This is a genomic window from Rhizobium sp. GN54 (assembly GCF_021026345.1).
Taxonomy (GTDB): Bacteria; Pseudomonadota; Alphaproteobacteria; order Rhizobiales; family Rhizobiaceae; genus Mycoplana.
The window spans coordinates 56,350-287,035 of record NZ_JAJNCZ010000006.1 but is presented as its reverse complement, the minus strand read 5'-3'; the positions used below and the strand labels follow the sequence as shown (position 1 = coordinate 287,035).

At 65.4% G+C, this 230,686-nt stretch carries 202 protein-coding genes and 1 riboswitch (1 of these 203 cut by a window edge); of the genes, 88 read left to right on the top strand and 114 right to left on the bottom strand.

What is annotated here, in order from left to right:
* Positions 1 to 1,068, bottom strand: partial view of a sigma-54-dependent transcriptional regulator gene (locus tag LQK81_RS17800; RefSeq protein ID WP_230807713.1) — the 5' portion only. 279 nt of this gene lie to the left of the window's left edge; only the first 1,068 of its 1,347 coding nucleotides appear in the window; its start codon is at positions 1,066 to 1,068; its stop codon lies beyond the left edge, outside the window.
* The gene (locus LQK81_RS17795) at positions 1,065 to 2,894 is read right to left on the bottom strand and encodes a sensor histidine kinase (RefSeq protein WP_230807712.1); all 1,830 of its coding nucleotides are present in this window, start codon (positions 2,892 to 2,894) and stop codon (positions 1,065 to 1,067) included. Before LQK81_RS17795 ends, LQK81_RS17800 begins: the two co-directional genes overlap by 4 nt.
* A 243-nt stretch (positions 2,895 to 3,137) precedes the next feature.
* Between LQK81_RS17795 and LQK81_RS17790 the strand changes: the two genes are divergently transcribed.
* On the top strand, positions 3,138 to 5,270 hold the full coding sequence (locus LQK81_RS17790) for a methyl-accepting chemotaxis protein (RefSeq protein ID WP_230807711.1): 2,133 nt from the start codon (positions 3,138 to 3,140) through the stop codon (positions 5,268 to 5,270).
* A gap of 120 nt (positions 5,271 to 5,390) precedes the next feature.
* Here the strand turns inward: LQK81_RS17790 and LQK81_RS17785 are convergent, their stop codons facing one another.
* Positions 5,391 to 6,065: a FadR/GntR family transcriptional regulator gene (locus LQK81_RS17785; RefSeq protein ID WP_230807710.1), complete on the bottom strand. Its 675-nt coding sequence runs from the start codon at positions 6,063 to 6,065 to the stop codon at positions 5,391 to 5,393.
* Positions 6,066 to 6,313: 248 nt separating this feature from the next.
* Between LQK81_RS17785 and LQK81_RS17780 the strand changes: the two genes are divergently transcribed.
* The 20 genes from LQK81_RS17780 (at position 6,314) to cysG (ending at position 32,143) form a co-directional block, all read left to right on the top strand.
* The gene (locus tag LQK81_RS17780) at positions 6,314 to 7,303 is read left to right on the top strand and encodes an ABC transporter substrate-binding protein (protein ID WP_230807709.1); all 990 of its coding nucleotides are present in this window, start codon (positions 6,314 to 6,316) and stop codon (positions 7,301 to 7,303) included.
* Positions 7,304 to 8,146: an ABC transporter permease gene (locus LQK81_RS17775; RefSeq protein ID WP_230807708.1), complete on the top strand. Its 843-nt coding sequence runs from the start codon at positions 7,304 to 7,306 to the stop codon at positions 8,144 to 8,146.
* Position 8,147: 1 nt separating this feature from the next.
* Positions 8,148 to 8,945 carry an ABC transporter ATP-binding protein gene (locus LQK81_RS17770; RefSeq protein WP_230807707.1) on the top strand — a complete coding sequence of 266 codons (798 nt, stop codon included), beginning with the start codon at positions 8,148 to 8,150 and terminating at the stop codon, positions 8,943 to 8,945.
* 6 nt (positions 8,946 to 8,951) lie between these two features.
* A complete protein-coding gene (locus LQK81_RS17765; protein ID WP_230807706.1) occupies positions 8,952 to 9,704 on the top strand; it encodes an ABC transporter permease in 753 nt (250 codons plus the stop codon).
* Positions 9,704 to 10,414, top strand: coding sequence for a fumarylacetoacetate hydrolase family protein (locus LQK81_RS17760; protein ID WP_230807705.1), 711 nt, complete (start codon positions 9,704 to 9,706; stop codon positions 10,412 to 10,414). The genes LQK81_RS17765 and LQK81_RS17760 overlap by 1 nt, the downstream gene beginning before the upstream one ends.
* A 167-nt stretch (positions 10,415 to 10,581) precedes the next feature.
* Positions 10,582 to 12,531, top strand: coding sequence for an AI-2E family transporter (locus LQK81_RS17755; protein ID WP_230807704.1), 1,950 nt, complete (start codon positions 10,582 to 10,584; stop codon positions 12,529 to 12,531).
* Positions 12,532 to 12,630: 99 nt separating this feature from the next.
* Positions 12,631 to 15,165 (top strand): heavy metal translocating P-type ATPase, encoded by a 2,535-nt coding sequence (locus LQK81_RS17750; protein ID WP_269065024.1) that lies wholly within the window; start codon positions 12,631 to 12,633, stop codon positions 15,163 to 15,165.
* Positions 15,162 to 15,599 carry a Cu(I)-responsive transcriptional regulator gene (gene cueR, locus LQK81_RS17745; RefSeq protein WP_230807703.1) on the top strand — a complete coding sequence of 146 codons (438 nt, stop codon included), beginning with the start codon at positions 15,162 to 15,164 and terminating at the stop codon, positions 15,597 to 15,599. The genes LQK81_RS17750 and cueR overlap by 4 nt, the downstream gene beginning before the upstream one ends.
* A gap of 110 nt (positions 15,600 to 15,709) precedes the next feature.
* On the top strand, positions 15,710 to 17,203 hold the full coding sequence (locus LQK81_RS17740; protein WP_230807702.1) for a S10 family peptidase: 1,494 nt from the start codon (positions 15,710 to 15,712) through the stop codon (positions 17,201 to 17,203).
* Positions 17,204 to 17,394: 191 nt separating this feature from the next.
* Positions 17,395 to 17,931, top strand: coding sequence for a glyoxalase superfamily protein (locus LQK81_RS17735; protein ID WP_230807701.1), 537 nt, complete (start codon positions 17,395 to 17,397; stop codon positions 17,929 to 17,931).
* Positions 17,932 to 18,047: 116 nt separating this feature from the next.
* Positions 18,048 to 19,481: an aldehyde dehydrogenase family protein gene (locus tag LQK81_RS17730; protein WP_230807700.1), complete on the top strand. Its 1,434-nt coding sequence runs from the start codon at positions 18,048 to 18,050 to the stop codon at positions 19,479 to 19,481.
* A 306-nt stretch (positions 19,482 to 19,787) separates the two neighbouring features.
* Entirely contained in the window at positions 19,788 to 20,390 is a 603-nt protein-coding gene (locus LQK81_RS17725) for an ANTAR domain-containing response regulator (RefSeq protein ID WP_230807699.1), read from the top strand.
* 52 nt (positions 20,391 to 20,442) lie between these two features.
* Positions 20,443 to 21,723, top strand: coding sequence for a CmpA/NrtA family ABC transporter substrate-binding protein (locus LQK81_RS17720; RefSeq protein WP_442967152.1), 1,281 nt, complete (start codon positions 20,443 to 20,445; stop codon positions 21,721 to 21,723).
* 354 nt (positions 21,724 to 22,077) lie between these two features.
* Positions 22,078 to 23,376, top strand: coding sequence for a CmpA/NrtA family ABC transporter substrate-binding protein (locus tag LQK81_RS17715; protein ID WP_230807698.1), 1,299 nt, complete (start codon positions 22,078 to 22,080; stop codon positions 23,374 to 23,376).
* Positions 23,377 to 23,434: 58 nt separating this feature from the next.
* Positions 23,435 to 24,328: a nitrate ABC transporter permease gene (ntrB, locus tag LQK81_RS17710; protein WP_230807697.1), complete on the top strand. Its 894-nt coding sequence runs from the start codon at positions 23,435 to 23,437 to the stop codon at positions 24,326 to 24,328.
* 11 nt (positions 24,329 to 24,339) lie between these two features.
* Entirely contained in the window at positions 24,340 to 25,137 is a 798-nt protein-coding gene (locus LQK81_RS17705; protein WP_230807696.1) for an ABC transporter ATP-binding protein, read from the top strand.
* Between the two features lie 4 nt (positions 25,138 to 25,141).
* Positions 25,142 to 27,592: a nitrite reductase large subunit NirB gene (nirB, locus tag LQK81_RS17700; protein ID WP_230807695.1), complete on the top strand. Its 2,451-nt coding sequence runs from the start codon at positions 25,142 to 25,144 to the stop codon at positions 27,590 to 27,592.
* A 58-nt stretch (positions 27,593 to 27,650) separates the two neighbouring features.
* Positions 27,651 to 27,980 (top strand): nitrite reductase small subunit NirD, encoded by a 330-nt coding sequence (nirD, locus tag LQK81_RS17695; RefSeq protein WP_230807694.1) that lies wholly within the window; start codon positions 27,651 to 27,653, stop codon positions 27,978 to 27,980.
* A 25-nt stretch (positions 27,981 to 28,005) separates the two neighbouring features.
* Entirely contained in the window at positions 28,006 to 30,660 is a 2,655-nt protein-coding gene (locus LQK81_RS17690; RefSeq protein WP_230807693.1) for a nitrate reductase, read from the top strand.
* Positions 30,632 to 32,143: a siroheme synthase CysG gene (gene cysG, locus LQK81_RS17685; protein ID WP_230807692.1), complete on the top strand. Its 1,512-nt coding sequence runs from the start codon at positions 30,632 to 30,634 to the stop codon at positions 32,141 to 32,143. The genes LQK81_RS17690 and cysG overlap by 29 nt, the downstream gene beginning before the upstream one ends.
* Positions 32,144 to 32,177: 34 nt before the next feature.
* Here the strand turns inward: cysG and LQK81_RS17680 are convergent, their stop codons facing one another.
* Positions 32,178 to 33,962 carry an IlvD/Edd family dehydratase gene (locus tag LQK81_RS17680; protein ID WP_230807690.1) on the bottom strand — a complete coding sequence of 595 codons (1,785 nt, stop codon included), beginning with the start codon at positions 33,960 to 33,962 and terminating at the stop codon, positions 32,178 to 32,180.
* Between the two features lie 272 nt (positions 33,963 to 34,234).
* Here LQK81_RS17680 and LQK81_RS17675 point away from each other — a divergent pair, with 272 nt between their 5' ends.
* From LQK81_RS17675 to LQK81_RS17665, 3 genes are all read left to right on the top strand, one after another.
* Positions 34,235 to 35,143: a DMT family transporter gene (locus tag LQK81_RS17675; RefSeq protein ID WP_230807689.1), complete on the top strand. Its 909-nt coding sequence runs from the start codon at positions 34,235 to 34,237 to the stop codon at positions 35,141 to 35,143.
* Between the two features lie 142 nt (positions 35,144 to 35,285).
* Positions 35,286 to 36,677, top strand: coding sequence for an aspartate aminotransferase family protein (locus tag LQK81_RS17670; protein ID WP_230807688.1), 1,392 nt, complete (start codon positions 35,286 to 35,288; stop codon positions 36,675 to 36,677).
* Positions 36,674 to 38,062 carry a glutamine synthetase family protein gene (locus LQK81_RS17665; protein ID WP_230807687.1) on the top strand — a complete coding sequence of 463 codons (1,389 nt, stop codon included), beginning with the start codon at positions 36,674 to 36,676 and terminating at the stop codon, positions 38,060 to 38,062. The genes LQK81_RS17670 and LQK81_RS17665 overlap by 4 nt, the downstream gene beginning before the upstream one ends.
* A gap of 40 nt (positions 38,063 to 38,102) precedes the next feature.
* On the opposite strand, the gene LQK81_RS17660 is transcribed toward LQK81_RS17665, so the two are convergent.
* The 3 genes from LQK81_RS17660 to LQK81_RS17650 form a co-directional block, all read right to left on the bottom strand.
* Positions 38,103 to 38,585, bottom strand: coding sequence for a nuclear transport factor 2 family protein (locus tag LQK81_RS17660; protein ID WP_230807685.1), 483 nt, complete (start codon positions 38,583 to 38,585; stop codon positions 38,103 to 38,105).
* A 149-nt stretch (positions 38,586 to 38,734) separates the two neighbouring features.
* The gene (locus LQK81_RS17655; protein WP_230807683.1) at positions 38,735 to 39,877 is read right to left on the bottom strand and encodes an alpha-hydroxy acid oxidase; all 1,143 of its coding nucleotides are present in this window, start codon (positions 39,875 to 39,877) and stop codon (positions 38,735 to 38,737) included.
* A gap of 66 nt (positions 39,878 to 39,943) precedes the next feature.
* Positions 39,944 to 41,221 (bottom strand): L-fuconate dehydratase, encoded by a 1,278-nt coding sequence (locus LQK81_RS17650; protein WP_230807682.1) that lies wholly within the window; start codon positions 41,219 to 41,221, stop codon positions 39,944 to 39,946.
* A 202-nt stretch (positions 41,222 to 41,423) separates the two neighbouring features.
* Between LQK81_RS17650 and LQK81_RS17645 the strand changes: the two genes are divergently transcribed.
* Entirely contained in the window at positions 41,424 to 42,260 is an 837-nt protein-coding gene (locus LQK81_RS17645; RefSeq protein ID WP_230807680.1) for an amidohydrolase family protein, read from the top strand.
* A gap of 58 nt (positions 42,261 to 42,318) precedes the next feature.
* Here the strand turns inward: LQK81_RS17645 and LQK81_RS17640 are convergent, their stop codons facing one another.
* A complete protein-coding gene (locus tag LQK81_RS17640) occupies positions 42,319 to 42,498 on the bottom strand; it encodes a hypothetical protein (protein ID WP_230807679.1) in 180 nt (59 codons plus the stop codon).
* 312 nt (positions 42,499 to 42,810) lie between these two features.
* Complete coding sequence (locus tag LQK81_RS17635) at positions 42,811 to 43,383, bottom strand: TetR/AcrR family transcriptional regulator (RefSeq protein WP_263815048.1); 573 nt, start codon at positions 43,381 to 43,383, stop codon at positions 42,811 to 42,813.
* A gap of 202 nt (positions 43,384 to 43,585) precedes the next feature.
* Between LQK81_RS17635 and LQK81_RS17630 the strand changes: the two genes are divergently transcribed.
* Complete coding sequence (locus LQK81_RS17630) at positions 43,586 to 43,981, top strand: RidA family protein (RefSeq protein WP_230807677.1); 396 nt, start codon at positions 43,586 to 43,588, stop codon at positions 43,979 to 43,981.
* A 149-nt stretch (positions 43,982 to 44,130) separates the two neighbouring features.
* Entirely contained in the window at positions 44,131 to 45,753 is a 1,623-nt protein-coding gene (locus LQK81_RS17625) for an ABC-F family ATP-binding cassette domain-containing protein (protein WP_230807676.1), read from the top strand.
* Between the two features lie 76 nt (positions 45,754 to 45,829).
* Here LQK81_RS17625 and blaOXA read toward each other — a convergent pair whose 3' ends face one another.
* Positions 45,830 to 46,636, bottom strand: a complete 807-nt coding sequence (gene blaOXA, locus LQK81_RS17620; RefSeq protein WP_230807675.1) for a class D beta-lactamase — start codon at positions 46,634 to 46,636, stop codon at positions 45,830 to 45,832.
* Positions 46,637 to 46,742: 106 nt separating this feature from the next.
* On the opposite strand from blaOXA, the gene LQK81_RS17615 reads away from it, so the two are divergent.
* The gene (locus LQK81_RS17615) at positions 46,743 to 47,666 is read left to right on the top strand and encodes a LysR family transcriptional regulator (protein WP_230807674.1); all 924 of its coding nucleotides are present in this window, start codon (positions 46,743 to 46,745) and stop codon (positions 47,664 to 47,666) included.
* Here LQK81_RS17615 and LQK81_RS17610 read toward each other — a convergent pair.
* Positions 47,660 to 48,358, bottom strand: a complete 699-nt coding sequence (locus LQK81_RS17610) for a hypothetical protein (RefSeq protein WP_230807673.1) — start codon at positions 48,356 to 48,358, stop codon at positions 47,660 to 47,662. The two genes, LQK81_RS17615 and LQK81_RS17610, sit on opposite strands and share 7 nt — an antisense overlap.
* Positions 48,359 to 48,808: 450 nt before the next feature.
* Here LQK81_RS17610 and LQK81_RS17605 point away from each other — a divergent pair, with 450 nt between their 5' ends.
* Positions 48,809 to 50,050 carry an AGE family epimerase/isomerase gene (locus tag LQK81_RS17605; RefSeq protein WP_230807672.1) on the top strand — a complete coding sequence of 414 codons (1,242 nt, stop codon included), beginning with the start codon at positions 48,809 to 48,811 and terminating at the stop codon, positions 50,048 to 50,050.
* A gap of 31 nt (positions 50,051 to 50,081) precedes the next feature.
* Here the strand turns inward: LQK81_RS17605 and LQK81_RS17600 are convergent, their stop codons facing one another.
* A complete protein-coding gene (locus tag LQK81_RS17600; RefSeq protein WP_230807671.1) occupies positions 50,082 to 50,975 on the bottom strand; it encodes a LysR family transcriptional regulator in 894 nt (297 codons plus the stop codon).
* Between the two features lie 101 nt (positions 50,976 to 51,076).
* On the opposite strand from LQK81_RS17600, the gene LQK81_RS17595 reads away from it, so the two are divergent.
* Positions 51,077 to 51,817: an SDR family oxidoreductase gene (locus tag LQK81_RS17595; protein WP_230807670.1), complete on the top strand. Its 741-nt coding sequence runs from the start codon at positions 51,077 to 51,079 to the stop codon at positions 51,815 to 51,817.
* 37 nt (positions 51,818 to 51,854) lie between these two features.
* Positions 51,855 to 52,067 (top strand): tautomerase family protein, encoded by a 213-nt coding sequence (locus LQK81_RS17590; protein WP_230807669.1) that lies wholly within the window; start codon positions 51,855 to 51,857, stop codon positions 52,065 to 52,067.
* Between the two features lie 43 nt (positions 52,068 to 52,110).
* Here LQK81_RS17590 and LQK81_RS17585 read toward each other — a convergent pair whose 3' ends face one another.
* The 11 genes from LQK81_RS17585 to LQK81_RS17535 all read right to left on the bottom strand — a co-directional run bounded on the left by LQK81_RS17585 (position 52,111) and on the right by LQK81_RS17535 (position 63,196).
* Positions 52,111 to 55,068, bottom strand: coding sequence for a DNA translocase FtsK (locus LQK81_RS17585; protein ID WP_230807668.1), 2,958 nt, complete (start codon positions 55,066 to 55,068; stop codon positions 52,111 to 52,113).
* Between the two features lie 235 nt (positions 55,069 to 55,303).
* Entirely contained in the window at positions 55,304 to 56,494 is a 1,191-nt protein-coding gene (locus LQK81_RS17580; protein ID WP_230807667.1) for a hypothetical protein, read from the bottom strand.
* 118 nt (positions 56,495 to 56,612) lie between these two features.
* Entirely contained in the window at positions 56,613 to 57,212 is a 600-nt protein-coding gene (locus LQK81_RS17575) for a DUF922 domain-containing Zn-dependent protease (protein ID WP_230807666.1), read from the bottom strand.
* A gap of 13 nt (positions 57,213 to 57,225) precedes the next feature.
* Positions 57,226 to 57,930 carry an SDR family oxidoreductase gene (locus tag LQK81_RS17570; protein WP_230807665.1) on the bottom strand — a complete coding sequence of 235 codons (705 nt, stop codon included), beginning with the start codon at positions 57,928 to 57,930 and terminating at the stop codon, positions 57,226 to 57,228.
* A gap of 115 nt (positions 57,931 to 58,045) precedes the next feature.
* Positions 58,046 to 59,158 (bottom strand): RHE_PE00001 family protein, encoded by a 1,113-nt coding sequence (locus LQK81_RS17565; RefSeq protein ID WP_230807664.1) that lies wholly within the window; start codon positions 59,156 to 59,158, stop codon positions 58,046 to 58,048.
* Between the two features lie 72 nt (positions 59,159 to 59,230).
* Complete coding sequence (locus LQK81_RS17560) at positions 59,231 to 59,992, bottom strand: amino acid ABC transporter ATP-binding protein (RefSeq protein ID WP_230807663.1); 762 nt, start codon at positions 59,990 to 59,992, stop codon at positions 59,231 to 59,233.
* Positions 59,989 to 60,669 (bottom strand): amino acid ABC transporter permease, encoded by a 681-nt coding sequence (locus LQK81_RS17555; protein ID WP_230807662.1) that lies wholly within the window; start codon positions 60,667 to 60,669, stop codon positions 59,989 to 59,991. The genes LQK81_RS17560 and LQK81_RS17555 overlap by 4 nt, the downstream gene beginning before the upstream one ends.
* A gap of 200 nt (positions 60,670 to 60,869) precedes the next feature.
* Positions 60,870 to 61,643, bottom strand: coding sequence for an amino acid ABC transporter substrate-binding protein (locus LQK81_RS17550; protein ID WP_230807661.1), 774 nt, complete (start codon positions 61,641 to 61,643; stop codon positions 60,870 to 60,872).
* 213 nt (positions 61,644 to 61,856) lie between these two features.
* On the bottom strand, positions 61,857 to 62,303 hold the full coding sequence (locus tag LQK81_RS17545) for a DUF1810 domain-containing protein (RefSeq protein WP_230807660.1): 447 nt from the start codon (positions 62,301 to 62,303) through the stop codon (positions 61,857 to 61,859).
* 134 nt (positions 62,304 to 62,437) lie between these two features.
* Positions 62,438 to 62,710, bottom strand: coding sequence for a hypothetical protein (locus LQK81_RS17540; RefSeq protein WP_230807659.1), 273 nt, complete (start codon positions 62,708 to 62,710; stop codon positions 62,438 to 62,440).
* 51 nt (positions 62,711 to 62,761) lie between these two features.
* Complete coding sequence (locus tag LQK81_RS17535) at positions 62,762 to 63,196, bottom strand: MerR family transcriptional regulator (RefSeq protein ID WP_230807658.1); 435 nt, start codon at positions 63,194 to 63,196, stop codon at positions 62,762 to 62,764.
* Between the two features lie 67 nt (positions 63,197 to 63,263).
* Between LQK81_RS17535 and LQK81_RS17530 the strand changes: the two genes are divergently transcribed.
* The gene (locus tag LQK81_RS17530) at positions 63,264 to 65,630 is read left to right on the top strand and encodes a heavy metal translocating P-type ATPase (RefSeq protein WP_230807657.1); all 2,367 of its coding nucleotides are present in this window, start codon (positions 63,264 to 63,266) and stop codon (positions 65,628 to 65,630) included.
* A 43-nt stretch (positions 65,631 to 65,673) separates the two neighbouring features.
* On the opposite strand, the gene LQK81_RS17525 is transcribed toward LQK81_RS17530, so the two are convergent.
* Complete coding sequence (locus tag LQK81_RS17525; protein WP_230807656.1) at positions 65,674 to 66,702, bottom strand: DUF1214 domain-containing protein; 1,029 nt, start codon at positions 66,700 to 66,702, stop codon at positions 65,674 to 65,676.
* Positions 66,703 to 66,789: 87 nt separating this feature from the next.
* Complete coding sequence (locus LQK81_RS17520; protein WP_230807655.1) at positions 66,790 to 67,614, bottom strand: MerR family transcriptional regulator; 825 nt, start codon at positions 67,612 to 67,614, stop codon at positions 66,790 to 66,792.
* Positions 67,615 to 67,818: 204 nt separating this feature from the next.
* Here LQK81_RS17520 and LQK81_RS17515 point away from each other — a divergent pair, with 204 nt between their 5' ends.
* The gene (locus LQK81_RS17515) at positions 67,819 to 69,096 is read left to right on the top strand and encodes a 4-aminobutyrate--2-oxoglutarate transaminase (protein WP_230807654.1); all 1,278 of its coding nucleotides are present in this window, start codon (positions 67,819 to 67,821) and stop codon (positions 69,094 to 69,096) included.
* Between the two features lie 95 nt (positions 69,097 to 69,191).
* Complete coding sequence (locus LQK81_RS17510) at positions 69,192 to 70,673, top strand: NAD-dependent succinate-semialdehyde dehydrogenase (protein ID WP_230807653.1); 1,482 nt, start codon at positions 69,192 to 69,194, stop codon at positions 70,671 to 70,673.
* 96 nt (positions 70,674 to 70,769) lie between these two features.
* Here LQK81_RS17510 and hpaR read toward each other — a convergent pair whose 3' ends face one another.
* The 3 genes from hpaR to LQK81_RS17495 all read right to left on the bottom strand — a co-directional run bounded on the left by hpaR (position 70,770) and on the right by LQK81_RS17495 (position 73,357).
* The gene (hpaR, locus tag LQK81_RS17505; protein WP_230807652.1) at positions 70,770 to 71,270 is read right to left on the bottom strand and encodes a homoprotocatechuate degradation operon regulator HpaR; all 501 of its coding nucleotides are present in this window, start codon (positions 71,268 to 71,270) and stop codon (positions 70,770 to 70,772) included.
* 351 nt (positions 71,271 to 71,621) lie between these two features.
* A complete protein-coding gene (maiA, locus tag LQK81_RS17500) occupies positions 71,622 to 72,263 on the bottom strand; it encodes a maleylacetoacetate isomerase (RefSeq protein ID WP_442967151.1) in 642 nt (213 codons plus the stop codon).
* A 77-nt stretch (positions 72,264 to 72,340) separates the two neighbouring features.
* Entirely contained in the window at positions 72,341 to 73,357 is a 1,017-nt protein-coding gene (locus LQK81_RS17495) for a fumarylacetoacetate hydrolase family protein (RefSeq protein ID WP_230807650.1), read from the bottom strand.
* 106 nt (positions 73,358 to 73,463) lie between these two features.
* On the opposite strand from LQK81_RS17495, the gene LQK81_RS17490 reads away from it, so the two are divergent.
* Positions 73,464 to 74,024, top strand: a complete 561-nt coding sequence (locus LQK81_RS17490) for a DUF2585 domain-containing protein (RefSeq protein WP_230807649.1) — start codon at positions 73,464 to 73,466, stop codon at positions 74,022 to 74,024.
* Between the two features lie 296 nt (positions 74,025 to 74,320).
* Here LQK81_RS17490 and hmgA read toward each other — a convergent pair whose 3' ends face one another.
* The 3 genes from hmgA to LQK81_RS17475 all read right to left on the bottom strand — a co-directional run bounded on the left by hmgA (position 74,321) and on the right by LQK81_RS17475 (position 76,694).
* Positions 74,321 to 75,682 (bottom strand): homogentisate 1,2-dioxygenase, encoded by a 1,362-nt coding sequence (hmgA, locus tag LQK81_RS17485; protein WP_230807648.1) that lies wholly within the window; start codon positions 75,680 to 75,682, stop codon positions 74,321 to 74,323.
* A 107-nt stretch (positions 75,683 to 75,789) separates the two neighbouring features.
* Positions 75,790 to 76,308 carry an RES family NAD+ phosphorylase gene (locus tag LQK81_RS17480; protein ID WP_230807647.1) on the bottom strand — a complete coding sequence of 173 codons (519 nt, stop codon included), beginning with the start codon at positions 76,306 to 76,308 and terminating at the stop codon, positions 75,790 to 75,792.
* Positions 76,305 to 76,694, bottom strand: coding sequence for an antitoxin Xre/MbcA/ParS toxin-binding domain-containing protein (locus tag LQK81_RS17475; RefSeq protein WP_230807646.1), 390 nt, complete (start codon positions 76,692 to 76,694; stop codon positions 76,305 to 76,307). The genes LQK81_RS17480 and LQK81_RS17475 overlap by 4 nt, the downstream gene beginning before the upstream one ends.
* A 168-nt stretch (positions 76,695 to 76,862) precedes the next feature.
* Here LQK81_RS17475 and LQK81_RS17470 point away from each other — a divergent pair, with 168 nt between their 5' ends.
* The 5 genes from LQK81_RS17470 (at position 76,863) to LQK81_RS17450 (ending at position 82,781) form a co-directional block, all read left to right on the top strand.
* Positions 76,863 to 77,180, top strand: coding sequence for a WGR domain-containing protein (locus LQK81_RS17470; protein WP_230807645.1), 318 nt, complete (start codon positions 76,863 to 76,865; stop codon positions 77,178 to 77,180).
* Between the two features lie 72 nt (positions 77,181 to 77,252).
* On the top strand, positions 77,253 to 78,962 hold the full coding sequence (locus tag LQK81_RS17465; RefSeq protein WP_230807644.1) for an ABC transporter ATP-binding protein: 1,710 nt from the start codon (positions 77,253 to 77,255) through the stop codon (positions 78,960 to 78,962).
* 118 nt (positions 78,963 to 79,080) lie between these two features.
* The gene (locus tag LQK81_RS17460) at positions 79,081 to 79,965 is read left to right on the top strand and encodes a helix-turn-helix domain-containing protein (protein ID WP_230807643.1); all 885 of its coding nucleotides are present in this window, start codon (positions 79,081 to 79,083) and stop codon (positions 79,963 to 79,965) included.
* Positions 79,966 to 80,135: 170 nt separating this feature from the next.
* Positions 80,136 to 82,361, top strand: a complete 2,226-nt coding sequence (locus LQK81_RS17455) for a TonB-dependent siderophore receptor (protein WP_230807642.1) — start codon at positions 80,136 to 80,138, stop codon at positions 82,359 to 82,361.
* A gap of 282 nt (positions 82,362 to 82,643) precedes the next feature.
* Entirely contained in the window at positions 82,644 to 82,781 is a 138-nt protein-coding gene (locus LQK81_RS17450; protein ID WP_230807641.1) for a DUF1127 domain-containing protein, read from the top strand.
* Positions 82,782 to 82,882: 101 nt separating this feature from the next.
* Here LQK81_RS17450 and LQK81_RS17445 read toward each other — a convergent pair whose 3' ends face one another.
* The 13 genes from LQK81_RS17445 to LQK81_RS17385 form a co-directional block, all read right to left on the bottom strand.
* Positions 82,883 to 83,161: a PepSY domain-containing protein gene (locus tag LQK81_RS17445; RefSeq protein ID WP_230807640.1), complete on the bottom strand. Its 279-nt coding sequence runs from the start codon at positions 83,159 to 83,161 to the stop codon at positions 82,883 to 82,885.
* A 538-nt stretch (positions 83,162 to 83,699) separates the two neighbouring features.
* On the bottom strand, positions 83,700 to 84,500 hold the full coding sequence (locus LQK81_RS17440; RefSeq protein ID WP_230807639.1) for an NAD-dependent epimerase/dehydratase family protein: 801 nt from the start codon (positions 84,498 to 84,500) through the stop codon (positions 83,700 to 83,702).
* Between the two features lie 67 nt (positions 84,501 to 84,567).
* A complete protein-coding gene (locus LQK81_RS17435) occupies positions 84,568 to 85,848 on the bottom strand; it encodes a TRAP transporter large permease (RefSeq protein WP_230807638.1) in 1,281 nt (426 codons plus the stop codon).
* Complete coding sequence (locus tag LQK81_RS17430; protein WP_230807637.1) at positions 85,848 to 86,369, bottom strand: TRAP transporter small permease; 522 nt, start codon at positions 86,367 to 86,369, stop codon at positions 85,848 to 85,850. Before LQK81_RS17430 ends, LQK81_RS17435 begins: the two co-directional genes overlap by 1 nt.
* Before the next feature lie 92 nt (positions 86,370 to 86,461).
* Entirely contained in the window at positions 86,462 to 87,436 is a 975-nt protein-coding gene (locus LQK81_RS17425) for a TRAP transporter substrate-binding protein (RefSeq protein ID WP_230807636.1), read from the bottom strand.
* Positions 87,437 to 87,499: 63 nt separating this feature from the next.
* A complete protein-coding gene (locus LQK81_RS17420) occupies positions 87,500 to 88,381 on the bottom strand; it encodes an amidohydrolase family protein (protein WP_230807635.1) in 882 nt (293 codons plus the stop codon).
* A 1-nt stretch (position 88,382) separates the two neighbouring features.
* Positions 88,383 to 89,519, bottom strand: a complete 1,137-nt coding sequence (locus LQK81_RS17415; RefSeq protein ID WP_230807634.1) for a mandelate racemase/muconate lactonizing enzyme family protein — start codon at positions 89,517 to 89,519, stop codon at positions 88,383 to 88,385.
* 15 nt (positions 89,520 to 89,534) lie between these two features.
* Positions 89,535 to 90,440: a 5-dehydro-4-deoxyglucarate dehydratase gene (kdgD, locus tag LQK81_RS17410; RefSeq protein ID WP_230807633.1), complete on the bottom strand. Its 906-nt coding sequence runs from the start codon at positions 90,438 to 90,440 to the stop codon at positions 89,535 to 89,537.
* Positions 90,441 to 90,511: 71 nt separating this feature from the next.
* Positions 90,512 to 91,270: a FadR/GntR family transcriptional regulator gene (locus LQK81_RS17405; RefSeq protein ID WP_442967150.1), complete on the bottom strand. Its 759-nt coding sequence runs from the start codon at positions 91,268 to 91,270 to the stop codon at positions 90,512 to 90,514.
* A gap of 180 nt (positions 91,271 to 91,450) precedes the next feature.
* The gene (locus LQK81_RS17400; protein ID WP_230807631.1) at positions 91,451 to 92,476 is read right to left on the bottom strand and encodes an acyltransferase family protein; all 1,026 of its coding nucleotides are present in this window, start codon (positions 92,474 to 92,476) and stop codon (positions 91,451 to 91,453) included.
* On the bottom strand, positions 92,473 to 93,762 hold the full coding sequence (locus LQK81_RS17395) for an O-antigen ligase family protein (RefSeq protein ID WP_230807630.1): 1,290 nt from the start codon (positions 93,760 to 93,762) through the stop codon (positions 92,473 to 92,475). Before LQK81_RS17395 ends, LQK81_RS17400 begins: the two co-directional genes overlap by 4 nt.
* A 7-nt stretch (positions 93,763 to 93,769) precedes the next feature.
* On the bottom strand, positions 93,770 to 95,038 hold the full coding sequence (locus LQK81_RS17390) for a polysaccharide biosynthesis/export family protein (RefSeq protein ID WP_230807629.1): 1,269 nt from the start codon (positions 95,036 to 95,038) through the stop codon (positions 93,770 to 93,772).
* Between the two features lie 82 nt (positions 95,039 to 95,120).
* Entirely contained in the window at positions 95,121 to 95,798 is a 678-nt protein-coding gene (locus LQK81_RS17385) for a sugar transferase (RefSeq protein ID WP_230807628.1), read from the bottom strand.
* A gap of 739 nt (positions 95,799 to 96,537) precedes the next feature.
* Here LQK81_RS17385 and LQK81_RS17380 point away from each other — a divergent pair.
* Together LQK81_RS17380 and LQK81_RS17375 are read left to right on the top strand one after the other, a co-directional pair.
* Positions 96,538 to 96,825, top strand: coding sequence for an exopolysaccharide production repressor protein (locus LQK81_RS17380; RefSeq protein ID WP_330166556.1), 288 nt, complete (start codon positions 96,538 to 96,540; stop codon positions 96,823 to 96,825).
* Positions 96,826 to 97,065: 240 nt separating this feature from the next.
* A complete protein-coding gene (locus LQK81_RS17375; RefSeq protein WP_230807751.1) occupies positions 97,066 to 98,073 on the top strand; it encodes a glycosyltransferase family 2 protein in 1,008 nt (335 codons plus the stop codon).
* A gap of 61 nt (positions 98,074 to 98,134) precedes the next feature.
* Here LQK81_RS17375 and LQK81_RS17370 read toward each other — a convergent pair whose 3' ends face one another.
* The gene (locus tag LQK81_RS17370; RefSeq protein ID WP_230807627.1) at positions 98,135 to 99,091 is read right to left on the bottom strand and encodes a polysaccharide pyruvyl transferase family protein; all 957 of its coding nucleotides are present in this window, start codon (positions 99,089 to 99,091) and stop codon (positions 98,135 to 98,137) included.
* A gap of 48 nt (positions 99,092 to 99,139) precedes the next feature.
* Positions 99,140 to 100,099: a glycosyltransferase family 2 protein gene (locus LQK81_RS17365; protein WP_230807626.1), complete on the bottom strand. Its 960-nt coding sequence runs from the start codon at positions 100,097 to 100,099 to the stop codon at positions 99,140 to 99,142.
* A gap of 122 nt (positions 100,100 to 100,221) precedes the next feature.
* Between LQK81_RS17365 and LQK81_RS17360 the strand changes: the two genes are divergently transcribed.
* The 9 genes from LQK81_RS17360 to LQK81_RS17320 all read left to right on the top strand — a co-directional run bounded on the left by LQK81_RS17360 (position 100,222) and on the right by LQK81_RS17320 (position 111,644).
* Positions 100,222 to 101,703 (top strand): lipopolysaccharide biosynthesis protein, encoded by a 1,482-nt coding sequence (locus tag LQK81_RS17360; RefSeq protein WP_230807625.1) that lies wholly within the window; start codon positions 100,222 to 100,224, stop codon positions 101,701 to 101,703.
* A 415-nt stretch (positions 101,704 to 102,118) separates the two neighbouring features.
* Positions 102,119 to 103,225 carry an acyltransferase family protein gene (locus LQK81_RS17355; protein WP_230807750.1) on the top strand — a complete coding sequence of 369 codons (1,107 nt, stop codon included), beginning with the start codon at positions 102,119 to 102,121 and terminating at the stop codon, positions 103,223 to 103,225.
* 16 nt (positions 103,226 to 103,241) lie between these two features.
* The gene (locus tag LQK81_RS17350; protein ID WP_230807624.1) at positions 103,242 to 104,045 is read left to right on the top strand and encodes a glycoside hydrolase family 16 protein; all 804 of its coding nucleotides are present in this window, start codon (positions 103,242 to 103,244) and stop codon (positions 104,043 to 104,045) included.
* 80 nt (positions 104,046 to 104,125) lie between these two features.
* Positions 104,126 to 105,325, top strand: coding sequence for a glycosyl transferase family 1 (locus LQK81_RS17345; RefSeq protein WP_230807623.1), 1,200 nt, complete (start codon positions 104,126 to 104,128; stop codon positions 105,323 to 105,325).
* Positions 105,326 to 105,338: 13 nt separating this feature from the next.
* A complete protein-coding gene (locus LQK81_RS17340) occupies positions 105,339 to 106,361 on the top strand; it encodes a glycosyltransferase family 2 protein (RefSeq protein WP_230807622.1) in 1,023 nt (340 codons plus the stop codon).
* Positions 106,358 to 107,308, top strand: coding sequence for a glycosyltransferase family 2 protein (locus LQK81_RS17335; RefSeq protein ID WP_230807621.1), 951 nt, complete (start codon positions 106,358 to 106,360; stop codon positions 107,306 to 107,308). Before LQK81_RS17340 ends, LQK81_RS17335 begins: the two co-directional genes overlap by 4 nt.
* On the top strand, positions 107,305 to 108,306 hold the full coding sequence (locus LQK81_RS17330; RefSeq protein ID WP_230807620.1) for a glycosyltransferase family 2 protein: 1,002 nt from the start codon (positions 107,305 to 107,307) through the stop codon (positions 108,304 to 108,306). Before LQK81_RS17335 ends, LQK81_RS17330 begins: the two co-directional genes overlap by 4 nt.
* Positions 108,307 to 108,310: 4 nt before the next feature.
* On the top strand, positions 108,311 to 109,216 hold the full coding sequence (locus tag LQK81_RS17325) for a UTP--glucose-1-phosphate uridylyltransferase (RefSeq protein ID WP_230807619.1): 906 nt from the start codon (positions 108,311 to 108,313) through the stop codon (positions 109,214 to 109,216).
* A gap of 94 nt (positions 109,217 to 109,310) precedes the next feature.
* Positions 109,311 to 111,644, top strand: coding sequence for a polysaccharide biosynthesis tyrosine autokinase (locus LQK81_RS17320; RefSeq protein WP_230807618.1), 2,334 nt, complete (start codon positions 109,311 to 109,313; stop codon positions 111,642 to 111,644).
* A 43-nt stretch (positions 111,645 to 111,687) separates the two neighbouring features.
* Here LQK81_RS17320 and LQK81_RS17315 read toward each other — a convergent pair whose 3' ends face one another.
* Positions 111,688 to 112,311 carry a TetR/AcrR family transcriptional regulator gene (locus tag LQK81_RS17315; protein WP_230807617.1) on the bottom strand — a complete coding sequence of 208 codons (624 nt, stop codon included), beginning with the start codon at positions 112,309 to 112,311 and terminating at the stop codon, positions 111,688 to 111,690.
* A gap of 105 nt (positions 112,312 to 112,416) precedes the next feature.
* Here LQK81_RS17315 and LQK81_RS17310 point away from each other — a divergent pair, with 105 nt between their 5' ends.
* The 6 genes from LQK81_RS17310 to LQK81_RS17285 all read left to right on the top strand — a co-directional run bounded on the left by LQK81_RS17310 (position 112,417) and on the right by LQK81_RS17285 (position 118,332).
* Positions 112,417 to 113,499 carry a polyamine ABC transporter substrate-binding protein gene (locus LQK81_RS17310; protein WP_230807616.1) on the top strand — a complete coding sequence of 361 codons (1,083 nt, stop codon included), beginning with the start codon at positions 112,417 to 112,419 and terminating at the stop codon, positions 113,497 to 113,499.
* Positions 113,500 to 113,624: 125 nt separating this feature from the next.
* Positions 113,625 to 114,488 (top strand): ABC transporter permease, encoded by an 864-nt coding sequence (locus LQK81_RS17305; RefSeq protein ID WP_230807615.1) that lies wholly within the window; start codon positions 113,625 to 113,627, stop codon positions 114,486 to 114,488.
* A 67-nt stretch (positions 114,489 to 114,555) separates the two neighbouring features.
* Complete coding sequence (locus LQK81_RS17300) at positions 114,556 to 115,335, top strand: ABC transporter permease (protein WP_230807749.1); 780 nt, start codon at positions 114,556 to 114,558, stop codon at positions 115,333 to 115,335.
* Positions 115,332 to 116,420: an ABC transporter ATP-binding protein gene (locus tag LQK81_RS17295; RefSeq protein ID WP_230807614.1), complete on the top strand. Its 1,089-nt coding sequence runs from the start codon at positions 115,332 to 115,334 to the stop codon at positions 116,418 to 116,420. The genes LQK81_RS17300 and LQK81_RS17295 overlap by 4 nt, the downstream gene beginning before the upstream one ends.
* Positions 116,421 to 116,422: 2 nt before the next feature.
* The gene (locus LQK81_RS17290) at positions 116,423 to 117,166 is read left to right on the top strand and encodes an MBL fold metallo-hydrolase (protein ID WP_230807613.1); all 744 of its coding nucleotides are present in this window, start codon (positions 116,423 to 116,425) and stop codon (positions 117,164 to 117,166) included.
* Positions 117,167 to 117,279: 113 nt separating this feature from the next.
* Positions 117,280 to 118,332, top strand: a complete 1,053-nt coding sequence (locus LQK81_RS17285; protein ID WP_230807612.1) for an AI-2E family transporter — start codon at positions 117,280 to 117,282, stop codon at positions 118,330 to 118,332.
* A gap of 37 nt (positions 118,333 to 118,369) precedes the next feature.
* On the opposite strand, the gene LQK81_RS17280 is transcribed toward LQK81_RS17285, so the two are convergent.
* The 10 genes from LQK81_RS17280 to LQK81_RS17235 form a co-directional block, all read right to left on the bottom strand.
* Complete coding sequence (locus tag LQK81_RS17280; RefSeq protein ID WP_230807611.1) at positions 118,370 to 118,675, bottom strand: hypothetical protein; 306 nt, start codon at positions 118,673 to 118,675, stop codon at positions 118,370 to 118,372.
* A gap of 283 nt (positions 118,676 to 118,958) precedes the next feature.
* A complete protein-coding gene (locus LQK81_RS17275; RefSeq protein WP_230807610.1) occupies positions 118,959 to 119,219 on the bottom strand; it encodes a YMGG-like glycine zipper-containing protein in 261 nt (86 codons plus the stop codon).
* A 108-nt stretch (positions 119,220 to 119,327) separates the two neighbouring features.
* Entirely contained in the window at positions 119,328 to 122,429 is a 3,102-nt protein-coding gene (locus LQK81_RS17270) for a complex I subunit 5 family protein (RefSeq protein WP_230807609.1), read from the bottom strand.
* Entirely contained in the window at positions 122,423 to 122,791 is a 369-nt protein-coding gene (locus LQK81_RS17265; RefSeq protein ID WP_230807608.1) for a sodium:proton antiporter, read from the bottom strand. The genes LQK81_RS17270 and LQK81_RS17265 overlap by 7 nt, the downstream gene beginning before the upstream one ends.
* A 16-nt stretch (positions 122,792 to 122,807) precedes the next feature.
* The gene (gene mbhE / locus LQK81_RS17260) at positions 122,808 to 123,494 is read right to left on the bottom strand and encodes a hydrogen gas-evolving membrane-bound hydrogenase subunit E (RefSeq protein WP_230807607.1); all 687 of its coding nucleotides are present in this window, start codon (positions 123,492 to 123,494) and stop codon (positions 122,808 to 122,810) included.
* A complete protein-coding gene (mnhG, locus tag LQK81_RS17255; RefSeq protein ID WP_230807606.1) occupies positions 123,491 to 123,838 on the bottom strand; it encodes a monovalent cation/H(+) antiporter subunit G in 348 nt (115 codons plus the stop codon). The genes mbhE and mnhG overlap by 4 nt, the downstream gene beginning before the upstream one ends.
* A 3-nt stretch (positions 123,839 to 123,841) precedes the next feature.
* Positions 123,842 to 124,090, bottom strand: coding sequence for a hydrogenase subunit MbhD domain-containing protein (locus LQK81_RS17250; protein WP_230807605.1), 249 nt, complete (start codon positions 124,088 to 124,090; stop codon positions 123,842 to 123,844).
* A gap of 2 nt (positions 124,091 to 124,092) precedes the next feature.
* Positions 124,093 to 124,353 (bottom strand): monovalent cation/H+ antiporter complex subunit F, encoded by a 261-nt coding sequence (locus LQK81_RS17245; protein WP_230807604.1) that lies wholly within the window; start codon positions 124,351 to 124,353, stop codon positions 124,093 to 124,095.
* The gene (locus tag LQK81_RS17240) at positions 124,346 to 124,879 is read right to left on the bottom strand and encodes a Na+/H+ antiporter subunit E (protein WP_230807603.1); all 534 of its coding nucleotides are present in this window, start codon (positions 124,877 to 124,879) and stop codon (positions 124,346 to 124,348) included. Before LQK81_RS17240 ends, LQK81_RS17245 begins: the two co-directional genes overlap by 8 nt.
* 157 nt (positions 124,880 to 125,036) lie before the next feature.
* Positions 125,037 to 126,176 (bottom strand): alpha/beta hydrolase, encoded by a 1,140-nt coding sequence (locus tag LQK81_RS17235; RefSeq protein ID WP_230807602.1) that lies wholly within the window; start codon positions 126,174 to 126,176, stop codon positions 125,037 to 125,039.
* Between the two features lie 227 nt (positions 126,177 to 126,403).
* On the opposite strand from LQK81_RS17235, the gene LQK81_RS17230 reads away from it, so the two are divergent.
* The 5 genes from LQK81_RS17230 to LQK81_RS17210 all read left to right on the top strand — a co-directional run bounded on the left by LQK81_RS17230 (position 126,404) and on the right by LQK81_RS17210 (position 135,026).
* Positions 126,404 to 127,831, top strand: a complete 1,428-nt coding sequence (locus LQK81_RS17230; protein WP_230807601.1) for a basic amino acid/polyamine antiporter — start codon at positions 126,404 to 126,406, stop codon at positions 127,829 to 127,831.
* Positions 127,832 to 128,071: 240 nt separating this feature from the next.
* On the top strand, positions 128,072 to 129,505 hold the full coding sequence (locus LQK81_RS17225) for a basic amino acid/polyamine antiporter (protein WP_230807600.1): 1,434 nt from the start codon (positions 128,072 to 128,074) through the stop codon (positions 129,503 to 129,505).
* A gap of 19 nt (positions 129,506 to 129,524) precedes the next feature.
* Positions 129,525 to 130,769 carry an arginine deiminase gene (gene arcA, locus LQK81_RS17220; RefSeq protein WP_230807599.1) on the top strand — a complete coding sequence of 415 codons (1,245 nt, stop codon included), beginning with the start codon at positions 129,525 to 129,527 and terminating at the stop codon, positions 130,767 to 130,769.
* Between the two features lie 67 nt (positions 130,770 to 130,836).
* A complete protein-coding gene (locus LQK81_RS17215; protein WP_230807598.1) occupies positions 130,837 to 131,940 on the top strand; it encodes an efflux RND transporter periplasmic adaptor subunit in 1,104 nt (367 codons plus the stop codon).
* Positions 131,937 to 135,026 carry an efflux RND transporter permease subunit gene (locus LQK81_RS17210; protein ID WP_230807597.1) on the top strand — a complete coding sequence of 1,030 codons (3,090 nt, stop codon included), beginning with the start codon at positions 131,937 to 131,939 and terminating at the stop codon, positions 135,024 to 135,026. The genes LQK81_RS17215 and LQK81_RS17210 overlap by 4 nt, the downstream gene beginning before the upstream one ends.
* 103 nt (positions 135,027 to 135,129) lie before the next feature.
* On the opposite strand, the gene LQK81_RS17205 is transcribed toward LQK81_RS17210, so the two are convergent.
* Positions 135,130 to 136,308, bottom strand: a complete 1,179-nt coding sequence (locus tag LQK81_RS17205) for a helix-turn-helix domain-containing protein (RefSeq protein WP_230807596.1) — start codon at positions 136,306 to 136,308, stop codon at positions 135,130 to 135,132.
* Between the two features lie 653 nt (positions 136,309 to 136,961).
* Positions 136,962 to 137,975: a zinc-binding alcohol dehydrogenase family protein gene (locus LQK81_RS17200; protein ID WP_230807595.1), complete on the bottom strand. Its 1,014-nt coding sequence runs from the start codon at positions 137,973 to 137,975 to the stop codon at positions 136,962 to 136,964.
* A 103-nt stretch (positions 137,976 to 138,078) separates the two neighbouring features.
* On the opposite strand from LQK81_RS17200, the gene LQK81_RS17195 reads away from it, so the two are divergent.
* Complete coding sequence (locus LQK81_RS17195; protein WP_230807594.1) at positions 138,079 to 138,459, top strand: winged helix-turn-helix transcriptional regulator; 381 nt, start codon at positions 138,079 to 138,081, stop codon at positions 138,457 to 138,459.
* Between the two features lie 50 nt (positions 138,460 to 138,509).
* Here LQK81_RS17195 and LQK81_RS17190 read toward each other — a convergent pair whose 3' ends face one another.
* A complete protein-coding gene (locus LQK81_RS17190) occupies positions 138,510 to 139,244 on the bottom strand; it encodes a 4'-phosphopantetheinyl transferase family protein (RefSeq protein WP_230807593.1) in 735 nt (244 codons plus the stop codon).
* A 243-nt stretch (positions 139,245 to 139,487) separates the two neighbouring features.
* Here LQK81_RS17190 and LQK81_RS17185 point away from each other — a divergent pair, with 243 nt between their 5' ends.
* Both LQK81_RS17185 and LQK81_RS17180 read left to right on the top strand, forming a co-directional pair.
* Positions 139,488 to 139,961 (top strand): hypothetical protein, encoded by a 474-nt coding sequence (locus tag LQK81_RS17185; RefSeq protein ID WP_230807592.1) that lies wholly within the window; start codon positions 139,488 to 139,490, stop codon positions 139,959 to 139,961.
* 95 nt (positions 139,962 to 140,056) lie between these two features.
* Positions 140,057 to 141,199, top strand: a complete 1,143-nt coding sequence (locus LQK81_RS17180) for an AI-2E family transporter (protein ID WP_230807591.1) — start codon at positions 140,057 to 140,059, stop codon at positions 141,197 to 141,199.
* 27 nt (positions 141,200 to 141,226) lie between these two features.
* Here the strand turns inward: LQK81_RS17180 and ppk2 are convergent, their stop codons facing one another.
* The 4 genes from ppk2 to LQK81_RS17160 all read right to left on the bottom strand — a co-directional run bounded on the left by ppk2 (position 141,227) and on the right by LQK81_RS17160 (position 145,388).
* Positions 141,227 to 142,057, bottom strand: coding sequence for a polyphosphate kinase 2 (ppk2, locus tag LQK81_RS17175; RefSeq protein WP_230807590.1), 831 nt, complete (start codon positions 142,055 to 142,057; stop codon positions 141,227 to 141,229).
* Positions 142,058 to 142,080: 23 nt separating this feature from the next.
* Positions 142,081 to 143,793 carry a SulP family inorganic anion transporter gene (locus tag LQK81_RS17170; RefSeq protein WP_230807589.1) on the bottom strand — a complete coding sequence of 571 codons (1,713 nt, stop codon included), beginning with the start codon at positions 143,791 to 143,793 and terminating at the stop codon, positions 142,081 to 142,083.
* A 96-nt stretch (positions 143,794 to 143,889) separates the two neighbouring features.
* On the bottom strand, positions 143,890 to 145,047 hold the full coding sequence (locus tag LQK81_RS17165) for an HlyD family secretion protein (RefSeq protein WP_230807588.1): 1,158 nt from the start codon (positions 145,045 to 145,047) through the stop codon (positions 143,890 to 143,892).
* Positions 145,047 to 145,388 (bottom strand): DUF3302 domain-containing protein, encoded by a 342-nt coding sequence (locus LQK81_RS17160; protein ID WP_183806633.1) that lies wholly within the window; start codon positions 145,386 to 145,388, stop codon positions 145,047 to 145,049. The genes LQK81_RS17165 and LQK81_RS17160 overlap by 1 nt, the downstream gene beginning before the upstream one ends.
* A 460-nt stretch (positions 145,389 to 145,848) precedes the next feature.
* On the opposite strand from LQK81_RS17160, the gene LQK81_RS17155 reads away from it, so the two are divergent.
* Positions 145,849 to 147,786 carry a methyl-accepting chemotaxis protein gene (locus tag LQK81_RS17155; RefSeq protein ID WP_230807587.1) on the top strand — a complete coding sequence of 646 codons (1,938 nt, stop codon included), beginning with the start codon at positions 145,849 to 145,851 and terminating at the stop codon, positions 147,784 to 147,786.
* 92 nt (positions 147,787 to 147,878) lie between these two features.
* Here the strand turns inward: LQK81_RS17155 and LQK81_RS17150 are convergent, their stop codons facing one another.
* The 8 genes from LQK81_RS17150 to LQK81_RS17115 all read right to left on the bottom strand — a co-directional run bounded on the left by LQK81_RS17150 (position 147,879) and on the right by LQK81_RS17115 (position 156,928).
* Entirely contained in the window at positions 147,879 to 148,925 is a 1,047-nt protein-coding gene (locus LQK81_RS17150; protein ID WP_230807586.1) for a glutathione synthase, read from the bottom strand.
* Between the two features lie 11 nt (positions 148,926 to 148,936).
* Positions 148,937 to 150,832, bottom strand: a complete 1,896-nt coding sequence (locus LQK81_RS17145) for a flavohemoglobin expression-modulating QEGLA motif protein (RefSeq protein ID WP_230807585.1) — start codon at positions 150,830 to 150,832, stop codon at positions 148,937 to 148,939.
* Positions 150,829 to 151,653 carry an N-formylglutamate amidohydrolase gene (locus tag LQK81_RS17140; RefSeq protein WP_230807584.1) on the bottom strand — a complete coding sequence of 275 codons (825 nt, stop codon included), beginning with the start codon at positions 151,651 to 151,653 and terminating at the stop codon, positions 150,829 to 150,831. The genes LQK81_RS17145 and LQK81_RS17140 overlap by 4 nt, the downstream gene beginning before the upstream one ends.
* A gap of 108 nt (positions 151,654 to 151,761) precedes the next feature.
* Complete coding sequence (locus LQK81_RS17135) at positions 151,762 to 152,556, bottom strand: class I SAM-dependent methyltransferase (RefSeq protein ID WP_230807748.1); 795 nt, start codon at positions 152,554 to 152,556, stop codon at positions 151,762 to 151,764.
* Between the two features lie 5 nt (positions 152,557 to 152,561).
* Positions 152,562 to 153,380 carry an ABC transporter ATP-binding protein gene (locus tag LQK81_RS17130; protein ID WP_230807583.1) on the bottom strand — a complete coding sequence of 273 codons (819 nt, stop codon included), beginning with the start codon at positions 153,378 to 153,380 and terminating at the stop codon, positions 152,562 to 152,564.
* Positions 153,377 to 154,405, bottom strand: coding sequence for a FecCD family ABC transporter permease (locus LQK81_RS17125; protein ID WP_230807582.1), 1,029 nt, complete (start codon positions 154,403 to 154,405; stop codon positions 153,377 to 153,379). The genes LQK81_RS17130 and LQK81_RS17125 overlap by 4 nt, the downstream gene beginning before the upstream one ends.
* A complete protein-coding gene (locus tag LQK81_RS17120) occupies positions 154,402 to 155,433 on the bottom strand; it encodes an ABC transporter substrate-binding protein (RefSeq protein WP_230807581.1) in 1,032 nt (343 codons plus the stop codon). Before LQK81_RS17120 ends, LQK81_RS17125 begins: the two co-directional genes overlap by 4 nt.
* A 181-nt stretch (positions 155,434 to 155,614) precedes the next feature.
* A riboswitch (cobalamin riboswitch) is annotated at positions 155,615 to 155,844 on the bottom strand.
* Positions 155,845 to 156,223: 379 nt separating this feature from the next.
* A complete protein-coding gene (locus LQK81_RS17115; RefSeq protein WP_230807747.1) occupies positions 156,224 to 156,928 on the bottom strand; it encodes a transcriptional regulator NanR in 705 nt (234 codons plus the stop codon).
* Between the two features lie 174 nt (positions 156,929 to 157,102).
* Here LQK81_RS17115 and oiaX point away from each other — a divergent pair, with 174 nt between their 5' ends.
* The 10 genes from oiaX (at position 157,103) to apnL (ending at position 168,349) form a co-directional block, all read left to right on the top strand.
* The gene (gene oiaX, locus LQK81_RS17110) at positions 157,103 to 158,356 is read left to right on the top strand and encodes a 3-oxo-isoapionate-4-phosphate decarboxylase OiaX (RefSeq protein WP_230807580.1); all 1,254 of its coding nucleotides are present in this window, start codon (positions 157,103 to 157,105) and stop codon (positions 158,354 to 158,356) included.
* Between the two features lie 6 nt (positions 158,357 to 158,362).
* Complete coding sequence (locus LQK81_RS17105) at positions 158,363 to 159,694, top strand: four-carbon acid sugar kinase family protein (RefSeq protein WP_230807579.1); 1,332 nt, start codon at positions 158,363 to 158,365, stop codon at positions 159,692 to 159,694.
* Positions 159,695 to 159,744: 50 nt separating this feature from the next.
* Positions 159,745 to 160,188: a D-erythrulose-4-phosphate isomerase gene (gene derI / locus LQK81_RS17100; RefSeq protein ID WP_230807578.1), complete on the top strand. Its 444-nt coding sequence runs from the start codon at positions 159,745 to 159,747 to the stop codon at positions 160,186 to 160,188.
* An 80-nt stretch (positions 160,189 to 160,268) separates the two neighbouring features.
* A complete protein-coding gene (locus tag LQK81_RS17095; protein ID WP_230807577.1) occupies positions 160,269 to 161,096 on the top strand; it encodes a phosphogluconate dehydrogenase C-terminal domain-containing protein in 828 nt (275 codons plus the stop codon).
* An 80-nt stretch (positions 161,097 to 161,176) separates the two neighbouring features.
* Positions 161,177 to 162,118, top strand: a complete 942-nt coding sequence (locus tag LQK81_RS17090; RefSeq protein WP_230807576.1) for a D-ribose ABC transporter substrate-binding protein — start codon at positions 161,177 to 161,179, stop codon at positions 162,116 to 162,118.
* A gap of 75 nt (positions 162,119 to 162,193) precedes the next feature.
* Positions 162,194 to 162,838, top strand: coding sequence for a DUF2291 family protein (locus tag LQK81_RS17085; protein ID WP_230807575.1), 645 nt, complete (start codon positions 162,194 to 162,196; stop codon positions 162,836 to 162,838).
* A gap of 1 nt (position 162,839) precedes the next feature.
* Positions 162,840 to 164,384 (top strand): sugar ABC transporter ATP-binding protein, encoded by a 1,545-nt coding sequence (locus tag LQK81_RS17080; protein WP_230807574.1) that lies wholly within the window; start codon positions 162,840 to 162,842, stop codon positions 164,382 to 164,384.
* Complete coding sequence (locus tag LQK81_RS17075; RefSeq protein WP_230807573.1) at positions 164,384 to 165,448, top strand: ABC transporter permease; 1,065 nt, start codon at positions 164,384 to 164,386, stop codon at positions 165,446 to 165,448. Before LQK81_RS17080 ends, LQK81_RS17075 begins: the two co-directional genes overlap by 1 nt.
* Before the next feature lie 4 nt (positions 165,449 to 165,452).
* Complete coding sequence (locus LQK81_RS17070) at positions 165,453 to 166,487, top strand: Gfo/Idh/MocA family protein (protein WP_230807572.1); 1,035 nt, start codon at positions 165,453 to 165,455, stop codon at positions 166,485 to 166,487.
* Positions 166,484 to 168,349: a D-apionate lactonase gene (gene apnL / locus LQK81_RS17065; RefSeq protein WP_230807571.1), complete on the top strand. Its 1,866-nt coding sequence runs from the start codon at positions 166,484 to 166,486 to the stop codon at positions 168,347 to 168,349. Before LQK81_RS17070 ends, apnL begins: the two co-directional genes overlap by 4 nt.
* Positions 168,350 to 168,426: 77 nt before the next feature.
* Here apnL and LQK81_RS17060 read toward each other — a convergent pair whose 3' ends face one another.
* The 9 genes from LQK81_RS17060 to LQK81_RS17020 all read right to left on the bottom strand — a co-directional run bounded on the left by LQK81_RS17060 (position 168,427) and on the right by LQK81_RS17020 (position 177,300).
* A complete protein-coding gene (locus LQK81_RS17060; protein WP_230807570.1) occupies positions 168,427 to 169,344 on the bottom strand; it encodes a LysR substrate-binding domain-containing protein in 918 nt (305 codons plus the stop codon).
* 111 nt (positions 169,345 to 169,455) lie between these two features.
* Positions 169,456 to 171,036 (bottom strand): alkyl hydroperoxide reductase subunit F, encoded by a 1,581-nt coding sequence (ahpF, locus tag LQK81_RS17055; RefSeq protein ID WP_230807569.1) that lies wholly within the window; start codon positions 171,034 to 171,036, stop codon positions 169,456 to 169,458.
* A gap of 107 nt (positions 171,037 to 171,143) precedes the next feature.
* Entirely contained in the window at positions 171,144 to 171,707 is a 564-nt protein-coding gene (gene ahpC, locus LQK81_RS17050; protein ID WP_112597245.1) for an alkyl hydroperoxide reductase subunit C, read from the bottom strand.
* Positions 171,708 to 171,900: 193 nt separating this feature from the next.
* A complete protein-coding gene (locus LQK81_RS17045; RefSeq protein ID WP_230807568.1) occupies positions 171,901 to 172,995 on the bottom strand; it encodes a lactonase family protein in 1,095 nt (364 codons plus the stop codon).
* A 136-nt stretch (positions 172,996 to 173,131) separates the two neighbouring features.
* Positions 173,132 to 173,881, bottom strand: coding sequence for a FadR/GntR family transcriptional regulator (locus LQK81_RS17040; protein WP_230807567.1), 750 nt, complete (start codon positions 173,879 to 173,881; stop codon positions 173,132 to 173,134).
* A gap of 78 nt (positions 173,882 to 173,959) precedes the next feature.
* A complete protein-coding gene (locus tag LQK81_RS17035; RefSeq protein WP_230807566.1) occupies positions 173,960 to 174,427 on the bottom strand; it encodes a VOC family protein in 468 nt (155 codons plus the stop codon).
* On the bottom strand, positions 174,427 to 175,713 hold the full coding sequence (locus LQK81_RS17030) for a TRAP transporter large permease (RefSeq protein WP_230807565.1): 1,287 nt from the start codon (positions 175,711 to 175,713) through the stop codon (positions 174,427 to 174,429). The genes LQK81_RS17035 and LQK81_RS17030 overlap by 1 nt, the downstream gene beginning before the upstream one ends.
* A 33-nt stretch (positions 175,714 to 175,746) precedes the next feature.
* Positions 175,747 to 176,250: a TRAP transporter small permease gene (locus LQK81_RS17025; RefSeq protein WP_230807564.1), complete on the bottom strand. Its 504-nt coding sequence runs from the start codon at positions 176,248 to 176,250 to the stop codon at positions 175,747 to 175,749.
* Between the two features lie 12 nt (positions 176,251 to 176,262).
* A complete protein-coding gene (locus LQK81_RS17020; protein ID WP_230807563.1) occupies positions 176,263 to 177,300 on the bottom strand; it encodes a TRAP transporter substrate-binding protein in 1,038 nt (345 codons plus the stop codon).
* A gap of 349 nt (positions 177,301 to 177,649) precedes the next feature.
* Here LQK81_RS17020 and LQK81_RS17015 point away from each other — a divergent pair, with 349 nt between their 5' ends.
* Entirely contained in the window at positions 177,650 to 178,525 is an 876-nt protein-coding gene (locus tag LQK81_RS17015; protein WP_230807562.1) for a sugar phosphate isomerase/epimerase family protein, read from the top strand.
* 38 nt (positions 178,526 to 178,563) lie between these two features.
* Positions 178,564 to 179,661 (top strand): Gfo/Idh/MocA family protein, encoded by a 1,098-nt coding sequence (locus tag LQK81_RS17010; protein WP_230807561.1) that lies wholly within the window; start codon positions 178,564 to 178,566, stop codon positions 179,659 to 179,661.
* Positions 179,662 to 179,897: 236 nt separating this feature from the next.
* On the opposite strand, the gene LQK81_RS17005 is transcribed toward LQK81_RS17010, so the two are convergent.
* The 16 genes from LQK81_RS17005 to LQK81_RS16930 all read right to left on the bottom strand — a co-directional run bounded on the left by LQK81_RS17005 (position 179,898) and on the right by LQK81_RS16930 (position 198,178).
* Positions 179,898 to 180,647, bottom strand: coding sequence for a hypothetical protein (locus LQK81_RS17005; RefSeq protein ID WP_230807560.1), 750 nt, complete (start codon positions 180,645 to 180,647; stop codon positions 179,898 to 179,900).
* Positions 180,648 to 180,737: 90 nt separating this feature from the next.
* Positions 180,738 to 181,256 carry a PTS sugar transporter subunit IIA gene (locus tag LQK81_RS17000; protein WP_230807559.1) on the bottom strand — a complete coding sequence of 173 codons (519 nt, stop codon included), beginning with the start codon at positions 181,254 to 181,256 and terminating at the stop codon, positions 180,738 to 180,740.
* 417 nt (positions 181,257 to 181,673) lie between these two features.
* Positions 181,674 to 184,514 (bottom strand): FAD-binding and (Fe-S)-binding domain-containing protein, encoded by a 2,841-nt coding sequence (locus LQK81_RS16995; RefSeq protein ID WP_230807558.1) that lies wholly within the window; start codon positions 184,512 to 184,514, stop codon positions 181,674 to 181,676.
* Positions 184,515 to 184,641: 127 nt separating this feature from the next.
* Positions 184,642 to 185,475, bottom strand: coding sequence for a phosphoenolpyruvate hydrolase family protein (locus LQK81_RS16990; RefSeq protein ID WP_230807557.1), 834 nt, complete (start codon positions 185,473 to 185,475; stop codon positions 184,642 to 184,644).
* A 12-nt stretch (positions 185,476 to 185,487) separates the two neighbouring features.
* Entirely contained in the window at positions 185,488 to 186,813 is a 1,326-nt protein-coding gene (locus LQK81_RS16985; RefSeq protein ID WP_230807556.1) for a Tm-1-like ATP-binding domain-containing protein, read from the bottom strand.
* A gap of 104 nt (positions 186,814 to 186,917) precedes the next feature.
* The gene (locus LQK81_RS16980) at positions 186,918 to 187,994 is read right to left on the bottom strand and encodes an ABC transporter ATP-binding protein (protein ID WP_230807555.1); all 1,077 of its coding nucleotides are present in this window, start codon (positions 187,992 to 187,994) and stop codon (positions 186,918 to 186,920) included.
* Between the two features lie 30 nt (positions 187,995 to 188,024).
* Positions 188,025 to 188,849, bottom strand: a complete 825-nt coding sequence (locus LQK81_RS16975) for a carbohydrate ABC transporter permease (RefSeq protein WP_230807554.1) — start codon at positions 188,847 to 188,849, stop codon at positions 188,025 to 188,027.
* Positions 188,849 to 189,781, bottom strand: coding sequence for a carbohydrate ABC transporter permease (locus LQK81_RS16970; RefSeq protein WP_230807553.1), 933 nt, complete (start codon positions 189,779 to 189,781; stop codon positions 188,849 to 188,851). The genes LQK81_RS16975 and LQK81_RS16970 overlap by 1 nt, the downstream gene beginning before the upstream one ends.
* A gap of 82 nt (positions 189,782 to 189,863) precedes the next feature.
* Positions 189,864 to 191,111 carry an extracellular solute-binding protein gene (locus LQK81_RS16965; protein WP_230807552.1) on the bottom strand — a complete coding sequence of 416 codons (1,248 nt, stop codon included), beginning with the start codon at positions 191,109 to 191,111 and terminating at the stop codon, positions 189,864 to 189,866.
* Positions 191,112 to 191,199: 88 nt separating this feature from the next.
* A complete protein-coding gene (locus LQK81_RS16960) occupies positions 191,200 to 191,832 on the bottom strand; it encodes a cupin domain-containing protein (protein WP_230807551.1) in 633 nt (210 codons plus the stop codon).
* A 10-nt stretch (positions 191,833 to 191,842) separates the two neighbouring features.
* Positions 191,843 to 192,592 (bottom strand): SDR family NAD(P)-dependent oxidoreductase, encoded by a 750-nt coding sequence (locus LQK81_RS16955; RefSeq protein WP_230807550.1) that lies wholly within the window; start codon positions 192,590 to 192,592, stop codon positions 191,843 to 191,845.
* Positions 192,593 to 193,108: 516 nt separating this feature from the next.
* Positions 193,109 to 194,110, bottom strand: coding sequence for a dipeptidase (locus LQK81_RS16950; RefSeq protein WP_230807549.1), 1,002 nt, complete (start codon positions 194,108 to 194,110; stop codon positions 193,109 to 193,111).
* A 28-nt stretch (positions 194,111 to 194,138) separates the two neighbouring features.
* Positions 194,139 to 195,206, bottom strand: a complete 1,068-nt coding sequence (locus LQK81_RS16945) for an ABC transporter ATP-binding protein (protein WP_230807548.1) — start codon at positions 195,204 to 195,206, stop codon at positions 194,139 to 194,141.
* A 17-nt stretch (positions 195,207 to 195,223) separates the two neighbouring features.
* On the bottom strand, positions 195,224 to 196,039 hold the full coding sequence (locus LQK81_RS16940; RefSeq protein ID WP_230807547.1) for an ABC transporter permease: 816 nt from the start codon (positions 196,037 to 196,039) through the stop codon (positions 195,224 to 195,226).
* 9 nt (positions 196,040 to 196,048) lie between these two features.
* Positions 196,049 to 196,957 (bottom strand): ABC transporter permease, encoded by a 909-nt coding sequence (locus LQK81_RS16935; protein WP_230807546.1) that lies wholly within the window; start codon positions 196,955 to 196,957, stop codon positions 196,049 to 196,051.
* A 153-nt stretch (positions 196,958 to 197,110) separates the two neighbouring features.
* Positions 197,111 to 198,178 (bottom strand): ABC transporter substrate-binding protein, encoded by a 1,068-nt coding sequence (locus tag LQK81_RS16930; RefSeq protein WP_230807545.1) that lies wholly within the window; start codon positions 198,176 to 198,178, stop codon positions 197,111 to 197,113.
* A gap of 145 nt (positions 198,179 to 198,323) precedes the next feature.
* On the opposite strand from LQK81_RS16930, the gene LQK81_RS16925 reads away from it, so the two are divergent.
* Positions 198,324 to 199,247 (top strand): LysR family transcriptional regulator, encoded by a 924-nt coding sequence (locus tag LQK81_RS16925; RefSeq protein WP_230807544.1) that lies wholly within the window; start codon positions 198,324 to 198,326, stop codon positions 199,245 to 199,247.
* A 73-nt stretch (positions 199,248 to 199,320) separates the two neighbouring features.
* On the opposite strand, the gene LQK81_RS16920 is transcribed toward LQK81_RS16925, so the two are convergent.
* Positions 199,321 to 200,223: a LysR family transcriptional regulator gene (locus LQK81_RS16920; protein ID WP_230807543.1), complete on the bottom strand. Its 903-nt coding sequence runs from the start codon at positions 200,221 to 200,223 to the stop codon at positions 199,321 to 199,323.
* A gap of 177 nt (positions 200,224 to 200,400) precedes the next feature.
* Here LQK81_RS16920 and LQK81_RS16915 point away from each other — a divergent pair, with 177 nt between their 5' ends.
* Entirely contained in the window at positions 200,401 to 201,123 is a 723-nt protein-coding gene (locus LQK81_RS16915; protein WP_230807542.1) for an isochorismatase family protein, read from the top strand.
* 116 nt (positions 201,124 to 201,239) lie between these two features.
* On the opposite strand, the gene LQK81_RS16910 is transcribed toward LQK81_RS16915, so the two are convergent.
* On the bottom strand, positions 201,240 to 204,362 hold the full coding sequence (locus LQK81_RS16910; protein WP_230807746.1) for an efflux RND transporter permease subunit: 3,123 nt from the start codon (positions 204,360 to 204,362) through the stop codon (positions 201,240 to 201,242).
* A 23-nt stretch (positions 204,363 to 204,385) separates the two neighbouring features.
* On the bottom strand, positions 204,386 to 205,585 hold the full coding sequence (locus LQK81_RS16905) for an efflux RND transporter periplasmic adaptor subunit (RefSeq protein ID WP_230807541.1): 1,200 nt from the start codon (positions 205,583 to 205,585) through the stop codon (positions 204,386 to 204,388).
* Between the two features lie 142 nt (positions 205,586 to 205,727).
* Here LQK81_RS16905 and LQK81_RS16900 point away from each other — a divergent pair, with 142 nt between their 5' ends.
* Positions 205,728 to 206,384 (top strand): TetR/AcrR family transcriptional regulator, encoded by a 657-nt coding sequence (locus LQK81_RS16900; RefSeq protein ID WP_230807540.1) that lies wholly within the window; start codon positions 205,728 to 205,730, stop codon positions 206,382 to 206,384.
* A gap of 68 nt (positions 206,385 to 206,452) precedes the next feature.
* Here LQK81_RS16900 and LQK81_RS16895 read toward each other — a convergent pair whose 3' ends face one another.
* From LQK81_RS16895 to LQK81_RS16865, 7 genes are all read right to left on the bottom strand, one after another.
* Positions 206,453 to 207,289 carry an alpha/beta fold hydrolase gene (locus LQK81_RS16895; RefSeq protein ID WP_230807539.1) on the bottom strand — a complete coding sequence of 279 codons (837 nt, stop codon included), beginning with the start codon at positions 207,287 to 207,289 and terminating at the stop codon, positions 206,453 to 206,455.
* Positions 207,290 to 207,501: 212 nt separating this feature from the next.
* Positions 207,502 to 207,738, bottom strand: a complete 237-nt coding sequence (locus LQK81_RS16890; protein ID WP_442967155.1) for an MFS transporter — start codon at positions 207,736 to 207,738, stop codon at positions 207,502 to 207,504.
* A gap of 115 nt (positions 207,739 to 207,853) precedes the next feature.
* Entirely contained in the window at positions 207,854 to 209,284 is a 1,431-nt protein-coding gene (locus LQK81_RS16885; protein ID WP_230807538.1) for an aldehyde dehydrogenase family protein, read from the bottom strand.
* 58 nt (positions 209,285 to 209,342) lie between these two features.
* Complete coding sequence (locus LQK81_RS16880; protein ID WP_230807537.1) at positions 209,343 to 210,266, bottom strand: 2-hydroxyacid dehydrogenase; 924 nt, start codon at positions 210,264 to 210,266, stop codon at positions 209,343 to 209,345.
* A 39-nt stretch (positions 210,267 to 210,305) separates the two neighbouring features.
* The gene (locus LQK81_RS16875) at positions 210,306 to 211,031 is read right to left on the bottom strand and encodes a ribonuclease activity regulator RraA (RefSeq protein WP_230807536.1); all 726 of its coding nucleotides are present in this window, start codon (positions 211,029 to 211,031) and stop codon (positions 210,306 to 210,308) included.
* Positions 211,032 to 211,073: 42 nt separating this feature from the next.
* The gene (gene araD / locus LQK81_RS16870) at positions 211,074 to 212,804 is read right to left on the bottom strand and encodes an L-arabinonate dehydratase (RefSeq protein WP_230807535.1); all 1,731 of its coding nucleotides are present in this window, start codon (positions 212,802 to 212,804) and stop codon (positions 211,074 to 211,076) included.
* A gap of 196 nt (positions 212,805 to 213,000) precedes the next feature.
* Positions 213,001 to 213,705, bottom strand: a complete 705-nt coding sequence (locus LQK81_RS16865) for a GntR family transcriptional regulator (protein WP_230807534.1) — start codon at positions 213,703 to 213,705, stop codon at positions 213,001 to 213,003.
* A 105-nt stretch (positions 213,706 to 213,810) separates the two neighbouring features.
* On the opposite strand from LQK81_RS16865, the gene LQK81_RS16860 reads away from it, so the two are divergent.
* From LQK81_RS16860 to LQK81_RS16830, 7 genes are all read left to right on the top strand, one after another.
* Positions 213,811 to 214,542: a FadR/GntR family transcriptional regulator gene (locus tag LQK81_RS16860; RefSeq protein ID WP_230807533.1), complete on the top strand. Its 732-nt coding sequence runs from the start codon at positions 213,811 to 213,813 to the stop codon at positions 214,540 to 214,542.
* A gap of 74 nt (positions 214,543 to 214,616) precedes the next feature.
* Entirely contained in the window at positions 214,617 to 215,576 is a 960-nt protein-coding gene (locus LQK81_RS16855) for a dihydrodipicolinate synthase family protein (protein WP_230807532.1), read from the top strand.
* A 144-nt stretch (positions 215,577 to 215,720) separates the two neighbouring features.
* On the top strand, positions 215,721 to 217,229 hold the full coding sequence (locus LQK81_RS16850; RefSeq protein WP_230807531.1) for an ABC transporter substrate-binding protein: 1,509 nt from the start codon (positions 215,721 to 215,723) through the stop codon (positions 217,227 to 217,229).
* Between the two features lie 66 nt (positions 217,230 to 217,295).
* Complete coding sequence (locus tag LQK81_RS16845) at positions 217,296 to 218,219, top strand: ABC transporter permease (RefSeq protein ID WP_230807530.1); 924 nt, start codon at positions 217,296 to 217,298, stop codon at positions 218,217 to 218,219.
* Complete coding sequence (locus LQK81_RS16840) at positions 218,216 to 219,163, top strand: ABC transporter permease (RefSeq protein WP_442967149.1); 948 nt, start codon at positions 218,216 to 218,218, stop codon at positions 219,161 to 219,163. Before LQK81_RS16845 ends, LQK81_RS16840 begins: the two co-directional genes overlap by 4 nt.
* Before the next feature lie 11 nt (positions 219,164 to 219,174).
* A complete protein-coding gene (locus LQK81_RS16835; RefSeq protein WP_442967154.1) occupies positions 219,175 to 220,830 on the top strand; it encodes an ABC transporter ATP-binding protein in 1,656 nt (551 codons plus the stop codon).
* Complete coding sequence (locus tag LQK81_RS16830; RefSeq protein ID WP_230807527.1) at positions 220,827 to 221,696, top strand: DMT family transporter; 870 nt, start codon at positions 220,827 to 220,829, stop codon at positions 221,694 to 221,696. The genes LQK81_RS16835 and LQK81_RS16830 overlap by 4 nt, the downstream gene beginning before the upstream one ends.
* Before the next feature lie 25 nt (positions 221,697 to 221,721).
* On the opposite strand, the gene LQK81_RS16825 is transcribed toward LQK81_RS16830, so the two are convergent.
* Genes LQK81_RS16825 through LQK81_RS16795 form a run of 7 tightly spaced genes read right to left on the bottom strand, consistent with a single transcriptional unit; the run spans position 221,722 to position 230,395 of the window.
* Positions 221,722 to 222,642: an FAD:protein FMN transferase gene (locus tag LQK81_RS16825; RefSeq protein ID WP_230807526.1), complete on the bottom strand. Its 921-nt coding sequence runs from the start codon at positions 222,640 to 222,642 to the stop codon at positions 221,722 to 221,724.
* Positions 222,643 to 222,645: 3 nt separating this feature from the next.
* On the bottom strand, positions 222,646 to 223,227 hold the full coding sequence (locus LQK81_RS16820) for a nitrous oxide reductase accessory protein NosL (protein WP_230807525.1): 582 nt from the start codon (positions 223,225 to 223,227) through the stop codon (positions 222,646 to 222,648).
* A complete protein-coding gene (locus LQK81_RS16815; protein ID WP_230807524.1) occupies positions 223,224 to 224,045 on the bottom strand; it encodes an ABC transporter permease in 822 nt (273 codons plus the stop codon). Before LQK81_RS16815 ends, LQK81_RS16820 begins: the two co-directional genes overlap by 4 nt.
* Positions 224,042 to 224,995 carry an ABC transporter ATP-binding protein gene (locus tag LQK81_RS16810; protein ID WP_230807523.1) on the bottom strand — a complete coding sequence of 318 codons (954 nt, stop codon included), beginning with the start codon at positions 224,993 to 224,995 and terminating at the stop codon, positions 224,042 to 224,044. The genes LQK81_RS16815 and LQK81_RS16810 overlap by 4 nt, the downstream gene beginning before the upstream one ends.
* Positions 224,961 to 226,289 (bottom strand): nitrous oxide reductase family maturation protein NosD, encoded by a 1,329-nt coding sequence (locus tag LQK81_RS16805; protein WP_230807522.1) that lies wholly within the window; start codon positions 226,287 to 226,289, stop codon positions 224,961 to 224,963. The genes LQK81_RS16810 and LQK81_RS16805 overlap by 35 nt, the downstream gene beginning before the upstream one ends.
* 3 nt (positions 226,290 to 226,292) lie before the next feature.
* Positions 226,293 to 228,218 carry a TAT-dependent nitrous-oxide reductase gene (nosZ, locus tag LQK81_RS16800; RefSeq protein WP_230807521.1) on the bottom strand — a complete coding sequence of 642 codons (1,926 nt, stop codon included), beginning with the start codon at positions 228,216 to 228,218 and terminating at the stop codon, positions 226,293 to 226,295.
* 20 nt (positions 228,219 to 228,238) lie between these two features.
* Positions 228,239 to 230,395 carry a NosR/NirI family protein gene (locus LQK81_RS16795; RefSeq protein WP_230807520.1) on the bottom strand — a complete coding sequence of 719 codons (2,157 nt, stop codon included), beginning with the start codon at positions 230,393 to 230,395 and terminating at the stop codon, positions 228,239 to 228,241.
* Positions 230,396 to 230,686 lie beyond the last annotated feature (291 nt).

Genomic DNA, 230,686 nt, shown 5'->3' with positions numbered 1-230,686 from the left:
GCGCCCGGCGATCTCCGTCACCGTCTCCGGCGGTACCTCGATGTCGCTGCGGCCGTAGCGGGCGGCGGCCTCGCGGACAAGCTGGAGGAAGAGAAGGGGGACGTCGGCCCGGCGCTGGGCGAGCGACGGTACGTGCAGGGTCGCGACGTTGAGCCGGTAGAGGAGATCGGCGCGGAAGCGGCCTGCCGCCACCTCGCCTTCGAGGTTCACCTTGCTCGTCGCGATGAAGCGCACGTCGAGCGGCACCGGCTCGTTCGAGCCGAGCCGCGTGATCACCCGCTCCTGCAGCACCCGCAGGAATTTCGCCTGCAGTTCGATCGGCATCGAGCCGATCTCGTCGAGCAGGATGGTTCCGCCGCGCCCGTGCTCGAACTTGCCGTAGCGCGGACGCAGCGCCCCCGGGAAGGCGCCGGCTTCGTGGCCGAACAGCTCACTCTCGATCAGGTTTTCCGGCAGGGCCGCGCAGTTGATGGCGATCAACGGCCTGTCGGCGCGGGCGCTGATGTCGTGCAAAGCCCGCGCCACGACTTCCTTGCCGACGCCGGTATCGCCGATGATCAGCGTATCGGCGTCGGTCGCGCCGATCGCGCGCAGGCGATAGCGCAGGTCCACCATCACCTGGGTGCGTCCCGGCAGCCGTGCCTCGACATCGTCGCGCTTGCCGGCGACCGCGCGCAGCCGGCGGTTTTCCAGAACGAGGCTGCGCCTGTCCAGCGCGCGCCGGATGATGGCCGCGAGTTGCTGGGCGGTGAACGGCTTTTCGACGAAGTCGTAGACGCCGGCGCGCATGGCGGTGACGGCGAGCTGCACGTCCGCATGCCCGCTGACGAGGATCACCGGGAGTTCGGCATCCATTTCGCGGATCCGCTGCAGCAGCGTCATGCCGTCCATTCCCGGCATGCGGATATCGCTGACCACCACGCCGTCAAACCCGTAGCCCACGCGCTCGAGCACCGGCTCCGCATTGGCGAAAGTGACCACGTCCAGCCCGAACAGGCCCAGCGCCTGCGCCGAGGAACGGCGCATTTCCTCTTCGTCGTCGATGAGGAGGATGCGGCTTGCGCTCATTCGGCGGCCTCGCTGAGGGCTGGAGCGGCGTCGAGCACGATGCAGAATTCGGCGCCCCCGTCGGGCGGGTTGGAAACCGAGAGGCTGCCGCCGAAGTCCTTGACGATGTTGTAGGAAATCGAAAGGCCGAGCCCGAGGCCACGGCCGACGCCCTTTGTGGTGAAGAAGGGGTCGAAGATGCGTTCCACGATCGCCGCGGGCACGCCCGGCCCGTGATCGCGGATGGTGATCGCCACCCTGCCGCCGCTGCGCACGGCATCGATGTGGATGCGACGGTCCGACAGTCCCTCGACCGCGTCGGCGGCATTGGTGATGATGTTGACGAGCACCTGCTGCAGCCGCACCGAGCCGGCATGGACCACGGCGGGCGTCTCTCCGAGATCGATCAGAAGGGTCGCATCGGCGGACTTCAGGCGGGCGGCGACGATCTCCAGCGTATCCGTCATCACGGCCGAGAGCGCGACCGGACCGAGTTTCTCGTTGGGCTTGCGGGCAAAGTTCCGCAGGTGCCGGCTGATCGAGGCCATGCGGTCGATCAGGCCGGAGATGCGCCGGACATTGTCGCGGGCTTCGTCGACACGGTTGCGGTCGATCAGCATCACCGCACTGTCTGCGTAGGTCTTGGCCGCCGCCAGCGGCTGGTTCAGTTCGTGCGACAGCGCCGCCGACATCTGGCCGAGGCCAGCGAGCTTGCCTGCCTGGATGAGATCGGCCTGGGTCTCGCGCAGCTTCTGCTCGGTCATCCGGCGCTCGGCGATCTCCAGTTCGATGCGCCGGTTGACGCGCGCCAGATCGGCGGTGCGCTGCTCCACCCGATGCTCCAGCTCGTTGCGCGCCTCGATCTGCATGCGCATGCGCTCCTGCGCCCGGGCGCGCCGCTGGATCACGATCGCGACCGCAAGCCCCGCCAGGCCCAGAAACAGGAGCACCGCGATCAGCATCGTGCGGGTCTGGGTGCGCACCGAACTCGTGTCCATCAGGACGCTGACGGTCCAGTCGGCCTCGGGCATGTACTGGGACAGCGCCAGGTATTCGCGCGCAGCGCCGCCGTCGGCAAGGGTGATCAGCCGGTGCCCCGTCGTCTCGTTCGCGTGAAAGGGCAGCGGTTTCAGCACCGCTTCGGCATAGCGGCGCGAGGCCTGGGTTCGTTCGAGCCGCTCCGGCGTCAGCGGCAGGATGGCCGAATAGAGCCATTCCGGGCTGCCGGTCATGAAGATGATGCCTTCCGGGTCGGAGACGAAGATCTTGTACTCGCCGCCCTGCCAGTTGGCCTCGATGGTATCGATGTCGACCTTGAAGACGATGACGCCGCGGATCTCCCCGTCCACGCGGATCGGCGAGGCAAAATAGTAGCCGCGCTTCAGCGACGTCGTGCCGAGCGCGTAAAAGCGCGACTGCCCGCCCCTGGCCGCGTCCTGGAAATAGGGCCGGTAGCTGAAGTTCTGCCCGACGAAGCTCTTCGGCCCGTCGAAATTGCTGGCGGCGATCGTGTCGCCGTCCATCTTCATCACATAGATGTCCGAGGATTCCAGCAGGCCGTTGATGTCCTTGAGGTAGGCGTTGGCCGCCTGGCGCAGCGTCCTGTCGTCGGGGTCGCTGATCAGGTGCTTGATGTCCTCGTGATCGGCGATCAGCGCCGGCAGGGGCTCGTAGCGGCTCAGGTGCCCCCGCAGCGCCGAAGCGGCAAGGCGAAGCGCCGAACCCGCCTGCAGCGATGCTTCGTCCATGTAGCTGCGGGTCGCGAGCGCTCCGCCCGGCACGATCACCGCATAGAGGACGGCCGGCAGGAGCACGAGCCAGACAAGGATACGAAAACGCTGCTTCACGAAACGCGGGCTCCTCCCTCCCTCGCCGCGGCCTCCCGCCGCGGGGGCGAAGTCTAGAGAGCAATGCCGCATTTTCCAAGAGACGAGTAGGCCTGTCGTTGTGGGCGAAAGACCGATGGGCGGCGAGGCGACAGCCTACCCTTAGTTGCCGAGAGTGGGACAATTAGTGTCACGAGTTAAGCAAGCCCTAACCTCCGCGGGGAATACTGTATGCAGAATGCAACATGGGAAGGGGTTTGTGCAGTGAAGACGGAAACGAAGGTCGCCCGACCGCTCTGGATGGTCGTCACGGGATGCGGTTTCGCCGCGGTCCTGTTTGCGAGCAGCGTGATCGGGGGCATCGGCTGGCATAGGCAGGTCAGCCTCATCGAGCAGGCGGTGAAGGACGAGTCGAAAAACGACCTCAGCGTCCTTCTTTCCAGCATCGACGCCCAGCAACGCGCCAATCTCGGCCTTGCGGTCGCCGTGGCCGGGCAGCCGACCATCATCGAGATGATGAAGACGCGCGACCGCGAAGGCATCGTCAGGACGCTCGAGACCGGCTTCGCGCAACTGAAGGCCCGCGGCGACGTCCAGTCCATCGGCTTCGCGGATGCCGGCAGCACGGTGATCGCGCGCGTCCACGATCCGGAAAAGGCCGGCGACAACAACAAGGGCCGGCGCAAGGGCATCGAGACGGCGGTCGCCGAAGCAAAGCCGACCTCCGGCATCGAGCCCGGCAAGGCCGGCATCGCCATCTTCGGAACGGCACCCGTCATGGACGGCACGACCGCCATCGGGTCGGCCGACGTCGGCACGCAGTTGACCGTCGACTATTTCAGCCGCCTTGCCGAGAGGATCAACGGCGCGTTCTCAGTCTACGTCGCCAAGGACGGCGCGCTCCAGCGACAGGCTGCGACCTATGAGGGCGAGCCGCTCGTGGCGATCGAGGAACTGCAGGCCATGGCGCAGGGAACCGCGCCGGGCCGGTACGCCTATGCCGGCGATCGCACCCTGTTCGTGACGGCGACGCCGCTGGTCAATTTCTCCGGCGAGACGATCGGCCTGATCGAGGCCGCATCGGACGTCACGGCGATGGTCGCCAGCGGCCGCTCCGCGCTCACCATGTCGCTGCTTGCGGCAGCCGTGACCGCGCTCCTGGCGCTGGCCGCCTTCTTCCTCTTCGCCCGCAGGCTGGGGAACGTCATCCGTCGCCTGAACGGCACGATGACGGAACTCGCAGAAGGCAATCTCGATGCCGTCGTCGAAGGTCGCGATCGTCGCGACGAACTGGGCGCGATGGCGAATACGGTCCAGGTCTTCAAGGACAACGCGGTCCGGACGCGCGAGCTGGAGCGGGATGCGCAGGAGCAGCGCGAACGCACCGACGACGAGCGGCGGATGACGGCAGCGAAGGAGCAGGACCGCTCCGCCGTGATGTCCCAGGCGACGAACGGTCTCGCCACGGGGCTGAAGCACCTGGCGTCGGGCGACCTGAGCTTCCAGCTCGACGAACCCTTCGCCGCCGATTTCGAAAGCCTGCGCGCCGACTACAACCGGGCCGTCGAACAGCTGCGGCAGACCTTGACGGCGGTGGCGAACGCCACGAACTCGATCGACAGCGGCTCGCGCGAGATCAGCCACAGCGCCGACGATCTCTCCCGGCGCACCGAGCAGCAGGCGGCTTCCCTCGAACAGACCGCGGCCGCGCTGGACGAGATCACCGCGAACGTCACCAGCTCCACCAAGCGCGCCGAGGAAGCCCGCGCCGTCGCGATCCACGCGAACGAAAGCGCGCGGCAATCGGGCACTGTCGTAGCCAACGCCGTCGATGCGATGAGCCGCATCGAGCAATCGTCGAACCAGATCTCGAACATCATCGGGGTCATCGACGAGATCGCCTTCCAGACCAACCTGCTCGCACTCAATGCCGGCGTCGAGGCGGCACGCGCCGGCGAGGCAGGCAAGGGCTTCGCGGTCGTCGCGCAGGAGGTCCGCGAACTCGCCCAGCGTTCCGCCCAGGCGGCCAAGGAGATCAAGGACCTCATCCGGAATTCCTCCGGCGAGGTGGAGAACGGTGTGCAGCTCGTCAGCGAGACCGGCGAGGCGTTGAAGACGATCGAAGGCTATATCGTCACGATCAACCAGCACATGGACGCCATCGCCACCTCGGCGCGCGAACAGTCCGTCGGGCTCAGCGAGGTGAACACCGCCGTCAACCAGATGGACCAGGTCACCCAGCAGAACGCAGCGATGGTGGAGGAAAGCAACGCCGCCGGTGCGACGCTTGCCATGGAAGCGGCGCGCCTGAAGGAACACGTCGAGCAGTTCCGCCTCGGCGGGAACGTCGTCTCCCCGTCCGGACAGCGCGAAACATCCGGACGCCGGGCGGCTTAGGCGGCCGAGGGGGGCGATCGGCTCCACCGGCCATCACAAGGCTCTTTGTGACAAGGCTCGCCGCGCTGCGGTGAGCCTTGCGTCGTTCCGGGGCCGTCGCCGCTTCCCGGATCGCGCCCGTCAGAGACGGTCGCGCATATGGCTTTCGACGCTGCGCAGATGCCTGCGCATGGCGTCGGCGGCGCCGGCACCGTCGCGGTCGGCGATCGCGGCCACGATGCGGGCGTGTTCCTCGAAGCTGTGGTGGTCGGCCGGTGGGCGCAGCGGTGTGTCGCGTAACCGCCCCCAGGTCACGGCCCGGCGGACGGCGTTCAGCGTATCGAGCAGGCCGAGCAGCAGCGAATTCTGCGACGCCTCGCCGATCGTCCGGTGCAGCTTGTTGTCCCATTGCTCGTACTGGCGCCAGGTCGGCGCCTGCTGCGCCTTCAGCATGCAGTTGCGCATCTCCGCGACCTGGCCCGCCGTCGCATAGAGGGCGGCGCAGCGGGCCACCTCCGGCTCGAAGGCGATGCGCGCGCCCATGACCTCGAGCGGATTGGTCCGCTGGACCATGGCATTGACGTCGGCGACCGTATCGATCGGCCGTTCGCCGGTGAAGGTACCCTTGCCGACATGCCGCCAGACGACGCCCTCCGACTGGAGGGTCGCCAGCGCCTTTCGCAAGGCGCCCCGCCCGACCTCGAGCGACTGCGCCAGCTCCCGCTCGGGCGGAAGTCGCCCGTCGTCGGGCAGGTCCGTCGTGGCCAGGAAATCGCGCAATCTCGTCAGAACTGCCGCATCGGTGATTTCGATCATGTTTTCGCCAAACCAATCTTGAATTGGTTTTGGTTATAAGAAACATCGCCGTACCTGTCAACGCAATCGGCAACGCTGAAATCGAATTTTATTTCTATAATTAAATTCATATACTTACGAGTCATTCAGGCTGTCCCGGACACTACGATGCTGCCGTGCAGCAACACTTCCCCGTTGACACAATTCGATATTAATGAAGAATTGGTTCCAGATTGGGTCGAGGAGCCCGATTTCTGGGAGGAACGAATATGAACATGTTTGCCAGACGAATGAGGGCGTCGGCGGCTGCCGCCGCTTTCTGCCTTGCCACCGCAATCCCGGGATGGGCGCTTGCCGATCCCATGCGCGTCGCCTTCGGCGATATCGCCACCGTCGAATCCCTGCACCTTCTCGCCGCGCTCGAGCGGGCGAAGGAAAAGGGCGTCGACGTCCAGGTCACCTTCCTGAAGAGCGAGGACATCGCCGCCCAGGCCGTCGTCAGCGGCCAGGCCGACATCGGCGTCGGCGGCCCCTATGCGCTGCTGCAGAAGGTCAAGGCGCCGATCCGCATCTTCATGCAGCTCTCCAAGCTGCAGTTCTACCCGGTCGTCAATTCCGAGGCCTACAAGGAGTGGAAGGACCTGGACGGCCAGGAGGTCGCGGTTCACTCCCGCGGCTCCGGCACGGAAGCGATCATGAGACTGATGGCCGACAAGAACGGCATCACCTATTCCAACATCTCCTATGTGCCGGGCGCCGAAGTGCGGACCGGTGCGCTGCTGCAGGGCAACGTCAAGGCGACGATCGTGGACTCGTCCGGCAAGCGCATTCTGGAAAAGGAGGCCCCCGGCAAGTTCATCTTCCTGCCGCTGGGAGAGGTCAGCGCGACGGACGAGGCGCTTTTTGCCAACACCGACTATCTGGAAAAGAACAAGAAGGACGTCGAGATCCTCGTCGAGAGCATCCTCACCACCTGGCGCGAGGTCGCGGCGGACCCCAAGGCGGCCATCGCGCTCCGTGACAAGTACAAGCTCCTGCCCGACGCCACGCCGGAAATGGTCGCCGACATCGAGCCCTACTTCACCGAGGTCGCCGCAACGCTTCCGCTCAACGGCGGCGGCACCGACGCGGCGCGCGACGACTTCGACTTCTACACCATCTCGGGCGCGCTGGAAGGCAAGGCCGAGGACCTGAAAGTCGAGGACTTCTGGGATCTCACCGCGCTGGACGCGGTGCTCGCCAAGACTGGAACCAAGTAGATGCACATGGCCGCTTCACCGCAAAAGGTGAGCGCGACGGGAGGAGCCGGCAGCGGCTCCTCCAGCATCGTCGAAGCGCTCGCCGACTTCGCCCGGCGCCGGAAATCCTTCTGGGTCGCCGTGTCGCTCGCAATCCTGTTCACCGCATGGGAAATCGCCGGCCGGGTGCCGATCAGCTTCGCCTTTCCGACGTTCTTCGAGACGCTGTCGGCCCTGATCGAGATGGCGCTCGACGGCACGCTGCTGCCCGCCTATTTCATCACCTTCCAGCCGCTTCTTCTCGGCGTCGCCATCTCGGCCGTCCTCGGGATCGGCATCGGCATCGTCATGGGGCTTTCCGACAAGGCCGAATGGCTGCTGGCCCCCGTCTTCATCGTGCTCCAGGCGGCCCCCATGGCCGCGCTCGTGCCGCTCGTCACCTTCGTCTACGGCATCGGCCTCGTCGCCAAGACGCTGGCGGTGATCATGCTGGCGCTGCCGGTGATCGTGCTCAACTCGTACAAGGCCGTCCGCCACGTCAATCCGTCGCTGGTCGACATGTGCCGCTCGTTCCAGGGCACGCGCATGCAGCAGATCTTCAAGATCGTCATTCCCGATGCGACGCCGGTGCTGTTCGCCGGCCTTCGGCTCGGCATCGCCGCCGGCTTCATCGGCGTCATGCTCGCCGAACTCCTGATCACCCCCACCGGCATCGGCGACCTCATTACCTATCACCGCTCGGTCGCCAACTACGCCCACATGTACGCGGCCGTGGCATCCATCATCGCCGTGTCGACGCTGACGCTCGCAGCCCTGCAATATGTCGAATTGCGCTTCCTGCGTCCCGAAAAGAGGAGAAAGTGACATGGCCAATCCCATCCCCCTGCGGACGGCCGACAACGCCACGCCGGACGCCATCGTCGAAGTGCGCGACATCTGCAAGCGCTACGGCGATATCGAGGCCCTTCGCGGTATCAACCTCGATTTCGAACGCGGCAAGCTGACCACCCTGCTCGGCCCGTCCGGCTGCGGCAAGACCACGCTTCTGAAGATCATCGCGGGCCTCGTGCCGGCGACCTCCGGCCAGATCCGCATCAATGGCAGGGTCGTGACCGGCCCCGGGCCGGAGCGCGCCTTCGTCTTCCAGGATTTCGCGCTGATGCCCTGGGCGACCGTGCTGCGCAACGTCGCCTTCGGCCTCGAGCTAAAGGGCATGCCGCAGGCTGAGCGCCACAGGATCGCAAGGCACTATATCAACGAGGTCGGCCTGTCCGGCTTCGAGGAGAAGTATCCGCACGAACTGTCCGGCGGCATGCGCCAGCGCGTCGGCATCGCCCGGGCGTTCTCGGTGAACGCCGACGTGCTGCTCCTGGACGAGCCGTTCTCCGCCGTCGACGAACAGAACCGGCGCAAGTTCCAGGAAGACCTGCTCCGCCTGGTCGACAAGGAGCGCAAGACCTTCCTGTTCGTCACCCATTCCATCGAGGAAGCCGTCTACGTCTCCGACCGGATCGTGCTCTTGTCGCCGCGTCCCGGCCGCGTCTCCCAGATCATCGAGCCCGCCATCGACCGCTCCGCCGCACCGGACGTGATCCGGCGTGACAAGGGCTATCTCGATGTGGTCGAGGAGATCTGGCAGGGCCTCAGGCAATATGCGGAGTGAGGCGCCATGAAACTCTTCGGCATCAAAATTCCGATGATGACCTCGCTGATCTTCTGGGCGCTGGTCTGGGAAATCGTCGGCAGGATGGACGTCATCTTCCTGATCCCGCCGATGACCTCGGTGATCGCCGCCGGCTTCGGGCTGGTGCAGACGGGCTCGTGGCAGAACGCCACGCTGATCACGCTCCGTTCGTTTGCCCTCGGCATGACGCTGGCGATCGCCGTCGGCGTGCCGCTCGGGGTGGCCATGGGACGGTTCAAGGTCGTCGACAACATCTTCGGCCTGTGGGTGAACATGTTCGTCAGCGCGCCGCTGTCGGCCCTGGTTCCGATCCTGATGATCCTGTTCGGGCTCGGCGAGACGACGGTGTTCGTCACCGTCTTCCTGTTCGCCGTCTGGATCATCGTACTCGACGCCCGCGCCGGCGTCATGCAGGTGCCGCCCTCGCTGATCGAGATGGGACGCTGCTACGGCGCCTCGCGCTTCACGATCTTCACCAAGATCATCCTGCTCTCCGCCCTTCCCGAGATCCTCGCGGGCATCCGCATCGGGCTGATCCGCGGGGTCAAGGGCGTGGTGATCGGCCAGATCCTCGTCTCCATCATCGGTTACGGCGAACTCTTCGAGCTCTATTCCCGCAGCTTCGACATGGAGCGGTTCTGGGCTCTGACAATCATCCTCTTCGCGGCAGCCATGCTTCTGTCCGCGGTCGTGGAACACTTTGAAAAACGAATCGAATATTACGCAGGAGCGCGATAATGAACGACATGACCACCATCAACGCCGCATACGTCTTCAAGCCGGCGCCCGTTCCCACCCTGCCGGTCGCAGGCAGCCAGGCGCTCTTCCCGGTGCACCGCATCTACTGCGTCGGCCGGAATTTCGCCGACCACGCGATCGAGATGGGCCACGACCCGAACAAGGAGCCGCCGTTCTTCTTCCAGAAGAACCCCGACACCCTGGTCCTGCCCGGCAACGATTTCCCATACCCCTCGGAGAGCAACGACGTCCACCACGAGGCCGAACTCGTCGTGGCGTTGAAGAGCGGCGGCGACAACATCCCGCTCGATAAGGCGCTCGACTGCGTCTATGGCTATGCCGTCGGCCTCGACATGACCCGGCGCGACCTGCAGGGCGAGGCCAAGAAGCTCGGCCGCCCCTGGGAAACCGGCAAGGCCTTCGAGGCGTCGGCCCCTTGCGGCCCGCTGCACCCGGTCGAGAAGATCGGGCATCCGACCGAGGGCGCGCTCTGGTGCAAGGTCAACGGCGAGCTTCGCCAGAGCGGCGACCTCAACCAGATGATCTGGAAGGTGCCGGAGATGATTTCCTACCTGTCGAAGCTGTTCACGCTTCAGCCCGGCGACCTGATCTTCGCCGGCACGCCCGCCGGCGTCGGCGGCATCGTCCGGGGCGACGTGATGGTCGCCCATGTGGACGGCGTCGACGAAATCACCTTCAAGGTTGCCTGAATGCTTCGGGCGCGCTCCGGCGCGCCCGTCCACCGTCTGCCGTGATCCAACGGCCCGCCGCATCTTGCCGAAATTCCCCTGAGGCCGTCCGCATGCGCGGAAATCGCAGCGGCCCCAGCTTGCCGGCTCCGCTTCGCGAACTATCTGCATGCGGACGGGAGGACAGGATGGCCGAGCGAAGCGACGAGTTCCGAGACCTTGACGTGCCGTCGCTGCAGGGCGCACGGCCGAACATGCCCACCCTCCTGACCTTCGTCGGCGCGGTCGCGATGCTCTATCTGGCGCGCGACGTGTTCCTGCCGATCGCGATCGCGCTTCTGCTGACCTTCGCGCTCGCACCGGTCGTGACCATGCTGCGCAGGGTCGGCTTTTCGCGGGTGCTGGCGGTCATCTCGACGGCCCTGTTCGCCTTTTCGCTGATCGCCGTCGTCAGCCTCGTCATCGCGCTGCAGGTGACCCATCTGGCCCGCAGCATCCCGACCTACCAGGCAAACGTCGTCAGCAAGATCGAGGCCATGCGCGAGGCCGGCTCCGGGACCGGCGTGTTCAGCCAGATCTCGTCCGTGCTGGAACGCATCAGCAAGGAGATCAGCGAGACGAACAGCGCAGCACCGAACGACGACGACGTCCCCACAAGGCCCGTGCTCGTCGAGATCTACGCGCCGGATCATCCGATACAGGTGCTGACCAACCTGATCGTGCCCATGCTGGCGCCGGTGGCGATGGCGGGCCTCGTGATCGTCGTCGTCATCTTCATGCTGCTGGAACGGGAAGACCTGCGCGACCGCTTCATCCGCCTCGTCGGCTATGGCGATCTGCATCGAACGACCGAAGCGCTGGAGGACGCCGGAACCCGCGTCGGCCACTACCTCCTGATGCAGCTCGTGGTGAACATCCTCTACGGCGTGCCGGTGGCGATCGGGCTCTGGCTGATCGGCATTCCCAACGCGATCCTGTGGGGGCTGCTCGCGATCGTCTTCCGCTTCGTGCCCTATATCGGCCCGATCATCGCGATGATCCTGCCGCTGTTCCTCGCCGTGGCCGTCGCCCCGGGCTGGACGATGCTGATCTGGACGGCGGCGCTCTTCATCGTCATGGAACTCGTGATCAACAACGTCGTGGAGCCGACGCTCTATGGCTCCAAGACCGGCCTGTCGCCCCTTGCGATCATCGTATCGGCGATCTTCTGGGCCTGGATCTGGGGACCGGTCGGGCTGGTGCTGTCGACGCCGCTGACGGTGTGCCTGGTGGTGCTGGGCAAGCACGTTCCGCAATTCGGCTTCCTCCAGGTCCTCTTCGGCAGCGATCCGGTGCTCGCCCCGCATGCAAGGCTCTACCAGCGTCTTCTCGCCGGAGACCCGGACGAGGCCACGGACCAGGCCGAGGAACGGCTGGAGGAGGACTACCTGATCGACTACTACGCGACCGTGGCGATCCCGGCACTGGCCCTGGCCGAGCACGATCGCGCCCGGGGCGTGATGAGCGAGACGCAGCGGCTGCGGGTGGCCGAAAGCGGGATGACGCTCGTCGCCAACATGGACGACATCGCCCTCGAAGAGGCGCAGGAGGACGACGGCGACGAGGCGCTGGTCGATCCGGACGAAACGAAGGAGGCAGCAACGGAGGCCGGCGAAGGCCAGCGCATCCTCTGTATCGGCGGTCGCGGCGAGCTGGACGACGTGACTGCGGCGATGCTGGCCCAGGTCCTTCGCGTGGAGGGCGCACAGGCGGTCGCAGAGAACCATCGCCTGATGGAGCCGGCGCGCATCCGCCATATCCCGGTGGTCGATCTCGATACGATCGTCATCTGCTATCTCAACCAGGATTCTCTGAAGCATGCCCGCTTCGCCGTCCGTCGCCTGAAGCGGATCAACGCGGCGCTGCGGGTAGGCGTGGCGCTGTGGAAGCCGGAGGTGAACGAAGACGAGGAGCCCGATCTCGAGGCTGCGGTCGAGGCCGGTGTGTCGCTGAACGCCGACTTCCTGTGCGCCGACATGACCACCGCTGCCGTCGCAACACTGACGGTGGCGCCCGTGGTACCGCTCGCCGTGCCGGACAAGGTCAGGCCCAGACGACGCCTCGTCCCCGAACGGGAGAAGGTCGTCAACCTGAGCTGACGGCGGCCGGAGCATTCCGTACGGGCCGCGGCGAAACAACGGCTTGACCTTGACATGATGGGAAGGTGCATGATGCTTCCAACATAAGGAATCCGCATCATGTTCACAGTCAAGGAACCCCAGGTCAAGGAACGCCAGGCCGCAGCCCCTCTTCCCGCCCAGACGGTCAAGCTCGCCATCGAGGACATGACCTGCGCCTCCTGCGTGCGCCGCGTCGAGAAGGCGATCTCTGCCGTTCCCGGTGTCGCAAGCGCCCGGGTCAATCTCGCCACCGCAAGGGCGGACATCGGCTTCGACGGCAAGACCGATATCGCCGGCGTCGCGCAGGCGGTCCGGGCGGCCGGCTACGGCATCGGCGAGGAGACGCTCGAATTCCCCGTCGAGGGCATGACCTGCGCCTCCTGCATCGCGCGGGTGGAAAAGGCGCTGAAGGCCGTGCCGGGCGTCCTGGACGCCACCGCCAACCTCGCCAGCGAACACGCTCGCGTCCGCTTCCTGCGCGGCACCGTCGATTTCGACGATCTCGCCGCCGCCGTCGAACGAACCGGCTATCATGCCCTGCGCGCCTCCGCCGTCGAGACGCCGTCGGACGAGGACCGGCGCGCGACCGAGGTCGCGAGCCTCCGCCGCTCGCTTGTCCTCGCCGCCCTGCTGACCGCTCCCCTCTTCGTCATGGAGATGGGCTCGCATGCCATGCCGGCATTCGGGCACTACATTCACGAGACGATCGGCATGCAGGCGAGCCGTGTCATCCAGTTCGTGCTAGCGACGATCGTGCTCGCCGGACCCGGCGCGCGCTTCTTCCGCAAGGGCGTGCCGAGCCTCCTGCGCGGGGCGCCGGACATGAACGCACTGGTCGTGATCGGCACGGCCGCCGCATGGGGCTTCTCGACCGTCGCGACCTTCGCACCGGGCTGGCTGCCGGGCGGCACCGCCAACGTCTACTTCGAGGCGGCCGCCGTCATCGTCACGCTGATCCTCGCCGGCCGCTTCCTCGAAGCCCGCGCCAAGGGCCGGACGGGCGAAGCGATCCGCCACCTGGCCGGGCTGCGGGCGACGTCGGCCCGCATCCTGAAGGACGGCCAGCCGGTCGATGTAGCACTCGAAGCGGTCATGCCGGGCGACATCGTGCTGGTGCGGCCCGGCGAGAAGGTCCCGGTGGACGGCGACGTCACCGAGGGGCGCTCCTTCGTCGACGAATCCATGATCACCGGCGAGCCGATGCCGGTCGAGCGCAAGACCGGCGACCCCGTCACCGGCGGCACCCTGAACACGACCGGCTCGTTTTCCTTTCGTGCCACGCATGTCGGCGCCGATACGGTGCTGTCGCAGATCATCCGGATGGTCGAGGACGCGCAGTCCGCCAAGCTGCCGATCCAGGCGCTGGTCGACCGCGTGACCCAGTGGTTCGTGCCGGCGATCATCGCCACGGCGCTCGTCACCTTCGGCCTCTGGTACGCACTCGGCCCCGACCCGGCGCTGGCGCATGCGCTGGTGGCGTCCGTCGCCGTCCTCATCATCGCCTGCCCCTGCGCCATGGGCCTTGCCACCCCCACCTCGATCATCACCGGCACCGGGCGGGCGGCGGAACTCGGCGTGCTGTTCAGGCAGGGCACCGCCCTGCAGACGCTAGAGACGACCGACATCGTCGCCGTCGACAAGACCGGCACGCTGACGCTCGGCCGGCCGACGCTGACGGAGATCGTCCCGGCCGAAGGCTTCGACCGGCAAGAGGTCCTAACGCTCGCGGCTGCGGCCGAGGTGCGCTCGGAGCATCCGATCGCGCTCGCCATCCACGAGGCGGCAAAGGCGGAAGGGCTGGATCTTCCGCTCGCCGATGCCTTCGAGGCGGCATCCGGCCGCGGCATTTCGGCAAGCGTCGCCGGGCGCCGGATCGAGATCGGCTCGACCGGCCACATGGCCGCGCTTGGCCTTGACACATCACCCTTCGCCGGGGATGCGCAACGGCTGTCAGGCCAGGGCGCCTCGCCCCTCTATGCCGCGATCGACGGCCGACTCGCCGCCCTCTTCGCGGTGACCGACCCGGTGAAGCCCACCACCCGGGAAGCGATCGCGCAGTTGAAGGCGCTCGGCATCGAGGTCGCGATGATCACCGGCGACAATCGCGGCACCGCAAACGCCGTGGCGGCGGACCTCGGTATCGACCAGGTGATGGCCGAGGTCTTGCCGGACGGCAAGGTCGCAGCCGTCAAGGCGCTGTCGCAAGGCGGCAGCCGGAAGGTGGCCTTCGTCGGCGACGGCATCAACGATGCCCCTGCCCTTGCCGCCGCGGATACCGGCATCGCCATCGGCACGGGAACCGATGTCGCCATCGAGAGCGCCGATATCGTGCTGATGGCCGGAGACCTGCGCGGCGTCGCGACCGGGATCGCGCTCTCCCGGGCGACCATGCGCAACATCCGCCAGAACCTGTTCTGGGCCTTCGGCTACAACGTGGCGCTGATCCCGGTTGCCGCAGGCGTGCTCTACCCGGCCTTCGCCATCCTGCTGTCGCCTGCGATCGCGGCGGGCGCGATGGCGCTCTCCAGCGTCTTCGTCGTCAGCAACGCCCTCAGGCTGAAGCGGTTCCGGCCCGCCGGCACGCACCACGCAAGCAGGGAGGACAGGACATGAATATCGGCGAGGCTGCGGCCGCCAGCGGCGTCACCGCCAAGATGATCCGACACTACGAAGCGATCGGCCTGATCCAGCAGGCCGGTCGCACCGGGGCCGGCTATCGCACCTACGGGCCGAAGGACCTCGCCACCCTCTCCTTCATCCGCCGCTCGCGCGATCTCGGCTTCTCCATCGCCCAGATCCGCGATCTCCTGGCGCTCTGGCAGGACCGCAGCCGCGCCTCCGCGGATGTCAAGCGCATCGCCGGCGAGCACATCGAAGAACTGACGGCGAAGATGCACCAGTTGCAGGAGATGGTGATGACCCTGCAGCACCTTTCCTCCCATTGCCACGGCGACGACCGCCCGGACTGCCCCATCCTCGAACGGCTGGCGACGGGGCTGGACGACGATTGCTGTGCACCCGGCACGGCGGCGAACGGCCGGTCGTAGCGCGCCCGGCGTCCGGCCGCGGCGATCGATCGCGATCAAATTCTGTTGAGTTCCTGTCGCTCCTGCCTGCCCCTAGAGTGCAGGCAGGGCCATGGAACGGGAGGAAAACGTTGCGTCTGCACCTTCTTTTGATCGTCCTTGCGGCCGCGTTTTCGGCCTCGCCGGCGCAGGCGTTCGCGCAAGCGGCGGCGCCGGCAGCAGAGAGCCAGAGCTCGGGGCTGCTGGATCTTTTGCCAGCGGACGCCGTCACCCGGCATGTCCTCAAGCGCCCCGCCGGCGACCTCCCCTACACTGCCACAGCCGGGACGATCGACCTGCGGGGACAGGACGGAAAGGTCAACGCCAGGCTGTTCTATACCGCCTACGTCGCCGACGACGGTGGCCCCGACCGGCCCGTCACCTTTGCCTTCAACGGCGGGCCGGGGGCGGCCTCCGCCTACCTGCACCTGGGGCTCGTCGGCCCGCGGATCCTCGAGTTTCAAGGCGCCAACGGGGATGGAACGCGGCCGGCCCTTTCCGACAATCCGGACAGCTGGCTCGACTTCACCGACCTCGTCCTGATCGACCCGGCCGGGACCGGCTGGAGCCGGGTCGCCGACAAGGCAGCGGAACCCGCGTTCTACGGCGTGCGGAGCGATGCGGAGAGCATCGCGAAATTCATCGCCCTCTATGCCCAGAAACAGGGTCGCCTCGCCTCGCCGAAATTTCTCCTGGGCGAGAGCTACGGCGGCCTGCGCGCCGCAAAGGTCGCAAGCGCGCTGAAGGACAGCCAGGGCATCCTCGTCTCCGGGATCGTGATGGTATCGCCGCTGATCGAGGGCAGCTTCATCTTCCGCCCCGGTAACGATCCCCTCGCCGCCGCCCTGCAACTGCCCTCGCTCGCCGCAGCCGAACTGGAGCGCAAGGGCAGCTTCACCGAGGAACAGGTGGCCACGGCCGCGCGATGGGCCATGCGCGACTATCTGGTCTCGCTGGCCGGTCCCGCACCTATCGGCGAGGAGGCCGAACAGCTCTACGGCCGCATTGCCGACCTGACCGGCATCGCCAGAGAGGATGTCGCCCGCGCCCGCGGCTTCGTCGGCGATCTCTACCGGAAGAGCCCCGGCGGCGCGACCGGCAAGGTCGCCAGCCCCTATGACGCGGCGTTCCTGTCGGACGACCCCTACCCCGAAAGCCGTTCCGGCCGCGGCGACGACGCCATCCTGGACGGCTATACGCGGGCCTATGGCGCGGCCTTCGCCGCCTATGCCCGCGACGAGTTGCGTTACGTCACCGAGATGACCTATCGCCTGCTCGATACCGGCGTGAACCGCCAATGGGACTGGGACGGATCGCGATCCACCACCGGTGCCACGGACGAGTTACGCACGCTCTTCTCGGTCATCCCCTCCTTCCGCCTCCTCGTCGCCCACGGCTACAGCGATGCGCTCACCCCCTATGGCGTGAGCCGCTACATCATCGAGCACATGCCCGCCTCCCTCGTCGAGGACCGCGCGGAGCTGAAAGTCTATCGGGGCGGCCACATGTTCTATACCGATGCCGGGGAGCGGCGGCGGTTCAGCGCCGCTGCCCGAGATTTCTACCAAAGACCACCCGGCGGATAATGCCGTCGTTCTTGCAAATCGGCCCGGCACCCGGCTATTTGTCCTGCAGGGCCTGAGGCGGCCCGCAGTCCGCGCCCATCGATCCGGGCATGGCGAACGCCTCCCTGATCTCTCCTGACCGTTTCACCGTCGGGCGAAGACGTCGGCAACGCGGACACTGACGAAGGCTTTGCCCTGACAGGGGAACGTTTATGCGCGACTATCGCGACGCGAAGGCAATGGCGAAAGCCTTGCGAGAAGCACTTGCCCGCCGCAGCCTCGAAATCACCCACAGCGAAGCGCTGGAGATCGTTGCTCGCCAGTTCGGCCTGGCGAACTGGAATCTGATGTCCTCCCGCATCGAGGCTACGGCGGACGAGGCGATCGCCTTCGAGCGGGCGGTGCCGATCGTCCGGATCTTCGACGTCGCCAAGGCGCACGAGTTCTATCTCGGCTTCCTCGGCTTCACGGTCGACTGGGAACATCGCTACGGTCAGAACTTCCCGCTCTACACTCAGATCTCGCGGGCCGGCCTTCATCTTCATCTGTCCGAACATGCAGGCGACGCGACGCCAGGCGGAAACATGGTCGTCTACATGAAGGGCGTGCGCAACCTGCAGCAGGAACTGGCCGCAAAGGACTATCGCTACATGAAGCCCGGCCTGCAGGATACGGACGGAAGGCTGGAGGTCGAGGTGACCGACCCCTTCGGCAACCGTATCCGCTTCATGCAGATCAAGGCCGGCTGACGCGGCCGCTTCGTCGCAGCCACTTGCGCTTTTGCCGGCGGGGGACCATCCTCCGCCAGGCCTGTCAGTCGACAATGGCAGGGGACAGCGAAAAGAAGTTGGAATGGGAGAGTAGCATGCTCGACAAGCGCAAATTCTACATCGACGGCAAGTGGGTCGACCCGATCCGGCCGAACGACCTCGAGGTCATCAATCCGGCCACCGAGAAGCCGGTCGCCTGGATCTCCATGGGCACCGCCGCCGACATCGACCGCGCCGTCGCCGCCGCGAAGAAGGCGTTTTCCAGCTACAGCCAGACGAGCGCCGACGAGCGCATCGCACTTCTGGAAAAGCTGCTGTCGATCTACAAGCGCCGCTACGACGAGATGGCCCGCACGATCACGCTCGAACTCGGCGCTCCGATCACTATGAGCACAGAGCAGCAGGCCGACGTCGGCGTCGGCCACCTGCAAGGCTTCATCGATGCGCTGAAACGGCTGAAAGGCCGCGAGGTGCTGCCGAACGGCGACGTCGTCCGCCGCGAGCCGATCGGCGTCTGCGGCCTCATCACGCCCTGGAACTGGCCGATCAACCAGATCGCACTGAAGGTCGTTCCGGCGCTGGCGACCGGCTGCACCTGCGTGCTGAAGCCGTCCGAGTTCACCCCGCTCAATGCGCTGCTCTATGCCGAGATGGTCGACGAGGCCGGCTTCCCCGCCGGCACGTTCAATCTCGTCAACGGCGACGGCATCGAATGCGGCGCGGCCCTTTCCAAGCACAAGGACATCGACATGATGTCGTTTACGGGCTCGACCCGTGCCGGCATCGCCGTCAGCAAGGACGCGGCAGATACGGTCAAGCGCGTCACGCTCGAACTCGGCGGCAAGTCGCCGAACATCGTCTTCGAGGATGCCGACCTCGAGGACAGGGTCGCGGGTAGCGTTGCCGAGTGCTTCAACAATTCCGGTCAGTCCTGTGATGCACCCACCCGCATGCTGGTGCAGCGCTCGGTCTACGACAAGGCCGTCGAGATCGCCCGCAAGGCCGGCGAAGAGGCCCGCGTCGGCAATCCGGAGGAGGAAGGCGGCCATATCGGTCCGCTGGTCTCGCATATCCAGTTCGGCCGGGTCCAGGCGCTGATCGAGGCGGGCGTCGCCGAAGGCGCGCGCGTGCTCGTCGGCGGCCCGGGTAAGCCGCAGGGCTTCGAACAGGGCTATTTCGTCAAGCCGACGATCTTTGCCGACGTCGCCAACGACATGCGCATCGCCCGCGAGGAGGTGTTCGGCCCGGTGCTCGCGATCATTCCCTTCGACACCGAGGAAGAAGCGATCGCGATCGCCAACGACACAAACTACGGCCTTGCCGCCTATGTCCAGACCGGCAGCGCCGAGCGCGCCGAACGCGTCGCCGCCAGGCTCCGGGCCGGCATGGTCCACATCAATGGCGGCCCGCACCGCTACGGCAGCCCCTTCGGCGGCTTCAAGCAGTCCGGCAACGGCCGCGAGGGCGGCATCTTCGGGCTCGAGGATTTCCTCGAGGTCAAGACGGTCCACCGCCCGGACGCCGCCTGAGGCGAAAACCGCTCCCAGGCCGCATCAGGTAAACACTTCGGGCGCATCGCAGGATGCGCCCGAATTTGCATCGGAGCCCGTTCACGCGTCGCCGCACGATGAAAACCCGCCCACTTAGCCTAAAAATTATGCATATCAAAAAATGCTTGATTTTTAGTCTTTCATCGCGCATTCAAGGACGACGGCTCTGGAGCGGACTGCGCCGGGGGTAACAGGACGACACGGCGGGCATGTCACCTTTCCAAATCCCCCCTGCGGTGCGAGCATGGTCCGGCGCTCTCGACACGAATGACCGGCAGTAATTCCGTGACCCGCCGAACTCCGAAGCCCGCGAGCCTCAGCGTCCTCGTCATCGATGAGAACAGCATCCGTGCCTCGATCATCGAGGTGGGCCTGCGCGAGGCCGGCTACGACAACGTCACCATCATCGACGACATGAACGGGCTTGCGCGGCGGATCATGGAGATCAATCCCGATGTCATCGTCATCGATATCGAGAATCCGAACCGCGACATGCTGGAAAGCATCTTCCAGATCTCCCGGGCGGTGAAGCGCCCGATCGCGATGTTCGTCGACAAGTCGGACGAGGATTCGATCGTGGCCGCGGTCGATGCCGGGGTTTCGGCCTATGTCGTCGACGGCCTGAAGAAGGAGCGCGTGAAGCCCATCCTCGAGATGGCAGTCAGCCGCTTCAACGCCTTCAGCCGCCTGCAGCGCGAACTGGCCGAAGCCCGGTCTGCCCTGGAGGAGCGCAAGATCATCGATCGCGCCAAGGGCATCCTGATGAAGATGCGCGGCCTGTCGGAGGAAGAGGCCTTTGCCCTCCTGCGCCAGACCGCGATGAACGAGAAGAAGAAGATCGCCGAGATTGCCCAGAGCGTGGTGACGGCAGCGGGACTGCTGATGTGACGGCGGACGGCGTGCCGGCCGGAAGCGGGCGCCCCGGGCGGAGGAAAGCGAAATGGTGATGGCGATGAACGACAGCAACACGGACGACCTGGCCGCACCGCCCCGGGCCGCGGCCGAGGGATCCCGGATGGTGCGGGCAGGCTTCATCCCGCTGGTCGATGCCTCGGTCCTGATCGCCACGGCGGAATTCGGCTTTGCCGAGAAGGAGGGCATCAAGCTCGACCTCGTCAAGGACGTGTCCTGGGCGAATGTGCGCGACCGCCTGGCCTTTCGCCAGTTCGACGTCGCCCACATGCTCTCCCCGATGCCCGTGGCCTCCATGCTCGGCCTCGGCTCCAATCCCTCGCCGACGATCACCCCCTTTTCGCTCGGGCGCGGCGGCAACGCGATAACCCTTTCGACACGATTGTTCGATCGGATGACGGCCACCGCCGGCCTGCCGGAAACGGCCGGCGCGCTCGAGAATGCGCGGGCGTTGGCGATGGTCATCAGGGATATGAAGGCGCGTGAAGAAACCCTGCCGACACTCGCCATGACCTATCCCTTCTCGTCCCACAATTACGAATTCCGCTATTGGCTGGCGGCCGGTGGCATCGATCCGGATTGCGACGTCAAGCTCGTCGTCGTGCCGCCGCCGCTGACCTCCGACGCCCTTGCGGCAGGCGCGATCGACGGTTTCTGCGTCGGTGCGCCGTGGAACATGGTCGCCTCCGAGCGCGGCGTCGGCCGCATCGTCGCCGCCAAGCAGGACATATGGCCCTCCGCCCCGGAGAAGGTGCTGGGCATGCGGCCGGACTGGGCCGAAAGCCACCCGGAAACCGTCTCCCGGCTGATCGTGGCGCTCGATGCCGCCGCGCGCTGGTGCGATCGGGTGGAAAACCACGACGCGCTTGCCGCAGCACTCGCCGACCAGCGCTACATCGCCGCTCCCGTCCAGATCATCCGCCACGTCCTTGCCGGAGAATTCAATCTCGACGCCAAGGGGAACCGGCGCGTCATCGACGACTACTTCCTGTTCCACGGCGGCTCCGCCAACTATCCGCGTCCCAGCCAGGCCCTGTGGATCTACAGCCAGATGGTCCGCTGGGGGCAGGCCGAATTGACCACCACCCACGCACGCACCGCCGCATCGGCCTATCGCCCCGACCTCTATCGCACCGCACTGGGAGAGGCGAGCGGACCGCCGGACGCCGATTTCCGCATCGAGGGCGACAAGAACGGCGACAGCTTCATGGACGGCCACATCTTCGATCCCGCCCACCTCGCCGACTACGTTTCCGGCTTTGCCGTGCGCACCGTCCGGCCCGTCGTCCGGGGGACGGAAGAGACCTGACGCCGCCACCGCAATGCACAATTTGCTTGCAGCCGCGAAAGGCCCGCCGACAGCATTCGCACAAAACATCGGCACAAATCGCAATCGCACCAGAAACAGGCATTCGCCCGGCTGCAACGATTTCCCTTTTCGTTTCAGCGCACTAGAGGCCGCCCGCAAAACTGGCACACCGCTTGCAAAGCCTATTTCGCACCGGTCAACGGCGATCGGAGCGAGATGAGCGCGCGATAGGCGCTCACGAAAGACATCGACGTCGCAAGGTTCTTGCTGTCCGGGATCCTCCCTCCCGAAGACGCATCAACCGAGCGGCGTTTTTTTATTCCCAAAATCCGGCACAAGCAGAGGGAACTCGGTATGCAGAAGACTTTCACGACCGGCATCACCCGTCGCAGCATCCTGAAGACGACGGCAACCGCGGCCTTGATCACCGCCGTGCGGACAGCCTTCCCGTCCGGCGCCTTCGCCGCCACCGCCGCGCCGGAAGTGACCGGCGCCAAGCTCGGCTTCATCGCATTGACCGACGCGGCCCCGCTGATCGTCGCGAAGGAGAAGGGCCTGTTCGAGAAACACGGCATGCCGGACGTGGAGGTGCTGAAACAGGCCTCCTGGGGCGCCACCCGCGACAACCTCGTACTCGGCGGCGCGTCCAACGGCATCGACGGCGCCCATATCCTGACGCCGATGCCCTACCTCATGCATACCGGTAAGGTGACGCAGAACAACCAGCCGGTGCCGATGGCAATCCTCGCCCGGCTGAACTACGACAGCCAGGGCATTTCCGTCGCCAAGGAATATGCCGAAACGGGCGTGCAACTGGACGCCTCCAAACTCGAGGCCGCCTTCGAGAAGAAGAAGGCCGAGGGCGGCGAGATCAAGGCGGCGATGACGTTCCCCGGTGGCACGCATGACCTCTGGCTCCGCTACTGGCTCGCCGCCGGCGGCATCGATCCCGACAAGGACGTTTCGACCATCGTTGTTCCGCCGCCGCAGATGGTGGCGAACATGAAGGTCGGCAACATGGATGTCTTCTGTGTCGGCGAACCCTGGAACGAGCAGCTGGTGAACCAGGGGATCGGCTTCACCGCCACAACGACCGGCGAACTGTGGAAAGGGCATCCGGAGAAGGCGCTCGGCATGCGCGCTGCGTGGATCGAGGCCAATCCCAATGCCGCCAAGGCCCTGCTGATGGCCGTGATGGAAGCCCAGCAATGGTGCGACAGCATGGACAACAAGGAGGAGATGTCGACCATCCTCGGCAAGCGCCAGTGGTTCAACGTGCCGCCGAAGGACGTTCTCGGCCGCCTCAAGGGCGACATCAACTACGGCAACGGCCGGGTGGCCAACGGCACCGACCTGCAGATGAAATTCTGGGCCGGCGGCGTCTCCTATCCCTTCAAGAGCCACGACACCTGGTTTTTGGCGGAGAACATCCGCTGGGGCAAGTTCACCCCCGACACCGACATCAAGGGGCTGGTCGACACCGTCAACCGCGAAGACATCTGGCGCGAGGCCGCCAGGGACCTCGGCGTCGCCGCGGCCGATATCCCGGCGACCAGCTCGCGCGGCAAGGAAACCTTCTTCGACGGCAAGGTCTTCGATCCGGAAAACCCGTCTGCCTACCTCGACAGCCTTGCGATCAAGGCAGCGTCCTGATCCCGCCGCCGGCGCGCACGGGGCGCGCCGGTCTCCCAGATCCCATGAGGAGCGCTCCATGTCCGCCCTGGCCAAGAAAGAAATGATCGCGACGGCCGCTGCCGCGCCGAAGACCGCCATTATCCTGCCGCTCGCCAAGCGCCCGGTTGCCAAGTTCGACGCAGCCAAGATCGCCGCATCGGTCGGCCGCAACGTACTGCCGCCGCTGGTGGTCCTCGCCATCCTGCTTGCCGTCTGGCAGGTGCTCTGTTCGTCGCCCACCGCCTCGCTGCCGTCGCCGCTGCAGGTCTGGCAGGAGAGCTACGACCTGATCGCCTATCCCTTCTTCGAATACGGCTCACAGGATATCGGCCTCGGCTGGCGCGTGATCGTGTCGCTGCAGCGCGTCGCCTATGGTTTCGGCCTTGCGGCCATCGTGGGCGTGATCGTCGGCGCCGTCATCGGCCAGTCCGTCTGGGCCATGCGCGGCCTCGACCCGATCTTCCAGGTCCTGCGGACGGTCCCGCCGCTCGCCTGGCTGCCGCTGTCGCTCGCAGCCTTCCAGGATTCGAACCCCTCGGCGATCTTCGTCATCTTCATCACCTCGATCTGGCCGGTCATCATCAACACCGCCGTCGGCGTGCGCAACATCCCGCAGGACTATCGCAACGTCGCCCAGGTGCTGCGGCTGAACCAGCTGGAATTCTTCTGGAAGATCATGCTGCCGTCGGCAGCCCCCTACATCTTCACCGGCCTTCGCATCGGCGTCGGCCTGTCCTGGCTTGCGATCGTCGCCGCCGAAATGCTGACCGGCGGCGTCGGCATCGGCTTCTTCATCTGGGACGCGTGGAACTCCTCGCGCCTGCCTGACATCATCGTCGCCCTCGCCTATATCGGCGTCGTCGGCTTCGCCCTCGACAAGCTGGTGGCCGCGGCAGGACGGCTGATCACCCGCGGCGCTTCGGCCAACTGAGAGGAACGATCATGACCGCCTATCTCAAGCTCGACCATATCGACAAGCACTTCGACCGCGGTGGCGTTCGCGCCGAGGTCTTGAAGGGCATCAACCTCTCGATCTCCAAGGGCGAATTCGTCTCGATCATCGGCCACTCCGGCTGCGGGAAATCAACGCTGCTGAACCTGATCGCCGGGCTGACGCCGGTGTCCGCGGGCGCCGTGCTCCTGGAAAACCGCGAAGTCAACGAACCCGGACCGGAGCGCGCCGTCGTCTTCCAGAACCATAGCCTGCTCCCCTGGCTTTCGGTCTACGAGAACGTCAACCTCGCCGTCTCCAAGGTCTTTAGCAGCACAAAATCCAGGGCCGATCGCCACGACTGGGTCATGCACAACCTCGATCTCGTGCAGATGGCCCATGCGAAGGACAAGCGCCCCTCGGAGATCTCCGGCGGCATGAAGCAGCGCGTCGGCATCGCCCGCGCGCTCGCCATGGAGCCGAAGATCCTGTTGCTCGACGAGCCCTTTGGCGCGCTCGACGCGTTGACCCGCGCCCACCTGCAGGACGCGGTGATGGAGATCCACGCCCGGCTCGGCAACACGATGGTGATGATCACCCACGACGTCGACGAGGCGGTGCTGCTCTCCGACCGCATCGTGATGATGACCAACGGCCCGGCGGCCCGCATCGGCGAAGTGCTCGACGTGACCATGCCGCGCCCCCGCCATCGCATCGAGCTCGCCTCCGACCGCACCTACCTGAAGTGCCGCGAGGCGGTGCTGAAATTCCTCTACGAACGCCACCGCTTCGTCGAAGCCGCGGAGTAAGACAATGGCTGAAAAACTCGTCATCATCGGCAACGGCATGGCACCCGGGCGCATGCTGGAACACCTCTTCGACAAGGCGCCCGGCCAGTATCAGGTCACGATCTTCAACGCCGAACCGCGGGTGAACTACGACCGCATCATGCTATCGCCAGTGCTCTCGGGCGAGAAGACCTACGAGCAGATCGTCATCCACGGCGACGGCTGGTACATCGAGCACGGCATCACCCTCTACAAGGGCCACCGGATCGTCGAGATCGACCGTGCCGTCAAGACGGTGACCTCCGACCACGGCGTGACGGAAAGCTACGACAAGCTCGTCATCGCCACCGGCTCCGTCCCCTTCATCATCCCCGTTCCGGGCAAGGACCTGCCGGGCGTCATCACCTACCGCGACCTCGACGACGTCGAGGCCATGCTGCTCGCCGCCCAGTCGCGCGAAAAGGCGGTTGTCATCGGCGGCGGCCTCCTCGGCCTCGAGGCAGCCGCGGGTCTTGCGAACCGTGGCATGGACGTCACCGTTCTGCACGTGATGCCGACGCTGATGGAACGCCAGCTCGATCCGGCCGCCGGCTACCTGCTGCAGAAGGCGGTGGAGGAGCGCGGCATCAAGGTCATCTGCAAGGCCAACACCAGGCAGATCATCGGCAACGGCAAGGTCGAGGGCATCGAGCTCGACGACGGCCGCATCATCCCGGCGACGCTGGTGGTGATGGCCGTCGGCATCCGTCCGAATGTCGGCCTGGCCAAGGACGCCGGCCTCGCCGTCAACCGCGGCATCGTCGTCGATGACGGCATGCAGACGTCTGACGGCAGCATCCTGTCGGTCGGCGAGTGCGCCGAGGTCGGCGGCATGGTCTACGGTCTCGTCGCCCCGCTCTACGAGATGGCGCGCGTCGCCGCCTCCCATCTTTCCGGCGACACCGCCGCCGCCTTCGTCCACTCCGACACGCCCACCAAGCTCAAGGTGACCGGCATCGATCTCTATTCGCTGGGCGACTTCGCCGACGGCGACGACCGCGAGGAGATCGTGCTGCGCGACGCCAGCGCCGGCGTCTACAAGCGCCTCGTGCTGAAGGACAACCGGATCATCGGCACGGTGCTCTACGGCGAGACCGCCGACGGCGCCTGGTTCAACGACCTGAAGAAGAAGCAGACCGACATATCCGAGATGCGCGAGACGCTGATCTTCGGACAGGCCTATCAGGGAGGGTCGCCGCTGGACCCTATGGCGGCCGTTGCAGCCTTGCCGGATGATGCGGAGATCTGCGGCTGCAACGGCGTCTGCAAGGGCAAGATCACCGCGACGATCACCGCCAAGGGCCTGACGACGCTGGACGACGTGCGCGCCCATACCAAGGCGTCCGCCTCCTGCGGCTCCTGCACCGGCCTCGTCGAGCAACTGATGACGCTGACGCTCGGCGACAGCTACAACCCCGCCGCCGTCCAGCCGATGTGCACCTGCACCGAACTCGGCCATGACGACGTCCGCCGCCTGATCAAGGCCAAGGGCCTGAAGAGCATTCCGGCGGTGATGCAGGAGCTGGAGTGGAAGACCTCCTGCGGCTGCGCCAAGTGCCGCCCGGCGCTGAACTACTACCTCGTCTGCGACTGGCCGGACGAATATGCCGACGACTACCAGTCGCGCTACATCAACGAGCGCGTCCACGCCAACATCCAGAAGGACGGCACCTATTCGGTCGTGCCGCGCATGTGGGGCGGCGTGACGAACGCCAAGGAACTGCGCGCCATCGCCGACGTGGTGGACAAGTACGACGTGCCGCTGGTCAAGGTCACCGGCGGCCAGCGCATCGACCTGCTCGGCATCGAGAAGGAAGACCTGCCGGCCGTCTGGGCCGATCTCGGCAAGGCCGGTTTCGTGTCCGGCCAGGCCTATGCCAAGGGGCTTCGAACCGTGAAGACCTGCGTCGGCTCCGACTGGTGCCGCTTCGGCACGCAGGATTCCACCGGGCTCGGCATCCGCATCGAGAAATTTATGTGGGGGTCGTGGACGCCGGCGAAGCTGAAGATGGCCGTCTCCGGATGTCCGCGCAACTGTGCCGAGGCGACCTGCAAGGATATCGGCGTGATCTGCGTGGATTCCGGCTTCGAGATCCATTTCGCCGGGGCCGCCGGCCTCGACATCAAGGGCACCGAGGTGCTCGGACTGGTGAAGACCGAGGACGAGGCGCTGGAGCACATCGTGGCCCTGACGCAGATGTACCGTGAGCAGGCCCGCTACCTGGAGCGCATCTACAAATGGGCCAAGCGTATCGGCCTCGACGAGATCCGCCGTCAGATCATGGGCGATGCCGACAAGCGCAAGGCCTTCTACGAGCGCTTCGTCTTCTCCCAGAAGTTTGCCCAGGTGGATCCCTGGTCGGAGCGCGTCTCCGGCAAGGACAAGCACGAGTTCCGCCCGATGGCCTCGGTCGGGTTCAACGAGGCCGCGGAGTAGTTTCCCTCTCCCCCTCGTGGGAGGGGAAAAGCAATGCCATCGACAAGGAGCGCATCAGATGAACTGGCACCCAATCGGCGACATCTCCGACATCCCGCTGCGCGGCGCGCGCTGCGTGAAGACGCCGCAAGGCAAGATCGGCGTCTTTCGCACGGCCGAGAACGAGGTCTTCGCCATCGAGGATCACTGCCCGCACAAGGGCGGTCCCCTCAGCCAGGGCATCGTTCACGGCAATTCGGTGACCTGCCCGCTGCACAACTGGGTGATTTCGCTGGAGACCGGCAAGGCGCTCGGCGCCGACGAGGGCGCGGTGCGGACCATCCCGCTCAGAAACGAGGACGGAAAGCTCTTCATCGCGCTCGAAAGCCTGATGATCGCGGCGGAGTGATGGCCTGATGCCGCGGGAGGGTCGAATGCCCGTTGAAACGAAAACCACCTGCCCCTATTGCGGCGTCGGCTGCGGCGTGATCGCCCGTGTCGACGATGACGGCGCCGTCTCCGTCAGGGGCGATCCCGAGCATCCGGCGAACCTGGGGCGCCTGTGCTCGAAGGGCTCGGCACTGGGCGAAACGCTCGACCTCGACGGACGCCTGCTCCATCCCGAAATCGGCGGCCGACGGGCCGGATGGAACGAGGCCCTCGATCTCGTGGCCCGGCGCTTCGCCGACACCATCGCCGAGCACGGTCCGGATTCGGTCGCCTTCTACGTCTCCGGCCAGTTGCTGACCGAGGACTACTACGTCGCCAACAAGCTGATGAAGGGCTTCATCGGCTCGGCCAACATCGACACCAATTCCAGGCTCTGCATGTCGTCCTCGGTCGCCGGCCACCGTCGCGCCTTCGGCGCCGACACCGTGCCGGGGACCTACGAGGACATCGAGCTTGCCGATCTCGTCATCCTGACCGGCTCCAACCTCGCCTGGTGTCATCCGGTGATCTACCAGCGGCTCGTCGCGGCCAAGGCCGCCCGGCCGGGCATGAAGGTGGTCGTCATCGATCCGCGACGGACCATGACGAGCGACATCGCCGACCTGCATCTTGCGATCCGCCCCGACGGCGACGTGGCCCTGTTCAACGGCCTGCTGGCGCATCTCGCAAAGGGCACGGCGATCGACGAGAACTATGTCGCAGCCCACACGGCAGGTTTTGCCGATGCCTTTGCCGCCGCGAGCACGATGACGTTCCCTGCGCTGATGGAGCGAACCGGGCTCGGCGCCAGCGAGCTCCGCCGGTTCTTCGGCCTGTTCGAGCGGACCGAGAAGGTCGTCACCTGCTACAGCCAGGGCGTCAACCAGTCGTCTTCCGGCACCGACAAGGTTAACGCCATCATCAATTGCCACCTCGCCACCGGCCGCATCGGCCGTCCCGGCATGGGGCCGTTCTCGCTGACCGGCCAGCCCAACGCCATGGGAGGCCGCGAGGTCGGCGGGCTTGCCAACATGCTGGCCGCGCACATGGCGATCGAGAATCCGGAAGACCGCGACCGGGTGCAGCGCTTCTGGAGCTCACCGACCATCGCCACCCGCCCCGGGCTGAAGGCGGTGGACCTGTTCCAGGCCGTGGCCGACGGTCGCGTCAAAGCGCTGTGGATCATGGCGACCAACCCGGTCGTCTCGATGCCGGATGCCGGCGCAGTCGAGGCGGCCATCAAGGCTTGCCCCTTCGTCGTCGTTTCGGACATGCTGACGACGACCGACACCGCCCGCCACGCGCACGTGCTCCTGCCGTCCGCCGGCTGGGGCGAGAAGGACGGCACCGTCACCAATTCCGAGCGCCGCATCTCGCGCCAGCGCCCGTTCCTCGCCGCGCCCGGCGAGGCCCGCGCCGACTGGTGGCAATTGGCCGAGGTGGCTCGCCGCATGGACTTCCCCGGCTTCGATTTCGCCTCGCCGGCCGACATCTTCGCCGAGCATGCGCGGCTGTCAGCCTTCGAGAACGACGGCAGCCGCGACTTCGACATCGGCGCCCATGCCGGGATCGCGTCGGCGGGCTATGACGCCATGGTTCCCTTCCAGTGGCCGCAGCCGGCCGGTAAGACGAAAGCGACGACGCGCTTCTTCGCCAAGGGCGGGTTCTATCATCCGGACGGCAAGGCGCGGTTCGTCACCGTCGTGCCGGACGAGACGGACCGCACCAGCGCGGCCTACCCGTTCACGCTCAACACCGGCCGCATCCGCGACCAGTGGCACACGATGACGCGGACGGGAAAGAGCGCCCGCCTCTCCGCCCATATCGCCGAGCCCTTCGTCGAGATCCATCCGCGCGACGCTGTGGACGCCGGCATCGGCAATGCCGGCCTCGTCGAGATCGAGAGCCCGCGGGGCAAGGCGATCGTCCGTGCCCTCGTCACCGAACGCCAGGCGCGCGGCAGCGTCTTCGTGCCGATGCACTGGAACGACCAGTTTGCGGCGAAGGCCCGGATCGACGCGCTCGTGCCGCCGCTCACCGACAGGGTTTCCGGCCAGCCGGCCTCGAAGAACGTCGCCGTCGCCATGCGCCCCTTTCCCGCCTCGGCCTACGGCTTCGCCGTTGCCGCCAGCAGGCCTGCAGCACCCGCGGCGGACTACTGGGCGATCGCCAAGGCCGAGGGCGGATGGCGGTTTGAGCTTGCCTTTGCAACGCCGGCCAAGGACTGGACGGCATGGTGCCGAACCACCTTCGCCCTTCCGGACGACGTCGAGCCACTCGGCTATGCCGACCACCGCACCGGAGACCTCCGGCTCGCCTTCTTCGACGGCGACCGGTTGCTCGCCGCCCTGTTCCTCGCCCCGGAACCGGTGGCCGTGGCCCGCAGTTGGACGGTGTCGCAACTGACCGCGGCGCATGGCGACCTGCGCACGCGCTTTACCCTCGTCGCCGGGCGCCCCGGCGCCGACCGGCCCGATCCGGGCGCGACCGTCTGCTCCTGCTTTTCCGTCGGCGTCAACCAGATCGTCGCTGCCGTTCGCGGCGGCTGCCACACCGTCGAAGGTATTGGCAAGGAACTCAATGCCGGAACCAATTGCGGCTCGTGCCGCGCCGAGATCAGGGGGATCATCGATGGATGTCGTGCAGCCGCCGCGGAATGACAGCCCTGCCCGCATGGAGCCGCTTGCGAAGCTCCCGGTCTTCTGGGCGCTTCAGGGCAAGCGGGTCATCGTTGCCGGCGGTTCCGAGGCCGCTGCCTGGAAAGCCGAACTCCTGGCGGCCTGCGGCGCCGAGGTGCATGTCTATGCCGAAGACCTCGCTGAGGGATTCGGGGCTCTGATCGTGGCGAACGCAAATGCCGGCACGGCGACGGATGGCGGCAAGGGAGATCGACCCGGCCACTACGTCCATCATCCGCACGCCTGGCACGCCGCCATTTTCGCCGACGCAGTGCTGGCGATCGCCGACTGCGAGGACGAGGGCGAGGCCGGGAACTTCTTCGATGCGGCAAGGGCGGCCGGCGTCCCCGTCAACGTCATCGACAGGCCGGCCTATTGCCAGTTTCAGTTCGGCTCCATCGTCAACCGCTCTCCCGTCGTCGTCGCCATTTCCACAGACGGTGCAGCCCCGATCCTGGCGCAGGCGATCCGGCGCCGGATCGAGACGCTCCTGCCGCAAAGCCTGAAGTCCTGGGCCGAGCTTGCCCGGTCCTTGCGGGAGCGCGTCAACGAAAGATTGCTGCCCGGCCCCCGGCGTCGCGCCTTCTGGGAGCGCTTCGTCGACCGGGCCTTCGCCAGCATGGCTACGCCGGAGGAGGGCGCAGGCGGGGTGCTTCTGGCCGATGCCGAAAGGCTCGCGGAAGCCCCCGCCACCGGTCGGGTGACGCTGGTCGGCGCAGGCCCGGGCGATGCGGAACTGCTGACGCTCAAGGCCGTTCGCGCCCTGCAGGCGGCCGACGTGATCCTTTTCGACGACCTGGTCTCCGACGACGTGCTCGAACTCGCCCGCCGCGAAGCGAAGCGCATGCTGGTCGGCAAGCGCGGCGGCCGCGAAAGCTGCCGGCAGGAGGACATCAACGCGACGATGGTCAGGCTGGCCAAGGCCGGCAAGCGGGTGGTGCGGCTGAAATCCGGCGATCCGATGATCTTCGGCCGCGCCGGCGAGGAGATCGCTCATCTCGACCGCGAGAACATCGCCGTCGACGTCATCCCCGGCATCACGGCCGCGAGCGCGATGGCCTCGCGCCTCGGCATCTCGCTGACGCACCGCGACCATGCCCAGTCGCTCCGCTTCATCACCGGCCACTCGCGTCTCGGCGGGCTGCCGGCCGACGCGGACTGGCGCTCCGTCGCCGATCCGCGCACGACGACGGTGTTCTACATGGGCGGCCGCACCGCGTCCCTGATCGCCGACCGGCTGATCGCCGAGGGCCTGCCGCCTGCGACGGCGACGATCGTCATCAGCGACGTCAGCCGGCCCGGCGAGCGCAAATGGAGCGGTACGCTCGCAAGCCTGCCGGACGGTATTGCCGAGATCGGCTACGACAATCCGGTCCTGATCGCCATTGGCAGCGCGCTGGCAGCCCGCGCGATCGACCGCGACAGCCGGATCGAACCGCTGGCGCAGGCCCGGGCGGCCGGCTGACGACTGCCGGCCCGACTTGCCGATCCCGCCCGCCTCAGTGGTTGTGGCGCGGCGGCGTCCCGGCGATCTTGCGGAAATCCGCCGCCCCCTCGATCACCGCGCCATCGGAAAGCTGGGTGACGGTCTTCCGGTAGAGCCGCTGCCAGGGCGTTGCGTCGGCGGGCACGGGCGGAATGCCGTCGCTGCGGCGCCGCTCGATTTCCGCCGCCTCCACCAGCATGTCGCAGCGGCCCTCCGTCAGGGCGATCCGGATAATATCGCCGGTCCGCAGCCAGGCGAGCCCGCCGCCGGCGGCACTTTCCGGCGAGGCATTGAGGATGGAGGGGCTGTCGGCCGTCCCCGATTGCCGGCCGTCGCCGATCGTCGGCAGGCTGGTGATGCCGCGCTTCAAGAGATGGTCCGGCGGCTGCATGTTGACCACCTCCGCCGACCCCGGCCAGCCGAGCGGGCCGGCGCCGCGGATGACCAGAATGCAGCGGTCGTCGATGTCGAGCGCGGGATCGTTGATGCGCCGGTGATAGTCCTCCGAACCGTCGAACACGATCGCCCGGCCCTCGAACACGCCTTCCCGGCCCGGTTCGCTCAGGTAGCGCTGGCGGAATTCGTCCGAGATCACGCTGGTCTTCATGATGGCGAAATCGAACAGGTTGCCCTTCAGCACCAGGAACCCCGCCCGCTCCTTCAGCGGCCGGTCAAACGGCCGGATCACCTCGCGATCGGTCGCATGCCGGCCTTCGAGGTTCTCGCCGATGCTCTTGCCCGTCACCGTGCGACAGCTGCCGTCGAGCCTGCCGACGTCGAGCAGCTCGCGCATGATCGCCGGCACGCCGCCGGCGCGGTGGAACCGTTCGCCCAGGAAGCGGCCGGCCGGCTGCACGTCGGCCAGCAGCGGAATATCGTAGCCGTGCTCCTGCCAGTCCGCGGGGAAAAGTTCGACGCCGGCGTGCTTCGCCATGGCCGCCAGATGCGGTTGCGCATTGGTGGAGCCGCCGATCGCGGAATTGACGCGGACGGCATTCAGGAAGGCCTCGCGGGTGAGGATATCGGACGGGCGGATGTCCTCGAGCACCAGCTCAACGGCCCGCCGGCCCGTCCGGTAGGCCATCTGGCCGCGCTCGCGATAGGCCGCGGGAATGGCCGCGCAGCCCGTCAGCGACAGCCCGAGCGCTTCGGCGAGCGCGTTCATGGTCGAGGCCGTGCCCATGGTGTTGCAGTGGCCGATCGACGGTGCGGAATCCATCACCGCATCCACGAACTCCACGGCATCGATCTCGCCAGCCGCATATTTCCGGCGCGAACGCCACAGCACGGTGCCCGAGCCGACGAGGTCGCCCTCATGCCAGCCGTCCAGCATCGGCCCGCCGGACAGCACGATCGCCGGGATGTCGACCGTGGAGGCCGCCATGATCGCCGACGGCGTGGTCTTGTCGCATCCCGTCGTCAGCACGACGCCGTCGAGCGGGTAGCCGTACAGGATCTCGACGAGGCCGAGATAGGCGAGGTTGCGGTCGAGTGCGGCCGTCGGCCGCTTGCAGTTCTCGAAGATCGGATGAGTCGGAAACTCGATCGGGATCCCGCCGGCATCGCGAATGCCGTCGCGCACGCGCCTGGCCAGATCGACATGGTGGCGGTTGCACGGCGTCAGGTCGCTGCCGCTCTGGGCGATGCCGATGACCGGCTTGCCGGAGCGGAGTTCCTCCGGCGTGATGCCCTGGTTCATGAAGCGCTCGAGATAGAGCGCCGTCATGTCGATATGGTCGGGATTGTCGAACCAATCCTGCGAGCGCAGCCGGCGACCGGCCCCGTTGTTTCCTGTCATTGCCTCTTCCCTGGTCTTTTTCCTGTCATCCGGCGCACGATACGGTTCGCGCCTCGTCCTCGAAGCCGACCATTTCATTGCTTTGCGACCGGATCAACGGCGCACGCCATTCTTTTCAACATCGGCGGCCGCCATGCTTCATGCGCCGCCCTGATGAAGTCATCAGATATGCTGACTGGATTGCCGCGTCGAAATGTGGGAGAGGCGATAATCTCACTCTCGCTGCGGGCAGGTCCATGCCGGCGTGGCGCCCAACCTGCCGGACCTCGACCATGACGGACATCGCAGCCCCCTCCCGGTCTCTCGCTGGCGGAACGCGCCTGGGCGTAGCCCTGATGCTGCTCGGCATGGTGATGTTCACCCTGAACGACGTGCTCGGCAAATGGCTCGTCGCGACCTATTCGGCCCAGCAGGTCATGCTGGTCCGCAGCCTTGCGGCCCTCATCGTGCTGCTGCCCTTCTTCTGGCGCCATGGCTGGCTGCGGATCGTCCGGGTCGAGCGGCCGCGCCTGCAGGCGCTGCGCGCCCTGCTCGCCGCCGTCGAGGCGACCGCCTTCTATTTCGCCGTCGCCTACATGCCGCTGGCCGATGCCATGACCTACTGGCTCGCAGCCCCGATCTATATCGCAGCGCTTTCGCCGCTGATGCTCGGCGAGCATGTCGGCTGGCGGCGCTGGACGGCGATCCTGATCGGCTTTGCCGGCGTGGTCATCGCGCTGGAGCCCTCGGCCGCGAGCTTTGCCCTGCCCGCCCTGATCGCGCTCAGTGGCAGCGTCGCCTATTCCTTCGCCATCATCTTCAGCCGCTCGCTGAGGGCGACGCCGGATACGACGCTGGTCTTCTGGCAGATGGCGGCCGCCGTGATCGTCTCGCTCATCGGCATTGCCGTCCATCCGGCGAACTGGACACCGGTGCCGCCGCTCGACCTTGGCCTGCTCGGCCTGCTCGGCGTCGTCGCGATGAGTGCGCACATGCTGGTGAACCGGTCGCTGAAACTGGCCGACGCCGCGACCGTGGTGCCGCTGCAATATACGCTGCTGATATGGGCGGTGCTGTTCGGCTGGCTGTTCTTCGGCGACGTGCCCCGCCCGGCGATGATGGCGGGCGCCGGCTGCATCGTCGCCTCCGGCCTGTTCATCTTCTTCCGCGAACAGAAGCTCGCCCGCGCTGCGCGGCGCTGATATCCGGCGCTGCCACAGCAGCCATCGCGTGTCCGGCTCATTGACCGATGAGATCACAACTCAATATAAGTGATCACATTGAGATGGCTGGACCGCAGCGATGCGCAACCGGCCGGGGAACGAGCCAGGCGGGGGAAGCATCATGTCGGCGAAGGGTCCGGAAACGGCGACGGCGGAGCTCGAGGCCCGCGCGGTCGCCATCTTGCAGACGGAGCGCGCCCTGTTCGAAAGCCGGCGGCCGCTGGCTGCGGCAGTTCATGCCGCGGCAGGCCCCGGCTTCTTCGATGGCGTTCCGCAACACTGGATGCTCGACTGGCCCACGCCGTTTCCGCCCGTCATCGAGGCCGCCACGGGCGTCACGCTCACCGATATCGACGGCAACCGCATTACCGATCTCTGCCTCGGAGATACCGGAGCGATGTTCGGGCACGGACCGGAGCCCGTCCTGCGCGCGCTTGCCGGAGCCGGCACGCGCGGGCTGACCACCATGCTCCCCTCATCGGACGCGCCGGCCGTCGGCCGCCTGCTCGCCGAGCGCTTCGGCCTGCCGCGCTGGCAATTGGCCGCGACGGCGAGCGACGCCAACCGTTTTGCCATCCGCATTGCGCGCGCCGTGACCGGCCGGGCCCGGCTTTTGGTCTTCGACGGCTGCTACCACGGCGCGGTCGACGACACGCTCGTCGATCTCGTCGACGGGCGGACGGTGTCGCGCCGAAACCTGCTGGGCCAGGTGCGCGATCCCGGCGACCTGACCGTCTCCATTCCCTTCAACGACGAGGACGCCCTTGCTGCGGCGCTCGCGAAAGGCGACGTCGCCTGCGTCCTCGCCGAGCCGGTGATGACCAATTGCGGCATGATCCTGCCCGACCCGGGCTTCCATGCAACGCTACGGCGGCTGACGCGAGAGGCCGGCACCTTGCTGCTGATCGACGAGACGCACACGATCTCCAGCGGCCCCGGCGGCTACACCCGCCTGCACGGGCTGGAGCCGGACCTGATGGTGATGGGCAAGCCGATCGGGGGCGGCATTCCCGTCAGCGTCTGGGGCATGACCGAGGCGGTCTCCGATCGCCTGCGCGCCGTCCGCAGCCGGCAGAGCGGCCACGGCCACTCCGGCATCGGCACGACGCTGTCGGGCAGCGCCATCCAGCTCGCCTGCCTGCGCGCCTGCCTCGAAGAGGTGATGACCGACGAGGCCTATCGGCTCATGAACGCCCGGGCCGACCGGATCGAGGCCGGGTTCAAGGCCGCGATCGCCGAAAACGGCCTGGGCTGGACGGTCTCGCGCGTCGGCGCGCGCCTCGAGATCGTGTTCTCGCCGCGACCGGTGCGCAATGCCCGGGAGGCCCGCGAGGCAGCGTCCGACACGCTCGAGCAGGCGTTGCATCTTTCGATGCTCAATCTCGGCTATCTCCTGACCCCGTTCCACAATATGGTCCTCGTCAGCCCGGCCCTTTCGGCCGGACAGGCCGACGGGCTGGTCGAGGCGTTCGGCACCGTTCTTGCACGGATGACCGGGAGGGAAGGCGCATGACGAGGGATACCGCCGCCCGTCCGCAAGGCGCAGCCGGCATCGCGGAGGCCGAGGCGTTCCTGGCGACCCACCCGGAGATCGGCGCCTTCGATCTGGTCCTGATCGACATCAACGGCATTGCCCGCGGCAAGATCATCCGCCGCCACGAGCTGCTGCCGCTCTTCCGCTCCGGGCGCCACCTGCCGGGATCGATCCTCGGCCTGGACGTGTCCGGCGAGGACGTGGAGGAGACGGGCCTCGTCTGGTCCGACGGCGATGCCGACCGGCGCGCCTGGCCGGTATCGGGCTCACTGGTGCCCCTGCCCTGGACGGATCCGCCGCGTGGCGAGGTGCGGCTCTCCCTCTACGAACTCGACGGCACGCCGATGGCCGCCGACCCGCGGCATGCGCTGGCCCGGAGAGGCGCCATGATGGAAGCCGGGGGCTTCCATCCGGTGCTCGCCTACGAGCTCGAATTCTACCTGCTCGACCGGGAGCGCGACGCGGCCGGCAACTTCCAGCCGCTGCGGCTGCCGCTCACCGGCGAACGGCCCGAAGGCATCCAGGTCTACGGGGTGAGTGAACTCGATCGCCTGGAACCGTTCATCGACGCCGTCTATGCCGCCGCCGAGGCGCAGAAATTGCCCGTCGAGACGATGATCTCGGAATATGCGCAGGGGCAGTTCGAGCTGACGCTGCGCCACGGCAAGGCGTTGCGCGCGGCCGACGACCTCGTCATGCTCAAGCGCCTCCTGCGCGGCATCGCGGTCCGTCACGGCATGATGGCCTGCTTCATGGCCAAGCCCTTCGCCGGCCGCGCCGGCTCGGGGATGCACGTGCATGCGAGCCTGACGGACGAGACCGGCGAAAACCTCTTTGCGGATCGCGGGGACGCGTTGTCGCCCCTCTTGAGGCAGGCGGTGGCGGGGCTACTCGAGACGATGGAGGAATCCATGCTCGTCTTTGCGCCGCACCTCAACTCATGGCGACGGTTCTCGGCGCAGAGCTATGCGCCGACCACCCCGACCTGGGGCACCAACAACCGCTCGGTCGCCGTGCGCATTCCGGCGGGATCCGGTTCCGACCGCCATCTGGAGCAGCGCGCCGCCGGCATCGACGCCAACCCTTATCTCGTCGGCGCAACCGTGCTTGCGGCCATGCAGCGGGGTATGGCCGCAAACGCCGACCCCGGCCCGCAGACGACCGCCTATGCCGAGGGCCGGGACGACCAGCTTCCGCCCGATTGGCGCAGCGCCATCGAGAAGGCGGCGGGATCCGCCTTTCTCAAGGACGCACTCGGCGAGCGGCTGCATTTCGTTCTGCTTGCGTTGAAGCGCGCGGAATACCGCCGCTTCGCCGCCGAGGTCACTGCGCTCGAGCGCACACTCTACGGCGAAGTCGTCTGAACCACCTCCAGGGCAGCGGGCGGCGGCCCGCCGTCACCTGTCAGGCGCTTGGCCGCTCTTCCGCGAGAGGATCGACCGGCATCGCCGATACGCCGGTCCAGATACCGGACGGCTTGACGAAGCCGACCATTTCGGCCGCCATCAGCGTATCCACGAATTCCGTGTACTCGATGATGCGGCCATCCTCGAAGGTTAGCTTGTCCAGCATTTCGGTATCGATGAAGACATCCTTCGGGATGAAGCGGACGGGGCCGCTGCGGTGAATCAGTACCGTGTCCCCGTCGACATGGACGCTCTCGACCTCCATGTCCGACAGATCCCAGGTCGCCATCAGGTCGCTGAACCGGGCCCGGATTTCCGTCTCGCCTTCCACCATATGGGTCAGGGGGCCGAGCCTGTAGCTGCCGGTGATCCGAAAGCTGGCTCCTGGATCGACACAATTCATGATCGCGTCGATGTCGTTGTCGTTTCGCGCCCTGTAGAACGCGCGGACAGTCCTTTCGAGTTCTCTGCGATCCGTCATGGATGCTTCCCTCCGTTAGAACGGAGGGAGTGTGCGCCGCTTTCGCCGCCCGGGCAATTCGGAATGCCCCATCCAAAAGTATTAGCTTAACCTAATATGAATCGATGGAGCGATTCCGGACGGACGGTGCGTGTTCGTAGCGACGCCAGTCAGATTTCCTGATGCAGGTTGCGGCGCGACAGATTGCGCACGTCCCGTTCGCCGCAAAGCGCCATCGTGATGTCGAGTTCCTTGCGGATGATCTCCAGCGCCTGCGTCACACCGGATTTGCCGCCGGCGCCGAGCCCGTAGAGGAACGGCCGGCCGATATAGGTGCCCTTGGCGCCGTAGCACAGCGCCTTCAGCACATCCTGTCCCGACCGGATGCCGCCGTCGAGATGGACTTCCATGTGCCCGCCGACGGCATCGACGATGCGCGGCAGCATGCTGATCGAGGACGGGGCGCCGTCGAGCTGCCGGCCGCCATGGTTGGAGACGATGATCGCGTCCGCCCCCGTCGATACTGCCATGCGCGCATCCTCCTCGTCGAGGATGCCCTTCAGGATCAGCTTTCCGCCCCAGCGTTCCTTGATCCAGGCGACGTCCTTCCAGGACAGTTGCGGGTCGAACTGTTCCGACGTCCAGACCGACAGCGAGGACAGGTCGGTGACGCTCTTGGCATGGCCGACGATATTGCCGAACGTCCGCCGCTTCGTACCCAGCATCTGCATGCACCACATCGGCCGCGTCGCCATCTGCCAGACGTGCCTGGGCGTGAACTTCGGCGGCGCCGACAGGCCGTTGCGGATGTCCTTGTGGCGCTGGCCGAGGATCTGCAGGTCGAGCGTCAGCACGAGTGCGGAGCATTTGGCCGCCTTGGCGCGATCGATCAGGTTCAGCACGAAGTCGCGGTCCTGCATCACGTAGAGTTGGAACCAGAACGGCTTGGTGGTGACCGAGGCGACATCCTCGATCGAGCAGATGCTCATGGTCGAGAGCGTGAACGGGACGCCGAACGCCTCGGCCGCCTGTGCCGCCAGCATCTCGCCGTTCGCGTGCTGCATTCCGGTCAGCCCGGTGGGAGCCAGAGCCACGGGCATCGACACCGTCTCGCCGATCATCGTCGATTCCAGCGAACGGTTCGTCATGTCGACGAGCACGCGCTGGCGCAGCTTGATCTTGCGGAAGTCTTCCTCGTTCGCCTGGTAGGTGCCCTCGGTATAGGCGCCCGAATCGGCATAGTCGAAGAACATCTTCGGTACGCGCCGCTGCGCGCGCGCCTTGAGGTCGTCAATCGTCAGGATCTGGCTCAACTCTTCCCCCTACATGCGGAAGGGCGGCACACCGGTCGGTGCCGCCCCGAATGCGACGATCACCTTTTAGGGTCGGAACGTGAATTCGGCAATCGATTCCGGCTTCATTTCGATCGAGAAACCGGGGCGCGACGGCGGCATGTAGGCGGCGTCGCGAATGACGCAGGGATCGACGAAATGCTCGTGCAGATGATCGACATACTCGATCACCCTGCCCTCCTTCGTGCCGGAGACGGCGACATAGTCAATCATGGACAGGTGCTGGACATATTCGCAAAGCCCGACGCCGCCGGCATGCGGCCAGACCGGCAGGCCGAACTTCGCCGCAACCAGCAGGACCGACAGCACCTCGTTCAGCCCGCCCATGCGGCAGCTGTCGATCTGGACGATGTCGATCGCGCCCTCGGCGATGAACTGCTTGAACATGATGCGGTTCTGGCACATCTCGCCGGTTGCCACCTTCACCGGGCCGATCGCCTGGCGGATCTTGCGGTGACCGGCAATATCGTCCGGGCTGGTGGGCTCCTCGATGAAGTAGGGATTGGCGAAGGCCAGCCTGTTCACCCAATCGATCGCCTGGTCGACTTCCCAGACCTGGTTGGCGTCGATCATCAGATAGCGGTCCGGACCGATGACCTCGCGCGCGATCGTCAGGCGGCGGATATCGTCGTCGAGGTCGCGGCCGACCTTCATCTTGACGTGGTCGAACCCCGCATCGACCGCCTCCTGGCAGAGCCGCCGGAGCTTGTCTTCGGGATAGCCGAGCCAACCGGCCGACGTCGTGTAGCAGGCGTAGCCTTCACGCTTCAGGGTTTCGATTCGCTCCGCCTTGCCGACCTCCGCCTTCTTCAGGATGGCGATCGCCTCGTCGCGGGTCAGAACGTCGGTCAGGTAGCGGAAGTCGACGATGTCGGCGATCTCTTCGGCGGACAGTTCGCTGATCAGTTGCCAGACCGGCTTGCCCGCCTGCCGGGCCAGCAGGTCCCAGACGGCGTTGACGACGGCGCCCGTCGCCAGATGCATCGCGCCCTTGTCGGGACCGATCCAGCGCAACTGGCTGTCGCCGGTCAGGTGGCGCCAGTACTTGCCCGGCGCCTTGCGGACCTCGTCCAGATCCGTGCCGACGACGAGATGCTCCATCGCCCTGATCGCCATGCAGCAGATATCATTGCCCCGGCCGATGGTGAAGGTCAGGCCATGGCCGCTGACGCCGGGCTCGTCGGTATCGAGGATGACATAGGCGGCCGAGTAGTCCGGATCCGGGTTCATCGCATCCGAGCCGTCCAGGCTTTTTGACGTCGGAAACCGCAGGTCGAACACGCGCATGCCGGTGATGCGGGTCATCATTTCCTCCCATGATACGTTGCCCGCGACACTAGGTTTCCTATCGCGGGCACCGCTTGAAATCCTCAAACTGTACTTTATACATAAAGGACACATTTTGCCGCTGTCAACAAACGATACGGGGGATCGGGCGGCGGCTTGCCCGGCATCGGCAGCGTATGACAGCATGCCAGCCGAGCGCGGCAATTCGAGGGAGGACGCCATGTTCATCGACACCCACCTGCACCTGATCGACCAGTCGCGCCTCGCCTATCCGTGGCTGTCGGGTGCTGGCGACCTGAACCGCGATTTCACCTATCCGGAATATGCGCAGGAGGCGAAACGCCTCGGCATCGAGGCGGCTCTGCACATGGAAGTGGACGTTGCGACTGCGGACATCGAGGTCGAGACCGAGATGGTGCGCAGCCTCGCCGCCACGCAAGGGGACCTGATCGCCGGCGTCATCGCCGCCTGCCGCCCGGAGGAGATCGGCTTTGCGGCCTATCTGGAAAAATGCGAGGCCGATCCTTTCGTGAAGGGCTTCCGGCGCGTCCTCCATGTGGTTCCCGACGACATTTCCGAACAGGCGCTCTTTCGCGACAATCTCAAGCGGATGGCCGGCAGCCGGCTGACCTTCGACATCTGCATGCTGGCCCGCCAGCAGCCGCAAGCGCTGGCGCTGGTCGACAGCGCCCCGGGCGTCCGTTTCGTCCTCGACCACTGCGGCGTGCCAGACATCGTCTCCGGTGCGCTCGACACGTGGAAGCGCGGGATCGCCGAGATCGCGCGGCGGCCGAACGTCACCGCCAAGGTCTCCGGCGTCGTCGCCTATGCGGATCCGCAGAGCTGGACGGTCGAGACCATCCGCCCCTATGTCGAGCACATCGTCTCGAGCTTCGGCTGGGACCGCGTGGTCTGGGGAAGCGACTGGCCGGTCTGCACGAAGGGCGGCGGGCTTTCCACCTGGGTCACGGCGACGCAGGCCATCTTCGGCCCGTGTGCGCAGGACGAACGGGAAAAGCTCTACCGCGCGAACGCGAGGAGGATCTGGAACCTCTGAGGCCAAATCGTAGCCGGCGTCAGAGGCCGAGAGATAGGCGGAAGCGCGTAGAAAACGATCAGTGGCCGATCAGCCCGACGACCAGCGCGACGACGAACAGGAAGGCCGCGCCTGCGACCACATTGCAGACGATGCCGTCGAGGGCCCGACGCCGGGAGGGCTCCGCACGTGGGGCACGCGGTTCGCGATTGTGGCCGAAGTCCGCCTTGCCGAAAGCATCCACGTTGCTCATCGTCATCATCCTTCCTCTGGATGTCCGGCAGCGCCATCGGCGCACACCAGGCATCGAGCCGGGCCATCGATGCCCGCGAGGAACTATTATAGAGAATGTCTATAAGAAGGATAGGGTTTATTTTTCTCTTTTCCGTCACAATCATGAATGGGCGTTTTCTGCGTTTCGACCACCGCGAAAAAGGCTTGTCGCATCAAGGCGATCCGTAGAGCGCCCCCGATGTTTCCGCTTTTCGCGCTCGGGAAAATTCGTCCAAGCGTCGAATTAGCGCGAAGATTTTGGAGGCGGCGCGCGATATCAGAAGCATCAGCCCTGCGTTCAATCAGCTTTCGCAAGAAGGCCGGATGCCAGGTGGCGGAATGCCTCGAGCGCCTTCGCCAGAACGTCCTGAGGCTCTGCGCTGGCCGCGATCCACAGCGCGGCGTTCAGGGCGGCGCCGTTCAGGAGCCGCGCCGCCGCCTCGGGATCGACGGGCTTCAGGCGCCCCTCCTCGACCAGGCGCCGGACCTTGACGAGCGTCGCCTGCAGGCAGCTGTTCTGGCTCGGCCACTGCGACGGATCGCCGAGAACCGCCGGCCCGTCGAGAAGCACGATACGCTGCACCTCGGGCTCCAGCGCCATCTCGATATAGGCCCTTCCTTCTTCCAGAAGACCCTGCCAGTCGTCTCCGGTCGCATTTCCGATCGCCTGCGCGCGCGCCGCCATCTCGCCGTCGATGCGATCCACCACGGCCTGCAGCAGCCCGCGCTTGTCGCCGAAATTGTGATAGAGGGCGCCGCGCGTCAGCCCCACGGCGGCGGTCAGGTCGTCCATCGAGGCGTTCGCGTAGCCCTTCTCGGCGAACGCCTTGCGCGCCGCCTGGATCAGCTTGGCCCGTGTCTCCTCCATCATTTCCAAACGCCGGTTCGTTGCCAATTCGGACTCCTGTCTTTCACATACATCGCGTATATGTATTGACATACGCATCGTATGCCAATATTTCTACATACGCGACGTATACCAATATGCCTCGTCCAAGGGAAGCCCCGGTTGGGGACACCGGCAGACGGGACGCACCCAGAAACAACGACCGACAACGCAAGGAAGAGAACCAATGCAACGCGAACTGATCTTTCCGGAAAATCGTCACAGCCTCTATGAGAAGCACCGCTATTCGGCGGCCATCCGCTCCGGCGACCTGCTGTTCGTCTCCGGCCAGGTCGGCAGCCGTCAGGACGGCTCGCCGGAACCCGACTTCGAACGCCAGGTCAAACTTGCCTATGACAACCTGCGCGCAGTCCTCGCCGCCGCCGGCGGCACGCTCGACGACGTCGTGGACGTCACGACGTTCCACACCGATCCGGCCAACCAGCTGGATACGATCATGAAGGTTCGCGAAGAGGTGCTTGGCGGCGCGCCCTATCCGAACTGGACGGCGATCGGCGTCAACTGGCTGTCGGGCTTCGACTTCGAGATCAAGGCAATCGCCCGCATTCCCGAAAAGAGCTAGAAGCGGGCGCCACGCCATCCGGCCCCGGCGGGGGCTGGTGCTGCAGGGTCCGCTGATGTATCTCGCAGCCTTTCCAATGGTGCTTTGAAGGATCGCGGTTTCGCGATCCGTGACATGACGGCGCCGCAACAGACGGAACCCGCCGCCAGATGATCCGCATCGAGAACGTCAGCAAGCAGAACAGCCATCGCCTCCTCTTCATCGAGGCGTCCGCCGCCCTCAACAAGGGCGAGAAGATCGGGCTCGTCGGGCCGAACGGCGCCGGCAAGACCACGCTGTTCCGGATGATCACCCAGCAGGAGGTCCCCGACGAGGGGCAGGTCTCCACCGAGAAGGGCGTCACCGTCGGCTATTTCGACCAGGACGTGGGCGAGATGGGCGGCCATAGCGCCGTTGCCGAGGTCATGAACGGGGCGGGGCCGGTCAGCGACGTCGCCGCCGAATTGCGCGCGCTGGAAGCCGAAATGGTCGATCCGGACAAGCTCGACGATATGGAGCGGATCATCGAGCGCTACGGCGAGGTGCAGGCGCGCTATGAGGAGTTGGACGGCTACGCCCTGGAGGGCCGGGCCCGCGAAGTGCTCGCCGGCCTGAGTTTCAGCCAGGAGATGATGGACGGCGACGTCGGCAAGCTCTCCGGCGGCTGGAAGATGCGCGTGGCGCTGGCGCGTATCCTTCTGATGCGCCCGGACGTGATGCTGCTCGACGAACCGAGCAACCACCTGGACCTCGAAAGCCTGATCTGGCTGGAAGAGTTCCTCAAGACCTATGACGGCGCGCTTCTGATGACCTCGCACGACCGCGAGTTCATGAACCGGATCGTCGGCAAGATCATCGAGATCGACGGCGGATCGCTCACCACCTATTCCGGCGACTACGCCTTCTACGAACAGCAGCGGGCGCAGAACGAGAAGCAGCAGCAGGCCCAGTTCGAGCGCCAGCAGGCGATGCTCGCCAAGGAGATCAAGTTCATCGAGCGCTTCAAGGCGCGCGCCTCGCATGCGGCCCAGGTGCAGAGCCGGGTGAAGAAGCTCGACAAGATCGATCGCGTCGAGCCGCCCCGCCGCCGCCACACCGTCGCCTTCGACTTCCTGCCGGCGCCGCGCTCGGGCGAGGACGTGATCAACATCAAGGGCGTTCACAAGACATATGGCAGCCGCACCATCTACGAAGGCCTCGATTTCATGGTCCGCCGGCGCGAGCGCTGGTGCATCATGGGGATCAACGGCGCCGGCAAATCGACGCTGCTGAAACTGGTGGCAGGCTCGGCCGAGCCGGACAAGGGCAGCGTCACGATCGGCGCCGGCGTCAAGCTCGGCTATTTCGCCCAGCACGCCATGGACCTGCTCGATGGCGACAGCACCATCCTCCAGTGGCTTGAGGAGGCCTTTCCCAAGGCCGGCCAGGCGCCGCTGCGGGCCCTTTCAGGCTGCTTCGGCTTTTCCGGCGATGACGTGGAGAAGAAGTGCCGGGTCCTTTCCGGCGGCGAGAAGGCACGACTGGTGATGGCGCGGATGCTGTTCGACCCGCCGAACCTGCTCGTGCTGGACGAGCCGACCAACCACCTCGACCTCGATACCAAGGAAATGCTGATCAAGGCGCTTTCGCAATACGAAGGCACGATGCTGTTCGTCTCGCACGACCGCCACTTCCTCGCCGCCCTGTCGAACCGGGTGCTGGAACTGACGCCGGACGGCATCCACCAGTATGGCGGCGGCTATACGGAATATGTCGAACGCACCGGTCAGGAGGCGCCGGGCCTGCGGGGCTGATCGTCGACCGCGCAGGAATGCAAGAGACGGAAGAGCCGGCAGTCGCGTTGAAAACGACGCCGGCTTCCGGCAGACCCTACTCCGTCGCCAGCAGCGACGGCAGTTCCTGGAACAGGGCGTCGCGGACGCGGGCGCCGGCCGATCCCTTCAGCCTCTTCTCTTCCTGCACCAGCCGCGCGAACACGATCGTACGCTCGCCCTTCGTGGCCCAGCCGACATACCAGCCCCAGGGGTGCTCGTAGTCGAACCTGCCGTCCGGCTTGCGCGGATAGGCCATGCCGGTCTTGCCCTGGGCGACCCAGCCATCCTGCAATGCGGTCTTCTCCACGATCTGCATCGTCATGTCGTAGGCGTGTTCGGAAACCGGCAGGTCGCGGTTGACCAGCCTGCGGAGGAACGCGACCTGCTCGCGCGGGGAGATCTTCAGGGAGGAGGAGATCCAGGCGCGCTCCAGCCCGTTGTCCTTGCCGGGATCGCCGGCGAAATCGGCATTGCCGTAGTCGAACTTCACCGCATAGCGGTGAAGTTTCTGCTCTCCCAGCGACTGCGCCATCACCTGCGAGAACCAGACGACGGAGTATTTCATCCACCGCGTCGGATCGGTCGCCTGCGTCCAGTTCTCGCCGCCCCAGTCCGCATAGCCCTCGCGGAAGGGAAGTTTCGGCGCGGTGGCGTTCTCCAGGAAGCCGGAATCATATCCCATCAGCGCCAGCGGCACCTTGAAGGTCGAGGCGGGGGTGTAGCGCTCGCTGCAATTGCCCTGCTCCACCAGCGTCGTGCCGGTCGCGGCATCGGCGACGACCGTACAAATTGTCTTGGCTTGCGCCGGCATGGCCAGGCCGGCGGCTGCGAGAATGCCGAGATACGTAAAACAGGTCCTCATCGAATTCCTCCGTTCGCAATGTCTTGGGCTGAGTGCTACCAGTGGTTTGACGGCCGGGCAAAGGACGAATACTGGGATCTGGCATTAGGAAAATTGGGGCATAGCCATGGTTCGGCCACATCTGCCGCTGAACGCCTTTCGCGCCTTCGAGGCTTCCGCACGACACCTGAGCTTCACCCGGGCGGCGATCGAGCTGAACGTGACGCAGGCGGCGGTGAGCCACCAGGTGAAGGGGCTGGAGGAGCAACTCGGCACCGTGCTGTTCAAGCGCCTGCCGCGCGGGCTGATGATCACGCCGGAAGGCGAGAGCCTGCTTCCGGTCCTGCGCGACAGTTTCGATCGCATGGCCTCGGCGATCGAGCGCCTTCGCGGCGAGAAGATCCGCGAGATCCTGGCGGTCGGCGCGGTTGGAACCTTCGCGGTCGGCTGGCTCCTGCCGCGGCTCGCAGACTTCGCCGAGCGCCATCCCTTCATCGATCTCCGGCTGTCGACCAACAACAACCGCGTGGACCTGGCCGCGGAGGGGCTGGATTTCGCGATCCGCTTCGGCGACGGCGCCTGGCACGGGACGGAGGCCGCAAGGCTGTTTGGCGCTCCGCTGTCGGCCCTGTGCGTTCCGCAGATCGCGCGTGAACTGCGCCAGCCGTCCGACCTGTTCGGCCGCACGCTGCTGCGCTCCTACCGGCCCGACGAGTGGACCCGCTGGTTCGAGGCGGCGAAGCTGCCGCGCGCCGTCCAGCGACACAGCAGCATCGTCTTTGACACCTCGCTTGCCATGATGGAGGCCATTTTACAGGGCGCCGGCGTGGGACTGGCGCCGCCCTCGATGTTCGAACGGCAGCTGACGTCAGGGGCGATCGTGCAGCCGTTCGACATCTGCGTGCCGGTCGGAAGCTACTGGCTGACCCGGCTGCAATCCCGCCCGATGACGCCGGCGATGACCGCCTTCCGCAACTGGCTCGTTGCGGAAGCGGAGGCGGCGGACGCAGGTCGGGAACCGGAGCTGCGCACCGGGCCGCCCGGTCAATAGCAAGGCGGATAGGGGTAGTAGCCGCAGGGCGGTGGCGGCGCGTAATAGTACGGCCGGGCCGCGACGGCCGCAGCCCCGATCGCCGCACCTGCCGCCACTCCGGCGCCGTAATAGGCCGGATGCGCGTACCATCCGCCATGCCAGACCGGCGCGTGCCGCCATGCGCCGCCGGCGACGACGGCACCGCCATAGGGACCACGGGCCGCGAACCAGTCGATGAACAGCGACGCAGGCCCGTCTGCGCCGGCAATCTCGCCCTCCAGCACGGAAACGTCGAAGGTCAGGGCATTGCCTTCCAGCTTCGGCGCTTTCAGCACGACCACGGCATCCTGAACCGATTGTCCGTCACGGCCAAAGACCGAGAGGGTCGCATTGGGCGGATCCTTGGCAAAACTGTCCTTGCCCTCGTCCCATTGCCCGATGAACTGGGCGGTGGGGACATGACCCGCCGCGCGGACGGGCCGGTCGGCAAAGACGATCGTGCTCGGGCCGAAGTCCGTCATCGTCAGCTTTCCATCGGCAAGCCTGGCCCCTCCGGAATTGATGACCGCCAGCGATGGCACCATCTGCTGCACATGCGCGCCGACCGTCTTCTGCGCCGGGGCGGAGATCGCGTCCTGGGCAACCGCGGAGCTGGCGACGGCGGGGCCGAACAGGATCGCGAGCGAAAGAATGTGCGTGCTGAATTTCATCGTCGAAAGCTCCCTGCTCGTCCGGCCGGGCATCTTTGGCTATGCCGTTCGACGTCGTGCCGGACAAAATTCATGGCCATGATGCGGCGAGGGCGAGTTCGCGCGCACCCGGCCGCACGTGGCGCGGCCGAACTCGTAAACGAAGATTTTCACTGCAATTTTCGGGATGCCCGGGGCCATTTACCCCGGCTGCGGCCCAAGTACCGGCGAACTCTACGCGAACGAATATAAGCTGTAAATAATATACTGGAGCCGCGATATGGCCTCGTCAAACTTGCCCTGCCAATCGTTCTGCGCCATAACTCGCCACCCATTCTGTCGAGGCCAACCGGAACATTTCGCCAACCGAAAACCGTGCGCGCGACGCTCATGCCGCGGTAGCGAGGACTGCTCCGGCAGCCGGTAGCACACCTGCCGCCGGCGGCTGAAGAAAGCACGAGGAGTACGAATATGGGTACGAACGGACAGCGCGATCTCGCCTGGCGCAACCGCGCCTATCACCGCGAGTGGCTGTGGAGCCAGGCGAACCGCCTCTTCGATTTCTTCCAGAACCGCACGTTCAATCCGAACGGCGGCTTTTACGAACTCGACGTCGAGGGCCGGCCGCTCAATGCCGGCAATCCGATCCGCGGCATTCATTCCACCGCACGCATGGTCCATTGCTTCGCCATCGGCAGCCTGCTCGGCCGCCCGGGCTCCGACGACATCGTCGACCACGGCATGAAGTATCTCTGGGAAAAACATCGCGACGCCGAGCGCGGCGGCTATCACTGGTCGCTCGACAATTCCGGCCTGCTCGACGCCACCAAGCAGGGCTACGGCCATGCCTTCGTGCTGCTCGCCGCCTCGAGCGCGAAGGTGGCCGGGCACCCGGACGCCGACCGGATGATCGCCGACGTCACCGACGTGCTCAACGACCGCTTCTGGGAAGAAAGGCACGGCGCGATCGCCGAGGAGTTTGCGGACGACTGGTCGCCCGTCCCCGGCTATCGCGGCCAGAACTCCAACATGCACCTGACCGAGGCTCTGATGGCCGCCTTCGAAGCGACCGGCGACAGCGCCTACCTGAAGAAGGCCGAGAGCATCGCCGACCTCATCATCCGCCGCAAGGCCGGAGAAAACGGCTTCCGGGTGCCGGAGCATTTCAACGAGAACTGGACGGTGGACAAGGGCTATACCGGCAACGAGATGTTCCGACCCTCCGGCACCACCCCCGGCCACTGGCTGGAATGGGCACGGCTGGTCCTGCAACTCTGGGCGCTCGGCGGCAGGAAGCACGACTGGATGCCCGAGGCGGCCAAGGCGCTGTTCTCGCAGTCGGTCGAACTCGGCTGGGACAAGGACAAGGGCGGTTTCTTCTACACGCTCGACTGGAACGACCAGCCGGCCAGGCGCGAGAAGCTCTGGTGGCCGATGGCGGAGGGCGCCGGTGCCGCCGCCTTCCTCGGCGAACATCTGCCGAGCGACTTCCACGAGACCTGGTATCGCCGCATCTGGGACGTCATTTCCCGCCACTTCATCGACCAGGATCGCGGCGGCTGGCACGAGGAACTGAACGAGGACCTCGTCCCGGCCTACACGCTCTTTGCCGGCAAGGGCGACATCTACCATGCCCTGCAGGCCTGCCTGATCCCGCTCTATCCGGCGACCGGCAGCCTGACGAAGGGCATCATCGAGGCGGGCGGCAAGTAGCCGCCCTCCCCGCGTCGAGGCACGGACGTCCCTACAGGTCCGCCTTGCGGAAGAGTTCGACCGCCCAATCGAGAAACACGCGCAGCCGCGGGGCTGCGTGGCGGTTCTGCGGATAGAGCGCCGACAACGGCGTCGGCGACGGCCGGTGGTCCCGCAGGACTTCGACGAGGCTGCCCCGCTCGATGTCCTGTTTCAGCCGATAGAGCGGCGCCTGGATCAACCCGTGGCCGAGGCGCGCCAGGTCGGCCATGGTGTCGGAATTGTTGACCGTGACGCGGGACGGCAGCCGGACCTGGCGGATTTCGCCGCCGTTCTGAAACTCCAGCGGCATGACCTGCCCCGTGCGGGACGAGACGAAGCCGATGGCGCGGTGGCCGTCGAGATCGGCCGGCGTCCGCGGCATCCCGTGCCGCACCAGATAGGCCGGGCTCGCACAGGTGATTTCGGTGATCGTGCCGAGGCGTCGCACGATCATGTTGCTGTCGTGGAGTTCGCCGGCGCGAATGACGCAGTCCACGCCCTCGCGAACGAGATCGACCAGCCGGTCGCCCTGGCCGAGTTGCAGGTCCAGCAGGGGATAGCGATCCAGAAACGCGTTCAGATGCGGCAGGAGGAAGGTCTGCGTCAGGAGCGGGTGGGCATCGATCCGCAAGAGCCCGCGCGGTTCGGCCTCGTGAAACAGGCTCTCGGCCTCCTCCACCTCCGACAGGATCGCCACGCAGCGCTCATAGAAGGCCTGGCCGTCCAGCGTCGGACCGACATGCCGGGTGGTGCGCTCGAGCAGGCGGACACCGAGGCTTCGTTCCAGATTCTTGACGGCCTCGGTCACCGTCGACCGGGCGAGATCGAAGTCCGCCGCCGCTGCGGCAAAGCTGCGGCGCTCGACGATGCGGACGAAAAGCTGCATGCGGTCCAGTCGGTCCATGGGAAATTGTTCGGCCTTTATGAATTGTGATGTCAAGTCTTAGGCAATTGTTCGCCCATGGCAACCGCCCTACTTCGCAGGCATCGAAGAAGGAGAAAGCCATGACAGACAATCCGCAACGAACAGCCATCGTCACCGGTGCCTCAAAGGGCATCGGCGCGGCGATCGCCCGCCGGCTGGCGGAGGACGGGATCGCCGTCGTCGTCAACTATGCCACGAACAGCCAGGCGGCGGACGCGGTGGTGGCCGGCATCGAAGCCGCCAACGGTCGCGCGGTCGCGGCAAGGGCCGACATCGGCAACCCTGCCGGGATCGCCGACCTGTTCGACATCGCCGAGAACACCTTCGGTGCGGTCGATATCCTGGTGAACAATGCCGGCATGATGGCGCTTTCGCCGCTTGCCGACGTCGACGACGACAGCTTCGGGCAACAGGTCCGGATCAATCTCGGCGGCGTGTTCCGCGGCATTCGGGAGGCGGGCAAGCGATTGCGCGACGGCGGGCGCATCATCAGCTTCTCGTCGAGCGTCGTCGGCCTGTACCAGCCGACCTACGGCGTCTATTCGGCGACCAAGGCTGCGGTCGAGGCGATGACGCATGTCGCCGCCAAGGAACTCGGGTCCCGCGGCATCACCGTCAATGCCGTGGCCCCGGGGCCGGTTCAGACCGATCTCTTCATGACCGGCAAGAGCGAGGCCCAGGTGCAGGCGATCACGAAGATGAACCCGATGGGCCGTCTCGGCCAGCCGGACGACATCGCCTCCGTCGTCGCCTTCCTGGCGAGCCCGGCCGGCGCCTGGGTCAACGGCCAGACGATCCGCGCCAATGGCGGCGTCGTCTGACGCCCTCCCGCAACGCGATCCGAGAAAGGAAGCTCCCATGCCCTTCGTCAACATCAAGGTACCGGAAGCCGCACTCACCCGCGCACAGAAGGCCGAGATCGTCCATCGCGCGACGGATATGCTCGTCGACTACTTTTCCGAGGCCGCACGCCCGCACACGATGGTCCTCATCGAGGAGGTGAAGGATGGCGGCTACGCCCGCGCCGACGAGGTCTTCGTCATCCCGGACGCCTATCGCGCCCGGGACTGAGCCGGTCGCTCGATCGCGCCTCCGCCTTTGGCAGGGAGCGCGATCAGTCCTCGTCGTCGACCGTCTCGACGGCGACGGCGCTCTCGCGGCTTCCGTTCAGGATCTCGCGCTTGCCGACATGGTTGGCCGGGCCGACGAGGCCGTCGCGCTCCATCCGCTCGACCAGCGATGCGGCACGGTTGTAGCCGATCGACAGGCGGCGCTGGATGTAGGAGGTCGAGCATTTGCGGTCGCGCATGACCACCTTGATCGCCTTCTCGTAGAGGTCGTTGCCGTCCTCCTCGCCCATCGCCGACTTGTCGAAGACGGCGGTGTCTTCCGGCTCGTCCGCCTCTTCCTCGTCGGCATCCTCGGTGACGGTGCCGAGATATTCCGGGCGCCCCTGCGCCTTCAGGTGGGCGACGACCTGCTCGACCTCGGCGTCCGAGACGAACGGCCCATGGACACGGGCGATACGGCCGCCGCCGACCATGTGCAGCATGTCACCCTGTCCCAGGAGATGTTCGGCCCCCTGCTCGCCGAGGATGGTGCGGCTGTCGATCTTGGAGGTGACCTGGAAGGAGATGCGGGTCGGAAAGTTGGCCTTGATCGTGCCGGTGATGACGTCGACCGAAGGGCGCTGGGTGGCCATGATCAGGTGGATGCCGGCCGCGCGCGCCATCTGTGCCAGCCGCTGGATCGCCCCTTCGATCTCCTTGCCGGCGACCATCATCAGGTCGGCCATCTCGTCAACGATGACGACGATGTAGGGCATCGGCGTGAGGTCCATCTCCTCCTGCTCGTAGGTCGGCTCGCCGGTGGAACGGTCGAAGCCCTTCGGCACGTCGCACATCACCGTCTCGCCATTGGCGCGGGCGGCCGCGGCGCGGGCGTTGAAGCCGTCGATGTTGCGCACGCCGAGCCGCGACATCTTTCGGTAGCGGTCCTCCATCTCGCGCACCGCCCACTTCAGCGCCATCACCGCCTTCTTCGGATCGGTGACGACAGGGGTCAGAAGATGCGGAATGCCGTCATAGATCGACAGTTCCAGCATCTTCGGATCGACCATGATCAGGCGGCATTCCTCGGGTTTCAGCCGGTAGAGCAGCGACAGGATCATCGTGTTGATCGCGACCGACTTGCCAGAGCCCGTGGTACCGGCGACGAGCAGGTGCGGCATCTTGGCGAGTTCGGCCACGACCGGCTCGCCGCCGATGGTCTTGCCGAGGCAGAGCGCCAGCTTGAACTTCGTCTCCCAGTAGCTCTCGCACTCGATCAGTTCGCGGAAATAGACCGTCTCACGCACGGCATTCGGCAGTTCGATGCCGATGACGTTGCGGCCGGGGACGACGGCGACGCGCGCCGACAGTGCCGACATGGAGCGGGCGATATCGTCGGCGAGGCCGATCACGCGCGAGGACTTGACCCCCGGCGCCGGCTCGAATTCGTAGAGGGTGACGACCGGACCCGGCCGCACGTCGATGATCTCGCCCTTGACGCCGAAGTCCTCGAGGATGCTCTCCAGCAGGCCGGCGCTCTGCTCCAGCGCCTCCTGCGTCATCGTGTGCGCCTGCTCGCCGGCAGGCTGCTGCAACAGGTCGACCGGGGGGAACTCGTAGTCCGGATTAGCGTCCGCAGCCGCAAAGAGGCCGGAGCGGGGAAGCGAACGCGAGGCGACCGGGGCGCGGGTGGCGACAGGCGCCGGCGCGACCGGCACGATGGCCGTGGCTTGATGTTCCGTCTCGACCGGATCGGCAGCGCTCAGTGGCTCGATCTCGACGGCCTCGCTGACGGACGCCGGAGACAACGGACCGAGCGAGATCGTCGTGGTCGAGGATGCGGGCCAGACCGGGCCGAACTGGAATGCGGCAAGCGACGGCAGGGCCGAAAGCGGCGTATAGCCGGGCGCGGCGACATCCTTCCCCTGCGGGGGCTGTGGTGCCGGCGTGGGCACGGGTGCAACCGCGACCCCTGTCGCCCCGGACGCACCCTGCGTGTCGGCTGCGGGCTTGTCCGCCACGGGTTTGGCCGGGACCGGCGCCGCCAGGTGCGGCGTCCGCGATGCGTCCCTTTGACCAATGGCGGCGACCGGTCTCGGGGCGGTGGGGAGCCCCGCCCGCCCGGCCAGCGTCCGGCCAGCCGGCGCGGCCGATTGCGGAGTGGAGAGGGTGCGCGCGGGCGTAGCCGTCGTGGCAGGCGCAATGTTGCGGCCACGAATGCTCACCTCGCGGTAGAGAGAGGCCGCCGTCTCAGCGCCGGTCTGGAAGCTCGGGATTGCGAGGCGGGGCGCCGGCGCGAAGCCTGCGAGATCGACATCGAGGCACATCGTGTCGAACAGGGCATGGTCGGAGATATGAAGGCCGAAAGCGCCTTGCCGGGCCGGAACGGACGATCCGGCTTTGGCGGCCATGGCACCGGCAACCGCCTTCGGATTTGTCGCGGCAGGAACGGTCGTCGCAATTGTCACAGCGGGCCGCTCCGGCTGGCGGCTCGCCTCGGCCATTTCCCGCTTCAGCCGCAAATAGAGCGCGAGTGCGCCGTGGTTGTCCTGCGGGCCGACGACATTTGTGGACGGCAGCACAGGCTTGCCGGCCTCGGCCGGAGCATTGTGAGGAGCCGCTGCGGTGGACCGGGCCCGCCCCGCGCCCTCGATCTTGCGCATGGCGTCACCGTCAAGATCGGCGCGCAACGGATCGTCCGCGGGAGGCGGAGTCTTCCCGGCCTCGACGGTCGTCGGCTGCAATTGCTCCACCGCGGCAACGACGACCGCTTCCGGCTTCTGTTCGGGAGCCTCGGCGTGCTTGCGCGCATAGGCGCTTTCCGGTGTCCGGGTGAAGCGGACGTTCGGGCCGAGGATGAAGGCGCTCTGCCAGGCGGGCAGGTCGGCATCCGCCTTGACTTCACCGGCCACCGTCATGCCGGGAAGCGTCACATGCGGCGTCGGCCGCGGCCCATCGCCACTCTCCTCGCTGCTTGCGGACTGATCGGTGACGTTCGGCGAGATCGTTCGGGAAAGACGCATGGAAACCTGCAACGCTGGAACTGGCGGAAGCCGTGAAAACCCCTGCGTCGGGAATAGAAAATAAAGGTTAACAGCCCCTTTCCGGCGGCCCCTCACAGATGAACGCCGGAAGCCGGAAAAGGCCGATATCAACAGACTAAATATAGTCTTTTCAATTGGATACTTGTTCCAAGAATTTATGTTCGCGCCGCCAGGCACGCAACACCCGGTCGACAACCGGCCCTGGGCCGCGGGTTCACAGCAGAAGCAGCTTCTTGACCAGCGACAGGACGTCCTCGAACGAGATCTGGGTGAGCCCGACGACGGCGAACGGCAGGAGCGCCATCGCCGAGAGCGGGAGCACGGCGGTGCGCGAGAGGAGGCCGCCCTTCAGTTTCCTTGCTGCCTCGAAGAGCTTCGCCGGATCGGGGATGTCCGCATCGGCAGGCGGTTCGGCCGTGCCATTGGCGGCGATGTTGCGCGACAGGATCTTGCGCTCGTCCTGACGCTGGCGCTGCGTCGCCAGTGCCGCCGCTGCCAGCATCGTGTCCTCCCTGAGCCGCCGCAGCGGCCGGGCAAAGGCCGAGAGCGGATAGGCGAAGAAGCCGAGCACGAGGACGAGCCAGGCTCCCATGACGGTCGTCAGCATCTTGACCGACAGGGTCTCGGCGCTGATGTGCTGGCCGAAGCTCGCGGCGATCGCGCAGCTCAGGCCGAACATGAAGGTCATGTAGGCGTTTGGATAGTCGGCCAGGAAGGCAAGGCCGCCCTTGCCGTCCGGATGGCTTGCCACCAGCCTGAGCTCCAGCCTTGCGATGACGCGCAGCAATTGCGCCCAGACGAAGTGCCGCCAGAAGCCGCGCAGGACCAGGAACCAGAACAGCGGAAGGCTCACGAGCAGCGCCCACCACCCGGCAAGCGTGATGTGCCGGCCCGCCTCGCTGCTGGAGGCCGCCCAGAAATAGCTGTCGCCTTTCAGCTCGTATCGAAGCGCCCAGGCGGAGAGGGCGTAGGCGATGACGAGGCAGACGGCCTCGGCAATGCGCGAATTCCGCAATCGCAGAGCCCGGTTCACCGCGCGGGCAGCCGCAGGCATCGATTCCGGCGTGATCAGGGGCGCGGCCTTGAAGTGTTGCAGCTTCACCCTCAACCGCTCCTCCACCTGCTCCTCGGCGAGGACGACGGCGCCGATCGCCAGCACGAAACGCCCCCACAGGCCGACATCCGTGACATAGGTCATGCCGAACGGCCGCAGCCGGAGGCTGTCCGGCAATGCCAGCAGGAGCGGCACCAGCCACGCGATTGCGACATAGATGAGCGCGCGTCGCCGGGCGTTCAGCGCGTCGCGGCGCAGGAGCCCCAACCGCTTCTGCAGCTCGAAGAACGGCCCGCCCCGATAGGCCAGATAGTCGGCAATCTCGACGTTCTGCGTTTGCTGATCGGCCATCGCACGGCTCCCCCCGGCACGCCTTCCGCCGGATGCGCGCACCCGCGGCAGGCGCGATGCTAACGCATCGCCCGGATTTTGCAGAGGAAATTCTTTTGGTCGATCGGCGCCGCGCTCGTCAGCCCCCGCCGACGAAATCCAGGATCAACTGGTGCACGTTGCCGCCCTCGCTGAGTTCCGTCCGGTCGAAATCGCGGCTGCGCCGGCGCTGTTCCTGCGACAGCTCGCCGAGCCGGGTGGTCAGCACCTTGCGGATCTTCCGGCAATCCGGATCGTCGGCGACGGTCAGGCCGACCGAATAGTCCTCGATCTGCCGCACCATCTCGACGATGATCTCGCCATGCACCCGCTCGTGCGCACGCACGCCGGCGATGAAAGTCTCCCAGCGCGCGCCGAGCGCCGCCGGCAGCTTGCCGGCGGGCCTGGGCAGCATGGTGGTGATGATGAGCTTCGGCCGGTTGGTGGTGATGACGCAGCCGCCGTCGCGCGGCTCGTAGCGGCGGGTCCAGGTCAGCTTGAAGTCGGTGAAGGCGATGGCCCGACCGACGCCGACCTTGGGGCCGTTCTCGCCGATCGAGCGGTAGAGCTCGATTCCGGACGAACCGCTGACGGCATAGGTCTTGACCTGCTCCACCGGCTGCCATGCCGTCTCTGCCGCAGCCGGACCCGACAGCAACATTGCCACAAGGCCCAGCAGCGCTTTCAGGCTGGTCTTCATCGAGCGCCGCAACTCACACCGACCGCGTCAGGCCGCCGTCGACGCGGATGTTCTGCCCGGTGATGTAGCCGGCACCCTCCGACACCAGGAAGGCGACCGTGGCGGCGATCTCGTCGCTGCTGCCATAGCGCTGCATCGGCACGCTGGCGCGCCGTTCCTCGGTGCCGGGAAGGCTGTCGATCCAGCCCGGCAGCACGTTGTTCATGCGGATGTTGTCGGCCGCATAGGTGTCGGCGAAGATCTTGGTGTAGGCGGCGAGGCCCGCGCGGAACACGGCGGAGGTGGGAAACATCGCCGCCGGCTCGAAGGCCCAGGCGGTGGAAATGTTGACGATGGCACCGGATTTCTGCGCCTGCATGATCGGGGCGACGAGGCGGACGGAGCGGATCACGTTCATCAGGTAGACGTCGAGCCCCTTGTGCCAGTCCCCGTCGGTGATGTCGAGGATCGCCGCCCGCGGTCCGTGACCGGCGCTGTTGACCAGCGCGTCGATGCGGCCCCAGCGCTCCATGGCAACGTCGACGAGCCGCTTGAGGTCGTCGTTGGACTGGTTGGAGCCGGTCACGCCGAGGCCGCCCAGTTCGCTGGCCAGCGCCTCGCCCTTGCCCGAGGACGAGAGGATCGCGACGCGATAGCCATCCGCCGCCAGGCGCCTTGCGGCCGCAGCTCCCATACCGCTGCCACCCGCCGTGATGAGAGCCACCTTCTCGTTTGCCATGGGGAAATCCCTTCCTGCGATGTTTGTTCTCGGCATGATCCTAGGCGGCCCTTGGCGTGAGGTCGAGCCCGCCGGGCCTGCAGGATGTGGAAATCGCCAGATGCCGGCATCGGGCCTAGAGAATGCTCCAGGCCCTGAACCGCTCGCGCCCGGTGATCTCGCGCAATTGCAGCTCGGAGGCGAGGCCGAGCGCGCCCTGGATCGTGACGCCCAGCTCCCGGGCGATGATGCCCGCGGAGACGACCGGGCGGGCGATGACGAGGTCTACCAGCTGGGGAAGCCTCGAATTGGCACGCTTCTTCACCAGCCGCCGCTCGAGCTGCAATCTGGCGAGCACCAGGCGGTCGTGCGTCTTCAGCCCCTGCATGGCACCGAGTTCGAACGCCTCGAGAATGGCCATGAGCCGCGAGTGCCGGTCGCGCGCATGGCGCCGCTCCCGCGGGACCGCCCGGAGACCGGCATTGACGGCCACGAGATGCGACGCCGCAGGCCCCTCCTGCCGAAGGAACGCCGCGACAAGCTGGCGACCGAGCCAGGGAATGTGCTGAAGCACCTGGAGCGAGTTCCAGGCGTCCAGAAGCAGCGCAGCCCGCAGGATCGCGGGCAGGCCCGCCGTGTCCTGCAGGACGAGACGCCACTCCGATAGCCGTTCCTCCTCATCCCAGTCGGCATCGTAGACAAGCGGGTCGCGCTCGGGTGCGGCCTTTCGCTCGGGTGCCGGTCCAACACCCTCGAGGATCGCGCTGCTGCGGGCGATCAGGGCATCGATCTCGGAAAAATCCATCCCCTCGCCGGCATCGGCCGCCTCGTCCGGCTGGTCGCCTGCACCGAGGGGCGCGGCATGACCGGGTGCAGCCGGCAGCTGTGCCGCTGCCGTCTCCTGCCCGCGCCCGCGGAGCCGTGCGAGCCCCGGCGCACTGAGCGCCCATGGCGGCGGCTGGTCGAAGATCTGCCGCCGCGCGCGCAGGACGGAATGGGCGATGGTCAGTTCGTGCGTCGGCGTGCGCACGTCCATGCGCGCGTCGTGCAAGACAAGGTCCTCGACATGCACCAGTTCCCCGTCGACCCAGAGGGAGGCGGCCGCATCGTGAAAATCCTGGCGCTCCAGGAAGCCGGTGCGGATCGTCGAGCGCAGCACGCGCTCGTCCAGCCGCGCCAAGGCCTCCCCCGCCCGGCAGCAGGGAACGAGCAGTGCGGAAAGATCGAGCTTGCCGGTTTCATAGCGCATGACGGAACGATGTCCGACTCGATCAGCGAAAGCAAACCTGCTTATCGCTTTCGCTCCGCGCGAGCGGCCGGTTCAGATCTCGTAGTCGACAGCCACGTTCAGCGAGGCGATGAAACGCTTGGTGCGATCGCGCTCGGGATGGGAGAAGATCCTCGCCGGCGGCCCGCTTTCCACGATCGTGCCGCCGTCGAGGAAGACCACCTTGTCGGCGACGCGCGAGGCAAGCCGCAGGTCGTGCGTCGCCATCATCATCGTCGTGCCCTCGCGCGCCAGCCGGCCGAGCACGTCCACCACCTCTTCGGCGAGTTCCGGATCGAGCGCCGACGTCGGCTCGTCGCACAGGAGCACGCGTGGCGAGGGCGCAAGCGCGCGGGCGATGGCGACGCGCTGCTGCTGGCCGCCCGACAGCGTCGCCGGCCAGGCGTCTGCCTTGTGGGCCATGCCGACCTTCTCCAGAAGTTCGAGCGCGCGGGCGCGGGCGCGCGCCTCCGGCCATTTCAGCACCGTCACCAGTCCTTCCATGACGTTTTCGATCGCGGTGCGATGGGGAAAGAGCTGGAAGTTCTGGAACACCATGCCCGTCTGCCGCCGCAGCCGCTGGATATCCGACCAGCCGACCCTGCCGCCCGGCGAAAAGGACAACGCCTCCTCGCCGATGCGCACCGAGCCGTTCGTCGGGATTTCGAGCAGGTTGACGCAGCGAAGCAGCGTGCTCTTGCCGCCGCCGGACGGGCCGACGAGGGCCGTGACCGATCCTTCCGCCATGTCGACGCTGACGTCCTTCAGAACGACATTGTCGCCGAAGCGCTTCTCGATGTGGCTGAGCTCGATCATGCGCGCGCCTCCAGGAAGCCGCCATAGCGGGCAAAACGCTTCTCCAGCCGCACCTGCAGGGCCGAAAGCACCGAACTCATGGCGAGGTAGATCAGGGCGGCGAGGATATAGAGGATCAGCGGTTCGTAGGTGGTGGCGACGATCCGCTGTGCGGTCTGGAACAGCTCCGGCACCGTGATCGCGGCTGCGAGCGAGGTGTCCTTGACGAGCGAGATGAAGGTGTTGGACAGCGGCGGGACCGCGGTGCGCCCGGCCTGCGGCAGGATGGTGCGCCGCATCGCCTGGCCCCAGCTCATGCCGATCGAATAGGACGCCTCCCACTGGCCGCGCGGAACCGATGCGATCACCGCGCGGATGATCTCGGACGTATAGGCGCCGATATTCAGCGTGAAACCGATCAGCGCCGCCGGAAAGGCATCGAGCAGGATGCCCATGCTCGGCAGGCCGTAGAAGATGACGAAGAGCTGGACGAGCAGCGGCGTGCCGCGGAAGATCCAGACGTAGAACCGGGCGACGGCAACCAGCGGCCCCGGCGCAAACAGCCGGGTGATCGCCACCAGCAGCCCCAGCGCCAGCCCGAAGGCGAAGGACAACAGCGTCAGCGGCACGGTGAACTTCAAACCGGCCCAGAGCAGCGGGCCGAGCGAATCGAGCATCAGTTGGAGCCAGTGCGGCAAGGGCGTTCCTACTCTTCGCGATATAGCCGGATCCCTTCCGCAATACCGCTCCCTGCCCCCTTCCCACAAGAGGGGAACCGATATGCGGCGGTCCTGCCGATGTCAGATCGGCGGAACGCCGCCTGCAGTCTCTATCGGAGGCGGCGGGGCAATCCCGGCGTGATCCCCCTCCCATGGCGGGAGGGGGATCCGGGAGGCGCTTACTTCGAGACGTCCTGGCCGAAATACTTGTCGGAGATCTTCTGGTAGGTGCCATCGGCCTTGATGTCCGCCAGCGCCTTGTTCAACGCCTCGACCAGTTCCGGCTCGCCCTTGCGCACGATGATGCCGGAGTATTCGGCGTTTGCCTGCTCGGCTGCGATCTTCACGTTCGCGTCCGGCTTCTGCTTCTTGAAGTCGAGGAAGGACAGGCTGTCGTTGATCGTGGCGTCGGCGCGGCCGGTCAGGACCAGCTGGATCGACTGGTCGAAGCCGTCGGTGCCGACGAGCTCGGCGCCGTTCGCCTCGGCCAGCTTGCCGAAGTTGGAGGTCAGCGACTGTGCCGCCTTCTTGCCCTTCAGGTCCTCGAAGCCCTTGATGCCGTCATCGTCGCCCCGCACGATCAGCACGGCCTTGGAGGCGATATAGGGCTCGGAGAAGTCGTATTTCTGCTTGCGCGCATCGGTGATGCCGACCTGGTTGATCACCGCGTCGTAGCGGTTGGCGTCGAGGCCTGCGATCAGGCCGTCCCACTTGCCTTCCAGGAATTCCGCCTTCACGCCGAGCTTGGCTGCGACCGCCTCGCCGATCTCGACGTCGAAGCCGACGAGCTTGCCGCTCGTGTCGTGATAGGTGAACGGCGCATAGGTGCCCTCGGTGCCGATCTTGAGGACGCCCGCGGACTGGACGGCGGCAAGGTTCTCCCCGGCCGTGGCCGGAAGCAGGAGTGCGGCCTGCACGAGGGTGGCGGTGGCGATGGTCTTCAACCAGGACATGTCGGTCTCCGTATCTGGTCATGAAACTGATGGGAACTAGATCGCAGAATTCGACGCTCCGCGGAGCGCAGAAAACGGTGGCCGCAGGCGGCAATTGCAAAAAATTTTTCCGTTCCGGTTAAAATTTGCGCACTTGTCTGCCGGTCCCTGCGACAGATAGGGCGGCGGAGACAAAAATCAGGACCGGTCCGGGCTTCGAGCGAGGCGCCGCCGTCACCACCTTTCAAGCTGTTCCAGCGTACGGCTGTCCTCCTGCCCGCCATAGAATCGTGCGAGCGCCTTCCGGAACAGCGCGGGATCGTCGGCAACGGCGGCAAAGAGCGTCAGCGACGACCGCAGCTTCACGTCGTCCGGCGCACCCATGATCTCGCGCGCCGAGCGCCCGGGCACCGAAAGAAGCGCCTCCACGCACGCCGTCAACCGCGGTCCGAGCACCGGATCGGCGAGATAGGCGCGTGCCTCGCCGGCAGAATGGATCGCATAGCGCTGCGTCATCGGAGACATGCCGAGCCCCTCGACCTGCGGAAAGACGAACCACATCCAGTGGGTCTCCTTCCGGCCTCGCTTCAGCTCCGCCAGTGCCTGCGGATAGACCGCCTCCTGCGCCTCGTGGAAACGGGACAGGTCATGGCTTGCCGCCGGTTTCGCAGGGTGTCCCATCGTCGTCCCTCCGCTCGGACAACTGCGGTCCGATTGCCTTCCGTCGACCGTTCATAGGCTCCGCCCGACACCGGGAAGGCTCCGTACGCCCCGCCTTCCCGGAAACGGTCCTTGCCGGGGACGGCTCCCGGTCACTATTGCCCGGTCAGGCGGCGCAATTGCTGCTGCGCCTCCCTGGCCAGCGGATGGTCGGGGTGGCGGGCGATGAAAAGCTCCCAGGCCTTCACCGTATCTGCGCGGCGGGCTGCGTCGAATTCCTCCTGCACGGCGATGTCGGGATCGCGCGCGGGAGCCGCCGTGGGCGGCTCGCCCTCGCCCGACTGGGCCATGGCCGGCGGGGTGGCGCAGCCTGCAATCGCACCCGCAAGTGCCAGCCGCATCGACAGGGTTCCGGATCGCTTTGTCATTCTGACTGCATAGCCCCCATCCGCGGCATCACCAAGGCCGGCCTCGCCCTCTCAGCGCGGCGGCCGGTGGTGGCGCTCGCAGGCGCCGCATTGCGCCAGCGCCTCGATCACCTTGCATTCGGCGATCGTCCCGTGGCTGCAGCTCGAAAGCGTGCGTTCCAGTTCCGCCTCCAGAAGCTTCAGCCGGGCGATCCTCTGGCGCACATCGTCCAGCTGGCGCCGCGCGATCTCGTCCGCGTCCCGGCAGGGCATGTCGGGATGCTGCGACAGATCGATCAGCTGTCGCACGGCCTCGGTGGAAAGGCCGAGATCGCGCGCATGCAGGATGAAGGTAAGCCGGTCGTAGTGGCGCGCCGTGTAGCGACGCTGGTTGCCGGCGTTGCGCTCCGGCTCCGGCAGCAGCCCGATCGATTCATAATAGCGGATGGTCTCGACCTTCGAGCCGCTGGCTGTGGCGAGCTTGCCGATCGAAAAGACGCGTTCCATGGATATTTCCGCTTGAACCTATAGTGACTACAGGAATTATAGGTGGTGCAAATCAGGGAGATTTGCAATGGACAAGCGCCTTCCGCACCGGTCCGACGACAGCGCCGTACAGGATCACCGCTCCGCCAGCCCGGCGGCCGGCTCCGGCCATGAACACGCATGCTGCACCGGGCATGCACACGAGCACGGCCACGCCCATGGCGAAGACGATGGCCATGCACGCGCCGAAGGTCACCACCACGGCGACAATTGCTGCACGGCCGGGGAGCCCGCGGCTATGGCGGACGAAGCCGTCGTCGGAGACGGCTACCGGCGCTTCCGCATTTCGGGCATGGATTGCGCAAGCTGCGCCAGCACCATCAGCACCGCCATCGGCGGCATGCCCGGCGTCAGCGACGTCCGCGTCTCCGTTCCACGCGAGATGATGTTCATCGCCGTCGACGAGGCGAAGACGCCGCTCGACAGGGTCGGCGAGCGGGTCAGAAGCCTCGGCTACGGCGCCGAGCTGCTGGCGACGGATGCGCCCGCCCCGCGGCCTGTCGCCATCGCCTGGTGGCGGATGCCCAAGGGCCTGCATGCCATCGTCGGCGGGATCGTGACGGCAGCAGCCTTCGTCATCGGTCATTTCTGGCCCATCGCCGGCCACTATTTTTTCATTGCCGCGGCGGTGCTGCTGGCGCTGCCCATCGCGCGCCGCGCCATCGCCGCAGCATTGGCGGGCGCCCCCTTCACCATAGAGATGCTGATGACGGTCGCCGTCATCGGCGCGGTCATCATCGGCGAGCCGGCCGAGGCGACGGTGGTCGTCTTCCTGTTTGCGACCGGCGAGGTACTCGAGGGCTACGCCGCCGGACGGGCACGGGCCGGCATCGAGGCACTCGCGTCGCTCGTGCCCGACCGGGCCTTCATCGAGGAGGACGGGGTCGTGCGCGAGGTCGCGGCCGCGAGCATCAAACCCGGCCACGTCGTGTTGGCCCGTCCGGGCGATCATGTGGCGGCCGACGGCACAGTCATCGAAGGCCGCGCGCATCTGGACGAGGCGGCGATCACCGGCGAGAGCATCCCGGTATCGCGCGGCCCCGGCGAGAAGGTCTTCGCCGGTTCGGTGGCGATCGACGCGGTCCTGAAGATCCGCGCGGAGAAGGCGGCAGCCGACAACACCATCGCCCGCATGGTCGCGCTCGTCGAGGAGGCGCAGGATGCGAAGGCACCCGCGCAGCGCTTCATCGACAGCTTCTCCCAGATCTATACCCCGCTGATCGCGGCTCTCGCCCTGCTGGTCGCCATCGTCCCGCCGCTCGTTCTCGGTGGCGAGTGGCACACCTGGATCTATCGCGGGCTGGCGCTGCTCCTGATCGGCTGCCCCTGCGCGCTGGTCATTTCCGTTCCCGCCGCCGTTGCCTCCGCGCTCGCATCGGCGGCGCGCGCCGGCATCCTCGCCAAGGGCGGCGTCATCCTGGAGACGCTTGCCAAGGCCGAAGTCGTCGCCTTCGACAAGACCGGCACGCTGACCCGCGGCCGGCCGGCGGTGACCGACGTGCATGCCGCGGAAGGCACGGCGGATGAGCTGCTGGAGCTGGCGGCGGCGATCGAGGCCGGCTCGAGCCATCCTTTGGCGGAAGCCGTCGTCGCCGAGGCGCAGGCCCGCAAGCTCGCACCGGCTCCGGCATCGGGGATCAGGGCGCTCGCCGGGCGCGGCGTCAGCGGCTCGGTCGCCGGACGGTCGATCTTCATCGGCGCCCCGCGCTTTGCCGTCGAGGAAGGCACGATCGACACGGCACTCGCCGGGAAGATCGAGGCCTTCGAACAGGCCGGCAACACCGTCGCCGTCGTCGTCGCCGACAGGGTCGGCATCGGCGCGATCGCGCTGCGCGACGAACCGCGCGAGGATGCCCGCGCAGGTATCGCGGCCCTGAAGGCGCTCGGGGTCCAGACGCTGATGCTTTCCGGCGACAATCCCGCGACCGCCGCCGCCATCGGCCGGTCCCTGTCGATCGACGACGCCCGCGGCGGCCTGCTGCCGGCCGACAAGGTCGAGGCGATCCGGACGCTGTCTAAAAAGCGCGGCACGGTGATGGTCGGCGACGGCATCAACGACGCGGCAGCGCTCGCCGCGGCCAGCGTGGGCATGGCGATGGGATCGGGCACCGGGCTTGCCCGGGAGACGGCCGGCGTGGCGCTGATGGGCAACCGCCTGGTCGACGTCGCCCGTGCGATCGCGCTCGGACGGGCGACCATGGCCAACATCCGCCAGAACGTCGCCATCGCGCTGGGGCTGAAGGCCATCTTCCTGGTGACCACCGTCCTCGGCGTCACGGGCCTGTGGATCGCCGTCTTCGCCGACACCGGCGCCACCGTGCTGGTGACGCTGAACGCGATGCGCCTGCTCCTGCCGCCGGCAGGCGCCGCCGCCGGGCGAGGTGCCTCGACGTGACTGAGGCCGCCGGGGATCGATCCAAAGGGTCGGTTTCCCGCCCTCAGGGGACTTGCTGTGCCCCAGGGAACTGCCAGCTGCCGTCCAGGATCGCCGCTTGCGGCTGGTAGAGGCGGACCATGTAGTTCCAGCCTTCGGGCGTCGGCAGGCAGTTCACGCTCTGGGCGTCGCAGCCGCCGAACTGGATCCTGACCGTCCCGTCGTCCTCCTTGGCGGCCGTCAGGTTGTTAAGGGAATAGGCATTGAGCGCGTTCGGCACGAAGAAGCCCTGCGCGTTGTAGACGCTGATGGACCAGAAGCCGTCGACCGGCACGTCCCTGACGCTCAGCCGGTAGACGGTGCGGCCGTCATTGTGCTTCGGCGTGACATTCAGATAGATGGCCTCCTTGTCCGGGTTGCCGCCCCACGCGGCCGCCGTCCCGATCAGGTGGCGGATCGGATCGACCTCGCCCCTGCTGCCGAAAGTATGGCGGAGGTCCGGTAGGGTCGTGTTCAGCACCAGCAGGGCATCGCGGATCGTCTTCTGGCTCGCCTTGTCCCAGTTCGGGATCTCGAACTGTCCCGGCCCCGCCTGCTCCACCGCAATGGCATCCTGCAGCGCATGCACGGCCCGCAGGTCGGCCGGGTCCTCGGAATTGACGAGCGTACGCACGCCGACAAGCATGTAGCGCGTGCCGATCTGCTCCCTGGTGAAGGTATGACTGCCCTTGCCGTGGGCGATGAAGGGCACGTAGTGGTCCTCGTCGATCACCACCAGCGACATGAAGCGCGTTCCGGCATCCGGCATCGAAACGGTCACGGGGCCGGCGTCGAGATCGAAGACGGCGGACGAGTACAGCGTGTCGCGATTGCTGCGGATCACCGTCTGCCGGTCGATCGGCATCATCTCGCGCCGGTTCTGCAACTTGCCGAGCGCACTGCCGGCAACCTCGACGGCGAAGTACATGTCCGACTCCGCCCGGATGAAGTTGTCGGGCGTCACCGGCACGGCCTCGGCGGCCTGCCCCGCGCTCGGAAGACATCCGAAGGTGAATGCGATGGAGAATGCGAATGCTGGCAGCCTGTGCGTCATTGCGAGCCCCCTCGACGATCGCTCTATGTTCGGCAAATCTGGCGTGTAAACTAGGACTCGCTGCCACGATGTCGAGTAGGCCCGCGATCAGAACGTCGGCGGCGTGTTGATCCAGATCAGCACCGTCTCGCCGTCATGGCGATTGCGCCAGGAATGGTGGCGGCGGCTGTCGAAATAGATGGAGTCACCCGGCCCGAGATCATGGAATTCGTCGCCGTCGAGAACCATCTCGAACCGGCCGGCGAGCACATGGATGAACTCCTCGCCCTCGTGGCGATAGGCGCCGTCGCTGGAGGCCCCGGGGGACAGAAGGAAGCGGTGGCAGTCCATCATGTTGCGACCGTCGGCCAGAACCTGCACGACGACGCCCGGCGAGGTTTCCGGCCAGAAATTCCACTCGCCGGCCCGAACGACGCTGCGTTGCTCCATGTCGTCCTCGCCGGAGAGCTTCGACACCGTCGTGCCGTAGTATTCGGCAAGGTCGTGCATCACCCGAAACGTCACCCCTTGCGAGGTTCGCTCGAAGGTGGACAGGACCGACGTCGCAATGCCGATGTCGCCTGCGACCTGCTCGAGCGTCTTGCCGGCGGCGTGGCGCAAGGCCCGGAACTTGCGCCCGACCCCTTGCGCCGCATCGCCCTCGACGGAGGCCGGGGCTGTGGCGTCCGACGCCGCGTCCTCCGCCTCCAGCGCCTCGCGGATCGCGGCTGGGTTCAGTCCCCGCTCGGCGCGATACCAGGAGATCTTCTTCAACCGCGCCACGTCGTCGGCGCTGTATTGCCGATGGCCGGTCTCCGACCGTCCCGGCACCACCAGGCCCTGGCTTTCCCAAAGCCGCAACGTCGAAGCGGAGACGCCGGCAAGCCGCGCGGCTTCCGCCACCTTGTAGTGAACCGTTTCCGGATCGCTCATGCCAATGAACCCTGATTCTTGTGTTATTCTCGCCGTTATAGCAGCTTGCGGGCCTCCGGCGCGCCCTGCCTGTTTCGTAAGGCCGCAGACCCTCGCCCGCCCGAAAATTCCCGTTGCAATCCTACAGAAAAAATGTAGGAATTGCATATGTTCTTGCAGAAAAAATGCAAGATATAAAACCCTCGAGCCTCAGGACTCCGCAAGATGACCGCGACATCCCTCACCGACCGCAAGAATGCAGCCATCTCCCGCGGGGTCGGCATGACCACGCAGATCTATGCCGATCGCGCGGAGAATGCGGAGATCTGGGACAAGGAAGGCAATCGCTACATCGATTTTGCCGCCGGCATCGCCGTCGTCAACACCGGCCACCGGCATCCGCGCGTCATCGAGGCGGTCAAGGCGCAGCTCGACCGCTTCACCCACACCTGCCACCAGGTCGTTCCCTACGAGAATTACGTCGAGCTCGCCGAGCGGCTGAACGAAATCGTTCCCGGCAATTTCGCCAAGAAGACGATCTTCGTCACCACCGGCGCCGAGGCGGTGGAGAACGCGGTGAAGATCGCCCGCGCCGCCACCGGCCGCCAGGCCGTCGTCGCCTTCGGCGGCGCCTTTCACGGCCGCACCTTCATGGGCATGGCGCTGACCGGCAAGGTCGTCCCCTACAAGGTCGGCTTCGGCGCGATGCCGGCCGACGTCTTCCACGTGCCCTTCCCCGTCGAACTGCAGGGCACCACGGCCGAGCAGTCGATCGCCGCGCTGAAGAAGCTGTTCGCCGCCGACGTCGATCCGAACCGGGTCGCCGCGATCATCATCGAGCCGGTGCAGGGCGAAGGCGGCTTCTACCCGGCGACCACCGGCTTCCTGAAGCAGATCCGCGAGATCTGCGACCAGCACGGAATCCTCCTGATCGCCGACGAGGTCCAGACCGGCTTTGCCCGCACGGGCAAGCTGTTCGCCATGGAGCACCACGGCGTCGTCGCGGATCTGACCACGATGGCCAAGGGCCTTGGCGGCGGCTTTCCGATCGCGGCCGTCACCGGTCGTGCCGAGATCATGGACGCACCCGGCCCCGGCGGCCTCGGCGGCACCTATGCCGGCAACCCGCTGGGCGTCGCCGCCGCCCATGCCGTTCTCGACGTCATCAAGGACGAGGATCTCTGCAACCGCGCCACCAGCCTTGGCAACCGCCTCAAGCAGCGCCTGGAATCGCTGTGCGAGAAGGTTCCGGAGATCGTGGACATCCGCGGCCCCGGCTTCATGAATGCCGTCGAGTTCAACGACGCCGAAACCAAGCTGCCGAGCGCCGACTTCGCCAACAGGGTCCGGCTAAAGGCGCTGGAGAAGGGTCTGATCCTTTTGACCTGCGGCGTGCACGGCAACGTCATCCGCTTCCTCGCCCCGCTGACGGTGCAGGACGAGGTCTTTGCCGAAGCGCTCGACATCCTCGAGGCTTCGATCATCGAGGCGCGCTCCGCCTAAGCGGCGAAGCGCAACCGATCCAGTCTGCAGTGGCGGCAACGCCCGGACGGTCTCGTCCGGGCGACCGCACTTTCACGCCCGAAGGAAATGATGAAATGGCCTTCTACGACGCATTGACCAGGCACCTGAAGTCCACCGCGTTCCTGCGCGATTCCGGTTATGTCGACGGCAACTGGACCGGCGGAAACGGCACGGCGACATTCGACGTTCTCAACCCTGCGACCGGCGAAAAACTGGCGACGCTGCCGGAGATGGGCGCGGCCGAGACCGCGGCCGCCATCGACGCCGCCTACAAGGCGCAGGGCCCATGGGCCGCGCGTCCGGCCAAGCAGCGCAGCGCGCTGCTGCGCAAGTGGCATGACCTGATGATCGAAAATGCCGACGAACTGGCGGCGATCCTGACGGCTGAAATGGGCAAGCCGCTGGCGGATGCGAAGGGCGAGATCCTCTATGCCGCATCCTATGTCGAGTGGTTTGCGGAAGAGGCCAAGCGCATCAACGGCGAGACGATCCCAGCACCGTCCGCCGACAAGCGCATGCTCGTCATCAGGCAGCCGGTCGGCGTCGTCGGCACGATCACGCCGTGGAACTTCCCCGCCGCCATGATCGCACGGAAGGTGGCGCCGGCTCTTGCCGTCGGCTGCACGGTGGTCTCCAAGCCTGCCGAGCAGACGCCGCTGTCGGCGATCGCGCTCGCGGTCCTGGCGGAGAAGGCGGGCATTCCCGCCGGCGTCTTCAACGTCGTCGTCGGCACCGACGGTCCGGCGATCGGCAAGGAGCTCTGCTTCAACCCGAAGGTCCGCAAGATCTCGTTCACCGGCTCCACCGAAGTCGGCCGCATCCTGATGCGCCAGTGCGCCGACCAGATCAAGAAGGTCAGCCTCGAGCTTGGCGGCAACGCGCCCTTCATCGTCTTCGACGACGCCGATATCGACGCTGCGGTCGAGGGCGCTCTCGCCTCGAAATACCGCAATGCCGGGCAGACCTGCGTCTGCGCCAACCGGATCTATGTCCAGTCGAACGTCTACAACGCCTTCGCCGAAAAGCTGGCCACCAAGGTGAAGCAGCTTTCGGTCGGCAACGGCTTCGACAAGGGCGTCTCGATCGGCCCGCTGATCGAGGAAGCGGCGATCGAGAAGGTCGAGGCACATATCGCCGATGCCGTCTCCAAGGGTGCGAAGGTCGTGTCCGGGGGCAAGCGCTTTGCCGGGGAAGGAACCTTCTTCCAGCCGACGATCCTGACCGGCGTCGACCGCACCATGAAGGTTGCGCGCGAGGAGACCTTCGGCCCGGTCGCGCCGCTGTTCCGCTTCGACACCGTCGACGACGTGATCGCGCAGGCCAACGACACCGAGTTCGGGCTCGCGGCCTATTTCTTCGCCGGGGACCTGAAGAAGGTCTGGAAGGTGGCGGAGGCGCTGGAATACGGCATGGTCGGCATCAATACCGGCCTGATCTCCTCGGAGGCCGCCCCCTTCGGCGGCATCAAGCAATCGGGGCTGGGGCGCGAAGGCTCGAGCCATGGCGCCGACGACTATCTGGAGATGAAGTATCTCTGCATGGGCAACCTCGCCTGAAGCATCGACGAGGCCTGCCGCTTCCCGCGCCCGGGTCCCAGCGCCTTCGCATCTGCCCTTTCGATCGGCAGCCGGAGAATGCCGCACTGGCGGACGTTATTCTTCGGCGATGAACGGCTCGTCGCTCTTCAGGAGGGCCATATCGTTCAGGAGATCGATCAGGTGCTCGACGCGCTCCTTGCCGTAGCGCGCCTCGATATGGTCGTAGATCGCGCAGCTGTCGGGGGTCACCGTATTGATGATCTCCAGCCCGGCCGGCGCAATCTTCAGCAGAACCCGGCGGCCGTCGCCCTGGTCCTTGTGGCGGGTGATGAAGCCGCGCTCCTCCAGCGACTTGATCATCCGCGTCAGGCTGGGGGCCAGGATGAACGTCTTTTCCGCCACTTCCGATGCGTCGAGCACGTCGGCTTCGGCAAGCACGCGGATCACCCGCCATTGCTGCTCGGTCACGTCGTACTTCACCAGCATCGGCCTGAAATGGCTCATCACCGCCTCGCGCGCCCTCAGGAGCGCAATCGGCAGAGAGCGATGGGTGTTGCGCGGCAACAGATGATCGTCTGCAACGGGGTATTTGTAGGCCTGGTTCGTTTCGCTCATAGGTCGTCTATCCAGGATTTTGCGCCAAAGGGCAATCATTTCGCCCCAATGCGCGACACACGGCGCGCCGTTGCGTCCGGCGCGTTGTCATCGGGCCACCAGGGCGCGTCTCGCTCCCGACTGAACGTCGCTTCACGAGACGGGCACGACCGGTGTCGAGTACACGTGGGGAAAAACGACGCCGAATTCGACGTCCGCACTGTCTGCGAAATTGTATGATTGCGCGGAAATCACGCGCTCTGCCCCAACACAAGGAAGACGGGCCTAGCAGTGGCTCTATTCGAGCCGGTTGACATTTTTGTGAACATATTCATTTCCGACCGCCGGTTTACCGGGGACAACCTGCGCATGCTATTGCGGCTTCACCCGGTCGGGATGCGCCGCCTGGAACGCAGGCAGGGCGTTGCAGGCGGCGGCGATGCCGCGGATGCGCGAGAAACCGGAGAGGTCCACGCCCCAGCGCTCCGCGTTGTACACCTGCGGGACGAGGCAGAAATCCGCCAGGGACGGCGTGGCGCCGTGGCAGAACGTCCCTGTGCGCGGATCGTCCAGCATGCGCTCGACCGCCGACAGACCCTCGCCAATGAACTTCCCCATCCAGTCCCTGCGCGCGGCCTCCTCCTGCCCGGTCAGTTCCATGACGTGGCCGACCACGCGGAGATTGCAGACCGGATGGATATCCATGGCGATCGCATAGGCGAGCGCTCTCGTCCGCTGACGACCGGGCGGATCGGCCGGCAGGAAGCCCCTCGCATCCCGGGTTTCTGCAAGATACTCGATGATCGAGAGCGACTGGGTCAGCATCAGCCCATCGATCTCGAGCGCCGGCACGAGGCCCTGTCGATTGCGCACCAGATGCCCGGGCGCCTTGTGTTCGCCCGCCAGCAGATCGACGGGAACCGTGCGGTACTCGACGCCGAGGCTGTTCAGGGCGATGCGGACGCGGTAGCTCGCCGACGATCGCCAGTAGTCGTAGAGAACGATCTCATCCATCTGCATCTTTCCGCAATTGTCGCCGCAAACCGCTCCGCCCGCGCCAGCGGTACCCGGAGCGGTCGCCGGGCGGGAGGTCATGCCCGTTCGGAGCGCTGCACCGTCTGTTCGATGGCGCCGAAGACAGAATGCCCGGCCTTGTCCCTCATCTCGATGCGGACCGTGTCTCCGAACTTCATGAACGGGGTCTTGGGCGCTCCGGTTTCGATCGTCTCGATCGTGCGCAGCTCGGCGATGCAGGAATATCCCTTGCCGCCATCCGAGACCGGCTTGCCGGGTCCGCCATCCAGCTTGTTGGAGACGGTTCCCGAACCGATGATGGAGCCGGCAACGAGCGGACGCGTCCGCGCCGCATGCGCCACGAGCTTGCCGAAGTCGAAGGTCATGTCGACGCCGGCGTCGGCGCGGCCGAACGGCTTGCCGTTGAGCGACACCAGCAGCGGCAGATGCACCTTGCCATCCGCCCAGGCTTCGCCCAGTTCGTCGGGCGTCACAGCGACCGGCGAAAAGGCCGACGACGGTTTCGACTGAAAGAAGCCGAAGCCCTTGGCGAGTTCGGCCGGGATGAGGCCGCGCAGCGAGACGTCGTTGACCAGCATGACGAGCCGGATCGCCGCGCGGGCCTCCTCGGCACCGGCGCCCATGGGTACGTCGTCGACGATCACGGCGACCTCGCCCTCCATGTCGATGCCATAGGCCTCGTCGGCCATCACGATCGGATCCCGCGGGCCGAGGAAGCTGTCCGAGCCGCCCTGGTACATCAGCGGGTCGGTCCAGAAACTTGCCGGCATCTCGGCGTTGCGCGCCTTGCGCACCAGTTCGACGTGATTGACATAGGCCGAGCCGTCCGCCCACTGATAGGCGCGCGGCAGCGGCGAGGCCGCTTCGTGCTCGTGAAAGCGCATGGTGGGCTGCGATCCGGTCTCGATCCCCTCGGCGACGCGGGCGAGCCTCGGGCCGGCATGGGCCCAGTCGTCCAGTGCCGACTGCAGCGTGCGCGCGATATGGCCGACCTCCGAGCAACGCGTCAGGTCCTTGGAGACGACGACCAGCCTGCCGTCGCGGGTGCTGTCCTTCAATGTCGCGAGTTTCATGCTTCCTCCCTTGATCTTGTCTTTGCCGGCGCCGTCGTGGCATCGTCGCGCCGATACGATTCTGTGTCCTTCACCGCATCCCGAGCCAGCCAGGAAGACCACTCGCTTGAACCGGACCCTCCTCAAGTCGGTCGCCATCGCCGCGGCGGCCATCGCAGCAACGGCCGTGATCCTGCATTTGATGGGACGCATCTGGATCTGTAAATGCGGTTATGTAAAGCTCTGGCACGGCGTCGTCGTTTCCTCGGAGAATTCGCAGCACCTTTCGGACTGGTACACGCCGAGCCACATCATCCACGGCATCCTGTTCTATGCGCTGTTCACTTGGCTGATGCCGCGCGCGAGCATCGCCACGCGCCTGACCTTCGCGCTTGTCGTCGAATGCGCCTGGGAAATCTTCGAGAACACCAACTTCATCATCAACCGCTACCGGGAAGCGACGATCTCGCTCGACTATTTCGGCGACAGCATCGTCAATTCGGCAGCCGACATCGTGGCCATGGTGATCGGCTTCTTCCTTGCGGCCCGCCTGCCAGTCTGGGCCAGCGTCGCGATCATCGTCTTTTTCGAGGCGCTGACGACTTATCTCATCCGCGACGGCCTGGCGCTCAACATCCTGATGCTGGTCTGGCCGCTCGAAGCGGTCAAGGCGTGGCAGGGCGGCTAATACCAACCTGCAGTGATATTGGCCGATTGCGTGGGACCGCCTGCGGTCATCCGGCGAGGAGCATACCGCAGAGCGATGCCTGGGCATCGGTCGAGGATTGCGACGCTGTCGGTGGCCGACAGGCGGTCCACCCGGAGGGCCGGGCGCTTTTGACCTGCGGACGGCGTCGAAAATCCTCGCCGGACCGACAGGTCCGGCTGCGGTTTCCTCCTGGCCGCAGGCCAAAATCGCTCCGGCGCACTCGGTCAATATCACTGCAGGTTGGTATAAGGCGCTGCCGGGCGGATCACCTGCCACTACTTGATGCCCGGCGTGCCGTCGAAGCGGCGCTCGAGCCCGTCCCAGCATTCGATGTAATTGTCCTGCAGCGTCTCCAGTTCGGCGGCGAACTTCGTCAGTTGCTGCGGGAAACGGGTCTCGAACATGAAGGCCATGGTGTGGTCCAGCTTGACCGGCTTCAGCTCCACGCTGGATGCCTTGTCGAAGCCGGTGGCGTCCGGGCCGTGCGGCAGCATCATGTTGTGCAGGCTCATGCCGCCGGGAACGAAGCCCTGCTCCTTGGCATCGTACTGCCCGTGGATCAGTCCCATGAACTCGCTCATGATGTTGCGGTGGTACCAGGGCGGACGGAAGGTATGCTCGGCAACCAGCCAGCGCGGCGGGAAGATGACGAAGTCGATGTTCGCCGTCCCCTCCTCGCCCGACGGCGCCGTCAGCACCGTGAAGATCGACGGATCCGGATGGTCGAAGAGAATGGCGCCCACCGGCGAATAGGTCCTGAGGTCGTATTTGAACGGCGCGTAATTGCCGTGCCAGGCGACGACATCGAGCGGCGAGTGGCCGATCTCGGTGACGTAGAACCGGCCGCACCATTTCACATGCACCCTGCAGGGCGTCTCCTTGTCCTCGAAGGCGGCGACCGGCGTCTTGAAGTCGCGCGGATTGGCCAGGCAGTTCGCGCCGATCGGCCCGCGGTCTGGAAGCGTGAATTTCGCGCCGTAATTCTCGCAGACATAACCGCGCCAGCTGTCGCTCTCGCCGAGGCGGGTGACCTTGAACATCATCCCGCGCGGGATCAGGCAGATCTCCAGCGGCTCGACGTCGATGATGCCCATCTCCGTGAACACCCGGACGGCACCCAGTTGCGGCACGACGAGCAGTTCGCCGTCGGCGTCGAAGAAATAGTCGTCGACCATGTCGGCATTGAAGACATAGGCGTGCGCGGCCATGCCGGTCTGGGTCAGCGCGTCGCCGGCCGAGGTCATCGTGCGGATGCCCTCGATGAAATTCAGCGTCTCCACTGGTGCGGGCAACGGGTCCCAGCGCAACTGGCCTAGCGGCAGCGAATGATCGTCCAGGCACGGCGCCGTCTTCCAGAACGGATAGCTCGCATTGGAGAAGCGGCGGGCATGGCGGACGGAGGGCCGGATGCGGTAGAGCCAGGACCGCTCGTTCGTCCCGCGCGGGGCGGTGAACGGCGAGCCGGATAGTTGCTCGGCATAGAGGCCGTAGTTGCAGCGCTGCGGGCTGTTCTGCCCCTGCGGCAGGGCGCCGGGAAGGGATTCCGTCTCGAAGTCGTTGCCGAAACCCGGCATGTATCCCGGTGTGTTCGACGTCACCGCGCCCTCAGTGACCGCCTCATGGGCCTTGTCCAGCATGGCGTCCACCTCCTCCGCAAACGGCCGATCCAGCATTGGTTACAGGCGTAACTGTCAAATATGTAACTATCAAGCAACGTGCGCGCGCACGGCGCTGGCCGCTTGCGCTATCGCCAGGAGAGTTGGTCCTTTGGCAGGCGGCCGCTGGGGTCGAACACCGTGACGCAGTGCGGCAGGTCCGGTCCCCAGTTCCAGAGGACGAGGTTGCGGTCGCTTTCATCGGCGCCGGGCGCAAAGCTCGGCACGACGATGCCGGCGACGTTCCGCGCCGCGAGACGGTCGTGGACGGCCCAGGATGGCGGCCGCCGGCCCTCGGCGAGCGCCATGGCCCAGGCACAGGCAAGCTCGTCCGGGGCGACGCCGGCCGACAGGCGGCCCTCGGCCGTGGAGAGGTCGGCAATGTCCTCGCAGTCTATGTCGTAGGAGCAGAGGACGCACGGGTCGATGCGATGCGCAAAGCCCTGGTTGGCCTCCTTTATCGCCGTCATGACGCTGAGACCGAGGTAGAGCGCCGGCACCCCGCGCGGATTGAACCGGGCGCCCCGGATCGCCGCACCCTCCCCCGATATCGGCCTGAACGACCAGCGCGGGTCGTGCGCCCGGTAGGCCGTGCCGACAAACCTCATGCAAACCCGCCGAGCGCGACATGGTCGAGATAGTCGCGCACGGCCGAAGCCTTGCCGTCCTTCACCAGTGCCTCGGCGGTCCGCCCGCCGAAGGCGGCAATCGGCTGGGCCCGGTACCAGGCCATGGCCTGCTCCTTGCCGCCAGCCCACTCGCTGACCCGGCTGATGATCTCCAGCATCTCGCGCAGCCGGCCCTGCGTCTTCGCACCACGGCTGCGCTCGGCGCGGTAGAGCGTCTCGCGGGCAAGGCCGGCCGTCTCCGCCAGTTGGCTCTTCGACATGCCAAAGCCGTCCGCGACCTCGTCGGCGGCGATCTTGCCGCCGGGGCCCATATAGGCGAGCACCAGCGGCGCGCCGTCCTGCCGGATCTTCACTGCCTGTACCATGTCAATACCGCCATATCCGTTGCCATCTTTTCAATGCGAAATATATGGCATTCAGACCCGATCCACAAGGGCGGGACCACCCCAGGCATCACAAGGATGAATCGGTCGGCGTCAACCGATTCAAACCTTTCATTGGACGATCGATTCGCCGTCCGCGAGACTCTCCCCATGAGTGAAGCGACCTCGCCCCCGCCCGACACCATCGTCCTGCGCCGCATCGATCCGGCCCGCAACATGGCACGCTACTACGCGCTGACGCTCGAGCCCACCTTGTTCGGGGAGGTCGCCGTCATGCGCCACTGGGGGCGGATCGGGACCCGCGGCCGCAGCAAATCCTGCTTTCTCGGGCCGATGGAGGCCGCCCGCACGGCCCTTTGCCGCCAGGCCGAGCGGAAGAGGCGACGTGGATACGGGGCGAATGCCCTCCCCGCCGAGCCCGACCTGTCGGACCGGCTTTCACCGTCGTGTGATACGGGTAACGCATAACGGGCTTCCAAAAGGCGGCGCCAGCCTATAGTTGACGGCGAAACTCAGTTTTTCGTCAGGACCGACGGCCTCATGCTTGCACGCTTCTTTTCCTACTATGCTCCCTACAAGAAGCTGTTCGTGCTGGACTTCGGCTGCGCGGTCCTCGCCGGACTGCTCGAACTCGGCTTTCCGCTGGCGATCAAGTTCTTCATCGACGACCTGTTGCCCGGCCAGAACTGGGGGCTGATCCTCGGCGCGGCCGCGATCCTGCTCGGGATCTACATCACCAATGCCGGCCTGATGGCGATCGTCACCTACTGGGGCCATGCGCTCGGCATCAGCATCGAGACCGACATGCGCCGCAGCGCCTTCGACCACCTGCAAAAGCTGTCCTTCTCCTACTACGACGAGCACCAGACCGGGCACATCATCACCCATGTCACCAAGGACCTGGAGGAGGTCGGCGAGGTCGCCCACCACGGGCCGGAGGACCTGTTCATCGCCATCATGACCTTTGTCGGCGCGTTTGCTCTGATGTTCATGGTGCACCCGCCGCTGGCGCTGATGACGCTCGTGATCGTTCCCTTCATGGCCTGGCTCGTCAGCCGCTACGGCGCGCGCATGACCCGCAACTGGCAGCGCCTGTTCGGCCAGATCGGCGACTTCAACTCGCGCGTCGCCGAAAGCGTCGGCGGAATCCGGGTGGTCAAGGCCTTCGCCAACGAGGACCACGAGCGCATGCTGTTCTCGAAGAACAACGAGAACTACCGCAGGACCAAGCTCAACGCCTATGCCTACATGACCGCCAGCATCGCGATGAGCTATCTCAGCACGCGCCTCGTGCAACTGCTCGTCATGGTGGCGGGGACCTGGTACGTGATGCAGGGAAGCCTCAGCTATGGCGGGCTCGTCAGCTTCATCCTGCTGATCGACGTCTTCTTCCGCCCGATCGACAAGATCACCTCCGTGCTGGAAAGCTACCCGAAGGGCATCGCCGGCTTTCGCCGCTTCACCAGCCTGATCGACACGGCCCCCGACATTGCCGACAGCCCTGATGCAATTGCAGTCGACGGCCTTTCCGGCGATATCGTCTACCGGAACGTCAGCTTCGCCTATGGCGACGGCCGTCGCATACTCGATCGCCTGGACCTGACGATCCGGCAGGGCGAGTCGGTTGCCTTCGTCGGCGCATCAGGTGCGGGCAAGACCACCATCTGCTCGCTGCTGCCGCGCTTCTACGAGGTCGAGGACGGCAGCATCACCATCGGCGGCATCGACATCCGCAAGATGACGCAGGCATCGCTGCGCGCGCAGATCGGCATCGTCCAGCAGGACGTCTTCCTCTTCGGCGGCACGATCCGCGAGAACATCGCCTATGGCAGGCTCGACGCCTCCGATGAGGAGATCGCGGACGCGGTGCGGCAGGCGCGGCTCGAAGACCTGGTCGCCACGCTTCCCGAAGGGCTCGACACGGTGGTCGGCGAGCGCGGCGTGAAGCTGTCCGGCGGGCAGAAGCAGCGGCTCGCGATCGCCCGGATCTTCCTCAAGAACCCGCCGATCCTGATCCTCGACGAGGCAACCTCCGCGCTCGACACGGTGACGGAACAGGCGATCCAGCGGTCGCTGGCGGAGCTGTCGCAGGGGCGCACGACGCTCATCATCGCCCATCGCCTTGCGACCATCCGCAACGCCGACCGCATCGTCGTCATCGACGAGGGCGGCATCGTCGAGCAGGGCGGCCCCCAGGAACTGCAGCGCAGCGGCGGCATCTACTCGCGCCTGCTGCACGCGCAATCCTAGCCGGGCGGTGGCTGCCGGTTGCAATATCCGGCACACTGCGCTATCAAAACATGATTAAAATAGACAAGTTTTACGGCAGGGCATCCGGGGAGGCATGCCTGGCCGATCGGACGGGGCCATGACCTTTCAGCCGCGCATGCACAACAAGATCAGCGGGTTCAACGTCGTCGGCGGCCTGCAGCGGCGCCATTGGAACGGCATCGTCGCCGATCTCTGGGAGGTGGAGTGCGCCCCGGATGCGGGCGGCTTCTATGTCGGCGAGGATCCGCGCGTCTTCATCATGCTCGAGGCCCGCGGCGGCGGCAATTGCAACCTCAAGGTATCGCCGCAGGAAAGAGGCATCGTCCAGAACTACCACAGCCAGGCCATCTCCTACGTACCGGCCGGGATGGAGTTGTGGGCCGAGGTGATCGACCTCAGCTTCGTCCGTCATCTCGACCTGCATTTCGACATCGAGGTGCTTCAGCGCCGGCTGATGGAGGATTTCGACGCCCGGCCGATCGAGACGCCGCGGCTGATGTTCGACGATCCGCGGATCATGGCGCTGGCGGAACTGATCGCCGCCGAATGCGCCAACCCCCAGCCCCTGCACGACCTTTACGGCGACGGACTGTCGCTGGGCCTCATCATCGACCTGATGAAGGTCAACCGGGCCGAGCCGCGCAAGCGCAGCCAGCTCGCCACCTGGCAGTTGCGCCGTGCGGTCGACTATGTCGAGGAGAATTGCCTGCGCAGCATCCGGCTGGAGGAGCTTGCTTCCCTCACCGGCCTGTCGCAGTCCCATTTCAGCCATGCCTTCAAGGCCTCCACCGGGATCGCCCCGCACCAGTGGCAGATGAAGGCGCGGCTCGAGCGGGCAAAGGACCTGCTGCTCAAGCCGCAGGCGACGCTGACCACCATCGCCGCGGAAACCGGCTTTGCCGATCAGGCGCATTTCACCCGCGTGTTCCGCAAGACGGTCGGGATCACGCCGGCACGCTGGCGAAAGATGAAGCTCGGCTGAAGTTCGGCAACCGACACAATTGCGGCAAAGCTGTGTGCACCGCGAAAAAGAGCCAAGAACGTTCAATTTTCACCGATGAGAACAAGCACCCCGGATTAAGTTGATATAACTGCTCATGTTAATAGCCGCCCATTTCGGCGGCGTTTTCAGGCAGTGGGGACAAACGGACTATGGCGAAGCAAGGCGTCTATTCGGCGGGCATCCGTCTCAAGAGGATCCTGAGCGGCAGCGTCGCATTGGCGACGATCCTGGCGGCCGGTGCCGCCGTGGCGCAGGAACAGGATCCGACGCGCCTTGCGCCCGTCATCGTCGAGGGCGCCGGCGGGGCGGCCAGTGCGGCGACCGGCCCGGTCGACGGCTACGTCGCCAAGGAGACGACCACCGGCTCCAAGACCGACACGCCGCTGTCAGAGATTCCCCAGTCGGTCTCCGTAATCGGTCGCGAAGAGATCGACGACCGCGGCGCCGTCAACAAGGTCGACGAGATCCTCCGCTACACGCCAGGCGTGACGACCCAGCCCTTCGGCGTCGATGCCGATACCGACTGGTTCTACATCCGCGGCTTCGACGCGACCCAGACCGGCGTCTTCCTCGACGGCCTGAACCTGTTCAGCTACGGCTTCGGCGGCTTCCAGATCGATCCCTTCATGCTCGAGCGCCTCGAGGTGCTGAAGGGGCCTGCCTCGGTTCTCTACGGCGGCTCTAGCCCGGGCGGCATCATCAACATGATCAGCAAGCGTCCGACCGGCGAAACCTCGACCTACGTCGAGACCGGCATCAACAGCAATGCCAACGGCTTTGCCGGCTTCGACGTCAACGGCATCCTCAACGAGGGCGTCAACTACCGCATCACCGGCAAGGTTTCCGGCGGTGAGAACTACACGGACTTTTCCAACGACCTGCGCGGCTTCATCCTGCCGCAGGTCACCATCGAGCGGGACGACGCGACGAGCCTGACGGTCTACGGCCTGCTGCAGGGCCTGGACCAGCGGCACACCGGTGGCAGCTTCCTGCCCTATATCGGCACGGTCGAGCCCGCCTCCTTCGGCAAGATCGACCGCAAGGCCTTCTTTGGCGAGCCCGACATCGACACCGGCACCTACGTCCAGCAGATGCTCGGCTATGAGTTCAAGCACGAGTTCGACACCGGCTGGACGTTCAGCCAGAACCTGCGCTACGGCCACCTCTACAAGCACGAGGACGCGCCCTACACCTACGGCTACTACGATCCCGACGCGGTCTTCCCCGACCCGTCCTACGTGAACGCCCCGGTCACGCCGGACAACCTTCTCTATCGCCTCGGCTTCGAGCACACCTCCAAGGTCGACACCTTCGCGGTCGACAACCGCGTCGAGGGCGAGTTCGACACCGGCGCGCTCAATCACACGATGCTCATCGGGCTCGACTACAAGTACTACAGGCTCGACCAGGAGCAGGCCTCCTCGGCGGCCACGCCGATCAGCGCCACCGACCCGATCTACGGCGCGCCGCAGCCGGCGAATGCCATCTACATCAACCAGCTGATCACGCAGCAGCAACTCGGCGTCTACGCCCAGGACCAGATCCGCTTCGGGGACGGCTGGATCGTCACGCTGAACGGCCGCTACGACTACGTCGACACCAAGACGGAAAACGGGCCCACCTTCTGGGATCCGGCCCAGAACTCCACATTCGACTACAACGAAAGCGCCCTCAGCGGCCGGGCCGGGCTCGCCTATGAATTTGCCAATGGCGTGACCCCCTATGTCAGCGCCTCGACCTTCTTCAACCCGATCGTGGCCGTCACCCTGACCGGCAACACCAAGCCCGAGGAAGGCGACCAGTTCGAGGCCGGCGTCAAATACGAGCCGACCTTCCTCGATGGTGTCCTGACCGCATCGGTCTACCAGCTCACCAAGCAGAATGTCGTCGTGACCGATCCGCTGACCCTGCTCTCCAGCCAGATGGGCGAAGTGCGCTCCCGCGGGTTCGAGCTGGAAGGAAAGTTCAATCTCAGCGAAAGCTGGAAGCTGATCGCCGGCCTCGAATTCATCGATCTCGAGATCACCGAGGACGCAAACACCGCGCTGATCGGCAACACACCCTACCTCATCCCAGACAAGCAGGCGACGCTGTGGCTGGACTATACCGTCCAGGACGGAGCGTTCGAAGGGGTCAGCCTCGGCGCCGGCGTGCGCTATCGCGGCGAAAGCTGGGCCGACAACGAGAACACGGAGAAGGTGCCCGGCGCCACCGTCTTCGACGCCGGCATCCGCTACAGCAAGAACGACTGGGGTGCGGCCCTCAACGTCACCAACCTGTTCGACAAGGAATATGTCAGCGGCTGCCAGGGATTGCTCACCTGCGGCTACGGCGATGCCCGCACCATCACCTTCAAGCTCAGCAAGAAGTGGTGAGCCGGCGCGCAGGCCGCCGACGATCGCATCAAAGGGGAGAAGCCGCGGCTTCTCCTCTTTTGTCTAACAGGCTCCCGGAATACGAGACGATGGGCGAGACCGGATCGTCGTCCCGCCTCGCCCATTCTCCATTCGCACTGCAAGAAATTTGTGCACCGCACCGCGACTGCCGTCGCCCTGTGCGAGAGTAGACAAATTTGCATGCCTCTTCTGCAGGCTTATGCCTTCTTAGTGGGCGCGGAATTGCCCATATGAGTGGCATCGAAAGAATGGAGAAGAAAGATGAACATCCGTCAGAAAATCAAGGACTTTGCCGCCCGCCGCAAGGCTATCCGCGAGCTTCACATGCTCGACGACCACACGCTGGCCGATATCGGTATCTCGCGTTCGCAGATCCGCGCCGCCGTTGCCGGCCGCTAAGCGCCATTGACGCCTTCCATCGGCGACCGGCCCCGGCCGGTCAGCCGATCAGGGGACGATACACTCCCCATCGCAGCCAGCGGCTGCAGCAGGACGGTAGCTCAGTCGTCGCCGTCGACGAACAACTGCTCGCCGGTCTCGGGATGAAGACGGACTTCGATGTGGCGGCCGTCCCGATTGTGCCCCTTGATCTCGTAGCATCCGTCATCGATTTCGATTTCCCGAACCGCGACGCCAAGCTCCGCCACGCGAGCCTGCAACTGCCCTTCGCTCATCCACTTGTTCAGTTGCACGTTGGGGCAACGGCGGTCGTCGTCGTCCGCATGCGCCATTGACGCGCTAGTGACGGCCAGGACAGTTGCGACGATAATTCTGTTCATGATGCTCTCCGTTCGCGTGGGCGTGCACGATTGCCGCCGACGGACGAACCATAGGCGAGCCTCCCTGAGCGCCGGCTGACGTCCGCTGTCAGCGAAACGTCAGGAAGGCATCCGGGCGAGCGGATTGGACACACACCGGCGACCGCACGTTGTCGCGTGGCAAGATCATCGATGTCGTGAAAAGCATACGACCTGCAGAAAGCAGGCCTGGAAAAAGAAGCCCCAAAAACGAAAAGCCTGCCGCGGGAGGAGGTGCGGCAGGCTTTCCAAAAGAACCGAACAACAGCTGGGAGGAGGAGTGCTGTTGTTCTTCGCGAAAACCCCTGGGAGGAGGAGTGAGGTCCTCGCGACCTCGAAGCTCTGCGGGAGGAGGTGCATCGCTTCGATAAGTCTGACTATACGCGAGTCGCGCCTAATTCATAGGCAGGATTTCACAGGTCAGCCATGCGTAAATCGAATAGCTCGATTGCGATGAGACGGCCAACTTCGTGTGCGCTGCAATACACCGGCAAAAGGCCGACGATGGGGCCCGCGGCGCTCAGCCGTCGGCCGGGTGCCCGGCCGTGACGAAGACGCCTCCCTGGTAGAGCGTGGCGGGATTGTCCGGATCCTCAGGCCCCGTCTGCGCCAGAACCTCGGCCCGCCACTTCGCCGCATTGTCCTTCGGTCGCCAGCCGAGGAAGGCGGCATTGCCGTTGTCCCACCACTGCTCGTCATTGTCGGAGGCGCCGTAGACCACGAGGTGCCCGATCCGGGGCGCGGCGAAGGCGCATTGGCAGAGCGACAGCAGATCACGCTTGCTGAGCCAGCTTGCCAGCATCCGCGGAGTCTTCGGTTGTTCCAGGCAGGACCCGATGCGCACCGACAGCGTCTCGACGCCGAACTTGTCGTGGTAGAGGCTCGCCACCGCCTCGCCGAACACCTTGGAGACCCCGTAGAGCGAATCGGGCCGCGGCACCACGGTGTTGTCGATGTGCTGATCGCGGCGATAGTAGCCGACCACGTGATTGGAGCTCGCAAAGACGATCCGCGGCCGGCGGTTGCGGCGGGCGGCCTCGTAGAGATTGTAGAGGCCGACGATATTGCCCTGCAGGATCAGGTCGAACGGTCTTTCGACCGACACGCCGCCGAGATGGATGACGCCGTCGACGCCCTTCATGAGCGCGTCCACGGCTGCGGCATCCGCCAGGTCGCAACGGCGGAAACGCTCATGGGCCTGCAGGTCGGCGATATCGGTCAGGTCGGACAGAACCACTGTCTCCGCCAGCTCGGGCAGCAGGGGACGCAGCGCCGTTCCGACGCCGCCCGCAGCCCCCGTCATCAAGAGTGTCTTCAGCATCAAACCTCCTCGAATACCGTCCTGTCCGGCATATGCGGACCTCTCGAACGTCCCGCCATTCCGTCACCTAGCGAAACAGGCTCGGGAGCCATAGCGACAGGGCCGGAACGTAGGTGACCAGCAGCAGCACCGCGATGCTGGCGCCGAAGAACGGCCAGATCGTGCGCATCGCCTCGCGAATCGTGATCTTGCCGACGGCGCAGCCGACGAACAGCACCGTGCCGACCGGCGGCGTGTTGAGGCCGATGCCGGCATTCAGGATCATCACCACGCCGAAGTGCACGGGATCGATGCCGAAGGCCTTGACGACCGGCAACAGGATCGGCGTGCTGATGATGACCATCGGCGCCATGTCCATGAAGGTGCCGAGCACGAGCAGGATGACGTTGATCATCAGGAGCACGATGATCGGATTGTCCGAGATCGCGCTCATCAAGGCCACCAGCACCTGCTGGACCTGGAGGAACGACATCAGCCAGCTGAAGGAAGCGGCCGTGCCGATCACCAGCAGCACCATGGCCGTCGTGCGGACCGCCTGCAGCACGGCCTCGACGAAGCCCGACCAGTCGAGTTCGCGATAGACCAGCAGCGCCACCAGCAGCGCATAGAACACCGCGATGCACGAACTCTCCGTCGCCGTGAAGATACCCGAACGCACGCCGCCGAAGATGATGCCGATCAAGAGCAATCCGGGGACGGAGGCCAGCAGATAGTAGACGAGCTTGCGAAAGCCCGGGAACGGCTCGGCGGGATAACCGCGACGGCGCGCGACGATATAGGCGGTGATCATCAGCGCGCCGGCCAGAAGCACCCCCGGAATGATGCCGGCCGTGAACAGGTCGGCGACCGAGACGTTGCCGCCGGCGGCGATCGAATAGAGGATCATGTTGTGCGACGGCGGGATCATCAGCGCGATGATCGCGGCGTTGACGGTGACGTTGACCGCGTAGCTCCGGTCATAGCCGCGCGCGGCCATCTGCGGGATCATCAGGCCGCCGACGGCGGAGGCGTCGGCGACCGCCGAGCCGGAAATGCCGCCGAACAGGGTCGAGGCGACGATATTGACCTGGCCGAGCCCGCCGCGCAGGTGGCCGACGATGCCGGCCGCGAACCGGATCAGCCGGTCGGCGATGCCGCCGCGCACCATCAGGTCGCCGGCGAAGATGAAGAACGGAATGGCCATCATGGCAAACACGTTCATTCCGGAATTCAACTGCTGGAAGACCACGATCGGCGGCAGGCCGATATAGAGCACGGTCGCGAGCGAGGCGATGCCGAGGCAGAAGGCGATCGGCATGCCGATCATCATCAGCACGGCGAAGACGCCGAAGAGTACGGAATAGGCCATTACGCCACCTCCTGCGCGATGATGTCAGCCGCAGTGTGTTCACCGGCCGCCACGTCGACGAAGCGTTCGGCGGAGAAGATTGCGATCAGTACCCCGCCGACGGCCATCGGGAAGAAGTCCACGCCGCCCGGCCAGCCGAGCACGGGTATGCTGGCCGCCCAGGTTCCGATGGCGAGAAGAACCGAATACCAGGTCATGGCGAGGCCGAAGAGCACCATCAGCCCGAGGCTGAGCAGATCCATCGTCCGCCGGGCCGCCGGTGAAGCGCCGTGCCGGACGAAATCGAGGCCGAGATGCACGCTCTCGCGCACGCCCACGGCGGCGCCGAGCATGATGAACCAGGACATCAGGTGCAGCGACAGCGGCTCCGACCAGCTCGGCGTGTCGTTCATCACATATCGTGCGAAGACCTGCCAGCCGACGATCGCCGTCATCGCGACCAGCCCGAAGCCGGAAAGATAGAGTGATACCCGGCTGACCCAGCCGAGCACAGGCCGGCTGGCCTGCAAGAAACGCGACATGACCTTTTCCTCCAAAGGCTCGGCCGGCGCACGCCGGGCGCGGCCGAAAGCAACGGGCCGCGCCGCAAGGCGACGGCGCGGCCCGTCATTGATCAGTTGATCGCGCGGATCCGCTCGAGCAGATCCTTCATCTGCGGGTCGGTGACGAACTTGTCGTAGACCGGCTTCATCGCATCGGCGAACTCGGCCTTGTCGACCGTGATCACGTTAACGCCGGCCGCACGAACCTTTTCCTCGGAGTCCTTTTCGCGGGCCTGCCAGAGTTCACGCATCTTGACGACGGATTCCTTCGCGGCGGTGCGAAGCAGCGCCTGATCCTCCGGCGAGAGCTTGTCCCAGCTGATCTTCGAGATCACGAGAATCTCCGGGTTCAGCGAGTGCTCGGTCAGCGTGTAGTTCTTGGAAACCTCGAAATGCCGCGAGGATTCGTAGGAAGGCCAGTTGTTCTCCGCCCCGTCCACCACGCCGGTCTCGAGCGACGAATAGACCTCGCCGAACGGCATCGGGGTGGCATTGGCGCCGAAGGCCTCCATCATCGCGATCCAGAGATCGGACTGCTGGACGCGGATCTTCATGCCCTGCAGGTCCGCCAGCTTTTCGATCGGCTTCTTCGTCGTATAGAACGAACGCGCGCCGGAATCGTAGAAGGCAAGGCCCACCAACCCATGCGGCTCGAAGGCGGCGAGGATCTCGTCGCCGATCGGGCCGTCGACGGTCTTGTGCATGTGCTCGGTCGAGCGGAACAGGAACGGCAGGCCGAGCACGACGGTCTGCGGCACGAGATTGTTGAACGGCGCGGCGTTGACGCGGTTCATGTCGATCACGCCGAAGCGGGTCTGCTCGATCGTATCCTTCTCGCTTCCGAGGGCCGCGTTGTTGGTCACCTCGATCTTGATGCGGCCGTTGGTGCGCTCGCTGACCAGCTGCCCCATGTATTTCACCGCCTCGACGGTCGGATAGCCGTCCGGATGGATATCGGCCGACCGCAGGGTGATTTCCTGCGCATGCACGGTTCCTGCGGCAAGGGCGAGCCCCAGCGCCAGGCAAAGCGATTTTGCAATGTTCATGTTTTCCTCCTCCTCTTTTAAACGAATGCGTTCGCCGAACCTCCCCGTTCCGCGATACCGGTGTCAGCCGCTCCCCGTTGCGAACGGCGGCAAGCCAAAGAGCCGTTCGGGGTTGTCTACCAGAGCCAGACGACGGGCCTCCTCGTCCGGCAGCCATCCGAGCACGGTGTCGGTGAGCGCGGCATCGTCGGGATAGCTCTCGGTGGTCCTCGCAAGGTTATGCGGCCAGTTGGTTCCCCAGACGATCCGCTCAGGCGCATGGGCGGCGATCGCGCAGGCGACCGCGGCGACGTCCGCATAATCAGGCCCGCCGCTCCGGGACGATTCATAGGCGCCGGCGAACTTGAACCAGCAATTGCCGCCATCGATCAGGCGCCTGACCGCCGCGACCTCAGGGCTGTCCGGCGTGACGCCGCCGAAGAACTTGCCGTGGTGATCGAGCACCCAGCGCGACCTCAGCCTCTTCAGGCGCGCCTCGTGTTCGAGGATATGGCTGCCGTCGAACTGGACGGCCACCATCCATCCCCGCGCCGATGCGCGGGCATCGACCGCCTCCAGCGCCGCGAGGCCGACAGCCCCGCCGGGCAGGTCCATGATGCGGGCGCCGGCGACGCCGGCCCCGGCCAGCGCATCGAGCGCGCCGTCCGGCTCCTCCCCCGCGATCGCCGCGACACCGCGGGCGACCGGCCCCATGTCGGCAAGGCAGGCGAGGAGATTGGAATTGTCGCGCTGATGGGCGTTGCCCTGGGTGATGATGACCCGGTCGATCCCGAGCCAGGCCATGAGCCTGCGATACTGCCCGGCATCCGGAAGAGCCCCGCCCGGCAGCGGCGGGCCGCCCGCCTGGGCCGAAAATCCGGGCAGATACATATGCATCTGCGTATCCACCGCCCCCTTCGGGAGCCGTGTCAACGGCGCTCTTCCGGAAAGCGGCCTCTCGATCATTTCACTCGTCCCTCATCCGGAACTCGGCCAGGGCATCGCGATCGATATCGATGCCGAGCCCGGGACCATCCGGGATTTTGACCACCCCGCACACGTGCTCGATCGGCGTCCTGATGACGGCCTGGCGGAACGGATTCTCGGTGCGGTCGAATTCCAGGATCGGTTCGATCGGGTTGACGCGCACCGGGTTGGGGATCATCGCCGCCATGAACTGCAGGGCGGCGGCAATGTGGACGGCAGTGCCCCAGACATGCGGCACGACGCGCACGCCATGGAGGGCCGCGAGATCGGCGACCCGGCGGGCCTCGGTGAAACCGCCCACGCCGCAGAGGTCGGGCTGAAGAATGTCGACGGCGCGGGTCTCGACCGGCTCGCGCATGCCCCAGCGCGTGTGCCACGTCTCGCCGCCGGCGACCGGGATCGGCTGGCCGGCGCGGACCGCGCGATAGGCGTCGAGCTGTTCGGGCACCACCGGCTCCTCGAACCAGTCTATGCCGTATTCGGCCGCACGACGGCCGAGCTCGACCGCCTCCAGCACGTCATAGCCGTGGTTGGCGTCCACCATCAGCCGCATGTCGGGGCCGATGGCCTCCCGCACCGCGCGGATGACGGCGAGATCCTGTTCGACGCCGAAGCCGATCTTGATCTTGGTGGCGTGGAAGCCCTCTTCGCGGTAGCGCGCCGCATCTTCGGCATTGTCGGCCACCCTGTCGACGCCCTCGCGCTTGAAGCTGCCGGTCGCATAGGCGCGGACCTCCTCGCGGAACCGTCCGCCGAGCAGGGTCGAGACCGGAACGTCGAAATGTTTTCCCTTGATGTCCCAGAGCGCGATATCGATGCCGGACAGCGCGGTGATCGACAGGCCGCGCTGCCCCTGGTCGCGCAAGGCATTGTATAGCCGCGCCCAGATCTTCTCCGTCTCCAGCGGATCCGCGCCGATGAGCCATGGCCGGTAGGCGTCGACGACCGCCGCATTGGCCCGCGCCGGCCCCAGGCACTCGCCCCAGCCGACCAGGCCGTTGTCGCACTCGATCTCCACCAGCACATGCGCACGGCGATCGAAGCGCATCGACGCGCTCTCGAACGGCACGGCGAGCCGGTGCTCGAGCAGATGGGTGCGGACGGCGGCGATCTTCATCTCAGCGCTTCCAGGTCAGCGTTTCCATGGCGCGATCAGGGCCTCGAGCATGCCTTCTTCCTCGGCCGTCAGGTCATCCAGCGGGGGCCTGACTTTGCCGGCCTGGAAACCCTGCAGCCGCACGCCCGCCTTGATGGCGGCCACCGCATAGCCCTTGCGCCGGCTGCGGATCGCCATGAACGGATAGAAGAACTCCTTCAGGATCGTCTCGCAACGCGCCCGGTCGCCGCCACGCAGCGCCTTGTAGAACTCGACGGCGAGTTGGGGCACGAAGTTGAAGACCGCCGAGGAATAGGTGGTGAAGCCGGCGCCCAGATAGGCCTCGGCGAAGAGTTCCGCCGTCGGCATGCCGCCGAGATAGGTCAGCCGATCGCCCATGGTCGCCGTCACCTGGCGCACCAGGCCGATGTCGCCCGTGCCGTCCTTGAAGCCGACGAGGTTCGGGCACTCGTCGCAAAGCCGCTTCAGCGTATCGACGGAGAGAACCGAATTGTCGCGGTTGTAGACCATGACGCCGATGCCGACCGACTGGCAGATGCGCTTGACGTGCTGGTAGAGACCTTCCTGCGGCGCATCGATCAGATAGTGCGGCAGAAGCAGGATGCCGTCCGCGCCCGCCTTCTCGACCTCGCGCGCCAGTTCCACCCCGACATGGCTGCCGAAGCCGCAGCCCGAGACGATCGCCGTCCTGCCGGCGGCCTCCTTGGCGGCGCGCACGATACCCGGAATCTCGGAAGGCGAAAGCGAGAAGAACTCACCGGTGCCGCCAGCGGCGAACAGGACCGGCGCTTCGAAACTGGCAAGCCAGTCGATATGTCGGCGATAGCTCTCGGGCTGGAATTCACCCTCGCGGTCAAAATGCGTCACGGGAAACGAAAGCAGGCCAGCGCCCAGCGCTGCCTTGATCTCTTGCGGCGTCATGTGAAGTTCCTCTGTCTGCCTCCTCCGGCAGACTTGTAATACGTCTTACGGCAATTCCTGTCAACAAGTTATCATACAGGTTGGCGCTGTTCGCGCAACAGCGCGCGATAGCGGCCCTGACTGCCGCGCAGATGGCGGCGCATCGCCGCCCGTGCGCCCTCCTCGTCGCCGTTGGAAATGGCGGTGACGATGTCCTGGTGCTCCTGGAGGATCAGATGGATATAGGCCGCCTGGTCCGTCTCCGCATCGTCGTTGCGAAGGGCCGCGCGCGGAATGACGTTCTTGCCGATCAGGGCGAGGAATTCGCGAAAGCGCGGATTGTTGGTGGCCTCGGCGATGGCGAGATGCAGGGCGAAATCCGCCTCGCTCGTCGGCACCGAGGCCTCGAGACAGGCGCGCACGGCAAAATGGCGTTCGAAGATCACCTCCTCCTGTGCCGGGGAACGCCGCAGCGCCGCAAGCCCGGCAGCCTCGACCTCCACGGCCGTGCGCAGTTCCAGAAGCTCGATCATCGAAGAGACGCGTTCATGGTCGATGTTCCGCAGGAACAGGGGCGTCGGCCCCGGTACCTCCGCCTCGAGCACGAAGACGCCGGCGCCCTGCCGGGCCTCCACCAACCGATCCGCCCGAAGTGCTGCGATCGCCTCGCGCACCACGGTGCGGCTGACGCCGTGCGCCTCGGTCAGCTGGGCCTCGCTCGGCAGCCGGCTTCCGGGCGGAAACTGCCCGCCCATGATCGCCTTCCTCAGTTCCTCGGCAAGGCGCGTGGTCAGTGTCCCGGGGGCTGTAGCGACCTTCGCTCCTGACCTGGCCTGGAAACTCATGCTCATCTCCCACTTCGCATCCGAACCGCCGGCACCCGGCGACGCGCCAGCTCATCCGACAAGTTACGCTCTCATGGCGATCTTATAACGAATTTTCGCCCGGCGTCATCAACTCATATGATGACTGATGCATCACGCGGACCTTGATGGGTGGAATTGAGCCGATGGTGCCGTGGCCGGCACCCCTCAGGTGCTGCCGCCCGCCTCGGCGACGGCATTGCCGGCGGCAACGGGCTTCCGTGCCGGACTGCGCCGCACGGAAAGCAGGGGCCGCTCGACCAGCCGGTAGGCCACCAGCCCGCCGGCGATGCCGCAGAAAGCGGCCAGAAACAGCGTCAGCCCCGGCGCGACGTGCAGCCGTTCGCCCACCTTGGCCACGACCGAGATCGCGAAGGTGTGCCAGAGATAGATGGAATAGGAGGCATTGCCGAGCAGCGTCGGAAGCGCGAACGGCCGGATCAGCCCTCGCGCTTCGAGCGCCAGAACGCCGAGCACCAGCGCTGCCGCCAGCGGCCCGCAGGTCCATTCGTCGAAGGGCAGGCGGAAGATGCCGATGGCGGCGAAACCGCCGATCGCGACCAGCACCAGCCCCAGCCCTGTCGCCGCCCCGGGCACGCGCCCGGCGAGCCACAGCTGACCCAGCACCATGCCGATCGCAAATTCGAGGATGATCGGCCGGGTATAGGTCAGAAGCAGCGCATTGTCGGTCGAAAGGAAGGCACCGGCGATCGTCAGTGCCGCCAGCACGATCCCGACCGCAGCCAGTTGCCGCGCGCGGGGAAGGAGCAGCGCGAGCGCGAAGACGAGATAGAAGAACATTTCGAAATTGAGCGTCCACCCCTGCACCAGCACCGGCCAGATCTCGCCGCTGCTCGGCGATCGCATCGGAACGAACAGGAGGGAGGCGGCGACATGCCCGGCCGTCAGCTCCAGGTTGGGAAACAGGCCGACAAGCGCGCCGGCGACCATGACCATGGTGGCGAGCCAATAGATCGGCACGATCCGAACGATCCGGTCGGACAGGAACTTCAGCGGCGTGACCGGACGGCGCGCCGTGATGACCCACATGATGAAGCCGCTGATGACGAAGAAGACGTCGACGCCGGCAGCCCCGATGGCAAAATGCCCGCCCGTCTTTTCGGCGGCATGGAACAGGACGACGGCGATCGCCGCCACCGCCCGAAGATACTGGATGCCGTAGAGCGTCTTCATCGCCCGCCCGCCCGCGCAAGCGACATGACCGGCAACCGGCGCATCACCCTCGCCTGCACCGGTACGGCATGCCGCCGCGGCACGCGCATCGTCAGCTTGCCGGCCGCGAAATAGAGGAGGAACGAGCCGACGTGATAGGGGTTCATGATGTCGATCTCGAAGAAGGCCCGCATCGCGAGAAGCACGCAGACACCGAGCAGCAATGCGGCTTCCGCACTGCCCTCGCCGGCGAGGAAGCGGCGCAGATGACCGACGATCGCGACGATCAGCACGCCGAACAGGAGCACGAGCCCGATGAAGCCGGTCTCCACCATCGCCTCGATCGGCGTGTTGTGGAAATGGAAGCCGGCGCGGCTGCCGATGTAGAACTCCTCCCACAACCGTTCGGCCTCCGAGAAGCCCTGCACCCAGTAGGCCTGGTATCCGAGGCCGACCCAAGGGTTGGCGGCCGCCGCCTCGATCCCCTGTTGCCAGAGATAGGTCCGCCCGGTGAGCGTGGTGTCCTTGCCGAAGGCGCCGAGCACCATCCCGTATCCTCCGGCCGAGATGAACCCGGCGCCGCCGATGACGAGAAGGATGAGGCCGGCGATGAACAGCGTCCGGCGGTTCTTCGGCGACAGCCACAGAAGCAGGCGCAGGCCCAGGCAACATGCCACGGCCGCGGCAGTGGTCAGGACGGAGGTTGCGGACTGCGAGGCGACCAGCGCATAGGCCGAGAGTAAGAAGACACCGCCGGCGGTCGCAAACGACAGGCCGCGCTCGCGCAGCACGACGATCGCGGTGACGGCGAAGTAGACGCCGAGCGAAGCGTAGAAGCCGAGCTGGTTCTTCGACGCGAAGGCGCCGACGAAACTGACGGTGCCGTCCAGCGGATCGGCGTGATAGACGCCGAAGGCGAAGGAATAGGCGAGCACCAGCCCGACCCCCAGTATCGCACCGCGCGAGAGCGTGCGGATATCCAGCACCCGCATGGCGATGAGCGCGCAGACGACATGGGTGAAATACTGGATCCCGGTTCGCGCCGACTGCGCCGGCGCGGCAGACCAGAACATCGTCAGGCAGGCGAAGACGGCGAAACCGAAGATCCAGAGGTAGCGCGTGTAGTTGCCGAGGACGGTGCGATAGTCCACCAGCACGAGCGGCAGCCACAGGCCATAATAGGCCAGAATGGATACCTGCCCGAAGCGGGAGGAGTAGGCGAACACGAACAGCGACAGCGCCACGGCGGCCATGCCGTAGAGCTGGTTCTCGCCGGGTGTCACCAGGCTGGCCTTGGCGATCCGCATCGGCCGCTCACCGCATGGCGACGTTGTAGCCGACCTTGATCACGTCTCCGGGCAGGATCTGCGTCGTTTCCGTCGCCGGGATCTCGGTCGGGCGGCCATCCTTCTCGCGCAGGATCACGTAGGTGGCATCCGCCCCGGAGGGGTCACGGTTCGTCGCCCCGGCATCGGCAGACTGCAGCAGCGCCTCCGACATCAGCTTCCGGCTCGTCTCGAGCTTCAGCGTGACGGCTTCCAGTTCGCTCTCGGTGTTCTGCATTTCCTGCGCCAGCGTCGCATCCCAGTCGTTGATCAGGTTGGTCTCGTCCTGGGCCGCCTTGGTGGCATCCTGCTTCGCCTTGAGGGTGGCGGTGTCGATATCGAGCAGGGCCGCCTGCAGATCGGCGGTACGCTGTTCCAGCGTCAGCTTGCGCGAGCTGATCGTCAGCCCGCGCTCGGCAAGGCTGTCGACCTTCTTGAGATCGTCCTCGACCAGGCTGAGCTGCCGCGTCTGCGTCTCCGATTTCTTGTCAAGCGAGGCGATCTCGGTCTGCAGCAGCGTCTTGAGGTCCGCCAACGCCTTGAGCTGCACCTTCTGCCGCCGGTCACGCGACTTCATCAGTTCCGTTTCACTGTCCAGCAGGATCGCCGCCTCCGGCGCCTGGTCGAGCTCCTTCGGCATGGTGATGCTGTCCTGTTCGGCGATTTCCGCCTGCAGGCGCGCGCGCCGTGCCAATAGACGGTTGCGCTCGGCAACCAGCACCGATGCGTCGCCGTCCGCGCGGATGAAGTCGCGGGCGAAGCGCTGGCCGGGGTCGGCGCGACGAAGCCCGCCGCCGAGGCTTACCGCCTTCAGCACCGTCATGTTCGGGGCGAAGGGATATTCCCCCGGCGTCTGCACCTCGCCGGCCACGAAGATCGGCCGGTACTGCGCGAGCTCCACGGAAGCCGTAGGCAGGTCGCGCAGGGCGAAGAGCTTCTGCATGCGGAGACCGATTTCCTGGGCGACCTCCGCCGTGGTCTTGCCGGAAACGGGAAGCTCGCCGACGAGCGGCAGCGAAATCTGCCCGGCAGCGCCGACCGCATAGTCGCCGCTGATCGCCGACCAGTCGCGTACCGCGCCCTCGGTCGTCTGCCATTCGACCACGCGAATGCGCAGCTTGTCGAGGACGTCGAGCCGGTAGTCCTCGGCAAAGGCTGAGGTGCCCTGCGCCAGCAGCAGCCCGGCTGCAAGCACGAGGCCCCTGCAGAGGTTTCGAACGTGGAGACGCGGCCCGGAAGCCGTGATCACTGTTTTCATCGATAGATCCGTTTCTCCGTCGTGGCCCGCCATTGCGCGAAACAAGGGAGCACGAACAAGGGGGCGAGCCGTCCGTCGGGTCTCAATAGCTGCCGCGCGAGGCGCAGACGGCGGGGATCGTCTTGAAGACGATGAGCAGGTCCTTGATCAGCGACCAGGTGCGGACATACTCGGTGTCGAAGGCGACGCGAGCGGAATAGGAGACGTCGTTGCGCCCGCTGACCTGCCAAAGGCCGGTCAGGCCGGGACGGGTCTGCAGGTAGTAGCTGGCGGCGCTCTCGTAGAGCTCGAGCTCGTCCTCGACCACCGGCCGCGGGCCGACGATGCTCATTTCGCCGCGCAGGATGTTCATCAGCTGCGGCAGTTCGTCGAGGCTCAGCTTGCGCAGCACGGCGCCGACAGTGGTGACGCGCGGGTCGTGCTTCAGCTTGCGGGTCGCGCGCCATTCCTCGTAGGCCTCGGGATTGGCCTTCAGGTAGGCCTGCAGCACGCGATCTCCGTCCATCCGCATCGTGCGGAATTTCAGGCAATGGAAGCTGCGGCCGTTGTGGCCGATGCGGCGGTGGCCATAGAAGACGTTGCCACCGTCCGAGGCTTTCACCAGCGCGGCGATGAGCAGGAAGATCGGGCTCAGGAACAACAGGGCAAGCGAAGTGGCGGCAATGTCGAAGCCGCGCTTGGTGATTCCTCCGAGAGGGGGCGCGCCAGTGGCTGCGGCGCTCAGAAACGTCGAACTGGCCGATCGTGTCGCGGACTTCATAGAGTGGGCTCCGTTCCGGTTTGGCGATAGGTCTCATCCGTTTGGGACGTGAAACATCCAAGACGCAGGGTATGGTCAGATTTTGATCTTGGAAGCAGAATCTTTTTTTGTGGATCGATCAGATCCCTATTTAAGGATCTCATAATATATGAAATAGCCAATCCCTCGTGATGAGACAATGTATATAATAGTATCTTTTTTGTTATTTCCTCCCATATTGCTCCGAAATCACGATGACTTTTAACTTTATGAGTTCAAAGCCATAATTCTATACTCTGGATAGATTTGAAAAGGGCACCGATGGCCGCCCAACGCCGTCAGGATCAGCGATAATGATTTGTGCCAGAATGAAATTCTGCATCGCAACATGCTGCTGCACTGCACACGAAAATGCGTGATGAAAGCCAATGCCGTGTAACAAAAGTTGATCGGCGCGTGATCGGGTCGCTTACCTCTAGCTGCGTCGGACGCATCGATGTTCCCGTTTGCGCTGCATCATGACCGGATTGCGGCCGGAACATGGCGGCATCGAATCGAGATCCAGCCCACGCCACGTTGCAGCACGACCGATCACAACCAATTGAGTTGCCGGGCGCTTAACCCTATCTGTAAGAGCCGTCGCGCCGGGCGATTGAACCTGCGGCTCTGCCCGCATATAATCGCAAGGCACCGGGAAACCGGGCACGCGGGAGGAATTCGCCCATGTCATTTAACCTTCACATGAATCCGGGCTAGCCCGATGTATGGTCCACGCGTCTTCATAAGCATGATCGGTGCCTTGCTGGTCTTCGGTCTCGCAACCTACGGCCTGACGGGATCGCTGTCCGACACGCTGATCCAGACGCTGATCTGTGCCGTCCTTCTCCAGGTCGGCTATTTCGTCGGCGTTCTCTTCCTGGTGTGGAAGGAGGCGCGGGAGCGAAAGCGCGAGACGGAGGAAGCGATCCGGGCGGCATCGCTCGCCGAGAACGCTGCGGCGGGCCTGCGCGTTACCTCCCTGAACAAGCCCGGCCACTCCAACTACTGAGCCAGAGCCGGGCCCTTCCCGTCTCGTCGGTCCTTCCGCGAACGCGTACGCCCGCAGGCTGCGTTGACGGGCACCCTTGCCGAGCACACCCTTGTCCGCGCCGAAGTTTCGCGATGCCCCGATTGGGACAAGATCGTCTTCCATGTTGCCGCCATGCTGCGCCGCACCATGCCCGGTGCCCGCGAAGGTGCCAACGATTTGCGTGTCGAACGCAATCTCAAGATGGAGGCCGATCGGACGATGATCAGGGAAGTGTGCGTCATCATCGCTGCCAAGAATGCCGCCCAGACGATCGGGCGCGCCGTTTCCTCGGCGCTGCAGCAACCGGAGACGAACGAGGTCATCGTCGTCGACGACGGCTCGACAGACGACACGGCAGGTGCTGCGCGCGCCGCCGCCGATGACAGCGACCGCCTGAAGATCCTGCGGTTCGACGAAAACCGCGGCCCGGCGGCGGCCCGCAACGAGGCCATTCGCGCCTCGCACTCGCCGATCCTGGGCATCCTCGATGCCGACGACTTCCTTCTGCCCGGCCGTTTCGAGCGCATGCTCGCCGAGACCGACTGGGACTTCATTGCCGACAACATCGTCTTCGTCGACGAGGCGCGGGCGGCAAAGGGGCAACTGGAAATCCCTGAGATCGCGCCGCAGCCCCGCCTGCTCGACCTGAACGGCTTCATCGAGGGCAACATCTCCAGACGCGGCGCCCAGCGCGGCGAGGTCGGTTTCCTCAAGCCCCTGATCCGACGCGAGTTTCTCGACTGCAACGAACTGCGCTATCACGAACAGCTGCGGCTCGGGGAAGACTACGACCTCTACGCGAGAGCCCTCGCCCACGGTGCGCGCTACAAGATCATCCACAGCTGCGGTTACGGCGCGGTCGTGCGCGGCAACTCGCTGAGCAGCAGCCATCGCACCGAGGACCTGCGGCGGCTCTACGAGGCCGACCGGGCTATCCTGGCGCAGCCCGGGCTTTCGCGCCAGGAGCGCGCCCTGATCGAAAGGCACGAGCGCCACATTCGCGCGCGCTACGAGTTGCGCCACTTCCTCGACCTGAAGAACCAGCACGGCAAGGGGCGCGCCCTTGCCTATGCGGCCACGCATCCGGCCGCCCTGCCTGCCATCGTCGGCGGCATCCTGCTCGACAAGACGGACCGCTTCCGCCGCAAGGCGGCGGCGCCGGCAGCGCTTGGCGGCACCGGTGCGGTCCGCTACCTCCTGGCCTCGCCGGCCGGCTCGTCGCGGTAGACGACCCGATCACCAGCGCGGTGTCGGACCCGCCCCGGGATCCGGCGCCGCGTGACCTGCCTCAGAAGTAGTCGCGCCGGACGCCGTCGAGGACCGACAGGAACCGTTCCTTGCGTTCGGCAAGGGCCCTGTCGGTGCTGAGTTGCGGCTCGGTGCGGCTCGCCTGCCACAGCGCGAGTGCCGAGCGGACGGCGAGAACCTGCTTGGCCGCCAGGCGCAGCCCGCCCTTGCGGGTGTCCGGCTGCCGCACCAGCACCTCGCCATCGGACGCCGGCGCGCGCGCCGCCGGTTCGGCGACGGGGGGCTGCGGCGCTTCGAACTCGACGCCCCAGAAGCGGCTGCCCTTCATGATCGCCTCTGCCCGGCTAGAGATCGGCACATGGCGTGGCCTGTAGGTGACCCCCAGCGTTCCGGCCCAGTCGTTCCACTTGAAACTGTTGATGTTCCGCGAGGTCGAGACGGCGACCCACGGCACGCGGAAGGCGTCGGCAAGGATGGCCCCGTGCATGGACTCGGCGATGATGAGCTCCGAGCGGGCGATCGCGGAGATCACATCCTTCGCTTCCCCGCGCGGGTCGATATAGTTGATGCCGACCGTGGCGCAAACCTCCGACCAGACCCCGGCGATCGCCGATTCCCAGTGGGGCACGTAGCTCTTCTTGTGGGTTTTCGACAGGTGCCGGAACTCGGGCATGTCGGCCACCATCACCGCGGGATCGATGATGCCGAGGCGCTCGTCGACGCCGACCTTCTGCGCCGTCGACGGACCGCGCACGCAGCGGATGTCCCACAGGTCCCGGTCGCTCATGTCGGGCAGGGCGCCGTATCCGAAGCCGCTGCCGAGGACCAGCTTGCGCCCGGTGTCGGGCAGCAGTTCCCTGTTCAGCACGGTGCCGACGCCGACAAGCAGCACGTCGGAGTGAACGTCGCGAAACCCGGGCAGCAGGAAATCCCAGAGCCAGAGGTTGAGGTCGTCGCCGAAATTGCCGTGATCGGATTCCCAGTAATAGGGCTTCATATACGTCTCCTGAGACGAGGGATGGGGGGCGAGCGCGGGTATCCGGCCCTAGCGGGCGATCTTGCCGGCCGCGAGTTCGAAGACACTGCGCAGAAGGCTGGGGTCCCGCATGACCCACTTCGCCAGAAGGTCGAACTGCGGCAGCTTGCGGCGGCGAACGCGGCGGGCCTGGCTCCACAGCGCCTGCCGCCGGGCGGTGCTCTTGTAGGACCGGATCGAATCGGCCTCGCTCGAGCGCTGCGCGAACCGGCCTTCCAGAAGGTCGAGCGCCACCCAGGTGTTGAACTGCTGCTTCAGGAACTGGGGTGAATCGTTGTCGATGGCGTGGAAGATGTTGATCCCCTCGCCACGCACGGCGCCGGCGGCATCGCACAGCACGACGCGCTTGGCGGCGCGGACGCAATCGCAGAAGAACAGCACGTCTTCTGCCGCCAGTCGCAGCCTCGCATCGAAGCGAACGGTCTCGAACAGGCTGCGGCCGATCACCATGCAGGAGAGGTGGAGGAAGCTCCAGTTCTTCAGCATGACGCTGGAAAGCTCGGGAATTTCGACGAGAAGCGGGTTCTCCTGCAGCCGGTCGACCTTTTCGGTCTTCTCGAGGTCCGCGACCCCGAAATGATAGTAGAACGCATCTCCGCCGGTGATCGACGCCCAGTAGCAGTCGGCGCCGAACCGCGTCATCGCCTCGTAGGCGTTCTTCAGGTGATCGGGGGTCCAGATGTCGTCGGAATCCAGGAAGGCCACGAATTCGCTGTCGGCCGGCACGTTGTCCAGCGCCGTGTTGCGGGCGCCGCCCGGCCCGGCGTTCGGCTGGCGGATCACGGTGATCCGTTCGCGCCGGTTCTCGCTCAGGGGAGCCAGTTCCTCGTCGATGGAATACGGCGACTGGTCATCCACGACAATGATGTGGAAATCGGTGTAAGTCTGCTCGAAAACGGAGGCGAGGGCACGCCTCAGGATGCCTGGTTCCTTCTGGTAGTACGGGATCGCGACAGTCAGCTTCGCCATCTTTTCGCCTTTTCGGTTTTCCTACAAAGAGATGTGCCCGGCTTCCTCCCAAAGATCTAGGCATGCACTAAAGTATTGATAACTAAGCGACTTCCCTCTCCTCCAGCATTCGGGACGCGGCCATGCCCACTGCCATCAACGCGAAATCGGTCACGCGAAACGTCGGCTGGAGCGTCTTATCCAAGACAAGCACATTCGGGCTGAAATTTGTCACGGTCCCGATTTTGGCAAGAATCCTCACCCCCGAAGAGTTCGGCGCGGTGGCCGTCGCGCTTACTGTCGTACAGTTCCTGGCGATGATCGGCGGCGCCGGTCTGGCGTCCGCCCTAATCCTCCAGCGTGACGAGGATATGAAGACGATTCACTCGGTTTTCTGGGCCAATCTGGCGATCGCCTGCCTCATGGCGGTCGGGCTCTACGTCTGGGCCGAGCCGGTCGCAGGCCTGCTCGGCGCCACCGAGGCCGCCTATCTCGTGCGGCTGATGGCCCTGCTGATCCCGCTGCAACTGGCCGGCGACGTGGCCTATGCGCTGTTGGCGCGGCGCATGCAGTTCGGCAAGGACGCCTTCTGGAGCATGGTATCGGAATCGGCCGGCGCCATCGCCGCCGTGGTGCTGGCGCTCGCGGGCTTCGGCGTCTGGGCGCTGATCGTGCAGCTCTTCCTCTCCGCGGCGATCCGGCTCGTCGGTCTCTTCGCCGTCTCGCGCTACGTTCCCGCGCTGCAGATGTCGGTCGGCCGCGTCTTCGGCCTGGCCCGTTTCAGCCTGAGCATGATGGGCTCCGAGATCGCCAACTTCGTCAGCTTCCAGTCGCCGATGGTGATCATCTCCCGGTTTCTCGGGCTCGCCGATGCCGGCGCCTATTCGGCGGCGAACCGCTTCTCCAGCATCCCCAACCAGGTCGTGCTTTCGGCCGTCATGGGCGTCCTCTTTCCCGCCTTCAGCAGCATGATGCAGGACAGCGCCCGCCGCTCGAACGCGCTGATGCTCAGCACCCAGGTCACGACCGTCCTGCTGGCGCCGATGATGTTCGGCCTCTGGGCGCTTGCCGAACCCGCTATGCTCACGCTGTTCGGCCATCAATGGGCCTATGCCTGGCCGGTGCTGGGACTGCTTGCGCTGTCGAAGGGGATCCTGACCCCGTGCAGCACGTTCATCCCCTACCTGAAGGGCGTCGGTCACGGCGGCACGCTGTTCTGGTGGGCGATCCTTCGCGCGGTGATCACCACGGCAGCCGTCGCCTTCGGCGCCTATAACGGCACGCTGGTCGGCGCGATGATCTGGCTCTGTGCCGTCAACGCCTTCGTCCTCGTCGGCTATTCGATGGTGGTGTTCCGGGCGGACGGCACGCCCTTCGTCCGCGGCTTCCTGACCTGCTGCCGCCCGATGTTCACCGCCGCCCTGATGGCGATCGTCGTCCGCCTGCTCCTGACCACTTTCGGCCATCTCGTCCCGAACGCGGCGCTGCAGGTCGTGGTCGGCGCCGTCATCGGCGGCGTGATCTATGCCGCGCTCGTCCTTCTCACCGAGCGCCCGCTCCTGCGGAAGCTCGTCGATCTCGCCCGGAAACGCTCGCCCGCCGCCGCACCCAGCCCGGCCCAATGAGCAACCCGCAAGCCTTCCGCAAAAAGGGCTTGAATCGTTTTGCCGCCTTTTCGCCACAATTGACCATCCCCGGCGACAGGAACAGAACCTGAAACGGTGGCAAAACGCAAAAAATGCGAAATTTCCTCGGCCGGAATACAGCCAAGACGTGCATGTATCTGAGTCTATTAGCAATTTCTGCAATTTACGGTGCCAGCGTGCCTTTTCGCCGGTTGCGGTAGCGCCCTGGACACATTTTGGTGACCGCCGGCGTTTCTCTTATTGTGCAGTGCAACCAAACCCTGCTGAGATTCTTGCTGCACTGCCATATTTTTCCGCCCTAACCGCCCTACCATTTTCGACGCGGGCACAAGTCTGCTTTGTCCGAAACGGCTGCCGGAAATGGGGCCCATTAGGAGTAGCTGATATCGTGGATATGAACGCGGGCGTTTCTTCGCGGATCAATCTGATGCGCATAGTGCTCATCTCGGGCATCGTATTCGTGCATGTTCCCTACGATCCGGCCAACAGCCCGTTTCTGGGACTGAACGGCCTGATCGACTGGTTGCGCGTGTTCCTGGGCGACAGCCTGTTCCGGATCGGCGTCCCGTGCCTCAGCGCGATCTCCGGCTATCTTCTGTTCCGCCGCGGCTTCGAAGGCTTCAGCTACGGCAAGACGCTGCGCACCAAGGCGACCACGGTGCTGTTGCCCTTCTTGCTCTGGAACCTGTCGTTCCTGGCGTTCGTCTTCCTCGCGCAGAAGGTCGGCATCGGCTTCGGCTATCTGCCGGACGTGGTCCATGCCACTCCGCGCGAAATGGCGACGCTGGCGCTTGCCCTGGAAGGCTGGCCGATCAACCTGCCGCTCTACTTCCTGCGCGACCTGCTTCTGTGCCTTGTCCTGTCGCCGCTCCTGGCGCTGCTGGTCCTGCGCTATCCGCGTGCGACGCTGCTGGTGTTCTTCGCCTATGCGGTGCTGCCGGTGCCGAACGGAATCTTTCTGAAGAAATCGATCCTGTTCGGCTTCAGCACCGGCATCGCCGTGGCACTCCACCGCGTCGACGTCGGCGCCATCGACCGCTATGCGAGCCAGATCTCCGCCGCCGTCGTCGCCGCCGCACTTCTCTTGTCGGTGGCGCTCTTTCTCGTCGGACCCGACTTCCCGGTCTGGCTCGAGATCTTGCGCGCCATGACCGCACTGTCCGGCATCGTCGGCGCCTGGGCGCTGTCCGACCTTCTGCTGCGCACCCGGCTCGGGACGCGGCTGTCGAAGGGAGGCGGCCTGAGCTTTTGGATCTTCTGCGCCCACTATCCCCTGCTCGTCGGATTGTGGATGGTGTGGAACCGCGTCGGCATCGACCACTATGTCGCCTTCTATTTCGCCGCGCCGCTGCTGACGATCACGATCCTCGTCGTCACCCACGCCATCGTCCAGAAGAGCCTGCCGGGACTGCATGCCCTTTTGACCGGCAGCCGCTCCACTGCACGCAAGCCGATTTCCAATACCGCCCATGATGTCCGCTACTCGACCCCGCAACGGTGAAAGGATGCGATCGCCCATGACGACACGATCCACGAAACGCCCCACGACCCGAACCTGCCTCGCAGCGCTGACAGCGCTCGTCTGCGCTACCTCCGCCGCTCCGGCCATCGCGCAGGAAGGCGCGAACGGCGCCTCCTTCGTCGAGAACTTCGACACGCTGGACCGCAAGATCTGGTACGTCTCCGACGGCTGGAACAACGGCAAGCACCAGAACTGCACCTGGTCGAAGGACCAGGTGAAGATCGTCGAGGGCGTGCTCAACCTCACCTTCGAGCAGCGCAAGCTCGGCGAGCGCGAGTTCGCCTGCGGCGAGATCCAGACCCGCAAGCGCTTCGGCTACGGCACCTATGAGGTGCGGATGAAGACGGCCGAAGGCTCCGGACTGAACTCGGCGTTCTTCACCTATATCGGCCCGGCCGACAAGAAGCCGCACGACGAGATCGATTTCGAGGTCCTCGGCAAGAACTCCGCCAGGGTGCAGCTCAACCAGTATATCGCCGCCAAGGGTGGCAACGAGAAGCTGGTCGACGTGCCCGGCGGCGCCAACAACGGCTTCAACGACTACGCCTTCGTCTGGGAACAGTCCCGGCTGCGCTACTACGTCAACGGCCAGATGGTGCACGAGGTGACCGACCCGGCGAAGCTTCCGACGAATGCGCAGAAGATCTTCGTCAGCCTCTGGGGAACCGACACCCTGAGCGGCTGGATGGGCAGCTTCAACTACACGGCCCCGACCTCCATGCAGATCGACCGCATCGCCTACACGGCGCCGGGCGACGACTGCCAGTTCGCCGAATCCGTCGCCTGCGTCCTGAACTGAGGCGCGGCGAAAGCCCCGCCCGAGACTGCCACTTTCGTCAAGGCCCGGAATGATGCCGGGTGAAGAAACGGGATCATCCCATGCTGCATATCCTCTATCTGGCGCACGACCTCTCCGACCCTGCGATCCGTCGCAGGGTCCTTGCGCTACAGACCGGAAATGCCGAGGTGACGCTTGCGGGCTTCCGACGGGGCGAGAACGCCGGGGCTGCGATCGGCAGCCTGTCGACGATCGAACTCGGCGCCACGGAGGATGCGCGTTTCGTCCAGCGGGCGGGCGCGGTGGCAAGGGCCTGCCTCAATCTCGGCACCTCGCTTCGGGGCGTTGCAAGACCCGACATCGTGATCGCACGCAACCTGGAAATGCTGGCGCTCGCACGCCGGGCGGTGTCGCTGTTCGGTGGCGACATCCCGGTCGTCTACGAATGCCTCGACATTCACCGCCTGCTGCTGCGCCAGGACCTCGGCGGGCGGATGCTGCGCGCGGCGGAGGCGCGACTCGGGCGCGACATCAGCCTGCTGGTGACGAGCTCGCCCGCCTATGTCGACAACTATTTCGAGCCGCTTTCGGGTATCGACGCGCCGGTCATGCTGCTCGAAAACAAGGTGCTGGACCTCGACGACGACATCCCGCTCGTCCCCGGCCCGCGGCCGCCGGCCGACGGCGCGCCGTGGAAGATCGGCTGGTTCGGCGCGCTCCGCTGCCGCAAGTCGCTGGATCTGCTCTCGCGGTTCTCGCGGGCGATGGAAGGCAAGGTCGAGATCGTCGTGCGGGGTCGTCCGTCCTACGCCGAACTGAAGGATTTCGACAGCTTCATGCGCGGCGAGCCGTTCATGAGCTTCCGCGGCGCCTACCGCAATCCGGAGGACCTGTCTGAGATCTACGGCGAGGTCCAGTTTGCCTGGGCGATCGACTTCTTCGAGGAAGGGCAGAACTCCGCCTGGCTTTTGCCGAACCGCATCTACGAGGGTTGCCGCTACGGCACCGTGCCGATCGCGATCAAGGGCACGGAAACCGCCCGCTTCATCGCCCGGCGGGATATCGGCTTCGTGCTCGAGGACGCCTCGGTGGAGGGGCTGGTCGACCTTTTCTCGCGGATCGATCGCCGGAGCTACACGGATGCGGCCGACCGGATCGTCGAGCAGGGCGCCCGCCAGTGGACCTTCCGCCGCGATGACTGCCTGGACCTCGTCCAGCGCCTCTCGGCAATCGCAAATTCCGAGGAAACCGCTTTTCGCAGCCCCGCACGGACCCGCCCCCACGGGTCGGCTGCCATTTAGGAGATCGAACCAAATGACCGGTGAACCGCTCAAATCCGTTCGCTGCCTGATCGTCATTCCCTGCCTGAACGAGGCCCGGCACATCGGCCCGCTCGTCCAGCGGCTCGCCGGCGCGCTCGAGGAACTCGACGCGATGCTGGTCGTGGCCGACGGCGGCAGCACCGACGGCACGCGCGAGATCGTGCGCGACATCGCCGCCCTGCGCGACGACATCGCGCTTCTGGACAATCCGGGGCGAATCCAGAGCGCGGCGGTGAACCTTGCCGTCGCCACCTTCGGCGACGAGTACGACTACCTGATCCGCATCGACGCCCATGGCGACTATCCTGAAGACTATTGCCAGGTGCTGGTCGACGAGGCCACGGCGACGGGCGCGGATTCGGTCGTCGTCGCCATGGAGACGATCGGCGTCGGCGCGTTCCAGAAGGCGACGGCCTATGCGCAGAACTCCAAGCTCGGCAATGGCGGCGCCCGCCACCGCGTCGGCGCCAAGAGCCACTGGGTCGACCATGGTCACCACGCGCTGATGCGCATCGCCGCCTTCCGCGCCGTCGGCGGCTATGACGAGGCCTTCAGCCACAACGAGGATGCCGAACTGGACTTCCGCCTGAACAAGGCCGGCTATCGCATCTGGATGACCGACCGGACGAACATGATCTATTATCCGCGCTCGAGCGCCGGACCGCTGTTCCGCCAGTACTTCGCCTATGGCCGCGGCCGCGCCCGCAACCTCCTGAAGCATCGCGCCATGCCGAGCCTGCGCCAGATGATCCCGCTGAGCGTAGCGCCGGTGGCGGCCGGTGCGCTGCTCGCCGTCGTCAACTGGGCGGCGGTCCTGCCCTTCGGCTTCTGGGCAGCCGCCTGCCTTGGCTACGGCGTCTGGATGGCCGTCGGCCAGCGCAACCCCTACGGACCGCTTGCCGCCGTCTCGGCGATGATCATGCATTTTGCCTGGTCCGCCGGCTTCTGGCGCGAACTGCTCTCGCCGCGCCGCCGCTCGGCCTCGTCCTTCACGCAGGCACAGGTGACGCCATGAGCGCTCCCGTCTCTCCGCCATTGCCGTTCACGCTGATCGACATCGCGGTCTGCACCTACCGGCGCCCGGAACTGGAGCGGACGCTGCGCTCCCTCGCCTCGCTTGCGGTGCCCGAGGGCAGCGCGGTGCGCATCGTCGTCGCCGACAACGATACCGTGCCGAGCGCTGCCGGCCTGGTCGACGGACTGCGCACGCAGATCCCCTTCCCGATCGACTATGTCCATTGCCCGGCATCGAACATCTCGATCGCGCGCAATGCCTGCCTCGAGCATAGCCGCGGCGAGCTCCTGGCCTTCATCGACGACGACGAGACGGCAACGCCCGACTGGCTGGAGAAGTTGGTGACGACGATGGGCGAGAGCGGCGCCGATGTCGTGCTCGGCCCGGTCAAGGCGATCTACGGCACGCCGACGCCGGGCTGGATGCAGCGCGCCGACCTCCATTCGACCCGCCCCGTCTGGGTTCGCGGCGAGATCCGCACCGGCTATACCTGCAACGTGCTGATGCGCCTGACTTCTCCGGCCCTCGCCGGCCGTCGCTTCAGCCTGGCGCTGGGCAAGACCGGCGGCGAAGACACGGAATTCTTCACGCTCGCCACCGAAGCCGGCGCCCGCATCGAATTTTCGCCCGAGGCCTGGGTGCACGAGCCGGTGACGCCCGGCCGCGCCTCGCTCGCATGGCTGGCCAGGCGCCGCTACCGCATGGGCCAGACCCACGGCCGCCTGCTGGCCGAAAAGGCCGGCGGCCCCGTGCGCCGCCTCGCCGCGGCCGGGCTGGCCGGCGCGAAGATGCTGGTCTGCGCCGCAGCCGGCATCGCCACAGCCTTCTCCCCTGCCCGCCGCTATGGCTACGGCCTGCGCGCCGTGCTCCATGCCGGCGTCGTCAGCGGCCTTTCGGGCGTTCGCGAGATCCAGCAATACGGCCTGGCGGAGACCCGCACCCCATGAGCCAGACGCCCGACGTCTCCTTCGTCATCGCCGCCTACAACACGTCCGAAACGATCGGGCGGGCGATCACCAGTGCGCTGGCGCAGCGCGACGTGTCCGTCGAAGTGCTGGTCGTGGACGACGCATCCTCGGACGATACCCGCGACGTCGTCAGCCGCCTTGCCGATCCGCGCGTGGAACTGATCGCGCTTCAGCAGAACCGGGGTCCCGGCGGCGCGCGCAATGCCGGGCTCGATGCGGCGCGCGGCCGCTGGATCGCAATCCTCGATTCCGACGATGCCGTGGAGCCGGACCGCCTCGCCCGCATGATCGCACGCGCCGAGAAGGCGAACGCGCAGATCGTCGTCGACAATCTCGATGTCGTCTCGCAGGACGGTTCGCGCGAACGCATGTTCCCCGAGGCCGAACTAGCGCGGCAGACACAGCTGACGCTGCCGGCCTTCATCACCTCCAACGCGCTCTTCCGCTCCACCCACAACTACGGCTACATGAAGCCGGTGTTCCAGCGCCGCTTCCTCGACGACAAGGCGCTGCGTTTCGACGAAAGCCTGCGGATCGGCGAGGACTACCTCCTGCTCGCCTCGGCGCTTGCCAGGGGCGGGCGCGGCGTCGTCGAACCGGCCGCCGGCTACATCTACCATATCCGCGAAGGATCGATTTCGCGGGTGCTGAAGAAGCACCACGTGGAGGCGATGCTCACGGCCGACGACCGCTTCGTCGGCAGCCACAGCCTCGATCCGGCGGCCAGGAAGGCGCAGCGGCTGCGCACCCGCAGCCTGACCGAAGCCCGATCCTTTCTCGACCTCGTCGAGCAACTAAAGAGCCGCTCGTTCGTTCAGGCGCTGCGCACCGCCCTGGGCGACCCGGCTGCCGTCCGGCATCTTCGCATGCCGATCGCCGCCCGGCTTCGCCGCCTCGCGGGCAACGACAAACGACCCGGCCGGAACGCGGCCGGCCAGAGATCCCCGGGCCAAGGCCCCCATACCAGCAAAGGATAGTGCGATGGACTCTATCAGACGTGTACGCAAGGCAGTCATCCCTGTCGCCGGCAACGGAACCCGCTTCCTCCCCGCCACCAAGGCCATGCCGAAGGAAATGCTGACGGTGGTCGACCGTCCCGTCGTGCAGTATGCGCTCGACGAGGCACGCGAGGCCGGCATCGAGCACATCGTCTTCGTCACCGGTCGCAACAAGCAGGCGATCCAGGACCACTTCGACGATGCGCCCGAGCTGATCTCCTCGCTGTCGCGCTCCGGCAAGAACGCGCAGGTTTCCGAGCTCGAGGCCATGCTGCCGGCCGCCGGCACGGTCAGCTTCACGCGCCAGCAGGCGCCGCTCGGCCTCGGCCACGCCGTCTGGTGCGCGCGCGACCTGATCGGCGACGAGCCTTTCGCGCTGCTCCTGCCCGACATGATCTGCCACGGCGAGCGCGGCTGCATGGCCGGGCTGATGGACCTCTACAACTTCGCCGGCGGCAACGTCGTCGGCGTCGAGCAGTGCCCGCCGGAAGAGGCCTACAAATACGGCATCGTCGGCAAGGGCGAGAGCGTGCCGCACGGCTTTGCCGTCACCGCGATGGTCGAAAAGCCGAAGGCCTGCGAAGCTCCGTCGAACTATTTCCTCAATGGCCGCTATATCCTGCAGCCGGAGATCTTCGGTCTCCTCGCGAAGCAGGAACGCGGCGCCGGCAACGAGATCCAACTGACCGACAGCATGCTGCAGCTGTCGGATTCCCAGCGCTTCCACGCCCACCCCTATGACGGGCGGACATTCGATTGCGGCTCCAAGCAGGGTTTCATCGAGGCCAATGTCGCACTGGCGCTGTCGCGCTCCGACATCGGCGGCCCGGTGTTCGAATCGGTCAGGCATATGGTCCTGACCCATGAGAGCCGCATTCAGGCGGCATAACATGCGTCCGGCCCGTCCGGGGCGCATCCAATATTCGGCCTGTCCCGGCAAGAAGCCAGGACAGGTTTCCCTGTCCGGGAACAGTGAGGTTTTGATGAACCAGAGAAGTCTACCGCTGAACAGGCCGCTGCCGCACACCGCGGACAGTTCCGATGCCTTCATCGATCTCGATCGCCTGGTCTCGGCGGCCTTGCGCCGCTGGAAGACGCTGGCGGTCTGCGCGGTCGTCTTCGTCATCGGTGGTGCCGCCTATCTGGCCACCGCAACGCCTCTCTACACATCGATGACGCAGGTGCTCATCGACGACAGCCTCTCGCGCTACGCCGAGGAGGAGCAGAACACGGCGCAGAACAGCCAGCAGCTCGACACGAGGATCGCAAGCACCGTCGAGATCCTGAAATCGGGCAAGCTGGCGCTGCGCGTCGTCGACCAGGCCGATCTTTCGACCAATCCGCTGCTGGTGGACCCGCCGAAGTCGCCGACAGCCATGCTCAAGGGCTGGTTCAAGTCGCTCGGCGGCATGTTCGCCAAGCAGGGGCGCGTCTCGGAAGAAGCCGCAGCGAATGCCCGGCGCCAGAAGGCGGCCGCGATGCTGCAGCAGTCGCTGCGCGTCGAGCGCGTTTCGCGCAGTTCCGTCGTCTCCATCGCCTTCACGTCCGCAGACCCGCAGCTTTCCGCCCTCGTCGCCAAGACCTATGCGGACGCCTTCCTCTCCGACCAGCTGAGCGCCAACTTCGAGGCCTCCGAACGCGCATCCGGCTGGCTGCAGGAACGTCTGGGCGATCTCGGCCAGCGTGCCCAGGCCGCGGCCATGGAGGTCGAGACCTACAAGCGCGAGAACAACCTGATTTCCACCCGCGGCGCGCTGATGTCGGACCAGCAGCTCGCCGACCTCAACAGCCAGCTCATCATCGCGCAGGCCGACGCCGCAAGCGCCTCAGCCCGCTACAACCAGCTCGCAGCCATCGTCCAGACGGGCCCGGAAAGCGCCGTGGAGAATTCCGCGGTGGCCTCGAAGGAGATCGACAGCACCGTCATCCAGGACCTGCGGACGCGCTATTCGGCGGTCAGCAAGCGCGAGCAGGACATCACGAAGAACTTCGGCGCCGACCATCCCCAGGCTGTAGCGCTGCGCACGGAAAAGAGCGACCTCGCACAGCAGATGTTCGGCGAACTGCAGCGGATGACGGCGACGTACCGGAACGAATACGAGGTCGCGCAGTCGCGCGAACAGTCGCTGCGCGACAACATCGACCGCGTCGCCGGCCGCAACTCCGACGCCAACGAGGCGCAGGTCAAGCTGCGCGAACTGGAGCAGAAGGCCACCGCGCTCAAGGCCGTCTACGAATCCTACCTCAACCGCTACGAGGAGGCATCGCAGCAGCGTTCCTTCCCGATCGCCAAGGCGCGCGTGATCTCGGAAGCCGGCGTGCCGGTCTCCCCTTCCAGCCCCAAGAAGACGATGGCGCTGGCGCTTTCGGCCGTCCTCGGCCTGATGGCGGGCGGCGCCTTTGCCTTCCTGCAGGAAATGCAGGAGCGCGGCCTGCGGCTGGAAAGCGACGTCCGCACGCAGTTGCGCCTGCGCTCGCTCGGCTATCTCCCCCTCATCGGCGGCGGCAGCCGAAAGAAACGCTCCCGATTCGGGTGGCTGAAGAAGACGCCCGACGTGCCGGAAGACGAGCGCGTCACGGTATCCCCGATGCCGCTGGAACAGATGACCCGGATCGTTCGCGACGCCCCGAAATCGACCTTCGCGGAAACGCTGCGCCATGCCAAGCTCTCCTGCGAGATGCTGCTGCAGCGCCGCCCGAACAAGGTCATCGGCATCATTTCCGCGGTGCCGGGCGAAGGAAAGACGACCTTTGCCACGAACTTCGCCCTCCTGCTCGCCTCGGCTGGCAAGCGCACGCTGCTGGTCGATGCCGATATCCGCAATCCGAGCCTCAGCCGGATGCTGAAGGCCGCCCCGAAGGCAGGCCTCGTCGAAGCCGTGCTCGGGGACGTCCCGTGGGCTTCGGCGATCAAGGTGGACCAGCAGACCAAGCTCGCCATCCTGCCGAACGTGCCCCATAGCGGCATCGATCAGTTTCACTACACCAACGAGATCTTCGCATCCGCCGGGATGGGATCGCTGATGGAGAATGCGCGCAAGACCTTCGACTATACCATCGTCGACCTCGCGCCGCTCGGCCCGGTCGTCGACGCGAAGGCCTTCGCCCAGCATGCCGACGGCTTCATTCTCGTGCTGGAATGGGGGAAGACCCCGGCCCGCCTCGTTCGCGACCTTCTCGAGGCCGAGATCGACATCAACGCCAAGATCCTCGGCGTGGTGCTGAACAAGACCGACATGGAACAACTGCCGGCCTATGGCGACAGCGGCGGTTCGGAGAAATTCCGCAAGCACTACGCCAAATATTATACCGAGTAGTATCCTGACGGGACGACCGCCGCGGAGGCCTGGAGCGCCATTCTTACGTCGCCGTGACGCTGATGAGCGTGGCCAGCGGCCCGTTCTGCCGGGCGACCTCGTGCTTTAACCGGTCAAGCGTCATCGCTTCGTCGCGCACGAAATCGGTGAACATCATGTTGAGGTTGTTGAAGAACATCGCCCCGACCGCGCCTGTGTCGATCTCCGCGCGGACCGCCCCCTTGCGCTGCAGGTTGCCCACCAGCGTCGATACCTGGGCGCATAGCGCCCGGTCGAGATCGGTATAGCGCTTGGAGAACGGCGTCTCCGGCTGCTGGATCGAGATCGCCATCGCCGTGCGCCACATCTCCTTGCTGAGATAGACCAGCGAGTGGTCGTAATACTGGTCCACGAGAAGGCTCACTGCCGAAAGGACGTCCCGTGGCGGGTCGCCGACGATCGAGCGGCCGGATTCGAGGACCTCCTCGACTTCCATGGCGACGGTGGCCAGAAGCATGTCGCCCTTGCTCTGATAGTAGTTGTAGAACGTCCCGACCGAGACCGCGGCGCGCTCGGCGATATCCTCGATGCGCGCGGCATCGTAGCCGACCTCGTGAAAGAGCCCGGTGGCCGCCTCCAGGATACGCCGGTTCTTGTCCGCCTTCTGTCTCGCACGCAGACCCGTCAAGCTCGCTGTCCCATTTCGATGGTTTTCAGATTGACTCGAAAAATGAATTCATTCAGTCTTTTTGTAAAGGCACCAAAAACGAGTGCCGGAACCAGAGGGACGAAGATGACCAGATCCATTGCGGCCGCCGCCGCACGCCGATTTTTCAGAACCACGACAGCCCTTGCATCCATAGCTTTTCTCGCCGGCCCCGCGGTTGCGGCTGAGGAATTCAACGCACTCGTCTGGTGCGACCACACCGATCCGGCCCTGATCGAACCGTTCGAGAAGGCCAACGACGTCAAGGTCAACCTCAAGGAATACGAAGGCACCGGGGCCGGGATCTCGATCCTGGAGCAATCGCGTCCCGGCGACTGGGATGTGATGGTGATCGACGCGGTCGACGTTCACCGCGTGATCGAAATGGGCCTCCTCGGCGAGATGCCGGCAGACGCCCTGCCCTCGGCCGACCTCTTCCCCGAACTCAGGATGGAGGCCAACAACACCAAGGACGGCAAGACCTATGCCGTGACCGAGAAATTCGGCTACAACACCATCTCCTACGACAAGACCAAGGTCGACCCGAAGGATATGGAAGATCTCACCGTCATCTGGTCGGACAAGTACAAGGGCCGCATCGCGCTCTACGACTACTACCTGCCGATGATCGGGCTGGTGCAGCTGGGTCTCGGCGGGAAGACCGCCGACCTCTCCGAGGCAGACATGCCGGCGATCGAGGAAAAGCTCGCGGCGATGAAGGCCGCCTCTAAGCAGGTCAGCGATGTCGTGTCCTCGCAGACTGCGCTTGCGACCGGCGAGGTCGACATCCTCGTCGGCGGCGGCGAGTGGATCACCGCCTCGCTCGCCAAGGACAAGCCTGACCTCGACTGGGTCGTGCCTAAGCAGGGGGCCGTGCGCTGGGCACAGTCGATCGCGGTCATGAAGGACTCGTCCAAGCCGGAACTGGCGCTGAAATTCGTCCAGTACATCCTGAGCCCGGAAGGCCAGGCGCGGCTTGCGACCTCCTCCTGCTACTGGGGCATGCCGGCGAACATGAAGGCCGGCGAGCATCTGGCGCCCGAGCAGAAGCTGGCCCTGCGATGGGACGACCAGACGGGTTATCTCAAGAACACGCAGCTCTATCCGGTTCCGAGCGCGGAACTGGACCAGAAGATGCAGGACGCCTGGACCAACATGATGCAGCAGTGACGCTGCTCTCCTGGAGGACAGGCCGGACGAGGGGCACGCCATGCCTCTCGTCGCCGCACCTGCCGGGTCCGTCTCTCCGATGGCGGAAGCCCTTCGCCAGCGCCTTGTGAACAGTTGACCGAGCCATGACCACCGCCACGCTTGAAGACAGGGAACGCCGCAGGGCATGGGGCTTCGTCGCCCCGGCCCTGATCTGGACGTTTGCATTCTTCGTCGTGCCATTCCTCTACATGGCGGCGATGAGCCTGTGGTCGCGCCAGGGCCGGGAGATCGTCCGCGTCTGGAACCTCGACAACTACGCCCGGTTCTTCACCGAGAGCGCGCTGTTGAAGAGCCTGACGAATTCGCTCGAGATCACGCTGACGGTGACCGTGCTCTCCGTGCTGCTTGCCTACCCGCTCGCCTGGATCATCGCCGAACGCGTGCCGAAGCGGTGGCAGCGCATGGCGCTGATCCTTGCGATCCTGCCCTTCTGGACGAGCTACGTGGTGCGCTCCTATTCCTGGCTCCTGGTGCTGTCGAAGGGCGGCGTCATCAATCAGGCGCTGCTCGGTATCGGGCTGATCTCCGAGCCGCTGGAGATCGCCAGCAACCGCACGGCGACGGTGATCGGCTTCGTGCACTTCTTCGTCATGCTCTTGACGCTGACGATCTATTCCAACCTGATCCAGCTGTCGCCGAACTATCGCCGCGCCGCGGCCGATCTCGGGGCCAACGGATTCCAGACCTTCTGGCATGTGGTCCTGCCGCTGACGCTGCCGGGCATCATGACCGGCGCCTTCCTCACCTTCGTGCTCTGCATCGGCGACTACATCACGCCGCAGATCCTGGGCGGCAACAACGAACTGGTGCTGCCGCAGATCATCATGCTGCAGATCGGCCGCCGTGCGGATTTCCCGATGGCGGCAGCGCTCTCCATCATCCTCATGCTCGCGGTCACGGCCGCCTATCTGCTCTGTGCCCGCTGGCTGAAGATCGAGAGGGCCTAGGACGATGGCGCAGCCCGGCGAGACGCAAGCGACCGACATCGCCTTTCCGGCCGGCAGCGCGCGGCGCATGCTCGCATCCGCACTCAGCTGGTTCTATCTCGCGGCGGTCTATGCCTTCATCTTCCTGCCGGTCGCAGTGCTGGTGCTGTTCTCCTTCCAGGATGGCCGCCTGCCGGTGCCGCCCTTCAACGGCTTTTCCCTGCAGTGGTACGAAAGCGTCTTTGCCGACCGCAAGCTGATGGCGGCGCTGGCCAACTCGCTGATGGTCGCCGTCGCCTCCTCGTTCGTGTCCTGCCTGCTCGGCTTCCTCGCCGCCTATGCGCTCGCCCGCTACCGGCTGCCCGCCTCGGCGCTGCAGCGCGGGCTGCTGATCGCGCCGATGACGGTCAGCTACCTGATCATCGCGCTCGGCCTGCTTGCGGTTCTCAACGCCTTGCAGGTGCCGCTTTCGCTCTGGACGGTCGGCATCGGTCATGTCGTGATCAACCTGCCGCTCTGCTTCGCCATCATCTATGCCTCGATGGGCGACCATCACGTCAACATCGAGCGGGCCGCGCGCGACCTCGGCGCCAGCGACGTCAAGGTCATGGCGCTGGTGACCGCGCCGATGCTGATGCCCTCGATCATGGCCGCCTTCTTCCTTTCCATCACCTTCAGCTGGGACGAGTTCATCATCGCCTTCCTGCTGTCTCGTTTCGACGTGACGCTGCCGGTCGAGATCTGGAGCATGCTGCGCTCGGGCCTGAACCCGAAGACCAATGCCATCGGTTCGCTGGTGTTCCTGGCCTCGGTCGTCGTTCTGGTCGTCCTCGAACTCGCCCTTTTCGGCAGGAGCCGCAAGCCATGACAGCGTCCGTCTCGATCCGGAACCTCACGAAGACCTTCGCCACCTTCAAGGCACTGGACGACGTCTGGCTCGACATCGCAGCCGGCGAGTTCATCGTGCTGCTCGGCCCATCCGGCTGCGGCAAGACGACCCTGCTTTCCATCCTCGGCGGCTTCCTGACGCCCACCGGAGGAACGGTGACGATCGGCGACCGCGACATGGCGGGCGTTCCGCCGGCGCTGCGGCCGACGACGACCATGTTCCAGGACTACGCCCTCTTTCCGCACATGCGGCTGATCGACAATGTCGGCTTCGGCCTGCGCATGCGTGGCATGGACAGAGCGAGCCGGGACGCGAAGGCGGCCGGTTTCCTCGACCTCGTCGGCCTGAAGCTTTCGGCGCGGAAGAAGCCGCACGAACTGTCCGGCGGCCAGCGCCAGCGCGTGGCGCTCGCCCGGGCGCTGGCGGTCGACCCGGACGTGCTCCTGCTCGACGAGCCGCTGGGCGCGCTCGACCTCAAGCTCCGCCGGCAGATGCAGGATGAACTGAAGGCGCTACAGAAACGCGTCGGCACCACCTTCGTCCACGTCACCCACGACCAGGAGGAGGCGATGGCGATCGCCGACCGTATCGTTGTCATGAACCACGGCCGGGTGGAGGATTTCGGCCCGCCGTCAGACATCTACATGCGGCCGAAATCGATCTTCGCCGCCGGCTTCATGGGCGAGGTCAACTTCCTTTCCGGCAGGGTCAGCCGCGTCGAGTGCGACGCCGCCGAAGTCGAGACGCAGATCGGCCCGATCGTGCTCCCGATCGCCAACTTCACCATCGCCCGGCCGCAAGCCGGCGAGCACGTCACACTCTGCATCCGCCCCGAACACTTCCGGACCGTCGATCGCTCGGTCGCCGGCCTCAGCGAGGCCGTCGTCAGCGACGTCTCCTTCTTCGGCACCCACCACCGTTGCCATCTCGCGCCGGTCGCCTCGCCCGAAAGAAAGCTCGTGGCGCACATGCCGCAGTCGGCCAGGATCGCGCGCTGCGACCGGATCGCACTGGCATTCGACCCGGCAGGCGTTACCGCCCTGCCCGAAGTCCCGGAGACCTGACCATGGAGCGCATCGCCCCCGAGAACTGGTACCGGATCCAGTGCCTGCAGGACGACGTCACCCTGATCTGCGAGCCGCACATCAAGGAGTTCTACCGCTGCAACGTCTGGCACGTGCGCGGCCGCGATGCCGACATGCTTGTCGATAGCGGCATGGGCGTCGTCTCGCTGCGCCAATGGGTGCCCCTGGTAACCGAACGGTCGCTGACGGCCGTTGCGAGCCATACGCATTTCGACCATATCGGCTGCCATCACGAGTTCGAGTGCCGTGCCGTCCACGCGGCGGAGGCCGACTTGCTGGCGCACCCGACCCGTGCCAACACGCTGGCCGATCCCTACGTGACCGACGAGATCTTCGATGCGCTTCCGCCCGAGCCCTACTGCTCGAAATGCTATGCGGTGAAAGCCGCGCCGGCGACGCGCATTCTTCAGGACGGCGACGTGATCGACCTCGGCGACCGGCATTTCGAGGTGATCCATACGCCCGGCCACTCGCCCGGCGGCATCGCACTGTTCGAGGAGGCGACCGGCATCCTCTTTTCCGGCGACATTCTCTACGATGGCCCGTTGATCGAGGACACCTACCATTCCGACGCGGCCGACTACCTCGCCTCGATGAAACGCCTGCTGGACACCCCCGTCCGCATCGTTCACGGCGGCCACTTCCCGAGTTTCGACGGCGAGCGCTACCGCAGCCTCATCCGCACATGGCTGGACGGCAAGAGCACTTCCGCCAGCCGGGCCTGAGCGGGGCGCGAAGGGAGCGAAAAGATTTCGCGGGCACATTGCAGTTTCCCTCGAACGTTGCGTAATCTCGCCCTTGACGGCGTCGACGGCGGCGGCGGAAGAGGGGACGGCGGATGCTCAAACTGGAAGAAAAGCGCATCACCGCGCTGGTGACGGCCGGCGTGCTCACGCTGGCGCTGCTCTATGTGGCGCAATCGGTGTTCGTTCCGCTGACCTTCTCCATCCTCGTCATCGCGCTGATCTGGCCGCTGCAGGCCGCGCTGCAGCGCGTGATGCCGCGGATGCTGGCGCTGCTGATCACGCTCACGGTCACGATCGTCGCCGTCGTCGCGGTCGGCTCTTCGATCGCCTGGGGGCTGAGCGTGCTCGGGCACTGGCTGTTCGTCAATGCGGGCCGGTTCCAGGCCATCTACCTCGACTGGACGCAATGGCTGGAAGAACACGGCGTCGCCATCGCCGGACCGCTGTCCGAACAGTTCAACGTCGGCTGGCTGGTGGGAATGCTCCAGGGCGTCGCGGGGCGGATGAACAGCTTCGCCGGCTTCACGGTCGTGATTTTCATCTCGGTGCTGCTGGGGCTGATGGAAGTGGAGGACTTCAAGCGGCGGCTGATGCTGCCGAGCATCCAGCCGCTCGGCGCCCTGGTCCTGGAATCGAACCTGAGAATCGCCGCGAAGCTGCGACGCTTCATGGCCGTGCGCACCTTCGCCAGCGTGCTGACCGGCCTTGTCGTCTGGATCTTCGCCAGTTTCGTCGGACTGGAACTGGCCGCCGCCTGGGGCGCGATCGCCTTCGCCCTGAACTACATCCCCTTTCTCGGCCCCTTCATCGCGACCGTGTTCCCGACGCTCTTCGCCATCGCCCAGTTCGATTCCTGGCAGTCGGCCGTCGTGGTGTTCGCGGGCCTCAACCTGATCCAGTTCGTGATCGGCAGCTATTTCGAGCCGCGCCTGACCGGGGCCTCGCTGGCGATCTCGCCCTTCGCGGTGATCTTCGCCGTCTTCTTCTGGGCCTTCATGTGGGGGCTGCCCGGCGCGTTCATCGGCGTGCCCATCCTCATCTGCCTGGTCGAGTTCGGCCGCCGGATCGAGACGACCCGGTGGATCGCCGTCCTCCTGTCGGGCGAGCAGCAGCCGACCGATGCCCCGGCGCCGACCGACCGGTAGCGAAAGGACCGGGGGGGCGGCGGACGGGAATGCCGGGCTATCGCCTGAGCCGACGCACGTCGACGACCCGGCCGTTATGGCGGTTCACCGCAATCTCGTAGCGGCGCGCGCCGCGCCAGGCCCGATAGACGAAGAAGCGGCCATGGCAATCGATGATCCTAACGTCCCGGAAGCCCCGGTTGCGCAGCCGCCTCTGGCCCTCACGGCAACTGATGGACCGACCGCCGCTGACATTGCTGCCGACGTGGATGTTGATCGTGACCGCTTCGGCGGGAGCCGGCGCCAGCACCGGCGGCGTGGCGAGAAGGGCGACGAAGAGGGAAGCAAAGACAAACCGGTTCAATACGGCTTCCTGAAAAGACGGCGTGACGATGGATTGCTACGGATGGATTGTCAGTCGGAGACATGATGCGGGAACCGTGTTTCAGTTGCGGCACGCAGGCTGTTCCGGTTCTCCGCCGCTCATGTCGTTTCCGGCGGGCGCAAGACGACGCCCGCCGGAGAGAGTTACCCCCTGATGACCCGCTGGAGTCTGTCAGCTTCATACTGAAGCAGTCAGACTCTCGCTTTCTTTGTTATCGTTTGTCTTTCCGGGAAAACCGGATTCCACTTTTCCCTGACAAACGCTAGCGCGGGCAGGCGGCGATATAGCGCCGGCCGTATCGATCGCGGTAATAGCACTGGCCGGGCCTGCCGGCGACGTTACCGATGACCGCACCCGAGACGCCACCGATGGCCGCGCCGACGGCAGCACCGCGGACGTCGCCGGTGACCGCACCGCCGATGACCGCACCGGTCGCAGCACCGATCCCGGCACCTCTCTCCGTCGGTGTACAGCCGCTGGCCGCAATCCCCGCCAGAACGAGTAAAAGGTAAAACTTAGGCATTTTCCTTCCTTTCCTGCTCGTTGAAATGCTTCATCATCGGTCCAAACTCCGCAACGTTATCCTTCAATGGCGCCTGTGTAAAATCGCCGGGGACGTCGTCGCGACACGCTATCCTCCTCTTATCATCGGAAAAACCGCGACGAAGAAGTAGAGGACGAGCACGTAGGCGAGCACCTGGAGCGCATAGGTCTGGCCGTTGCCGGTATAGACCCGCCGCGCCGCCCCGGCGGCCCCGCCGACCGCGACCGAAACGGCTTCCCAGAAGCGCTCGGCATGGGATGCCAGCATCGGCGCAAGCAGCGGCCGGTAATAGCGGAAGAACCGCGTCGGACCGCCCGCCCGTGACGGCCAGCGGCCGATCCTGTAGATGACCCACAGGACACCGGCGCCGAGCAGGGCCAGACCAACGGCACCCGCCATCGCTCTTGCCGGGTTCCAGTAGGCATAGATCAGTTCCAGCGACATGCCCTGCCAGACCAGCGTCGAGGCGAACTGCGGATCGATGGCGGCGGAAACGGGATCCATCAGCAGCTTGGGGAAGAACGACAGCAGCAGGATGCCCGCCACCAGCACGAACTGCGGCACGAGAAGTGCCGCCGGCGCCTCGCGCAGTTCCGCGTGCTCCGGCTTCAGCGGGCCGAGGAACAGGGCGTGGCCGAAGCGGAGCATGTAGAGCAGGCCGACGAGGGTCGCGAGCACGCCAAGCGCCAGGGGGCCGTACCAGCCCCTGTCCACCATCGCGCTGAGGAGCAGCCACTTGCCGCCGAAGCCGGCGAGCGGCGGCAGGCCGGACATGGAGACGAGCGCAACGATCGCGACCGCAAAGGTCAGCGGCATCCGTCCCACAAGCCCGCCGCAAGCGTCCAGCCGCCTCAGGCCCGTTCGCTCGATGATCGCCGCCGCTGCCAGGAACAGGATGCCCTTGACCATCAGATGGTTGGCGACGAGATAGAGCGCCGTCACCCAGCCGAGATGGCTCATCAGCGCCACCGCGGTAACGATGTAACCGGTCTGGCTGAGGCTCGAATAGGCGAGCATCCGTTTCATGTCGGCCTGCTGGAGCGCGAGAAGGGCTGCAATGACGGTCGTCAGTATGCCGATCCAGCCGACGACGCGTGCAAGCTCGAGGCCCGCATTCGAGCGCGTCGCCAGATAGGCCGCCATGAACAGGCCGAACACCGCCACCTTTCCGACGACGGCGGACAGCATGGCGGAGAAATCGTCGTCTGCCTTCGCGTAAGAAGCTGGCAGCCAGACATGGGCGCCGATGACGCCGATCTTGACCATGCATCCGAGCGCGATCAGCACGAATGCCGGCGCGGCCGCCGGGCCGGCGGCGAGGAAGGCGGCAAGATCGGTGGTGCCGGTGACGGCCCGGGCGATCGCAAACCCTGCGAGAATCAGGAAGGCGGATGCCAGAGAGAACAGCAGGAACTGGAGCAAGACGCCGCGGGCGGCAGGGGAGAGCGCCAGCATGAAGGCGGACGCGAGCGTTACCAGTTCCCAGGCGAAGAAGAATTCCAGGCTGGTGGATGCCCGCAGAAGGGCGACGATCGACAGAAGCAGGACCGCCATCAGCGGATGGTAGCCAGGCCGCGCATCACCGCGATAGAGACCGGCTGCGGCAATGACGAGCCCGCCCGAAAGGAGAAGCGCGGCGAAAAGCCCGTTGATGCCGCCGATGCCCTGCGCCATCCAGGTCCCCGCGGCGAAGACGACGAGCAGCATCGACAGGCACCTGGCCCTGCCCGGCAGGCCCTCGATCACGAGAAGGGCGGCGCCGGCGACGAGCGGCGCATGGAGCCAGACGGAAGCGGCGCCCGCCGCCCGGGAGGCGACCATGCCGCCGATCGCCAGCAGCGCGACGCAGGCTGCGGCGGGAAAAAGGCCCCACCGCGGCACCCTGCCCGCCGGCTCCCCGCGTCCCGGCTTCACTGCGCGCCCGAACCACTGGAACAGATAGGCCGCCTCCAGAAGGGATCCCAGGAGGACGACGGCAATCCACGCATATCCGCCGTGTTCGGCAAGCCGCAGCACCAGTTCCCATTTCGCCCAGAAGCCGGGAAAGGGCGGCAGGCCTGCGATCGCGACAAGCAGGCTGCAGAAGACGAAGATGAAAGGGGCGCCCGCGGACAATATGTTCCAGCCGCCGATCCTCCGGCGCCGCACCGCGCCCGCCAGCCAGAAGAGCCCCGCCTTGGCGAAGAGATGATTGAAGAAGAGCCCGCCGACGACGAGCGGCAGCGCGTCGTCCTCGCCGTGCCGCATCAGCAACGAAAGCGCCAGCACCAGCAAGGCCATCTGCGCAATCGAGGAGCAGCCGAGCATGCGCTGGACATTCGATTGTCGCAGGCCGACCAGGTTGGAGAACAGGAAGGTCACGGCAGCCGAGACGGCGATCAGCGTCAGCTGCGGCGCGAAGAGCGGCATCAGCTTGAGGAGCGCGAAGAACACGCCCGCCGAGACGCCGACGGATACGAGCGCCGCCACGCCCGCCGGCGCCGTTTCATAGACGTCCAGCCCCCAGCCGTTCGCCGGGAACGGCTTGAGCTCGATGACGAGGCAGGCGAGCACGAGGACGAGCGCGGTCGTGCCGATCGGGCCGGCGATCAGGTCTCGCCGCGCGATCATCTCGTCGATGCTGAGCGTCCCCGTCACATGGTAGAGCATTGCCGCCCCGAGCAGGAAGAACGACGAGGCGAGCACGGTCGCCATGATGTACTTGAAGGCGCCCGCCATGGCCGCCCGTGTCTGCCCGAGCCCGAACAGGCCGTAGGTCGCAATGGACACGATCTCCAGAAAGACGAACAGGTTGAAGAGGTCCCGCGTCATGATCATGCCGTTGATGCCCATGACGAGGATCAGGTAGAGCAGCAGGAAGGTGTAGCTGTCGCGCAGGCGGTGCCAGAGATGCCAGGCGCCGAACAGGGCCGCAAGATTGACCCAGAAGGCGAAGAACCCCTCCGCCGGGCCCAGGCGAAGACTGATCGCCAGGGGCGGCGCGGTCCCGGCAGTCTCGATTTCGAAGGCGTCCGCGCCGCCGAGCAGGCGCCACAGGCAGGCGCCGGAGATGATGGCGATGCCGGCAAGCGCTGTCCAGAACGCCACGGCCGGCAGGCGCTTCGACAGCCGGTAGAGCAGCGGGATCAGAAAGCCTCCGCCCAGCCCGAGCAGGAAGATGTTCAGCGGCTGGAGGAAGCTCTCTACCATTTCGAGTCCGTGAATGCGTCGATGGAGAGTGTCTTGCGCGCTTCATAGAGCCGGATCGCGAAGGAGAGCATGATCGCCGTCACCGAGAAGCCGATGACGATCGCCGTCACCACGAGGGCGGACGGGACCGGATCCACGGCGCGCGCGGCCGCCTCGCCGATCGGCAGCGCCTGGTCGATGATCGGCGCCGTTCCGTTGGTGACATAGCCCGTCGCGACGATCACGATATGCATGCCGGTGCCGAACAGCGAGAATCCGATGATGATCCGCAGGATGTTCCTGTGCACCAGCACGCCCCACATCCCGATCAGCGCGAGGACGAGGCCCGTCACCAGAAGCAGATGTGAGATCGGCAGCCCCATCGTTTCCTCCGGCAGTTCAGTTTCGGAAGCGGTCGATAATGACGCTGAGTTCCGCGGCGACCTTGATGCCGAGCAGCGCAGAGATCAGCGGGATCGCGCCCGCACTGACGAAGGCGCCGAACGCACCGCGCGGCAGGATATGGCTGTCGAGGAAGCCGCCGGCGAGGAACAGGCCGAGAATGCCGAGCGTCACGTAGAGGACGCCGGCGAGCGACTCCGTCACGCTCAGGAAGCCGTGATGCAGCACCACCGCCGGCCGGGCCAGGACAAGGAGCACGACGCCCGAGGCGACGACGGCGCCGCCCTGGAAGCCGCCGCCTGCCGAAAGGTGGCCGTTGACGATGACATAGGCGCCGAACAGGAAGGCGATGGGAAGGACGACTTCGGCACCGTTCACCACCAGTTCGCTCGGCGGCCGGGCCGGCCGGACGCTGCCGGCCGCAGGCGAAGCGCTGCCGGAAAGCAGCATGCCGACGCTCGCGGCAACCATGAACAGCACGGCGACTTCGCCCAGCGTGTCGAAACCGCGATAGGTGATGAGGATGCCGGTGACGACATTGGCGGCGCCGAGGTCGGCAGGCACCTGCTCCAGATAGCGCAGGGCAAGGTCGGACGGCGCGGTGCGTTCGCTGTAGCCGAGGGCAAGCCCGGCAAAGACGACGCCGAAGAGAATGACAATAACGGCAGCCCACACCCTTGTCATGACGATCCGTTCTTCTCAGCGCGCGCGGCGTTGCGTTCGGCCAGCGCATCCACGACCGTCGAGGGCGCCATGGGAATGCCGACGGCATGGGCGGCACGGGACAGGGCATGCGACGACAGCGGGTTCGTCAGAAGCACGAAATAGGCAACGACCAGGAGCTTCAGAGCCCAGTCGGGATGGAAGAAGCCCAGCCCCAAAAAGACCAGGATGTTGCCGAGCGTGGACGCCTTGGTTCCCGCCTGTATGCGCGTATAGGTATCGGGCATGCGCAACAGGCCGACACCGGCGGAGAAGAGAAAGAAGGCGCCGGCGAGAATGATGATGCTGCCGATCGTTTCCGCCACCCTCTAGTCCTCCTTTCCCGCGCTCGTCCTGCGGATCGCATGAAGGAAGACCAGCGTCGAAAGCCCCGCGCCGATGGCCGCTTCCGCCATGGCGACGTCGGGGGCCGCGAGCAGAACGTAGGATACGGCCGCAAACAGGCTGGCAAGGCCCGAACTGACCATCGCAGCCGTCAGCCCGCGCAGCGTCACGGCCAGCACCCCGCTGACGATGATGCCGGCGCAGATCAGGATGACGAACAGTTCCTGCAGCATGCCTACCGCCCCCTTTCCAGGAAGCGCGCGACGGCGAGCACCGCAAGGAAGCTCAGGAGCCCGTAGACCAGCGCCACGTCGAGGTAGACGAAGCGCCCGGAGAGGTGAGCATAGAGTGCCACCAGCGACAGCGAGATCACCGTCAGCGTGTCGATCGCGACCACGCGGTCCACGACCGTGCGGCCGAGGATCAGTCGCAGCACGGAAAACAGGATGCTGAGAAAGATCAGGACGCCGGCAAGCATGAGGATCGTGTCAGCCAAAGACCTTCCCCAGATGCTTGTCGAATGCCCCGGCGATCATCTCGGTCGCCTCCTCCGGATCCGTCGTCCTGACGTCCAGCCAGTGGATGAACAGGGTGTCCCCGTCGATGTCCATCACCAGCGAGCCGGGCGTCAGAGCGATCGAGTTGGCCAGCGCCAGACGGCCGATCGGCGAACGGAGCCGCAGGTTGATCTTCACGATGCCGGGGTGGATGTCGATGCGTGGCGCGTAGACGTAGCGCAGCATGTTGAGGTTCGCCTTCACCATTTCGACGACGAAAACACCGGTGTAGACGAGGAAATGGAAAAGCACCCGCGGCGTCAGCAGCACGTCGCTCCAGACCGCGCTGCGCGTCGCGAAGATCCAGGCGATGGCGCTCGCGACCAGCAGGCCGACGAGGAGAATGGCGGGGGCGGCCGACGCGTTGAAGACGATCCAGAGGACAAGGAGAAGCAGCCACAGTCCCGCAAGCCCTCTCGGCAAAGCGGCATTCGCGCGCGGGTTCTCTTCCTCGACCGGTGACACGGGCCATCCACTCCCAGGGGCGGTTTCAATCATGCCAGGCACTGCGACGACACGATTATGATGCACGCGGCACTATCGTTGTACATGGCATGGCGTCCCATTCGACGCCCGCTGCGGGAGCCTGGAAGGCGCCGCCCGTCCCCCTCGCCGACCGGACCTAAGGGACCGCGGCGAGCCTGCCGATCAGTCGCGCCGGCAGGAACACCGTCAGCGATGCGGCACCTTCGACGGCGGAGGCGCTGGCGGCAAGGGCAGTGGGAGACATCGCCGTCTGCTCGTCTTCCAGCGTGGCGCGCATCAGGCGGCTGTTGTCGATCAGTTTCATCAGCGTCTCGGAACTGGCAAAGACGCTGTGGCTGCCGCCATCGACGTCGGAGACATCAACCACGGTGATGCCGCGCGCTTGCAGGAAGGCAATGTCGGATCCGCTGCCGACACGCGGATGGCCGCCGGCGATCCGGCGGGAGAACCCGAGCGCGCGATCGCGGCGCGATACGATGATGGTGAATGGCTGGGGCAGCGTGCCGATATCGTCGACCTGGCTCTGGAAGGCGTCGATGTCGATGTCGGGCGCGGCAAGGACCACGCCGCCGAGCCGCTTCAGAATGGGCCCCTTGCCGCTCATCGCGAGGGTCCTCAGGGCTTCCATCACGACGTAGGCGCCCATGGAATGGCCGAGGATCACGACCCTGCTCGCCTTCGTCCGGGCGGCGATCTCGATCGTCTCGGCAAGCCCGCCGCGGCCGACGATGGCGCTGTCGCGGTCGAACACATAGAGGGGAACGGAAGCGCCCGACGGCCAAGCATAATGCACCGAAACCGAGTCTATATCATAGTCGTGGGTGAGCTGCGCGTTGCGGAACAGGCTCTCGGCGATGTTGTTGTTGTAGCCGTGCACGAAGATGAAGATCTCGCGGCTCTCGGGCTCGCGCTTTTCCAGGGCCGCATTCAGCGCATCGATGAACGCCTGGCGATCGGCGATCGGCGCATAGGCCAGTGCGGTGAAGTGGCGGGCAGGGTCGGGAACGCGGCCGCTCGTCTCGACACGGCCCGGCCTGTGGTTGGCGGGGATGCCGATGTCGAACTCCGCAAAGGCCAGTTCCTGCGAGCGCCCGGCGGAATAGGGCATGGCGGGATCGTCTGACCGTACGCGCGACGTCGCCAGGTAGATCGGCACGACGGCTGAGGCGGCCGCGCCCGTTGCGCTGCCCGGCAGGCCGGTGACGGCCCGCGGTCCGCCGCAACCGGCCAGCGCGGAGACAATCAGGAGAAGTGCAAACGCACGGTATGCTGGCATCGTCGGGCCCGGCTTCTGGTCACACCGGAACCTTAGAGCATCCCGCCGGACGCTCGGCAAGGCGGCCATCGGGGCCTTAGGGTGCGACCGTCGCATTTGCATCTGCCGGGTGTGGGACTCCAGGCCAATTCTGCGGGACCCTCAGCCAATTACACCGTGTATTCGATGTTGCAGGATCGCCTGAAGCAGTTCCGGGACCGCCTCGTCGCAACCAGGGAAAGCATTGCATGGCGCAGGACACTCCACAGAAATTCTCATTGTGGACACTGACGGCGATGGTGGTCGGCTCAATGGTCGGCGCCGGCATCTTCTCGTTACCGCAGGCGTTCGGGCGCGCTACCGGCCCCTTCGGCGCGCTCATCGCCTGGACGATCGCCGGCATCGGCATGCTGATGCTGGCGCTGGTCTTCCAGACGCTGTCGCGGCGCAAGCCCGATCTCGACGCCGGCATCTATGCCTATGCGAAGGCGGGATTCGGCAATTATCCGGGTTTCCTCTCCGCACTCGGATACTGGTCGGCGGCCGTTCTCGGCAACGTGTCGTACTTCATCTTGATCAAGTCGACGCTCGGGCTGTTCTTTCCCGTCTTCGGCGACGGCAATACGGTTCCCGCCATCGTCATCTCCTCGGCCCTGCTGTGGTTCATGCACACGCTGATCCTGCGAGGGATCCGCGAGGCGGCCGCGCTGAACACGATCGTCACCTTCGCCAAGCTCATCCCGATCCTGCTCTTCGTCGTGTTCGTCGCTCTCGGCTTCAGATCCGACGTCTTCTCCACCAGTTTCTGGGGTGGCGAGGAGGTCAGCCTTGCGACGGTCGCCGGGCAGGTCCGGGCGACCATGCTGGTGACCGTCTTCGTCTTCGTCGGCATCGAGGGCGCGAGCGTCTATTCGCGCTATGCCCGGCGGCGCTCCGATGTCGGCCTTGCGACGCTGATGGGATTTCTGGGCGTCCTTTGCCTGATGGTCCTCGTCACGCTCCTGTCCTATGGCGTTCTCCTGCGGCCGGATCTCGCCGCCTTGCGCAATCCGTCGATGGCGGGCGTGCTCGAGGCCGTGGTCGGGCCATGGGGCGCCGTCTTCGTCGCCGTCGGGCTGCTGATTTCGGTCGCAGGCGCCTACATCTCCTGGGTGCTGCTTGCAGCCGAGATCCTCTATTCCGCCTCGAAATACGAGACGATGCCGCGCTTCCTCAGCCACGAGAACAGCCGGGGCGTCCCCTCCAACGCGCTCTGGCTGACGAACATCATCGTCCAGATCTTCCTGATCCTGACGCTGTTCACCGAATACGCCTTTCGCCTGGCGCTCGAGCTGACGAGTTCGATGATCCTGATCCCCTACTTCCTCGTCGCCGCCTATGGTGCGAAGCTCGCCTTCAGCGGCGATACCTACGGCCGGGACCCGGCCGCCCGGCGCGCCGATCTGGCCCGGGCGGCGATTGCCACGATCTATACCGCCGGGCTCGTCTACGCGGCCGGAGCCCAGCATCTGCTGCTCACGACCGTCATCTATGGCCCCGGAACGATCCTCTACCTCATTGCGCGCCGGGAACAGGGCAAGCGCGCCTTCACCCTGCCCGAACTGGCCCTGTTCATCCTTGCCGTGCTCGGCGCCTGCGCCGGGATCTACATGATCGTGACCGGCGGCGTCGCCTGAGGGATGGCAACCCGGCGCAGCGTCCCGTGGACACGAGCAGACGAAGTTGCGGTACCTGGCGTATCGCCATGATCAGCAGACTGCCCGCGCCTTCTGCGCGAGCGCCAATTCTGAACGCACAGCATAGTTTTGGGATTCTGTGCTGATCACAGTGGTTGTTATTCCGCCTATTAATTTCAACAGGTGCCACCAGTCTTCGAGCCAAAACATCGGGAAATTGAGGCACTTATCGGGGGAACCATGGCATCGCAATCGACGCAGAAACTCTCGCTCTTCGCACTCACGGCCATGGTCGTGGGATCCATGGTCGGCGCCGGCATTTTCAACCTGCCTGGCCGCTTCGGCGCCGCCACCGGCCCGTTTGGCGCCATGATCGCCTGGGCGATCGCGGGCACCGGCATGTACATGCTGGCACGCGTCTTCCAGGCGCTCGCGGAGAAACGGCCGGATCTCGATTCGGGCGTGTTCGCCTATGCCAAGGCCGGCTTCGGCAACTACATGGGCTTCCTGTCGGCCTTCGGCTACTGGCTCGGCAGTTGCCTCGGCAACGTCTTCTACTGGGTGCTGATCGGCTCGACGCTCGGCCGCTTCTTCCCCGAGATCTTCGGCGACGGCAGCAGCACGATTGCGATCATCGTATCGCTGATCGGCATCTGGATCTTCCATTTCATGATCCTCCGCGGTGTCGAGCAGGCAGCGTTCATCAACACCATCGTCACCATCGCCAAGATCGTTCCGATCATTGTCTTCATCCTGGCGCTGATCTTCGTCTTCAACTATGCCCAATTCTCCGAAAACTTCTTCGGCGGCCCGGGTATGCCGGAGAAATCGCTGATCGCACAGGTGCGCGACACCATGCTGATCACCGTGTTCGTCTTCCTCGGCATCGAGGGTGCAAGCGTCTATTCGCGCTTCGCCGAGAAGCGCTCGGATGTCGGCACGGCGACGATCCTGGGCTTTGTCGGCGTGACCGGCCTGATGGTCGCGGTCACGCTCCTGCCCTATGCGGCGCTGCCCCAGGCGGAGATCGCAGCGGTCCAGCAGCCGTCGCTCGCCACCGTTCTCGAGGCGGTCGTCGGCCATTGGGGTGCGGTCTTCATCTCCATCGGCGTCCTGGTCTCGGTTCTGGGCGCCTATCTCGCCTGGTCGCTGATCTGCGCCGAAGTCCTCTTCGCCGCAGCCAAATCCCAGGACATGCCGAAGCTCTTCGCCGCGCAGAACGGCAACCGGGTTCCGGCCAATGCCCTGTGGCTGACGAACATCGTCGTATCGCTCTTCGTCATCTCCACCTACTGGTCGCGCGACGCGTTCAATTTCATGCTGGACATGACGAGCGTCACCGCGCTCTTGCCCTACCTGCTGGTCGCCGGCTATGGCGTCCTGCTCGCCCGTAGCGGCGTCGGCTACGAGACCACGCCCGAGAAGCGCGGCCGCGACCAGGTCTTCGCCTGGATCGCCGTCGTCTACACGATCTTCATGTTCATCGCCGCCGGGCTGAAATACGTGCTGCTGGTTGCCGTGCTGTTCGTGCCCGGCACCATTCTCTACTTCTGGGCACGGCGCGAGCAGAACTTGCAACTGTTCACCCCGACCGAGCTCATCGTGTTCGCAGTCACGCTGGTTGCCGGCCTGATCGGGGCCTACGGCCTGCTGACCGGCCTCATCACACCTTGAACAGAAAGGCAGAGACGTCATGACAACAGATACTCCGTTCGGCGTGCATTCCGAAGTCGGCCAGTTGCGCAAGGTCATGGTTTGTGCCCCCGGCCGCGCGCACCAGCGCCTCACGCCCTCCAATTGCGACGACCTTCTCTTCGACGACGTGCTGTGGGTCGACAACGCCAAGCGCGACCATTTCGACTTCATGACCAAGATGCGCGACCGCGGCATCGAGGTCGTGGAGATGCACAACCTTCTCGCCGAGACGGTAGCGATCCCCGAGGCCAAGAAATGGATCCTCGACAACCAGGTGGTCCCCAACCAGATCGGCCTCGGCCTGCTGGACGAGGTAAGGTCCTATCTCGAGGGCCTTTCGAACCGCGAACTGGCCGAAACCCTGATCGGCGGGCTGTCGACCTTCGAGTTTCCCGAGGCTGTGGGCGGCGAGCAACTGGCGCTGATCCGCGATGCGGCCGGCGTCAACGAATACCTGCTGCCGCCGCTGCCGAACACGCTCTACACGCGCGACACCACCTGCTGGATCTATGGCGGCGTGACGCTCAACGCGCTCTACTGGCCGGCCCGGCACGAGGAAACCATCCTCACGAGCTCGATCTACAAGTTCCACCCCGATTTCGCCGGCAAGGTCAACGTCTGGTGGGGCGACCCGACCAAGGACTGGGGCCTTGCGACGATCGAGGGCGGCGACGTCATGCCGATCGGCAAGGGCAACGTGCTGATCGGCATGAGCGAGCGCACCTCGCGCCAGGCGATCAGCCAGGTCGCCGCCGCCCTGTTCGAGAAGGGCGCGGCCGAGCGTGTCATCGTCGCCGCCATGCCGAAGCTGCGCGCGGCCATGCACCTCGACACCGTCTTCACCTTCGCCGACCGGGACTGCGTCTTGCTCTACCCCGATATCGTCAACGGCATCGAGGCCTTCTCCTATCGCCCCGACGGCAAGGGCGGCGTCGAGCTGCACAAGGACAAGGGCAGCTTTGTCGAGACCGTGCGCGATGCGCTCGGCCTGAAGAAGATGCGCGTGGTGGAAACCGGCGGCAACGACTACATGCGCGAGCGCACCCAATGGGACAGCGGCGCGAACCTCGTCTGTGCCGCGCCGGGCGTCGTCTATGCCTATGACCGCAACACCTACACCAACACGCTGCTGCGCAAGGAAGGCATCGAGGTGATCACCATCACCGGGGCCGAGCTCGGGCGCGGCCGCGGCGGCGGGCATTGCATGACCTGCCCGATCATCCGCGACGCGGTCGACTACTGACAACACATGCCGAAGCCTGTGCGCGGGTGACCGCGCACAGCACCTTTTCCCTCCAGACGAGGTCGCCATGACGCGCACGCTTTCCGCATCGAGAAAAGTCATCCTGCGCGGTCTGGGTCTGGCCGCCGCCCTGTTGCTCGTGTCCGGCTGCCAGGGCGAGGACGAGCAGGCGGAACTGCCGCCGCGGCCGGTCAAGACGGTCACCGTCTCCTTCAACCCGGACGACACTTTCGGCTCGCTGGTCGGGGAGGTCCAACCCAGGTTCGAAACCAGTTTCAGCTTCCGCCAGGGCGGGGAGGTCCGCGAGCGCACGGTCGATGTCGGCGACCTCGTCAAGACCGGCGACGTGCTCGCCCGGCTCGACAGCGAAGACCAGCAGGACGCCGTCCGCAAGGCGGAGGCCAACACCTTCGCCGCCCGGGCAAACCTGGACAACGCCGTCCTGAACCGCGACCGGCTGCAGTCCCTCTATCCGCGGACGGCGACGCGGCAGGCGCTCGACGCGGCGATCGCCCAGGCGACCACGGCGCAGGCGAGCGTGGATGCGGCGGACGCGGCCCTGCGCGTTGCCAACAACAACCTCGACAACCGGACGGTGATGGCCAATGCCGACGGCGTCGTCACCGCCGTCGGCGCCGAGGTCGGGCAGATCGTCGGCGGCGGCCAGATGGTGGTCCGGGTCGCGCGAATGGAGGAGAAGGACGCCGTCTTCCAGGTGCCCGAAAGCGCGATCCAGTCCGCGAGCCGCGACATGCGCATCGAGGTTCGCCTCCTCAGCAACCCGCAGAGCACGACAGGCGGCCGGGTGCGCGAGATCTCGCCGGTCGCCGATCCGATCACCCGCAACTTCACCGTCCGCGTCGCCCTCGACAACCCGCCGGAGGACTTCCGCTTCGGCAGCGCCGTGCGCGGCAGCGTCCGGCTGACCGGAGATCCGGTCGCGCGGCTGCCGATGACCGCCCTCTTCAATCAGGGCAGCGGCTCGGCAGTCTGGATCGTCGATCCCGGCAGCAGCACGACGAAGCTCGTGCCGGTCACGGTCCTTCGCTTCGAGACGCAGGATTTCCTGGTCACCAAGGGCATCGCCGACGGCGACCACGTCATCGTCGCCGGCGCGCAGCAATTGCGGCCCGGCATGGCCGTCCGCCTGCTCGAAGGAAGCCTTCAATGAGCGGCGGCTTCAACCTGTCCGAATGGGCGATCAAGCGCCAGGGCCTGATCGTCTTCCTCATGCTTCTCGGCGCCATCGCCGGCGCCCTGTCCTTCTGGAACCTTGGCCGCAGCGAGGATCCTGACTTCACCGTCAAGACCATGCTCGTGAGCGCCGCCTGGCCGGGGGCGACGATCGAGCAGCAGAGCGACCAGGTGACCGATCGGCTGGAACGCACGCTCCAGCAGGTACCCTTCTTCGATTCGCTGCGCAGCCTGACGACGGCGGGCCAGTCCGTCATCTACGTGGTGCTCGACGACTCGACGCCGCCGGCCGAGGTCGCGGAAGTCTGGTACCAGGTCCGCAAGAAGGTGGGCGACATCCGCCACACATTGCCGCCCGGCGTCGCCGGCCCGTTCTTCAACGACGAGTTCGGCGACACCTTCGGCATCATCTACGGATTGACCTCCGAGGATTTCAGTGACCGGGAGCTGCGCGACTGGGCCTATGAGGCGCGAAATCGCCTCCTGCAGGTCGAGAAGATCGGCAAGGTCGAGATGCTCGGCACCCAGGACGAGACGATCTACATCGAATTCTCGACGCAGCGGCTGGCGAGCCTGGGCTTGAGCGGCGCCACCATCATCAGCACGATCCAGGCGCAGAACGCCGTCCTGCCCGCCGGCACGGTGACGACCGACGCCGACCGCACCGTGCTCGAGGTTTCCGGCGACCTCAAGGATGAGAACGACATCCGCAACCTGAACATACCGACAGCGTCCGGCTTCGTCCGGCTGGGCGACATCGCCAGCGTGGTGCGCGGCACCGTCGACCCGCCGCAGCCGATGTTCCGCATCAAGGGCAAGCCGGCGCTCGGCATCGCCGTATCGATGGCGAGCGGCGGCGACATCCTGGCGCTTGGCCGCAACATCGACACGGTGATGGCGCGCTTCCAGAACGACCTGCCGATCGGCATCGAGTTGGTGCAGGTCGCAAGCCAGCCGGAGGTCGTCACCAACGCGATCCGCGGCTTCACCGTCTCGCTGATGCAGGCGATCCTGATCGTTCTCGGCTGCAGCCTCGTGGCACTCGGCCTGCGCGCCGGCCTCGTGGTCGCCGTGTCCATCCCGCTCGTGATGGCGATGACCTTCCTGATGATGGAGATGACGGGGATCGCGCTGCAGCGCGTCTCGCTCGGCGCCCTCATCATCGCGCTGACGCTGATGATCGACGATGCCATGGTCGCCGTCGAGATCATGCTGGCCAAGCTCGAGGAAGGGATGGAGCGCGTCCAGGCGGCGTCCTTCGCCTATACCTCCACCGCCTTTCCGATGCTCGCCGGCACGCTCGTGACCATCGCCGGCTTCATCCCGGTCGGCTTCGCCCAGAGCGTTTCCGGCGAATATGCCCGCTCGCTCTTCCTCGTCATCGCCTATGCGCTGATCATTTCATGGCTGATCGCCGTGCTCCTGATGCCGATCATCGGGCTTGCGGTGCTGAAGTCGGGAACGGCATCCGGCAGCAAGCCAGAGAGCGCGCTGATCGGCACCTTCCGCCGCCTGCTACACACATGCATGCGGATGCGCCTTGTCGTCATTGCCGCAACCGTCGGACTGTTCGTCGTCTCGCTGCTCGCTTCGGGGCTGATGAACCGGCAGTTCTTCCCGCCGTCCGACCGCCCGGAACTGATGCTGCAACTCGTGCTGCCGCAGAACGCATCGATCCATGCCACCGAGGCGACTGCGCGACAGGTCGAGGAGATTCTCGCCGGCGATGAAGACGTGGTCGACTGGAGCTTCTATGTCGGCTCCGATGCCATCCGCTTCTACCTGCCGATGGACATCCAGCCGCCCGCGCCGTTCCGGGCGCAGGCGGTCATCATCGCCAGCAGCGTCGAGGGACGTGACGCCCTCCAGACGCGGTTGCAGACGGAACTGGACGAGAAATTCCCCAACGTCGTCGCCCGGCTGTCGCCGCTCGAAATGGGCCCCCCGGTCGGCTGGCCGGTCCAGTATCGCATCGGCGGCCCCGATGTCGCGAGCGTGCGCGACCTCGCCTGGAAAGTGGCCGACGTGCTCGGCGACGTCCGCGGCGTTATCGCGCCGAACCTCGACTGGAACGAGCCGATCCGCAAGGTCGTCATCGAGGTCGATCAGGACCGCGCCCGTCTCGTCGGCCTGAACTCGTCGGCGATCGCACAATCGCTCTTCGCCACCACGTCCGGCCTGCCAATAACGCACGTGCGGGACGCTATCTATCTCGTCAACGTCGTGGCGCGGTCGGCACCGGAAGAGCGCGCCAATATCGATACCCTGCGATCGCTGCAGATCCCGATCGGGCCGAACCGCACCGTACCGCTGGCCAGCATCGCAACGATCGAATACCGGACCACCCAGCCGCTGATCTGGCGACGTGACCGCGTCCCCACCATCACGGTCCAGGCCGACATGACCGAGGGTGTGCTGGCGGCATCCGTCGTCGAGGAGGCCGAGCCCCGGATCGAGCAGTTGCGTCGGGACAATCCGGGCTTCAGCATCGAGATCGGCGGATCGGTCGAAGGTGCGGAGACCGGCATGGCCTCGGTCACCGAGATGCTGCCGGTCATGGCGATCATCATGATCATCATCCTGATGTTCCAGTTGCAGAGCCTCAATCGCCTGCTCCTGGTGTTCAGCGTCGTGCCGCTCGGACTCATCGGCGTGGTGGCGATCATGCTGATCACCAGCACGCCGGTCGGCTTCATCGCCGTTCTCGGCATGATCGCGCTCATCGGCATGATCATCCGCAACTCGGTGGTGCTGATCGACCAGATCGACAAGCGGATCGAGGAAAAGGGCAAGACCTGGCAGAGCGTCATCGACGCGACGGCCAACCGCGTTCGCCCGATCTTCCTGACCGCCGGCTCGACCATTCTCGGCATGCTGCCGATCGTGCGCGATCCCTTCTGGAAGCCGCTCGCCTTCACGGTGATCGGCGGGTTGATCGTGGCGGCGGTGCTGACGCTGATCTTCCTTCCGGCCCTCTATGTGGTCTGGTTCCGCGTGCCGCCGGAAGCAACGGCAACACCCGTGCCGGCCGACACGAAGGAGCCGGCGCCGGCTCCCGCATGATCGTCATGCCGAAAATGGAACGGTTTCGGGGAGATACCGGCGATTTCGCCGCCGGCACTGATCGCGATCCAGAGGAACCCGGAGCACGGCTGTTCCGGCGCCGTCAGGCGATCGCGCAGCAGGGAGCGATTTCGGATTTGGCGCCGCTCTGGAGGCGCCAGAGGAGCGCGCCGAGCCGATCTTCCGGCGGCAGGCTCGCCAGGTTGGCGTCGGCATGGTTGGGCGCGCCGATCCGCTTGCCCTTGCGGACCTCGCTGGGGCTGTAGCCGAATTCCCGTTTGAAGGCGCGGCTGAAATCGGCGCTGTCGAAGCAACGTTGTTCGGCGATATCGAGAATGCGACGCTGCTCGCGCGGGTTTGCCAGCGCGGAATGGGCGTCGAGCAGGCGCCTGTGCTGGATATAGCGATTGACCCCGCCCGCCGGCTCGAACAGACGATAGAGGCGGGTGCGCGAGACCGCCAGTTCACGCATCAGGAGCTTGGCGCTCAGTCGCGGATTGAAGAGGTTCATCTGCACGAACTGCCGCGCCCGCTCCTGCAGGCCACCCGAGATGGCATCGCTCTCGTCCTCCAGGCGGTCGTCGGTCGGTTCCACGCAGGCCAGGATCATGTCGCGCGTGGCCGACATCAACCGCGGCAACTCGTCGATCCGCATGCAGGTCAACTGATGGGCGAGACCGATCATGAAACTGGTGAACATGCGCCCCATGGCCGTATCCAGCGTGGTGAATTCCGCCGCATCCAGGATCCGCGCCATGTCGCGGCAGAAGTCGCGCGGCACCCAGAGCATCAGCATCTCGCTGTCGGAAACCACGCCGTGATACGGCCGCCCCAGCGAGTGGATCTGGACGATGCCGGGCCGCCCGTGGAAGGTGGAACGCTCCGTCGTCGTGGTGCACTGCCCGCTGAGCAGCAGCGTCATCACCCAATGGTCGAGCGGGCGGCACTGGACATGGGCCGGGTGGCTGGAAAAACGCAAGGCTCCCGTCTTGATGCGCGAGAATCCAAGGCCGCCCAGATCCCATAGGGCCTGGCTGCCCTGGAACTCCGTCCTCGCATCCCGCGTCACCTCGAGCATCGGTGCGAAGGAGCGTCGCCAGGCATCGAAGCGCTCAGCGACCGGCAGGTCATCGGTGGAGAAGGTATAGCCAGCGACCGAGGGCGACATTGCCGTATCGACCGGCGCCGGCGTATTGGCGCGAGGCGGGCGCGAATGCAGGGTGGCGGGGCTAAAGCCAGGATCGAACGCTGGCGATATGCTCACTCCATTGTCTGTTCTCATGGCAGAACTCCCATTCGCACGACGTCCAAAGCTTCTTGACGGAGATGCGCAGAGCCTTCGGCGAACATGCGCGACACCGCGCATCAGCGCGGAAAGCGCTTCCCCTCTTCGACCAGTTCAGAACAAGTATTGATGCGGAACGTCCGCTCGGCAGGAGACCTGCCGCCAACTCCGGCGTCAGCAGGTGCCAGACGGAACCTTCATCAGGGACCGCAACATAGAGGGGAATTTGCTATTCGCTTCAGGCATGCCGACACTCCATGGTCGAAGTTTTGTCCCTTCGGGTGGACTTATGCGATGCACTGCTTGCCGTCGATCATCGTCGGGAGGAACAGACACGACCGAACCAGTCTTGCCGCCGGATGACAAGGCATCCCCGACTTGTCTCCCTATCCCGATTTGAAGACTAGCCGGGAACGGCATGTGATTCAACTACAGGATGGGTCAGTTATTCATATATTCCGCGCGCTTAATTGATGGCTGACGCATGGTATCGGCAGCTGCGCTGCCGATACTTCGGCCGCCGCCGTCTCCCGTCTCTGTCTCGGCCGCCGGCGGTCATGTTTCGAAAGGTCCTGATCCCGGCGAAGGCCGCGGCGATGAGTCGGACGGACCGCGGCAAGCGCACGCCCGCCTCGCCCTGCCTGGCGGGATCAGAAGCCTTCAAGGACGATCTTGCCCCGGGCCTTGCCGCTTTCCAGAACGGCATGCGCCCGCTTGAGGTTGGCGGCATTGATCGGTTTCAGCACTTCGGTCACGGTCGTCCTCACCTGTCCTTCATCGACGAGGCGTGCGACTTCGTCGAGCAACTTGCCCTGCTCGTCCATGTCGGCGGTCTCGAATATCGACCGCGTGAACATCAACTCCCAGTGGATCGAAACCGCCTTCCTCTTGAAGCCGGTCACATCGAGGCTCTGTGGATCGTCGATCAAGCCGAAGCGGCCCTGCGGCGCGATCAGCTTGATGATCTCGGCAAGATGGTGCTGCGTCTCGGTCGTGGAGAACACGTAAGACGGCGCGCCGATGCCGAGCACTTCCACCTGCTCGGCCAGCGGCTTGCCATGGTCGATCACGTGGTGGGCGCCGAGTTCCAGAACCCAGTCCCGGGTCTCCGGCCGCGACGCCGTGGTGATCACGGTCAGGTCGGTCAGGGCGCGCACCAACTGGATCGCGATCGAGCCGACGCCACCGGCACCGCCGACAATGAGAATGGATTTCGAGGCACCGGCGACCGGCCTGCGGATGTCGAGCCGGTCGAACAGCATCTCCCAGGCCGTGATCGCGGTCAGCGGCAGCGCGGCCGCCTCGGCGTCGGAAAGCGTCTGCGGCGCATGCCCGACGATCCGCTCGTCGACCAGGTGATACTGGCTGTTCGCACCTTGACGGATCAGCGAACCGGCATAGAAGACGCGATCACCCGGCTTGAACGACTGAACGTACTCTCCCACCTCGAGCACGCGGCCGACCGCATCCCAGCCCAGAACCTTCCACTGGCCGGGCTCGGCGGAGACGCCCTTCCTGATCTTGTAGTCGACCGGATTGACGGAAACGGCGGAAACCTCGACCAGGATGTCCCGGCCCGCGGCCACCGGCCTTTCCAGCTCCACGTCCACCAGCGCGTCCGGCCGGTCCAGGTCTCCCGCGTTCTTGTATGCAACGGCTTTCATGACATTCTCCTTGAGACAAGTTGATATGACGCAAGGATGGGACTATATTCTCGGAGACGCAATGCGCACAAAAAAAGCCTATAGTGCACAAAAGGATACTGTCATGGCCAAGGTTCGCCACAGCCGCTTCGATTGCAGTCCGGGTTGCTCCGTCGAGGCTGCGATCGGACTCATCGACGGCAAGTGGAAGTCGGTGATCCTGTTTCACCTGCTGGACGGGACGCTCCGGTTCAACGAGCTCCGCCGGCAGATTCCCGGTGTCACCCAGCGCATGCTGACCAATCAGCTACGCGAACTCGAGCAGGACGGCCTCATCGATCGCAAGGTCTACGCCCAGGTTCCACCGAAGGTCGAATACAGCCTCTCGCGTCTGGGGCGGAGCATGGAGCCTGTCCTGCTGGCCCTGAAAGACTGGGGCGATGCGAACATCGGGCTCTACGGCAAGCCCGACGCCCTGCGCGAGAAGGACGTGAAGGCCGCCTGACTAGGCCCCTTGTTGCGGAGCTTTCAACCGACCACGCCGGCGTTGCGCTTTTAACCCGATTTGGGACCAGCCAGTTCGTGCAGCGCTTTGCGCAACGCGTCCGGATCGCTGCACCGCACGAGCCGCAAGGACGCGCCGTCGGTCGCTACCGCGAGCAGGTGGCCGTCGTCGAGGCTCAGCCAGCACCCATCGTATGTGCCCGCGGGAAGGGCGACGCGGAAACCATCCGGCCGGTGCTCCACTGTGACCCGGTCGGGCGCGATCGACAGCCCGCTGCCTGCCGCCTTCAAGGCCGCCTCCTTGGCGGTCCACAATCTCAGGAACGGGACCGCGCCGGGCGACAGGGTTGTCGAAACCTCTTCCGGTGACAAAAAGGACGCGGCGATCTCGCGCCAGAACAGCTCGGGCCTGTCCGCCTCCACATCGATGCCGACCCGGCCCGAACCCGACAGGCCGACCGCGATCCAGTCGCCGCCATGGGACAGGTTGACGTCCACGCCCGGCGCGCCGACGAGAACCGGCTTGCCGTTCGGCTCTAGCCGGAACACGAGGCTTGCGGGGTCGCGACCGATCGATGCCCCGATCGCCGCGCGCGCCAGAAGGTGCGCGGCCCTGTAGCGGTGCCTGTCCTCGTCGCGGACGAAATTTGCGGCCTGCCGCCGTTCCGCCCGGTCGAGCACATCCCGGTCGCCGAGCAGGACCAGTGCGGCCTTGACCGGCGCGGCAATGACCCAGTCCCGAACCTTCCTGTCGCTCCCCGCAGCCACGGCATATCGCTCCTGCATCGGCATCGCCTCTCCACCCCGGACAGCAGGATACGAGGTCGGAAGCGGGCTGCAAGCACCGCATTCAACACACTCGCTCCGGACCGGGATAGTTGGTATCATTTCGATATCGGGCCGGCTGCGAAATCGGGGGGTCACCGCAACCGCCATCCGCTCGGCATTGGCCGACGGACTGCCGTATGTCGCCGCGGCCCGGCGATCAGGATGCGTCATCTACCCAAGCGACATTCCAGGAGGTGTGCCATGAGCCAGAATGACAAGGCAGACACCGGCAGGCCTGCCGTCCCCAGCGCCGAGGACCTGCGCAAGAACATCCTCACGCAGCAGATGGCGGAGATGGATCGGGAGGACCAGATCAGGAAGCGCCAGCAGGAAGAACTGTCGAAGTTCGCCGACGACTTCTTCCACAAGCATGTCGGTGAAGAGGAACGGTCGATCATTCGCAACGTCGTCATGCGGGCGGTCAAGGAAGGCAAGATGGAGGCGCTGGTCTACAGCTTTCCGTCGAGCTTCTGCAGCGACAGCGGCCGGGCGATCAACAATGCCGATCCGGACTGGCCGAGCACACTCCAGGGCAAGGCGAAGGAGCTCTTCGACGCCTTCAAGGCCAACGCCCAGCCGCAGGGCTATCGCCTGAAGGCCATGGTCATCAATTTTCCCGGCGGCATTCCCGGCGATATCGGCTTCTACCTGAACTGGGAACCGCCGGTCGCCTGAGACACCGCAAGCGTCCCGTTTCAGCATGACGCCGCGCCTCGGGGACCGCGAGCGCGAATGGCGTCCCGACCGCATCAGGCGTCCGGAGGTGACGCATGGACAGAGAGATTGCCCCTGATCCCGCCGGGCAGCAGGGCGCGGACGAGATGGAGACGAGGATCACCGACTTCGTCAGGCTCGGCATCGTCGGGCTGTTCGCCTACTGGTCGCTGAAGCTGGTGGCGCCGTTCCTCGTCATCATCATCTGGGCGGCGATCCTGGCCGTGGCCCTCTACCCGGCCTACCGGGCCCTCACGGTTGTCCTTGGCGGCAGCAAGCGGCTTGCGGCGATCACGCTGACCGCGCTCAACCTCGCTTTGATCTTGGGACCGCTGACGGCGCTGAGCCTCGGCTTTCTCGAGGCCACGGAGCATCTCGCCCGCAACCTCGACACGGGCACGCTGCACCTGCCGAGCCCGCCGGCCGGACTTCGAGAATGGCCGGTCTTCGGCGAGGACCTGCACCGGGCCTGGTCGCTGGCGACCAGCAACCTTGCAGAGACCATCGATCGTTTCCAGCCCACGCTCATCAAGGCCGGCGGCGTCGTCCTCGCCAAGGTCGCAAGCATCGGCATGGGCCTGCTCGCCTTCATGGCTTCGGTGATCGTATCGGGCTTTCTGCTCGTGCCCGGGCCGCGGCTGGCGGAAAACACCAATCGCTTCGCCCATCGGATCGCCGGCGAGCGGGGCGTGGGCTTCATCCGGCTCGCCACCTCCACGATCCGCAACGTGGCGAGCGGCGTCATCGGCGTGGCTCTGCTTCAGACGCTCCTGGCCGGGATGGTGCTCTATGGCTTCCACGTGCCCGCCACCGCCATCCTGACATTCGTCATTCTCATTCTCTGCATCGTCCAGCTCGGCCCCGGGCTGGTGCTCCTGCCCGTCATCATCTGGGGCTGGCTGTCGATGTCGGCCGGAATGGCGCTGGCCCTGACCCTGCTCCTCGTACCGATCGCCGTGATCGACAACGTCATGAAGCCGATCCTCGTCTCGCGGGGCCTGTCGACGCCGATGCTGGTGATCCTCACCGGCGTGATCGGGGGCACGATCTCCTACGGCCTGATCGGCCTGTTCCTCGGGCCGATCGTCCTCAGCGTGTTCTACGACCTGCTCGTGGCCTGGGTCCGACATCCGGACGGCGCGCCGCCGCCGGTCGAAAAGCCGTCAGCGATCGCCGGGAAGCCGCCCGCAGCGCCGTGACGCAAGGGCTCTGCGGGCTGCAGGAGATCACCACTCCACGTCTGGCACGACCTTGCGCGGGGTCTTGTCCTCGACATAGTCGTCCGGCCGCTTCTGCCGCTTGCCGAGTTCGGGCTCATCGAACTTCACGCGCTCATAGGGGATCGATTCGAGCAGATGCGAGATGCAATTGATCCGAGCCCGCTGCTTGTCATCCGAGGGCACGATCCACCAGGGCGCGTGCTCGCTGTCGGTCATGCGGATCATATCGTCGTAGGCGCGCGTATAGTCCCACCACTTCCGGTAGGATTCGAGATCCATCGGGCTGAGCTTCCATTGCCGCACGGGGTCGTCGATGCGCTGGCGGAAACGTCGCTCCTGTTCGTCCTCGCTGACGGTGAGGAAGTATTTCAGCAGGATCGTTCCGCTTTCGACGATCGCCGCCTCGAAGCGCGGTGCCAGTTCCAGAAAACGCCTGGCCTTCTTCTCGGTGGTGAAGCCCATCACCCGGTCGACGCCGGCCCGGTTGTACCAGCTGCGATCGAAGATGACGATCTCGCCGCCCGCCGGCAGTTGGGCGATGTAGCGCTGCATGTAGATCTGCGTCTTCTCCCGGTCGGTCGGCGCGGGTAGCGCCACCACCCGGAACACGCGGGGACTGACACGTTCGGTGATGCGCTTGATGACGCCGCCCTTGCCCGCCGCATCCCGGCCCTCGAAGATGACGACGATGCGTGCGCCCGACTTCTTGACCCAGGCCTGGAGATGCGCGAGCTCCACCTGCAGGCGCGCCAGTTGCTTCTCGTAGCTCTTCTTCCTGCTCTTCTTGTCCTCCGCCTGCGCGGAAGACGCTGCCCGTTCGCCCTTGTGCTTGCCCATCGCCTCATCTCCTCGGATTGACGTTAGCTTTCAGCGACTGTCCTGCTTTCGATCTCGTGGACCCGGAACGCCTGCAACACATCGTCGAGGTCGTCGAAGACGCGGTCGGCGCCGATGCGGTCGATCACGCCGGCCCGCTCCAGCAGCACCCGCGCCTCGGCATGGACCTCGACGAGGCCGAACTCGACGCCGCGGGCGGCCATCTCCTGCCTCACCTCGTCGATCATCGCCGTCGCGGTGCTGTCCATCTGGGTGATGGCGCTCGCGTCCAGCATGAACCAGCGGGTGCCCTCGGGAAGCTCCGCGATGATGGTGCGCAGGCGGTCGTGCACGTAGTCGGTGTTGAAGAACAGCAGGCTGCCCTCCAGCATCCAGACCACCAGGCCGGGAACGGCCCGCGCCTCGGCGCGGCGATGCAGCTTGTAGAAGCCGTCGCTTCCGGGAATGCGCCCGAGGAAGGCGTCGCGCGGGTACATCATGTTCCGCAACAGGTAGACGAGGGTGGCGGCGATGGCGATGACCACGCCGTTCAGGACGCCCAGGCTGATGGCGCCCCACATGGTGATCAGCGCGAAGGCGAACTCCGCGCGGCTGATCCGCCAGATCTGCTTCAGCTCGGCGACATCGATGAGGCTGATGGCGGCTGCGGCCAGGATCGCCGCAAGCGCCGCCACCGGCAGGATGCGCAGGGCATCGTTGAGGAAGAGCAGGGTCGCGATCAGTGCCAGCGCCGAAACCACGCCGGCGAGTTGCGAGCGACCGCCGACGGAGAGATTGATCGCCGTCCGGGAATCCGAAAAGCTGACGGGAAAGGCGCCGAAAAGCCCGCTCGCGATGTTGACGCTGCCGAGGCCGGCAAGCTCCCGGTTGGCGTCCACGTCTTCGCCGATCCGGGCACCGAAGCTGCGTGCGGCAACGATGCCGGATCCGAAGCTGACGAGGAACACCGAGGCGGCTCCGAGGAGGAGGCCGTCAATCGGCAGGCTGGCGACAGGCGGCAGCGAAAGGGTGGGGAAGCCGGTGGGAATGTCGCCGACGACGGCAATCCCCCTTCCCCTGAAATCGAACAGCGCCGACAGCGCGACGGCGACCGCCACCACGACTACCGGGCCGGGGACAGGAAACCGCAGGGCCCTCGCCACCTGCAGCACCGCGAACATGGCGAGCGCGAGCGCCACCGTCGGCCAATGGATCAGATCCCGCTTCTGCACGAGCTCGATCAGCGGAGCGAGCAGCCCGTCCGCCTCGATCCTGACGCCGGTGAAGCGGCCGATCTGTCCGATCAGGATCGACACCGAGATGCCGGCGAAGAAGCCGACGAGGATCGGGCGGGAGAGAAAGGTCGCGAGAACGCCGAGCCGCATCGCCCTGGCCGCCAGGCAGAGCACGCCGACACCGATCGCAAGGGCGGCCGCTATGCCCACCCGGTCGATCGCCGCCGAGGCCGGCATTGCCGCAGCGATGGCCGTGATCGCCGCCGCAAGGACGGTCATCGTCGCCGCGTCGGGACCGACGATCAGGCGCCGGGAATCGCCGAAGACGGCATAGGCGAGCGGCGCCGCGATGCTCGCATAGAGGCCCGTCTCCGGCGGAAGGCCGGCAATGGCGGGATAGGCGATCGCGCTCGGCAGGCCGACGGCCGCAATCGAGAGACCAGCCGAAATATCGCCGCGCAGCCAGCCTACCCTGTAGCCTGACAGCCCCCTGAACACGGGCAGGTCAAAACTGCTGCTCATTGCTCCTGCCTGTCCTTGCCAAGCCTCAGGTGAAGGATCTCGCCGCCCGCCGGAGAGCGGACGGTTGCCGCTCGAACAGCTATGGCGCCCGGCCGTTCAATGCTCCAGGAACACGAAGTTCATCCAGGCGCTCATCCGCAGCAGGACCTTGCGCAGGATCGCCACATGATGCCAGTGCTCGGTGTAGACGGCGACGTCCGCGACGACGCCGCCCGGCAACTGGTAGGCGCTGAGGTCGTCCTGGATCTCGATCACGGCGAGCGTCTGCCCGGGATTGAGCCGTTCGGGCGCCTGGGGATCGATCAGTGCTCCCGTGGGCTGCAATTGCCCTTGCGCCATCACATCGATGATGTTGCCGACCCTCGCCTTGAAGATCCGACCGGGAACGGCCTTGAACGACACCTCGGCCTCGTCGCCGACGCGAACGCGCTGGAGCGAGTTCTGGATGAAGGCCGCGGCAAGGATGCGCTCCTCGCTGCTGATGAAGACCATCACCGGGCGAAACGGCAGGGGATTTGCCATCATGCCCGGCCGCAGGAACACCTGCGTCACATAGCCGTCGCTCGGCGCCCGCACCGTCGTCTGGTCCAGTTCGAATTCCGCATTGCGCAATTCCGCCTGAAGGCGGGCGACGGTGGGATTGATGCCGTTGATCTGCGATTCATAGGCGAGCCGCGCCTGCATGGCCTGTGCCTGGGCCGTGCCGACCGCCGCCTGTGCCGTCAGATAGGCGCCGCGACGATTTTCGACTTCGAGCTCCGAGACCGCCGTCTCGCCGGTGCGGGTCCTCGAGCTCTCGAAGATCTCCAGATAGCGCTCGTAGCTCTGTTGCGCCCTGTCGCGCGAGGCTTCCGTTCCGGCAACGAGCGAGACCGCGCCGTCGAGCGCCGCCTTCAACTGGCGCACCGACTGCTCCGCTTCCGCAAGCGACGCCATCTTCTGGTCCACCGTGTACTGGTAGGGCCGCGGGTCGATGCGAAAGAGCACGTCGCCCTTCTTCAGGGGGGCATTCATCTTCACCGGCACCTCGACCACGATGCCGCCAACGGCCGGGATCACCGGAGCAGAGGTGAAGTAGATGCGGCCGTCCCCGGAATAGGGGTGGTTGTAGCTCATGATCAGGAGCAGGGCCGATATCAGGAAGATCCCGCCGAGAACGGCGGTGGAGACCGTCCACTGGTTGACCGGAACCCGGAATATCTTGAAGATCGCCACGCAGATCGCCGCATAGGTCAGGATGAGGAGAAGATCCATCAGGCGATCTCCCTCTGTCCGAGCTTTTCTTCCAGCTCCGCGACGCGCGCCTGCAACCGGGCGACCTCGGCGTTCGCCTGTATCTCGGATTGCAGCTTTCCGTCCCGGCGGATGCCCCACCCGCGATCCTCGCGATAGACCGTCGCCCAGATGAAGAGGAAGGGCCAGATGGCGTGCAGCGTGAACAGGCTGACCCAGCCGGCGACGTGGATGGCGTCCTGGTGCGGGTGCTTGCGCGACTTGGCGATCCTGTGCGGGATGTCGTGAATGGCGATGATGCCGTAGAACAGCGTCAGCACGGTAAACAGCAGCACGCCGAGCGCAAAATAATCGAGAAACACGCCCAATCCTCCGCCCCACAGCTCGCTGCGAACGCAGCGATTTCAATGCATGCATCGAAGGCGGCTGCCCGCCCCTGGTCATCGCCTGTGCTCTAACCCGGTCGGGAGCGCGGTCCGTCGGCGGGGCTTTCCGGGCCGGGGCCTGTGTCGCCACAGGCGATAACGCCATAGTTTCAGGTATCTTACGCCAAGGCCGCGTCGCGATCCAACAATATCGCATCGGTTGCGTTACGATGATCGGGCCGACGGCTGCAGCGGCGAAGACAGGGAGCTGCGTCATTAACAGTTCCTACATCGTCGCTGCCTATGACGGCAGATGACGACCTCGGGGGGCTCCGTCTGCCATCACGGCACGATGCGATCGTCATGTTTCCTTGTACGGCAACAGGCAAAACGGTGCTTCCGCACCGCATGCTCGACGTGCCGGCATTCAGATTTCATCTCGCAAGCGAGCCGACAGATGATCCTCGAGAATATCAAGATCCGCACAAAAGTTGTGCTTGTCATCGTGCTGATGGCGCTGGTGGCCCTCGCCGGGCTGGCCTATGTGAACCTGCAGCTCAAGAACGTCGACAACCGCTATTCGGCCTTCATCGCCAATGAGACGACGGCAGCCACCCTGAACGCCCGGGCGTCGCTGAACCTCGTGCAGATGGGCCTGCAGCTGACGAACGTCACGCTCCTGTTCACCCACGGCTCGAAGGACTACAAGGATGCCATCGAGCGCTACACTTCGAGCAAGTCGCTGATCCTCGGCCGTCTCGACCAGGTGGCCGAGAAGGTGCCTTCGATGGCATCGGTCGTCACTGAATTGGAGGCCGGCGTCACCGAGATCATCAAGCTCGACGAGCAGATCATCGCCTATACCGACCAGAACCGGAAGGCGGACGCGCTGCCGGTCCTGAAAAAGCGCAACGAGCTGGCGCAGGCGATCACGCCGCGCTTCTCGGCCATCACCGACGAACTCATGACGACCGTCGACGACGGCCGCAGCGCACTGGCGGAAGAGACCGGCCACACCATTCTCGTCAGTCTGATGGCGCTGGGTGCGGCAGTGCTCCTCGTCAGCGGCCTCGGCCTCTACGTCTCCTCGCGCGGCATCACCGGACCGATCGAGCGCCTGCGCCGCCGCATGCTGTCGCTCGCCGACGGCCAGACGGCGGAGGAAGTCTTCGGCCTGCAGCGCAAGGACGAGATCGGTCAGATGGCGGCCGCCGTCGGCGTGTTCCGCGACAATGCGCTGGATCGCATCCGTCTCGAACAGGACGCCGAGGCCAGCCGCAGCCTGTCGGAGAAGGAACGCCTGGAGCGCGAGGCCCAGAAGGCAAGGGAAGCCGCCGACACGCAACTGGCCGTCGACGCGCTCGCGGCGGGCCTGACGCATCTGGCCAACGGCGATGTCACCTACCGCATCGAAACGCCCTTCGTCGCCCATCTCGACGGTCTTCGCGGCAACTTCAACGATTCCGTCGACAAGCTCCAGCGCGCGCTCGAGGCCGTCGGCGAGAACGCCCGCAGCATCGACGCCGGTGCCAACGAGATCCGGTCCGCCGCCGACGACCTCTCCAGGCGCACCGAGCAGCAGGCCGCCTCGGTGGAGGAGACCGCCGCCGCCCTCGAGCAGATCACGACGACGGTCAAGGATTCCACCAGCCGTGCCGAAGAGGCCGGCCATCTGGTCGACCACGCCCGCGCGCAGGCCGAACGGTCCGGCGAGGTCATGCAGCGCGCGGTGACCGCCATGCATGCGATCGAGAAGTCGTCCGAGGAAATCAGCAATATCATCGGCGTCATCGACGAGATCGCCTTCCAGACCAACCTGCTGGCGCTGAACGCCGGCGTGGAGGCCGCGCGCGCCGGCGATGCCGGCAAGGGCTTCGCCGTCGTCGCCCAGGAGGTCCGCGAGCTCGCACAACGCTCCGCGCAGGCGGCCAAGGAGATCAAGGCGCTGATCAGCGCCTCGGGCGAACAGGTCCGCACGGGCGTGGAACTCGTCGCCGAGACCGGCGGCTCCCTGGAGGACATCGTCGGCCAGGTCCGCGAGATCAACGCCCACGTGCGGGCGATCGTCGAGGCGGCGCGCGAACAGTCGACCGGCCTGCAGGAGATCAACACCGCGGTCAACACCATGGATCAGGGCACGCAGCAGAACGCTGCGATGGTCGAGCAGTCGACAGCTGCGAGCCACGCGCTGGCCCGCGAGGCGGCGGCCCTGAACAATCTTCTCGCCCAATTCACCCTGTCGAAATCTCAGGGCCGCGCGGCGCCGCGAGTTGCCGCCGTCGAGAGCCGGCCGGTGGCCTCTCCAGCCAGGGCACTCGGCCGCAAGATCGCCAGCGCCTTCTCCGCCCGCGGCAACGCCGCCGTCGCCCAGGACGCCTCGTGGGAGGAGTTCTGAGGCTGCCAGAAGAACGCCGCACGACAGACAGGACGGCCATCCGCGAACCGCGCGGATGGCCGTTTTCAGATCAAGGATCGCTACCGGGTACTCTAGAGAGTGGCGAGCATCCGGTTGGCGATCGCCCCCGCATAGGCGTCGCGCAGGGTCACCTTGCGCTCCAGCGCCTCGATGACGGTCTCGGCGAAATCGACCTCGTAGAGGTCGTGCATGATGTTCAGCCCGCCGGGCGTGAACACGTTGATCTCGAGGATCTTGTCGCCGACGATATCCAGCCCCACCAGGAACATGCCGTCCTCCACGAGCTTGGGCCTGACCATCTCCGCGATGGCGAGGATTTCCGGCGTGATCTCGACGGCGACGGGCTTGCCGCTGGCATGGATGTTGGAGCGTACCTCGCCTTTCGCTGGCACCCGGCGGATCGCCGCATACTTGCCGTCCCGCTCGAGCGGCCGGCCGTTCATCACGAACAGGCGGATGTCCCCTTCGGTCGCCGCAGGCAGGTAGTTCTGCGCGATCAGGTATCCCTCGCCGCTGACCGCCTCGAAGATCTGGTTGAGGTTCGTCTCGTCGGGCGAGCCGATCTTGAAGACGTTCTTGCCGCCGGATCCCTGCAGCGGCTTCATGATCGCGCCCTTGGGGTGCGCCTCGAGGAAGCCGCGGATTTCGTCGATGCTCTTCGATATCAGCGTCTCCGGCCGGACCGCCGGCGGGAAGCCCTGGAAGTAGAGCTTGTTCTGCGCGAGCGACAGGCCGTCCGGATCGTTGACGACGACGACCCCGCGGGCCGCGGCCAGCCGGCCGAACATGGCGCCCACATGCGCCGCCCAGGGCCGGGCATCCGCATCGAGGGAGGGATCGTTGCGCAGAAGCAGTACGTCGATATCGCGGACGTCCATCGTCTCGACGGCCGCCTCCTCGCCCTGCAGTGCGGCATGGAGGCTCTCGGCCTTCTTGTAGCGTTTGGACGGCAGGGTGCGGCCGCGCACGCTGAGGCTGTCGTCGGGGCGCAGCACGAAATCCTCGGGCGTCAGATAGCAGATATCGTGACCCCGGCTGAGGGCGGCGAGCGCCAGCCCGGTCGTGGTATAGGTGGGGGTCTCCCCCTCGATCGAATTGACGAAAAAGGCGATACGCATGGGTGCTCTCCTCAAGCTTCGAGCATGGCAAGGGGGGACAGGCCGGCGCGCGCCCTGGCAAGGCGTTCGCGGCCACGATCGGTTTCCAGGCAGAGCGGCCGCAGGATCGGCGCCTTGAGCAGGCCGCGCGCGCCCAGTTCCTCCATCACGCCGAAATGGGCGGCCGAAATCTTGCCCATCCAGAACGGATCCAGCGCCGCGCCGGCCTTCAGATGGCTCAAAAGCGTCAGCAGCCCGCGCAGATAGATGGCATCCTTGGCGAGCCCGCCGCCGCGGTAGACCCGAAGCAGCAGCGCAAAGGCCGTCTCGGGGTCGAGCCCGTGCTCCCCCGTCATGACGCGGAACGCCTCGACGAAGGATGCGCCCGACAGCATGAGGTCGCAGCCGACCACGCGCGCAGCCAGCAGCCGCAGCCGCTCCGAGGTGAACCCGCCCGCGAGATATTCGGCAAAGACCGCAAGCCCCTCCTGCATGCCCTCATATCCCGCAAGACCGGTGCGGAAGACGCGCAGCCCCTGCGCGGAGCCGTTGAAATAGGTGAGCAGGTGGACGCCCACCTCGTGGCTGAGAAGCGCCTCGACGCGATGGCGCATCATGCGCGTGCGCCGCGAAATGAGAAGCCGCCGGCCCGACACCATCAGGCCGGCCGGCACGTCGTCGCGCAGCTCGATCACGGCATCGAATCCGTCGTAGCGCCGATGATAATCCGCCATCATCGCCCGGGCGCGGCGCTCCACGAACCCGGAATCCACGGTCTCGTCGTGGTGTTGCGCAAGCGCCGGCATGCGCCTTGCGCCCTGCGTCCGCCGGAGGACATCGAGGGCGCCTTCGAGCAGCGACGGCTCGACCGGACCATAGAGCGCGCGGCCGAACTCGACGAAACGCACCGTCTCGCGATGCCCGATCAGGGTCAGTTGCAGGTCGAGTTCCTGCCGCTTCTCGCGGTAGAGCTGGTGCAGGACGGGGTCCTCCAGCCGGTCCAGCGAGATCGAGTAGAGGCGGCGCTTCTCGCGCTCGACCAGAAGGGCCAGGGGCCGATAGAGAAAGCGCGGCGGGCGGTCGAAGCCATTGGCCCTGAATTCCTGCCATGCCGCAGCCGCATTGATCGGCGTGACGGCCAGCAGGAAATCGAAGCTGGAGGCGACTTCGTCCATGCCGCGGTCGGCGCGCTCCACGGCATCGATGAAGGCCTTGCGTCCGAACGCCCGATGGGTGGCGGGCTTCGGTAGCCCCTCCTCCGCCAGAAACGTCGTGAACGCCTGCAGGCCGGCGTCGAGAAAGTTGTCGACGATGCGCTGGCGCAGTTCGGGATAGACGATCTCCGAACCCGGCGAACGATGGATCGGCGCAAAGCGCAGCGTCAGGAGCGGCAGTTGCAGTCCCATCAGTTGTGCGCGGACGCAGGGATCCTCTTCCGCCTTGCGGCACTCCACCTGCGGCGTGCGGAAGCGGGCCTTGAAAGCCTCCACCGCGCCGGCAAAGGCCATCATCGCGGCAGTGGCCGACGTGCCGTCCGTCGCCGAGAGCCTGACCTCGAAGGGTTGCAGGAAGGGTGCATCCTCCGACAGCAGCCGGTCCCGTTCCAGTTCGTCGACGTCGAGCAGGACGAACGTGCCGAAGCGCCGTCTCAGCGCATCGGCAAGCGGCGGAACGATCGCCACCGCATCCTCGACGCGTCCGACAAGCAGATAGGACGCATGCGCCGCCGCGATCTCGCGGGCGACCGTGTGGGTATCGGCGTCCCCCACATGCAGGCAGATGAAGGGCAAGGGCCGGTCGATATGCAGCCGGCCGCCGGGAAATTCCTGGCGCACGGACTTGCCGGCTTCCAGAGCCGCGAGCGCCTCTTCCAGCGCAAACTCCTGCCGTGCCGGCCGTTCCTCGGGCTCCGTCTTCGCCGCGTTCATGAAACCTCCCGCAGCGCCCTTTCCAGCGCCGGCACCGACGCATCGACCAGATCGCGCAGCGCTGCGACGGCGCGCGGGTCGGGCTGCCCGGTCCACTCGTCCATGAAGATCTTCTTGAATTCCACCGCCAGCGCGCAACCGTTCTCTGGAAAGTGTTCATGGACGAAACGGGTCTGCTCGCCGCGCCCCTCGAACGCCACGTTCTCCCGCACGTCCAGTTTCCTGCCGGGATAATCGAAACGGCGCGCGGCATCGACGAAGGCGTCGACGACGGGCGCCCAGCGCTCCCGGTCCATCGAATGGGTGCCGATGTTGATGTCCGGCGCCTTCTCCGGGTCCGTCGGTTCTTCAGCGGGGCCGGCGCGGCGGTGGTTGTAGCTGTGGATGTCGAGCACGACGAAACGCCCGTGCTGCTCCTCGATGTCGCGAAGATAGGCTTGGAGCATGGCGTAGTAGGCATCGTGGATCGCGAGGCTTTCGGCCACCATGGCCTCCGACGGCTGCTCGCGCCAGACATCGATGCCCCATGCCTGCTCCGGCCGGAGGTAGACGGCGCCGTCGCGCGGCCGGTTCAGGTCGATCTCGAAGCGGGACTGGTGAAAGACGATCCGGTTCGACAGGCCGGCGATCGTCTGGCCCGTGAACGGATCTTCCTCGCGCAGCCGCTCGTCCTCCGAAATCCGCATCGTCCGCAGGATATCGGGCCGCATCGCGTGACCGTCGTGTATGGCGGTGCCGACGACCGGCGACGTGCCGCCCCGATGCGTCGTCCACCGGGGGGGCACGTTCACATGGTCGGCATGCTTTGCATCTTCCTGCATCTGGATCGTCGTTCCCTCGCAAACCTCGGAAGGAAATGCCCAGGGGCGTCTTTCGTTCCGTGCCGCGGACAGGGAACGCCGACGATGCGCTTCAGATGCCGCGCATCGTCAGGCCCGTTCGTCCGGCGCTGCGGGCCGCGAGGCTGCAAGGATGAAACGCCGATAAAACAGCGTTCGCAGCCTGTTGCGAAGATCGGCCGTCCGGCGCTGGGCAGCGGCGATCGGGCGATGCGACGCCAGGCGGATATCGCCGAAGCCGGCAGCCTCCACGAGCGGCACGAGCCTTTCGGCCGTCAGCCCCTCCCCGAACGGCAGGCGGTCCATGATCGACTGGTGGCGTTCGCTCATCGCCCCGTCATAGTGCGGATCGTGGCCGACGAAGCGCTCGAGCGCGCTCACCGCAAGCAGGGCCAGCCGCCCGATCGGCGTCGGCCTCGCCCAGTTCCCGTCGAACACGAGCAGCCTGCCACCTGGCTTCAACACCCGGAACCAATCGGCAAGCGCCTGTTCCGGCTCTGTCAGGGTCCAGACGAGATGGCGGCAGACGACGGCGTCGTAGCGATCGTCCGGCTCCATCGTCCGCTCCGCATCGGCAAGGATGAAGCGGACCCGTTCGTTTCCCGCATGCTTGTCCCGCGCGACCTTCAGCATCGCCTCGGAGAAATCGAGGGCGACCACCTCATGACCGAGCGAGAGCAGGACATTGGTCACCTCCCCGGTTCCGCAGGCAAGCTCCAAAACCCTGCACGGCGCCTCCCCCAGGACACCGCGGATCGCCCCCGCCCAGGCGTCGTGTTCCGGCCCCGGCGGGATCCGGTGACCGAAGGCAAGGTCGAACGTCTCCGACCGCTTCGACCAGTATTCGCGGATGTCTTCCTTCAGATGATGGTTGCGCGCATCCATCGGCATCAGGTTCCCGTTGTCGCAAGGGCTACGACGGGAGCGGCACGCCGCCCCGGCGACGTTCGCCCGGGACGGAAGCGGATGTGGCAGCCGCCGTCCGGCTCGTGCTCGATTGCGACATCGACGCCGAAGACGTCGCGGATGCGCTCCACGGTCAGGACATCCCGCGGTCGCCCCAACGCGACGAGCCGGCCTGCCTGCATCACGGCGATCCGGTCGCAGAACATGGCGGCGTGATTGAGGTCGTGCAACGCCGCCACCACCGTCAGGTCCTGGCGCTGCACCAGATCGAGCAGGCTGATCTGATGGCCGATATCGAGGTGATTGGTGGGCTCGTCCAGCAGCAGGATCCGGGGCTGCTGGGCCAGCGCGCGGGCGATGTGCAGCCGCTGGCGTTCGCCCCCCGACAGCGTATGCCAGCTCCTGCCTGAAAGGTGGGCCATGTCGACATTGTCCAGCGCCGCGTCGACGATCCGGTCGTCGTCAGGCGACCAGGGCGAGAGCGGCCCGAGATAGGGCGTGCGGCCGAGCTCGACGGCCTGGCGCGCGGTGATACGCTCGCCGGTCTCCGCCTGCTGTTCGACCAGCGCCAGCCGCTGCGCCACCGTGCGCCGACCGAGCGCGCCGATCGGCACCCCGTCCAGCAGCACCTGTCCCGACCGGGGCTTGCGGATGCCGGAAAGCAGCGACATCAGGCTCGTCTTGCCCGAACCGTTCGGCCCGATGATGCCGAGAAATTCGCCGGTCTCGACCGCAAGGGAGACATCCTTGAGAATGTCGGCGCCGCCGGCCGACCATGAAACGCTTCTGGCGGTCAGCCTCATGCGCGCGCCCTCCCCTTCGCGAGGATCAGGGCGAAGGCCGGCGCACCGATCAGCGCGGTGATCACGCCGATCGGCAGGACCTGGCCGGGAATGATGGTGCGCGACAGGATGTCGGCGAGGATCATGAACACTGCCCCGGTCAGGGCCGCGGCCGGCAGCAGCACGCCATGGCGCACGCCGACCAGGAGCCGCGCCGCATGCGGAATGACGAGGCCGACGAAACCGATGGAGCCGACGATCGAGACCATCACCGCGGTCATCATCGCCGACACACCGACGAGTGCAAGATAAGTGCGTCGCACCGAGATCCCGAGCGAGGCGGCCGATTCCGCGCCGAAGGTGAAGGCGTCGAGCGAGCGCGCATGCCACAGGCAGACGACGAGCCCCACAAGTGCTGCCGGAACGGCCAGCCAGGCATCCGCCCAGCGCACGCCCGACAGGTTTCCGAGCAGCCAGAACATGATGCCGCGCGCCTGCTCCGCCGTCGCCGCCTTGGTGACGATGAAGGAGGTGAGCGCGTTGAAGAGTTGCGAGCCGGCGACGCCGGCGAGGATGATCGCCGCCGTGCCGCGCCCGGCCTTCACCGCCAGCACGCTGACCAGGACGAAGGCTGTGATCGCGCCGAGGAAGGCCCCGAGCGGCAGGGTCAGCACGCCCGCTCCGATGCCCAGGATCGCGACGCCGACCGCGCCCGTCGAGGCGCCCGCGGAAATTCCGAGGATATAGGGATCGGCGAGCGGGTTGCGCAGCAGCGACTGGAGGACCGCGCCGGAGAGCGCCAGCGCCGCTCCGCAGGACGCCGCCACGACGGCCCGGCTCAGCCGGTAGCTCCAGATGATGCCCTCATCGATCGGCTCCAGCGGGTAGCCGGCATTCCACAGCCGGTTCGCCACCGTCTGGGCGACCGTGGCGAGCGGGATCGCCGTCTCGCCGATCGCTGCCCCCATCCACAGCGCCAGCAAGAGGATGACGAGCGCGGCGATGGCCGCACCCGTCCGTCCGCCCGATGTCAGCGTCCGGTTCACTTGGCGAGGCCGGCGTTGGCGATGGCGTCCGCCAGGGCTTCAATGCCCTCGATCGTCCGGATCGTCGGGTTCATCGCCTGGGCGTCCATGTCGAAGACATGACCGTTCTTCACCGCCGGCATCAGGCTGGCGACCGGATCGGCCTTCAGGAATTCGAGCTTGGCCTCGAGGCTGTCCAGCGGATAGCGCCGCCGCTCCATGGAGCCGGCGACGATGATCGCCGGATCGGCCTTGGCGATCGTTTCCCAGCCGACCGTCGGCCACTCGTCATCGGTCTTGATGATGTTCTCGATGCCGAGCGCCGACATGATGTAGCCGGGCGCGCCGTTCTTGCCGGCGACATAGGGATCGGCGTCGGCGGCGCTGGAGAACCAGAAGACGGCCGACAGCCTGCCCTGTGCGGAGGCGACCTTGGCGCGGGCGGCCTCCTCGCGCTTCTTCAGGTCGGCGACGACAGCCTCGCCCTTTTCCTGGACATTGTAGATCTGCGCAAGCTCGCGGATCTCCTGATAGACCAGGTCCATGGTGAAGACCTGATGGCGCACGCCGTCGCTCGCGGCGGAATTGTCCTTGCCGACACAATCGGACGGCGAGGTGTAGACCGGGATGCCGAGCTCCTCGAACTGTTCCGGCCTTCCGACCACGCCTTCCGGCCCGACCTGCCACTGGAACTGCACGGCGACGATGTCCGGCTTCCTGGCCAGAACGCTCTCGAAGCTCGGCTCGTTGTCGGCGAGCCGGTCTATCCGCGCGTTCACCTCCTCATAGCCCTTCAGCACCGGCCCGACCCAGAGCGCGGTACCGACCACCTTGTCGGCAAGCCCCAGCAGATAGAGGATCTCGGTGCTGCTCTGGCCGATCGAGACCGTGCGCGACGGCGCACTTTCGAAGGTCACCGGGCGACCGCAATTCTGCAGCGTCAGCGGATAGCTGGTCTCGGCAGCACTCGCCTGGCCATGGAAGGACGATGCGGCGAGGCACAGGGCGACGAAGCCCGCGCGAAGCGGTTGTTTCAAATGAATTTTCATGGAATTTCCCCGAAATAGCTGGGACGCCCGCAAGGGCGCCGTTGAAAAGGCGGAAAAGCCGTCAGGCCGTCCGGTCGCTCGAAGGATCGCCAGGTCTCGGGAAAGGCAGCGCGAAGACGCACAGCAAGGCGCCGATGGTCGTCATGATAGGCTCCTGTTCCGGGCTTCCCCGCCCGTGACGTTGGATCGATGGCTGACGGCAGGTCTCCTGGCTCGCGGACATGCGCCGTTCATCTGCCTTCCCGCGCGTTGCGCAGTGGCATGGCGCCGAGGCGCCACGAGGATGAACGGCAATCCGCTTACAGTTGCGGGGGCAGCCACGGTTTTGGTCCCGACTTGGGTCGTCCGCACCGTGTTCCCTATTAATCCCCTCCGCTTCGTGGGCGGGGAACCGTCGTCTTCCAGATAGACGTTTGCGCGCCGCGCCGTCAAGCAAGCCTGACCGGCAACTTTGCGTTCTGCACGCAATAGGCGCGGCCGGACTGGCACCCGTGCCGGCGCATCCGATGCGGGGCAAGGCTTTTCGGCACGGTCTGGAACGGTCATCGAACTTCCCTCGGGATCTGACCGGGCCTGATTAGTGTAATAGTATTACATGAGTCAATCGACTTGTTATTTTATAACGTCACATTCAAGCGCAAATGCGGCCGCCGTCCCGCGCCGAACGCGCGGGGCCCATCACGACCCGGAGATTTCAGGAGGATCTGCGACCGTCCGCAGCGGTCCGGACGGTTGAAGCGATGAATAGCGATAAGTCGTCCCGGAACGGCGTCACGGACCTGTGGCCGGATCAGCGGTTGTAGAGCGCTCTCGATCGTTCGAGATGCTTCAGCATCGCCGCTTCCGCGCCTTCGGCATCCCTGCTCCTGAGCTGGTCCAGGATTTCCTCGTGCTCCACCAGCGTGAGCTTTTCCTTGCCGGTCCAGATCAGCATGTCCGTGTGGTATTCCTTCAGCCAGGCCAGCATGGCCTCGCTGACGGCAACATAGATCGGGTTGCCCGAAATCTGGGCGATCCGGCTGTGAAACTGCATGTCGGCGGCGATGAAAGCTTCCGCGTCCCCGAGCGAGCGTCGCTGGCGCTCGATGATGGCCCCCAGATCGTCGATATCGCCGCTCCGGGCGCGTTGCGCCGCCTCGCGGGCCATGCCGCGCTCGAAGAAGATGCGGGCGCTCTTGAGATGTTCGAGCGTATCGGTCGACTGCGACAGCATGATCTTCGCCGTCAGGTCGACCTGACGGAAGATCGATTGCGCGGTCAGTTGCAGCACCTTCGCCCGCTCGCCGTGGGAAATGCTGAGCAGGCCCTTGTTGGCGAGCGACTGCATCGCCTCGCGGATGGCGGGACGGCCGACGCCGAAGCGCTCCATCAGCACGCGCTCCGAAGGCATCTCGTCGCCCGGCTTCAATTCTCCCGACGTGATCATCCGCTCCAGCCGGTCGAAGACCTCGTCCGACAGCTTGCGCCTGACGATCGGCTCGATGGTTTGGGGCATGGCGTCTCTCTGGCTCATTCTCCCTCCCTTAACATTTCTGCATCTTGCGACAAGCCAGGACGGCCGGAATCGGTTTTCTGAAAATTTCCGTTGCAGAAATTGGAATACTTATTATACCAGATCATGAGTTGACGCCACGACAAAGTGACGTGGCGAGGAGGAGCAACGGCTTTCATGCTGATCACCCTGACCTACCGCATCGAGACGCCCGGCAGCGTCGAGGCGATGGCGAACAAGATCGCCAGCGACCAGTCCACGGGCACCTTCGTCGCGGTGCCGGGCGAGACGGAGGAGCTGAAGGCACGGGTCGCAGCGCGCGTACTCGCCATCCGTCCGCTCGAGGACACCTTCTCCCCCACCTGGCCGGAGGCCGAGACGGGGCAGCGGCTCAACCGCGCCGACGTTGACATCGCCTTTCCGCTCGATGCCATTGGCACCGACCTTTCCGCGCTGATGACGATCGCGATCGGCGGCGTCTTCTCCATCAGGGGCATGACCGGCATCCGCATCGTCGACATGAAGCTGCCGGAGGCGTTCAAGGGCGCCCATCCGGGCCCGCAGTTCGGCATCGACGGCAGCCGCCGGCTGACCGGCGTCGAGGGCCGTCCGATCATCGGCACGATCGTCAAGCCGGCGCTCGGCCTGCGCCCGCACGAGACGGCCGAACTGGTCGGCGAACTGATCGAGTCCGGCGTCGATTTCATCAAGGACGACGAGAAACTGATGAGCCCGGCCTACTCGCCGCTGAAGGAGAGGGTTGCGGCGATCATGCCGCGCATCCTCGACCACGAGCAGAAGACCGGCAAGAAGGTGATGTACGCCTTCGGCATCTCGCATGCCGATCCGGACGAGATGATGCGCAACCACGACCTCGTGCTCAAGGCCGGCGGCAACTGCGCGGTCGTCAACATCAATTCCGTCGGCTTCGGCGGCATGAGCTTCCTGCGCAAGCGCTCGGGTCTCGTGCTGCATGCGCATCGCAACGGCTGGGACGTGCTAACCCGCGACCCCGGCGCCGGCATGGATTTCAAGGTCTACCAGCAGTTCTGGCGCCTGCTCGGCGTCGACCAGTTCCAGATCAACGGCATCCGGATCAAGTACTGGGAGCCGGACGAGAGCTTCGTCCAGTCCTTCAAGGCCGTCAGCACGCCGCTGTTCGACCCTTCCGACCGGCCGCTTCCCGTCGCGGGGTCCGGTCAGTGGGGCGGCCAGGCGCCGGACACCTACCGGCGGACGGGGCGGACGACCGACCTTCTCTATCTCTGTGGCGGCGGCATCGTCAGCCATCCGGGCGGCCCGGCGGCCGGCGTCCGCGCCGTCCAGCAGGCCTGGCAGGCCGCAGTCGCCGACATCCCGCTTGGCGACTACGCCAAGGACCATCCCGAACTTGCGGCCTCGCTCGCGAAATTCGGTGACGGCAAGGAGTAAGCATTCATGTCAGACCTGCTCGTCAGCTACTACGGTGACGATTTCACCGGCTCGACCGACGTGATGGAATCACTTGCGGCAAGCGGCATTCCGACCGTCCTGTTCCTGGGCGTGCCGCAGCCCGAAATGCTGCAGCGGTTCGCCGATTGCCGCGCCATCGGCATCGCCGGCACGAGCCGCAGCGAAACGCCGGAATGGATGCAGGAGAACCTCGTTCCCGCATTTCAGTGGCTGAGGAGCCTTGGCGCTTCGGTCTGCCACTACAAGGTCTGCTCGACCTTCGATTCCGCACCCCAGGTCGGCAATATAGGCAAGGCGATCGAGATCGGCCGCGACGTGTTCGGCCAGGCCGGCGTGCCGGTCATCGTCGGCGCGCCGCAACTGAAGCGCTACACCGCCTTCGGCCACCTCTTTGCCGCCTATCAGGGCCAGGTCTACCGCATCGACCGCCACCCGGTGATGAGCCGCCACCCGGTGACGCCGATGGCGGAGGCCGATCTCGCCATCCATCTCGGCCGGCAGGCCGATCTGCCCGTGGCGCTGGCCGACCTCGTCACGCTCACCGCGCCGGATGCGGATGCGCGCCTTTCAGCCCTTGCCGGCACGCCCGGCATCCTGCTGATGGACGTCGAATCCGCCGAGAGCCAGGCCGCGGCCGGCCGGCAATTGTGGCGGCTCAGGACCGAGGGCGGTTTCTTCGTCGCCGGCTCGTCCGGCGTCGAATATGCTCTCCTCGAAGCCTGGCGACAGCAGGGCCTGATCGGCGGAAAGGTCGAGTTCGCCGAACCCGGCAAGGTCGACCGCCTCGCGGTCGTCTCCGGCAGCGTCTCGCCCACCACCGAACGCCAGATCCGCACGGCGTTTTCCCAGGGCTTCAAGGGCATCGACCTCGACCCGCTGTCGCTCGTCGGCGAAAGCGGCGACCGGGCGATCGAGGCCGCCATCGCCTCCGGGATCGCGGCGCTGAAGGAGGGCAACAGCGTGCTGCTGCATACGGCCCTCGGCCCGTCGGCCGATCGGGGTAGCGAGATCGACCGCGTCGAAGGCGCGCGACACCGGCTAGGCCGGGCGCTCGGAGCGATCCTGCGCCGCCTCGTCGAGAGTGAAGCCCTGCCCCGCGCCGTCATCGCCGGCGGCGACACCTCCAGCCACGCGCTGCAGGAATTGCGCGTCGAGGCGCTGACGACGCTCCTGCCCCTGCCGCAGACGCCGGGCTCGCCGCTCTGCACCGCGCATGGCAGCTACGCCCCGACCGACGGCCTGCAGATCGCGCTGAAGGGCGGCCAGATCGGCACCGACGGCTACTTCGCGCAGATCCGCGACGGCAGCCGCGCCTGACAGGGCCGGAATCGGAATTCACGCCAGTTGAGCGATCGAAAGGAAGAAACATGAAAATCGTCATTGGAGCCGACAGCGCCGGCAAGCCGCTGCTCGACGTCATCGCCACCCATCTCGCGGGCCGGGCGGACATCGACGTCCACGACCTGAGCCAGTCCGGTTTCTATGCCGACCTGTCGCAGAAGGTTGGCCAGTCGATCGTCGACGGCGACCACGAACGCGGCATCCTGTTCTGCGGCACCGGCATCGGTGTCTGCATCTCCGCCAACAAGGTTCCCGGCATCCGCGCCGCCCTGACGCACGATACCTATTCGGCGGAACGCGCGGCCAAGTCCAACAACGCGCAGATCATCACCATGGGCGCCCGGGTCATCGGCCCGGAACTCGCCAAGGCGATCGTGGACACGTGGCTGGCCTCCAGCTTCGACCCCGAAGGTCCGTCGGCCGGGAACGTCCAGGCGATCGACCGTCTCGACGAAGGCAAGAAAGCCTGATCGTTGCCACAATAATGATGGGATTGTGATTGACTCATCATACCAGTTATTATGCCAATCCAACCCTGAGGTGAGGAAACATGACAGCAATTGCTCTCTTTGGCGCCGGTGGCAAAATGGGATACCGGCTCGCCAAGAACCTGAAGGGCTCGCGTTTTGACGTGCGCCACGTCGAGGTCAGCGACGCCGGCAAGGCGCGACTGAAGGACGATCTCGGCATTTCATGCGTGTCTGCCGACGAAGGCCTGAACGGCGCCGAGGTGGTTATCCTCGCCGTTCCGGATACCGCGATCGGCAAGGTCGCCGCCGGCATCATCGACAAGCTGAAGCCTGGCACCATGGTCGTGGTGCTCGATGCCGCCGCCCCCTTCGCAGGCCACCTGCCGGAACGCGCGGACCTGACCTATTTCGTCACGCACCCCTGCCATCCGCCGATCTTCAACGACGAGACCGACCCGGCCGCCAAGCGCGACTTCTTCGGCGGCGTCGCCGCCAAGCAGCACATCGTCTCTGCCCTGATGCAGGGCCCGGAAGAGGCATATGCGCTGGGCGAAGAGATCGCCAAGGTCATCTGGGCCCCGGTCATGCGCTCGCACCGCGTCACCGTCGAGCAGATGGCGATGCTCGAGCCGGGCCTTTCGGAAACCGTCTGCGCCTCGCTGCTGGTCGTCATGCGCCAGGCCATGGACGAGTGCGTCCGCCGTGGCGTCGACAAGGAAGCGGCTCGCGACTTCCTGCTCGGTCACATGACCGTGCTTGGCGCGGTCATCTTCGAAGAGACGCCGGGCGTCTTCTCCGATGCCTGCAACAAGGCCATCGAATTCGGCATTCCCGCGCTGATGCGCGACGACTGGAAGAAGGTTTTCGAACCTCAGGAGATCGCCGAAAGCATCCGGCGCATCACCTGATGCCCTCGGGAGGGGCCAAGGCCCCTCCCTTTTCGCCCCGCTGAGGATGGGGCCTATCGTTTTACTTTGGGAGGAAAAACATGAAACTGACTCGCAGACTTACGCTTGCGGCCTTCGCCGGCGCACTCGCCCTCGGCACCGCAATGCCGGCCTTCGCGGCCGACCTGATCGCCATCATCACCCCGTCTCATGACAACCCGTTCTTCAAGGCCGAAGCCGTCGGCGCGGAAGCGCGCGCGAAGGAGCTCGGCTACGAGACGCTGGTCCTCGTCCATGACGACGACGCCAACAAGCAGTCCCAGCTGATCGACACGGCCATCGGCCGCGGCGCCAAGGCGATCATCCTCGACAATGCCGGCTCGGAAGCCTCGATCGCCGCCGTCCAGAAGGCCAAGGACGCGGGTGTGCCCTCGTTCCTGATCGACCGCGAGATCAACGCCACCGGCATCGCCGTCTCGCAGATCGTCTCGAACAACTACCAGGGCGCGCAGCTCGGCGCCGAAGAGTTCGTCCGCCTGATGGGCGAGAAGGGCAACTACGTCGAACTGCTCGGCCGCGAAGCCGACCTCAACGCCGGCATCCGCTCCAAGGGCTATCACGACATCATCGACGAATATCCGGATATGAAGATGGTTGCCCAGCAGTCGGCCAACTGGAGCCAGACGGAAGGCTACTCCAAGATGGAGACCATCCTGCAGGCCAACCCTGACATCCAGGGCGTCATCGCCGGCAACGACACGATGGCGATGGGCGCAATCGCAGCGCTCCAGGCCGCCGGCCGCAAGGACGTCATCGTCGTCGGCTTCGACGGCTCCAACGACGTCCGCGACTCGATCAAGGCGGGCGGCATCAAGGCGACCGTCCTGCAGCCGGCCTATGCGCAGGCCCAGATGGCCGTCGACCAGGCCGACACCTACATCAAGACCGGCAAAGGCCCGGCCGAGGAAAAGCAGCTGATGGACTGCGTGCTGATCAATGCCGACAACGCAGATCAGCTCGAGACTTTCGCGCTGAAGGACTAAATCCTCCCAGGACGAGCTTGCGAGGCGGAGCGATCCGCCTCGCAAGTCGCATATCGACATGACGGAGTGCGTTCCATGGCATTTGTCCGGACTGCGACGCTGACGGCGGCCGCGCTGGCGCTGGCTTTGTCCGGCTGCAAGATCATCAAGACACCGACCGCCGAAGAGGCGGCCGAAGCGGCCAGCGGCGGCTTCAACCCGGAGCGGCAGGCAGCCGAGCTATGGGACGAGAAGGTGATCCCGTTCCTCGACCAGCGCGCAGGCCCCTTCCAGGAGGTCGCGGCACTGGCAGGCAGCGACCCCGATGCGGCCGGCGCCAAATACGGCCACAAGGAAGAACAGGGCAGCGCGCCCTGGACCTATGCGGCGAAGGTCTCCGGCACCGTCGTCAAGGCCGAGACCAAGTCGCGCGCCGCCTATCTCGATACCGACATCGACGGCGACGGCAAGGCCGACGTGCGCATCCAGATCGGCCCGGTCATCCGCGGCACGGCGATCCGCGACAGCCTCGACTTCGTCAACTTCAACGAATTCAAGAACCAGATCCAGTGGGCCGAGTTCGGCAAGGCCTTCAACAACCACCTCAATGCGGTGACGCTGGATAAGCTGCCGCGGGAGGCGCTGGAGGGCCAGAAGGTCGAGGCCGTCGGCGCCTATCCGCTTCCCTCCAAGGGACAGCTGCCGCTTCTGACCCCTGCAACGATCACGATCGGTGGCTGAGATGGCCGAGATCGACGAAGGCGACATCATCCTCAGGCTGGACGACGTGACGAAGGTCTATTCGGGCATCGTCGCCGTCAAGCACGCCAACCTGGCGCTGCGGCGGGGCGCGGTGAACGTGCTCGTCGGCGAAAACGGCGCCGGCAAGTCGACGCTGATGCGCATGATCGCCGGCGTCGAGAAGCCGTCGCTCGGCCGCATCCTGCTCGACGGCAAGGAAGTGGAGTTCAATTCGCCGGCCGATGCGCAGAAGCACGGCATCGGCATGGTGTTCCAGGAGCTGAACCTGTTCGGCAACCTCTCGGTCGCCGAAAACATCTTTGCCACCCGTGAAATCATCCGCGGTATCCGCGGGATCGACCACAAGGCACAGGTGGAGAAGGCCAACCATTTTCTCGACAAGCTGGATGCCGGCATCAGTGCCGAGACCATGGTAGAAGACCTGCCGATCGGCCAGCAGCAACTCGTCGAGATCGCCAAGGCGATCTCGCTTGACACCCGCATCCTGATCCTCGACGAGCCGACCTCGGCACTGTCGGCTGCCGAGGTCGACATCCTGTTCAAGGTGATCGGCGAGCTGAAGGCGCAAGGGGTGGCGATCGTCTACATTTCGCACCGGCTGGAAGAGCTGATGCGGATCGGCGACTATATTACGGTCCTGCGCGACGGCCAGATCACCGGGCAGGCCATGGTCAAGGACATCGACACCAAGTGGATCGTCCGCTCGATGATCGGCTCGGACGCCAAGGACTTCGCCAAATCGGTCGATCACAAGCTGGGCGACGAGGCCTTCCGCGCCGAGGAAATCAGCCTGCCGCGCAAGACCGGAGGGCTCGCCGTCGACCACCTGTCGATCTCGGTCCGCGCCGGCGAGGTGCTCGGCATCTACGGGCTGATGGGCGCCGGACGCAGCGAATTCTTCGAATGCGTCATAGGCCAGCATCCGCACTCGACCGGCAAGGTCTTCGTCGCCGGCAAGGAGGTCGTCGAGCGCGACACGCCGGCGCGCATCAAGCGCGGTCTGGCGTTGATCCCGGAGGACCGGCAGCGCGAAGGCCTTGTCCAGGTGCTTTCTATTGCGGCAAACCTGACCCTCGCCAGCCTCGAGAAACTGACGCGCTTCGGCTTCCACATTCGCGGCGACCGCGAGCAAAGCGCGATCCGCGATGCAATCCGCGATCTTTCCATCAAGGCGCCGAACCCGGATTTCGACGTCACCTCGATGTCCGGCGGCAACCAGCAGAAAGTGGTCATTGGCAAGGCGCTGATGACCAATCCGAAAGTGCTCCTGATGGACGAGCCGAGCCGTGGCATCGATGTCGGCGCCAAGGCTGACGTGTTTCGCACTATGCGCCGGCTCGCCGGCGAAGGCCTCGCCATCCTGTTTTCGACCTCCGATCTCGAAGAGGTCATGGCGCTGTCCGACCGGATCGCCGTCATGAGCAACGGCAGGATCACCAAGATATTCGACCGGGCGGACGCGACCGAGGAACTCATCGTCAAGGCCGCATCCGAGGGACACAAATCCACAAGGGAAGTCGCGTGATGAGCACCGTAACCACGACCCAGAACACCCAGGCCGGCGACGGCGGCTCGATGCTCCTGACCCTGATGAAGCTTCGCACCTTCATCGCGCTCTTCGCCGTGATCGCCTTCTTCTCGGTCTTCGCGCCGAACTTCCTGTCGACCGCGAACCTCATCCTGATGTCGAAGCACGTGGCGCTCAACGCGTTCCTCGCGATGGGCATGACCTTCGTCATCATCACCGGCGGCATCGACCTTTCCGTCGGCTCGATCGTCGGCCTCTGCGGCATGGTCGCCGGCGGGCTGATCCTGTACGGCATCGACCTGCAGATCGGCTACACGATGTACTTCAACATCTTTGAGGTCGCCGCCATCACCCTGCTCGTCGGGATCGCGATCGGCGCAGTCAACGGCCTGCTGATCACCAAGCTCAACGTGGCGCCGTTCATCGCGACGCTCGGCACGCTCTACGTCGCCCGCGGCCTGGCACTCCTGTCCTCCGGCGGACAGACCTTCCCGAACCTCCAGGGCAACCCGGATCTCGGCACCACCGGCTTTGCCTTCCTCGGCTCGGGCCGGATCCTCGGCCTGCCCGTCTCGGTGTGGATTCTGGTGATCGTGGCGCTGGCTGCGGCCTATATCGCGAAATACACGCCGATCGGCCGCCAGATCTTCGCCGTCGGCGGCAACGAGCGCGCCGCGCGCATGTCGGGTATCAAGGTCGACCGCGTGAAGATGTTCGTCTACATGTTCTCCGGCTTCTGCGCCGCCATCGTCGGCATCGTCATCTCGTCGGAGCTGATGGCTGCGCATCCGGCGACCGGCAACTCCTTCGAGCTCAACGCCATTGCGGCGGCCGTCCTCGGCGGCACCTCGATGTCCGGCGGCCGCGGCACGATCGGCGGAACCATCATCGGCGCCTTCGTCATCGGCATCCTGTCGGACGGCCTCGTCATGATGGGCGTTTCCTCCTTCTGGCAGATGGTCATCAAGGGTATCGTGATCATCGTGGCAGTGGTCGTGGACCAGGCCCAGCGGCGCCTGCAGCAGCGGGTCGCCCTGATGCAGCTCGCCAAGAAGGACTGACGGCATGCAAGAACTTCGTGGTGCCCTGATCGGCTGCGGCTTCTTCGCCGTCAACCAGATGCACGCCTGGAACGATGTCGAGGGTGCCGGGATCGTCGCCATCTGCGACCGCGACCCGGAGCGGCTCGCAATCGTCGGCGACCAGTTCGGCATCGCGCGCCGCTATACGGACGCAGCACAGATGTTTGCCGATGGCGGCTTCGACTTCGTCGATATCGCCACCACCGTCCAGAGCCATCGGGCGCTCGTCGAGCTGGCTGCCCAGCACAAGGTGCCGGCGATCTGCCAGAAGCCTTTCGCCAGGACCCTGTCGGACGCAAAGGCCATGGTCGCCGCCTGCCGCGCCGCCGGCATTCCGCTGATGGTGCACGAGAACTTCCGCTGGCAGACGCCGATCCAGGCGGTCCGCAAGGCGCTCGACGCGGGCGCGATCGGCGAGCCCTTCTGGGGTCGCTTCTCCTTCCGCTCGGGCTACGACGTCTTCTCCGGCCAGCCCTATCTCGCCGAGGGCGAGCGCTTCATCATCGAGGATCTCGGCATCCATACGCTCGACATCGCCCGCTATATCCTCGGCGACGTGAAGAGCCTGACGGCGCGGACCAGGCGCGTCAACCCTGACATCAAGGGCGAGGACGTGGCGACGATCCTGCTCGACCATGAGGCCGGCGCGACGTCCATCGTCGACGTCAGCTATGCGACGAAACTTGGCACGGAGCCCTTCCCCGAGACCCTGATCGAACTCGACGGTACCAAAGGCACGATCCGCCTGTCACAAGGCTACCGCCTCGAGATCAGCAACGCGGCCGGCACCACCATCACCGATGTCTCGCCGAAGCTTCTCTCCTGGGCCTCGCGGCCCTGGCACAACATCCAGGAAAGCGTCTTTGCGATCCAGAAGCACTGGGCCGAACGACTGCGGGACGGCGGCGAACCGTCCACCTCGGGCGCGGACAACCTGAAGACCTTCGCGCTGGTCGAGGCAGCCTATGAGAGCGCGGCCTCCGGCCGTCCGGTGGACATCGGGGCGCTGTTGAAATGAGCACGGCGCCGTTTCTGCTCTATGGCACGCATGAAGCCGAGGGGGCGCCGGTCCGGCTGGTCGCAGGCCGGCTTTCGGCGGACCTCGCAGACGGCAATCTCCGCACCATCACCTATGACGGCGTCGAGGTCCTTCGCGCCATCTCCTATCTCGTTCGCGATCGCGACTGGGGCACCTACAGCCCCAGGATCGAAGACCTGGAGATACAACAGCGCGACGAGGCCTTCATCGTCTCCTATCGCGCCCATTGCGAGGGACCGGGCGGAAGCGTGCTTGCGATCGACGTGCGCATCGCCGCATCGGAAGGGCGCCTGACCTTCGAATCGAAGGCGCAGTCGGCGACCGGTTTCGAGACCAACCGCTGCGGCTTCTGCATTCTCCACCCGATCGACGGCATAGCCGGCGAGCCGGCCATGGTCGAGCACGTGGACGGCCACCGTGACGAAACCGTCTTTCCGGACCTGATCGAGCCGTGGCAGCCGTTCAAGGACATGCGCGCCATCACCCACACCGTCGCCGACGGTGTCGTGGCCGAATGCCGGATGGAAGGCGATACCTTCGAGATGGAGGACCAGCGCAACTGGTCTGACGCCTCCTACAAGACCTATGTCCGTCCGCTGGCACTCCCCTGGCCCTACAAGATCCAGGCCGGAGAACCCGTGCAGCAGCAGATCGTCCTCTCCATTCGGGACCGCCGCGAGGCCAAGGCCACGAGGACAAACGGCGGCCATGAGCCGGTGACCATTCACCTGGGACAGCACCGGGGCCGGATGCCCGCGATCGGTCTCGTCATAACGCCGGAGGAAGCGAAGGCGACACTCGCCGCCCGCGCGCTGATGGCCGAGATCGGTCCCCAGGAGCTTCTCTTCCACTTCGACCCGGGTGCCGGGCACGGGCTGGAGGCGCTGAGGGACTTCGCGGAACTTGCAGCGCTGCATCCCGGCCGCACGACGCTGGAAATCGCCCTGCCCTGCCGCGAGGCGCCGGCGGAGGAGACGCTGGAGATCGCCCGGCAGATGCATTCCGCCGGGTTTGCTCCCGATGCGATCGTCATCTCCCCGTCCGTCGATCGCCAGTCGACGCCGCCCGGCAGCAAATGGCCGGAATGCCCGCCCCTCGATGAGGTTTATGCTGCCGCCCATGCGGCCTTCCCGGGCATCCGGATCGGCGGCGGCATGCTCAGCTATTTCACCGAGCTGAACCGCAAGCGCGTGCCTCCCGAGAGGCTTTCCCTCATTTCGCATTGCACGAACCCGATCGTCCATGCCGCCGACGACCTCAGCATCATGCAGACACTCGAGGCCCTGCCCTTCATCACCCGGTCGGTGCGGGCGATCTATGGCGACATGCCCTACCGCATCGGCCCGTCCACCATTCCGATGCGGCAGAACCCCTATGGCAGCCGGACGATGGACAATCCCGGCCTCGGCCGCATCCCGATGGCCAACCGCGATCCGCGCCACAACGGGCTCTTCGCCGAAGCGTTCGCGCTCGGCTATGCCATCCGGGTGCTCGAGGCGGGTCTCGAATGCCTGACGCTGTCCGCCCTGAGCGGCCCGTTCGGCCTGGTCGCCGGCCGCGACGAACCGACCCCGGAAGGCAGCGAGCGGCCGCTTTCGCGGACCGTCAGGACATTGGCCGGGCTCGCCGGCGCGCCGTGGCAGTCCTGCGTCTCCTCCGCACCCTCGCAAGTGCTCGCCTTCGTCGCCGAAGCCGCCGATGGCCCGACCCTGCATCTCGTCAACCTGACGCCGGCAGTCAAGACCGTCGATCTCCGCGGTTTGCAACCGGCAGATCATCCAGCCCGGACCGACGCTGAGCTTTCCCCTTACGCGACCCTGACAGTGGCGCTTGCTCGGTGACGGTGGCGCCCTATGCGCCGGATCGCGCGATCCGAGCCTGATCGGGCAAGCGCGCTCTTGTGCGAGCTGAATCGGCTTCAGCCCGCCTTGTCCATAAGTTCGTCGACAAGAAGGGCTTGCGAGACCTCGCGCAAAAGCAGGGCCATGTCCTTCAGGAAGTCGCCCAGCGCCGAACTCCTGCGCCAGCACAGCGCGATCTGGCGGCTCGGGGCCGCGTTCTGGAAGCGCAGGATCCGGATATGGTCCGAGGCGGGGGACCGCGTGGCGAGCTCCGGCAGGAGCGTCATGCCGACATCGGCGCCGACCATCTGCCGCAGCGTCTCCAGGCTCGTGGCCCGGAACGAGCCGCGCTCGGCCGCGCCCGAGGCACGGCAGACGTCGAGGGCCTGGTCGCGCAGGCAATGCCCCTCTTCCAGAAGCATCAGGTCGTAGCCGGAGAGTTCGTCGAGCGCGAGGCAACTGCGCCTTGCCAGATCGTGCGTCGCCGGCACGGCGAGCAGGAACGGCTCCTCGAACAGAAATTCCGCCTGCAGCCGCTCGTCGTCGACCGGAAGCGCCAGCAACACGGCGTCGAGCTTGCCCTCGCGCAGTCGCGCCATCAGGCTCTCGCTCTTCTCCTCGAACAGCAGCAGTTCCAGCTTCGGATAGCGCGCGCGGATGCGGGGCACGACGTGCGGGAGGAGATAGGGGCCGAGCGTGGGGAAAATGCCGAGCCGCAGCGAGCCCGTCTCCGGATTGCGGCAGCTCATCGCCGAGCGGCGCATCTCGCCGACCTCGGTCATGATCCGCCGCGCACGCGCCACGACGTCGCGTCCGAACGGCGTCAGCATGACGGACCTCGGCGACCGCTCGATCAGCGGTGCGCCAAGGTCTTCCTCCAGCTTGCGGATCTGCATGGACAGCGTCGGCTGGCTGACATGGCAAGCCTCGGCGGCCCGGCCGAAATGCCGGTGGTCGGCGAGGGCGATCAGGTATTCCAGCTCGCGCAGCGTCATGAAGGATTCGATCCGTATGCGGCCCGCAGGTCTCGCGACGGGTCCCCGCGGCGCCGCTTCAGGGCCATCTTGAAGGTACGCCGCGCCTTACCGACGCGGCCTGGAGCAGCATCAGGCTGCCTTGGCGGAATCCGTCTCGGGGGCGGACGTCCGCATCAGATGGTCGAACGCCGCGAGCGAGGCCTTGGCCCCCTCGCCGACCGCGATCACGATCTGCTTGTAAGGGACGGTCGTGCAGTCGCCGGCGGCGAACACGCCGGGTACCGAAGTCTGCCCGTGGTGGTCGACGACGATCTCGCCGCGCGAGGACAGCTCCACCGTGCCCTTCAGCCACTCCGTGTTCGGCAGCAGGCCGATCTGGACGAAGATGCCTTCGAGGGCGAGCGTGTGGCGCTGGCCGGCGATGCGGTTCTCGTAGGTGAGACCCGTCACCTTCTGGCCGTCGCCCAGAACCTCGGTCGTCTTCGCCGAGAGCAGGATGTCGACGTTCGGCAGGCTGCGCAGCTTGCGCTGCAGCACGTCGTCGGCGCGCAGCTTGTTGTCGAACTCGATCAGCGTCACGTGGCTGACGATATTGGCGAGGTCGATCGCTGCCTCCACGCCGGAATTGCCGCCGCCGATGACCGCCACGCGCTTGCCCTTGAACAACGGGCCGTCGCAATGCGGGCAATAGGCGACGCCCTTGTTGCGATAGTGATCCTCGCCGGGCACGCCCATCTGCCGCCAGCGGGCGCCGGTGGAGAGGATGACGGTCTTCGAACGCAACGTCGCACCGTTGGCGAGCTCGACCGCGATCTCGCCGTCGCCGGGGATCAGCTTCTCGGCCCGCTGCAGGTTCATGATGTCGACGTCGTACTCGCGCACGTGCTCTTCGAGCGAGGCGGCAAGCTGCGGGCCCTCGGTGTGGCGGACGGAGATGAAGTTCTCGATCGACATGGTGTCGAGCACCTGGCCACCGAAGCGCTCGGCGGCGATGCCGGTGCGGATGCCCTTGCGCGCGGCATAGATCGCAGCCGCCGCCCCTGCGGGTCCGCCGCCGATCACGAGGACCTCGTAGGCGTCACGGGTGTTGAGCTTCTCGGCGGCACGGGCGGCCGAATTGGTATCGAGCCGGGCGACGATTTCCTCGATCTCCATCCGGCCTTGACCAAACAGCGCGCCGTTCAGGTAGACGGTCGGAACCGACATGACCTGCCGGCTTTCGACTTCCGAGGGGAACACGCCGCCGTCGATCGCCACATGCCTGATGCGCGGGTTCAGCACCGCCATCAGGTTCAACGCCTGCACCACGTCGGGGCAGTTCTGGCAGGAGAGCGAGAAATAGCTCTCGAAGGTCAGTTCGCCGTCGAGATCGCGGATCTGGTCGATGATGGCCTGCTCGGTGCGCGGCGGATGGCCGCCGACCTGCAGCAGCGCCAGCACCAGCGAGGTGAACTCGTGGCCCATCGGGATGCCGGCGAAACGCAGGCTGATGTCGTGCCCGGGGCTGTTCAGCGCGAACGACGGCGCCCGCTCGCCGTCGTCGCGGCGCTCGGTCACGGTGATCTTGTCGCAGAGGCCGACCAGGGCGTTCAGGAGCTCCATCATTTCCTTCGACTTCGCCCCGTCGTTGACGGAGGCGACGATCTCGATCGGGCGAACGACCTTTTCGAGATAGGCCTTGAGTTGGGATTTCAGGGTTTCGTCGAGCATCGGGCACTCCACTCTAAGCGTATAGACTGCAGCCACGGCCCCTTGGGGAATATGGCGGGATAAGACCACCCCTCCGAACCGGCCGGAGGGGCAGCCGTCATTCGAAATCAGATCTTGCCAACGAGGTGCAGCGAGGGAGCGAGCGTCTTTTCGCCCTCTTCCCACTTGGCCGGGCAGACTTCGCCCGGATGCGCGCGCACGTACTGCGCCGCCTTGATCTTGCGCAACAGGTCGGCGGCGTTGCGGCCGATGCCTTCGGCGGTGATCTCCATCGCCTGGATGATGCCATCGGGATCGACGATGAAGGTGCCGCGGTCGGCGAGGCCTTCGCCTTCGCGCATGACGTCGAAGTTGCGGGTGATCGTGCCGGTCGGGTCACCGATCATCGCATACTGGATCTTGCCGATGGTCTCGGAGCTGTCATGCCAGGCCTTGTGGGTGAAGTGCGTGTCGGTGGAAACCGAGAAGACCTCGACGCCGAGACGCTGCAGTTCGGCATAGTGGTCGGCGACGTCACCGAGCTCGGTCGGGCAGACGAAGGTGAAATCGGCGGGATAGAAGAAGAAGACGGCCCACTTGCCCTGGATGTCGGCTTCGGTCACTTCGATGAACTTGCCCTGCTTGAAGGCCTGTGCCTTGAACGGCTTGATGGGGGTGTTGATGAGGGCCATGGGAACTCCTGTCAGAAATTGCTGCAAAGCGAAATGTCGCCTTCGCGGCGCAACATAGACAGGTTGTCTCGATAAATGAAATAGATAAATCCTCGATTTTCGATAGGTGCGAACTATCGTCGCGGCACAGCAGCAGAAGACGGGGACGAGCGGAGATACACCGTCCACATCGCGTTGCGTGTTCAGAAAACAGTCAGGCGAACAGGACGCAGACGGGGCTGCCGGTCTCGAACGTCTCCCCGACCGGCGTCAGGGAGCCGTCCTCCCGATCGATCGAGAACACCGACAGGCAATGGCCGTCCTGGTTGGCAGCGACCAGATAGCGGCCGCCGGGATCGATCGCGAAGTCGCGCGGCACCGCGCCCCTGGTGGGATACCAGCCGATCCGCCTCAGCGAACCGTGCACGGGATCGACCTCGAAGGCGGCGATCGTGTCGTGGCCCCGGTTGGAGGCATAGACGAAGCGGCCACCGGGATGGACGCGGATCGCGGCGCATGCCGAATCGCCTTCGAAGTCGTCCGGCAGGGTGGAAACCTCGTCGAGCAGCCTGATCTCCGTCTGCGAATAGGCATAGCAGCCGACCGTGCAGCCGAGTTCGTGGACGACGAAGACCTTCGTCCCATCGGTCGAGAACGCCAGATGCCGCGGCATGTGGCCGCCCTTCGTCTTCACCACGAGGTCCGGTTGCGGATCGATCAGCGATCTCCCGATCGCATGCCGGGCGATCTCGTCGGTCCCCGCGTCGCAGACGAGAACGCTGCTGCCGTCCGGCGTGACCGTCGCCTGATGGACATGCGGCCCCTCCTGCCGGCTTTCATTGGGCCCGGTGCCGTGGCGTTGCAGGTTCGTCGCAATGCCGGTCGGCATGCCGGCCGCGTCGAGCGCAAAGGTGAGCAGGTTGCCGCTCCCGTAGTTGGAGACGAAGAGCCGTCTGGCCTCCCGATCGAGCGAAACATGGCACGGGCAATCGCCCGCAACACCCACGCGGTCAAGAAGCGTCATGTCCCCGGTGCGCACATCGAGGCTCAGCGCCACGGCCGCCGCCCCGTCCCTCTCCGGCATCTCCTCCACCGCGTAGAGCATGCGGTGACCATCGGACAGCGCCAGATAGGTCGGGTTGTGCAGGGCCGTGAAGCACGACACCGGCGTGATGCGGCCCGTATCGGCGGAAAGTCGCAGCACGCTGATCCCCTGTCCGCGTGCCGCCACATGCGGCAGGGAATGGGTGTAGCTGCCGACAATGAGCGTGAAGTCGTCCGGCGGGCATGCCTGTTCTGCGATCGTCAAGGCGTCCTCCACCAAGCGGGTCCGGCGGCCCCCCGCGATCGTCCGGCACCTTGTCGTCTTGGCCGGAAGGTCAAAGCGTCATGAGAACAGGGTACCCTGTTCAATCGTTGCCGGTCCCATGGCCTGAGCACGGCTCTCACATCGGCGGAGATTGCTGCCAGAGGGCACTCCCCTCGACGGTCTCGCCGAAGAAAAGCCGGGCCTGAGCCGTGCGGATGTGGAATTGCATCCGCTCGCGCGCCGCAACGGCGTCACCCCTCCGGATGGCTTCAAGCACCAGGCTGTGTTCGCGCTGCACCGCTTCGATGTTCTTTGCAGGGCGCCCCTGGAGGAGCGTTCGGGCCAGTTGCACGATGAATTGCATGTCCGGCGCGATCCTGTCGAGCACCTCGACGAAAAAGGCGTTGCCGGTCGCGAGCGCCACGGCGCGGTGGAAGACGATGTCCTCGTTGGTGCCGTCAGAGGCGCTGTGCATCGTGGAGGCGAGATCCGCGGCCGCCTTGGCGATGGCCTCCAGTTGCTCGTCCGTCCGGTTCTGTGCGGCAAGGAACGCTGCCTCTCCTTCCAGCGACACTCGGAACTGATAGAGCTTCTGAACGTCGGAAATGCTGGAGACCGTACGCGCGGCGGCGCTGCCGTTTACGCCGTCCCGCCTCTCGGCAGCGGCGACATAGCTGCCCGAGCCCTTCTTCGAGCGGATGATCCCCTCCTCCCGGAGGCGGCCGAGCGCTTCGCGAACGATCGGACGGGAAACGCCGAACTGGGCACTGAAATCGGCCTCGGAAGGAAGGCGCGTTCCCGCGCCATACTTTCCGGAGTGGATTTCCTGCAGCAGGTCCGCATAGAGGACATCGCTCAACCTAGGACGCTGGCCCGCTTTCGACACTCCGGATCGTCTCCCCTAACCTTTGCAATCAACCTAACCTGTTAGGACAACTTCAGCAATCTGACAACTCAGCGTGGTTCACCGCCCCGACCGGGGATCGGCCCGCTGCAGGAGTTCGACAAGAAGGCCGTTCGGATCGCGAAGATAGACGCCCGTCAATCCCGTCGCTGCACCCTCCGTGATGGTGGTGACTTTCCCGGCCGGTTTCGCCCCCGCGGCCACGCAGCGCCGAAGCGCTTCGGCCGGATCATCGACCCTGAGGCAGACATGGCCGACACAGCTGGCATTGGCCGGCGCGGGCTGCTCCGGCGTGGCGCCGCCGCGGATGAACTCCAGGAACTCCAGATGCACGCCCTCGCCGAAGAGATGGACGATCCGGAGCGCTGCGTTCGGAACGCCCGTGAAGGCACTGATCCACGCACCCGTGCGCTCGACGATAGGACTTGCCGTCAGGCCGACAACCCGGGTCCAGAACTCCACCGTGCCCTCGATATCGCGCGTGACGAAGCCGGTATGGTCAAATGTATTGTCGATTGCAGTCGCCATCAGTCCATCAACCCCATGAGACGCGGCAGGAAGAGCACGAAGCCGGGCGCGAAGGTGATGACCATCAGCACGACCGCGTTGATTGCCAGGAACGGAAGGACCGCCCGCGTGACCGCTTCGAAACGAACCTTGGCGATTTGGGCGGTGATGAACAGCAGCAGCCCGACAGGCGGCGTCAGCATGCCTTGAATGATGTTGAAGCAGACGACGACGCCGAAATGGACCGGATCGACGCCCATTTGCTGGGAGACCGGGAAGAGGACGGGCACGCAGATGATGAGCGCCGGCAGCGTATCCATGAAGGTGCCGAGCACCAGAAGCAGGATATTGACGAGCAACAGGAAGACCAGCGGGTTCTCGCTGATGGCGAGGATCAGTTGCGCCGCCTTCGCCGGCATCTGCTCGGCGGCCAGAACCCAGCCGAAGAGGTAGCCCGTCGCGGCGATGAGAAGCAGGCCGCCCGTGCTGACTGCCGTCTTGATCAGCACTTCGCGCAGCTTGCCGAGCGTCAGCGTGCGATAGACGAAGGCGCCGACGACGATCGCGTAGAGGACGGCTGCGCCCGCAGCCTCCGTCGTCGTGAAGATGCCGCCGAAAATGCCACCGAGAATGATGACCGGCATCATGAAGGCAAGCGTCGCGTCCTTGAAGCCGGCATGGATGTCCTTGAAGCTCGAGCGCGCTTTCGGCGCCGGGAGCCGCCCGGTGCGGGCGTAGTAGTAGACGAGCCCCATCTGGGCGAGGCCGAGCAGCATGCCCGGGAGGATGCCGGCCGCAAAGATCGCGGCGACCGACACGTTGGCGAAGACCGCATAGAGGATCATCACCATGCTCGGCGGGATGATCGGCGCAATCGTCGCGGAGGCGGCCTGAAGGGCGGCCGCGAATTCCGGCCTGTAGCCTTCCCTCTTCATGGCCGGAATCATGACGCCGCCGACGGCTGCCGCATCTGAGGTCGCGGTGCCGGAAATGGCGGAAAAGAACATGCCCGCAATGACGTTGACCTGCGCGAGCGCCCCGCGAACATGTCCCATCAGGATGACGAAGAAGCCGATCATGCGCTGCGTGATGCCGGTCGTGTTCATCAGCTCGCCGGCAAGCAGGTAGAAGGGGATGGCGAGCAGGATGAAGTTGTCCGTTCCCTGATAGAGCTTCTGCGGCATGACCATCAACGTGTTCAGGTTGCCGGTCGAGAGGATATAGACAAGAGAGCTTGCGCCGAGCACGAAGGCGATCGGCATGCCCATGAGCATGAAAATGGTGAAGCTGACGGCAAGCGCAATCATGTATCGGGTACCTGTCTGAAGCCGGGTGATCGCTCAGGCGATCTCGTCGACGTGGAATTCCTGACGAAGCGGCACGCGACCGGCAATGAGGCCGCGGATCCTGACGACGAGGTGCAGGATCATGAGGACGCAGGAGACGGGGATCGCGGAATAGGCAATCCAGAGTGGATAGCCCGTGACCGGATAGGTCTGGCGGGAGGTGAGCGAGATCAGCCGCCAACTGGCATAAATCACCAGGACGAGGAAGATCATGACAAAGATATCCGTCACGACTCGGGTCGCGAGCACCTTCCTGTCCGACCAGCCGTCGCGCACCGATTCCATGGCGACCAGCTCATTTGCCCTCACCGCACTCGAGGCGCCGAGAAAGACCATCCATGTCAGGATCGCGCGCGCGAGTTCCTCCGACCAGGGGAAGGAGCTGTTGAACACGTAGCGCGCGACGACGGCCGTGATGATGATCACCGTCTCGATGGCCGCGAACAGGAACAGGAGGTTGCGGACCACCTGGTCGATGCCGGAACTGATCTTCTCCATGCCTTGCCCCGATCAGTTCTGCGCAGCCGTCTTCATGGCGTTGACCTGCTCGACGAATGTGCGCGTCACCTCGGATTTCTCCTGGAACTGCGTATAGACCGGCAAGGTCTCCATGCGCAGCGCCTCGATGTCTACCGTGTGGAAGACGACGCCCGCATCCTTCAGCTTCTGGGTATATTCCTCGACCTGCGCGACACTCTGCTCGTAGCTGCGCGTGCCCGCATCGTCAGCCGCCTTCTGCACGACTGCCTGCAACTCGGGCTCCAGCCCGTCCCAGGCCGCCTGGTTCATCGAGATCAGCGGCACGTTGTTGAAGTGGCCCGACGTGGTGACGTGCTTGGCGACTTCGTGGAACTTGCCGGAATACATGCCCACCACATCCGTCTCGAAGCCGTCGACGACACCCGTCTGGAGCGCACCATAGACTTCCGGAAACGGGATCGGCGTGGGATTGGTGCCGATCGCCGCGAAGGTCGCGACATTGAGCGCGCTCTGCATCGTCCGCAGCTTCAGCCCGCGCAACACGTCATTGCCGGTAATCGGCCTGGTCGTGACGAAATCCCGGAAGGGCGAGTAGATGAAGGAGAGCGTTTTGGTACCCGTGTCCTCGTCGACAGCCTTGCGGATCGTTTCGCCCGGGGCCGCCTGAAGCGCCTCGTGCATGAGCTTGAGGTCGCCATCGAAGAGCCAGGGCAACGAGAGACCGTCCAGCGAATCGGTGAAGGCGGACATCGGCGCCGGCGAGATGAAACCGATATGCTGCGTTCCGATCACGATCGCCTCGAACATTTCCCGGTCGCCGCCAAGCTGGCCGCCGGGGAAAAGATCGATCTGGATGGCGCATTTCGAATTAGCCTCGACCTGCTCCTTGAAATGGACGGCGGCGGCGTAGGACGGATGGCCGGGATCCGGCGCCTGGACGAGACCGAGCGAGAAGGTATGATCCGGCGCTTCGCAGGCGGACACGACCTGATGAGACGCCGCCATGAAAAAGGCGGCAAGCGCTGTCGTTGCAGCAAGTTTGCCGAGAACGCGTTGCGGCTTGGGCATGGTGATCTCCTCCAAAGACAGACTGGCTGCGCTGACCCTCCCGCAACCTTTGTCCGGACCATGCGGATTTATGACATATCTGTCAATATGTAAATTAAGGCTTTTAGGACGGATATTGGCCGTTGGCCCGCACGGTCGATCAAGGACCCTCGCAGACACAGAGGCTGGAGAAGCCTGAGAAACAGGGAAATTTCAGACGCAAGCGCACTTTCAATTTCGCAATCCCTGCCACTCGGCAGCACGATCGCCATATCCGCGGAGGAACGGCAAGAAAAAATTACATCTTGACCTATCCTGTAAAGAAACCTAGGGATGACGCAATTCCGAAGGATGAGGAGACACGCGGGACATGCGGCTTGGAGGCGTGGCGGTCGGACCGCAAACGATAGCGGACGTCGGCGAATTCTGCGAGAAAGCCGACCGGCACGGCATTTCCGCCATCGTCGCCCCGAAAGCGATCGCCACCATGACCACCGAGGAAGCCCGTGCTTTCGGTGAAGCCGCGACGGCGGCCGGCCTCGTCATCGGCGAAACGGGCTTCTGGGAAAATCTCATCACCGAAGACCGCGACCTCCGGCAGGACCGGCTGGCGCGCCTCAGGATCGTGCTTGCAAATGCCGAGGCCATGGGCTGTCGTTCCGTGGCGATCCTTTCGGGCACGCGGCATCCCTCCGACAAGGCCTTTGCCGCCCATCCCTACATGTTCACCGACGCCTGCCGCAACGAGGTGCGCGAGGTGGTGCTCGCAGCGCTCGACGGGCTCGACCTTGGCAAGACCCGGCTCGGCCTCGAGCCCTATGCCCACAGTTTCTTCTACGGACCGGAGGCGGTTCGCGACTTCATCGATTGCGTCGATCATCCCCGCTTCGGCGTCCATCTCGACCAGGCGAACATGATCGCCCCCGGTGATTTCTTCGCGACCGGTCCGCTGATCGAAAAGACCTTCGCACTCCTCAAGCCCTACATCGTCAGTGTTCATCTGAAGGATCTCGCCTGGCCCGTCTCGCCGCTCGGGCTGAGATGGGAGGAGGTCGATCTTGGCGAGGGCAACATGGATTTCGACGCTTATTTTCGCCATGCCGCGACGCTCGATCCGGATATGACCTGCTTCTGCGAGCATTTTGCAAGCGAAGGGGATTACGCCCGCAATTTCGCCCACGCGCACAGGCTTGCCGCCCGTTCCGGACACACGTTCAGGCGGCGGCGCGAAACCACGACCGCCTGACCGCAGGCTGCCGCGACACAATCTCATCGGAGGAAATCATGACTGTTCGACTGGGTCTCATCGGCTGCGGCCGCATCTCGCATGCCCATGGCATAGCCGTCGGCCGGATCGGCGCGGACAAGGTCCGTTTCGTCGCCTGCAGCGACGTGCGCCAGGAGGCGGCCGACGCCTTCGCCAGGGCCTATGGCTGCGACAAGGCCTATGACGATGCCGCGCAGATGCTGGCTGAGGAAAAGCTTGACGCCGTCGTGCTCGCGACCTGGCCGGCGCAGCATCTCGAACAGGTCAAGATGTGCCTCGAGGCCGGCCACAGATTCATCCTGTGCGAAAAGGCGCTCGCCACGAGCGGCGAGGATGCCGTCAGGATTTGGGATCTGGCAAAGGCGCACGGCGCGACGATCGTCGAAGGCTTCATGTACCTGCATCACCCGATGATCGCGAAGCTGAACGACCTCGTCGAGAACGGCGAGATCGGCGAGATCGACTGGATCCGCAGTTGCTCGTCCTATTATTTTCCGGAGGTGGCGGCCGGCGATGATGCCACGCGAAGCTGGCGCTTCAAGAAGGAGACGGGCGGCGGCGTTCCATGGGATCTCGCCTGCTATACGGTCAATGCCGTCTCGACCTATGCCGGCCGGCTTCCGGAAAAGGTCTCCGCCATGGGCACGTTCAGCCCGAACTACGGCACCGTCAACCGCATCTTCGGCTCGATTGCCTATGAGGGCGGGCGGACAGGCGTTATCGAAAGCAGCGCAGGCGCCACCTTCAACCAGGCGCTCGAAATCCACGCCACCAAGCGCACGCTTCATCTCGAAACCGTTTTCACGCCGCCCGGCGACACGATCGTGCGGGAACTGACGACGCTGAAGCCGTCCCATATCCATGTGAAGGAACATGAAGTCGCAAGCCCGCTGCCGCTTCAGGACGACCTCCCCGCCTTCTATTGCTACCAGGCGCAGATGGAGAGCTTTTTCAAGGTGATTGCGGGTGCCGCGAAGCCGCTCCCCGCGCTCTCCCATTCGGTTGTGAACGTCATCACGATCGAGACGATGATCCGCAGCATGATCGAAGAGAAGACACTTGCCGTCGAGATCCCGGATCGCATCCGCGCCGCCTGGACAGCCGAACTGGCCTGACCGTGACGACGAGCATCGTCGCCGTCACGGCCCTGCCTGCGAATGGCGACGATGAAGACGCCCCACGGGATCGTCATCACCGGGTGAATCAGCGCCAAGGAGGCGATCCGTTTCGCCGGCATCGTCACGCAAGCCGGGTGTCAGTGGCAGGCGCGTAGAGCACACGGGATGACAGACCCCCGTGTCAGCTACAGGCGTCGTCGTGCCCCGCATCACCACCCATGCGGTGTGGCCGTTCAGGCCGGCAAGCCCCTGCCTTCGGGATGCCGTCCCGGTTTGGAATGCATGCCAGTGGGTCTCGCATCGACAGACCGAGGCAGGCCACCGCCCGCGAAATAGATGTGGTGAACGGCGTCGGCGCGGCCGCTGATCAGGCTGACGTCATCGCGACGCCATCGCCAGGGCAGTGCGTCCAGCCGATCCTCGAATTCGGCAGACACCGTTGCGGACCAGAAGGCGGCGATGCCGTCCGGCGCAAGGCGGCGATGGACGGCCTCAAGTCCGCTCTCGTCGTAGATCGCCTCATTGGTTTCCCGCACGGTGAAATCGGGGCCGTTGTCGGTATCCATGAGGATTACGTCATAGTCGCTGCCATTCCACTCCAGAAGGCGCTGCACGTCGACGATGCGAAGATCGACCCGACGGTCCCGCAACGGATGGCCAGCCAGATGGCCGATATGTTGCCGGTTCCAGTCGACGATTTCCGGCACGAGCTCGCAAACGGTCACTTCGGTATTTTCGCCGATCCAGTCGAGCGTCGCGCGCAGCGTGAAGCCCATGCCGAGGCCTCCGATCAGGACGCGGCGGACCGGACGTCCATGAAGCCGAAGGCTTCGCTCCGCCAGCATGGTTTCCGATCGGAAATTGATGTTGGACATCAGTTCCAGTCCGTTGAAACGGATTTCGTAGAGATCGCCCTTTCTGCGCAGGTTGATCTCGTCGCCGGCGGGGGTCGAGGCGCGAGCGAGTTCCGTCCATAAAGTCATGTCGTTTCCTTGCATTCTTGCTTGCCGGCGCACGCATTCGCGCGACGACCGGCGGTCCACAGTCGACTGGTCTTCCGGGCTGCCGCTGCTTTACGGGCGCGGCAACCCATAGACATGGCCGGCCGTGCGAACGAGAAGGGGCGCGGAGGACCGAAGAACGCAACTGCGGGCATGGAAAAGGCTACGAATGCGGCCGGGCGCGCCTGTCCCCCGCACCGCCTCAAGGACAGCGGGGTCGGAGAGAATCCGATTGGCCAGCAGGGAGAACCGGACGAAATCGCCGACCCTGTTCTGAGGCCATATCAGAGCCAGAACCACATCGACGCTGCGATGGTCCGGGGCATCGAAGTCGACGGGAGATGCCAGGCTGACGAGCGAGAGGGCGGGGCGAGGGCAGGTCCGCGATACGGCATGCGGCATGGCGATCCCCTTGCCGAGGGCGGTGGAGCCCAGGGCTTCGCTATGGGCGAGCGCATCCTTGACGTCCCCATAAGCCATGCCGGTCGTCTCCGCGAGCCTGTCGGCGGCAAGGGCGATTGCTGCCTCCTTGTGCGGCACGATGGCGGCCAGGGATATGTCCATGGCGAGAAACAGGTCATGATTGTCCAAAATGCTCTCCAGCGGGCGTCGGATAAGCGCCGGTCTGGTCCTGCAAACGAGCGTACGCTCACGCCGTTGAAGGCATGGCGAGGCCGATTTGCAAGGGGCAGGAGGACAGGCGCATGGATATCTTCCCTGGACGACCTCCCGCAAGGGAGGCGTCCAGGGTCAGAGGCCCGTGAGCAGACGAAGCTTGGGCTCGTGGTGGGTGCGCGGCATGTCCATGTGCAGGTTATCGTCCATTCGCACGGGGAAGTCAAATAATTGAAAAAAAAGAAAAATCACAGATTTCCGATTTTGCATGCCAGTGATCTCACATTTCCATCGGCTCCGCACTGAAATCGGTCACGACCGGGACGGGCCCGACGAAGCCGATCGCCGTCAGGAGGATGAAGTCGGCAACGCGCATGTCGCGCTTCCCGGCCCCTATCGACCAGATGCCTGCCGGGCCATTGCGATCAGTGCCATCGGATGACGCCCCCGCTTTCCCGCGAGCCGTTTGACCTGGCAGCGGCAGGAGAAGCCTGTCGCATAGACCGCGTCTTCGGCCTCGACGGGCTTGCGCCAGGACATGTCGAACAGTTGCCGCGACCAGTCCTGATGGCGCGCCTCATGGCCGAACAGGCCCGACATGCCGCAACAGCCGGTATCGGGCACATTTGCCGCAATGCCGAACCGGGCAAGCGCCTCGATCCAGTCACGGCCAGAGCGCGGCCGGATCGACTTTTCCGTGCAGTGCAGGAAGACCGTCGCTTGTGTGACGGGTTGCGCAGATGCCGCAGGCGGGGCGTGCCGGAGAAGGAATTCCTCAAGTGCAAGCACCTCCGGCAACGCGCCGAGACCGAGCTTCGCAATCTCGCTTCGAAACATGTAGACGAGGGCCGGGTCGGTCCCGACCACCGGCAGCCCCTGCGCCGCCTCGCGTCCTGCGACGTCCACGACGGCCCTCGCCTGTCGCACGAAACGGCGCCGATCGCCTTTCACATGCGCCGCTTTGCCCGATGGCGTCAGCGGCAAGGCGACCGGTCGAAAGCCGAGCGCGCGGAGGCCATCGGCGATGTCCTTGATGGCCGCCATGTCGAAGAGGGTCGAAAAGGGATCGAGAAGAAGAAAGACATCCCTCTCCCTCGCATGCTCGGGCGGAAGGAGAGCGAGCCCGGCAGATTGAAGGCGCTGGCCACTCGGCTCCGGCGCATCGACTATGCCGAGGCGGCGCGTTACCGGGCCATAGAACGGCAGCCGCGCCAACAGGCCCAGCAGGGGGGCGAACCGCAGAAGGTACGGCGAAAGCGCTTCCAGCCAGATGGCGGCATGGTCGGCAAGTCGACGCGGCACGCGCTTGTGGTAGTCCTCGAGAAAACGCGACTTCATCTCCGGAATGTCGACATGCGTCGGGCAGGCGCCGGCGCAGGACTTGCAGCCGAGGCACCCGTCAAGCGCGGCGTGGAGATCCGCTTCCAGCCCATGATCTTCACGGCCACCGGCTTTCAGTTCCCGCCAGGCCCGCAGCGCTTCGGCCCGCCCCTTCGGCGAATGGCGAAGCTCCGCGCTCACCTTGAAGGAAGGACACATCGGCGTCCTGGCCGCATAGTTCAGGCAGAGCGCATTGCCGTTGCAGGCATAGGCATCGCGAAAGCCGTCTTCCGCCATTGTTCTCGTCGCGCGAAAGGGCGTCGTCTCGATGCCATAGAGAGGCACGTCCAGTGAAACCAGCTTGCCGGGATTGAAGCGGCCCGCCGGATCGAAGGCGCGCTTGACGCGCTGGAACGCCTTGAACGCCTCCTCCCCGACAAAATCCCTCAGATAGGCACCGCGAATGCCTTTGCCGTGTTCGCCCCAAAAGATCCCTCCGTGGCGCTTGGCCGCCCGATACACCGCGTCGGAGACCTGCTTGTAGAGACTGCGATCCCCTGGTTCGGCGACATCCAGCGCCGGGCGTGTATGGAGGCACCCGACATCGGCATGGCCATATATGCCGTAGCGCAAGCCATGGCCTTCGAGGATTGCAGTAAAATCCGCAACGAAGGCCGAAAGGTTCTCCGGCGGCACCACGCAATCCTCGACGAAGGAAATGGGCTTTCGATCCCCGGCAATGGCGCCGAGCAGCCCGACGCTTGCCGCACGCACCGACCAGAGTTCAGCCATTTCCGCCGCGTCGGATGCTCGATGCGCACCTCGATAGCCCGGAATGCCCTGTGCGATGGCGACGCACAAATCAGCTTTCGCCTCAACCCCGGCCAGATCGTCGCCGGCAAATTCCACGAAGGCATAGACAGGGCGGCTGCCGCCGTCCCCTCTCAGCGCCGACGGCAGCTTGTCGAGCAGACCGGCCGCGTCGGCGAGCCCCTGCACCCACTCATCCATGACCTCGATCGCGATCGGATCGGTGACGAGAAGTGCATGGGTGGCATCCAGCACCCGGGCGAAGCTGTCGAAACCCACGACGAGCAGAACGCTCTGCTTGGCCCGTGGCACGAGCCGGAGCCGGACGCGGGTGACAAGTCCCAGAATACCCTCGGCGCCGATCGGCAGCCGCCACCATTCGAGCGTCTGGGGCGTCGGGCGCGCCCGCTCGAGGTCGAGCCCGGAAAAGCGGCGGGAGAGCCTCGGCACATGGTCGAGAAGTGGTTGCCGCCCGCTGTCGCAGGCCGAGGCGACCTCCGCCAGCATTGTGGCGGCCCAGGCAGGCGGCGGGTCCGCGCTTGCAAGGAGCCGGCCTCCTGCGAGGGCGAGATCGAGGCCGCGCACATTGTCGCCGGTCTTGCCATGGATCCGCGAGCCCTTGCCGGACGCGTCCGTCGCCACCATGCCGCCGATCGTGCAGCGGTTCGCAGTCGATGTGGTGGGCGCGAAGAACAGGCCGCTCGCAGCGATCTGTTCGTTGAGATCGTCGAGCACGATGCCCGGCTCCACCTCGACCCACCCCTCCTCGAGATTGAGATCGAGCACGCGATGCATATGCCGGCGGAAATCGACGATGATGCCGTGGTTGAGCGATTGGCCGTTCGTACCCGTCCCGCCACCGCGCGCGGTGATGGCCAGGTGTCCGAACGGCGTTTCGTCGAGCACCTTCAGGAGCAGGCAGACATCTGCCGCATCGCGCGGCGCGATGATTGCGCCAGGCATGATCTGATAGACGCTGTTGTCCGTGGAGGCCGCCGCGCGCGAGGCCGCATCGATCGCGATGTCACCGCGAAATCCTGCTGCGAGCAGCCGGCGCCTGAGCGATTCCAGCAACAGGCGAGGCGCGTCGGTCGGTGTGGGCATCGGACGCGATCCGCCGATTTCAGGGCGCATGGCAAGCCTCGAACGGTTGGAAAGCCGCGCCCCTTCCTTTGAGGGGCGCGGCCGAAGGGCCTTGGGAGGCGGGTTGCTTTCGATGCCGCCGGATCGTTTACGGCAGCACGATCTCCTTGAACCGCGTCGTCACATCTCTGACGGCGGGCTCGACGGGAATGCGCTCGATACTGGAGGCCCCGACGAAGCCGACGGCGCCGGTCTTCGCCGCGATCTGCGCCGCGTCGTCCGGCGTGATGATCGGCCCGCCATGGGAAAGCAGCACGGTCTTGTCGTTGACCGAGCGGATCGCATCGAACATCGCCTGCAGGTCCGCAGCAGCCGCATCGATGCCGATCGCCTGCGTCGCGCCGACATCGCCGCCCGCCGTCAGTCCGACATGGCCTGCGATCATGTCGACGCCCGCCTTCGCCATCATCGCCGCCTCGTGCGGGGTATAGACATAGGCGACGGTATACATGTCGTTGTCGATTGCGCGGGACATCAGATCCACCTCGCGCTGGAACGATATGCCGACGGATTCGAGGTCCCGACGATAGGTTCCGTCGATACGGCCGATCGTTGGCACGTTGATGATGCCGGAGCAGCCGGCGGCCTTGACCTGGTTGATCGAGGTCTGGTGGTCGCGCGTCGGATCATGCGCATAGATGCCGCCGATGAGCGGCACCTTCTTCACGACGGGAACGATCTGCCGAGCGAGGTCGAGCACGGTGTCATTGGCATTGCCGACGGGAAGCGTGCCATAGATGCTCGCCCAGCCATTCATGCGGTAGAAACCGGTATTGTAGACGGCGATCAGGTCGACGCCCGCCTTTTCGACGAGACGCGCGATGAGCCCGATGCCTGCTCCCTGCATCAACACGAAACGCTTCGCGTCGATCTCGGTCTGGATGCGGGCGATAACCTCGCCCCGCGTATACTGCATTGCCATGTCTGGTCCTCGTTATTCGGCATCCGCGAGATAGGCCAGCATGCGGTCTGCCGCCTGCCTCACGAAGCGTGGATCGTTGATGTGAAGGTCGAGTTCGACGACGTCGATCTCCGGCCGCGACGCGACGACCTTTTTCAGGCCGGTCGCAAAGGCGTCGCTCGCCTTCGGGTCGTGGAAGGCGGAGCCGGGCCGATCGTAGGAGGAGAAGCCGCCCATCGGCAGGAAAACCGAAATGGGGCCGCGCGCATGGACGAGCTTGCCGCCGATCCAGTCGCCGACGCGCCGTGCCTCGTCCGCATTGACCCGCAGCAGCGTGCTCGCCGGCGTATGGGTGATGAGCTGGCGATGACGATAGCGTTCCGGCACGGTCTCGAGCCCGCCGAAATTGACGAGATCGACCGCGCCGGGCACGACGACCTGCGGGATACCCGCCTTGCCCGCCGCGTCGAGACGTCCGGGACCGGCGCTGCGCAGGCCGCCCAGCACCTCGTCGGACACCTCGGTGGTTGCGAGGTCGAAGGAGGCGGCAATGCGCCCCTGCGCGATCAGGTCCTCGAGCGCTATGCCGCCGGGTCCGCGCGCATGGAACACGTAGGTGCCGAAGCCTTGGGACTTGAAATGGTCGTCGGCCGCTTCCGCCGCCTCGGTCGTGGCGCCCACGGCCGTCATGCCGATGATGCGCCGCCCGTCATCCTCCCGCCAGAAGACGATGGGTAGCATCGCGGCCATGGCCGCCGCCGCCCGCTCCAGGCTGGCCTCAAGCGGCGCGTTGAGGCCGATGAAGTCGACGACCGTATGGACGAGGACGACGTCGCTGCCCTCGACGAAGGGCTTGGTGTCGCCGGAGGCCGCCGTCGAGACGAGGATCTTCGGCACCCCGTAGCGTAGAACCCGGAAAGCCCGACCGGCAAGGGCCGCGTTGGTGCCACCGCCGAGTCCGATGAAGCCCCGAAGCAGGCCCCTCGATTGAAGCTCGCCGACGCAGCGCTCCAGTCCGTTCAGCATCTGCACGAGGGCCGGCGCCCGTTCCGGCCAGCTGCGCACCGTCGCCATGTCGGTTCCCGCGAATTCCGCAATGGTCTCCGCCGCTATATCGATGCGGTGGATGCCGGCCGGGCGTATGCCGCAATCGACAACGATGACGGCGGTGCCGCGCCCCTCCAGTTGGGCTCTCAGGAAATCGACCTGCTCACCCTTGGTGTCCATCGTCGCCGCGATGACGACCCCGGGCTTCAGCCCGGCAAACGGCGAGCGGCCGGTCGAGGCGACATCCCCTGCCCCCGCCTTTCCGGATACGGCGTCCGTCTTGGATGCAAATGTCTGGTCGCCGTAACTCAATGGAAACTCCTGCTGTCACTGTCGGCATGCACGTGTCTGCACGGTAGCATGATTTGCAGATCTGTAAATTTAAAATTACAGGATTTGCGAACTTGATAATTCGTTCAGGCCGCCCGGCCGAGCGTCGTCACCTCCAGGCGCCGTCCGCTCGTCGCGTCGAAAAGATGGATGCGGTCCAGCCTGGGGGTCAGCGAAAGCGTCTCCCCCGGCACGACTGCAGGCCCTTCCCGGAGGGCAACGACGATCGGCTGGCCGCCGAGCTTGCCGAAGATTTGCGTTTCCGGCCCTGTCGGCTCGACGACGTGGACATCGATCGCAACGCCCACGTCATCGACAGTCAAATGCTCCGGCCGGATGCCATAGACGATCTTGCCCGAAAGCGTCTGGTGCCCCTCCGGTAGCGGCAGCACGGTCCCGTCCGTTGTTACAAACTGCCCGCCTTTCGCCTCGCCCTCGAAGAAGTTCATGCCAGGCGAACCGATGAAGCCGGCGACGAAGAGATTGGCCGGCCGGTCGTAGAGGTCGAGCGGCGTGCCGATCTGCTCGATCCCGCCCTCCTTCATCACGACGATGCGGTCGGCCATGGTCATGGCCTCGATCTGGTCGTGCGTGACGTAGATCGTCGTGGTCTTCAGCCGCTGGTGCAGTTCCTTGATCTCGGTGCGCATCTGGACGCGGAGCTTGGCATCAAGGTTGGAGAGCGGCTCGTCGAAGAGAAAGACCTGTGGATCGCGCACGATGGCGCGGCCCATGGCGACGCGCTGGCGCTGGCCGCCGGAGAGCTGCTTCGGGTAGCGGTCGAGCAGCGCGCCGAGGCTCAGGATCTCCGCCGCACGATCGACCCGGCGCGCGATCTCGGCCTTGTCGGTCCGGTTCAGCGTCAGGGCGAAGGCCATGTTTTCGCGCACGGTCATGTGCGGGTAGAGCGCGTAGTTCTGGAAGACCATCGCGATGTTGCGCGCCTTGGGCTCGATGTCGTTGACGACCGTGGCGCCGATCAGCACATCGCCATCGGTAATGTCCTCAAGGCCGGCGATCATGCGCAGCAGCGTCGACTTCCCGCAGCCCGAGGGGCCCACGAGGATGACGAATTCGCCATCGGCGATCTCGATGTCGACGCCCTTCATGACGGAGAGCGCGCCGTAGGATTTCTGTACGTTGCGGATGGTAACGGAAGCCATGGGGAAAGTCCTTCTGACGACAGGCCGGGCTCAGCCCTTGACGGCGCCGGCGGCCATGCCGCGAACGAGGTGGCGCTGCATGAACAGCATGAAGATGAGGATCGGCAGCATGATGCCGATGGCAGCGGCGGCCGAGAGCGACCAGTAGGTGATGTCTTCCGCGCCATATTCGGCGATCGCGACAGGCATGGTCTTGGTGCCCTGCCGTGTGAGCACGAGCGCCAGCAGGAACTCGTTATAGGCGAGCAGCAGCGAGAAGAGCACGGTGACCCAGAGGCCCGGCTTGACGATAGGCAGCGCTACGCGGCGGAAGGTCTGCCACGGCGTGCAGCCGTCCATGACGGCGGAATCGTAGAGTTCGCCTGGCACTTCCGCGAAGAAGCTGCGCATCAGCCAGATCGTGAAGGGCTGGTTCAGCGCCACGATCGCCATGACCATTGCGGGATAGGTGTCGATCATATCGAGCGCCTGGGCGATGACGAAGAAGGGGATGGCGAGCAGGATATGCGGAAACGTGCGCATGGCGAGCAGGCTGAAAAGCAGCCCGTTCGCCGCCTTCGACTGGAGGCGCGAGAGGGCATAGGCTGCCATCGAACCGATCGACACCGAGATGGTGACGGCGAAGATCGAGACGATCGCCGTGTTGATCAGGAAGCGCCAGAACCCCTTGTCGACCCAGATTTCCCAGTGGAACTGAAAGGTCGGCTCAAAGATCAGCTTGGGCGGCACCGCGAAGGCATCGACGGGCTGGCGGATCGAGGTGAGAAAACCCCAGGCGACCGGCGTCAGGTTCACGATACAGAAGAGCAGGAGCACGATGAAGAGCGGCACTTGCTTCATGAGCGACGGTCTCATTACAGATCTCCTTTGCGGCGGAACACCGCCCAGAGCATGCCGGCGGTGATGCAGGCGACGAAAAGAAGCGTGATGACGCCGAGTGCCGAGGCCTTGCCCACATCGAAGAAGCGGAAGGCGAGCGCATAGGTGTACATGGTCAGCGTCTCGGTCGCCGTTCCCGGACCGCCCGCCGTCAATACGTAGATCGTGTCGAAGAACCGGAACGCATCCATGAAGCGGATCGCCAGCACGAAGACGATGAGGAATTTCAGCGCGGGCAGCATGATCCGGAAGAGGATCGTCAGCGGGCCGGCCCCGTCCATTTTCGCCGCCTCGATCGTGCTGGTATCGACCGTGTTGAGGCCGGCATAAAGCGTCAGCACCATGAACGGCGTGAACTGCCAGGCATCCGCGAGAACGACCGTGAACTGCGCCCAGCCGGCGCTGCCGAGAAAATCCGGCGGATAGAAGCCGAGGCCCATGATCGTGCCGCTGATCAGCCCGAACCGGCCCATCAGCATCCAGCGCAGGAAGAGCGCAGCCACCGTCGGCGTGATGACATAGGGTATGAAGACGAGCATCAGCAGCGATTTCGCACCGAAGGTCAGCTTGTAGAGGCCATAGGCAATCGCCAGCCCGAGACAAAATTCGAGCCCGACGGCGGATGTCACGATGAAGACCGTGCGGATGAGCGAGGACCAGAACCGCTCCTCGCCGAACAGCGCCTGATAGTTGGCGAGACCGACGAATTCCGTCGTCGGCGCCGTCAGGTTGAAATTGGTGAAGCTCAGATAGACGGCATAGCCGAGTGGCACGAGCAGCACGCAGGATATGACGAGAAGGCTCGGCACGAGAAAGACCCAGAGCGCACCCTCCCGGGTCCGGCGGCTTCGCCGGCGCGGGACGGGGCTGGCCGCGCCGCCGCCCTTGCTTTCGATTTTCTGCATCATGTTCATGACCTGCCGACCCTGATCCGTGGCATCCGCCGACCGGGGACGGCGAGCCGAAGCCCGCCTCCCTGGTCGCCGGGCGTTACTTGTAGTAGCCCGCCTGGGCGAGGTGGTTGCGCGTCTCTTCGGCAGCCGTGTTCAGAGCCGCCGCGACCTCCATCTCGCCGGCGACCGCCTGCAGGATGCGGCGGCGGATGAACTCGCCGACGGCGAAGAATTCCGGGATCTTCGGGAAGGGAACCGCAGTGCTGATCGCCTCCATGCCGGCCGGGTAGTGGCGGTACTTCTTCTGCACCTCCGGATCGGCGAGGATCGAGACGCGCGGCACCATGGTGAAGCCGGTGGCGCCCCGCATGCTCTGGTCGCTCGCAGCCTGGCAGACCATGCGGAAGAGCGTGTCGGGATCCTGCGTGGAGAAGGCGGAGATCGCATAGCCGTCGAGCGCGAGGCGGCCGTGGCCCTGCGGCGGGGCGACGAAATCGACCTTGCCGACGACGGCCGACTTTTCCGGATTGTCCATGGCGGTGGCGCGCGTCGTCCAGGAGAGGCCCATCGTGGCGATGTCCTGCTGCATGGCGATCGTGCACTCGTCGTTGTGAGCGTTCATGAAGCCTTGCTGCGCATATTGCGTGGCCTCCTTGAGACGCGTGATCGCGTGGATGCCCTTCTCGTTGTTGAAGACGGGCTCCCACTTGTCGTCGAACCAACCGTCGCCCAATGCATTGATGTACCAGTGTGATTCCCCGAGCGCGCTGTCCCCGCGCAGGCAGCTGATCGTGCCCGAGCGCATCGGCGAGTTCAGCTCGGAGGCAAGCCCGATATAGTCGTCGATCGTCTTCGGCGGCTGCTTGCCCGCCTCGTCCAGCACATCCTTGCGGTAGAAGAACAGGTGCGAGATCGAGGTCAGCGGCATGCCGTAGATCTTGCCCTCATAGGTGAAATGCTTGAGGACGTCCGGATTGATGTCCTTGAGATTGAACTCGTCGGAGTATTTTTCCCAGAGATCGTTCAGCGGACGCAGCCAGCCGCTCCGCATGAAGCCGGTCATGCTCTCGTTCACGTACATGACGTCGATGCTGTTCGACTTCGACGACAGCGCAATGTTCATCAGCTCGAAGGCCTTGTCGAAAGGCATGAGCTGCTGGTTGACATTGCCCTCCGGTGCGGCGGCCGAGAACTGCTGCGCATAATATTCGAGCGCTGGATAGCGGTGGCTGACCAGCTGGATCGGTGCTGCAGCCTGCGCCGTGCGCCAGAGCGCCGGTGTCGCCAGCGATGCAACGGCGGCACCCGTGCCGGCCGCCACGAAAGAACGTCTTGTGAGTTTCATGCCCTGCTCCTCCCATTGGACAAAGACTGTCCGTTCGCATCCCCGACCGTCGGCGATGCGCTCATGAATGCCGATGCTGTCTTCTTTTTCAGACCCGCGCCGGATCCGGCACGGCCTTGCCGTGCTTGTGGTTCCAGAGATGGCCGATGCGCTTTTCGCCCGTCACCGTGGTCTCGAGATAGACCGCCTTGAAGGGCGCATGGACGATCGGAATATCGTGGTGGTGCCCCTTGCCGGTCGCGACGCAATCGCCCCGGCGGACCACGAATTCCTTGTCGCCGATCCGGACCACGCCGGAGCCTTCCAGCACGATCCAGTATTCGTCATAGTCGTGGTAATGGCTGTCGATCCCCGTCAGCTTCGGATAGCTGACGGGATCGCCGACATTCTTCGGCCCGTCACCGGGATTGACCCGGAAAACGCCGCAGCCGCCGATGTCCTTGCCCCAGGTGCCGGAAAGCCGCATGAAGCTCGCCGGACGGCCATGAGCCCGCAACGTATAGGTTTCCGCATCCGCCGGAATGGCGAGGAACTGCCCTTCGGCAAGCGCCATGGAGCCGGCGCTGCTTTCGACCTGCCCGGTACCATAGACGGCAATCACGATTTCCCGGCACGTCCCACGCGTGACCGAGACCGTGTCGCCCGCGCCGAGCTCGGTGAGATCGAACTCCCGAAGTTCGCACCAGGCGGGGACCGCATCTTCCCTGCGATAGACTGGCATCGGCCCCTCCTCAAGTGATGGCGAGACCGCCGTTGGGGCTGACAACCTGACCCGTCATGTAGTCGGAATCGGGCGATGCGAGGAAGACGATGACGCCCGCCATGTCCTCCGCCGTGCCCCAGCGGGCAAGCGGAATGTCCTTGGCGCGTTCGGTGAAATACTCCGGCGCGAGGCGGTTGGTCGTCATCGGCGTGATGGTCGGCCCGGGCGCGATCGCATTGACGAGGATGCCGTGCTTGGCGAGTTCCTTCGCCCAGCCCTTCGTCATCGCGGCGATTGCGCCCTTGGCGGCATTGTAGGTCGTCGCCATCGGATTGCCGACCGTGCCGGAGATCGAGGAGACATTGACGATCTTGCCGCCGCCGCGCGTCTTCATGCCGGGGACGACAGCCTGGGTCGCGAAAAGCGTGCCCTTGGCATGGGTCATGATCGACTTCTCGAACATGTCCTCCGTCACGTCCTCCAGTGAACAGAAATCGCTCGTGATGCCGGCATTATTGACAAGTATGTCAATCGGACCGAGGACTTGTTCGGCCTTCGCGATGGCACTCTGCGTGGCCGCCACGTCCGAAACATCGCTGATGAAGACATCGGCAACACCGCCTGCCGCCGCAATCGCCTCGACCGTGTCGCGCGCCGCCGATTCCGACCGGTCATGCACCGCAACCTTCGCGCCCTCAGCCGCCAGCCGTAGCGCCGTTGCGCGCCCGATACCCGATCCCGCGCCCGTAATGAACGCCACCTTCCCTGCAAATCTCAAGTCGCTCTCCACCCATGTCACGCCCGCTTGCAGACGTCATTACAAGATGAGCGAAAGATATCCAGAATTACAGATGTGTCAACTTGAAATTACAGTTCTGTAAATTCCATTTCAGCATGACCCGAGGGACCGACCGTCCGCCGCTGAGACGTCCAACACGACAAGTGGACATAAGCGTCCTTGCCGGCAAGGCCGGAACCAGCCCCGAAGCAGATCTGTCCTGCCTAGAAATCCCAGCCTTCATCAGGGGCGTTGTGGCCCAGAGCCCTTCGCCCCGTTTACGGGGAGAAGGGCCGGCAGGCGGATAAGAGGCAATCGCGGGCTCCGGGCTCAAACCAAAGCGCACGACACGCAGCCCTGCACTTCCGTGCCGGAAAGCGCCATCTGGCGAAGGCGGATGGCGTAGGTGGTCTTGGATTCAACCCGCTCCTGGCGCAATCAAATCGTCCTGCCTTGTCGCTGGCGACGCGATGGGTTCTGCAACGATAATGTCGGCCGAGCGGCGGGATCACACGACTAGCTTTCCCAAACGGACTTGAGCAATCGGAGCCAGTTTCCTCCCATGACCTTCTCGATGCGGCTTGATGTCCAGCCGCGACGAAGCATGCATTGGGTCAGGGACGGCGTCTCTCCGATCGTACGGATGCCCAGCGGGTTCGAGATCGTGCCGAAGTCGGTCAGGCGGCGGGCGTAGCCCTTGTCGTGGGTGATCCAGTCGAAGAATTCCTGGCTGTGTCCCTGCGTGAAGTCCGTACCGTAGCCGACATTATCCTCTCCGCAGATGTTGATGACGTATTCCATCGCCTCGACATAGTCTTCGACGGTGGCATCGACGCCGCGCTTGAGGAACGGCGTGAACATCGTCACGCCAACGAACCCGCCGCGCTCGACGATGAAGCGAAGCTCCTCGTCGGTCTTGTTGCGCGGATGGGGCTTCAGTCCCGCCGGCAGGCAATGCGAATAGGCGACCGGCTGGCTGGAGGCCATGATGATATCGCGGCTGCTTTGCGAGCCCACATGCGACAGGTCGCACAGGATGCCGAGCCTGTTCATCTCGGCGACCACCTCGCGGCCGAAATCCGACAGCCCGCCGTCCCTTTCCTCGTAGCATCCCGTCGCGACGAGGTTCTGCGTGTTGTAGGCCATCTGGATGATGCCGACGCCCAGCTCCTTGAAGAGCGAGAGGTAGCCGATCTGGTCTTCGATGCCGGATATGTTCTGCCAGCCGAGAATGATGCCGGTCTTTCCTTCCGCCTTCGCGCGGCGGATGTCGTCAGTGGTATAGACCTGCGTGATGAGGTCGGAATGCTCGTGCAGCCAGCTCTTCCAGCGCATGACATTGCGCATCGTCTCGGTGAAGTTTTCCCAGATGCAGCAGGTGCAGTTGACGGCGGTGAGCCCGCCACGCCGCATGTCCTCGAAGATGTCGCGCCCGAAGTCGGACACGATCAGGCCGTCGATGACCGTCAGGTTCCGGTGGAGCGCCTGGGCGTCAGGCATGGTCGTCAGATGTTCCATTGCTTTTTCCAGTGTCGGTTATGCGTGATCAGACTTCGGGAACGAGGACGCCGGATGCATACGGCCAGAACAGCCGGACCTCGGTTCCGATCGGGATGGCATCCGGTCCACCGAGCCCGGGAGCGGCCGTCCGCGCCGTGAGGAACGTCGAGGTGCCGAGGCGCACCCGGTATTCGAGAGAGGCGCCGTGATACGTCACGATCTCGACGGTGCCGGGCAGGCTGTTGAAGGCGCCGACCGGAGCGTCCTTGCCGATCCCGATCGATTCCGGGCGCAGCGCCAGTACGCACAATCCGTGGTATCTCTTCTGGCCGTCGAGATGGACGGTCGTTCCGTCCTCGAGTTCGAACCGTCCGGGACCGTTCATCCTGCCGGGCAGGAGGTTGGGGATGCCCATGAATTCTGCCGCGAACCTGGATGCCGGCTGGTCGTAGATCTCGTCGGGTGCGCCGACCTGTTCCACGCGCCCCTGACGCATCAGCACCATCCTGTCGGCGGTGCTCATGGCCTCGTCCTGGTCGTGGGTCACGAAGATCGTCGTCAGGCCGAGGGACTGCTGCAACTGGCGAATCTCGATCTTCATTTCCTGGCGCAGCGTGGCGTCCAGATTGGAAAGGGGTTCATCGAGGAGAAGCACGTCCGGCTCGATCACCAGCGCCCGCGCAAGCGCGACGCGCTGCTGCTGGCCGCCGGAAAGCTGCTTCGGAAGGCGGTCGGCGAAGCTGGAGAGACGCACGCGCGCGAGCGCCTGTGCGACCTTGCCGCTGATGTCCGATTTGGAGAGCTTCCGCATTTCCAGACCGAACGCCACGTTCTCCGCAACGGTCATGTGCGGAAAGAGCGCGTAGTTCTGGAACACGAAGCCCATATTGCGCCGATTGGGCGGCAGGGCCGTGACGTCACGGCCGCCGACGGAAATCCGCCCGGAAGTGATGTCGACGAAACCTCCGATCATCCTGAGCGTCGTCGTCTTGCCGCAGCCCGAAGGCCCGAGCAGCGCCACCAGTTCGCCAGGACTGATGTGCATGGACATGTTCTCGACCGCGACGCTCGAACCGTAGTGCTTGGCGACGTCTTGAAGGATCACTTCGGGCATGGTTCGGTTCCTCTCGCTTAGAAAGCGCGGTTGAGCTTGGCGTACCGGTCGGTGACCAGCAGGAGCACTGTGATCAGCACGATCTGAACGGTCGCGACCGCGCCGATCGTCGAATCCAGGTTCCATTCGAGGTAGTTGATCAAGGCGATCTGCAGGGTCGTCTTGCCGGGGCCGACCAGGAAGATCGATTTCTCGAGGTCGATGAAGGACACGACGAAGGAGAACAGGGCGCCCGCGATGATGCCCGGCTTGATGATCGGCAAGGTGATACGGAAGAAGACGGTCATCGCCGAAGCGCCGAGACTATAGGCGGCCTCCTCGACGGAACGGTTCATGCCGATGAGGGAGGTCGACACCAGGCGCACCGTCCATGGCAGGGCGATCAAGGCATGGGCGATGATGAGACCCGGCGCGGTTCCGGCGATCTGCACGCCCGTCAGCATCTCGATCTCAAGGAAGAAGACGAAGAGCGCGCTGCCGCCCACGATGCCCGGAACGATCATCGGCGACATCAGGATGTTGGTGATGATCTCGCGACCCGGAAAATTGTAGCGCACCAGCGCGAGGCTCGCCGGGACGCCGAGGACGAGGCTCGTCGCCATCGCGATCAGGCTCGTCTCAAAACTGACGATGAAGCCTTCGCGAAACTCCTGCGCCGCAAACGCCCGGGCATACCAGTCGAAGGTGTAACCCTGCGGCGGGAAGGCGAGAATCTTGTTGGAAAAGAAGCTCATCCAGATCACGCCGACAAGCGGCAGGACGATGAAGCCGAGGATGACGGCGCTCATGGCGCCATAGGCAAAGCGGATGCCGGTCGACGTGTTGGTGGTCATGCCTCTCTCCTACTCGGCCCAGCGGCGATAGCGCCGTTGCACGATGCTGCTGGCGCCGACGGTGAGCGCCAGCGTCACCGCCATGAGGATGAAGGCGAGCGCCGAGCCAAAGGGCCAGTTCATTGCCTTTGAGACCTGCTGGTAGACCGTGGGTGCCATCATGTGGAATTTCGGGCCGCCGATCAGCACCGGCGTCGCATAGGCATTCATCGAGAGGATGAAGCAGAGCAGGGTGCCGGCGAGGATGCCGGGAAGGGCAAGGGGCAACACGATCCGCCGCAGCGCCGTCAGATGTCCGGCACCAAGGCTTGCCGCTGCGTCTTCAAGGTTGCGGTCGATGGATTCGAGCACGCTGTGCAAGGTGATGACCATGAACGGCAGCAGGACCGACACAAGGCCGATGACCACACCGGTTGTCGAATACATCAACCCGAGAGAGCCCGTATACCCGGACATCCTGAGGAACGCGGCCAGCATTCCCTGGTCGTTCAGGATGAGCATCCACGCGGCCGTCCGGACCGCATTGCCGATCAGAAGCGGCACGATGATCAGGATCAGCAGCTTCGACTTGAGCCGATCGGATGCCTGACGGACGAGAAAATAGGCAAGCGGAAAGCCTGCAATGAGACAGATCAGTGTCGACAGCGCGGAAATCCACACCGTGCGAAAAAGCACTTCCTGGTAGAATTCGTCCTGGAAGAAGCGTGCATAGTTTTCCAGTGTGAATGCGCTGACCATGAGTTCGCGCGGGTCGTATCTGTTGAAACTGTTCCTGAACATCAGGGCCAGCGGGGCAAGGAGGCCCAGGACGACGAAGATGGTTGCGGGGCCGAGCAGCGTCGGCGCTGTCATGTTCGGCCGCGGTTTAGGCTGCTCGTTCATGGGGGAAGTATCGATTGCCACAGCTTGCGAGGTCATGCTTCAAGTCCCGGTTAGTGCCGGCGCTCCTTTCCACGCGAAAAAGGGCGCCGGCGTCCGATGGAGATTTGCCGAAGCCGGACACATGCAATCCGCGTGCCCGATCGGCAAAGCGGCTGGCGGTCCGGACTGCATCTCCGGCGGTGACCTTGACTAGCTGCGGGCGACGTTCTTGTTCCACCACTCGAGCCACTCGGCCGTGTGATCCGCAACGTAGGCGTAATCCAGGAAACGCAACGTCGCCTTCTCGCTGTCGCTGAAGTCGATCTTTTCCCGCAGTTCGGGCGAGAGGGTCGCCTTGGAATTGGCCGGTGCATAGAAACTCGCCTCCGCGAGCCCCGCCATTGCCTTCGGATCGAGCATGGCGTCGGCATAGGCATAGGCTCCCTCGGCGTTCGGGGCGTTCTGCGGTATGCAGGCACCGAAGGTCACCGCAATCGCCCCTTCCTCGGGATACTGGATGGCGAGCGGCAGGCCGTCATTCGCCCATTGCAGGCCGCGGGCCTTGTAGTTCACGGCGATGTCGACTTCACCGTTGGCGAGACCGGCCGCCAACTGCTGGTGGGCTGCGTAGAGCTTCGGCTGGATCGTCTCCGCCAGTTCCACGAGCGCGTCCTGCCCGGCGGACACTTCGGTCATCTTGCCGGTCTTAATCAGGCCGGCCATCATCATGTAGTTGAAGTAGAGCTGGTTGGTGAAGCCGATGCGCCCAGCCCATTTCGGATCCCACAGCTCAGCGTAGGATTTCGGCGGCTCCTTGACCTTGTCGCGGTTGTAGATGATCACGACACCGCTGTAGAGCCACGGGACGAAGTAGTCGGCCTTCAGTTCCGGGACGACGTCGGCGTAGTTCGGAATCTTCGCCACGTCCAGGTCGATGACGGCATCCTGCTGGCGCAGCTCGAATGCATCGGAACTGTTCAGGTGGATCACGTCCACCGAACTGCGGCGGATTCGTTTCTCGGCGATGAGCTTGGCCTTGCGCTCCGGTTCCATGCCCAGGTCGCGGACGATCGAATAGCCCTTGTCCTCCAGCAGCGGTTTTTCGACGAACTTGACGGTACGGTCGTTCCAGTCACCGCCCCAGTTCGAGACGACGATCGAGCCGGCGGCCGATGCCAGTCTCGGCAGGCCGAGCGATAGAGCGGCCGCCCCGCCTGCCAGACCCTGAAGAACGCGGCGGCGCGATACGCCTGGAATGCAAAGCGAGTTTTTTGTCATGTGGTATCCCCTGCGGCTTCGTTTTTCCGACCCGATTGGCTCCGCGCCATCAGGCTTTGCGGAAAATCTGACTCGCAAACCGTCATTTGTGAAATATTAATTTTGCCATTATTAATGCAAAAATTGTTATCAATTGAGGTGCGCCATGAGCTTCGATCTTCGCCATCTGCGGGCCTTCTCGGCCGTTGCGGAGGAGTTGCATTTCGGAAAGGCAGCGGAGAGCCTGCACATGGCCCAGCCTGCCCTGACGCGGCTGATCCAGCAGCTCGAGGCGGATGTGGGAGTGGTGCTGCTCGATCGCACGACGCGCCGGGTCGCACTCACCGAGGCCGGGAAGACGTTCCTCGCCGAGATCCAGCTGGCCCAGGTTCATATCGAGCAGGCCGTCACTAGGGCGCGACACGTCGCCAACGGAATGCGTGGCGAACTGCGCATCGCCTACACCGACTTCGCCATCAACGGGCGCCTGCCGCAGTTCCTGAACGCCTTCGCCAACCGCCACCCCGACATCCGGATGAACCTCGTCTTCATGCCGACGACGGTCCAGCAGATGGCCCTGCTCGAGCAGAAGATCGACATCGGCTTCATGATCGGCAGCTTCGAACACGAGACGATGGACAGCTACCAGTTCGACGAGGACCGCTATGTCGCGCTGCTGCCGGTTGCCCATCCGCTGTGTGGCGAGGATCGTCTGACGCTTGCGCACCTTGCCAACGAAAACTTTGTTCTCGGAAATGGCGAGAACTGGACGGCATTCCGCAATCGCCTGTTCGCGCTTTGCCGGGCGCGGAATTTCTTTCCGCGCATCGTCCAGGAAGCTTCGAGCAGCGAAGGGATTTTCGGGCTGGTGGTCGCCGGCGCAGGGGTGACGGTCTATTCGAGTTGCGTCAGCAACCTGCAGCGCAAGGGAGTTGCGATCCGGACACTCGAGGACGTCGGCGCAACGCTTCCCGTCACCGCCGTCTGGGAGCGCCGCAACCGCTCGCCGGGCTTTCAGACTTTTCGGAACTTTCTCATGGCCGTCTGGGGACAGCGCCACCAGGCTCAGGACGCGACATCAATCGCTTAGACGGAAAACCTGCAACACCGTCATTATGCGGCATGCGCATCGATACTTGATCCTGGCGCATCGGATGGTCGCCTCAATTGCGCTGCAGCCCGGACCTCTTGGCGATCTCGACGAAATGGCCGACCGCCTTTGTGCGGTTCGTCCGCTTCCAGACGAGGATCGTCTCGATCCGGAATTCCGCATTGTCGATCGGACGAACGGCGACGTTGGGCCCGAGGTAACCGACGAGGCTTTGCGGGCAGATCGTAATCCCCAGCCCGGCGCCGACGAGACCGGCCAGCGCCAGGGTGTTGGACGCCTCCAGGCCGATCCGGAGGTTCACGCCTTCCCCCGCCAATAGCCGATCCACCTGCCAACGGTAGGCCTCCCACTCGTTCAGGTCCCCGAGGATCATCTCCTCCCCGTCGAGCTCCGATGGGGCGATCGCCTCGGCATGCGCCAGCCGATGGTCGCGCGGCGTGACCACGAACAGCGGATCGGAACGCAGCACGACCGAATGATACTCGCTGTGCTCGAACGGGCCGATCATGTAGCCCACGTCGATCTCGTCGCGGGCGAGCGCCAGCTTCTGCCCCTGCGTCCGGATATAGCTGAGGCCGACATCGATATGCGGGTAACGGGCCCTGTACTGCGCGACGGCGCGCGGCATCAGGTCCGGTGCGGCGAAGGTCATGTAGGCGACGCGCAGGCTGCCCGTCTTGCCCTCGGCCACGAGCCGCGCGGCGGAAACCGAACGCAGGAACGTGTGTAGCAGCGTTGTGTTCTCCTGATAGAAGGTCCGCCCCGCAGGCGTCAGCGACACCTCGCGCGTCGTGCGCTCGAAAAGGGCGAAGCCGAGGATGGCCTCCAGTTTCTGGATGCGGCGGGTGAGCGCGGACTGATCGACGTTCAGACGTTCCGCGCTACGCCGGAAGTTCAATTCCTCCGCCACCACGAGAAAGGATTCGGTCAGTTCCAGTCCATCGAGCGGATTCATCACGCCTCCTCGGCAGTTCGGTCACACGGAAAGATTGATGCCCATTCTGCAATAATAATTGGAAAATCACCATTTCCGCTAGCTCCCGTCATCCGCAATTCTGTCCGTGGTCAAAAGACGGCCGGGCACCGGATGTCTTCGCCAGGCTGTTCCGGACGAGAACTGAAAGGACGAAACGTGAGCACCATTGACAACAAAGAACTGGATCGGATGCTGCAGCAGGCTTTCGAGGCCTCGACGAAGATCTATCAGGAGCGCGGCTTCCAGCGGCGCATCGGCTTCGGCAAGCGCCCGGCTGTCATCAGTGTCGACCTCGCCAATGCCTGGACGCGACCGGGCAATCCGTTCACCTGCGACCAGGACGCGATGGACAACGAGATCATCCCGGGCATGCAGCGTCTGCTGGCTGCCTGCAGGGCCAACGGGCATCCCGTGATCCATGTCACGACGGCCTATGAGATCACCGATCGCAATGCGCCCTTCACCGACATGGGCCTCTGGCACTGCAAGATCCCGGTCGACGTCGTCAATCTGGAGAACAAGGACCTGTGGGCGATCGACTCCCGCATCGCACCGATCGAGGGCGAGTACACGCTGCTGAAGAAGCGCGCCAGCGCGTTCCATGGCACCGGTCTCGGCGGCCTGCTGCGGGCGAACGGCGTGGATACGATCCTGGTCACGGGCGTCACGGCGACGGCTTGTGTCCGCACGACGATCTGCGACGGCCTCGCGGACGGCTTCCGCACGATCGCCGTTCGCGAATGCATCGGCGATCGCGTCCCCGGCGCAGTCGCGTGGAACCTCTACGACATCGACGCGAAGTTCGCAGATGTCCACAGCGTCGATGAGTGCGTTGCCTACCTCGAATCGGTCAACGGTACGGCAGCGGCTGCCGAGTAGGATCGAAGCGCCGGATCATGGCACAGCGCGGCGGCTTGACTGAACCTCGATAGACGCAGACTTCCGGGCACTTGCCGTGCCCGGAAGTCTTGGGCGGACGGCGGGGGCATCGGCGTCTACGTCGGCCGCACCTCTTCGGCGTTAACGTTGCCGTGCCTGCCGGTGAGCCGCTGCACGGTCACGAACAGCAGCGGGACGAAGAACACGCCGAGGATGGTTGCGAAGATCATGCCGCCCATCACGCCGATGCCGATCGCGTTCTGGGCCGCCGAGCCCGCCCCGGTGGCGCGTGCCAGCGGCAGCACGCCGAGGATGAAGGCAAGCGAGGTCATGACGATGGGTCGCAGCCGGAGGCGGGCCGCCTCCGTCACCGCCTCGACCGCCGTCTTGCCGCGCGCCATCAGGTCCTTTGCGAACTCCACGATGAGAATGGCGTTCTTCGCCGTCAATCCGATGGTCGTCAGCAATCCCACCTTGAAGTAGACGTCGTTCGACTGGTCGAACACGACTGCAAACAGCAGGGCCCCGAAGACGCCGACCGGCACGGCGAGGATGATCGAGAAGGGAATGGACCAGCTCTCGTAGAGGGCGGCGAGGCAGAGGAAGACCACCACCAGCGAGACCGCATACAACAGTGCCTCCTGCGAGCCCGCCAGCCGCTCCTGGTAGGACAGGCCGGACCACGACGCCGAATAGCCGCCATCCAGCGCGCCGACGAGCCTCTCGGCCTCCGTCATCGCATCGCCGGAACTCGAGCCCGGCGCCGCGGACCCGTTCATGGCAATCGCCGCAGTGCCGTTGAACCGGGCAAGGGAGGGCGATCCCTGCACCCATTCCGTGGTGGCAAAGGCGGTAAAGGGCACCATGTCGCCGTCGCCGTTGCGCACCGACCATCGGTTGATGTCGTCGGGTTGCATGCGGAAGGGCGCGTCCGCCTGCACATAGACCGGCTTGATCTCGCCCTTGTAGACGAAGTCGTTGACGTTCGAGCCGGAGAAGGCGGTGGTGATGAGGCTGTTTAGGTCGCTGAGGCTGATGCCGAGCGCGCTCGCCTTTTCCTGGTCGATGTCGATCTTGAGCTGCGCCTCCAGCGTCCGGGTATTGCCGCGAATGTCGGCGACGACGGCGTTCGACTGCGCGCTGTCGGCCAGCCGGTTGCTGGCCTCGATCAGGGCATCGCGCCCCTTGTTTCCGGTATCCTCGAGGTACATTGAAAAGCCGCTGCTCTGGCCGAGGCCCTGGATTGCCGGCGGCGCCAGGACGAAGACCTCGGCGTCGCGGATCTTGCGGAAATGCGCCGAAGCGCGCTGCTGCACCGCGGCCGCCGAAAGCCGCGCGTCGCTGCGCTGGTCGAAATCCTTCAGCCGCACGAACCCCATCGCCGCGTTCTCGCCGCTGCCGCCGAAGCCGAAGCCGAGCGTCATGAAGACGCTCTGCACGGCGTCCTTCTCCTCGTTGAGGTAGTAGTCCCGGACCATGTCGATGACGGCCTGCGTGCGGGCGGCGTTGGCGCCGGACGGCAGCGTGATCTGCGTCATCAGCACGCCCTGGTCCTCCTCCGGCAGGAACGAGGTGGGCAGCCTGGTATAGAGCCCGTAGGCAGCGGCCAGGAGAACGGCGAACACGGCGAACATGCGAAGCGGCCGCCCCACCAGCCAGCCGACCGCGCCGGCATAGCGGTTGGTGGCACGGTCGAAACCCCTGTCGAACCAGCCGAGCCAGCGGGCGATCGGGCCGCCATGGGTGGGCCTCAGGATCATCGCGCACAGCGCCGGCGTCAGGATGATGGCGACGAGCACCGAAAGCAGCATGGCGCTGGCGATCGTGACCGAGAACTGCCGGTAGATGACGCCGACCGAGCCCGAGAAGAAGGCCATCGGAATGAACACGGCCGTCAGCACCAGGGCGATGCCGATCAGCGCGCCTGTGATCTCGCCCATCGACCTTTCCGTGGCCTCGCGGGCGGAGACCTTTTCCTCGCGCATGACGCGCTCGACGTTCTCCACCACGACGATCGCATCGTCGACCAGAAGGCCGATCGCGAGCACCATGGCGAACATCGTCAGCATGTTGATCGAATAGCCGAGGGCTGCCAGCACGCCGAAGGTGCCCAGCAGCACGACCGGGACGGCGATCATCGGGATGATGGTCGCGCGCAGGTTCTGCAGGAACAGCAGCAGCACCACGAAGACGAGCACGATGGCCTCGATCAGCGTATGCACCACCTTCTCGATCGAGAGTTCGACAAAGGGCGTGGTCTCGTAGGAATAGGCGATCTCCACGCCTTCCGGGAGCGACCCCGCCAGGCTGTCGAGCTCCGCATGCACGAGGTCGGCGGTGGAAATGGCGTTGGCGCCGGAGGCCAGCTGGACGCCGAAACCCGCCGCCGGCATGCCGTTGTAGGTCGAGCTCTGGCCGTAGGTCTCGAGCCCGATCTCCACGCGTGCGACATCGGCGAGACGCACCACCGCGCCGTCGGAGGCCGTCTTGAGGATGATCCGCTCGAACTGGTCCACCGAGGTCATCTGGGTGCGCGCGATGATGCTGGCCTTCAGCTGCTGTCCCTTGACGACCGGCGTCGCTCCAATCGAGCCGGCCGCGACCTGGACGTTCTGCGCGCCGATCGCGGCGGTGACGTCGCCTGGCACGATCTGGTACTTCTCCATCAGCGCCGGATCGAGCCAGATGCGCATGGCATAGCCCGAACCGAACGACTGCACCGAGCCGACGCCGTCCAGCCGCTCGATACGGTCCTCGATCTGGCTGGCCATGATGTCGGAAAGCTGGTCGGAGGTGTAGCGGCCGTCGCGGGAGACGATGTTGCCGATCATCAGGATGCCGGAAGGCGAACGGCTGACGCGAACGCCCTGGTCCTGGACGGATTCCGGCAATTGCGATTCCACCCGCGACAGCTTGTTCTGCACCTCCACCTGCGCGAGCTCCGGATCGGTGCCGTTCGAAAAGGTGAGCGAGATCGATGCCGAACCGGTGCTGGAGGTGGATTCCATGTAGAGCAGGCCGTCGAGCCCCGTCATCACGCTCTCGATCTTCTTCGTCACCGAGTTCTCCACCGCCTCGGCGGTCGCGCCCTGGTAGGTCGCGCTGATCCGCACCGTGACCGGCGCGATGTCGGGATACTGTGAGATGGAGAGGGAGTAGATGCCCATCACCCCGGCCAGCATCGTTGCGATCGCCAGCACGATGGCAAAGACCGGACGGGCGATGAAGAAGCTGGCGATCGCATTGCGCGGCGCAGTGATGCTCATCGGCCCGCCTCCTTGCCGGCGCCCGAAGCCTTCGGCTCGAGGTCCTGGCGGACCACACCGTCATCGTCGATGCTGGCCTCGACCGGCTCGACCTCGCTTCCATCCGAAATCTTCTGGAAGCCGTCGACGATCAGCCTGTCACCCTCCTTCACGCCGTCCGTGACGACCCAGTCGTTGCCGACGGAGCCACTGGTCGTGATCACATGCTGTTGGGCCCGCCCCTCCGCCGACACCAGATAGACGGTCGCCTTGCCGTCATCGCCGCGCGTCACCGCCCGCTGGGGAACGAGGAACGCGTTCGCCATCGTCCCGAGGTCGACGGTTGCGGAGACGAACATGCCCGGTATCAGCATCCGCTCGGCATTGGGGAACGTCGCCCGGACGGTGAAGGTCCCCGTCGACTGGCCGACCACCATGTCGATCAGCGAAATCTGCCCCTCGGTATCGTAGGCGGTGCCGTTCTCCAGGGTCAGCTTCACGGGGATCGGCGATCCCGGCTTCCTGCCGATCCGGCCCGATCGCACCTCCTCGCGGATCCGCAGGAAGTTGGCGCTGGAATCCAGGAGGTCGACATGGATGGGATCGACCTGCCGGATGGTCGCAAGCGCGTCCGTCTGGTTCTCCGTCACCAGCGCCCCGACGCTGACGGTGGAGACGCCGATGACGCCGCCGATCGGGGCACGGATCGTGGCGTAGTCCAGATTGATGCGCGCGGTTTCCAGATCGGCCTTGGCCGCTTCCTCGTCCGCCTGGGCCTGCAGCAGGGAAGACTGCGAATCGTCGAGCGTCTGGGTGCTGACCGCGCGCGTCTCAAGCAGGGTCCGGTTGCGGTCATACGTGGTCTGCGCGCCCGCCGTTACCGCTTCCGCCTTCTTCAGGACCGCCTGGGCCGCCTCGAAGGCCGCCTTGAACTTCGCGTCGTCGATCTCGTAAAGCACGTCGCCCGCCTTGACCTCGCGCCCCTCGGCAAAGGCGATCTTGCGGATGATGCCGTTCACCTGCGGGCGAACCTCCGCCGTTGCGTAGGCCACGACGCGCCCACGCAAATCGATGGTCCGCGGCACGGATTGCGGCTTCAGCGTGACGAAGCCGACGTCCGCCTTGACGGGAGGCGGCCCTTCGCGGCCCTCCTGCGGGCTGCAGGCCGCCAGGATGGAAAACATGCCCAGAAGGCCCAGTTTGGTCGCCAGTCTCATGCCGCAGATCGCCTCGTTTTGCACCGGTTCCGCTCGCGCCGTCGTCCCCTGTAATGGGAGACGGCCGGCGCGGCGATGTTTACAGTAATGCCAATTACGATTATTGTGAGGCTGATCGGATGTCAATTCGCGGACGGTGAGAATGAGCGCAGAGCCGGGACAGAAACCCACGCGCGGTCGGCGTGGTCGGCCGAAGGTCGCCTCGGACGACACCCACAGGCAGGCCGTAACCAGGGCCGCGTGGAGCTGCTTTCTCGAACACGGCTACGGCCGAACCACGATGGGGGACGTGGCTGCGGCCGCCCGCATGTCGCTCAGCACGATCTACCGGTTCTTTCCCAGCAAGACGGATCTCTTTTCCGCCGTCGTTGCCCTGCACCGGCAAAGCATGCTGGCCCTGCCGGGCGCCTATGACGATCTTCCCCTGGAGGTGGCCCTCGGCCGTATCTTCCAGATCGATCTCGATGACGAGGCCCGAAGGCAGCGCGAGGCATTGATGACGATGCTTCTGGTCGAATCGCGCCAGTTTCCGGAACTGGCGACGCTGCTCCACGAGCAGGGGCCCCTGCACGCGCAACGCCTGCTGGCCGAATGGCTGGAGCGCCAGCAAAGCTTGAACCGCCTCGCCGTGCCCGATGCCGCCATCGCCGCCAGGATGCTGATGGACGTGGTCTTCGGCGCCTCGTCGATGAAGCCCCCCGACGCCCCGCACTGGCCGGGCGGCGACGACCGCCCGGCCTATCTCCGGCTCTGCTTCTCCATGATCGCCGAAGGGCTGAAACCGCGCGGTGCGGCCTGACCGGTCCACCGGCCGGCCGGCCGAAGACGGCCCCGTCGAATTCGGGGCCGCCGTGATCGCTATCCGGGCTAGGCCCGCACGAAGGCCAGGATGTCGGCGTTAAGGACGTCGGCGTTGACCGTCAGCATGCCGTGTCCGAAGCCCGGATAGGTTTTCAGTGTACCGTTCTTCAGCAGCCTGGCCGACTTTGGCGCTGCGGCGACGATCGGCACGATCTGATCGTCTTCGCCGTGCAGGACCAGGGTCGGGACGGTGATCGCCGTCAGGTCATCGGTCTGGTCGGTCTCCGAGAAGGCCTTGATGCCGTCGTAATGCGCCTTGGCGCCGCCCATCATGCCCTGACGCCACCAGTTCTGGATCACGCCTTCCTGCGCCACGGCGCCCTCACGGTTGAAACCGTAGAAGGGACCCGCCGGCACGTCTCGGAAGAACTGCGCGCGGTTTGCCGCAAGGGCTGCCCTGAAGCCGTCGAAGACCTCGACCGGCAGGCCTTCCGGGTTGTTCTCGGTCTTCAGCATCAGCGGCGGGACGGCGGACACGAGCACCGCCTTGGCGACACGGCCGGCCGGCTGGCCATGCTTGGCGACATAGCGGGCGACCTCGCCGCCGCCGGTGGAGTGGCCGATATGGACGGCGTTCTTCAGGTCCAGCGCTTCGACGACCGCGAAGGCATCGGCAGCGTAGTGGTCCATGTCGTGACCCTCGGCGACCTGCGCCGAACGGCCGTGGCCCCGGCGGTCATGGGCGACGACGCGATAGCCCTGCTGCAGGAAGAACAGCATCTGCCCGTCCCAGTCGTCCGATGAAAGCGGCCAGCCATGGTGGAAGACGATCGGCTGCGCATCCTTCGGCCCCCAGTCCTTGTAGAAGATTTCAACGCCGTCCCCGGTGGTCACGTAAGCCATTGTCCTGATCCTTTCAGCGAGATGAAGTTGGTGAGCGTCTGCTCGCGCCCAAATGGATTGAGTTTGCTTCCGGTCGTCGGCGCCGTTCTTCGGTGCCTTGCTGACGGAGCGATACTGGCTGAAGAAATTAACACCAGCAATTGCGCCAATTGTTTCGATTCAATTGCATTTTCAGAAACAATGGAAAGGGGGCAATCGCCCCCTCCCCGTGTCTATGCCCTGCCCTGGCGGTTGATCGTCAGGACGTGTCGGACGACGGGCCGCCCGGGGCCGGCATGGTAGGTTATCACCTTTTGCTGAAGATCTGCGTCGGCGTTGGAGACGCGACCGTGCCGGCGACGGTGCACGGCCCGGGATTCACCATTCGACGATCGTCTCCGGATCGACCGAACCTCGGTCCCCGGCCATAAGCGCCGCCGCTTCCGGGAAAGCTCGTCGAGCGCATGCAGGAAGGTGGTGGGGTGTTGAATTCGAGGAGCAGTTATCCGCTCACATGGTCATGCTGGGCTGGCGATCTGCCATGCAACGGCCGCCCGGTCCTGTAAAGGCCGGGCGGCCCCGGTCTCACGCCAGCGTATAGGCGGTCTTGACGGTGGTGTAGAACTCGTTGGCGTACTTGCCCTGTTCGCGCGGACCGTAGGAGGAGCCCTTGCGGCCGCCGAAGGGGACGTGGAAGTCGACGCCCGCCGTCGGCAGGTTGACCATCACCATGCCGGCCTCGGCATTGCGCTTGAAGTGCGTCGCATGCTTCAGGCTCGTCGTGGCAATCCCCGAGGACAGGCCGAACGGCGTGTCGTTGGCGATCGCCAGCGCCTCGTCATAGTCCTTCACCCGGATGACGGAGACGACCGGGCCGAAGATCTCCTCGCGGCTGATCCGCATGGCGTTCGTCGCCTCGGTGAACAGCGTCGGCTGCAGGTAGAAGCCCGGATTGTCGCGCTTGACGAGATCGCCGCCGAAGGCGAGTTTGGCGCCCTCTCCCTTGCCGATCTCGATATAGTCGGTGTCCTGCTTCAGCTGGCCGGCGTCGACCACCGGGCCGATATGGGTGCCGGCCTTCAGCGCGTCGTCGACGACCAGCGTCTTCAGCTTCTCCGTCAGCGCGGCGACGAACCTGTCGTGGATGCCCTCGGTGACGATCAGCCGCGACGAGGCCGTGCAGCGCTGGCCGGTGGAGAAGAAGCCCGAATTGGCGGCGGCTTCGACGGCGACGGTGAGGTCGGCGTCGTCGAGGACGACGAACGGGTTCTTGCCGCCCATCTCCAGCTGGAACTTGCGGTTATGCTCGATCGAGGCTGCCGCCACCCGCTTGCCCGTGCCGGTCGAGCCGGTAAAGGTGATGGCGGCGACGTCCGGGCTTTCCAGCATCGCCTGGCCGACGACCGAGCCCTTGCCCATGACGAGGTTGAGCACGCCCTTCGGCAGGCCGGCGCGCACGAGGATGTCGACGATCGCCCAGGCGCAGCCGGGCACAAGCTCGGCCGGCTTGAAGACGACGGTATTGCCATAGGCCAGCGCCGGCGCGATCTTCCAGGCGGGAATGGCGATGGGGAAGTTCCACGGCGTGATGATGCCGACGACGCCGACCGCTTCGCGGGTGATCTCGACGCCGATGTTCGGCCGCACCGAGGGGATGACCTCGCCGGCAAGCCGCAGCGTCTCGCCGGCGAAGAATTCGAAGATCTGCGCCGCGCGGATCGTCTCGCCGATCGCCTCCGGCAGCGTCTTGCCCTCCTCGCGCGCCAGAAGCGTGCCGAGCTCGTCCTTGCGCGCCAGGATCTCGTCCGCGGTCTTCTTCAGGATCGCATGGCGCTCGAGGATGCCGGAACGCGACCAGCCCGGAAAGGCGGCCTTGGCGGCGGCGATCGCGGCCTTGGCATCGTCGGCGGACGCACGGGCGTATTCGCCGACCACGTCGTTGGTGTTCGACGGGTTGATGTTCTCAATGGTATCCTCGCCCGCGGTCCACTCGCCGGCGATCAGGTTCCTGTGCATGATGACGTCCTCTTGAATGCGTTACTCCCGAGCCGCGCAGGCGGCCGTCGGTCCGTGGTTATCGCCTTGCGAAATGTTCGAGCAGCGCTTCAAACATCCGGTCGCCCATCTGCTGCCGGGTCTCGCGCGTACCACTTCCCATATGCGGTGACAGCACGACACGGGGATCGTTTCTCAGCGCCTCCGGCACATGCGGCTCCTTGTCGAACACATCGAGACCGGCTCCGGCGATGCCGTCGCGCGAAAGCGATGCGACGAGCGCCGCCTCGTCGACGATGGTGCCGCGGGCGATATTGACCAGAAAACCGTCCGGACCGAGCGCATCGAGCACGTCCCGGTCGACGAGGCCGATCGTTTCCGGCGTGGCCGGGCAGGTGACGACCACCAGGTCCGCCCAAGCTGCGAGCTCCAACGCGGTTTCAAAATAGGCGAGATCCACCGGCTTCCTGCGCGGTCCCTGATAGGCGACCGTCGCCCCCATGACCTGCAGGCGTCTCGCGATGGCGGAGCCGATGTGACCGAGCCCGATGATCCCGGTCTTCAGGGATCGCAACGAGCGGCCGAGCGGAAACGCGCCGCCCTGCTCCCAGCGTCCGTCGCGCACGAAATCATGGCCGCGAACCGTGCCGCGGGTCACGGATATCGCAAGCGCGACGGCGAGATCGGCGACGTCTTCGGCGAGGATCTTCGAGGTGTTGTGCACCTCGATCCCGCGGGCGCGTGCGGCCTCCACGTCGATGCCGTCCAGGCCGGCGCTGTAGCTGGAAATGATCTCCAGCGCCGGCATGGTGTCGAGCATCGCCTTGTCGATATGGGCGTGGCGCACCGCAATGCCGCGGATCTTGGCTCCGTGTTCGGCAAGCATCCGCATGCCTTCGTCATGATCCTTCGGTAAGCGGATGATGTCGAACGTTTCCTGCAGCTCCCGTTCGGTCTTTTCCGGAAGGTGTGCCGCCTGAAGAATGGTGATGTCCTTGTGCATGTGATCCGCCCAGGGCTCGAGGGATTTTGGGGACGGCGCTTACCGTCCCTTGGCCTGGCGCCATGCGGCAAAGTCGACCTTCGTCTGTTCCTGGGTCGGCGGGTAGAGCCCGATGATCGAGCGTCCCTTCAACACTTCCTCGGTGACGAAATCCTCAAACGCGGTCATCTCCACCGCCTCGTCGGCGATTTCGTCGGCGATGCCCGCAGGCACGATGATCACGCCCTCGCGATCCCCCACGACGACGTCGCCCGGCCAGACGGCCACGTCTCCGCAACCGATCGGCACGTTGATGTCCAGCGCCTGGTGCAGGGTCAGGTTGGTCGGCGCCGAGGGACGGCTGTGATAGGCCGCAATCTCCAGTTCGCCGATCTCGGGACTGTCGCGAAAACCGCCATCGGTGACGACGCCGGCGACGCCGCGCACCATCAGCCGCGAGACGAGGATCGAGCCGGCAGATGCCGCGCGCGCATCCTTGCGGCTATCCATGACGAGCACGGCACCCGGCGGGCACTGTTCGACGGCGGCGCGCTGCGGGTGCTCGGGGTTCTGGAAGACGGAGATCTGGTTCAGGTCCTCGCGGGCCGGAATGTAGCGCAGCGTGAAGGCCTGGCCGACCATGTTCTTCGCCTTCGGGGCGACAGGGCGGACATCCTGGATGAACTGGTTGCGCAGGCCGCGCTTGAACAGGGCCGTGCACAGCGTCGCGGTGCTGACGGTTTGGTATTTTTTGCGCGTTGCGTCGGAAAGGGTGTAAGCGGTCAATGGTTCCTCCACTCAGAAATAGCCGGCCAGAACTGCTGGCGATCAGAAAATGTCAGGCTCGCCGGCGGACTTGCCGAATTCCGTTTTCAGGAAGTCGAAGTCGCAGCCTTCGTCGGCCTGGGTGATATGTCTGGAGAACATCCAGCCGTAGCCACGCTCGAACTTGTCGGCCGGCGCCACCCATTCGGCGCGGCGTCTTGCCAGCGTTTCCGCGTCTACCAGCATGTCGATCGAACGGTTCGGCACATCGACGCGAATGATGTCCCCGGTGCGCACCAGCGCGAGCGGGCCGCCGACGTGAGCTTCGGGCGCGACATGCAGGATGCAGGCGCCGTAGCTCGTGCCGCTCATGCGCGAGTCCGAGATGCGCAGCATGTCGCGCACGCCCTGCTTGATCAGCTTCTTCGGGATCGGCAGCATGCCCCATTCGGGCATGCCGGGCCCGCCCTTGGGGCCGGCATTGCGCAGCACCATGATGTGATCCGCCGTGACATCCAGGCTTTCGTCCTCCACGGCCTTCTTCATCTCCGGGTAGCTGTCGAAAACGAGCGCCGGACCTTCATGCACACGCAGGCGCTCCTCGCAGGCCGAGGGCTTGATGACGCAGCCGTCGGGCGCAAGGTTGCCGCGCAGGACCGCAAGCGACCCTTCGTGATAGATCGGGTTCGAGAGCGGCCGGATGACGTCGTCGTTATAGACTTCGGCGCCCTCCAGTGTCTCGCCGAGCTTGAAGCCGCTGACGGTCATGACGCCGAGATCGAGCTTGTCCTTCATCTGCGCCATCAGCGCGCGCAGGCCGCCGGCATAGTAGAAATCCTCCATCAGGTACTGCTTGCCGGATGGCCGGATATTGGCGATGACAGGCGTCCTGCGGCCGGCGTCGTCGAGTTCGTCGAGCGTTAGCGGCACGCCGGCGCGCCGCGCCATGGCGATCAGGTGCACGACGGCATTGGTGGAACAGCCGGTGGCCATGGCGACGGTCACGGCATTGTCGACGGATTGCCGGTTGATGATCTTGTCCGGGGTCAGATCCTCGAACACCATCTCGACGATGCGGCGGCCGCAACGGGTGGACATGCGGATGTGGTTGGCATCGGCCGCGGGAATGGAGCTGGCGCCGGGGAGCGTCAGCCCCATGGATTCGGCGATCGCCGTCATCGTGCTGGCCGTGCCGAAAGTCATGCAATGGCCGTAGGAGCGGGCAATTCCCTCCTCGACACCGGTCCATTGCTCGTCGGTGATCGTTCCGGCGCGACGCTCGTCCCAATATTTCCAGGCATCGGAGCCGGAGCCCAGATACTCGCCCTTGTAGTTGCCACGCAGCATCGGCCCGGCCGGAAGGAAGATCATGGGGAAGCCGGCGCTGATGGCGCCCATGACGAGCGCCGGCGTGGTCTTGTCGCAGCCGCCCATCAGCACGACGCCGTCGACTGGGTGCCCCCGCAGCAGTTCCTCCGCCTCCATGGCAAGGAAGTTGCGGTAGAGCATGGTCGTCGGCTTCAGCGACGTCTCCGACAGCGACTGCACCGGAAGTTCGACGGGAAAGCCGCCGGCCTGCAGGACGCCGCGCTTCACATCCTCGACACGGTGCTTGAAATGCGCATGGCAGGGATTGAGATCCGACCAGGTGTTGAGAATGGCGATGATGGGCCTCTGGCCCCAGTCCTTCTCGTCATAGCCCATCTGCATCAGGCGCGAGCGATGGCCTGAAGACCTGAGATCGTCGGGGGCGAACCATCGCGCGCTGCGCAGCGCACTCGCTGTCTTGGACATTGGTGTTTCCTGTCGGTGTTCTTGTCTTCCTTCGGGAGTAGCACAGGCCGAACCGAACGGCAATACACTAATGCATTAGCGTCGCAGCAAGCGTATGGCCCGCGCCAGGAGCGACGCGCACGGCCGGGATGGCGGCAATAGGTCGACTGCGGCAGCGGCGCCGGGAGTACCGGGAAGGCGCCGCGTGGCAGCCAGGCTAGTCGTACTGGACGAAATCCGGATACTTCTCGACGATGCTGGCGACCATCGAAAGCGTGCCGGACAGATGGACCTTCATCGCCTCTTCGGCTCCGGCGGCATCGCCCTTGGCCAGCCCGTCGATGATGGCGTCATGGTTGTCGACCACGCGCGCCTTGCCGACATTCGGCAGGTTGAGCCGGCGCAACCGGTCGATATGGCCGCTGTGGCGCCGGACCACCGGCCAGATGTCCTGCAGCCCCGCCTCCTCGTAGAGAATTTGATGGAAGGCCCGGTCATGACGGAGGAAGTCGCCGTATTCGTCGGACGAAACCAATGCCTTCAGCGTCGCATTGGCGACTGTCAGACGGTCGACGAATCGCCGATCCGACTTGGTGGCCAGCTCATGCACGATCTCCTGCTCGATGGCACGCCGCATGAAATGCGTTTGCCTGGCAAGATTGATGTCGATCTTGGACACCAGGGTGGCGTATTGTGGGTAAACGGTGACGAGCCCCTCCTCTTCCAGCCTCATCAGGGCGTCGCGAACCGGCGTCTGGCTGAGGCCGAACTGGTTTTGCAGTTCGACGCGCGACAGGGGCGTACCGGGTGCGAGCTCGAGCTCGAGGATTTTTTCGCGGAGATATTCCACGATCTGGGGGGCGACCTGGCGCGTGCGGTCCAGGCCGATGCGATGCTTGGCTAAGGGCAGATCCGAAGTCACGGACGTCTTCCTCTTCAAATCGTCTTTGACTGTCTTAAAGCATTAATGCTTTAGTGAGAAGCAGCCCGCTTGATTTGTAAACCGCCGGTAGAAAGTTTCACGCCCGTGGCCGAAAACGCAAACCCTGTCGCAGACCTACCCGAACTGAAACCGTCCAGCTATGCCGACCAGGTCTATGGCCATGTTCTGCAGGACATCCTGAAGGGCACGTTTCCGCCGGGCAGCCGGTTGCCGTCCGAAAGCGATCTCTGCGATCGGTTCGGCGTTTCCCGCCCCGTCATCCGCGACGCCCTGGCGCGCCTGCGCCTGGATGGCCTCGTCGAGGCACGCCGCGGCAGCGGCACCTATGTCCTGACCACGCCTTCCCGCAGCCTGCCGGATCTCGCCAACCTCACCGACATCTCCCGCTTCCTGCGCTACCAGGAATTGCGGCTGTGCGTCGAAGGCAACGCGGCTGCGCTGGCGGCGGAGCGGCGCACGGACAAGGCGCTCGCCGAAATCGTCGAGGCGCACGAACAGTTCTCCAGCCAGGTCGCCCGCGGCCTGTTCCTGCCGGAAAGCGATCGCCGCTTTCATCTCTCCATCGCCGAGGCCACGGGCAACGAGTTTTTCAGCCTGGCGCTCGAAGGTCCCGACGTGTCGCTCAGCGGTTTCATGAACGTCTCGCTGTCGCTCACGCGTTCGGGATCGCCGGCACGCGCCCGCAAGGTGATCGGCGAACATGCCGACATCGTCGAGGCGATCCGCAACAAGGATCCCGTCTGGGCGCGCGTCGCGATGGAAAGCCATATTCTTCAGGCACGTCGGCGCATGACGAACGGCGCATTGGACCCCTGACACCAATATATGTAATTTATCTTTACAACTTTTCGAAAATTCAGTAAGGATAGTTGACTTCAGGAGGGTCAACTATGCAAACAGCACTTGCCCCGGCCGACTACGCATCATCCGTGGTCGCCGTGCCTCCCATCGCGCTCAACGCCGACTATTCGGTCAATGCGGGCGCGAACGAGGCTATCATCAAGCATATCGAAGCCGGCGGGGTGGATATCCTGCTCTATGGCGGCAACGCCAATCTCTATCATTTCGGGCTGGACGACTTCCGGGCAGCCATGGAAGCGCTCAAGGCTTCGGTCGCGCCGACCACGCATCTCATCACCTCGATCGGTCCGGACTTCGGCAAGGCGATGGCGCAGGTGCCGATCGTCCGCGATCTTGGCCTGAAGAACGTCATGGTGCTGCCGACCAATTTCCCGGCAGACCCGGCGGGCGTCGCCAACGGCGTGCGCAGGCTTGCCGCCGCCTTTGGAAGCGGTCTCGTCCTCTATCTCAAGCGCGAGAACTATGTCGATCCGGACGAACTGGCCAAGCTGATTGCGGAAAAGGCCGTCAGCTTCGTCAAATATGCCGTCGAGAAGCCGGATGCCGCCAAGGACCCCTATCTCGACGCGGTCCTCTCGGCGATCGGTACGGAACATCTGGCAAGCGGCATGGGCGAGACGCCCATCCACGATCACCTCGGCGCACGCAAGGTGACCACCTACACGTCCGGCGCCGTCTGCATCGCGCCGGCTGCAGCCTCCGAACTTCTGGCACTCTACAAGGCCGGCCGTGCGGCGGAAGCCTTTGAACTCAGCAAGCCGTTCCTGGCATTCGAGAAGGTTCGCCTGGAACTCGGTGGCCTTCAGGTTCTCCATGACGGCATTCGCCTGTCGGGTATCGCAGATACCGGCCCGTTGATGCCGATGATCTCGAACCTTCCGGCCGGCAAGCTGCCTCCGGTCGAGGCTGCGGTTGCCGCTCTCAAGATCGCCGAGAACCAGGCACTTTCGCGAGCGTCGGAACCGCGGAAAAGCGCAGCCGGTGTTTAGTTGACAGTTGTCTATATCTACACTAATACATTAGTGTTCTAGCGTGGTTCGGCAGCGTGGAGGCGCTGCCACCTGCCTTGCGCATCGGGCGCCAGGCAGGCCGACATTCAATGTCGCGGTCTTTAATGAGGAGGAGAAATGACAATGACCATGAAGCTCTCGCAAGGTGTGTCGGCTGCGCTGATATCGATCCTGCTCTCCGGTGTCGCTTACGCGGCCGAGGGAGAGGTCAAGATCGTGCTGCCCGAACAGCCCGCCAATCTCGAGCCCTGTCGCTCGATCCGCTCCGACATCGGACGCGTGATCAACTCGAACATCACCGAAACGCTGACCAACATCGAGCCGGAGAAAGGCACCGTCGCCCCCTGGCTCGCCGAAAGCTGGGAGCAGGTCAACGACCTCACCTGGCGCATCCATCTGAAATCCGGCGTCAAGTTCCAGGACGGCGCGGAGTTCAATGCCGAAGCCGTCGCCAAGTCGATCGACCGGCTCATGAATCCCAAGCTCACCTGTGACAGCCGCTCGAAGTTCGGCGACGTCAAGCTGACGCCGAAGGCCATCGACGCCACGACGCTCGAGATCACCTCCGACAGCCCGGTCCCGATCATGCCCACCCTGCTCGGCACGGTTCAGATCGTTTCCCCGAACATGCCCTTCGATGCCGAGACCAATGCGCCTGTCGGCACTGGCCCCTATACGCTGGAAAGTGCCACCAACGAGGAGATCGTTCTCGTCCGCAGCGACAGCTACTGGGGCGACAAGCCCGAAGTGGCCAAGGCGACCTATGTCTGGCGCAGCGAATCCGCCATCCGCGCCGCCATGGTGGAATCCGGCGAAGCCGACATGACGCCGTCGCTCGCCGTGCAGGACGCCACCAACACCGACACCGACTTCGCCTATCTGAATTCCGAGACGACCCGCATGCGCATCGATGCGGAGATTCCGCCGCTCAACGACGTCCGGGTCCGCAAGGCGCTCAACCTCGCCATCGACTGGGACGGCATGGGCGAAGCGCTGTTCGGCAAGGACGTGCTCAGGGCATCGCAGATGGTGGTTCCGGGCGTACTGGGTCACAACCCCGACATCAAGCCCTGGCCCTATGATCCCGACCAGGCTAGGAAGCTGATCGAGGAAGCCAAGGCAGACGGCGTTCCGGTCGACACCGAGATCGTCCTCATCGGCCGCAACGGCTTCTTCCCTAATTCCGCCGAGTCGCTGGAAGCGATGATGGCCATGTGGCAGGAAATCGGCCTCAACGTCTCGCTGCGCCAGCTCGAAGCCGCAGACTGGGTCCGCTATCTCGACAAGCCCTTCCCCGAGGGCCGCGGTCCGACGCTGTTCCAGCAGCAGCACGACAACAACACCGGCGATGCGGGCTTCACCGCACCGGTCATGTTCCTGAGCGAGGGGCAATATTCGACGATCGCCGTTCCGGAACTCGACGTCATCCTGAAGAAGGCGATGGCTGCGACCGGCACCGAGCGTGAAAAGCTCTTCCAGGAAGCCTTCCTCAAGGTTCATGACGAGATCGTCGCCGACGTCCCGATGTACCACATGATCGGTTACGTCCGCGTCGGCTCCCGCCTCGACTGGAAGCCTGACCTGAAGACGAACAGCGAAATCGCGCTGTCTCAGATCAAGCTGAAGGACTAATCTCGTCCAGGGCACGGCGGTCGTACCGCCGTGCCTTCTTCGTTATCGCTGTGGAAGGAAATGGCTGTGTTTGGCTTTATCCTGAGACGTTCGGCCCAGAGCCTGATCGCGGTGATCGGCCTGCTCGTCCTCGTCTTCTTCTTGTCGCGCCTGACCGGCGATCCGGCCTATCTCTATCTGCCGCTGGATTCCTCCGAGGCGCAGCGGCAGGCCTTCTCCGAAGCCAACGGCTTCAACGATCCGATCTACGTCCAGTTCGGTCGCTATCTGCTCGGCGTCGCCAATCTCGACTTCGGTACGGCGCTGAGCCGCAACCGGCCGGCGATGGAAGTGGCGCTGGAAGCCTTTCCGCAGACGCTGAAGCTTGCCGCCATCGCCATGTCGCTGGCGCTGACGCTCGCGATCGTCGTCGGCTCGCTGGCAGCGGCAAAGCCCGACAGCCTGTTCGACCGTCTCGCCAGCACGGCATCGCTCGCCGGCGCCAGCGCACCGGATTTCTGGGTCGCGATCGTCGCCATCCTCGTCTTCTCCGTTGGCCTTGGCCTCCTGCCGACCTCGGGCACCGGCACGCCGCTGCACTGGATCATGCCGATCTTCGTGCTGACGTTACGCCCCTTCGGCCTGCTGGTGCAGGTGGTGCGCGGCACGATGATCAGCGCGCTGGCGTCGCCTTACGTGAAGACGGCGCGCGCCAAGGGCGTGCAGCGCTCGCGGATCATCTTTCGTCATGCGCTCCGGAACTCGCTGCTGCCGGTCATCACCGTCGCCGGCGATCTCGCCGCCAGCCTCGTCAACGGCGCCGTCGTGGTCGAATCCATCTTCGGATGGCCGGGCATCGGCAAGCTGATGATCGACGCGATCATCCGACGTGACTTTGCCCTGATCCAGGCGACCGTGCTGATCACCGCCATTGCGATCTTCGTCCTCAACATCCTGATCGACCTCCTCTATGCAAGGCTCGATCCGCGCATCAGGTTTCAAGCGAAATGAGTATGCCAGCGATGACCATCCCCGCAGACACCAAACCGAAGGCCGCCGGGCGTTTCCAGGTCCTCCGGCTGATTGCCCGCAACAAGCTGGCGCTGGCCGCCGTGATGTTTCTGGCGCTCGTCGTCCTCTGTGCCGTCTTTGGCCCCTGGCTGATGGGCAACCTGATCGACAAGCCGAACTTCCGCGCCCGCAACATGGCGCCGTTCAGCCTGGACCAGGGCTGGGCCTATGTGCTTGGCGCCGACACGCTCGGGCGCAGCCTCCTGGCCCGCCTGATCGTCGGCGCGCAGAACACGCTGGGCATCGCCCTGTTCGCGGTGTTCTTCTCGATGCTGATCGGCGGGTTCCTGGGCCTGATCGCGGGCTATTCCCGCGGGCTGTTGAGCAGCGTCATCCTGCGCGTCGCCGACATCGTCATGAGCTTCCCCTCGCTGCTCCTGGCCCTGATCGTGCTCTTCAGCCTCGGCCCGTCGGTCACCAACCTCATCATCGTCCTGGCCGTGACCCGGATCCCGATCTATCTGCGAACGACACGCGCCGAGGTTCTTGAAGTGCGCGAGCGCATGTTCGTCAGCGCGGCGATGGCCTTGGGAGCCGGGCATATGCGGATCGTCTTCCGCCATATCGCCCCGATCGTCCTGCCGACGCTGGTGACGATCGGCGCCATCGATTTTGCCACCGTGGTTCTGGCCGAATCCTCGCTGAGCTTCCTCGGTCTCGGCATCCAGGCGCCGGAATTCACCTGGGGCGCCATGGTGGCGACCGGCCGCGGCTATCTCGCAAATGCCTGGTGGATCGCATTCTGGCCGGGCCTCGCCATCCTGCTCACGACGCTGTCGCTCAATATTCTCTCCAACTGGTGGCGCACCTATGCCGATCCGCAGCAGCGCTGGCGCATCGAGCTTGCCCGCTCGAAAAAGGCAATTCCGGAGAAACGCACATGACCGCCCCCCACCTGCCGGCTGCGCATCTGCTCGAGGTGAAGGACCTCACCGTCGATTTCCTGTCGCTCGGCGGCGCCTTCAGGGCCACCAATGGCGTCAGCTTCCATGTCGATGCCGGCGAGACGCTGGTGATCCTGGGCGAATCCGGTTCCGGCAAATCGGTGAGCGCCAGCGCCATCATGGGCCTGATCGATACGCCGCCCGGCGAAATCTGTTCAGGCACCATCACCTATCGCGGCAAGAACCTCGATGACTGCGGTGTCGAGGAACGGCGCGACCTGAACGGCAAGAAGATCGCCATGATCTTTCAGGATCCGCTATCGCATCTCAATCCCGTCTACCCGATCGGCTGGCAGATGGCGGAGGTCTTCTCCGCTCATGGCGTGGCGACCGGCGCGGATGCGCGCGTCAGGGCGATCGACATTCTCGGTCGCGTCGGCATTCCCGAGCCGGAAAAGCGCATCGACCAGTATCCGCACCAGTTCTCCGGCGGCCAGCGCCAGCGCATCATGATCGGCATGGCGATCGCGCTGCGTCCGGAGGTCCTGATCGCCGACGAGCCGACGACCGCGCTCGACGTCAGCGTGCAGGCACAGATCCTCGATCTCCTGAAGAAGCTGCAGGCCGAGGACGGGCTGGCGATCATCATGATCACCCACGACCTCGAAGTCGCAGCCTCGATGGCCGACCGCGTCATCGTCATGAACTCCGGCCGGATCGTCGAGGAAGGTGAGGCCCGCGCCGTCTTTGAAAATCCGCAGCACAGCTACACCCGTACCCTCATCAACGCCCTTCCGCACGACACGGCTGGCGGCACAGGCCGCCGGTCGACCGCCGAGAAAGGCAAGCCGATCCTGGAGGTGAAAGACCTCAACAAGTTCTACGGCCTCCCCGGGGGCTTCCTCGCCAGGCATGCGCAACTGCATGCGGTGAAAGACCTGAGCTTCACCGTCGCAAAGGGCGAGACCGTCGGCATCGTCGGCGAAAGCGGCTCCGGCAAATCCACGGTGGCGCGCGTGCTGCTGCGCCTGAACGAGGTTTCGAGCGGCGAGGCGCTGTTTCACGGCCGCGACATCTTCAAGATGGACGCGAAGGAACTGCTGATGTTCCGCCGCAAGGTGCAGATGGTGTTCCAGGACCCCTACAGCTCGATGAACCCGCGCATGACGATCTTCGACATCGTCTCCGAGCCGTGGCGCATCCACAAGGACATCCTCGACAAGCCGCGATGGCGTGACCGCGTCGTCGAACTGCTCGGCCTCGTCGGGCTGAAGCCGGAACATGCCGACCGCTACCCGCACCAGTTTTCCGGCGGCCAGCGCCAGCGCATCGCGATCGCCCGGGCGCTCGCCTGCGAGCCGGAACTGATCGTCTGCGACGAAGCGGTCTCGGCCCTCGACGTCTCCGTGCAGGTCCAGGTCATCGATCTCCTGGCGCAACTGCGCGACCGTCTCGGGCTTGCCTACATCTTCATCACGCATGACCTGCCGATCGTGCGCCACTTCGCCGACCGCATCATCGTCATGAAGAGCGGGGCGATCGTGGAGCACGCAAGGACCGAGGACATCTTCCGCAATCCGCAGCATGCCTACACACGGCAGCTGATGAATGCGACGCCGCGCCCGAAATGGGAGACCGCGCAGGCGGCCGTGTCGTTGCCCGCATGAGATCCCATGCCATGCCCGCCATCCTCGCGGGCGCGCTGTTCATGGCCGGCAACTCCCTTGTCGCGGCCATGGACGGCGTGATCGTGCGACTGATCGCGGGCGAGATCCACCCTCTCGGGATCGTCTTCTTCCGCAACCTGTTCAGCCTTGTTGCGCTCTACGCGATCTTTCCCCGCGGCAGGCTGCACGGCGATCCGAACATGTCCTTCTGGGTGCATGCCATCCGCGCGGTCATCAAGCTCCTGGCGCTTTTCGCCGGCTTCATGGCGGTCACGCAGATGCCGCTTGCCTCCGCCACGGCGATCGCCTTCACCATGCCGCTCTTCGTGATGCTCGGCTCGGTCCTGTTTCTCGGAGAGGCGTTCTTCGCCGCCCGTGTCGCAGCCCTCGTCCTCGGCTTCGCCGGCGTGCTGATCGTGCTGCAACCCGGATCCGGTACGCTCGACACGGGCGCGCTCTGGGCTCTCGCCGGCGCGATCGGGCTTGCGGCCGTGGCGCTGCTGATGAAGGTCTCGGCCAATCGCGAGGATCCGCTGCGCATTGCCTGGCTCAATCTCGTCATCACCGTCCCGGTCGCGCTTCTGATCGCAATTCCGGTCTGGAAGACCCCTTCCCTCCCTGTGCTGGGACTGATGGCGCTGCAGGGCGTCGGCGGCCTTTTGGCCCAGCTTGCCTTCGCCCGGGCGATGAAGCTCGCCGACGCATCGCTCCTCGTCGTCGTCGACTTCGTCCGGCTGCCGGCCGCCCTGTTCTTCGGCCTCGTCCTCTTCGGCGAACCGATCAGGATGGACGTGGTCGTCGGCGCCACCATCATCCTTTGCGCCATCCTGATGCTCTTCCACCGCGAAAACGGGCGGCGGGCATAGCCGCCGGTCAGGCACGTCGCTTCAATCAGGTGCTGGCTTCGAGACGCGCTTCCTCGAAGCGCTCGATCATGGCGGAGATCGATCCGGCGTCAGGCATCAGGCAGGCGGCCGTGGCCAGCGCGTCGGCAATGGCCGCGGAGGGGGCGGAGATCGAGACTGCGCGCCAGCGAGAAGGTCCCGGCATGCCGGTGGCGGGGTCGAGGATATGGCCGTCCTTTCCGCTCTGGTCGAACGTCGTGCCGAGGGGGGCGGACGTGGCGAGCGCCCGCTGGCGCAGCACCAGGCGTTCGCCCGTCTCCAGGCGCACCGGCCATCCCTCCCCCGGGTTGCTCTCCGGCCTGCCGCCGAGCGCGCGGAACTCTCCGGTATCGATCAGGATGTCGGTCAAGCCTTCGGATTCCAGGAGCGTGGCGACCCGGTCGGCGACATAGCCCTGGCCGATGCCGTTCAGTGTCAGGGCCATGCCGGGCCGCAGGACGATCGCCGCGGTGTCGAGCTCCACCTTGTCCCAGCCGGTCCTGCGCCGCACCTCTTCGATCGCCGCCGCATCGGGTCGCCGCCCGTCGGCGGCGGATTGCGCCCAGAGCGCCCAGAGCGGCTGCACGGTCGGATCGAACCGTCCGCCGCTGGCCCGATGCACCGCACCCGCCAGCGACAGGCACTCCAGCAGTTCGAATGGCGGGGCCGAGAGATTCCCCTCGCGGTTCAGCCGCGAGAGCGCGCTGTCCGGGCGGTAGAGGCTGAGAATGTCTTCCAGCCGGTCGATCTCGGCCATGACCCGGGCGGCGATGGCCTCGCCATCGGGATGGTCGAGGCGGATCGAGGCGCGCGCACCGAGCGCCTGTCCGGTCCAGAGGCGGGCGGTCCCCCGATCGGCACGGGCGACGGCGGGCAGGATGGCGAGAACCGCGGAGATCGCAATCAGGCGGCGGCGGGTGATCGTCATGGTTCAGCCTCCGGCTGGATGGGACAGGATTTGCAGGCGGTCGCGGTAGTCTTCGTCGCCGGCCTCGCGGTCTTCACCGGTCTCGACCGGCACAAGCACCATGTCGTCGGTGATATCGGTCAGCGCCAGCACACGGCCGCCCTCGGTCCGGGCGAAGGCCTCGGCCCGCTCCCGGCTGGAGAAGGGCACGGTTTCCGGCGCCCCCATGCCGCCCTCCCGCGCCGAGCCGACCACATAGAAGGCCGCATCAGCGGCGATCCAGTTGCCCTCGCCCGGCTGGTCCCATGTCGCCCCCGCCGCACCCATGTCGTTGACGTAGACGGCGAGGATCGGCGCGACCTGTTCGGGTGCGCGGGCATAGGCGATGACGTCGCGCACCTGGCTGAAGAACAGCGGGGCGGGATAGCCATCCAGAAAGACCTGCGCCTTGGGGCCGGGATGCTCCAGAAGGTTCATCTGGCAGTAGTGGCCAAGCGTGTCGGGCGTCATGTCCTGCGGCGTGAGGTTGCGGCTCACTTCCTCCTTGCAGGCGGAGATCAGCGCCAGCGCGGCAAGGAGCAGGGCGTGGCGAAGGCGTTTCCTCATGGAGTGACTCTCCGGAAAGCGGCGACGGCAAGCGCGATGGCGGCGAGCGGCCAGACGAGAAGCGAGGCGGCCGATTGCCAGAGCGGGATCGCCCCGGCCGCCCCGCCGATGCCGCCGGCCGCAGCGACCGCCTCGGCCGCCGAGAGATTGAAGACGCGGAAGGCATCGGCCGGATTGGCAAGCAGGGCCAGGGGCAGCGCCTGCGTGGTGAAGGTCCCGCCGCCATCGGAGACGATCAGCGCCAGCAAGGCGAGATCGTAGAGAACCACCGCCACCAACCAGAGGGCTATGGCGAGCCCTGCCGCCCCGGAGGGCCGCCGCGCCAGCGAGGAGAGCGCGTAGCCGGCACCGAGGAAGGTCGCACCCAGCAGGACCGAGGACCAGATCAGGCGCCAGAGCGAGCCCAGGCCCTGAAGCGCGCCGGGATCGGACCAGACAGCGACGAGCGCTGCCGCGCCATAGCCGAGGGCGGCCGCAAGGCCGAGGATGGCGAGATGCGCAACGAGCTTGCCGAGCAGGATCTGCAGCCGCGAGACCGGATAGGTCAGCAGCAACGGCAGCGTGCCGCGCTCCACCTCGCCGGCCACCGCGTCGAAGCTCATCAGGAGTGCCAGGAGCGGCACCAGATAGACCGCGAGCGAGGTGAGCGAGGCGACGGTCACCGACAGCCGGTCCACGCTGACATCGCCGGTCGGCGCGGAACCGGCGGCGGCCAGCACCAGCGCGAAGAGCACCATCATGCCGGTGGCGATGGAGACCCAGCGGTTGCGGAGCGCGATGCGGAACTCGCAGATCGCCGTGGCGAGAACGCCGCTCATTGCCCGTCCCTCCGGCTGAAATGGCTGTAGATATCCTCAAGGCTCGGCGGGATCACGTCGAGGTCGGCGACCGCGGTCCCGAGCGTGGCGATGCGGGCGAGGAGCGGCAGCTTTTCGGCCTGCGTGCAGGCAAGGCGCAGGAGACCGTCCCCGTCCTGCGAGCCTTCGGGAAAGGCCATCGCCAGCCGTGCCGCATGCCCGGGCGCGGGGCGGACGAGAAGGCTGACGGGGAGTGCGGCGCGGGCGCGAAGTTCGGCGAGCGTGCCTTCCGCCACCAGTGCGCCGCCGGAAAGAATGAGGATGCGGTCGGTTCGCGCCTCCACCTCGGTCAGCACGTGGGAGGAAAGCAGGATGGCGGTTCCCTCGGCGGCAAGCCCGTCGAGCAGATCGTAGAAGTCGCGCCGCGACACTGGATCGAGGCCGGAGGTCGGCTCGTCCAGCACCAGGAGGCGGGGGCGGCCGATCAGTGTCTGGGCGAGACCCACCCGCTGGCGCATGCCCTTGGAATAGGTGCCGATCCGCCGCCGCGCGGCAGACGCAAGACCCACGCGCGCCAGGATCTCCATCGCCTGGCGCGGATCTTCGCCCCGCAGCGAAAGATAGTGGCGGACCTGCTCCTCGCCGGTGAGCGCCGGGTGGAAGGCGACGTTTTCCGGCAGGTAGGCGACGCTCGTCCGGGCGGCGGGCGAGCCGGGGCGCGCGCCGCAGACCGAAACCTCGCCGCTGTCGAACGGGATGAGTCCGAGGACGATTTTCATCATCGTCGATTTGCCTGCGCCGTTATGGCCGAGCAGGGCCGCGCGCTTTCCCGCCTCCAGCGTCAGCGAGACCTGCTTCAGCGCCTCTACGGCCTGAATGCGCTGCCTTCGTGCCTTTCCGAACGGAAAGCCGGCTTCGGCCCTCCCCGGAAAGGCCTTAGTGAGTCGAGAGATCGTCAGGGTCGGTGTCATCGTCATTTCCTTCGGTCCAGCGGCCGGCGGCCTCTGCCTCATGGGCGAGGATTTCGGGCGGGACGGAGATGGTCAGGGGGCGCATCAGCGGCGCGCTGTCGCGCACGCCTCCGGGCAGGGTGGCGGGAAAGTCCCGCTGGCTCCAGCGCACGAGCTGCACGGCGGGCGAGCCGATGAGCAGGCTTGCGGCCGGTTGCGACCAGAGGATCTGGTCCATCAGGTCGTTGGGTCGGTAGAAGCTGTCGGCGATGCCGTCGCCGTTGAGGTCGAAGGCCGGGTGGTCGGACCAGAAATTGCCCTTCCCCTCATGGCTCCACTCCATGTTGCGGGTGCCGACATATCTCACCTGCTCGCGATTGGCGATGAAGGCGTTGCCGGTCAGCACGTTCTTCTCCGAGCCGGCGGTGAAATGAATGCCGATGCCGCAACCCTCGAAACGGTTGTCCCAGATGAGGTTCTTGTGGGCGTTGTAGATAAACAGGCATTTCTTCGTGCCCCCGCGCACCAGATTGCCGGTGACGTCGGCATTGTTGGCATAGTTCAGCATCAGCCCGTGCTCGCGGTCGCCGAGGCTGAGATTGTTGAGGATCTTCGCCCGGTTGGAGAACATGATGGCGAAGCCGAGATGATTCCCGACCGAGACATTGCCGGAGACCTCGGTGTTGCGGGTGTACATGAAGTGCACGCCGAAACGCAGGTCGCGCATGATGTTGCCGCGATAGACGCTGTCGGCGCTGGCGTTGGAAAAGATGCCGTCGCGGCCGTAGCGGATGACGTTGCCCTCCAGCAGCGTGCCGGGGCTGTTCCAGACATAGATGCCGTTGCCGCGTTCGTTCATGTGCCGGCTGTTCAGGCCGACGATCTCGTTTTCCCTGACGATGGCGTCACGGCCGCCATGCACGTCGATGCCGTGCATGTTGCCGGTGACGAGCAGCCTCTCGATGCGGGCGCGGTCGGCGCCCTGGAGGATCTTCACCCCTGCGTCGAGGTCCTGGTTCACGCGGCCCGACCCGGTGACGGCAAAGCCCGTGAGGGTCACGTCCGGCGCGGAGATCGTCACTACGCTGCCCTGGCCCTGCCCGTCCACCACCGCCCCGCGCGGGCCGGCGATGGTGAGCGGCCGGTCGATGGTGACGGGGCCGGCATAGGTCCCGTCACCCAGTTTCAGCACATCGCCGGGCAGAGCCCCGGCGATGGCAGCCGCAAGGCTGCCCTCTCCCGGCATGACCTCGCGCTCCGCCGCGGCAAGCGGCGAGGCGAGAAGAAGGCCGATCAAAAGGGCGAGCAGGCGCATCGATCAGGCTTCCTTCGGTTCCACGAACATGCGGCCGCGCATTTCCATGTGCAGGGCATGGCAGAACCACTGGCAATAGTACCAGTAGACGCCGGGGTTGGCCGCAACGAAGGTGACCGAGCTCGTCTGCTGCGGCCCGATCTCCATCGCCACGCCATGGTTGCCCATGGTGAAGCCATGCGTCAGGTCGTCGATCTCGTCGAGGTTGGTGACGATCACCGTGACCTCGTCGCCTTCCTTCACCGTGAAGCTCTCAAGGCTGAAACTCGGCGCGACCGAGGTCATGTAGACGCGCACCTTGTTGCCGTCGCGGATCACGGCATCGGCCCATTCGTCGATATTGACGCCATCGGCGTCGGCCTGCTTGCGGGTTTCGGCCCAGAGCGGGTCGTTCCGGTCCCAGACCGAGCGGATGTTCGGCAGGATCGAAGGCGCGACGGCGATCGCGTCATGCGGCTCGGCGAAATTCGGGCCGTCATGCACCAGCACCATCTTGTCGCCCGAGATATCGATGAGCTGGTCGTTCTCCGGCTTCAGCGGACCGACGTTCAGGAACCGGTCCTTGGAGAACTTGCAAAGGCACACCAGCCAGTCGTTGGCGGCATCCAGCGTCTCGCCCATGACCGTCTTCAGGTGGCCCGGCTGGTACTGGACGTCGAGCTTGTCCTTGATCGGGTCGATCTTCTCGCCGGCATAGGCGCGGATGGCCTCCTCGATGTTCCACTTCACCACCTGGCTGTCGAGGAAGAGCGACGTATAGGCGTTGCCGCGCCCGTCGAAGGCGGTGTGCAACGGTCCGAGGCCCAGTTCCGGCTCCGCCACCACCGCGCTGCGCGGTTCGGCATTGTCGTAGAACAGCGCGTCGAACTTCGTCACGTCCAGCACGGTGACGGTGGGCGAGAGCTTGCCGGCAACGCACAGGTGCTTCTTGTCCGGCGCCATGTTGCAGCCGTGCGGGTTGTTCGCGATCGGGATATAGCGGGTGAAGAGCGACTTGGCCTCCTTGCGGCCGTCCAGCACCTTGACGCCGTTGATCTCCTCGTACTGGCCCGCTGCGATGGCCTTCTCGATCTCGGCGAGGTTGAAGACGACGACATGATCCATCTCGGACTTCGTCATCTCCTCCAGCGTCATCCCCATTTCCGAGTTGTAGCTGGTCGAAAACGCCCACTTGCCCTCGTAGTCGGCTTCGCAATTGTCGAGGTTGCCCGAAACCTTCACCTGCCAGGCCACATCCCATTTGTCGGCATCGACGGCGGTGAAGATGTTCACGTAGGTCGAGACGTCCGTCATGGTCGAGCCGTCATTGACGAGCGGCGCCTCGTCCTCGCCGTTGCAGAACACGTAGTTCGAACGCGGCCATTTCTGCGGGCGCATGCCGTGAATCCCCTTGGCATTGGGAATTTCCAGGATGGCGTCGGTCTTCATCACATCGCAGCGCACGCGCGCCACACGGGTGTTGGCCTTGTCGTTCATGAACAGGAAGCGACCGTCGTACTTGCCCTCGGTGAAGGACATGTGGACATGGTGCAGATCGCCGTTGTCGTGGATCTGCTTGCCGTTGGCGGCGAGCTGCTTCTTCGTCTTCTCCGACATCGTGCGCTGGTGGATGCGGATCGATTCGTTGGTCTGCCCCCAGCCGGTGGCCGAGCAACGGTTGAACACCGGCACCCGCATCAACTCACGCATCGAGGGGATGCCGAGAATGCGCATCTCGCCGGTCTGGCCCGAGGACCAGAAGCCGTAGTAGTCGTCCAGCTTGCCGGGCGCGACCGAACCGTCGGCCCCGGCGGCACGGGCAGGCGTGGCCAGGCCCGCAGCTCCGAGGCCGAGCGCCGCCGGGCCCATCGTGCCCGCCAGAACGGCAGTGCCTGCCGTGGCGCTGAAGAGAGCACGGCGGCTCAGCCCCTTGTTGTCCTTCGATTCCATGATCGGCTTTCCTTCCTTTGTTAAACCTTGGCTGCAGGTTGGTGGATCGGAGCGCCACCAGGGCTCGCCGCTAGCTTGGCCCGCGATTTCATCTTCTTGATCACGACGGGGCAGACGGTTTCGGACTGGTAGAGCACCTGGCAGTGCAGACAGTTGATGCACTCGTTCGGGTTGATCTCGCCGGTGCGGTGGATCGCCTGCACCGGGCACTGGTTGGAGCAGGTCTGGCAGGGGTTTCCGCATTCGTGGTAGCGCTTGAGCCAGTCGAACATGCGGATCCGTGCGGGGATCGCGAGCGCGGCACCCAGCGGGCAGAGGTAGCGGCAATAGAACCGCTCGACGAAGAGCCCGGCGACCAGCAGGGCTGCGGCATAGGCGACGAATGGCCAGGCGCGGATGAACTTCAGGATGATCGCCGTCTTGAACGGCTCGATCTCGGCCAGATGCTCGGCCTGCTCGACGCTGATCAGGGACACCCCGAAGAGGCCGAGGAAGATCATGTACTTGATCGGCCAGAGGCGCTCGTGCAGACCCCAGGGCAGCGTCCATTGCGGGATGCGCAGCTTGCGCGCGATCTGGTTGGTCAGTTCCTGCAGGGCGCCGAAGGGGCAGAGCCAGCCGCAATAGGCGCCCCGCCCCCAGAACAGCAGCGCGGCGGCGACGGCGAACCACAGGATGAAGGTCAGCGGGTCGAGCAGGAAGGCCTGCCAGCTGAAGCCGTTCACGAGGCTGCCGAACAACGCCATCAGGTTGACGACGGAGAGCTGCGCATTGGCGTACCAGCCGAGGAAGACCAGCGTCGCCGTCAGGAAGGTCATGCGGAAGATGTAGAAGCCGCGGGCGCTCCGAACCGCATAGGTCTGGAAGAAGAACACGCCCGTAAGCACGACGAGCATCGACGCCAGAACCCCGATCTTCAGCTTCGAATCCTGCCAGATGCGCCTCCACAGGTCTGTCTGCGCACTCCCCTCGTCACGATCGGCGACGGCAGCGACTTCCTTTACCGGCGGGGCGACGGCGCGCAGGTATTTCTGCGGCAGTTGGTAGGCGAGATCGAACGTATGGAAGACCTTCTCGATCGGCCCGACCTCGCGATGCGCCAGGAGCTGGATGCGAAAGGGCTTTGCCGGATCAAAGCCGACATTGGCGGGGATGCGAAACAGGTCCATCTCGGAGAATTCCGGCGCGCCCGCAAGGGCGATGCCTCCGAGGCGGCGATGGTCACGGTCGCGGAAGCGTACGGAGATATCGTCCTGGATCAGCACGATGCGGTCGAAGATGCCGCCGCGCACGTAGCCGGACCCCTTCAAGGAATAGAGCCCGCGTCCGAACAGGGCGACGGCGTTCTCTCCCGCGCCCAGCCAGCCGCGCAGGTTGGCTTCCTCGGCCTTGCCGAGCAGGGCCGCGCCGATGGAGGGCACCGAGACCAGCGCCGCCTGCATGTCGATGAAGGTGGTTTGCGGTGCTTCCGCAATCGCCCGCTCGCGGCTGCGCTCGTCGGGATGGTCGGCGAAAGCGGCATTGACCTGTGCCACGTCCAGCGACAGCCGGCGCAGCGTCCCGTCACCTTCGGCCTCGACCCAGTCGGTCGGCGGGGCGGCTTCGGGATCGATCTCGAAGCGCGGGCCGGCATTGGCCGCTTCCGGGGCGAGCCCGCCAAGGCCGAGCGCCCGCGCAACCTTCAGCCCGGACCGGACGATCGAATCGTCGATCACCATCACCGTCACCGTCGCGCCCGAGATGATGTCCACCTCGTGTGCCGTGCCACCGGATTTCGCCTCGGCGAGGAGATCAAGGCCGGCATAGCCTTCGACCAGCGCCTTGACCTTCGCCTCCGGGATGCCTATCAGGACGATCGGCTCGGAGTGCTTGACCAGACGGACGCCGACGATCTTCGCATCCTGGCCCACGGCCACGAGCGTATGGATCGGCTTGCCGGAATAGCCCGTCGTTCCCACGAAATCCGAGGTGACGAAGACCCAGGCCGCCGTCTTTCCGTCCTTCAGCACCGGCGCCACCGCCAGGTCTTCGCGCACCGGCCCGAAGCCTTCGGCGCCCGGCACGATATCGGCAGCCGTCACGGTGGGCAGATACTCCTGCAGCACGGATCGCGCGCTGGCGGAGGCCGTGAAGCACAGGCTTGCGCAGAGCAGAAGAAGGAGACGGACGAGCTTCATTGCAGGACGTTCCTGCAAATCGCGGTCGCACTGTCGGCGCGCTTGCGCGACGGGCAGGGCGCCGACAGGAAAGGATGCCCAGTCCTGAACAGCATCGCTGCGCCGCGAACGGAATAGGCGCCGCGCAACGGCTCCGGTCCGCTGTCCCTTCCAGGATGCCGAAAGAACTCCCTACCCTTCATAGCCCCGCTGTCCCTTTCCAATGTCCCGACCAATTCGTGGCCGGAACTTAGCGGGGCGAAGCCGGAAGGGTTTGCGCGAGATCAAGGACCGGGACGGTTCATGGCGCGC

Coding starts and splice junctions, on each gene's coding strand:
- LQK81_RS17785 (WP_230807710.1), bottom strand. CDS start 6,065: ATGATCGAAATCACCGATGCGGCAGTTCTGACGAGATTGCGCGATTTC.
- LQK81_RS17780 (WP_230807709.1), top strand. CDS start 6,314: ATGAACATGTTTGCCAGACGAATGAGGGCGTCGGCGGCTGCCGCCGCT.
- LQK81_RS17775 (WP_230807708.1), top strand. CDS start 7,304: ATGCACATGGCCGCTTCACCGCAAAAGGTGAGCGCGACGGGAGGAGCC.
- LQK81_RS17770 (WP_230807707.1), top strand. CDS start 8,148: ATGGCCAATCCCATCCCCCTGCGGACGGCCGACAACGCCACGCCGGAC.
- LQK81_RS17765 (WP_230807706.1), top strand. CDS start 8,952: ATGAAACTCTTCGGCATCAAAATTCCGATGATGACCTCGCTGATCTTC.
- LQK81_RS17760 (WP_230807705.1), top strand. CDS start 9,704: ATGAACGACATGACCACCATCAACGCCGCATACGTCTTCAAGCCGGCG.
- LQK81_RS17755 (WP_230807704.1), top strand. CDS start 10,582: ATGGCCGAGCGAAGCGACGAGTTCCGAGACCTTGACGTGCCGTCGCTG.
- LQK81_RS17750 (WP_269065024.1), top strand. CDS start 12,631: ATGTTCACAGTCAAGGAACCCCAGGTCAAGGAACGCCAGGCCGCAGCC.
- cueR (WP_230807703.1), top strand. CDS start 15,162: ATGAATATCGGCGAGGCTGCGGCCGCCAGCGGCGTCACCGCCAAGATG.
- LQK81_RS17735 (WP_230807701.1), top strand. CDS start 17,395: ATGCGCGACTATCGCGACGCGAAGGCAATGGCGAAAGCCTTGCGAGAA.
- LQK81_RS17730 (WP_230807700.1), top strand. CDS start 18,048: ATGCTCGACAAGCGCAAATTCTACATCGACGGCAAGTGGGTCGACCCG.
- LQK81_RS17720 (WP_442967152.1), top strand. CDS start 20,443: ATGGTGATGGCGATGAACGACAGCAACACGGACGACCTGGCCGCACCG.
- LQK81_RS17715 (WP_230807698.1), top strand. CDS start 22,078: ATGCAGAAGACTTTCACGACCGGCATCACCCGTCGCAGCATCCTGAAG.
- ntrB (WP_230807697.1), top strand. CDS start 23,435: ATGTCCGCCCTGGCCAAGAAAGAAATGATCGCGACGGCCGCTGCCGCG.
- LQK81_RS17705 (WP_230807696.1), top strand. CDS start 24,340: ATGACCGCCTATCTCAAGCTCGACCATATCGACAAGCACTTCGACCGC.
- nirB (WP_230807695.1), top strand. CDS start 25,142: ATGGCTGAAAAACTCGTCATCATCGGCAACGGCATGGCACCCGGGCGC.
- nirD (WP_230807694.1), top strand. CDS start 27,651: ATGAACTGGCACCCAATCGGCGACATCTCCGACATCCCGCTGCGCGGC.
- LQK81_RS17690 (WP_230807693.1), top strand. CDS start 28,006: ATGCCCGTTGAAACGAAAACCACCTGCCCCTATTGCGGCGTCGGCTGC.
- cysG (WP_230807692.1), top strand. CDS start 30,632: ATGGATGTCGTGCAGCCGCCGCGGAATGACAGCCCTGCCCGCATGGAG.
- LQK81_RS17680 (WP_230807690.1), bottom strand. CDS start 33,962: ATGACAGGAAACAACGGGGCCGGTCGCCGGCTGCGCTCGCAGGATTGG.
- LQK81_RS17675 (WP_230807689.1), top strand. CDS start 34,235: ATGACGGACATCGCAGCCCCCTCCCGGTCTCTCGCTGGCGGAACGCGC.
- LQK81_RS17670 (WP_230807688.1), top strand. CDS start 35,286: ATGTCGGCGAAGGGTCCGGAAACGGCGACGGCGGAGCTCGAGGCCCGC.
- LQK81_RS17665 (WP_230807687.1), top strand. CDS start 36,674: ATGACGAGGGATACCGCCGCCCGTCCGCAAGGCGCAGCCGGCATCGCG.
- LQK81_RS17660 (WP_230807685.1), bottom strand. CDS start 38,585: ATGACGGATCGCAGAGAACTCGAAAGGACTGTCCGCGCGTTCTACAGG.
- LQK81_RS17650 (WP_230807682.1), bottom strand. CDS start 41,221: ATGACCCGCATCACCGGCATGCGCGTGTTCGACCTGCGGTTTCCGACG.
- LQK81_RS17645 (WP_230807680.1), top strand. CDS start 41,424: ATGTTCATCGACACCCACCTGCACCTGATCGACCAGTCGCGCCTCGCC.
- LQK81_RS17640 (WP_230807679.1), bottom strand. CDS start 42,498: ATGACGATGAGCAACGTGGATGCTTTCGGCAAGGCGGACTTCGGCCAC.
- LQK81_RS17635 (WP_263815048.1), bottom strand. CDS start 43,383: ATGATGGAGGAGACACGGGCCAAGCTGATCCAGGCGGCGCGCAAGGCG.
- LQK81_RS17630 (WP_230807677.1), top strand. CDS start 43,586: ATGCAACGCGAACTGATCTTTCCGGAAAATCGTCACAGCCTCTATGAG.
- LQK81_RS17625 (WP_230807676.1), top strand. CDS start 44,131: ATGATCCGCATCGAGAACGTCAGCAAGCAGAACAGCCATCGCCTCCTC.
- blaOXA (WP_230807675.1), bottom strand. CDS start 46,636: ATGAGGACCTGTTTTACGTATCTCGGCATTCTCGCAGCCGCCGGCCTG.
- LQK81_RS17615 (WP_230807674.1), top strand. CDS start 46,743: ATGGTTCGGCCACATCTGCCGCTGAACGCCTTTCGCGCCTTCGAGGCT.
- LQK81_RS17610 (WP_230807673.1), bottom strand. CDS start 48,358: ATGAAATTCAGCACGCACATTCTTTCGCTCGCGATCCTGTTCGGCCCC.
- LQK81_RS17605 (WP_230807672.1), top strand. CDS start 48,809: ATGGGTACGAACGGACAGCGCGATCTCGCCTGGCGCAACCGCGCCTAT.
- LQK81_RS17600 (WP_230807671.1), bottom strand. CDS start 50,975: ATGGACCGACTGGACCGCATGCAGCTTTTCGTCCGCATCGTCGAGCGC.
- LQK81_RS17595 (WP_230807670.1), top strand. CDS start 51,077: ATGACAGACAATCCGCAACGAACAGCCATCGTCACCGGTGCCTCAAAG.
- LQK81_RS17590 (WP_230807669.1), top strand. CDS start 51,855: ATGCCCTTCGTCAACATCAAGGTACCGGAAGCCGCACTCACCCGCGCA.
- LQK81_RS17585 (WP_230807668.1), bottom strand. CDS start 55,068: ATGCGTCTTTCCCGAACGATCTCGCCGAACGTCACCGATCAGTCCGCA.
- LQK81_RS17580 (WP_230807667.1), bottom strand. CDS start 56,494: ATGGCCGATCAGCAAACGCAGAACGTCGAGATTGCCGACTATCTGGCC.
- LQK81_RS17575 (WP_230807666.1), bottom strand. CDS start 57,212: ATGAAGACCAGCCTGAAAGCGCTGCTGGGCCTTGTGGCAATGTTGCTG.
- LQK81_RS17570 (WP_230807665.1), bottom strand. CDS start 57,930: ATGGCAAACGAGAAGGTGGCTCTCATCACGGCGGGTGGCAGCGGTATG.
- LQK81_RS17565 (WP_230807664.1), bottom strand. CDS start 59,158: ATGCGCTATGAAACCGGCAAGCTCGATCTTTCCGCACTGCTCGTTCCC.
- LQK81_RS17560 (WP_230807663.1), bottom strand. CDS start 59,992: ATGATCGAGCTCAGCCACATCGAGAAGCGCTTCGGCGACAATGTCGTT.
- LQK81_RS17550 (WP_230807661.1), bottom strand. CDS start 61,643: ATGTCCTGGTTGAAGACCATCGCCACCGCCACCCTCGTGCAGGCCGCA.
- LQK81_RS17545 (WP_230807660.1), bottom strand. CDS start 62,303: ATGGGACACCCTGCGAAACCGGCGGCAAGCCATGACCTGTCCCGTTTC.
- LQK81_RS17540 (WP_230807659.1), bottom strand. CDS start 62,710: ATGACAAAGCGATCCGGAACCCTGTCGATGCGGCTGGCACTTGCGGGT.
- LQK81_RS17535 (WP_230807658.1), bottom strand. CDS start 63,196: ATGGAACGCGTCTTTTCGATCGGCAAGCTCGCCACAGCCAGCGGCTCG.
- LQK81_RS17530 (WP_230807657.1), top strand. CDS start 63,264: ATGGACAAGCGCCTTCCGCACCGGTCCGACGACAGCGCCGTACAGGAT.
- LQK81_RS17525 (WP_230807656.1), bottom strand. CDS start 66,702: ATGACGCACAGGCTGCCAGCATTCGCATTCTCCATCGCATTCACCTTC.
- LQK81_RS17520 (WP_230807655.1), bottom strand. CDS start 67,614: ATGAGCGATCCGGAAACGGTTCACTACAAGGTGGCGGAAGCCGCGCGG.
- LQK81_RS17515 (WP_230807654.1), top strand. CDS start 67,819: ATGACCGCGACATCCCTCACCGACCGCAAGAATGCAGCCATCTCCCGC.
- LQK81_RS17510 (WP_230807653.1), top strand. CDS start 69,192: ATGGCCTTCTACGACGCATTGACCAGGCACCTGAAGTCCACCGCGTTC.
- hpaR (WP_230807652.1), bottom strand. CDS start 71,270: ATGAGCGAAACGAACCAGGCCTACAAATACCCCGTTGCAGACGATCAT.
- maiA (WP_442967151.1), bottom strand. CDS start 72,263: ATGGATGAGATCGTTCTCTACGACTACTGGCGATCGTCGGCGAGCTAC.
- LQK81_RS17495 (WP_230807650.1), bottom strand. CDS start 73,357: ATGAAACTCGCGACATTGAAGGACAGCACCCGCGACGGCAGGCTGGTC.
- hmgA (WP_230807648.1), bottom strand. CDS start 75,682: ATGCTGGACAAGGCCCATGAGGCGGTCACTGAGGGCGCGGTGACGTCG.
- LQK81_RS17480 (WP_230807647.1), bottom strand. CDS start 76,308: ATGAGGTTTGTCGGCACGGCCTACCGGGCGCACGACCCGCGCTGGTCG.
- LQK81_RS17475 (WP_230807646.1), bottom strand. CDS start 76,694: ATGGTACAGGCAGTGAAGATCCGGCAGGACGGCGCGCCGCTGGTGCTC.
- LQK81_RS17470 (WP_230807645.1), top strand. CDS start 76,863: ATGAGTGAAGCGACCTCGCCCCCGCCCGACACCATCGTCCTGCGCCGC.
- LQK81_RS17465 (WP_230807644.1), top strand. CDS start 77,253: ATGCTTGCACGCTTCTTTTCCTACTATGCTCCCTACAAGAAGCTGTTC.
- LQK81_RS17460 (WP_230807643.1), top strand. CDS start 79,081: ATGACCTTTCAGCCGCGCATGCACAACAAGATCAGCGGGTTCAACGTC.
- LQK81_RS17455 (WP_230807642.1), top strand. CDS start 80,136: ATGGCGAAGCAAGGCGTCTATTCGGCGGGCATCCGTCTCAAGAGGATC.
- LQK81_RS17450 (WP_230807641.1), top strand. CDS start 82,644: ATGAACATCCGTCAGAAAATCAAGGACTTTGCCGCCCGCCGCAAGGCT.
- LQK81_RS17445 (WP_230807640.1), bottom strand. CDS start 83,161: ATGAACAGAATTATCGTCGCAACTGTCCTGGCCGTCACTAGCGCGTCA.
- LQK81_RS17440 (WP_230807639.1), bottom strand. CDS start 84,500: ATGCTGAAGACACTCTTGATGACGGGGGCTGCGGGCGGCGTCGGAACG.
- LQK81_RS17435 (WP_230807638.1), bottom strand. CDS start 85,848: ATGGCCTATTCCGTACTCTTCGGCGTCTTCGCCGTGCTGATGATGATC.
- LQK81_RS17430 (WP_230807637.1), bottom strand. CDS start 86,369: ATGTCGCGTTTCTTGCAGGCCAGCCGGCCTGTGCTCGGCTGGGTCAGC.
- LQK81_RS17425 (WP_230807636.1), bottom strand. CDS start 87,436: ATGAACATTGCAAAATCGCTTTGCCTGGCGCTGGGGCTCGCCCTTGCC.
- LQK81_RS17420 (WP_230807635.1), bottom strand. CDS start 88,381: ATGATCGAGAGGCCGCTTTCCGGAAGAGCGCCGTTGACACGGCTCCCG.
- LQK81_RS17415 (WP_230807634.1), bottom strand. CDS start 89,519: ATGAAGATCGCCGCCGTCCGCACCCATCTGCTCGAGCACCGGCTCGCC.
- kdgD (WP_230807633.1), bottom strand. CDS start 90,440: ATGACGCCGCAAGAGATCAAGGCAGCGCTGGGCGCTGGCCTGCTTTCG.
- LQK81_RS17405 (WP_442967150.1), bottom strand. CDS start 91,270: ATGAGCATGAGTTTCCAGGCCAGGTCAGGAGCGAAGGTCGCTACAGCC.
- LQK81_RS17400 (WP_230807631.1), bottom strand. CDS start 92,476: ATGAAGACGCTCTACGGCATCCAGTATCTTCGGGCGGTGGCGGCGATC.
- LQK81_RS17395 (WP_230807630.1), bottom strand. CDS start 93,762: ATGCGGATCGCCAAGGCCAGCCTGGTGACACCCGGCGAGAACCAGCTC.
- LQK81_RS17390 (WP_230807629.1), bottom strand. CDS start 95,038: ATGAAAACAGTGATCACGGCTTCCGGGCCGCGTCTCCACGTTCGAAAC.
- LQK81_RS17385 (WP_230807628.1), bottom strand. CDS start 95,798: ATGAAGTCCGCGACACGATCGGCCAGTTCGACGTTTCTGAGCGCCGCA.
- LQK81_RS17380 (WP_330166556.1), top strand. CDS start 96,538: ATGTATGGTCCACGCGTCTTCATAAGCATGATCGGTGCCTTGCTGGTC.
- LQK81_RS17375 (WP_230807751.1), top strand. CDS start 97,066: ATGATCAGGGAAGTGTGCGTCATCATCGCTGCCAAGAATGCCGCCCAG.
- LQK81_RS17370 (WP_230807627.1), bottom strand. CDS start 99,091: ATGAAGCCCTATTACTGGGAATCCGATCACGGCAATTTCGGCGACGAC.
- LQK81_RS17365 (WP_230807626.1), bottom strand. CDS start 100,099: ATGGCGAAGCTGACTGTCGCGATCCCGTACTACCAGAAGGAACCAGGC.
- LQK81_RS17360 (WP_230807625.1), top strand. CDS start 100,222: ATGCCCACTGCCATCAACGCGAAATCGGTCACGCGAAACGTCGGCTGG.
- LQK81_RS17355 (WP_230807750.1), top strand. CDS start 102,119: ATGAACGCGGGCGTTTCTTCGCGGATCAATCTGATGCGCATAGTGCTC.
- LQK81_RS17350 (WP_230807624.1), top strand. CDS start 103,242: ATGACGACACGATCCACGAAACGCCCCACGACCCGAACCTGCCTCGCA.
- LQK81_RS17345 (WP_230807623.1), top strand. CDS start 104,126: ATGCTGCATATCCTCTATCTGGCGCACGACCTCTCCGACCCTGCGATC.
- LQK81_RS17340 (WP_230807622.1), top strand. CDS start 105,339: ATGACCGGTGAACCGCTCAAATCCGTTCGCTGCCTGATCGTCATTCCC.
- LQK81_RS17335 (WP_230807621.1), top strand. CDS start 106,358: ATGAGCGCTCCCGTCTCTCCGCCATTGCCGTTCACGCTGATCGACATC.
- LQK81_RS17330 (WP_230807620.1), top strand. CDS start 107,305: ATGAGCCAGACGCCCGACGTCTCCTTCGTCATCGCCGCCTACAACACG.
- LQK81_RS17325 (WP_230807619.1), top strand. CDS start 108,311: ATGGACTCTATCAGACGTGTACGCAAGGCAGTCATCCCTGTCGCCGGC.
- LQK81_RS17320 (WP_230807618.1), top strand. CDS start 109,311: ATGAACCAGAGAAGTCTACCGCTGAACAGGCCGCTGCCGCACACCGCG.
- LQK81_RS17310 (WP_230807616.1), top strand. CDS start 112,417: ATGACCAGATCCATTGCGGCCGCCGCCGCACGCCGATTTTTCAGAACC.
- LQK81_RS17305 (WP_230807615.1), top strand. CDS start 113,625: ATGACCACCGCCACGCTTGAAGACAGGGAACGCCGCAGGGCATGGGGC.
- LQK81_RS17300 (WP_230807749.1), top strand. CDS start 114,556: ATGCTCGCATCCGCACTCAGCTGGTTCTATCTCGCGGCGGTCTATGCC.
- LQK81_RS17295 (WP_230807614.1), top strand. CDS start 115,332: ATGACAGCGTCCGTCTCGATCCGGAACCTCACGAAGACCTTCGCCACC.
- LQK81_RS17290 (WP_230807613.1), top strand. CDS start 116,423: ATGGAGCGCATCGCCCCCGAGAACTGGTACCGGATCCAGTGCCTGCAG.
- LQK81_RS17285 (WP_230807612.1), top strand. CDS start 117,280: ATGCTCAAACTGGAAGAAAAGCGCATCACCGCGCTGGTGACGGCCGGC.
- LQK81_RS17275 (WP_230807610.1), bottom strand. CDS start 119,219: ATGCCTAAGTTTTACCTTTTACTCGTTCTGGCGGGGATTGCGGCCAGC.
- LQK81_RS17270 (WP_230807609.1), bottom strand. CDS start 122,429: ATGGTAGAGAGCTTCCTCCAGCCGCTGAACATCTTCCTGCTCGGGCTG.
- LQK81_RS17265 (WP_230807608.1), bottom strand. CDS start 122,791: ATGGGGCTGCCGATCTCACATCTGCTTCTGGTGACGGGCCTCGTCCTC.
- mbhE (WP_230807607.1), bottom strand. CDS start 123,494: ATGACAAGGGTGTGGGCTGCCGTTATTGTCATTCTCTTCGGCGTCGTC.
- LQK81_RS17250 (WP_230807605.1), bottom strand. CDS start 124,090: ATGCTGCAGGAACTGTTCGTCATCCTGATCTGCGCCGGCATCATCGTC.
- LQK81_RS17235 (WP_230807602.1), bottom strand. CDS start 126,176: ATGCCAGCATACCGTGCGTTTGCACTTCTCCTGATTGTCTCCGCGCTG.
- LQK81_RS17230 (WP_230807601.1), top strand. CDS start 126,404: ATGGCGCAGGACACTCCACAGAAATTCTCATTGTGGACACTGACGGCG.
- LQK81_RS17225 (WP_230807600.1), top strand. CDS start 128,072: ATGGCATCGCAATCGACGCAGAAACTCTCGCTCTTCGCACTCACGGCC.
- arcA (WP_230807599.1), top strand. CDS start 129,525: ATGACAACAGATACTCCGTTCGGCGTGCATTCCGAAGTCGGCCAGTTG.
- LQK81_RS17215 (WP_230807598.1), top strand. CDS start 130,837: ATGACGCGCACGCTTTCCGCATCGAGAAAAGTCATCCTGCGCGGTCTG.
- LQK81_RS17210 (WP_230807597.1), top strand. CDS start 131,937: ATGAGCGGCGGCTTCAACCTGTCCGAATGGGCGATCAAGCGCCAGGGC.
- LQK81_RS17205 (WP_230807596.1), bottom strand. CDS start 136,308: ATGAGAACAGACAATGGAGTGAGCATATCGCCAGCGTTCGATCCTGGC.
- LQK81_RS17200 (WP_230807595.1), bottom strand. CDS start 137,975: ATGAAAGCCGTTGCATACAAGAACGCGGGAGACCTGGACCGGCCGGAC.
- LQK81_RS17195 (WP_230807594.1), top strand. CDS start 138,079: ATGGCCAAGGTTCGCCACAGCCGCTTCGATTGCAGTCCGGGTTGCTCC.
- LQK81_RS17190 (WP_230807593.1), bottom strand. CDS start 139,244: ATGCAGGAGCGATATGCCGTGGCTGCGGGGAGCGACAGGAAGGTTCGG.
- LQK81_RS17185 (WP_230807592.1), top strand. CDS start 139,488: ATGAGCCAGAATGACAAGGCAGACACCGGCAGGCCTGCCGTCCCCAGC.
- LQK81_RS17180 (WP_230807591.1), top strand. CDS start 140,057: ATGGACAGAGAGATTGCCCCTGATCCCGCCGGGCAGCAGGGCGCGGAC.
- ppk2 (WP_230807590.1), bottom strand. CDS start 142,057: ATGGGCAAGCACAAGGGCGAACGGGCAGCGTCTTCCGCGCAGGCGGAG.
- LQK81_RS17170 (WP_230807589.1), bottom strand. CDS start 143,793: ATGAGCAGCAGTTTTGACCTGCCCGTGTTCAGGGGGCTGTCAGGCTAC.
- LQK81_RS17165 (WP_230807588.1), bottom strand. CDS start 145,047: ATGGATCTTCTCCTCATCCTGACCTATGCGGCGATCTGCGTGGCGATC.
- LQK81_RS17155 (WP_230807587.1), top strand. CDS start 145,849: ATGATCCTCGAGAATATCAAGATCCGCACAAAAGTTGTGCTTGTCATC.
- LQK81_RS17150 (WP_230807586.1), bottom strand. CDS start 148,925: ATGCGTATCGCCTTTTTCGTCAATTCGATCGAGGGGGAGACCCCCACC.
- LQK81_RS17145 (WP_230807585.1), bottom strand. CDS start 150,832: ATGAACGCGGCGAAGACGGAGCCCGAGGAACGGCCGGCACGGCAGGAG.
- LQK81_RS17140 (WP_230807584.1), bottom strand. CDS start 151,653: ATGCAGGAAGATGCAAAGCATGCCGACCATGTGAACGTGCCCCCCCGG.
- LQK81_RS17135 (WP_230807748.1), bottom strand. CDS start 152,556: ATGGATGCGCGCAACCATCATCTGAAGGAAGACATCCGCGAATACTGG.
- LQK81_RS17130 (WP_230807583.1), bottom strand. CDS start 153,380: ATGAGGCTGACCGCCAGAAGCGTTTCATGGTCGGCCGGCGGCGCCGAC.
- LQK81_RS17120 (WP_230807581.1), bottom strand. CDS start 155,433: ATGAAAATTCATTTGAAACAACCGCTTCGCGCGGGCTTCGTCGCCCTG.
- LQK81_RS17115 (WP_230807747.1), bottom strand. CDS start 156,928: ATGCCCCAAACCATCGAGCCGATCGTCAGGCGCAAGCTGTCGGACGAG.
- oiaX (WP_230807580.1), top strand. CDS start 157,103: ATGCTGATCACCCTGACCTACCGCATCGAGACGCCCGGCAGCGTCGAG.
- LQK81_RS17105 (WP_230807579.1), top strand. CDS start 158,363: ATGTCAGACCTGCTCGTCAGCTACTACGGTGACGATTTCACCGGCTCG.
- derI (WP_230807578.1), top strand. CDS start 159,745: ATGAAAATCGTCATTGGAGCCGACAGCGCCGGCAAGCCGCTGCTCGAC.
- LQK81_RS17095 (WP_230807577.1), top strand. CDS start 160,269: ATGACAGCAATTGCTCTCTTTGGCGCCGGTGGCAAAATGGGATACCGG.
- LQK81_RS17090 (WP_230807576.1), top strand. CDS start 161,177: ATGAAACTGACTCGCAGACTTACGCTTGCGGCCTTCGCCGGCGCACTC.
- LQK81_RS17085 (WP_230807575.1), top strand. CDS start 162,194: ATGGCATTTGTCCGGACTGCGACGCTGACGGCGGCCGCGCTGGCGCTG.
- LQK81_RS17080 (WP_230807574.1), top strand. CDS start 162,840: ATGGCCGAGATCGACGAAGGCGACATCATCCTCAGGCTGGACGACGTG.
- LQK81_RS17075 (WP_230807573.1), top strand. CDS start 164,384: ATGAGCACCGTAACCACGACCCAGAACACCCAGGCCGGCGACGGCGGC.
- LQK81_RS17070 (WP_230807572.1), top strand. CDS start 165,453: ATGCAAGAACTTCGTGGTGCCCTGATCGGCTGCGGCTTCTTCGCCGTC.
- apnL (WP_230807571.1), top strand. CDS start 166,484: ATGAGCACGGCGCCGTTTCTGCTCTATGGCACGCATGAAGCCGAGGGG.
- LQK81_RS17060 (WP_230807570.1), bottom strand. CDS start 169,344: ATGACGCTGCGCGAGCTGGAATACCTGATCGCCCTCGCCGACCACCGG.
- ahpF (WP_230807569.1), bottom strand. CDS start 171,036: ATGCTCGACGAAACCCTGAAATCCCAACTCAAGGCCTATCTCGAAAAG.
- ahpC (WP_112597245.1), bottom strand. CDS start 171,707: ATGGCCCTCATCAACACCCCCATCAAGCCGTTCAAGGCACAGGCCTTC.
- LQK81_RS17035 (WP_230807566.1), bottom strand. CDS start 174,427: ATGGCGACTGCAATCGACAATACATTTGACCATACCGGCTTCGTCACG.
- LQK81_RS17030 (WP_230807565.1), bottom strand. CDS start 175,713: ATGATTGCGCTTGCCGTCAGCTTCACCATTTTCATGCTCATGGGCATG.
- LQK81_RS17025 (WP_230807564.1), bottom strand. CDS start 176,250: ATGGAGAAGATCAGTTCCGGCATCGACCAGGTGGTCCGCAACCTCCTG.
- LQK81_RS17020 (WP_230807563.1), bottom strand. CDS start 177,300: ATGCCCAAGCCGCAACGCGTTCTCGGCAAACTTGCTGCAACGACAGCG.
- LQK81_RS17015 (WP_230807562.1), top strand. CDS start 177,650: ATGCGGCTTGGAGGCGTGGCGGTCGGACCGCAAACGATAGCGGACGTC.
- LQK81_RS17010 (WP_230807561.1), top strand. CDS start 178,564: ATGACTGTTCGACTGGGTCTCATCGGCTGCGGCCGCATCTCGCATGCC.
- LQK81_RS17005 (WP_230807560.1), bottom strand. CDS start 180,647: ATGACTTTATGGACGGAACTCGCTCGCGCCTCGACCCCCGCCGGCGAC.
- LQK81_RS16995 (WP_230807558.1), bottom strand. CDS start 184,514: ATGCCCACACCGACCGACGCGCCTCGCCTGTTGCTGGAATCGCTCAGG.
- LQK81_RS16990 (WP_230807557.1), bottom strand. CDS start 185,475: ATGGCAATGCAGTATACGCGGGGCGAGGTTATCGCCCGCATCCAGACC.
- LQK81_RS16980 (WP_230807555.1), bottom strand. CDS start 187,994: ATGGCTTCCGTTACCATCCGCAACGTACAGAAATCCTACGGCGCGCTC.
- LQK81_RS16975 (WP_230807554.1), bottom strand. CDS start 188,849: ATGAGACCGTCGCTCATGAAGCAAGTGCCGCTCTTCATCGTGCTCCTG.
- LQK81_RS16970 (WP_230807553.1), bottom strand. CDS start 189,781: ATGATGCAGAAAATCGAAAGCAAGGGCGGCGGCGCGGCCAGCCCCGTC.
- LQK81_RS16965 (WP_230807552.1), bottom strand. CDS start 191,111: ATGAAACTCACAAGACGTTCTTTCGTGGCGGCCGGCACGGGTGCCGCC.
- LQK81_RS16960 (WP_230807551.1), bottom strand. CDS start 191,832: ATGCCAGTCTATCGCAGGGAAGATGCGGTCCCCGCCTGGTGCGAACTT.
- LQK81_RS16950 (WP_230807549.1), bottom strand. CDS start 194,110: ATGGAACATCTGACGACCATGCCTGACGCCCAGGCGCTCCACCGGAAC.
- LQK81_RS16945 (WP_230807548.1), bottom strand. CDS start 195,206: ATGCCCGAAGTGATCCTTCAAGACGTCGCCAAGCACTACGGTTCGAGC.
- LQK81_RS16940 (WP_230807547.1), bottom strand. CDS start 196,039: ATGACCACCAACACGTCGACCGGCATCCGCTTTGCCTATGGCGCCATG.
- LQK81_RS16935 (WP_230807546.1), bottom strand. CDS start 196,957: ATGACCTCGCAAGCTGTGGCAATCGATACTTCCCCCATGAACGAGCAG.
- LQK81_RS16930 (WP_230807545.1), bottom strand. CDS start 198,178: ATGACAAAAAACTCGCTTTGCATTCCAGGCGTATCGCGCCGCCGCGTT.
- LQK81_RS16925 (WP_230807544.1), top strand. CDS start 198,324: ATGAGCTTCGATCTTCGCCATCTGCGGGCCTTCTCGGCCGTTGCGGAG.
- LQK81_RS16920 (WP_230807543.1), bottom strand. CDS start 200,223: ATGAATCCGCTCGATGGACTGGAACTGACCGAATCCTTTCTCGTGGTG.
- LQK81_RS16905 (WP_230807541.1), bottom strand. CDS start 205,585: ATGAGACTGGCGACCAAACTGGGCCTTCTGGGCATGTTTTCCATCCTG.
- LQK81_RS16900 (WP_230807540.1), top strand. CDS start 205,728: ATGAGCGCAGAGCCGGGACAGAAACCCACGCGCGGTCGGCGTGGTCGG.
- LQK81_RS16895 (WP_230807539.1), bottom strand. CDS start 207,289: ATGGCTTACGTGACCACCGGGGACGGCGTTGAAATCTTCTACAAGGAC.
- LQK81_RS16885 (WP_230807538.1), bottom strand. CDS start 209,284: ATGCACAGGAACCTGATCGCCGGCGAGTGGACCGCGGGCGAGGATACC.
- LQK81_RS16880 (WP_230807537.1), bottom strand. CDS start 210,266: ATGCACAAGGACATCACCATTCTTCAGGCGGCACACCTTCCGGAAAAG.
- araD (WP_230807535.1), bottom strand. CDS start 212,804: ATGTCCAAGACAGCGAGTGCGCTGCGCAGCGCGCGATGGTTCGCCCCC.
- LQK81_RS16855 (WP_230807532.1), top strand. CDS start 214,617: ATGCAAACAGCACTTGCCCCGGCCGACTACGCATCATCCGTGGTCGCC.
- LQK81_RS16850 (WP_230807531.1), top strand. CDS start 215,721: ATGACCATGAAGCTCTCGCAAGGTGTGTCGGCTGCGCTGATATCGATC.
- LQK81_RS16840 (WP_442967149.1), top strand. CDS start 218,216: ATGAGTATGCCAGCGATGACCATCCCCGCAGACACCAAACCGAAGGCC.
- LQK81_RS16830 (WP_230807527.1), top strand. CDS start 220,827: ATGAGATCCCATGCCATGCCCGCCATCCTCGCGGGCGCGCTGTTCATG.
- LQK81_RS16825 (WP_230807526.1), bottom strand. CDS start 222,642: ATGACGATCACCCGCCGCCGCCTGATTGCGATCTCCGCGGTTCTCGCC.
- LQK81_RS16820 (WP_230807525.1), bottom strand. CDS start 223,227: ATGAGGAAACGCCTTCGCCACGCCCTGCTCCTTGCCGCGCTGGCGCTG.
- LQK81_RS16815 (WP_230807524.1), bottom strand. CDS start 224,045: ATGAGCGGCGTTCTCGCCACGGCGATCTGCGAGTTCCGCATCGCGCTC.
- LQK81_RS16810 (WP_230807523.1), bottom strand. CDS start 224,995: ATGACACCGACCCTGACGATCTCTCGACTCACTAAGGCCTTTCCGGGG.
- LQK81_RS16805 (WP_230807522.1), bottom strand. CDS start 226,289: ATGCGCCTGCTCGCCCTTTTGATCGGCCTTCTTCTCGCCTCGCCGCTT.
- nosZ (WP_230807521.1), bottom strand. CDS start 228,218: ATGGAATCGAAGGACAACAAGGGGCTGAGCCGCCGTGCTCTCTTCAGC.
- LQK81_RS16795 (WP_230807520.1), bottom strand. CDS start 230,395: ATGAAGCTCGTCCGTCTCCTTCTTCTGCTCTGCGCAAGCCTGTGCTTC.